The following is a 229204-nucleotide window of genomic DNA, read 5'->3' as shown; positions in this document are numbered from 1 at the left end:
GGCCGCCCCGGTTGATTTTAACTTCTTCTCCAATCAGATTCACAACGTAACCCAGTTCGTTAACAGACATGTTGGTGTTCCCCTCTCGAGTTGTTGGTTTGTGGTTTGAAAGCTTGCTCATGCACTTCTTTCTATTGCTTGCCGGCACTGTGAGGTCATCGCCTCCTTTCATTTGTCATTTAGCTCTATCTGGTATCTATGTATATGTGCCGGATAGGAAACGGTACTGGTTGTCTATCTATTTTTTTTTGATTCCGCTAGTGGTGCTAGAACAAATGCTAGTGGATAAACTCTCAATTCAAACAAGCGTGTATCAATAACCATACCAACCGGAAAGGTCCTTCATAAGATGTACTATCTTAAGAGAAGGAGGAACATCACATGACAGAATTTCCGGATTTATTCGAAGAGTGGTGGGCCAGCGACGAGCAAACTCAGGCTGTTACAAGCTTGAAAGGACCTCATGGCTCGCACGGACATCGTTCGCATGGCCGCTCGGGAGGCCGCACAGGAGGTAACCGGACGGGAGGCCGTACAGGAGGCAACCGCACGCACGGCCATACAGGAGGCAATCGTACGGGAGGCCGCACAGGTGGCAACCGTACGCACGGCCATACAGGCGGCAACCGGACGCACGGCCACACGGGAGGCAACCGTACGCACGGCCACACGGGAGGCAACCGTACGCACGGCCACACGGGAGGCAACCGGACGCACGGCCATACAGGAGGCAACCGTACGCATGGTCATACAGGAGGCAACCGTACGCATGGTCATACAGGAGGTAACCGGACGCACGGCCGTACAGGAGGTAACCGTACGCATGGCCGTACAGGAGGCAACCGGACAGGGGGGCGTACCGGGGGCAGAGCGAGAGGCTGTTAAGCAGTCCGTCCGCACCGGATGAGAAGCAAGCAAAAAGCGGCAACCGCCGTGCCGCCGCGCCTGCATTTCGCATAAGGTAACGTAGCAAGAACAGCCTATCCTGACGGATAGGCTGTTTTCTTATAGCGAAAGGCGGAAGAATCTCATGTCGCTTCCTCATTTTCATATAACGGTCGGATCCGGCGAGGACCGTAAACTCCGGAAAAACGTATGGAGCAGCCGGTTCGTACCGGCGATTTTATCGGACGGGAGCAGCAGCGTGCCTATCCGGATCGGATACCGGGGCGGGCATACCCGCGAATATGCGAAAAAATCGTATGAAATCCGGATGAAGGGCAGGACCTATCACCTGAATGCCGAATACGACGATCCTTCGCTGATCCGCAACGCGCTGTCGTTCCGTTTTTTCCGGATGATCGGCGTGCCGAGTCCGCATACCCGCCATGTCGTGCTGACGATCGACGGCAGAAACGAAGGCGTGTATGTGCTTATCGAGGCGGTTAAGCGGTCTTTTTTCCGGCGGAGGGGCATTCTTATGAAGTCTCTTATGTACGCGAGCAACGACTGGGCGAATTTTTCACTGAAAGATCCGGATACCCGCAAGCGCAAGAAGACCTTGTTTGCCGGATACGACCTCATTATCGGGACGGGTCAGGACCGGGAGAAGATGAATGCGTTCATTCAATCCCTGCATGCGCTTAAAGGAGACCGGCTGAAGGCTTTTCTGGGGAAGCACGTGGATCTGGACAATTACTTGCGGTGGCTGGCCGGGGCTGTGATGACGGGAAATTATGACGGTTTCGAGCATAACTATGCGATCTACGAGCACAAACCGACCCGGAAGTACCGGATGATTCCGTGGGATTATGAAGGCACCTGGGGACGCAATTGTTACGGGAAAAGAGTGAACAGTAATCTCGTGAAGATCACCGGGTATAACGACTTGACCGAAAAAGTGCTGGAAAGCAAGGAGGCGCGCCAGCGGTACAAGGCACTTTTGAAACAGCTTACGGGCACGGTATTTACGAAGGACCGGATCATGCCCGTTGTGTATGAGATGCACGGACGCATTGCCCGGGATGTATACAAGGACCCCGGCCGTCAAACAAGTCTGTCCTTGTTCCGGTCGGAGCCCGACGTGATCGCGCAGTATATCGAGGACCGGCGGAAAGATATACAGGAAGGAATCCGGCTGTTATAAACCAGTCCGGGGGCTCACTTGTCCCATGTACGGGTCGAGCAGCGGATAAGAAGTTCGGAGGGCAGCATGATTTTGCGGCTTTCGGAACCGGGACCGTTCTCGATCCGTTCGATCAGAAGCTGCATGCCGAGGGCCCCGAACTGATACGCGGGCTGGGAGGCTACGGTCAGAAAAGGATTGACAGTCTCGGCGGGACCGAAATCGTCGAAGCAGACAACCGACACGTCTCCCGGCACGGACAAACCTTTCTGACGGAGTGCCTGAATAATCCCCACGGCAAGCAAGTTGTTTGCCGCAAAAATCGCCGTTGGCGGGGAAGGAAGAGAGAGCAGCGCCTGCAGCGCGGCCTCGTCCTGAAACTCGCGGTAGTTCAGCGACACAACCAGGCTTTCGTCGAGGGGCAGTCCGCCGAGCAGATGAGCTTCCCGGTAACCGGTATACCGGAGCCGGGCCGTGGAAACATCGGGCGAGCCATTGACCAGAGCGATACGCCGGTGCCCGAGTCCGATCAGATGCTCGACAAGCTTTCTCGCCCCTTCTTTGCTGTCGCCCAGGACGACATCCGTTTCGATCCCGGGCACTTCACGGTCCAGAATCACGAACGGAATCCCGTGCTTCTGCAGCTGCCGGAGCTGCTCAAGGGAGGCGTCTCCGGTAGGCGCGAACAGGACGCCGTCCACCCGTGTGGAGAGGATCATCTCCACGTAATCTTTTTCCTTGCCGTAATTCTCGTCGCTGTTGCCGAATAGAAGCTTGTAGCCGGACCGTTTCGCCGTATCCTCGGCTCCCCGCGCAATCGTGGTGTAAAAAGGATTCGTTATATCCGTAATCAGCAGCGACAGCAGCTTCGTTTTCTGCAGAACGAGGCCGCGGGCCATGGAGTTGGGGATATAATTCAGCTCCTCCATCACCTTGCGCACGCGCTTGCGTGTCGCCTCGCTGATTCTTCCGGAGTTATTGATAACTCTGGAAACGGTCATGGCGGAGACATTTGCTTTTTCGGCTATATCATAGATTGTAATCAATCGTTATCACCTTTTCATGCTTGAGTGAGTTTATTGTATAAAAGAAAACCGTTGACAGCAAGAGAGGCAGCTGTTAATTTTGTGTTATCGGTAACTCTAATTAAAAAACAGAGAGGAGACGCTTGATGCTGAAAGGAATTCCGTCCATTCTTTCGCCGGAGCTTCTGAAAGTGCTGATGGAAATGGGCCACGGGGATGAAATCGTTCTGGGGGACGGCAACTTCCCGGCGGCGAGCCATGCCAAACGTCTGGTCCGCTGCGATGGACACGGCGTGCCCGAACTGCTGGAAGCGGTTCTTGCCTTGTTTCCGCTAGATACATATGGAAGTCAGCCGGTTACGCTTATGGCAGTCGTTCCGGGCGATCCGGTTCAGCCGGTGATTTGGGAGACGTACGGGGAAGTGATCGGAAGGCATCTGCCGGAAGCCCGAATCGGTCAGCTGGAACGATTCGCGTTCTATGAACGGGCTAAGGAAGCCTATGCGATTGCCGCCACTAGTGAAAGCGCTTTATATGCCAACGTTATTTTAAGGAAAGGCGTCGTTACGTGACGTGTCTGTGAAAGGTGTTTTTTTACAAGGTGGTTTAGCGATAACTCAATAAGGAGGAAGATCAAATGAACAACCGTGAACACAGATGGAGCCGGCCTTTTCCGAAAATCGGTATCCGTCCGACCATCGACGGACGCCGCAAAGGGGTGCGCGAGTCGCTTGAAGAACAGACCATGAACATGGCAAAGGCTGCCGCCGCCCTGCTCAGCGGTAATTTGCGCTATCCCGACGGAACGCCGGTGGAATGCGTCATTGCCGACACCTGTATCGGCGGCGTGGCGGAAGCGGCTGCGGCTGCGGACAAATTCGCCCGGTCGGGTGTGGGCGTATCCGTCACCGTGACTCCGTGCTGGTGCTACGGAACCGAGACGATGGATATGAACGCCTCCATTCCGAATGCCATTTGGGGCTTTAACGGGACGGAACGTCCGGGCGCCGTTTACTTGGCCGCCGTTCTTTCGGCCCATGCGCAGAAAGGAATTCCGGCGTTCGGTATTTACGGCAAGGATGTGCAGGACGCGGGCACGGCCGACATTCCCGAAGACGTGCGGGAGAAGCTGCTCCGTTTTGCAAGGGCGGCTCTGGCCGTGGCGGTGATGAAAGGAACGTCCTACTTGTCGGTCGGCTCCGTTTCCATGGGAATTGCGGGTTCGATCGTCAGCGAGGAGCTGTTCCAGAATTACCTTGGCATGCGCAATGAATACGTGGATATGTCGGAGCTGGTCCGCCGGATGGAAGAAGAGATATACGACAAGGAGGAGTTCGGGCTCGCTCTCGCCTGGGTGAAGGACAACTGCAAGGAGGGGCCCGACAACAATCCTGCGGCCATTCAAACGTCGCGGGAACGTAAAGACAAGGACTGGGAAACCGTCGTCAAAATGTCCCTGATTGTCCGCGACCTGATGACCGGGAATCCGAAGCTGGCTGATCTCGGTTTCGGCGAGGAAGCGCTGGGGCATAACGCGATTTTATCCGGCTTCCAGGGACAGCGCCACTGGACGGATCACTTCCCGAACGGGGATTTCATGGAAGCGATCTTGAACAGCTCCTTTGACTGGAACGGAAGAAGAGCGCCTTATCTCGTGGCGACCGAGAACGACAGTTTGAACGGCGTTGCGATGCTGATGGGGTACCTTCTGACGCACACCGCCCAAATTTTCGCCGATGTCCGCACGTACTGGAGTCCCGAATCGGTGAAGCGGGTAACGGGGTATACGCTGGAAGGAGCCGCGGAGCACGGGGTTCTCCATCTCATCAATTCCGGCTCGGCTGCACTGGACGGTACGGGGCAGCAGTCCCGGGACGGAGCGCCCGCCTTGAAGCCTTATTGGGAGATTACGGAGGAAGAGGTGGACAAATGCCTCGGCGAAACGTCCTGGCGGCCCGCGGCCGTTGAGTATTTCCGGGGCGGCGGTTACTCGTCGGACTTTCTGACGAAGGGCGGAATGCCCGTCACGATGTCCCGGATCAACCTGGTGAAGGGCCTCGGTCCGGTGCTTCAACTTGCCGAGGGCTATACGGTCGATCTGCCGGATAACGTGCACGACGCGCTGGATAAGCGGACCGATCCCACGTGGCCGACGACCTGGTTTGCGCCGATCCTGACAGGGGAAGGCTCGTTCCGCGATGTCTATTCGGTGATGGACAACTGGGGCTCCAATCACGGCGCTATCAGCTACGGACACATCGGGGCCGACCTCATTACCCTGGCGGCTATGCTGAGAATTCCCGTTTCCATGCACAATGTCGATGACAAGAACCTATTCCGGCCGCGCGTGTGGAGCTCTTTCGGGACCCGGGATGAAGAAGCGGCGGACTTCCGCGCGTGCGCTAACTTCGGCCCTTTGTATAAATAAAAGCCGGACAGGGAGGGGGACTTTTCATGGGAGTAGAAAAGAACGGCCTTCACATGCTGGCTGTGGATTTCGGGGCGAGCAGCGGAAGAACGGTGCTCGGTACTTACAACGGGTCACGGCTGGCCGTCGAGGAAATCCACCGCTTTTCCAACGATCCCGTCAGGCTGGGCGGCAGTCTTCACTGGGATTTTCTGCGGCTGTTTCACGAGATGATGCAGGGCATCCGGGCTTATAAAACGGTTTCGGCGGAGGCTCCCGCTTCGCTTGCGGTAGACACGTGGGGCGTCGATTACGGACTTGTGGACGGCAGGGGCAGGCTGCTCGGGAATCCTTACCACTACCGGGATTCACGGAACGAGCCCGCGATGCGGCGGGTACTGGACCGGATACCGGACAAAGAACTGTACCGGCGCACAGGCATCCAGACCCAATCCATCAACACGCTGTTTCAGCTGGAGGCGGAAGGGGAGGCGGCCTCCCTGGCCGGCGAGGATGTGCGGATGCTGTTTATGCCCGACTTATTCCGCTACTATCTGTCCGGAGAAATTTCGGCGGAATATACCATCGCGAGCACGTCCGGCCTGCTCGATCCGCAGCGGCGCGGCTGGGATGAAGAAGTGCTTGCCCTGCTTCCGCATCCGCGGGCAATGTTCCCTTCCGTCGTGATGCCGGGAACCGCCGGCGGCAGCCTGCGCTCCGCATTGGCCGAAGAGCTGCAGATGCGCAGCTTTCCGGTCGTGGCGGCAGCTTCCCATGACACGGCCTCGGCCGTAGTCTCCATCCCCGCGCAAACCGGCGGCAGCTATGCGTTTATCAGCTGCGGCACCTGGTCGCTGATGGGGGTGGAGACGGAGCAGCCTGTCATCACCGAACAGAGCCGAAAGCTCGCCTTCACGAATGAAGGCGGAGCGGACGGTCGCATCCGGCTGCAGAAGAACATCATGGGCCTGTGGCTTTTGCAGGAATGCCGCCGGTACTGGGAGCTGGAAGGCGAAGCGCTCACCTTCGGGGACATGCAGGTGATGGCGGCGGGAGAAGAAGCGGCTGCTGCCTACGTCGATCCGGAAGACCCCGTCTTCCTGGCGCCCGGCAACATGCCGGAGCGCATCCGCAGCCGTTGTGCGCAGACCGGCCAGCCCGTTCCGCAGACGAAGACGCAGATGATCCGCTGCATCGTGGAAAGCCTGGCGATGAAATTCAGCCAGACCCTCCACGAAATCGAGGAGCTGCTGGGCCGGAGGCTGGACGCCGTCCATATGGTCGGCGGAGGCATCCGCAACCGGCTGCTCTGCCAGCTGACGGCGAACATCACCGGCCGGTGCGTTATCGCGGGACCGGTCGAAGCGACCGCCGTCGGCAGCCTGCTTATGCAGGCGAAAGCCCACGGCGAGCTTCATACCCGGGACGAAATGCGGCAGATCGTGCTGGCCTCGTTCCCGCCGGATTTGTATTCTCCCGAGGACACCGGCCGTTGGCAGGAAGCTTATGCGCGCTACAGGAAGATTAACGCCCATCATTCCGAGAGGAGCGTCAACGGAAATGACTGAACGGAAAATAAGAGAAGAATTGACGAAATACGCCGTGAAAAGCGTAGCGAAAGGTCTTGTGGTCGGACCCGGAGGCAATATCAGCGCAAGGTCGGGGGAGTTCATGTACCTGTCGCCCAGCGGATTTGCGCTGGAAGATATCGAGCCGCATCAGTGGGTGCCGGTCCACATTCCTACCGGTGAAATCGGGGATACCGCTTTCCGGCCTTCATCCGAAGTGCTGATGCATCTGTTCTGCTACCGGGTGAATCCCCTGCTCCAGGCTATCGTGCATACGCACCCCGCCTACTGCATTGCCCTGACGCTCGTGGACGACGAGCTGCCCATGCTTTTTCCGGATCAGGCGGCCCTCGTAGGAGATGTCGCGTTTATCCCTTATGTGGTGCCGACGACGGACAAACTCGCTCATCTTGTGGCGGAGAAGGCAGACCGTTACAGCTCTATGCTGCTTAAAAATCACGGTCTGGTGACCACGGGCAAAAACCTCAGGGAAGCGTACTACCGGACCGAAGTGATGGAAGAGAGCGCGAAAATTTATATGATCGCCAAATCGGTCGGGGAGCCCAGAAGGCTGACGGAAGAGGAATATAAAGAGATTCAGGGGCTGGAGAGCGAAGCTTACCGGGTTCAACTGCTTCAAAATATGAAGGAGTAACTTTGGAAGTAGGCCGCTGTCCGGCGGTTGGCCGGGTGGCCCGGTTGCATGCTCAAGTTCGGCGGTTCAGAGACATAAAGCGCAGGAACCACGTTTCCGTTAATCGTTACCGGCGTGCTTCTACAAGCGCAGTCCTTCGGGGCTGCGCTTTTCGGTGTCTCTTTCTTTGCATTGAAGGGTAAGCATCCCGTGAAAAGACTGCTGCTTCAAGCGAACCGGGAATTTTGAAAGACATCTAATCATTCAGGATGAAGAAAACGCCGGAACGCGCTATGATGGAGGGAGAAGGACGCTTTTAAACAAGGAGGCGGGACGTATGATTTTTTCCGAACTGGAACCCTTTCTGGATAAAAAAAGGCGGGAGCTTCTGGCGGCGCTGGACGCTTTCGGGCCTGAAGAACGGCATCTGACCGAGTACGAGGGCGGCTGGAATCCAGTGGGGATCGTCGAGCACCTGAGCATTGTGGAGGATCAGGTCATCGCGGAAATCGGGCGGCTGCTGAGCGATGAAGCTGTCCGGCCATCCGAGCCGGAGGAACGGAAGCTGGTGGACATCACGGCGCTGTTCGAGCAAAAAGGGCTTCTCGGCACGCCGAAAAAATCTCCGCCTTCCGCATTTCCTACCGGAAAAGTGGCGTTTGAGGACGGGCTGGAGCGGCTTGCGGAGGTCCGCGGCAGGCTGAAAGCGTTTTTGCCTCTTTTGGCCGCAAGAGAGACGAACAGTCTGGTGTCCGGCCACCCCCTCGGGGTGGAACTTAATGCCTGCCAGTGGCTGCAGTTCAGCGCTTTTCACGAGTGGGGTCATATTCACCAGCTGAAACGGATCCGGCAGGCTCATTCCGGTTAGCGGAATAAAGAGTACCGGATATGCGGGGAGCGGAAATCCGATCCGCATATATGCTTACCCCCGTATTCGCCGTACCTCCGTTCCGTACTCCCTATCTCCATACCTCCGTATTCACCGTAGCTCCATTCCGTATTCCCTATCTCCACACCTCCATACTGCCCGTCAACCATAGCCGAACATCGAGATATCCTTACACCCGAACATCAAAAACCCGCCCCCTTTCTTGTGAAAGGAGGCGGGTTATTTCATTCTGTATGAGCGTTAGCCTTGAAGATAAACCGGAGTTTCGTACACGGCTTCTTTCTCCAAAACGAGCTGGAAAGACTGCTCTTTTCCGTCTACGGAAGGACCGATGGAATAAATAGGACCCGATGAGTCCCGTTGGGCCAAGAGTTTGCCAGCAGATTTGGAGGAACGACGACGCTTTAATCCGCTGTTCGATCTGTTTCTGACCGGTTTCATCTTATTCCCCTCCCAACAAATCGTTTACCGAACTGATTAGCTGCCCGTTCAGGACGGCGATCTTATTCAACTGCTCCGAACTCAATGTTTCCTGGCCGATCATATGCACGGTCAGCACATACTTCTTAGCTAAAGGATAACATATCAAATATTCATTTTCAATGGAGGAAGAGTGCAGATTCATCGTGACTCTGTTGTTCAAATGAGCGTCCACCACGAGAATCCGCTTGTCTCCGGGACCCAGATTTTCATTGGCCGTCAAGGGATAAGTCCGGTTCATCGTACCGATGTTCGAGGTGCCCGCGACCTGCTTGATCCACTCGTCCTGCTCCGCGCGGTGAATCGTGACGCCCTTAACCGTAAAATGGGGCGGACACGTGTAAGAGATTCGGGTTCCTTCGCTCAGCGTCTGAAGGGAATCTTCCTCTTCCGGTTTGAAGGGAACCCCCTTTAACAGGGTACGAAAAAGGCGCAGAATGCGTGCCAGCTGGGAGATCGTCGGCTGCTCCGAAAGGCAGCCCAATTCGCGCATTTTTCTTTTGACGGTACTGCATGCCGCGGCTGTCGCCTGAACCCATTCGTCGGGTTCGGTACGGATTTCGAACGTAAGGGCATTTACCCCGAACAGGTCCGAAGGCGTCCGCAGCCCGCCCACGGCCGTTTCGTTAACGCTTTCAGGAATATGATCCGGCATAAGAAAAAAGACGCGTTCCCTGCCCAGGCGGCTCATAAAAAGCCCCATTTCGAAAATGGTATTGTCCCTGGCCGAGGCATACTGCTTGCCGCGGATTTGAACGACGTCGTCCGTCGATAAGATGAAAAGGGCGAAATCGTTGTTTTGCACCTGTTTATCCAAATCTTCCATGGTATACCGCCCGGGATTGAAAGCACCGGCAAACCAGGGGTTCACCTGTGCGGCCGGAGAGAGATTTTCCAGCACGCCTTCCGCGATAGGAATCGCTTCCCTGGAAGAGCCGATAAACACTTTCGGTTTCCGTTGTTGGTCCATACGTACTCCTTTTTTTCCAAAAGTCGCCTGCTTCTTTAAAAATAGCGCACGGGGGCTCATTTGTCCATGCGGCAGAAGTAGGACGAAGAGATAGAGGAGAAAGGGGCGCATGTCGACTCCCGGCGGTTATTTTCACCGATAAGACCTTTTATGAAAATCGGTGATCGACTCAAAAAGTAGGCGGCCGTTGTCCACGAGCTTCCCTTCCGGACTCAAATTCACATACATCGCCTGATAGCGCTCCGGTACCCAACTGTATTCGTGAACGTAATCCGTCAGATGAAAGCCGCAGGCTTCCCAGAAACGGCGCCTGCTCCGGTGGTCGGCTCCGCCGCCTGCCTCCGCTTCGATCAGGATGCCGCTGAGGCCGCATTCCCTGCGGGTCCAATTTTTAAGTTCTTCTATAAACCGCCGTCCGGTACCCTGTCCGCGGCAGTCCTGACGGACGGCGATATAGTCGATGAGAAGCGCCCGCACCGAAGGGAGCTCTCCCGTGATCGCCATAACGACGGTCGTATCTCCCGCGATCCCGAGATGAAGGAAGCAGAGCTTGCTTTCGAACATCTGACGGATGATCCGGATAGGTTTTCTTCCGTGATCCGGAAAAGCCTCGTTATACAAGGGCTCCGCTTCCCGCCAAAGCTTTTCATCCCACTGGGCAGTCGTGATGATTTTCATCGGTACCTCCGGTCTGGAATGGATGGGCAAAAGGTCAAACGAAACGAAAACAAAAAGAAAGAGCGGACCTCACGGAAACGTGAAGCACTCTTTCTTAGTTTAAGCGAAAACGAGCCCTTTCAAACGAAGAATGGGGCGGTTCAGGCCGGCGGGCAAGAAAATAGGCGTGCATGTTGAAAGACCGCCTTTCAGATGACCGGCCGTCAGCCTAGACATCGCTTATCCCCAGGCGGATACTCCCTGTTTTTCAAGCTCCTTGACGATCTCCTCGCAGATGCGGTGGGTTTCGAGGGCATCCCGCGTTGACTGCAGAGGCTGTCCGCCCTCTTTTACCGTCCGGATAAAATGGTCGATGACGGCATGGAAGCCGCGGCGGTGCAGGACCGGGTCCCAATCGTTGAATTTGTAATGCCGCTCGCCGCCGTCCGCCAGCTCTACAGCGGTGTTGAGATCTTTCACCGACCATTTGCGGCCGCCGCCGATCGTTTCCACGATCTCTTCGCTGCTGCCGCTGTCCCGGTTCATGATGCCGATGGCCGTATATCGGTCACCGCTGAGCTGGAGCATCACATGGTACAGCTTGCCGTCCTTCTGGTGGGACGTGACGTTAACTTCCCGGACGTCTCCCGGCACAAGATAGCGCAGCGTATCGACGACATGGATAAAATCGTCGAGGATGAACCGGCGCGCAAAGTCGGGAGAGGGGGGGCGGTTTTTTTGCATCAGAATCAGGTTCGGTGATGATTTCTCTTTAACGGAAACATAGAGAGGGGCGAAGCGCCGGTTGAAGCCGACCATCAGAATGAGGCCGTTTTTTTCGGCAAGCTCAGCAAGCTCCAGGGACTCCTCGTATGTATAGGCAATAGGCTTGTCCACATAGACGTGAACCCCGTTCTGCAGAAGCTGCTTCGTTATTTCCGCGTGGGATTCCGTTGAAGAGTGGACGAATGCCGCCTGGATGCCGCGGCTGATCAGCTCGCCGACCTCCGTAACGGTTTCGCTTATCCGGTAAGTGGCAGCAAGCTGCTCCAAGGTAGCGGTATTTCGCGTACAGAAGACAAGTTCCACGTCGTTTCTTGCGGTGATCACCGGCAGGTAAGCTTTGCGGGCGATGTCGCCGAGCCCGATAATACCAATGCGCATAAGGTCTCCTCCTCGAATGTTCTTCTTCCATTATAGCGGAACTCCGCAACTCTTTCCCGCAAAAAAAAGAAAAACCCCCGGGCCGATCTCCTTATCGGAGAGGGTCCGAGGGTTCTCGGCGGCGGCCGATCCCGGCCGCTTCAGGCAGGCATGCGCCGTCATGTGAAGCGGCTTAACGCGCGGAAAGAACGAGCTCCTCGCATTTGTCCGAGCAGCAGCCGCTGTGCTCTTCTTCGCATTCCGGGCAGCAGATGTGCTGGAGATGGCAGAAGTCGTTCGCGCAGTTGATGAACGTGTCGGCCGGCTTGCCGCAGTGATGGCATTTGCCCACGATCATATCTTCGTCGGTGTGATTGATCGGCACCGAAATCCGCTCGTCGAAGACGTAGCACTTGCCGTCGAAAAGTCTTCCTTTCACTTCCGGGTCCTGTCCGTAAGTGACGATGCCGCCTTCGAGCTGCGCGACATCTTTGAAGCCTTCCTTGATCAGGAAGCCGGTCAGCTTCTCGCAGCGGATACCGCCCGTACAGTAAGTAAGGATCGGCTTGTCCTTCAGATCGGCCATGTTTTCCCGGATCCATTCCGGGAATTCGCGGAAGGCTTCCACATCCGGACGGATCGCGTTGCGGAAATGGCCTAGATCGTACTCATAGTTGCTGCGTCCGTCGAGGACGATCACATCTTCGTTTTGAAGCTGCTCGTGGAACTCGGCCGGCGACAATCTTTTTCCGCCGATCACGTTAGGGTCCAGCTCTTCGTCGTAACGGAAAGTGACCAGCTCTTGTTTGTAACGGACGAACATTTTTTTGAAAGCATGCTCTTCGGCCGGATCGATTTTGAATACCATATCGGCAAAAAGAGGGTTGGCGTGCATATCCGACATGTACTGCTCCGTCTGCTCGACCGTACCGGATACGGTCCCGTTGATGCCTTCGGCGGCAATCAGAATGCGGCCTTTCAGGCCGAGACTTTTGCAGTATTCCCGGTGCTCGGCCGCGAATTCCTCGGGATTTGCGATCGGAACGAATTTATAGTAAAGCAAAATGCGGTAAGGCTGCTGCGTATCGTTCATGGTAAGTACCACCTGTCTATCTAAAGTTTTATGGAAAAGGCTGCGTTCAATCAACAACGGTAGAAAAGGGAGCGCCCTTTCCTACCGTTATAGAGGAGTAACTTGAGGATTCATGCATCTATTATAGAAGAAATCCCGGACTTAGTAAACATTTATGCTTCCTTAATAGGATATGGAAAGTAATAGGATATTTTGCCGCGGCGGACATCCGGGTTTCTATAGTACAATGGGCAAAAACGGCATAGGGAAAAACGCCAAACGCCAAAACTCTAAAACGCCAAATGTCAAACCGCCAAACCGCCAAACCGCCAAACCGCCAAACCGCCAAACCGCCAGACCGCCAACCGCCAAACCGCCAAACCGCCAAACCGCCAAACCGCAAACCGCAAACCGCAAACCGCCAAAACGCCAAAACACACAACGGAGAACAGGGAAGCTGTTCTCCGTTTTTGCGGGGTGCGGCCGTCAGCCGCTTTTAATAGCCGTCCGTTTTACGGCCGGCTTGTTCCGCTTTCTCGGCGCCTTCCCGGTTTTGGACGGTTCCCATGTGCTCGGACGAGGCAGCTGCCCTGCTCAGCTCCTCCGCTACGCGGCGTCCGTATTCCGCATCCGCCCGGGTGAAATAGTCCACCATTTTGTCGCGGATGGCAGGCTTGCAGATCTTGAGATTGTTGACGAGATTGGAGATCAGTTCGTCTTTCTCCCACGGCTCGAACTTCCGGTACGTGTCCCCGGCCTGTCCGAAATCGTTGGGACGGTCGATTTTCTCTCGGACCAGCTTGGCATTGTAAACCGGCTCGTGTTCCCGGCCTCGGGACGGCGCTTCCTGCAGTCCACCGAGCGAAGAAGGTTCGTAGTTGACGTGAGGATTTTGTCCGGGCGCCCGGTCGACGAAGTAAGTCATCTGGCCGTCGCGCTGGTTCGTCGCGACATGCTTCTTCGGAGCGTTGACCGGCAGCTGCAGGTAGTTGGTCCCGACCCGGTGGCGCTGCGTATCCGAGTAGGAGAAAGTGCGGCCCTGGAGAAGCTTGTCGTCCGAGAAATCCAGCCCGTCTACGAGGGCGCCTGTACCGAAGGCCGCCTGCTCGACTTCCGCGAAGTAGTTCTCCGGATTTTTGTTCAGAACCATTTTGCCGACCGGGAGGAACGGGAACTTCTCGTGGTCCCACAGCTTGGTCGGATCAAGCGGATCGAAATCCAGCTCCGGGTGCTCGTCGTCGCTCAGAATCTGAACGCTGAGTTCCCATTCGGGGTAGTCGCCGCGTTCGATCGCTTCGTAGAGATCCTGGGTAGCGTGGCTGTAGTTCTTGCCCTGGATTTCATTCGCTTCGTTCTGGGTAAGGTTGCGGATGCCGTTATGGATCGGTTCCCAGTGGTACTTGATCAGCACTCCCTCGCCGTCCGCATTGACCCATTTGTACGTATTGACGCCGGACCCCTGCATTTCCCTGTAATTGGCGGGAATTCCCCAAGGCGAGAACAGGAATGTAACCATATGTGTCGCTTCCGGAGAGTTGGAGAGGAAGTCGAACATTCTCTCCATATTTTGAATACCCGAAACCGGGTCCGGGCGGAAAGCGTGAACCATGTCCGGGAATTTGAGCGGGTCGCGGATAAAAAAGATTTTCAGGTTGTTGCCGACGAGGTCCCAGTTCCCGTCTTCCGTATAAAATTTGACGGCAAAGCCGCGCGGGTCCCGGAGCGTTTCGGGCGAATGAACGCCGTGCACGACGGTCGAGAAACGGACGAAAACCGGCGTTTTTTTACCGGCCTCCTGAAAAAGCTTGGCACGGGTATACTTGGCGACCGGTTCATCGCCGACTTTACCGTAGGCTTCAAAATAGCCGTGAGCCCCGGCGCCGCGGGCGTGAACAACGCGCTCGGGAATTTTTTCACGGTCGAAATGGGAAATCTTTTCGAGAAAATGGTAATTTTCAAGGGTAGAAGGACCGCGGTTTCCGACGGTGCGGATATTCTGATTATCGGTGATCGGATGCCCCTGCCGGTTGGTGAGCGTCGTTTCCTGCTCGCCTTCGGCGAGTCGTTGGTCGGCAGGCCCGCCGACTCCCGTTACGGCCGTGCCGTTGTTGATCTCGTCTTTCATGATCCCATTCCTCCTGCTCTTGTTAAGCTGTTTCCATTATTTTCAGAGATGGCTAAAACTATGCATAAAGCGGAAAGTCAGCGTGAAACAGGCAAGCTTCGGCCGAATTACCGGCACGCTGGGAGTGAAGTTTCCAGATCATGTGGGAAAAAAATGCGGTAATCCTTGGAAATCCCTTATATAATAAAAAGAAAGCCAAGCCTGCGAGGGAGAGGCCCGTCCGTTTTTTACAGATAAAATGTAAGCGATACCAAAACGATGGATTTTCCGCAACGGTTTCCACACTGCCGGCGCTCGACTGGTGGAACGGCAACCGGTCCGTGCTCGTCGACACGAATCTGACCGGACTGCTCGTCGGACTCACGCTGGCTACCAAGCCGGAAGAGATTTACCGGGCCCTTCTCGAAGCGACCGCTCTCGGCACCCGGAAGATCGTGGATACTTTTCAAAGCAGCGGCCTTGAAGTAAACGAACTGTATGCGTGCGGAGGGCTCCCGCAGAAAAACCGTCTGCTGATGCAGATCTATGCGGATGTGACGAACCGCGAGATCAAAGTTGCCGCTTCCGGGCAAACGCCTGCTCTCGGTGCCGCCATGTTCGGAGTGGTTGCGGCAGGAGCCGCCGGAGGCGGATACGCTATCATCGTGGAGGCCGCAGCGCGCGCATGGCCCGGGAATCCGAAAATACGTATAAGCCGGATGCGGCGGATGCGGTCGCATACGACAAGCGTACCGGGAGTATACGAAGCTTCATGATTTTTCGGGAGGGACGCGGGCGGGACGATGAAAGAGCTTAAAGCGGTCAAGGAGCAATCGCTCCGTGAAAAAAGGCCCGGAACGTCATCCGGAGGACATGCAGGATCTTCTTCCGTAAGGAAAGGAGGATGTTGACCCTTAAAAGGCTTAATTTCCGCATACTCGGCTAATATTAAGTTTATTTAAAAAAAATGCGACTTTTGCCCTATTTTTTTATTGTTAAAAAAAGGAGAAAGACCTAGTGCGTCGAAATTATTAACTAATAAATCTTTAGTTGAATAACTCGATAAAGGCAAACTATCGCGAAAGCATAGGACGCAAAGCCACGGGTCTAAAGCGCAGCTAGACAGCCGGGTTACCGAAGTTGGATGAGTGGAAGTGGAGGTTGCTGTTTTGTAAGCGGTCTTTTATTTTTGCCGTAATCCATTAAGTAAGTTCGGACATGGGGCAGTGCTCACATTCGTACTTTTCGGCAGAAATGGAGGACAGCGTGTGAAAACTATTCAGTCCCTTTTACAAAACAAAGCCCGGTTAACGCTGGGGTACCTGCTCTGTATAGCTTTGGCGCTTCTTTTCGAAACTAGCAGGCTTCATCTTATCTATGGAATCGCTTTCACGTTTTCCAGCATCTTTCTCCTGTTTGCCGTATCGTTGTTCGGCGTCCGTCTGGGCCTCCTGGCCGGCGTCATTACCCAACTCTTCTCCTTTTTCTTTCTACACCATCCAACATTCGAATGGGTCGGCCTTCTTGAAATTGCCGGGGTCGGACTCCTTAACCGCAAAAAACCGGGTCAGCTGCTTATCTGGGACAGTATTTACTGGCTTTTGATCGGGCTTCCGCTGATGATCGTTATTTATTACGGATTCTACACATTTGTATCGGACGAGCTGATTCTGATGCTTCTGATTGCGCTCTCGAATGGGCTGTTCAATGCGCTTATCGCCGATATTTTGCTGAAATACCTGCCTCTTTTTCACTGGTTCGGCCTCGTTAAAGAGCGGGAAAGAACCTACTCCTACAGCAAGGTCCTATTCCACTTGTCGATTATGGCCGTCGCGCTTCCGTCGCTCCTTTATACTGTCATGAACAGCTGGTATTCCGAGAAGCTGTCGATCCAGAACTCCAGGCAGCTTGCGATAAACACGGCCAACAGCATCAACCAGGAGCTGAACCAGTGGGGAGCCGCGGATATTCTCGGCATTAGGCTCAAGGGGCGGATACAAGTGGGCTATTTGCAGGAACTGGTGAATAAATACACCTCGGAGCAGCTGTTCCGGATCGTGATTACGGACCGGTCCAACAAAGTTTTGGCAGCCGACCGTCAATCCTACACGCTGAACCAAGTTTACGACTGGAAGGGCGGCAACAATGTAGTGGGACTGGACGATAATTTTTACCAGGTCCTTCCGGCCCGGGAGAGAACCGCTCTGCCCGCTCATCAGTGGAGAGAGGGCAGCTACATCTACGACAATGCCGTCGCCAGAATGCCCCTGCACGTCTACATTGACATTCCGATCCGCCATTACCAGATCAGTGTGTTCTCCCAGTACTTGTCGCAGCTCTGGTACCTGCTTTTATTCGCAGCCGCAGCAGCCGTCACCGCCCTATATTTAAGCCGTGTTCTGGTCCAAGGGCTTTCCAAACTGGCGACCTCCACAACGGACCTGCCGGATAAATTAAAACAGATGAAAGAAATCGAATGGCCGAGCAGCCGCGTCTCGGAGATTACCTCGCTGACCTATAACTTCCGACAGATGTCGCTGAACCTGCTCAGCATGTTCCATCAAGCGCAGAACATGAACCAGCGCCTGCAGGAACAGACGGACAAGCTTCGTCTTTCGGAGGAAAAGCTTCATCAGCTCGCTTTTTACGATATCCTCACGGGGCTTCCCAACCGGCTGTATTTCACAACCTACCTGCAGAGCATGCTTTCGGAGGCGTCCCAAGCGCCTAAGCAGGTGGCAGTCATGTTCGCCGATTTAAACCGGTTCAAGCAGATTAACGATACGCTGGGTCACGATATCGGCGATCTGCTGCTCAAAGAGATCGGCGAGAGATTTGCCCGCAGCGTCGCGGAATCGTGCAAACTGTTCCGGATCGGCGGAGACGAGTTCGTCATCGTCATTGAAGATGCCGATGACGCCAAAGCGGCAGCCGTGGCGCGCAACATGTTTGCGGCCCTCGAAGAACCCATCCGGCTGATGGAATCGACCCTGTACAGTTCGGTCAGCATCGGCATCAGCATGTTTCCGCGAGACGGCGACACGATGGAGTCCATTGTCAAAAACGCGGATATGGCGATGTATTTCGCCAAATCCATAGGGTGCAGCAACAGCTATCAGTTCTATGAAGAAGAGCTGAAAATCCGTTTTTTCGAAGAAATGATGATCGACAACGGTATTCAGGAAGCGCTTGCGAACGATCAGCTCGTTCTGCATTATCAGCCGAAGGTCGATACGGCTTCCGGCGCAATCAGCGGAATCGAGGCACTGGTGCGCTGGGAGCATCCCGAGCAGGGGCGCATTTCGCCCGATAAATTTATCCCGCTGGCCGAGAGATCGGGCATCATCTACAAAATCGACGAATGGGTATTGAAGGAAGCCTGCCGTCAGAATAAAGCATGGCAGGATGAGGGGCTTCCCAAAGTGCCGGTTGCCGTGAACATTTCGGCCCTGCATTTTTCCCGGACGAATCTGCTGGATATGATTCAGAACGCGCTGGAAGAATCGGGACTGGAAGAATGCTATCTGACTCTGGAAATAACGGAAGGAGTATTTATCGAGAATGTCGAACAGGTGATCGGAATCATTAACCGGATCCGGGAGCGCGGCATCCATATTTCGATCGACGATTTCGGGACCGGGTACTCTTCCCTTAACCAGCTTCAGCGGCTGCCGATTTCACATGTGAAGCTGGACCGCTCTTTTATCCGGGATATCGGCGTGGAGCCCAAAAAAGCCGCCGTGGCCAAGGCGATCATCGAGCTGGCTCACAGCATGAATATGACTGTCGTGGCGGAGGGAGTCGAAACGGCCGAGGAAACGGAATATTTTGCCGAGTGCCGGTGCGACGAGCTCCAGGGGTACTATTTCAGCAGACCTTTGCCGGCCCAGGAATTTTCCCGTCTTCTCCAAAGAGGAAATTATGCCGGACTTTTTGCCGGGGCACATTCAGACTAGCTATACGATGGGAGGAAACGAGTTGTGGTCAAACTTACTAAAATCTTCTTGCTGCTGCTCCTGTTTATAGGAACCACCGCGGGCTGCTTCCGGTCCGAGCCGCTCATTCCCGCTTCATCCGCTCCCGCCGAAAAGCCGGCTCTCTCCACGGGCCAAAGGGCCGTTCCGAACCGGTTGACGGTATGGACCCATTACGGCGGAATCGAGCCCATGGCGGCCAAATTCAAAGAAAGCTATCCGGAATTGAGCATAGACGTCAAGGTCATTCCTTACTCCGAATATGTGGGAGCCTATCTGCAGGCGCTGGCGGACGGGAAACCGCCGGATGTCATGATGGTCGACAGCACCGATTTCGGCAATTTTTCCGCGATCGAAGGGCTGGAGGATCTGCTCAAGCCTCCTTATCAGGCAGGGAAATACCGCAACGATTTCAGCCCTTCCCTCTGGGAAAGCGGCATGTCGGTGGACGGAAGCGAGCTGATTGCCTTTCCGCTTTCCACGGCGCCTACCGTTACCTATTACCGGGAGGACATAATGAAGCAGTACGGGTTTCCTTCGGAGCCTGAGGAGCTTGCCAAGTATATGGAAAACCCCGCAAACTGGCTGCATATGGCCAAGAAGCTGCGCGAGCATCACATTTATTTGACGCAGTGGGTGAACGAAACGGTCCAGCTCTACGAGCGTTCGGAAGGCATTTTCGACCGCAAGCTGAATTTTATGAGGTATAATGAAGCGTTTCACAAAGCGGTCGACATTGCCAAAAAAGTCAACGATTTCGGCTTGGAGGCCCATCTGGACGTATGGGGCGATTTGGGCCGGAAAGGGGTCCAGGACGGAACGATCGCCATGATGTATTTTGGGACATGGGGAGTCGAACAGATTAAAGAATGGGCGCCCGAGACGGCCGGCAAATGGCGCGAAACGAGACTTCCTTTCGGCTTATACGGCTGGCAGAACAGTACCAATTTCCTTCTCCCTTCGGACGGTGCCAACAAGGAGATGGGCTGGAAATTCATTGAATTCGCCGTTACCGAATACAGCAAGGAAGGCCTCAGCGGAGCGGTTCCGGCGTATTTACCCGCCCGTGGCAATGCCAAGGAACTGGCGGCAGCCAATGCCTTTCTAGGCGGTCAGAAAACCTATGCGCTTCACGAGGATTTGATGACCCGGGTGAGGGAATTTCCTACCACGCCGCTGGATACCAAAGCCCAGGAGATCTGGGAGAGTGAAATCGCAAGCGGCATTGAGAAAAGACTGGATACCAAACAGATTATCGCGGACGCAAGAGATAAAATCGAAGAGTCCCTTGCGAAAGAAAAGCAGATTTTACTGGATACTATGAAGAAAAAATAAAAAACAGCAGCCCGCCCGTCAATACGGGGCGGAGCTGCTGTTTTGGCTTTCAGGTCAGGCAGCCATGGCTGCCTGGAGGGCATTATTTTTTCGTCCAGAGAGCCGGCACGTTGGAAGGCTCCCATCCCTGCAGGGAGGTGTGCGGCTGCCGGCAAATATAAGTCGAGCCGCTGTAAGTGACTTCGTCATTGACCTTGTAGCTGACGCCGGCTGCCCATGCGGCAGGACCTCCGGGAGTCGCCGGTTCCGTGGTTGCCTGGATGGAAGCGGCTGCGGATACATTGCCGGCCGCATCCTTAGCTTTTACGGTGAACGTATACGCCGTGTTCGCCGTCAGCCCCGTGATGACAGCTGTCGTACCTGTCACGTTCACGGTGCTGGTGCCGTATGAGAGGGTATAGCCCGTTACGCCTACATTATCCGTCGAAGCGGTCCAGCCGAGGCTGACGCTGTTCGAGGATTTTGCCGTTACTTTCAGGGCCGTTGGCGCAGTAGGTGCGGTAGTGTCGCCGGAGCCGCCGCCGTTCGCGGTTGTGACGGCCAGAGGCGTGCTTGCCGCGGACACGTTGCCGGCCGCGTCTTTCGCTTTCACGGTAAACGTGTAGGAGGTGTTTGCCGAGAGATTGCCGACGTTATAAGTGGTGCTTGCGGTATCGGCAATTTTGGCCGATCCCTGATAGACTTCGTAGCCGGTCACGCCGGTATTATCCGTGGATGCGTTCCATGTAAGGGTTACGCCCGTAGCCGTTACGTTGGAAGAACGGAGATTCCCCGGAACGGAAGGTGCCTGAGTATCTACGGGAGTTCCCGGGCCGAAGCTGTCCAGATAAGCACGGTGGCTGTTGGAGAACTCGAAGTTGTTGAATTTATCCCAGTTGATGGACCAGGTCATCAGACCTCTCAGTCCCGGTTGAACGGAACCGCGAAGGGTATAGGAGCCGAAAGCTTTGCCTTTCATCAGATAGTCCAGCGCTTTATGCACTTCGGAGACGCTTGTGAAGCCGCCGCCCGCGTTGCCGTTAGCCGGAAGTCCGACCACGACTTGATCCGGACGGAGTGCCGGGAAGAAGGAGTTCGGATTTTTGGCGATCGGGAAGCCCGTGAGCAGCATATCCGTCATAGCCACGTGAAAATCGGCTACGCCCATCGTGTGGTACTGGTCGTCCAGTCCCGTGATGGGGCCGGAATTATAGAGCTGAACCTGCAGCCAATCTAAAATATCGCGTACGCCGTAAATCACGGGCAGGTAAGCTCCGGCGCGCGTATCGCAGCCGCTGCATGTACCGCCGTAGAAGGCATAGCCCAATTGGACGAAAAACGTTTCCGGAGCCATGGTCAGCATGAATTTGTCGCCGAACGAATCATGCAGCTCGCGGATAGCGGAAATCAGGTTCGTAATAACCGGCGTGGTCGGATTTTTGAAGTCGGCATCTCCCGGATTCAGAAACAGGGAATGGCCTTCGAAATCGATATCCAGGCCGTCAAAGCCGTATTTGGAAATGATGGACTTCATGGAGCTTACAAAATTGCTGCGTGCGCCGGCTGTTGTCAGTTGGACCTGGCCGTTCGCGCCGCCGATGGAAATAATGACTTTCTTGCCTTGGCTTTGCAGGTAAGCGACATCGGCTTTAAAATCCGCATCTGTGTAGTTGAAAGGTGTAAATCCGATCGTTCCCGTCGTCGATCCGCCTACCGGTTCGGCGAAGGAAACGTTGATCACATCAAACTTGGGGGAGATATCGCGCAGACGAATGAAACCGGAACCGTTATCGAAGTTGTGCCAGTAGCCGACGAGCACTTTGGTGCTCGGAGCCAGGGCCGATGATGTGCTTGCGGCGGGGCTGCCCGGAGCGATGGCGGGTAAAGCTGCGCCCGCGCCTGCGATCAGATTAGAGGCAAGTGCCGCACTCTCCAAAGAAGCAGAAGCGGGAGAACCCGCTCCCGCCCCGCAATCACTGACATATTTCCAGACGCCGTATTGACCGGAAAGATCCGGGCGTTCGCCCTGCGTCCACCACTTTGCTTCATAAATTTTGCCATTGTAGGAGACACGTTGTCCGCCCGTATACGACTTGCTTGTGTCCCAAGCCGCCGCGCAAACGGAGCCGCCGGAGCCGCTGTCCGTCGTAGCCGAAACGGTTGCCGCTGCGGAGAGGTTGCCCGCCGCGTCTTTCGCTTTTACGCTGAACGTATAAGCGGTGCCGGCCGTAAGGCCGCTGATCGTTGCGGTCGTACCGGTTACGTTGACGCTCGTGCTGCCGTAAGATACGGTGTAGCCGGTTACGCCTACGTTGTCGGTGGAAGCCGTCCAGCCGAGTGTTACGCTGGTCGACGTTTTGGCGGTTACGGCCAGATTAGCCGGAGCCGTCGGTGCCGTCGTATCCGTTCCGCCGCCCGAGCTTGCATCGGTAGTAACGGAAACTGCGGTGCTTGCCGCGGATACGTTGCCCGCCGCATCCTTCGCTTTTACCGTGAAGGAGTAAGCCGTGCTTGGCGTCAGACCCGTGATCGTCGCGGATGTTGCCGCAACGTCCACCGTTTTGTTGCCGTAAGTGACCGTGTAGCCGGTCACACCGACATTGTCCGTCGAAGCGTTCCAAGAAAGCGTAACGCTTGTGGATGTTTTAGCCGTCGATGTCAGGTTGGCCGGTACGGAAGGCGCAATCGTATCGCCGACCGGTGCGGAACCCGACAGGTCCGTCGTGACTTTCTTCAGAAGCGTCTTGTTACGGTCGCCGCTGAATTCCCAGAGCATGCCGCCGCCAAGACCTTTGGACTTGATGAAGCTTGTTTTATATCCGATGGATTCGGCATCGTCGTAAGAGATAAACGTGCCGTTCGAAGCGTTGTACAGGAACGGAACTTTCGCCGTGTTATTCCAGTAGCGGGTGTAACCGTTTTTGTTGATATAGTTGGCTTCCAGATCATAGAAGTCGTAAGAGCCTTTCTCCCACGTTCCGGTAGTCGCCAGTCCGGCACACTGCTGGTATTCGCCGTTAGCCGTGTTCTTGCAGCCGCTCCAGCCGCGTCCGTAGAAGGCGAGGCCGAGGACGATTTTGCTTGCCGGTACGCCGGCATTCAGGTGCCCTTGTACGCCTTTTTCCACATTGAACGTGTCCGCGTTCGGTACCCCGGCGGCGATTGCGGCCGGATCGGCATACAGAGGAGCGTTGTGAGCGCTGACCGTCTGCCAGCCGCCGTTAAAGTCGTACGTCATGATGTTGATCCAGTCCAGATACTTGGCCATGTTGCCCAGCTCGGTGTTGGCCGCGTAAGTCGGACCTGCTCCGGAAGCGATGGTCAGGACATATTTCTTGTTGTCCGCCGTGCCTGCGGCATCCAGCTTCTCACGGATCTTCTGAAGGAGCAGCGTGTAGTTCTGCTTATCTTCCGGACGAGCGGAGTTGCCTGCAAGACCGCCGCCAACCGGATACTCCCAGTCAAGGTCGACGCCGTCGAACTGATATTGGCGGATGAAGTCGACCGCGGAGTTCGCGAAGACTTCGCGCGTTGCGGCGCTTGCCGCTACATCGGAGAAACGGTTGGACCAGGACCAGCCGCCTACGGAGATAATCGTTTTGAGGTTCGGGTTAGCCTGTTTCAGCTTGATCAGCTGTTTCAGGTTACCGCGGACAGGCTCATCCCAAGTATCTCCGGGGAAGCTCTTCTGGGTGTCGATCCAAGGATCGCCTAGAACGATCGTGCCGTTCGGAACGTTAATGTTGGCGCCCGCAGCGTCTTGACAGGCCCACGTTTGCGGGTTCGGACCGGTCGGGTCTGGGTTGCCGTGTTTGCCGTTCCAGCAGATGTCGGCGAAAGCGTAGTTGATGTGCGTAACCTTCGAGGCATCGATGTCGGCTACGTTGTAATTGCGGCCGTACGCCGCCCACGAAGGGTAATAGCCTACAATTTTATAAGATTCCGCCGCCGAAGCTTTCTGCGCGCTCAAGCCCAGGAACGGGAACAAAGACACGATGAGGGTAACGATCAACAGAATGCGAAGCGCGACCCGGGCCGGTGATTGGGGACGCCGGGCTTTGGCAGATTGCCGGGATTTCAGGTTCATGAAGTAAAGCCTCCTTTTCGAATAGGGGATAATGGTAACGCTTTCAATAACAAAGGTCCACAGAACTCTACCAGCATCCGGATTGTTCCGCATGGGTTGCAGTCCCTGGTTGTATGCACCTCCTCTATGAGATAACCGTCAGAATAAGAAGAAGGGGATAAGGTTGAACGGCCGACCTTGATAGTCTTCGACATAAGGGACAGCCGGACTTTAAAAAAGCGAAAGCACAAGGTTCTTCTTCTCGGAATGTAAACGGTTAACTAGCTTCAGTATCAAGGAAAATGGTGGGAAGCGAAAGGGGTAACATTAGACGATGAGGGAGAATTTTCTCTATTTTCCGCCTTTTTTTTACATGAAACTGACACGAAACCTGAACATAGGTCAATTAATATGGAGAGTTCCTCCGGTTCGAGCGATGGTACGTGAAAAATCCGGAAGAGTCGCGCAATAATGGCCTCTGTATGTAAAAAAAGCACCACCAGGACGGGGTGCTCTTGCGGTTATTTTCCGGCGTTACGAAGCTTCGGCGATCTTGAATTTGTTGATTTCGCGGTACAGGCTTTCCGCGAGACCATTCATCTCGTCGGCCTGCACGGCGATACTCCGGATGGAGGCGTCGTTCTCGGTCGAAGCCGAGGTGACCTCCTGCACGCCCGCGGATGTCTGCTCGGCGATTTCCGCTATATGGCGGATGGTGCCGACGAGCTGCGCGCTGCTGTGCAGGGAACGCTCGATGCGGCCGTTGACGAATTGGATCTGATTCGTCACGACTTCCATCGCTCGTTCGATCGCCTCGAACGAGCCGAGCGATTCGCGGACGGTCAGCTCCTGGGCGTCCGCATGGCGCCTCGCGTCCGTGACGCGGGCCTGCATCTCGAGCATCCGGCTCTCGACGGACGCGATCGTACCCGCGGCACGGCGGGCTTCGTCGCTCGACTGCTGCGCAAGCTGACGCACTTCCGCGGCGATGACGGCGAAGCCGCGCCCGCTGGAGCCGGCGGCGGCGGCCTCGATGGCGGCGTTCAGCGCCAGCAGGTGCGTCCTGGACGCGATCTCGGTAATCGCGTCCAGGATCGTTCCGATGCGGCGGGAATCGCCCGCAAGCGTCGCCATCGCTTCCTGCACCTGCCCGAGCACCCGCCGCGTAGCGCCGCTGGCTTCCTCCAGCGAGTGCACGGAGCGGGAACCCTGCACGGTGACCTCAGCCGCTTCCCGGCTCGCCTGGCTCATCACCGCCGCGTACTCGGCGATTTCGCGCGTCTCGCTTTCGAGCCCGGCGACGGAGGTGGACGCGTGCTCGGAGTCCGCCGCCTGCTCGGAAGCGCCGCGCGCAATGGCGGACATCGCCTGGACGATGTCCGCGTTGGCCGCCGCCGTGTCGGTCGACACTCGGCGGAACGTGACCGACTGCCCGGCCAGCGCCGTCGCGATGCCGCTCGTATGCTCGAGCATGCCGCGGACCTGGGCGGTCATCCGGTCGAAGCTGCGGCTGAGCTCGCCCAGCTCGTCCTGCGCGCGGCTTCCGATTTCATGCCGCAAATCGCCGGACGCCATGCGTGCGACCGCTTCCTGGAGCTTGCGCACCGGAATGAGGAAGGAGCGGATCAGCAGGAGCGCGACAACCGCGGAAGCGAGAAGGACGAAGACGGCCGCTGCGACGGCGACGGTCACGGTCTGCGCGATGACTTTCTGGGAGTCGTCGACAGCTGCCTGCGCATCGGCCGAGAAGGTGACATAAAACTTGTCGACCAGCTTGAAAATCGTTTCGCGCAGCGTCTGCCCTTCGCCGTAGTAATGAAGCATGCTCAGCTCCATCTCTTTGGGGCTGACTTTCTTTTCCTGAACGAGTTTGGCGGCCGCGTCGAAATTATTGATGTAATCCGTTGAAGCGACGATAAGCCCCCCGCGCCACGCTTTTTCCTCTTCGGTCCGGGCGGTATCCTTGATTACGTCGAGCAGACGGTTATACACCGTTCTCTTCTGCTCGTATCTTTCTATATAGGAAGGATCTTTGGAAAGCTCCAGGCCGGAAGCGATAATACTGAGTTCCTGAACCGTTTCTTTCAGCTCCAGCGCGGTCGTTTTCATGGCGACCCGCTCGTTTTGCAGCGCGATTTGCGTGTTGATTTTACTGATTTGATGAACGAGGAAAAAGGCCATGGCCACAAACAGCACAATCAGAACCCCGAAGCTGGCGATCAATTTGCGTTTCATTGTACTTAAATAGAAGAAATTCCCCATGTTCACCCTCCGATAGGTCTCTTTGTTTGGAAATCAACCTTTATATAGGTCTATAGTCGCTTTAACTATAAGTCTTCAGTATTAGAGAACGTGACGGATTTTGTAAAACGGGAGTTAAATAGGCTCATTTCGAAGGAAGTTAAGAGGGGCGAGGCAGCCCGTAAAAAGTTTTACATGAAATTTACGTTTGGACGACTTGCAGTTTACATTCGCTTGTTACGATGTCCTAGGAAACACAAAACAAAGATAGAAACGTCAAAGGAGGACATGTACAACATGTTGAAGTTCATGTCGAAAAAAGGGTTATCCATCTCGCTAGCTGCAGTGCTTACTCTGGGGGTTTTGGCTGGCTGCGGAAAGACAGACACAAACGCAGGCGGCGCAGCATCATCGAACAAGCCTTCCGAAACACCAACGACTCAAGAAATTTCCGGAACGGTTACGGCTTCCGGCTCCAGCGCTCTTCTCCCGCTCGTGAAAGAAGCGGCGAAGCTGTTCATGGAAAAGAATCCGAAAGTTACGATCAACCCGACAGCCGGCGGCTCCGGCAAAGGCCTCAAAGACGTAGCGGACGGCATTTCGAATATCGGAAACTCCGACGTTGCCGCGGGCGATGAATACAAAGACAAGAACCTGAAAGAACACGTGGTTGCGATCGCTCCGTTCGCACTGATCGTAAATCCCGACGTAGGTATCGAGGGCTTGACGAAGCAGCAGGCCGCCGATATTTTCATGGGTAAAATCAAAAACTGGAAAGAAGTAGGCGGCAAAGACGCTCCGATTAACGTCGTTCACCGTCCGGACTCTTCCGGTTCCCGTAAGCTAGTCCAGCAAATCGTCCTTGACGGCAAAGACTTTACTAAAGACGGCGTCGTTCAAGAAAGCACGGGTGCCGTTAAAACGGCCGTAGGCAGCCAATCCGGCTCCGTCGGTTACATTGATACGCCGTACCTGGACAACACCGTTAAAGCTCTGAAATTCGACAACGTCGCTTTCGCCAAAGAAACGATCAAAGACGGCAGCTACAAGCTGTTCGGAACCGAGCGCATGTATACGAAAGGCGAGCCTACCGGCGCGACCAAAGCTTTTCTTGACTACATCATGAGCCCTGAGTTCCAAACGAAAAAAGTTGAGGAACTGAAGTTCCTTCCGGCTGACCTTCTGAAAAAATAAGATCTATCGACCTCATGGGATGTCCTGAAGCTTATCAACTTCGGGGCATCTTTTTTTTTGCCGCAAAATTTACACGGGCTTTACAATTGATTAATTTTGTATTTACAAACAGGGCCTATGATTAAGAAGAATCATTTAGTACTTTGTACTTACCGACTATGCACGCATTCCGATTGAAGGGGGCTTCCCGTTTGTGAACACTTACGCTCAGCAAACAACGAAGACAAAGGAGCAGAGCCGACAAAACCGCCAAAGCCAGAAAGGACCCACGCGCTGGATGAAGCTGCAAAAACGGCAGGACAGTCTGATGAAGCTGCTGTTCGTCGGCAGTGCGGCACTCGTCTCGATTGTCATATTTTCGATTATTTTGTTTGTCGGTGTACAAGGCATGCGCACCTTCTCGGGCGTCAGCCCGATTGAATTCTTTTTTTCGACAGACTGGACGCCAAGCGCGGACAAATACGGAGCGTTTCCGTTCCTGTTCAGTACTTTTCTGTTAACGATGCTCGCCATTGTACTTGCGGTCCCCCTCGCTGTAGCGGGAGCCGTCTTCATGGCTAAGATCGCACCGAAATGGGTGAGAGAGATCATGCGTCCGGCAACGGACCTGTTCGTGGGCATTCCGTCGGTCGTATACGGCCTGATCGGCCTTACGGTCATTGTTCCTTTTATCGGAAAAGTGGTGAACGGGACAGGATACGGTATTTTACCGGCAGGGATCATCCTCGCGATTATGATTCTGCCGACCATCCTGTCCATCTCGGAGGACGCGATCCGCGCACTGCCTCCAAGGCTGGAAGAAGCGTCGCTGGCGCTCGGAGCCACCCGCTGGCAGACGATTTGGCGCGTGCTGCTTCCAGCGGCCCGGCCGGGAATTTTGACCGGCGTGGTGCTTGGAATCGGGCGTGCCATCGGAGAGACGATGGCGGTATTCATGGTCATCGGGAACTCGCCGCAGATGCCCAAATCGCTGATTGACTCGACCACGGTTCTGACGACGGCAATCGTCAAGGACATGGGGAACACGAACTACGGATCGACCTGGAACAACGCGCTTTATTTGATGGCCTTTGTTCTCTTGATCACTTCCCTGCTGCTGATTCTCATCATCCGTGTCGTATCGAGAAGGAGTGAAGTGAAATGAACAGTAAAACGACTGACCGGATCGCCACGCTGTTCTTCTGGACGGCCGGCATCTTTATCCTGTTGATTCTCGCCTGGTTCCTGATCCGGATTCTCGGTGCGGGACTGCCGCATCTTACCTGGGATTTCGTCACGGGCAAGCCGGAGGATATCGTGGCCGGCGGCGGCGTCGGACCGCAGCTCTTCAACTCGTTCTATATTTTGTTTCTTTCTCTGCTGTTCTCGTTGCCGATCGGGTTGGGAGCAGGGATTTACCTGGCGGTATATGCCAAAAAGTCTCGTTTTACCGAAATTGTCCGCATGTCCGTCGAGACGCTGTCTTCCGTGCCATCCATCGTATTCGGTTTGTTCGGATTTCTCCTCTTCGTGGACTTGATGAATTTTAAAATTTCGATTCTGAGCGGTTCCCTCGCCTTGGCGCTTCTGAATCTGCCGGTTCTTGTCCGGGTAACGGAGGAATCGATCCGAACCGTTCCCGAATCGTATTGGGAAGCGAGTCTTGCACTCGGTTCGACCAAATGGCAGGCTATCCGCAAAGTGCTGATTCCTTCCGCACTGCCAAGCCTGATCACGGGCATTACGCTCGTAGCCGGGCGCGCACTCGGTGAATCGGCCATCCTGATTTATACGTCGGGCCTATCCGTTTCCCGGCATTTCCCGGATTTCAATCCGCTGACGATGGGCGAAACGCTCTCCACGCATTTATGGTACATCCAGGCGGAAGCCATCGTGCCGGATGCGAAAAAAATCGCGGAAGGCAGCGCGGCGCTCCTTCTTGTAGTCGTTCTGATCTTCAACCTGCTTATCGGCATTCCTAGCCGAATCATCCAAAAAAGACTTACGGGAGGGAAATAACCTTGACAGCTCCTGCCATGACTATTGCGACCGATACAAAAATAAAAGTAAACGGGCTGGATCTTTTTTACGGGGACAACCAAGCCCTTCACAGCATTGATCTGGACATCGCGCCGAATACCGTATCCGCCCTGATCGGGCCTTCCGGCTGCGGGAAATCGACCTTTCTGCGCACGCTCAACCGGATGAACGATCTCATCGACAGCGTAAGAATTAACGGGTCCATTAAGGTGGACGGACAAGATATTTACTCCGCGGAGAGCGACATCGTGTCTCTGCGCAAGCGTGTGGGCATGGTTTTCCAGCGTCCGAATCCGTTCCCGATGAGCATCTACGATAACATTGCTTACGGACCGCGCATTCACGGTCAGAAAAAACGCGCCGTTCTCGACGAAATCGTAGAACGCAGCCTAAGACAGTCCGCTCTCTGGGAGGAAGTGAAGGACCGCCTGAACAAGTCGGCTCTCGGCCTGTCCGGCGGTCAGCAGCAGCGGCTGTGCATCGCCCGCCTGCTGGCGGTCGAGCCGGAAGTGCTGCTGATGGACGAACCGACCTCTGCGCTCGATCCGATCTCCACCTTGAAGGTGGAGGAGCTCACGCAGACGCTGAAGGAGCGCTATACGATCATTATCGTGACGCACAACATGCAGCAGGCCGCGCGTATCTCCGACCGCACGTCTTTCTTCCTCAACGGGATTCTCGTTGAGACCGATCAGACCGACAAGATTTTCACTAATCCGAACGATCAGCGCACCGAAGATTACATCACCGGCCGTTTCGGTTAACTCTAAGGGGGCTTCAATGAATAATCGCCTTAATTTTCAACATTCGATTGACGATCTGCAGAACGAACTGCTCGATTTAGGCTCCATGGTCGAAAATTCCATTCATCAGGCTGTAGAAGCGCTGACCCGGCTCGATACGGATCTCGCGCGGCGCACGGTCGAGGACGACGACGCGGTGGACGAATTGACGCTTCGCATCGAAGAAATGTGCCTGAAACTGATCGCGCTGCAGCAGCCCATGGCGGGCGATTTGCGGATTATCGGCACGGCTCTCAGCATAGCGACGGATCTGGAGAGAATCGCCGACCATGCCGTAGATATCGCGAAGATTACGATCCGCCTGTCCGGCGAGACGCTGGCCAAGGAATTGATCGACATTCCCCAAATGGCCGAAATCTCCAAAGAGATGCTCCGCGAAAGCCTGGTCGCCTATATGAACCGCAACGTTCATATGGCCGCTTCGCTGGCGGAGAAGGACGATCAGGTGGACAAAATCTTCAGCCGCATCATGACCGACGTCATCGGGATGATGAATGCGGATTTTACCCGTAACCGCCAGCTGACGCACCTGATCATGGTCGCTCATTATCTGGAGCGGGTAGCCGACCATGTGACCAACATCGGCGAAAGCGTGATTTACATGGTCACGGGCAAAAGGAAAGACTTGAACGTGTAAGACGGCTGAAAAGCCGTCTGATGCCGGACTGTACGTACTGGAGGACCCGGCTCGGCACGTTAAAATGTAAGGATAGCGGACGGCGAAGGAAAATTGCCGCAGTCAGCCTGCGTTACAAAGAAGCGTGACCAGAAACAGCTTGTCGGGATACTTCCCGGCAGGCTGTTTCTTTGTGAGGATGCAGACGAACAGGCGAAGAAACGCAAGATCAAGAGCAGGAGCAGGAGACAAGACCAACATTAAAGATCCTAAACCGCAAGTATATTCCCCTGACCGGACGTGTACGCCAAAATCCGCCCTTGCAGTGCCGACAAAAACCGCCCATGGGGGCGGCTGTGCGCGTACTAGTATGAGAAGGATCTGTTTGGAGTTAGGGGCGGCGCATAATTAAGCCGCGGCTAGAGCACATGCACCAGCTGCTTAACGGACCGCACGATAATCACCTTCTGGCGGCCGACTTTCCGCTGGGAAATCTTTTTCACATGGGGCGGATAAATCCAGACGGCATCCAGACCGCAACGGGTGGAGCCGATGATGTCGTTTTTCCACGAGTTGCCGACCATGACGCCCTGGCCCGGGGCTATGCCGGTTTCTTTCAGGGCGGTCCGGTACAAACCCGGATGCGGCTTGCGCGGCCCGTCTTTCGAGGAGCTGAAGAGCAGTTTCTCGGGGAAAAAGGAGGACAGCCGCAGCCGACCGATGTCCCTCTCGAGCCTTTTGCGGCTGCCGTTGCTGATGACCGCCAGCTTGTAGCGCTCGCCCAGAGACGACAGCGTTTCTTCGACGCCCGGAAAAAGCCGGACGTAATTTCCTTCCGTTTCTTCAATTTGCTCGAAAAAGCCTTTGGCAAACGTTTCGTTCACCGATAGGGGAAAAGCGTCCAGCGCCTTTTCCAGGCAGGCTATCCGCATTTCTTCGCTGGGACGGTGGCCCCGGGGGCGCAGCTTCCGCAGTTTTTGCCACTCCTGCTTATAAATCTGAAGCGCAGCTTCGGGTGAAGCCGCCCCGTCTTCCTGTGCCCATCTTCCGGTGAAGTCTCCCAGTACCTCCGTGAATGCCGAATCGAAGCACTGCCTGCGGTCGACCAATGTATTGTTCATATCGAAAAAAATCATTTTCTTGGGAGCCGGAAAAAAAAAGGGACTCATCTCGGTCCTCCTTCCCTCGCCGGACGAAATCCAGCTGAAAACACCGGACGCGCCGGCTTTGCATCGTACTATCAGTCTATGTGGGGAGAGCGGAGAACATCACCGCAAGCCCGGGAGGATAGGCTCAAAAATTACCGGGCTGAAACTTTTTCATATTCGTCCAGCCTGTGCTATCATGAACGTATATGTCCAAAATTCGGGGTGTAAGATGGAAAAATTGATCGTTATTGATGGAAACAGTATTGCGAGCCGCGCCTTTTATGCGCTGCCTCTGCTGAGCAATTCCGCCGGTCTTCATACGAACGCCGTTTACGGATTCACAACCATGCTCCTCAGATTGATTGAAGAAGAAAAACCGACTCATTTTCTCGTGGCTTTCGACGCGGGCAAAGTGACGTTCCGACATAAAGATTACACGGAATACAAGGGGGGACGCGCCAAAACGCCGCCGGAGCTGTCCGAGCAGTTCCCGTTGATCAAGGATCTGATGAGCGCATTCGGCATCCGGCAATTCGAACTGGAAGGCTATGAAGCGGACGATATCATCGGCACGCTGACCAAATCGGCGGAGCAGGAAGGCAAGGATGTGCTGGTCGTTACCGGCGACAAGGACATGCTGCAGCTCGTATCGGATCGTGTGACGGTTGCGCTGACCCGCAAAGGCATCAGTGAAGTGGACCGTTACGACCCGGCGGAGATCAAAGCGAAGTACGGCCTCGTTCCGGCCCAGATTATCGACCTCAAAGGTCTGATGGGCGACTCCTCGGACAATATCCCGGGCATCCCCGGCGTAGGGGAGAAAACGGCCCTGAAGCTGCTGCACGAGTACGGTTCCGTCGAATCCGTGCTGGAGCATGCGGACGAGATGAAGGGCAAGATGAAGGAAAAGGTCCGCGACCATGCGGATTCCGCGCGGATGAGCAAGGAAATCGCGACCATTTACCGCGAAGTGCCGATGGATACGGACTGGAGCGGCCTCGCCTTCTCCGGCTTCGAAACACCCGAGCTTGCGGCCATGTTCCGCAAGCTGGAGTTTAAGTCGCTGCTCGAGAGGCTGGACTTTTCCGGCGCCGGGGGAACGGACTCCCCTGAAGGGGCGGAGCCCGGCCCCGCGGAAGAGCTTGTTGTCCGCCTGATTAATGCGGACAACATCGCGGACTTGACCGGCGCGCTGAAAGATGTAAGCGCGCTGCACGTGGAGGCCGTAGGGGACAATGCCCACACGGCCGAGCTGGTCGGGGCGGCTTTCCACACGCCCGAAGCGGGCTACTATGTGCCCGCGGCCGTGCTGACCGCACCCGAAGCGGATGCGCTGCGCGCCTGGCTGGCGGACGAGCGCGCTCCGAAGAGCACGTGGGACCGCCACCGCGCGGAGCTGGTGCTCGCCTGGAACGGCATCACGCTGGCCGGCGTGACGTTCGACGTCATGCTCGCGGCGTATCTGCTCGATCCGACGGAGTCGTCGCTTACGCTCAGCGTCATCGCGGACAAGTACGGCGCGCTTCATGTGGCGCCGGACGAAGCGGTCTTCGGCAAAGGCGCGAAATTCCGCCTGCCGGAGACCGAGGCCGTCGCGGAGCATCTCGTCCGCAAGGCTGACCGCATCTTCCGCCTGGACGTCTCGCTGCGCGAGAAGCTGGAGCAGGCGGATATGAAGCAGCTCTACTACGAGCTGGAGCTTCCGCTCTCGGGTGTGCTCGCGGATATGGAGCTGCGCGGCATCAAAGTCGATACGGCCGGGCTGAAGCAGCTTGGCGATGAACTTGCCGTGCAGATCGACCGGACGATGACGGAGATTTACCGCCACGCCGGGATGGAATTCAACATCAATTCTCCGAAGCAGCTGGGAGAAGTCCTGTTTGAGAAGCTCCAGCTTCCTGTCCAGAAGAAAACGAAGACGGGGTACTCCACGGATGCCGAGGTGCTGGAAAAGCTGGCCCCTTACCATGAAATCGTGCAGGGCATTCTCCATTACCGGCAGCTCGCCAAGCTCCAGTCCACGTATGTGGAAGGGCTGCTGAAAGAGGTGCGCAAGGAAACCGGCAAGGTTCATACGTACTACAGGCAGACGATCGCGGCTACGGGCCGGCTCAGCAGCCAGTATCCGAACCTGCAGAACATTCCGATCCGGCTGGAGGAAGGGCGCAAAATCCGCAAGGTGTTCGTGCCTTCGGAGCCGGGCTGGTCTATTCTGGCCGCGGATTACTCGCAGATCGAACTGCGGGTGCTCGCCCATATTTCCGGTGACGAGAATCTCAAGGAAGCTTTTACGAATAATATGGATATTCATACGAAAACGGCCATGGATGTATTCGGCGTCTCCGAATCCGAAGTGGACGCGAACATGCGCCGCTCGGCGAAGGCCGTCAACTTCGGCATCGTTTACGGGATAAGCGATTACGGGCTTTCCCAGAACCTGGCCATTTCCCGTAAGGAAGCGAGTCAGTTTATCGAGCAGTATTTCGCCGTTTTCCAGGGTGTCCGCAAATATATGGATGATATTGTGAAACAGGCCCGCGAACAGGGCTACGTCACGACACTGCTCCAGCGGCGCCGGTATTTGCCGGAGATTACCGCCTCTAACTTTAACCTCCGTTCTTTCGCGGAAAGAACGGCGATGAATACGCCGATTCAAGGAACGGCGGCCGATATCATCAAGCTTGCCATGGTGCAAATGGACGAGCGTCTTAAAACGGAAGGCCTGAAAAGCCGGATGCTTCTTCAAGTACATGATGAACTGATTTTCGAAGTTCCGCCCGAAGAGCTTGAAACGATGCGCCGCATCGTGCCCGAGGTCATGGAAGGCGCGCTTGCGCTGGACGTGCCTCTGCTCGCCGAGGTGGATTACGGATACAACTGGTACGAAGCGAAATAATGAGCTCATGAAAACACAGCATGAACCGAGGTGAAGCGCCATGCCGGAATTGCCGGAGGTGGAAACCGTCCGGCGGACTCTCAGCCGATTGGTTGTCGGCAAGACGATTCAAGAGGTGGAAGTCCGCCTGAAACGGATTATTCAAAAACCCGAAGAGCCGGAGATGTTCGCCGATCTTCTGGAAGGCCAAACGATTCAGGGCATGAGCCGCAGAGGCAAGTTTCTGCGTTTCCTGCTCGATGACGGCGTGCTAGTGTCCCATCTTCGTATGGAAGGCCGCTACGGCCTCTATGAAGCTTCAGACGAGGTGGAGCCTCACACGCATGTGATCTTCCGCTTTACGGACGGGACCGAGCTGAGATACCGCGATGTGCGGCAGTTCGGCACGATGCATCTTTTCGCGGGCGAGGAGGATCTGAGCAGCAAGCCTCTCCATAAGCTGGGCATCGAGCCGCTGGACGAGTCTTTTACGTTCGATGCCTTCCGGCAGGCCGTCGGCAAACGGAGCACGAAGATCAAGCCCCTGCTGCTCAATCAAGCATACATCGTCGGACTCGGTAATATTTATGTAGACGAGGCGCTCTTTCTAGCGGGAATTCACCCCGAGAGGGAAGCGGCTTCGCTAACCCGCACCGAGCTTCAGAAACTTCACGAAGCGATTGTCCATACCCTCAAAAGCTCGGTCGAGGCCGGGGGCTCTTCCATCAAATCGTATGTCAACGGCCAAGGCGAATCGGGAAATTTCCAGCATTCCCTGAACATTTACGGCCGCAACGGCAAGCCCTGCGTAAACTGCGGCAGCCTCATCGAGAAAACCGTAGTCGGCGGGAGAGGCACGCATTTTTGCCTGAAATGCCAGCCTCTCAAAAGAACGCGCAGCGCGCCGAAGAAGAAGCTTTAGCACAACTCCTCCTACCCCTCCATATGCTAAGTGAGTAGAAAACGCAGGTAGGAGGAATGAGGCGTGCTTCCATTTTTTTCTCTGTTGATTCTGGCTCTGGCCGTCAGTCTGGACGGTTTCGGGGTAGGGATGATGTACGGCTTGCGTAAAATCCGTATCCCGCTCCCGTCTCTGGCGATCATTTCCCTTTGCTCGGGAATCATCATTTACATTTCGATGAGTTTTGGAGTGTGGCTGTCGAGGTATTTGTCTCCGCACTATGCCGGAATGCTTGGTGCGGTCATTCTGATCGGCATCGGAATCTGGGCGCTGGTTCAGTTTCTGGCACAGAAGCAGGGAAATGACGGCGACGGTGATGAAAAGGAACGTACACAGACGGAGCATGGAAAGGCGGCACTGTCCGGAACGGCCCGACTGGAAGCTGTTTTTCCGTCGAATCGGGTAGCGGCCCGCCATCCTGAGCCGCATGAGGCAGAACCGGAGCGCGAGCCGCGGATGTTTTCGATCGAGATCAAGCGTCTCGGACTCGTGATCCAGATTTTGCGTACGCCTTCCGCCGCCGACGTGGACCGGTCCGGCAACATTTCTTCTTCGGAAGCGACGCTGCTCGGCATTGCGCTGTCCCTGGATGCTTTCGGTGCGGGAATCGGTGCCGCTTTGATCGGGTATACTCCGCTGTTGACATCGGCGGTTATCGCGGTAACGAGCGGGCTGTTTATTTACTTCGGCCTGAAAATCGGCTATGAGTATTCCGGGGTCGGCTGGATCCGTAAAGTATCGGTGCTGCCGGGAGTCGTCCTGATCCTGATGGGCATTTCCAAGCTGTTTTAGCTGTTATCCTTAAAAATGTGATTGACGTGGGAGTCGAGTGAAATGAATATAGGACTCACGGGAGGTATCGCCTGCGGCAAAAGCACGGTCTCGGCCATGCTTGTCCGCCGCGGTGCGATTCTTATAGACGCGGACCGGATCGCGCGCGAAGTGGTAGAGCCGGGGAGCCCCGTTCTGGCTCAGGTCGCCGCGCATTTCGGACAAGATATGCTGCTGCCGGACGGCTCGCTCCACCGTAAAAGACTGGGCGAGACGGTTTTCGGGAACGAAGAGGCGCGGAAAGCGCTCGAAGATCTTTTGCATCCGTCCATCCGTGCGCTCATGAAAGAAAGAATGGCCGCCTCGGAGCGTGAATTTCCGGACAAGCTTGTCGTGGTGGATGTGCCGCTCCTCTACGAATCGGGACTTCAAAGCATGTTTTCGTCCGTTATGGTCGTTTATGTGCCGAAAGAAGTCCAGCTTAGAAGATTGATGGAGCGGGACGGGCTGACCTCCGAACAGGCGGAATCCCGGCTTGCGGCCCAGTGGCCCGTTGAACGCAAAAAAGAGCTCGCGGATAGTTGTATCGACAATTCGGGGACACTGGAGCAGACAGAGCTGCTTGTCGAGCGTTTCTGGCTTCAAAGGGGGCTGTAATGAAGCTTCTGCGGAAAAAGCGGGTATTCGCCCTGCTGCTGCTCGGATTTGTGTTTCTTCTGTTCAGCAACGGACTTTTTATCGGACAGATGATATATCCCATTCACTACCGTGAAGAAATCCGGCAGAATGCTTCCCAGTATCAGGTCGATCCTTTTCTGATTGCCGCTATTATTAAAGTGGAGACGAACTTCAACCACGACCGGGAATCCAAAAAAGGAGCCGTCGGCATTATGCAGCTCATGCCCGATACCGCGGAATGGATTCGCGAAACGTCCAATACGAAATCGGCCGATTTCCGCGATCCGAAGCATAATATCCAGCTGGGCTCCTGGTACCTGGCTTGGCTGAACAAGCAGTACAAGGGAAACTGGCTTTATTCCATAGCCGCGTATAACGCGGGTCAGGGAAACGTCAGCAAATGGAAAAACAACGGAGTCTGGGACGGGACGGAAGAAACCATCAAAAAGATCCCGTTCGGCGAAACCCGGCATTATGTACAGAGGGTACTGTATTATCAGCAGAAATTTAAAAAGCTTTACGGCGAGGAATGGAATCAAAGCGCAGGAACCAAATAAAGCGCAGGAACCAAATAAAGAAGCACCGAGCCCGGCGGGTGTAGCCGCCGGATCCGATACTTCCGCATTGCTTGGTTTCCGCTAGAAGTTAGCGGGATTGGCCTTGACCGGCCAGTTGTTGTTCGGCGATTTGCACCAGTCTGCGAGTAATGTGACCCCCGATAGCACCCGTGTCGCGAGTAGCCATGTTACCGTAGTAACCGTCTTGAGGAATCGCAATACCCAGCTCTTGGGCAACTTCATATTTCAGCTGATCCAAAGCTTGGTTAGCTTGTGGAACAACCAGTACGTTGCTGCTGCGAGATTGTCCTGCACCCATTTCTGTTCACCTCCTTGTCGTTGGTAGAACTATTATGTGCGTTTTTGTAAGCTTGATAACAAGCAACATCTGGCAGAAAAATAAAAGTCGGACGAGAGGAGGAACCCCGATGAAATGCCCGTTTTGCGAGCATAACGGAACGAAAGTGCTGGACTCGCGCTCGGCCAACGATAACAAATCGATCCGCCGGCGCAGAGAATGCGAGAAGTGCCAGCGGCGGTTTACGACGTTCGAGATGGTGGAGGAAACGCCTCTTATCGTGATCAAAAAAGACGGCAGCCGCGAGGAATTTAACCGCGACAAGATTTTGCGCGGGTTAATCAGAGCCTGCGAGAAACGCCCGGTTTCCGTGGACAGGCTGGAGCAAATCGTCTCCGAGGTCGAAATGCAGGTCCGCAATATGGCCCATGCGGAAGTGGACAGCATGAGGATCGGAGAACTGGTGATGGAGCAGCTTTACCCGGTCGATGAAGTGGCTTACATCCGCTTTGCGTCCGTGTACAGGCAGTTTAAAGATATCAACATGTTCCTGAAGGAACTGGAGCAGATTTTAGGCAAAACGAATCTGAGCGCACTGAAAACGGACGGCTAGAGGGGCGGACAAGCTTGCAAGGCTTTCTTCTTAATAAGGGGAAAGCCTTTTTGCCGTTTTGCCGGGAAAAAAGGCCGGAAGACAGGCATATGCCCCGCAGCCCCCCGGGAAAAGCCGGAAGACTACAGGTATATCTGGGGCTCTCCCGCCATATGTTTCAGGGTGGAACGGCAAAGGAGGCGACGACATGTCAATTACGCAAGGAAACGGGCAGGGAGTCCCGTGGGGGTTCGGGAAACCCGAGGTTCCCGATTACACGAAGATAACGCAGGGGCAGGCGCAGCTGCCGGACTATCCGCTTCAGCAGGGGTCACCGTTCGGCGGCGGGGTCAATCAGCCCCAGGGCAATCAGGGTCCGCCACAGGGAGGGCTGCCCGGCGCTTTTCCGCAGTCGGGAGCTTACCCGGAGAGCTTCGGTTCAGTCGACGGCTGGTCCGGCCAGGCGGGGTTCTCTCCCGCACCCCAAACGGGAGGCGGAGGCTTGTCGCCTTTCAATCAGGGAGGTTTCGGATCCGCAGGCGGACCGCCGGGGCAGGGGGGCTTTGGCGCCATTGATGCGGGCGCATCGTCCGGAGGCGCTCCGGTCGCGGTGCCGCAGCCTTTTTTCAGCATCGATCCTTATGTGTATCAGGCGCTCAGAACGATTGTCGGCAGAGGTGTCGTGGTGGAAACGGTTCGCGGCAGCAACCGGGGCATCCTGGCGGATGTGAAGCCTGATCATGTCGTGGTCCAGGAGGACGGGAAGAAATTATTTATCCGGACGGCCCAAATCATTTGGGTCATGCCGGAGTAAAATCTTATTGGTGTCTAAGATCCGCCGGATTCCGGCGGCTTTTTTTCGTGCACCGGGACATTTCAATAAATTTTAATATAGCTACTTTACAAAAGAAAGTAACAATGATAATATACTTACATAAAGTAAGTTATTAAATACAAGTTAGCTAAAAATAAAATTTCGAATCATGTTTAGGAGGAAGTTAAAATGAACAAATTATTGTATATCACTGCGAATCCAAGAGGACTTGACCGTTCTTTCGGCCTTCAGGTCGGCGAACATTTTCTGGAAACGGCCATCAAAGAGAATCCCGAGCTTCAAGTGGAGCGCGTTGATGTATACGGCGAGCCTATTCCCCTTATCGATGCCGATGTCCTGAACGGCTGGGATAAACTGCGTGCGGGGGAAACGCTGAACGAAACGGAAGCGGCTGCCATCAACCGGATGAATGAAGTGCTGGAACAGTTTTTGTCCGCCGACGGGTACGTGTTCGTCACTCCGATGTGGAACCTGAGCTACCCGCCGATGCTGAAAGCCTACATCGACAACATTGCGATTGCGGGAAAAACGTTCCGTTATACGGCGAACGGTCCCGAAGGGCTGATGACCGGCAAAAAAGTCGTTCACATCCAGGCGCGCGGAGGCATTTATTCCGAAGGACCGGCCGCGGACTTTGAATTTACCGACAAATACCTGCGCGGAATTATGGCGTTCATCGGAATTACGGACTACGAGCATGTCTATGTGGAAGGCATCGCGGCTTATCCGGACAAAGCGGAGGAGCTTGTGCAAGGTGCCAAAGCAAGAGCCGCGGAAGCAGCGGTTCAATTTGCGAAAATCCCATCGCGAGTATAAGCTTCCCCCTTGCGGTGTTCCCATATAAACGCAAAAAAACTGCCCCGTTCTACGTTCTACGAGGGGCAGTTTTTTGCTGCGTTAAGGGCCGGACCGCGAGTTAACGGTTATAGGTTTGTCTCAGCCCTTGCCGATAAGAAGAGAAAGCAGACCGGCCGCAATCAGAGGGCCGACGGGAACGCCGCGGAACAGGGCAACGCCGAGCACGGTGCCGATAAGAAGTCCGGCTACCACATTCGGCTGGTTCGTCATCAGGAGGGCACCCCGGCCGCCCAGGTATGCAACGGTGATTCCGATAAGCACGGCCAAAAGCGATTTCCAGTGCATAAAGGACTGGAGAATGGTCTGGACGGGCATTTTGCCGCTGGCGATCGGCGTCATTACACCGATAGTCAAAATGACGACGCCGATCGTCAATCCGTATTTTTCCAAGAAGGGAAAGGCCTGCTGTACATTCATCACCCGCAAAAGCAGGAGAACGAGCATGGCAATCGTAACGGTCGAATTGCTGCTGAGCAGCCCGAGAAGGGCCAAACCGAGCAGCAGGATGGAAGGCATGTCCACTTGGGCCATCGTCAAATTCCCCTTTTGGGTCTTTTTTTGTTTCCATTGTATAGCATTCAAGCCGCATCAACAAGGAAGGGACCGGTCAGGAGGAAAGCCGAAAGCCGATGGGAGATCCCCTGGAGGGGATATGGTATAATTTCTTAGACGAGGGCAGGTTATCCAAACAGGTCCCCGGTGAAAGGAGCGATTCCATGGAAACGATTGAAATGGTAGCGGTCGGGGCTTTGATTCTCGCTCTACTGCTGCTGATTAAAGTGTTCAGCCTTCAAAGCCGGATTAACGCCATCGAATCCGATCTGGAGTGGTTGAAAGGACGGGCGGAAGGCCAGGCGGTAAACCGGTTAAAGCCGTCGACGGCCGCCCGGTCCGATAAGCCCGCTTCGGCACAGCTTTCCCTTCTTGACGAAAGAGTCCATCACTTGCTTGCACAAGGCGATAAGATCAAAGCGATCAAAATGGTGAGAGCGGCAAACGGGATGGGATTGAAGGAAGCCAAAGATTATGTGGAGAATCTGGAACGTGACTAGTTTAAAGACGTGATCCGCTTGCAGCGCGGCTTCGCGTTTTTTCCCGTAATGGACTGGAACACCAGAAGCCGTTAACTCGGGGCCTAGGGACGTATCAAAATTTGGAAGCATTGTTCAGCAGGCTGTTCGTGACATAATCCAGTTGAGCGCTCAGCGAATAGAGGTCGGTGTAATAAAACAAGCCGAACGGCGCTTCGATTATACGGCCAGCCTTAACAGCGGGAATTCTGTTCCAGACCGGATGATCCATAAGATTGTCCATTCCTTCCCAGGTGCTGCGCAGCAAGAAATCTCCGATATATTGAGGAATCACTTCCAGAGAGACCGTTTCGCTTTCCACTTTTTTCGCATGATCGATTTTCTTCTGGATGATCTCCGGAGCTTTCATTCCCAAATAATCGTAGACAATTTGAGAACCGCGCCCATACTGTTTGCTTTCAATAACCAGCATTCCTTTCCTCTCACCTTCTACGATGGATACAGTCTTATCCAGAAGTCCGGCCGTCTGAAGCTTCTCTCTGCTTGCCTTAACCTTATCGTTAAACGCCTCCATAAACTGATCGGCTTCCTTCTTTTTGCCAAAAACTTCCCCAAGCTTATGTATCCTTTCCTCTGTTGTTATCTGGTCTGCAGGGATGAAAACGGTTGGGGCGATATCCTTTAATTTTTTATAGCTATTTTCAGAGGAGACAATAATCAGATCGGGTTCAAGGGATAACACGGCTTCGGGGCTGGCTTCGTCCCAGTGGCCCAGCGATTGTACACCCTTTAATTGCTCTGAAAAAGCGGCCCCGTCATATATTTCGGATATGCCGACCGGATTAATCCCGAGGGCAACGACATCGCCCAACATGTACAAAACAACAACACGTTTGGGCTCCGCCGGAACGACTACATCTCCTTTAACCGTCGAAACGGTGCGAGTCTCCGTACTTATCTTATCGGGATAAGGGGAAGCGGATGCCGATACATTCGTCGTAGATGCAGAGGAATTGGATGCCGGGTTTACCCCTCCCGAGCAAGCGTTGAGCAGTAAAGTCAAGCTGATCAATGTTCCGAGGATCAATGATGATTTTTTAATCCTTTTCATAGTAAGAAACCCTCCGTCGCTATATTGGTAATGATTATCATTATCACTATAACGGCGTAAGTTGAGCAGGCCAATGGACGATCTGGAAATGGCCGATGGATTATCTTGCGGTGCAAGATTTTCCCGTGCCAGTGCCTGATAACGAGAAGGAGACAAACCGGTGTATTTCTTGAACAGCCGGCTGAAGTAGTACTCGTCTGAATACCCCACATGTTGCGCAATTACCCCCAAAGTCGCATCTGTTTCCGAGAGCAGCTTCCTAGCTTCGTTAATGCGATATTGAATCAAATACTCAATAGGACTCGTTCCGGTTTGTTGTTTGAATTTCATGGACAGATAGCGGGGACTGTATTTGTACTGACGGGCAAGGAGATCCAGAGAAATTACCTCATGGTAGTGGGTATGAAGGTACTGAGTTACCATGGACACGAGATCTTTCTGACTGCTGTCGGACTCGGCCGCTATCCTATGCTGGATGACTTCATGGACAAACTGATAAAACATTCCTTTAATTTGTAAACTTCCAAGGCTGCCGGAACTTTTCAATGTCCGCTTCATCGACGATATTAAAATGAACAGGGTACGCGGTTCGTCAGGCTCGAATCCGTACTGGATTTCGAACGGGCTCCTATGCTCCAGCCAATCCCTTAATTTCCTCCAGTTTGTGAACGCTAACTTAGCTTTGTAGAAAAGAAGGTAAAATTCAAATTCTTCCTTTGCTTCGATCTCCAAATTCATTCCTTTGGCACCGTGAAGCAAATAATATTGCCGTGTCCGGTGAACGATGCCATCCAACTGAAGATTCGCGGCCCCCCGGGTTCCGTATATATATGCATTTGCAGGCAGTCGGTAATCCTCCAGCCGTTCTCCCGGATTCATAACCGTGTGCCTGATATCGAAAATTTTAACTGCGGTTTGATTCCATATGGCAACTTGTTCATCGAATTTCATGACGGATCTCCTCTGAGGCGCAGCTTTCCAATAGTATAATTGAAAATGATTCTCAATAAAAGAGGAGGGAGACTTAACTTTCTTACTTAGCCGGGTAACGATGGCGGTTCTGCGAAAGAAATGCCTCATTGGCAAGCATGCCGCAGGCTTCGGACCGTTTCCTGTCCAAACGCCAAGAGCCCGCCAACAGGGCGGGCTCCGGATGTTCATTCCTTCTTGCGTGTCCTTACGCTTCCTTCAGGACGCTTAAGAACAAGACGATGAAGAAGGATAGGAGGACTAATTTAAGATTCAGATTCAGTGTATCCAACTACCTCACGGACAAATTTATTGAGGGCAGTGTCATTCGTGATGTTCTGATTGCAGACGGTACTGTCTACACACAGGTAGTTCCCAATCGCCTTATAGTAATCGGATGGTGCCTTGGCCGGTCTTGATTTCGTGACCGCGGTAAACAGCGCCACTTCTTCGTGCTTGTTGCACAGAAAGCAAACACCTTTGTTCGCCGGTGTATATCGTCCTTCGATGCCGATCAGTTTCCCGTTCAACGGGTAGACGAGAAACAATTTATTCGTCGCGATGTCGGTCCAGCCCAGATAAGTGACATAGCGGTAGTCGATTTCGGACAGGTCGGGAATTTTCAGTTTCTTGTTCTTCGGAAAAAGCTTGGCTAGCTGCTTACCCGCCAGTGCCGGGAACGGTGCCAAGTAAGATTCCAGCGATTCCGGAAAAAGCTTGCAGTCTTCTGCGGTACGCAATTCCGAAATCTTCTCCAGCAATTGTTTTTGAGGGTCGTCTGCATCCGGGAATGCTTCAAGCAGCTTGAATGGAGCGCTGGCTTTTACCGATGCCACGACTTTCGGATCGGAAACGGTTTCGTACGTTTTCTGAAGCAGAAGACTCTGCTTTTTAATGACATTATATTGATGGTTTCTAATAAATGGTTGTATCATGGCTTTCAGCCCCTTATTTTTTATTCAAGCTAAAAAAATAAGTGCAAAGCCCATTATTAGAAACGATATAAGCTTAATCGGGCGACTATGTTATCGTGAACCGTCCGCCCATGCAAAGTATCGCCCCATAATCAGGCTTCGCATGAGCCGTATCTTGTACCGGCAATTTGATTTGCCATTTGTACCAACCTCCTTTTACCCGACCATTATAATGGCGAGCGGGCATCGTAGCAAGGCCGAAAACAGGTATAAAAAAGTTTTACCAGTGTGGAGGCAATCCTTCCTCTTTTCTGTCGTTGGGAAGAACGAAGAACGACTTGGAAGCAGACGCGGTTACAAAAAGGGAACGACCGTTAGCGGGTAGGACGATAGAAAGTTGGGATTTATATCGGCAGCGGAAGCCGCGAACTACCGATTCAAGGACTACCGGCAAACCCAAACGCCCGCCGTTCATAGGCAGAGGCTTATGCTCGTTTAGCGCAGCATTACAGGCCGCTCCTTACTAGACTTTTATCCTCAAATGCGGTCGATAGCACAATCAAAGTCGTTGAAAAGCCGAAAGCGCTGCATTCATCGAGAAAGTGGGTCAACGATTCCGTCGTTTCGCTCAGCACTTTCATTAAAAAGTTATACTCCCCGCTGATCCGGTAGAGATCGACGATCTCAGGAGATTTTTCGCTGAAAGCGGCGAAGCCTTTGCAATCGGTCGTTTTGAACAAAACAAACGCCGTGGTCTGCTTGCCGAGCTTCGGGGGAGAAAGCTTTGCGCGGTAGCCCGTAATAACTCCCTGCTCTTCTAATTTTCGCAGTCTTTCGGTTACGGCCGGCTGTGACATCGCGATCATCCGGCTCATCTCGGAGATGGGGATCCGGGCATTTTCGTGCATCAAAGATAAAATTTTTGAGTCGATTTGGTCCATACTAGCAAACACCTCATTATTAAAGGTAATAGTAAGCATACAGCTTGATAACTTAGTTATTTATACTTATCTTCCTTAATAATACTATGTGATACGGATGTATTTCATTATAAAATGTCATTAACCATTCGCGAAGGAGAATGAAAGATGACAAGGACCTTAAACGACCCGATAACTATCGGCGGAATCACGCTAAAAAACCGGCTGATCATGGCGCCGCTGCAGCAGTATAAAGGAACTCCAGAAGCATTTGCCGCCGCACATCACATCGAGCATTACGGGCGCAGAGCGAGGCATGTGGGACTTATCGTTTTGGAATCCACGGCAGTTTCTTCGAATGGAAGACTGTGGGCAAACGATATCGGCATCTATACGGACCGGCACGTGCAGGCGCTGCGGAAAGTGACGGATGCTGTCCATGCGCACGACACCCCGGTTTTTATCCAACTGTCGCACGGGGGAAGAAAATCTTCGCCGGAGGTTACGGCTACTTTGGTCGCGCCGAGTGCGATTGCATTCGACGATCAATACGGCATGCCGCAAGAACTATCGGTAGAGAGCATCCATAACATCGTCCAGGAGTACCGTATGGCGGCAAGGCGAAGTGTAGAAGCGGAATTTGACGGAATAGAGATTCATGCGGCGCACGGGTTTTTAATTCATCAGTTCTTATCGCCTCTGTCCAATAAGCGGACCGATGCCTATGGAGGAAGTTCCGGGAACAGGGCGAGGTTTTTGAAGGAGGTTCTCAGGGCGGTCAGGGAAGAAGTCGGCAGAGACTATCCCGTCATCGTTCGGATTTCGGCCACAGACTACAGCGAAGGTGGACTGATCCCTGAAGAATGGGCGCGCATGTTAAAGCCGCTGGAGTCCGAACTGGACGCTATCCATGTGTCTTCGGGCGGGATTCTCCCGGTACAGCCCAGCGACGTATACACCGCGTATCAGCTGCCTCATGCGGCCGCGATCAAGCAGCATTTCGAAATTCCGGTCATTGCCGTCGGGAAGATTTATACCCGGAGTCTTGCCGACCGCATCCTTGAGGACGGATTGGCAGACGTTATCGCCATCGGCCGTCCACTCTTGGAGGACCCGGATTACGCGGAGGGGTTGTTGATGGTGAGGGAGACGGCCGGGAGCGAGAAAATAAAGATGTCCTGCTGACTTTTTTGAACCGCACTTTTGCGGAATCAGGTGAGCCGCCGTTAACTGAAATTGTTCTGCTTAACCCGTATACGGAAAAGGATGCTCCTCTTGACAAACAATCCATCTTTGACATTTGGGCGAAAACGGCAGAAGGTAAATTGATTAACATCGAGATGCAGCTTTTTAATAAATATGATATCGAAAAGCGGACGCTTTATTACTGGAGTAAACGGTACTCCGGCCAGCTGCAGGAAGGGCAAACCTACAAGGAATTGAAAAAATGCGTTACGATTAAATTACTCATTTATTTCCAATGACCGGTATCATAATGTCTATCATTTGAGGGAAGATCATACGGGGCTGGAGCTTTGTGACGATATCGAAGTCCATTTTATGGAGTTGTCCAAGCTGGACGATAAGTCTGCTCCGGTCGAAGGCGGTTTAATCAACTGGCTATTGTTCTTGAAGGGTGCAGACAAATCCAATTGGGAGGTGCTGAAAATGAATGAACCGACTCTGAAAAAAGCCATGGATACGTTGGAGTTTCTTAGCCAGGACCGGGAAGCCCGCTGATTGAATGGGCGACGGAAAAGGGCATGGCTAGAGGCATGGCTAAAGGAATAGCCGAAGGAGAGCAAAAGAAGGCTGTCCAAATTGCTAAGAATATGCTTGCCTTGGGGCTTCAGGTTTCAGTCATCGCCAAGGCTAGCGGTCTCACCGAAGCTGATGTTGAATCGTTAAAATCGGTACAATAGAGCAACGATCATTTAGAGATTTTTCCACGCGGACTGAATCCGTGGGTTTCGGCCTATGGTAAAACAATAAAAGCACTCTAGCGAGTGCTTTTTGTCTTATATGGCAAGGGGATCGAACCCCTGACCTCATCGCTGCCAATGGAGAGATGGGGTCTTTTAAGTTAAGGAAAAAGCGGGGGATACCTTGCAGGAAAAATCCTCTTTGAATTTTATGTTTCTACGTTCGAGTGTCCCCACGGCGCTTGGAAAAGAAAAAGTGTAACCAAAATGTGACCATGTAAAGACGAACTGACTGTTTACTTTTCCCTAAGAGTCAAAATTAAATTGCAAGCCATTTAGTTGCTTATTGACCTCAGGATATCTATCGCGACCGTCCTCAGAAATCAAGTGCAAATTTTTTTTTGCACGTGAGCAAATAACATACAACAGCTTTTTTGAAGAACTTTCAGCTATTTGAGATTGATATTTCAAAGAACTATGAGGCACAAGTCCTTCAAGCAAACCATAAGCTATTACAGTTTCAAACTCTTCTCCTTTAACTCCTTGACAAGTGTTGACAACAACCCCTTTGTGTTGTTTAAACATATTTCGAAAGCTTTCCACACCCATTGAAGTTTGAGAAAGTTCTCGCTGCAAGCGCTGTTTCACACCAGCAAAAAATGACTCATAATGTTCTCGCAACAAATCATGTTCTTTTAAAACAATATTAAGATTCTTAAGAAATTTATTAAAACTCTCCTTCAAAAATTGTTCTCCATCTGTTTTTTTGGAATGAATTGAGTTTGTTAGATTTAGCAATCCATTAGCCGAAAGGTCAATTGGACTTCCTATAAATTGATTTAGTTCCTTTACAACTTCAGTTGCCCATCTTATTCGATTAAGATACATATTAGGGCTAGGTTGAGTAAGGAAAAGACGAGCGACCTTAAACCAGAAATTTTCTGCACGTCTTGGAAGAGGTGAAAGCCCAGGCGCATCAAAGTGAATATCAGGCAATAACGCTTTTAACCTTCTAGCCATTGGAACCAGCAGCATCCATTGAGGAGCAATAACACATATTTCATTCATCGGAACACCGTTATCGAGATTCCATTTAATTAATCTTGCAATTTCATTGCTTAATTCCTCTACATTTACTGTATCGTTAAAGGTAATATTTCCGTATTCAGATGCGTTTTTACCTAGCGCAGTTATCTGAGAATTAGTAAGTTGAAAAGTTCTGTACAGATCAATTATTCTTTGCGAAGATCTATAATTGCCCGATAAATTGCAATGTGTTACAGGATAGCCGCCGATCTCATTAATTATTTCTTCTAATGATTTTGCCACCCCACCAAGAGTATCAAATATGGCTTGGTCGGGATCTCCTACTAGTAATATCCTTGTTTTCCCTTTATCAGATCGAATTATCTTACTAATAATTGCATATTGAAGATCTGAAGTATCTTGATACTCGTCTACCAGAAACATAGAAAATAAATTAGAGAGCGTTTCTGCTATTTTGGGCTTTTCTAGTAGAATACGATATGCGATATACAATATCATATCAAAATCTATTAATTTATTTTGATTCAGATGATTGTGATAATCGACAATCAATCTATCTTTTCTTGGGGAGCTATTGATTACATCACCATTACGATTAAATTTTGTATTTATACTATCGTAATATTTAAAACCATAGTTCGATTTCAAAGTGTTCATAAGAGATTCTTGCCTAAACTCGTCAATTACTGTAAAACCATTTTTAGTTTTGTCATTATAACCTGCATAAGATTTCAAAACCCACTCTAAACAAAAAGAATGAACAGTCCCAGTCCAAAGGTTTTCAGTATCGATATTCATCGAATCTATTCTCTTTTGTATCTCATCGGCAGCCCTATTTGTAAATGTTATTGCTATTATATATTTACTAGACTCTATTTTCGAAAGTTCATATGCAATTTTTCTTGTTAGTGTACGTGTTTTCCCACTTCCTGGACATGCAGTAACCAACACATTTCCTTCAGCTTCTACAATATCTCTCTGTTCTGGATTAAGATCTTCAAACATAACTATAGCCTCATTTTCGCTAGGAGCAGTGATACCGGATCATTCGGCAGAAATTTTCTATATAAACTCATGTACTCAGCAATATATATTGAATGTTCTAATTGCATATCATCAAGCTGTTTTTTTTCATTCATAGCCGATACATAATCCTCGTCTTTACGTTTAACACCTTCATTAATCCGAAAATCAGCCATTTTTTCGAAATGACTATCTGTTAGGTGAGCACATGAAAACGCCACTGCTTCTAAAATATAGTCTGGAATGTAGGTCAGAAAATTCAAACGTTCAGCAATTAAAAGCGCTAACCAACCTTTTCCGACTTTCTTTGCTAACCTAAGTACCTCAGTTCCCGATTTGGTTACATCCAATAATTCAAGTAACTCAGTAGACTTCTCTATATCTGAATCTCTCTCATAAATTTGATCTAAGCATCCTACTATCTCGAATGCATTATGCTTCAATAAAAAATCCACCTCAAAGGTATACGTAGCATAGAATGGCTGCACCCATTTATTGGTCTGAAACATACTATCAAGGGCTATTCGTCTTCTCTCTCCAGCTATTTGTGACGCTCTACATTTTTTTTGGAATAAATTATCACTTTCAGGATCGTCATGTAATGGGACAATTGATTTATCTAAATCTGTTACAATTGCACAATAACGTTGAATTCTTTCTTCATTAAATAATTTAGCAATATGAGAAAAAACAGTACTGTTTACACTGACGAGACTAACTCCAATTTCATCCAAACTAATATTGAAAATTTCTTTAAACATTGCTGGAATTAAAATAAGTTCTGAATCGCCTTCTACTAGTATTATTCCTTTAGCAAATAAAACTGTTGATCTGACAGCATCCAAGTACCTTTCTATTTTCACAATTTCATCTTCTTCTAGACCGTTACTCGGTTGAAAAACTGCTGATTCGTGATTTCGCTTTGCAAGAATATTTACAGCCCCAATTTTATTAGCTGCTGAAATATGTGTTGAGTGCGTTGATATAATGACTTGTGTATTATGATAGTTGGTTTTATCAAAAAGAGTTTTTTGTACATGAGTATGAATATGAGCCTCGGGTTCTTCAATTAAAAGAAAATGAACACTCTTTTCTCTAGACAATTTCAATTCATATTCAAGTAACTTCAAACTAATATAAATTATATTTGCTCCACCTAAACTCAATTCACTGAGTTGCCCCTGATAACCCTCATCATCTGAATCACCTACCCACAAGGTAAGAGATTGAAGTAGTTTTTCAAGATCAGATGGTAACTGCGACTTAATATCTATTACAGGAGAATATGTTATACCAACAGTATTCTGTAAAGTAGATACAATACGTGATTTCATGTGTTGAACTTCATCTAAGCTACTAATAGTTGAATTTAAACTATTTACTTGTTCAAGGATGTGCTCTCCTTCTATTTTTTCACTCATACCACGCATGAGACTAAGAAGTGGATTGTTTTTAGTATTTCGTAATTCGTAAACTGCATCACGTAATGCTTTTATATAAGTACATGTTACTTCGTTGTATAGCGAGAATTTATATACTGGGACTCCCAAATAATCTTGAGCTTCAATGGATGGATCTGGAAACACAACTTGATCAAAATTTCCTACGTATTTGTTATATACTTTGTCATTAGAAAAATCAGCTGTACCACGGCAAGTGAATATTACTTCATAATCATCCAAAGTAATATTAGTTAAGAAGGAAAATAAATCATCTTTTTTCCTGCCGTTTTTAGTAATCTCAAAAAGCTTCTGACGAATTGCTTTTTTGGGGCGAAAATACATACAATATGATCCTTTAGAATTTCCATCCATGTGCTCTATTCCATGCGAAATACTTTGTACTCCTTCACTATTATTTAGGTCAGAGAACTCCATATTAATTATTATCCAATGGCCTTTCCAACTAATATTGCGATTAAAATCGCTTTCGTTAAATTTAATTATTCTAGGTAAATCGTTATCTAGTAAAAGTCTCATAGCGTAAAAAACATTAGTTTTTCCAGCCCCATTTTCACCTAGTAAGGTATTAACTCCATCTACAAATTTGAATGTGCTATTTTTAAAATTTCTGAAGTTTCTCAAATTGATTTTGGAAATGTACACCGCGCTCACCATCTATTCTCATTATAATTCGCCCCTTAAAGACTCTAATAATGATCATTCGACAATATACATCATTTTCCTTTTGTGAAAAATGAGTATTATATCAGATGAAATTTATATATTGTACACCTGATACCTATACTGATAGGTAATTGGCTAAAGGTAATCAATACGCTGGATACGAGCAAACGTGTTCAGTCTTTTTATTCCCTGATGATTTATAAGGGGGTAAACTTTGTGAAAAATCGTAATGAAGAGTTGAAAAACGACCTCAAATCATAACTATCTCGGCATAGAAAAAAGCCATTAAACACTCGGAAATTCCTGTGTTTAAAGGCTTTTTTGACTTATATGGAGCCTAGGGGGATGTCCGAATCTTGATCTAAACGGCTGACGAAGCTAATTCGGCGCAGCATTCTAGCGGAAGATTCGGACGCCGTGCTCTTCCACGGAAGCAAAGCTTCGAAGCTATTCACTCGTTCCGTGCGCGCGGACTGAACCCTGAACCCTCGGGGTTTGGCCCCCTGGACATAAAAAATGGCACTACAAATGTAGTGGCGTTTTACTTATGGAGCCTAGGGGGATGTCCGAATCTTTGATTAAACGTCAGACGAAGCTAATTTATGCATTCAAATCGCTCATTGCTGGAATATGAATTTCTTTAACACAGGAAACCCTAGAGAGGTTGACGACGCATTTCACAATTGAGACAATATCCTGTACAGGAATTCTTGTGCCGTTATATTCAGCAATCGCTTTGTCCGCACCATCCTCATAAGGAATTTCTGCTGCCAGTTCGCCCGGATTCACACAAGTGACCGCAATGCCATCCTTACGAACATGTTCTCGCAGTGCATGAGTAATGCCACGCAGACCGAACTTGGAAGCTACAAATGATACCTGGTTGTTATTCGTATGGTCCAGTCCCGCTGTGGAGCCAATTAGAATAATTTTACCCGCTTCTGATTTGCGAAGATTAGGCAGTACAGCCTGTATGCAGGTAATTGTTGAAGTTATATTCACATTTATAATGTTGGCAATGTCACTTGCCTCATCCTTGTCAAAAGTATATGGAGCCTCAAACCCTTCTTTTTCCCAAATTCCTACGTTATAAATTAGAACATCGATCTTCTCCGTTTGAATGCCCTTTGATATGACTTGCGCAACATCCGGCTGCGCCAGATCGGCAGCAATCCATATCCGCTTTATGCCATCATTGAGATCCAGACTGCCCGGCCTGCTTCTGGAGACGATCCATACTTGATCACCATGTTCAGGCAAACCTTTCACAAATGCGTCTCCCAGACCCTTACTTGCCCCAAAAATAAGATAGCTTCTCATACTGTATCCTTTCCTCATGTTAATCATTCTATATTCAAGTGTACTATACTAGCTGCGGACTCTCCACTGCTCACAGGATTGATCCAATGTCAAGGTGGAGCCTAGGGGGATGTCCTTTGATTAAACGGCTGACGAAGCTAACACGGCGCAGCATACTAGCGGAAGATTCGGACGCCGTGCTCCTCCACGGAAGCAAAGCTTCGAAGCTATTCATTCGTTCCGTGCCCGCGGACTGAACCCCTGACCTCATCGCTGCCAGTGGAGAGATGGCGTTTTTATGTTAAGGAAAGAGCGGAGGAATAGCTCCAGATCTTTATTTTATTTTTCATCTCAAAACGCTTCGACACAGACATAATCTCCACAACCATTTGAGAAAGGCAAGGAGCGATTCGTCCCTGGCTGCAGCAGCTTCACATATCTCCCGTCGCGAAACAGCAAACCTCGCTCGTCTTCTTGAATGGTGATTTTCGTAAACATAGGTATCCCCCTTTAAAATGTTGGGAGGGAACGCTTTGTGACGAATTTCGTATTGTAAGACGAGTCTCGAAAACGATTCGCTTCTCCAGTCCGAAGTGTTCGTGATTTTGGCGCTGTCGTCCCATTTATTCCGCGGATTGCTAAGCTCAACTGCAGTGTGTATAGGAAGCCACCGACTATCCCTCGACTATTCCGCAATTTGTTGTGAATTCGATTCCTAGTCGAATGCTCATTGAAGAGCGCAAAGTCTAGAAAGGACTGCTTTCTATTGGTAGAATCGAGGCCGCTGCACATACAGAATACGAAGCACCTAACAGTTGTCCGCACTGCGGGAGTGTCCTGAGCTCAATGCCTGGGTATGCTTGTCGATCAACGATCCATCATTATCATGTCATGAATGCAAGGGAACGAACAGGGTGGGAGTATGGCGAAGCGAAAAGAAAGACGAGACTATCGAACAAAAGGATTACGAGGCAGGGTGTGGAATTTTTGAAGAAAGAAAACTTTTTAGGTGAGGGACTCCATGATCAATTTATCGGAAGCGTATGTAGACAGTTTGGCGCATAACAGCGCCGCAATGAAAAACGGCAAAGACTTGTTCAAGAAAAAAAGCTTCACGAAACTTTGCAAGACGGAGGATGGCAAGCTTTTATTCGGAGAGTGCAAAGGAAGCGGGAAAGAACCGTATCGCTGCTCCGTCGACTGGATGACCGAGGGACAGCCGGTGTTTCGCTGCTCATGTCCAAGCCGCCAGTTCCCGTGTAAGCATTTGCTCGGCTTGATGTATGCTTATGCAGCCGAAACGCCTTTCGAGACAGCACCGATTCCGGAAGATATTATGGGAAAAAGGGAGAAGGTCGAAAAGCGGGAGCAGAAGAAAAGTGAGGCGACCAGTAAAGAAAAGCCGACGAAACGGAAGACGAGCAAATCGGCACTGCTAAAAAAAATAGGAGCACAGCTCGAAGGGATTGCTATTTTTGAGAAGCTGCTTCATCAAATCGTACAATCAGGATTAGGCAGTTTGGATAAGCAAATGTTGAAAATGATTGAAGATCAAGCGAAACAGCTTGGCAATTATTATATACCAGGCATCCAGACGGCAATGCGCAATCTCATTGTGCTGCTTCGATCCGATGAGGAACAAGAAACGATCTATGCCAAGGCGTCCGCTTACTTATCCACGCTGCATACGTTACTCAAGAAAAGCCGCGGCTATTTGCAGCAAAAATTGGACAATCCGGAACAAGCGCCTGAATTGGACTCCACGATTGAGGAATGGATCGGTCATGCTTGGCAGCTGGCGGAGCTGCGCGAATGCGGCAGAGTTCAAAGCGATCGGGACCTAATGCAGCTGAGCTTTAACTCCTATGCGGATGAGGCAAGAGGGGAATACGTCGACGAATCATTCTGGGCGGATGTGGAATCAGGCACCGTTTATACAACAAGGACGTACCGTCCGTTCCGTGCAGCGAAGTTTATCAAGGAAGAAGATTCTTACTTTGCAATTGTGAATGTGAAAGAGCTTATGATTTACCCGGGCGAGCTGAATTGCAGAATTCGCTGGGAAGGGGCAGTTCCGCGTCCAGTAACAGAGCAAGATTTCCAGGCTGTGAAATCCAAAGCACTGTCCTCCGTTACGGAAGCGGTCAAAATCGTTAAAAATCAAATCAAAAACCCGCTGTCGGATAAATGTCCCGTCCTATTGCTCGCTTATGATCAGCTGATGCACAGCAGCAATGGACCCGTCTTATTGGACGGACAAGGCAAAGAACTGCAGCTCTCGGATTTAGAATCGGTGGAACAGTCAACAGCTCATATGCTGCCGATGCTTCATCAAGACGTGCTCAAGCAGCAAGCCGCTGTAGTCAGATTTGAGCATGATATGGATAATAACCGGCTGCATGCCCAATTGCTAAGCATCGTCACAGATCAAGGCATCATTCGATTGCTTTATTAAGGAAGAGGAGAAGACATACATGAGTATCGATCTGTTATTTGATTTGAATCGGGAGGTTCGCAGACTGTTCATTGCGGGCAGCGGAATGGCTGCGGGCGATTTTAACTTGAAGAAAATACTGCCTCAGCTGCATAAGTTTGGAGAGTCGGCGGCAGTGTTCAAACGAATCGCGCAAGCGGTGCAGGAAGTATTGGAGTCGAATCGGGAGGATGGCGCGGTTAAGCTGCTGGATTTGGGCACGCTGCTAACTTCTGTATTATATACGCAAGGAAAAACAGAACCGCAAACTGAACGCCATGCTATAGCGGGAACGCAAATCCAAATTGGCACTAACATTCCTTATCGCAAGCTGCAGCCACTTATTGAAGCGCTGAACACTAAAGGCTCGGGAAGATGGGAAGTGATTCATCAGGCACATGAGGAGGGTCTTTTTAACGATTTCCGTGTCATGTTTTCGGCAGTAGACGCCTTGGATGACGGCTACTCGGAAATTGCTGATTTTATCCATAATCAAGTACTGCTCGCTTATGGACCGGAAATATTGCCTGTGCTGCACCAGCAATTCAGACAACAAGGCGGCAAGGGAGATGCCCGGCGACTGGAGCATATTTATCGTTTGCAGCAGGAAGAAGGGCTTGATCTGTATTTAGCTGCGGCTCAAGAGGGATCTGTCGAGGTTCGTGCGGCTGCGATTAAAATTTTAGGCCATTTTGCCGATCAAGAGTCGTTTATTTTGGAGCAGGCGGACGATAAGAAGAAAGAAATTCGAGAGGCGGCTTATCATGCGCTGTCGACTTTGGGCACGGAACAAGCGCTCGATCGTCTGTTTGCTGTGTTGAAGTCGAAAGATCGGGAAATGGCCGTTGAGCCGATTCGCAGGTCCAGCTCTTTTCGTCTTGCGAATCAAGTTATTGCTCATGCGGATGCTGCCTTCGAACGTATTCTTGTTTCACTGGCGCAAGAGAAAACAAAAGTGACGGAGAATGAGGCAGACAAGGAGAAAAAGAAAGAAAAGAACAAAGAGCTGGAGAAGGCTGTCGAAGAGCTCCATGTAGATCTGCAAAGCTTGGATGGATTTGAAAGTGAGGAAGTGTATACGCTTCTTACCAAGCTGTTATCCACACCGGGATTTGTCAGTCAGCATACTTATTGGCTTCAAAACATGGCGGTCAACATGCTGCAAAATATGCAATATTCGGAGGCACTTCCATTTGTGCTCGATTTGCAAGATAAACATAAAAAGGCTTTCATCTGCAACAGCCTGTGGGCAGCTTTCAAGCTGCTATCGCCAGCGGATGTTTATGAAAGATTCGCGCCGGAATTTGAGGAGCGCTCCAGGAAAACAGTTAAGGAACTGCTGGATTATATACCACGCATCATTCCGAACATGGTGCGTCAACTAAATGCCGATCTAGAAGAAGAGCAGCAATGGACGCAAAACTGGGACGCAAGATGGATTGATTTGTTTATGAAAATGAATCAAGATGACTTGGTGTGCAGACTTGTGTACGGCACGGCAACACGTCCGAGTTCGACAGTTATTACTTATTTGATTCATAAATGTAAAAATCAACTTGATCTTTCAAATGACAATACGGCCCAAATGCTCATCACATTACTCAAGCTAGGGCATGAGGAAGCACCTGATCTGGTGATGGAAGCGCTGGAGAATGGAGGAATTAAACGATATTACTATCTATACTCGAATTCGCTTCTATTCCATTTATTCCATATGTTGCCATATACTTATGCAGATCAATTGGAGCATTTCGCTCAGTCGCCAAAAGGAGAGCGATTTAAAGAACAATTAATGGAAATTGTCGAGAACCTTCGAGCTAAGCAAGCAGAAGGAACGGTTGAAGCACAGAAAGGAATGAGCGTATGAGTTCAAATCAAGAGCAAAATGTCGTTAGATTGCCGGCAGAGCGTCTGTATGCCGCAGAAATAGAAGCACTGAAAAGTGTCGATAAAGACAGTAAACCGGCTGGCTGGCAGCTTTCGCCGAAAGCGGTGTTAACTTTCATTACTGGGGGCAAAGCGGGCGATGTCACCATTACACCGAAATATATCGGGAATCGCAGACTTGTTGAAATGGCAATTGCTACATTGCTGACAGATCGTGCGCTGTTGCTAATTGGCGAGCCGGGAACGGCGAAATCGTGGCTGTCGGAAAATTTGACGGCAGCCATTCATGGTGATTCTTCGAAAGTGATTCAAGGTACGGCCGGAACTAGCGAAGAGCAAATTCGTTATTCCTGGAATTATGCGATGCTGCTTGCGCAAGGGCCTTCCGAGCAGGCGATTATTAAAAGTCCAATTTATCGCGCGATGGAAACAGGAGGGATTGCCCGATTTGAAGAAATTTCGCGCTGCGCTTCCGAAGTGCAAGATGCGCTCATTTCAATTTTGTCTGAAAAAACGATTTCCGTTCCTGAGTTGGGAAGCGAGGTTTCGGCAGCACGTGGTTTCTCTGTCATAGCTACCGCCAATACGCGCGATCGTGGCGTTAACGACATGTCAGCAGCATTGAAGCGCCGTTTCAACATAATTGTGCTGCCTGCACCATCGGATTTGGATACGGAAGTGGACATCGTATGCAAGCGCGTAGCTGAAATTTCGGCGAGTTATGAGCTGAAGGCGTCCTTACCGGATGATGAGGCGGTACGCAAAGTCGTCACGATTTTCAGGGAGCTTCGAAGCGGCATGACAATGGACGGCAAAGAGAAAGTGAAGCCGACAAGTGGGGTTATTTCGACAGCGGAAGCTATTTCCTTGTTAACGGGCAGTATGGCGCTTGCCGGCAGCTTTGGCAGCGGCACCATCAGCGATGAAGATATTGCCGCAGGCTTGCAAGGTGCGATCGTGAAGGATGAGGAGAAGGACAAGCTCGTCTGGAAGGAATATTTGGAAAATGTAATGAAGAAGCGGGGATCGACATGGCGGAGCCTGTACAACGTCTGCTCGGAACTGAACGGGTGAGCGAAAAAAAACGAGTGAATGTGTTCGGCATTCGGCATTTATCACCGGCGGGCGCGTACCATCTGCGAGCCCTTCTGGAAGAAAAGCAGCCGACGGCTATTCTGGTCGAAGGTCCGAGCGATGCGAACGATTATATTCATCAGCTGACGATGAGCGGAGTCAAACCGCCAGTCGCGCTGCTCGCTTATACGGAGGAACTGCCGGTGCGCACGCTCATTTACCCTTTTGCAAGCTATTCGCCTGAGTACGAGGCTTTTCGGTGGGCGAAACAGCATGGCATTCATGCGGAATTTATGGACCTGCCCTCGACGATTTCGCTGACTTTGTATGAGAATCGAAAAGGCGCTGGATGCAAGGCGAAAGCAGAAGCGGTGCAAGCGGGCGAAGGAAAGAATGAGACGAGCGATCGCGCGAGTTATGTTCAATTGCAAAATAAAATGTATGAACAAATCACCGAACTTTCGGGCGAACCGGACTATGAAGCGTATTGGGAGCGCTATTTTGAGCATTGTACAAGTAAAGAGGCGTACCGCGAGGCGATCGATCATTACTCGATTCAGATGAGAGCGCTAATGCAAGAAGCCGAGCAGAGTCTTGCGCCGGAAGAAGCGGCCTACAACGAAATACGCGAAGCTTACATGCGGAGAAAAATCGAGGAGACGATCCGCTCAGGTCACGCACCTGAAAAAATCGTCGTCGTCACCGGTGCACATCACGCTTCAGCACTGCGCCCTGAATTGCCGCCTATGACCGATCGCGAGCTGGAAGGACTGCCTAAAGTTCGTACGAAAATTACGCTGATGCCTTACTCTTACTATAAGCTTTCAACATATTCAGGTTATGGAGCCGGCAATCAGGCGCCTGCCTATTACGAACTTTTCTGGACATGCTTGCAGCAAAATGAACTGTGGAAACTTCCGACGTTGTATTTATCGAAAGTAGCTGCTTACTTGCGTGATCAAGGGACTTATCGTTCGACTGCTTCGGTCATTGAAGGGGTTCGATTGGCGCAAGCTCTGGCCGTCATGCATGATGGAACTTCGCCGACTTGGAGGGAATTGCGCGATGCGGCGATCGTTTTGATGGGGTACGGGGAATTGTCCGTTATTTCAGAAGCTTTGGCCAGAACGGATGTTGGTACAGCTATTGGCAGCTTGCCGGACGGAGTCAGCCAAACGCCCATTCAAGATGATCTTAATCGCGAGCTGAAGCGGTTTAAGCTGGAGAAATACAAAACGACGGTAGCCACAACGCTCGAGCTTGATTTGCGTGAAAATCGCCGTGTCAAAACGGTTGAAGCCGCTTTTATCGATTTGAATCGGTCCGTGCTCCTGCATCGACTGGAATTGCTCGGCATCAGCTTTGTAAAAAAACAGCATGTCAGTCAGGCTTCGGCTTCTTGGGCGGAAAATTGGGTGCTGCAGTGGTCGCCGGAGGCAGAAATTGAAGCGGTTGAATCGACCTTGAAAGGGGAGACGATTGAGCTTGCAGCCGCGTTCGTTATTCATGAAAAGCTGCAGGCATGCGCCGACATTGCCGAAGCATCTCGAATCATTCGCCTCGCCTGCACATCTGATTTGCCAAGCTTAATGGAGCAGGCAAGAGGAGTGCTGCAGGAGCTTGCCGTCGATTCAGGAAACTTCGAACAAATCGCTTCGGCAGCTTTGGAATTGTCCGTTTTAATTGGATACGGCTCCATCCGCCGAATCGCGACGGATTCGCTCATTCCGCTGCTTGAGCAGCTGTTTCTTCGGGGTTCGCTCCTTCTTGTCGATGCTGCGAACTGCAATGACGAGGCGGCCAAAACGATGGCAAGCGCTATTCAAACGTTCCACAGCATCGCGCAGGAACATTACGAAATCGTCGACGATCAGATTTGGCTGCAGAAGCTGCGCGAATTATCAATGCGTGACGATCGCAATGCGAAACTGTCGGGACTCGCTTTTGCCATTTTGCTGGAACGAAATGAAGTGGATGAAGTGAGAAGCGCGCAGGAAATGTCGCGAAGATTATCACCGGGCATTCCGGCAGATCTTGGAGCAGGATGGTTCGAGGGGCTTGCCATGCGCAACCGGTACGCTTTGTTGTCGCGCAGCTTTTTGTGGGAGCAGCTCGATGCTTATATTCAATCGCTTGAGAATGAGCAATTTTATCGCTCGCTCGTCTTTTTGCGGAGAGCTTTCGGGACGTTTGAAGCAAGAGAGAAGGCGAACATCGCTGAGCTCATGGGGGAACTATGGGGGCTTGGCGCCATTGCGACTGGCGAAGCCTTGCAGCGTCCGCTTGGGGAAGAAGAGAAGGAGAAACTCGATGAACTTAATGACTTTGATTTCGGAGACTTATAAGCGATGACGGCGGACAATTTGGAAAAGATGAAAAGGTGGCGCTTGATTCTAGGCGCAGCGACTGAAGAGAAGTTGAAGTCTTTTGACAGTACGCTAGCGCAGCTTTTGGATGAGGAAGCACGGATTATGGATGAAGCGCTTGCGGCCATTTACGATGATACACAGTTGATTGACGACTCATCTCGTTCGGGTCAAAAAGGGCAGACAAGAGCTGCGGGTCTCGGTTCTTCTTCTCCAAAGATTGCCAAATGGCTCGGCGATATTCGGACGTTTTTTCCGCCAGATGTCGTTTCGGTCATTCAAGCTGACGCCATTGAGCGTAAAGGGCTGACGCAATTGCTTTTTGAACCGGAGCTGCTGTCGCAAGTAAAGCCGGATGTACAAATGGTTGCGACCCTGATGTCACTTAAAGGAAGAATCCCTGAACAAACGAAAGAAACGGCTAGACAGCTTGTCAAAGCAGTTGTGGATGAAATTATGAAGCGGATGTCTGAAGATCTCCGGCGAGCTGTAACGGGGGCACTCAACCGTAGAAAACATTCCCCCATTCCATCCGTGACGGGACTCGATTGGAATACGACGATTCGCAAAAATTTGAAACATTACGATACGAACCGCAAGCTGCTCATCCCGGAAAAAGTATATTTCTTCGACCGGGCCCGCAAAAGCAAGGAATGGACGGTCATTCTTGATATTGACCAGAGCGGCTCAATGGCAAACTCCGTCATTTACGCTTCCATCGTCGGCTCGATCTTCGCAAGTATGCCTTCGCTCGAAACGAAGGTCGTAGCTTTTGACACCGAGGTAGTCGATTTAAGTGAGCAGTGCGCGAATGACCCGGTTGATATGCTTTTTGGCATCCAGCTTGGCGGCGGGACCGACATTAACAAATCGGTTGCTTACTGCGAGCAATTTATTAAAGAACCGCAGAAGACGCTGTTCATACTCGTCTCTGATCTTTATGAGTTCGGGAATCGTTCTGAGTTTCTGCGAAGAATGGATGAGCTTCATCAAGCAGGCGTCAAAGTACTCTGTTTGTTAGCGCTGTCTGATGAAGGTGTTCCTTCCTACGACGAGGCGATCGCCAAAAGGCTTGCTTCTTACGGAATCCCATCTTTTGGATGTTCACCAGACCGGCTGCCTGAACTGATCGAAGGCGCGCTGAAAGGAATGGACTTGGTGCAGCTGAGTGCACGTGTTGGAGAGAAGAAGTAGCAATCCGTTACGAGAGACAACTGGCAGGAAGCGATTCGTTTACAAATTAAGCCGGAGCAGATGGAATTTGCACCAATGGCGGTCGTTTGCAGAAGCAGGCGAGCGCATCGGTAACGATTTCGTGATGAAGCTGGCCGCGCGTCAGAGTTGTTGAGTTAAGTTTCAAGCCGACCGTAAACGTGTTAAACTGAGGAATATCGAAAATTCCTTTTGTTCTCACTTGAAAATCGTGTGGAAATAGCCTGACTAACTCAAAAAAATTTTTGCTATAGTATAATTTTTGCACATTAAAAAACCTCTAAACACTCGTAAATCCTTGTGTTTAGAGGTTTTTTTACGTATGGAGCCCAGGGGGATGTCCGAATCTTTGATTAAACGGCTAACGAAGCTTAACTCGGCGCAGTATTCTAGCGGAAGATTCGGACGCCGTGCTCCTCCACGGAAGTAAAGCTCTGAAGCGTATTCATTCGTTCCGTGCGCGCGGACTGAACCCCTGACCTCATCGCTGCCAGTGGTGCGTAAGGGTTTTGTAGGTAACAGTTACTGTGTTAAAAATCCTTGTGTGACAAGGCTTTTTAGATTTTTTTGTTTTACGTTCGAGTGCGCCGCGGCGTACGAAAATGCGAAAGTGTGACCAGGAGTCTGACCAAGGGATAATAACTGCTCCCGTTGATACGCCTTGTAATTAAGATTTATACTTTAACATTTGGTTAGCCGAATAAGGGATTTTCTTAGTTTAACATTTTGTGTGTCATTTAATCTCGAAATATGTTGGCTAGCACTCCCAGGTGAAGATAACTTACATGTAATGAAAATGTTGACATTTATATTTTAGACAACTAAGCTTAATTGAAAAATAAATATAATAGATGTGGGGGACATTTTATTCTATTTTTTGGCTATATAAAACGAATGATAGAATTTTCCATAATAGATAAGGATATTAGGAGGGGTGGCCAGTGGAATTTATTAAATTAAATTGTCCAAATTGTAATGGGAAAATTGAATATAAAGAAGGGCAAACGTTCAAATGTCCTTATTGTGAAACTGAATTAATGTTGAAGGAGAATAACGTCTATTATGTTGATCAGACGATTAATAATTATTATGGAACATCTCCTGCCAAAGCACGGCCAAAATCGAACTCAAAGATCCTCCTATTGCCGTTCATTATCATTTGTGCGGTAGTTGGATATTTCTTTTTGGCCAACAATCAAACAGAATACAGCATTCAAAAAAAGGTACCTATCCGAACGATGCCTGAAAGCGAAGCTCTCCTGTTCTTCCTAAAGGATATTTTTAATAAAGGGGCAGCGATGCCAACAGAAGAGGAAATCGCAACGATCCGCTATTTGTCTGCTTACCGTGATAACGATCAGTGGCACATAGGCTACAGCTTTGACGATCCGTTCACGAATGAGCAAGCTGAGATTTCCAGCTATGTAATCAAAGATAAGCTGTTGAATAAACAAAGAATCGAACAAAAAGACTTTGAGGCATTTAGCGGGCTATCCGTTTTAAATCTGAACGGTGAATACGAAATTACACAAAGTGACCAAGTTAGCTTTCGACATTTACAAGGGCTGAAAAGCTATAAAGGCGGCTTTAACGAATCATTTAGTTCGTTTGCACATTATTTTGGCGATAAAGCTAATATCGTAGAACTTTCCACACAAATTCGAAGTAATGAGGAAATGGCTTTATTATTACAGTTCCCGAATCTGCAGTCGCTTGAAATTTCATATGCCGATAAGTCTGTTACCGACTTCCATATCTTGAACCAGCTTTCATCATTAAAATCCTTGTCTTTAAAAATGATCAATGATTTGAAGTGGCTGTCTTCATTAACTGGTTTAACGTCATTAACACTCGATAATAGTGATGCGACAGATTTCAGTGCGTTTTATGCTCTAAGTCAATTGCAAGAGTTAAAGCTAACGTTGGTCAGAAATTTAAAAACACTTGATTTTTTACAAAATATGCCGAAGCTGCAGTCGCTTGATATTGAAAATGCTGGCATTACGAATTTAGAACACCTGAGAAATAAGCAATCGTTAACTAAGCTGCGGTTAGCTTCTCTCTATCGAGTGGAATCTTTTAAAGTTGTGAATAGTCTGCCTTCACTGACCGAATTGACAATAACGGGTTACAGTGGCACTGCATCACCGATCACAGCACCAAATTTAAAGCAAGCGGTATTAACAGACTCATTCTTGCCAAAGGTAGAGGCGCCCACTTTAAAATCTTTAACAGTTTACCTCGGGTCGATTGATAATCTGGATGGGGCAGATTTAGTGAAATTTCCCCAACTGACACAGCTTTCATTGATGAAGCGTGGAGAATTTGCAGGCATTAGTTCTTTAAACCGTCTGCCGAATTTGCAAACACTGAATTTGAATGAGACGACTTTTTTCAGTGAAACGAGTGCATTATTCAATTTGCAGCATGTAAAAACATTAAATTGTAATAAATGTTCGTTTCAATTAAATGGTGAGAAGCCGTTTGCGAATAACACGCTGGAACATTTAACGTTGAATAACCCATCTTTTCGCATAGGCAATGGAGACTGGCTGCATGAAACAGACAAGATGATGCCTTACTTTGCTGATTTTACGGCTCTGCGTTCATTTACGATGCAGGATACCTCGCTTGGATCGTTAAGTTTTATGAAAAATTGGCAGCAAATTGAGGAGCTTCATTTGGAAAATAACGCGATTTCTAATATTGAGCCATTAGTGAACCTGCCCAAACTTCAGAAGCTATATATTTTTGGGAATCAAGTGCAAAACAAATCTGTTGTTGACAAGGGAATTTTGATTTATTGAGGTAACGAGCTTATTAAATTACAACAGCCACGCAAGGTTCGTTATTACTTGGAATGCAGAGATCCCGACTTTGACGCCAAGCGTGCCGAAGTTTTGTGCGTGTACCAGCAAGTGGAATACATTTTGGAAAATGAAGAGTTGAGACCGCTCTGCGATGTGTACTTATCCCTTTTCATCGTTGGTCAAAATCTTTGATTCAACTTATATAGCTCAACTTCTGCCCGCAATTCGGACAGAAGTTGGCCCCTTCATTCTCCGTGCCGCAGTTCGGGCAGAAGTTCAGCTTTTTCCCTTCGGACGCCTGCGCCGAGGGCGTTGGAGCAGGATCAGCCGAAGGCTTTTGACCTGCGTTCATATGTTTCATCATTTCATTCGCGATGTTCATTCCCATCATCATACCGGCCATGTCCGAAGCGGCGCCGCTGCCTTTTACGTTGCCGGATGCCATGCCGTCCGTCATAGCGACCTGCTGATATTTTGGCAGATTGCCGATCATTTCGTAGGAAGCCGTCTTCGTGATCTTATCCTGAATTTCTTGAGGATAATTGAAGCTCATCACATGAAATCCTGTAATCGTCATCCCGTTGTCTATCACTTGCATATCAAGATCTTCGCGGATACCTTTGGCAATATCGGATGCATTTGCCTGCAGGTTGAACATGTCCTTCCCTTCCTTACTGATCCACTTCATTAATAACTGATCCAGTACGGAAGTAATCCAGATTTTGACGTCTTCGACAAGATAACTTTCCTTTATCCCGGCTATCTTATCAATAAGCGTAACGTAGTCGTTCACTTTAAAATTGAATGTGCCGTAAGCGCGAATCGGCATGCCGCCTGGGAGCTGCGGTGTCGGGATCAGAACAGGATTTTGCGTTCCCCACTTGACGGTAAACTCCTTCGTATTGACGAATAAGACTTCCACTCTCATCCCGCTGTTAAAGCCAAATTTAGACACTTTCAACGTTGATAAGAACGGAATGATCTCGGAAGCAATGTTATAATCACCTTCATCCTCGAAAATCCCTTCTATCTTGCCGTTATTGACGAAAATCGCGTTTTGACCAGGGCGGATCACCAGCTTGCTTCCTTTTTTAATCTCCCGGTTACTCCACTTCCAAAAAATCATATCATCTTTAAACTCTTCCCATTCTACAACATTTGCAAATTGATTTCTGAAAAAAGACATTTCTTATCCATCCCTTCAAGTAAAATGATCCTCTGCCGCCGCTATGCGAATGACCGCCTCCGGTAGTCCCTCCGCCTCCGCCGCCTGAGCTTCCTCCATTGTTCTTGGGGATCTTCGGTTTCGTTGTGGTCGTATGAAGGTACTGGTCTCGATGCACCAGAACCCCTGAAGTGCCTGCATCCTCGTAGGTCTTCTGATTCATCGTGACACGTCCGCCCGAGTTATAAACCATTATGCCGACAACAATCCCCCGAAACCCAGTGATACGATCAATTGAAACCAGAAATTGTATAGGATATTGTCGTGGTCCACCTTTGGGCGGAATCCCATATACTTATGGACGGTTGAATAAACGTTTGGTAATCGATAACCGACATCTGCTTCCCTCTGTTACAAAGAAACTGTTATTGCTTCTTTTTCATTCTTTCTTTGATTGCGGCCAGTTCATCTTCAGTGTTTGTATTCGTACTCGTATTTGTATTTTTTTCATATTGCTCGAACAGATCATCAAGATTGTCCTTCTTTTCAGACCGAAGTTCGGCAATGGCCATAGCCTCGTCATGGGCTCTGTTCACCTTTTCTTCCATGGTGTCGAAAATAGCATCAATACGGCCACCTGTGGGCGAGCCGATGGCATTCAATCTTTGCTGGGCTTTGGCCGCAGCCATTTTCCCCTTCAGGTTTACGCGCCGTGCTTCCAACTGCCTGATATCCGATTCCAGTTTGTCCTGTATTTGCTTCATACTGGCGACATTCGAAGAAGCTAAGTCATACGAGGCTTGCAGTTGTGATTCTTTTTCTGCCAGCGGCGCCTTCTTCTCCAAGAATTTCATTGCATCCCCGTCATCGCCGGCTTCCACGGCCTTTTCGGCATAATTTTGCAGCTTTCTGATCTCGGCCTTACAATCATCCAGCGCTCTCTTCACTCTTCTCTCTTCCGCCAGAACCGAAGCTGTTTCCGCTTTAACCTGGCCCAGGTCGCTGTTCAAGCTATGCATGAAGTTATCGATCGTCTTCTCCAGATCTTCGGACTTTTCCAATAAAGCACTAATATTGCTGGCCATAATATCTCTAAACCTCGATAAGATTCCCATAAGGACCTCCCGTAAAATATAGGATTACTCTTATAATACATTTTATTTGGGCAAAAGGGTTCATTTTCTGGATTGTTTTTACGGTTCAAAACCAAAACCGGCGTCTCACGGAAGATGAAGGTTGGTCATAACGTTTGTCACCAAACACGACCTAGCTGCCCTTATCAACACAAGTTTCTGATTAATTGATTTTGTAAGCGTGTTGGGGCAGATACGGCGACTTTTCCTTGGTTAATCTATTGGGTTTGCTGTTTGTTGTCTTGGGCATCACCTCTTTTCGTTTGGATTAGGGTAAAGTTTACCCTTATCGGTGGGAGAAGTCGCAGGAATAAAGATAATTCTCTAATAGTCATTCAGTACGCCCGGCCTGCCGTTCATCGGCTGTACGGTTGACGTGGTAGTTTTTATTGTTATCCCATAAAATATCATGGGTATTGGAAACTAATAAATTTGGATGGCTCGCTCTTTCATTGATATGAAGAAGACGGCGTATTAGAAATGGGCGATAACTATCATGAGAAGCAAATGAGGGTAATAAAGGAATTTGAAAGACGAAGAAATGGTATCCATCAGTATCTGTTTCATACAGGTACAAAGGCTGACAATCCGGTTTTATTATATTTACATGGCGGACCTGGTAGCGTCGAATCCCTATAGTTATTTTGTGCCAACTCAAATTAAGTCCAGACTCTGCGTTGAACCTATATATTCATACTTGTAAACTCTTCCTGTCATTCCGGATGGTACAGCACGAAGCCGGCCCTTGTCTGCCAATTTGCGACAATACTTGATGATGGTCTCCTTATGAAGTGCAAGTTCTCTGGCTGCAATCGCAGGTCGAATCGTCCGGTGATTCCCATATCTATGCCCTCTCTTGAGTGCATCCTTCCGCTCCCCTTGCCGCCTCGTCAGATGATGATGGATCCATTTGTCGTGTTCAACCTGAAAACTCATCTTCATATACACCTCCATGAATGAATCTACTGTTTATGTTCCCCTCTACCAAGCTCTGAAAAAATAAAACACCCGGTCATTCCCTTCGCATAAAAGGAAAACCGGGCGTGCTTCGCTACCAAATATATGTATAATTAGTTTACTCTGTGCTGTTGCCGACTGACTGGTCTGACTGACTGGTCTCTTGAGGAAAAAGGGCTGTCCCTATGATTTGTACGTTTTTTCGTATAAAATCCTAGATCCTAAGTCGCACTCGAGCTAGTTTATACGATATTTCGTATAAAATCAGTGCGTTCGAACGCATAACCCGTTGGTTTATATGATTTTTCGTACAAAACCGGAGCATTCGAGCGCATACCACGTTGATTTGTACGATTTTTCGTATAAACCACCTCAGCTCCTGCACTCGTGCACATGCACATTCCTATTTTGCACAAAACGGTCCCAAATACTCCGGAAAACGCATCAAGGGACCGAAACCAAAAATCATCCGATCCCTTGATACACAAGGCTTTGCTCGATATGGAGCCTAGGGGGATTAAGCTCGCACTGGCTCGCTAATCCATCATGGGATGTATGAATCCTGATTAAATGTACATAGATGTATTTCAATGAAGCAGATCGCAGCGGAAGATTCGGACGCCGTGCTCCTCCACGGAAGCAAAGCTTCGAAGCCTATTCACTCGTTCCGTGCGCGCGGACTGAACCCTCGGGGTTCGGCCCCGCTTGGCTCAAACAACAAAAAGCACTCCGAAGAGTGCTTTTTGTCTTATATGGAGCCTAGGGGGATATGCCTCGCAAGCACTCGGCTATCCGCTGAGGGATGTCCGAATCTTTGATCGAACGGCTGACGAAGTTAACTCGGCGCAGCATTCTAGCGGAAGATTCGGACGCCGTGCTCCTCCACGGAAGTAAAGCTCCGAAGCCTATTCACTCGTTCCGTGCGCGCGGACTGAACCCCTCGGGGTTCGGCCCCGCTGGCTCAAACAACAAAAAAGCACTCCGAAGAGTGCTTTTTTGTCTTATATGGAGCCTAGGGGGATCGAACCCCTGACCTCATCGCTGCCAGCGATGCGCTCTCCCAGCTGAGCTAAGGCCCCGTATCATACCCGTGATTTGTATTATACATAGATCCGGGGCTCAAAGCAAGCCATGTCTCATTCCGGCCCAGGGCACCCGAAAAAGTACTTTTTTTGACGTATTCACCGCTCTGTCTTTGTTGTAAAACGCCGCGTTTTCATGCTACCCTTAGGTCAGTATGCGTTCCGCCGGAACGTAATTTTTGGCAGGAGTGGTCCTATTGTCGAATAATACGCTCTACTGGGTGTTTACGATTCTGGTATTCGGAATCACGCTGATCATGGGAATCGTCCTCATGCGGCGCACCCGTAAACTATGGCTTTCCTTCGGAATTTCGTCTCTTTTCAATACGGTGATGACGGTTTTGGTCTGCCTCTGGTGGGCCCGTATTACGGATGACGCCTACAGTGTGCTGTTTCATAACGCGTTTTTCCTGCTGGGCTATTTCAATGTCATCATTATCGACTTTTTTGCTCTGGTGAGTATCCAAAGAAAGACATCGGGCGAAGGGGTCAAAAAACGTAAAAAAACTTACGAAGAAGAATACGGGGACACCTGATTGTCCGCCTGCTCCGGCAGTTGGGGGCAGATTCAGGCAGTTCGTGTAAGGAGGCTGGCACAAAGACATGAAGCCCCGTTTACGCACGTATGGCTGGTGGCTGGCCGCGACGCTGGTCTGGATGATATTTATTTTCGCAAAATCCGCCGAGACGTACCAGGAGCAGGATATGCGGCCTTTTTTCCGGGATCTGGTTCAGGAGGATGTGCTCCGGCAGTGGATTCCCCATGTGGAATTTACTTACGACGGCGGGCTGGTCACGTACCAAAAGCCGTATGATTTCGCCGAATTTATCATCCGTAAAGCAGGCCACGTATCCGAGTTCGCTCTGCTCGCTTTTCTCTGGATCCGCACGCTGCTGGCGATGAAAAGACCCTACTGGACCGCATGGCTCGCCGGCGGTTTTCTGTCCGTACTGTATGCCGCATCCGATGAATGGCATCAGAGCTTCGTGCCGGGACGGACAGGGCACGCCATTGACGTAGGGATGGACAGCGTAGGCGTGCTGCTGGTCATGGCCGCTTTCGCGGCAATCCGGCTGATCCGGTCCGGGAACGTTCGCGGCCGATAAAATACGCTCCTCCGGGCATACTACCTGCTAAAGGATAGAATGCCAATGACAGGAGAGAGAGCGATGACCTACATCAAACATGCCAAAGTAACCCGGATTACAAACCACAAAGACACCAAAGTAGCCGATGTCGAATTTTCGGTAGAAGGCTTTGACAAGCCGCTGCTGGCCAAGTTCGAAAAGCCTCACGGGGCATTGTCCTCAGGCGGCGCCGGGGAAGCGTCCTTCAAGCTCGGACCGGTTTACCGCAATGACGCCGATCTGGCGCTGGATTGGTACAACAACAACCTGCATGACGCGTACGAGGACATTACCGCCGAGCTGCTTTCCAGCTCGACCAACATTTACGAGCTGCAAAAAGATCAGCTGGAAGCGAGGCTGCTGGAGCACGGGGACGTCAAGCGTGAACTCGAGGAAGGCTTCTTTTAAATGTCCCGTGGGACTCCCCCTCAAGGTAATAGAGACGTGCGGGACCCGAGGCTGCTGCGTTTGGACATACCTGAGGCCGACGAGAGTTTGGGCAAGCGGGCAAGCTCACGCGCCTCATTCCGGGCCTGAGCCCGAGCATCTTGAGCCGTGCAGGAGCTGTGCAGCTCCACAGCTCCTTTTCACACTGCGCAGTTCCGGCGCGCGGTATGGCGTCTCATGACAGCGGACACCTACATGCTGCAGGCCGCAAGATGCCCGACTCCCGGCCTCTCCGCAGAACCCCGTCCCGTAGAAAAAGATCGCTTTTCCGTCCGGAGGACGAAGAAGCGATCTTTTTAAATTCCGACACCCCGCGGGAAAAGGAAGCCCTTGGCCGGAGATTACTTAGTCCCTTTTTCCACTTGAACGGGCAATCCGTACTTGGGCGCAACCTGCTGATACCTCTTGTCCACCGTCTGCCAGCGGAACATACCGAAGAAGAACCCGATAAAGCAGAACACGATCAGCCGGATCGGCAGCCAGATCCCGATCAGTTCGCCGGTCAGCGAGTATTCCAGAAGCGAGACGAGAGCGGTCAGGACTAGTCCCACCGGGAGTGCGAAGTTGAGCATGACGTACATACCGGGACCTTTGCGCCGCATAACACTCCATTTACGCGCTTGTTGTTCATTCATATTCAGACCGAAATCCTTTCTGCGTGAGAATGCTGAGTCTAATTATACTAAAAAGAGGCCGGAAGCACACACCTCCTTCAGGAAAAATGTCCCGGCCTCCGCAGACGGCTGTCACAACAATGTCACACAAACAAATTCATGAGGTTTTTTGAAAATTATGGTACGATAAGTTGCGGAAAGAAAAGGTCGGAAGGAGAGATAGGTTTGCTTGGGAAATTTTTTCTGTTCTCGCTCTTGCTCTATATCACCCGGAGTCCTCTGCTCGCATTGATCATTCTGCTCGTTCTTTTGTATGTCATCGACCGCCGTTTTATCGGTCTTTCACCCAGTCTGCTGCGGCCTTTGAAAAGAAACCGGCGCATCTCGCAGCTGAGACAGGAGCTGCGCGCGAATCCGCATCACGCTTCCTCGAAGCTGGAACTGGCGCGTCTGCTGATCGACAAACGGAAATACCGCGAGGCGCTTGTCTATTTGCGCGAGGTGGAGCCGGTCATGTCCGAATCGGCGGATGTCGCCTATGAGATCGGCCTGTGTCTGCTGAAAATGGATCAGCTGCAAGAAGGCCTTGCTTACATGACAAAAGCGCTGGAGCTTAACCCCCGCGTCAAATACGGCGACCCCTATCTGCAAATGGGCGAAGCCCTCGCGGAGAGCGAACCCCGGCAGGCCGTGGACATGCTGGAACGTTTCCGCGACGAACAATCCTCTTCGGTGGAAGCTTATTATCGCCTGGGGCTGCTTTACCAAAAGCTCGGCCGTATCGAAAAAGCGAAGGAAGCTTTCCAAGAATCCGTCGACGTTTACAAATCTCTGCCTAAATACAGCAGGCGGAAACAGCGCCGTTGGGCGATCCTCGCCCGGTTTAAGTGACGATTGGCGTCAAATGCTTGCGAAGTTGTTGCCCAGAAGCCCGCGGCTTCGCTTGACGGCGGCGCCGGGGGTTGGCTACACTTAGTTGAGAGAAGAAAGCGGCGCAAGCCGACAAGAAAGGTACTGGAATACAGATGGATCTAATGTACATTGCAGCGGCCGCCGGAGATAGCGGGAAGTCCAAGCTCAGCATGGAATACTTGATGCAGAGCGTACTTCTGGTCATAATCGTTGTGATTATGTTCGTGATTATGCTGGCCTGGTCGAAATGGAGCAAGAAAAGGAGGCGGAAATAACCGCCATGTATTATGTTAATGTGGATCAAATCAAGCAAAGACTCGCTTTCGTACCCGAACTGCTGACAGGCTGCAGCGAACTGGAGCAGGCATTCTCAAGCGGCGACAATCGCCTGATCACGTACCTGGCCCAGGAGCGTGTTCTTCATCTGGCGATCGAAACCGTCACGGACGTGGGGAGCCTGATCATTGACGGCTTTCTGATGAGGGACGCAAGCAGCTATGAGGACATTATCGAAATTTTGGGAATGGAAAAAGTATTTTCGGAGGAAACGACAGCGGCTTTGCTGTCGCTGGTGAAACTTCGCAGGCCTCTCGTACAGGAGTACGATACGTTTTCCAGAGAAGGGGTTCACCCTCTGTTGAAAGAACTGCCCGTCATTCTCCCGGATTTCACCCGTTCGGTGGAAGCTTTTATCGAGAAGGAAATGATCTGATACTCGGGAAAGGACGCATCCCGGTGTTTTTATACTTTTATGTTTCATAATTTACTTATGCCAAAGGTTACGATACAATGAGACTATCTAGGCATCAGGCAGGTGATTCTCATGTATCGCGACGCAGAGCTGTCGACCCGCAAAATCGTGTTATCTCTGCTCAGGACCCGGGGCCCTCTCAGTGTAGGGGAACTTGCCAAGGAGCTTGGGATCACGGAGATGGCCGTCAGACGCCATTTAAACACGCTGGATCGAGATGGTTTTATCGAATCAAAGCTGGCACGCCAAGCAATGGGCAGGCCTTTGCATATGTATTCGCTCACGAAAGAAGCGGATGAATTATTTCCCAAGAAATACAACGCGCTGACTCTGGATCTTCTGGAGGAGCTGGTTGCGGAAGAAGGCGAAGGGAAGCTGACGAGGCTTTTTCAAAGGCGCAAAGACAAGCTTTCGGAGCGTTACGGTTCCCGTATGGAAGGCAAGTCTTTCCCGGAGAAGGTGGCGGAGCTGGCCCGGATTCAGAACGATAACGGCTATATGGTTAGTTTGGAGCAGGGGGAGAACGGGGATTATATTCTGAATGAGCATAACTGCCCCATCGCCCAGGTTGCGGACCAATACCAGCAAGCCTGTCAATGTGAGCTTGCTTTGTTCCAGGAGCTGCTCGGAACGCCGGTCGAACGCACCGAGTGTTTAGCCAAAGGCGGGACCAAGTGCGTGTATCAGATCCGCCGGGCGGAGAGCGTGTAGCTTCTCTTTTATAGAACCGGCCGCGTTAAAATGAAAAGAAGAAGCCAGCCCTGTCCCTACGGACGTCCGGGCGGGCTTCTTCTTTTTGCCAGTATAGAGATGCGGAGGGAGCCGGATGCCATTCCTAAGGGGCATTCCTTCCCTGCTTTGGGACTAAACCGGGGATCTACCGAGATCAATAGCTAAACCAAGCATGAATGAGACGGATGCCGCTTATGGCACAAAAGCTGCGCTGCAGGATCGGCTCGGCTGAATAACCGACGGCTCGTGCGACGACGGCGCTTCTTATTCGCAAGGAGCGAAGGAGTCCGTCGTTAGCCGGAATCGCGGGACAGGGCCACACTCAGCCCGGCCTGAGCGAACCTGACGCCTGCAGGGAGGGCGTAGTCCTTCAGCAGGTCGATTCCGTGCGACAGATGCGTGAAAACAGTGCGGGAAGGCTTCACTTCCCGCAGCAGGTCAAGCGCTTCCGTCACGTCGTAGACGGAGCGGCCGGCCCCTTCCTCCTTGTAGAAGCTCGTGCCGAGCACAAGGAGATCGACACCTCGCATAGGAGCTTTCTCCTGCTCGTTCAAGCCGATGGAATCGGGGCAATACACGAAGCTGAAGCTCTCCTTGCGGTCGAAGCGCAGGGCAAAGGAAAACCCGTTTGCCCCGTGCGTCACCTTCCACAGGCGGATCTCCCAGCCGCCGAAGGAGAACCCTTCATCGACCGCGACATAATCGAGGTTGCGGTCGATCCAGGGGAAGATGGCGCGGATGCGGTCCACGACTTCCGCGGCGGCATACACCCTGCCGCGGATGCCCAGCCAGCGGCAGAGATCGGCGTACTCCGGAAGGCCGCCGATATGGTCGTAATGCGCATGGGTGATGAGCACATGGCGCAGGTCTCTAAGGCCGGCCCGTTCCATTTGCAGGCCCCAGTTCGGCCCGCAGTCGAGGAGCAGACGGCCTCCGGCCGTGCCGGTATCCAGCAGCGCGGACGAGCGCAGTCTGCGGTTGACCCCGGTTGTGCGGGCTTCGCTGCAGACGCCGCAGTCGCAGTAGGCGCGGGGGACGCCCATCGAGTCGCCCGTGCCGAGGAACGTCAGGAAGTCCATGCGGCTTCCCTCCACTCGGATACGGCTGCGGTAAACCGCCGTGCGTTCGCCGTGATGACATCGAAGCGGCCCGCTTCGATATCGGCGAGCTTGCACAAGGAACTGCCTACGCCGGCCGCATAGCAGCCCGCTTGCAAATATTCGCCGATGTTGCCGGCCGTGACGCCGCCTACGGCGATCATAGGCACCCGGTCCAGCGGTCCCATCAATTCGCGTATGTAGGTAAGGCCGAGCCCGGTGCTCGGGAACACTTTGACGGCCTGCGCGCCGGCTTTCCAGGCCCGGACAATCTCGGTCGGCGTCATCGCGCCCGGGAAAATCGGGATGCCCTGCGACACCGAATACGCGATCACGGCCTCGTCGGTGTTCGGGGTGACGAGGAAAGAGGCGCCGGCATTGATGGCCTCCCTGGCATCCTCCAAGTCCAGCACAGTGCCCGCCCCGATAAACATGCGGCCGCCGAGCCTGCTTCTCAGCTCCCGGATCATGTCCAGTGCCCCGGCCGTATTAAGGGTTACTTCGAGGACGGTAACACCGCCTTCCAGCATCGCTTCGGCAGTGGAGATAATCTGTCCCGGTTTGACGCCCCGGAGAATGGCGATAAGTCGGGTGCGTTCCAGTTCCTGGAGTCCCTGTTCACGTTCCACAGTCGTTCACTTCGCTTTCGGTTGTTTGAGCGGGAGAGACTCCCGTATAGCTCCATGTTATCACATGAAAAGGCGTGTCGTCATGAGCAGCCGGGAGGGGCGAAGAATAAGAACGAACGGATATGTAAGCCAAAGACCGGCAGCCTTCCGCTGTGACCGATCAAAGGGAGAAGCGTCTCCCATACGCTCCGCGTGAACGATCAATAAGATTAAACAAGGACGGTCAACAAGCTATCAACAAATCCGGTCAGCAAGACCTAAAACGACAAGATTATTTTAAGAATCCGCAAGCTTGGTATACAATAGAAGAAGCGCTTCAACCATTCTGTGTGAAAAGGGTGAACCCCATGAAAGATGCTCAACGAATCAAATTAACTTCCCTCTCGAGCAAAGGAGGCTGCGGTTGTAAAATCGGTCCCGCCGATTTGTCTCAGGTTCTGCGGGGCATGCCGACTCCAATGCCGAATCCGAATCTGCTGGTCGGTCTGGATACGAGCGACGATGCAGGCGTATATAAACTCAGCGATGATCTGGCTCTCGTGCAGACCGTCGATTTTTTTACTCCGATTGTAGATGATCCTTATTCTTTCGGCCAAGTTGCGGCAGCGAACGCGATCAGCGATATTTACGCCATGGGCGGCAAGCCTCTGACCGTGCTGAACATCGTGGCTTTTCCGATCAAAACGCTCGATAAGCAGGTGCTTACCGATATTTTGAGAGGAGCGGCCGATAAAGTCCAGGAAGCCGGCGCTACGCTTGTAGGGGGCCATTCCATCGACGATAACGAGCCGAAATTCGGTCTTGCCGTAACGGGGCTGATTCATCCGGACCGGGTGCGGACCAATGCGGGAGCGAAGCCCGGGGACAAGCTGATTCTGACGAAGCCGATCGGCGTGGGCATTTTGACGACGTCCATCAAAAAGGATCAGCTCAGCGAGGAAGAAGTGCAGCGCGTCACGTCGGTGATGGCGACGCTCAACAAAACGGCCGCCGAAGTCATGGACGGCTTCGAGGTTCACGCATGCACGGACGTCACCGGCTTCGGGCTTCTCGGACACGCGTCCGAGGTTGCCAAAGGCAGCGGCGTTGGCGTGCGCATCGGCGCCGATGACGTGCCGTTTCTTCCGCGCGTGCGCGAGCTGGCCGAAGCCGGCTTCGTACCGGGCGGCACGAAGAACAATTTTGCGCACGTACAGGATACGGTCGATTTCGATCCGTCTATCGATCAAATCGGCCAGTGGATGCTGTGCGATGCGGTGACATCCGGCGGGCTGCTGATTTCGGCGGCGGCTGCGGATGCGGACGAGCTGCTCGCCCGGCTGCTGGCCGCAGGCGTCGAAGCGGCGATGATCGGCGAAACGACGGCCGATCATCCGGGACGGATTGCCGTCGCGAAGACCATCCGTTAACAGCCTGTTTTCGGCAAATCAAAGGAGTGTTTGCAGCAATGTTTCGTGATATTACGGTTGAACAACTGCTTGAGCTGCAGGAGCAGCGGGGCATCCAACTGATCGATGTGCGCTCGGAGGGAGAATTCGAAGAATTCACCATCCCCGGAAGCAGAAATATTCCGGTGTTCGACAACGGGGAACGCAAAGAAGTCGGCACCATTTATAAGCAGGTCAGCGTTCAGGCGGCGAAGGAGAAGGGGCTGGAGATTTTTTCGGCCAAGCTGCCGTCATTTATCAAGCAGTTCGAAGAAATACCCGGGCAGAAGGCCGTTTTCTGCTGGCGCGGAGGCATGCGGAGCAAAACGGCCGCGACGGTGACATCTCTGATGGGGATTCAGATGTACAGGCTGTCGGGCGGCATACGTTCTTACCGCAAATGGACGCATGAAAAGCTGGAAACGTTCGAGTTCAAGCCGGTCTGCGTCGTGATAGGCGGTCCGACCGGTTCGGGCAAAACCGAGCTGCTTCAGAAGCTGAAAGCAGCCGGATATCCGGTGCTGGATCTGGAGACGATGGCGCAGCACCGCGGCTCTATTTTCGGCCAGATCGGACTTCGGCCCAGCAATCAGAAGACGTTCGAGTCGAGGCTGGTCCATGAGCTGATGGAAGTCAACGAACAGCCTTTCGTCCTCGTGGAAGCCGAGAGCAAACGCGTCGGGAAGGTGGTTATGCCCGATTTCCTGTTCAATGCCAAAGAAGCGGGAATCCCCCTTTTTCTGGACATTCCGATGGAGCGCCGTGTGGCCAATATCGTGGCGGACTACCAGCCGTCTTCGCATAAGGAAGAATGTATCGATGCGTATCAGCTCATTAAGAAGCGGATCCATTCGCCCATTGCGGCCGCCATTGAGCAGCATTTGAAGGAAGACCGGTTCGGCGAGGCGGTCGCCCTGATGCTGGAGCACTATTACGACCCCCGGTATGCGCATGCCGCGCTGAACTATGAGCAGGAAACCGTTACGCTGCAAGCTGCAGATACGGACGAAGCTTTCCGTCTCGTTACCGCCCGGCTTAAAGAGCGTTTCCCGGGCTATCGACCCAAAATTCAATCTTCGAACGCTGTCTGATGTTTGATCTGAGTTTGATCGAAGCATCCGTTCCTCCCGTTTTGTGCGGGTTGGACGGGTGTTTTTACGTTTTTCCCCATTTTTCTTCCGGAAGCTGTGTCAAAAACGGGAGATACGCTTATACTGTATTATCCCCTGGGCATTCGTCTAGAAGACAGACAGCCGCAGCGGGGGCACACTAACAGCGGAGGTGGCGAAAGGATGACGTGGATCGAATTGTCCGCCGTTTGCGCGGCAATCGCATTTGCGATCCTGGTCTGGCAGGCGGTGCTGGCGCTTCAAGCGTTCCGGCAGTCTCTCGTCCGGCTGGAGGAAGCGCTCGGCCAATCCAGGCTGAGGCTGGAGGAGACGGCGGACCGGACAACGGAGCTTCTGAAAGAGACGAGAGAGCTCGCCGCGGAGACACGGTCGCACCTCCGCACCGCCGGGGGCGTTCTGGACGGAGCCGCAAAGTTCGGCACCGCCCTGCATGAAGGCGCGGAAGCTGTCGGCGGCGCGGCGTCCGCACTGGCGGAGTCGGTTCTGAAGGTACAGCACGCTGTACATACCCGGCAGAACCGGATTGCGGAAGCCGCCGACTGGACGGCTGCGGGAATCGAGCTGTGGCGCCGGTGGCAGAAAAGCAGAAGCGAAGCCGCAGCCGAGCCTTCCGCACCTTCGCCGGATTCGGGCGTCCCGTCCTCCGCCCGGCGGGAGAAAGGCGTTTCCCCGGGAGGTCTGTAGAGGCGCAGCACCGCGGATACCCGAAGCCGGAAGCTGAGCCTGTTGCCGGCAGATGGCCGAAGGCCTGAAGGCGGAAAGCCCAGCTGAAGCCCGAGCTGAGGAGCGAGCTGAAGGCTGAAATTAAAAGCCGTCTGGCTTAAGGCGTCCGCAGTGAAGCTAAGCCAAGAGCCGTACGCCGTCAGCCGTAAGCAGAGGACGGAGCCAGTGCCGTACACCGTCAGGCGTCCGCAGAGAACCTAAGCCAAGAGCCGTCTGCTGGAAGCCGTAAGCAGAGCAACGGAAGCCGCAAGCCGAAGGCTGGAGCCGGGAGTCGCAGACCCAAGCCGCCAGGCCACTGACGCATCGCCCCCGCTGACGCAAGGACTATGCTGCCGTTTGGCAGAGAGCGGATGCACCCTGAGGCCGGACTGCATGGAGAAGCTTCGCGGTCCGGAAAATCCCCACCAATTTTAAAGGAGAGATGTAAAATGGCTAACTCGACAAGAACGAAAGATCTCGTATTCGGAGCGTTATTCGGAAGTGTTGTGGGCGCGGTAACGGCGCTGCTGTTTGCTCCTAAGTCGGGCAAGGAGCTGCGTTCGGATATTGCCGTGCAGGCGGCCAACGTGTCGGAGAAAACGCAGGAAATCGCACGCACCGTAGGGGAGAAGACGTCTGAGCTGGTCGGCAAGGCGAAAGAAGTCACGCTCAACGCGACCGAAGGAATCCGCTCCTTGAAAAACGGAGAAGGCCAAATCCCAGGCAAGCTGGCGGCGGAGGAAATTGCGGCTTCCGAAGCGGCGCCGGATCTGGTTATTATCGGGAAATAAAAAAAACAAAAGAACAGCGGCGGCCCGCTAACGGGCCGCCGCTTCTTTATGGAACAAAAGGAAGGATCGATTGCATGGAATGTCGGCATGGAACCGGGGGAAGGAGGCACTTGCGCAAACGGTCTGCCGCCCCTTCAATCCGCCTCCGGACAAGCGTTCCGCTTGCGGAACAGATTCGGGGAGATGCCTTCGCTTTTTTTGAAAGCGCGGCTGAAATATTTCTCGTCCTGGTAGCCGACCGCTTCCGCGACCGTATTGATCTTTAGCTCGGGATCGGCCAGCAGCAGCTTGGCTTTGTTAAGGCGCAGACGCGTTACGTAATCCGATAAATTTTCTCCGAATTCGGTCTTGAACGAACGGGAAATATGGCTCGGGCTGAGGTGGAACCTTTCGGACAAATCGTCGAGCAGAATTTGTTCGCGGTAATGAAGCCGCACGTACTTCTCAATGCTGCGGATCACCGAATTCCGGTCTCCCCGCAGCAGAAACTGGGCGATGCCGGTCAGAATCGATTCCATCCGCTTCGTCCAGATGGTCAAGTCCGGCTTTCCGTGCTCGTCAAGCGGCAGGCAGAAAGACAAGTCGTCCGCCGTGCTCAGCCGTTCCTCGCCGTCCTCATCGACCTCGTTCTCCAGCAGCAGCCGGCTGTGGAGGAGGGTAAACTCCTGCCACCACATTTCCAGCTGGCGGGTGTGGATATACGGGAGCTTGCGGATTTGCAGCTCCCACTGCTCCAGTACGCGGCGGATGCCCGCCAAGTCGTTCATCCGGACCGCCAGCGTCAGCTCGTCCTCGAAGGCGGCCAGCGGCGCCTGCAAGGAGCCGAGGGAATGCCTGCGCACGTGATAGGGATGCAGGAAGATGTCCTGCTCCCGGAGGTTGCGCAGCTGAAGGGCCGTCTCCGCTTCGTGGAACGTGCGCTGAATCCCGGAGGGAAACGGCTGGACCGTTCCGTAGCCGAGGTGGAAGTGCCCGCGCAGGGCGGCGTAGAGTCCCGCGTTGATCTCCTCCAGGATCGCTCCCGCCTGATGGAAGCGGTCGAAGAAGAGCAGGACGGCCGCATGACGGTGCCAGTGGCGGAACGCGAGGCCGAGGTTGCTTTTGCTCATAAATTCGCTGCATATGTTCGTGACCGCAAACAAGAGCAGATCCATCGCGCTCTCGAACTTTGTCTGCAGCCTCGCATCCAGCGGCTGGAGAGAGACGACGGCGGCGAGAACCTGTTTCTGATCCCGGCCGATACCGAATTCACGTTCCAGCGTTTCCGCGTGAAGGGGATACTGCTCGGGATCGAGCAGCAGCTGGACGAAGCTCTTGTCGGCCAGCATCGGTTTGTACAGGTTCGCTTTCGTCTCCGACTGCAGCCGCTGGGTACGTTCGTTCTCTTCGCTGCGCCAGGCCGCGACAGCCCGGCCGACCGCTTCTTCCAGCTCCTCTTCATCGATCGGCTTCAGCAGGTAATCGAAGCTGCCGAACTGGAGGGCGCTGCGCACATAAGTGAAATCGTCATAGCCGCTGATGACGATCGCTTTGGTCGGAATGCCGCTCTCGGCGATCCGGCTGAGCACGTCAAGCCCCGTCAGGCCGGGCATCATGATGTCGGTAAAGACAAGCTGGGGCTTCTCGTCGTTCATCAGACGGATGCCTTCCTCGCCGGACGACGCCTCCAGCACTTCGGTGATGCCGTGCCGCTCCCAGTCCACAAGCAGCCGGATCGTCTCACGGACGTGAGCTTCGTCATCAATGAGGAGTGCCTTCATTCACTTTCACCTTCTTCCTGCATAATCGGGAGCGTCAGTAAGACCCGGAAACCGGCGTCTTGTCCGCGGTCAATCTCCATGGTGGTCTGCTCCCGGTAATAAAGCTTGAGGCGGGATAGCACGTTGGCCAGGCCGATATGGCCGCCGGGCTGGCCCATTTCCGCCATACAGGCTTCCAGGTCCGCCCGCAGTGCCGTCAGTTCGTTCTCTCCGATGCCCAGCCCGTTATCGGAAACCTCGATTTGCAGGTGGCTGCGGGCTGCGGAAGAACGGCATACGATGCGGACGGTGTTATCGCTCCGGCTGCCGTCGAATCCGTGCTTGAAATAGTTTTCGACAAGGGGCTGGATGACCATTTTGGGCACGAGAATCGTTTCCAGTCCGGGTTCGAGTTCCATTTCCGCTTCAAACTGGTCCCGGAAACGCTGTTTTTGAAGCTTGAGATAGGACTTGGCGTAGTCCCATTCGCTTTTTAACGGAACGATCGTTTCTTCCGTTTTCATGCTGTACCGCATCATTTTGCCGAGGGAGGAAATAAGGGAATAGACCTCCCGGTCTCCTTTCTGGAGGGAACGGGCGGCGATCGACTGCAGAGCATTGTTAATGAAATGCGGATTAATCTGGGCCTGCAGCGCTTTGAGCTCATTCGTTTTATTCGCGACTTCCAGCTTATACTCCCGGAGAATCAACTCATTGATGGTGTGCATCATCGAACGGAAGCGTCTGGCAAGTACGCCGAGCTCGTCGTCGGCTTTGACCCGGATGTCCACGTTCATGTTCCCGGACTCGATTTTGTTCATATAGCCGATCAGCGCGGAAATAGGCGCCGTCATCCGAAGCGAGACATAAATCGTCACGACGGTAGCCAGTCCCAGAAAAATAACGCCGACGAGCGTCCAAATGCCGGTAAGCTCCCGTTGGCTTTTGTAGAGAACGGAGTCGGGGACTCCTTTGACGAGCAGCCAGCTGCCGCCGGGCGCACGAATGGTTTCGTAAATATGGATGCCGTTGTAGGAAGCATCCTCCGAACGGAAGTAACCGCGTTCCGCGCGGGCAGCCGACTGGTTCAGCTCCTGAAGCCATGGCACGGGTTTCTTGCTTCCTTCGGGATCGGGGTGGGCCTGGTACATAATTTCGTCGGACGGCCCGATTATATAAAGTTCTTCGCTTCCTTTGGAGTATAGCTCGTCACAGATCGCTTTGATCGTGTCCGGCGAGAAATCCAGGGACAGGGAGCCGAGCGGAATGTTGTCCACGATATTGGTCAAGGCCGTCTGATAGGTAAATACGTCTCCGGACGAGTAGAAGAAAAATTGTTTGCCGTAGGCGGACATGGGGTGAGGAGGCGTAATCCGGCTTTCTTCCCGGCGGATATCCGGTTTGAACGGCGCGGCTCCCTGATCGGTCCGCACGAGCCTGTTTTCCGATAAAAGATACGATTTGCGCGCTTGTTCCACATATAAGTAAACTTGCCGGACATCCTGCGACGCATACTTCAACGTCTGCATGGAGCGCAGAATTTCCTGCTCCGTCAGAAACAGCCGGGATTCGGAAAAGAAGTTGTCCGTCCGGTTCTCCAATATTTCGAGCATCACGGTATTGTGGTACAAAAGCTTCATATTCTGCTCGACGCTCTGGAGGTAGGTATCCAGATTGAGCTTTCCCTGGTGAATCAGATTCAGATTGTCCCGGATCGCTTTGTCTTCCAGCTTGGACTTCGTATAGAAGTGAGAGACGAGAATGGAAGTCGCGATCGGCAGGATCGTAGCCGCCAGAATAAAGGCGATCAGCTTGTTGCGGAGTCTGGACCGCATCGCAATTCCCCCTGTCGCTGCTTAGTGGTCATGCCGGCTTCTTGTCGGCATAGTAAGTGTACATCAGGATGCCGGGCATGCAAATACACGGGCGAAAGTTTTACCCCTCAGCGCAAAATAGTCCACCAAAGGAGCAATTTAAGGTGTGTTTAACGTCGTTAAACTGAATTACAATCACAGTATAAATCATAAAAAGACACATTTGAAAGCGATTGCACTCAGAAAGGGGGAGGGAAATCTTGACGACTCGCTCCAAAACGCACGACGGGCTCCAGCAATGGGTATTTGTCGGACCGGCTCTTTTATTCTTCACCTTGATCGTCGTCGTTCCGTTTCTGATGAGCCTTTATTACGCCTTTACGGAATGGAACGGAGTCAGCGAAGGGGTTAAATTTATCGGTTTGGACAACTTCAAACGGATCATTTTCGAGGATACCGATTTCCATAATGCCTTCTGGTTCACGATCCGGTTTTCGGCAGCCATGATTATTTTAACGAATCTGGTCGGGTTTGTCCTGGCTCTGCTCCTGACGAAAGCGTTTAAAACGCGCAACATCCTGCGGACGGTGTTCTTTATGCCGAACGTTATCGGGGGCCTGCTGCTCGGCTTTATCTGGCAGTTTATCTTCGTAAAAGGCTTCGCCTCGCTCGGGGAGATGACGGGAATCTCGTTCTTCAATCTTCCTTGGCTGGGAGACGCGCCTACGGCCTTCTGGGGAATCGTGATCGTATCGGTATGGCAGGGAGCCGGTTACCTGATGGTCATTTACATTGCGGCGCTGGCCAACGTGCCCAAAGACCTGATGGAAGCGGCCACGATCGACGGTGCGGGAAAATGGCAGCTGCTGCGCAGCGTCACGATGCCGCTGATCATGCCGGCCTTTACCGTCTGTCTGTTCCTGACGATCTCCTGGGCGTTCAAAATGTTCGACCTGAACTTGTCCCTGACCAAAGGCGGCCCGTTCAACTCCACGGAATCGGTGGCGCTGAACATCTACCAGGAAGCGTTCCGGAATAACCGGCTCGGTCTGGGTACCGCGAAAGCGCTGATCTTCTTCTTCGTGGTCGCTCTGATCTCCCTCATCCAGGTTTCCTACACCAAGCGGAAAGAGGTGGAATCATGAGCAGCGGAAGCAAGTATACGTCGCGGACCTTTATACTGGAAATTCTTACGGCCCTACTGGGCATCCTATTCCTTGTCCCGTTCTACTTCGTACTTGTGAATTCATTTAAACCGTTTGCGGAGCTGCTGCAAAATACGGCTTCGCTTCCGAAGTCGTTCAGCCTGGAGAACTACTCCAGAGTCGTGGATATCATCCACTTTCCGCAAGTGATGGGCAACTCGCTGATGATTACGGTGCTGTCGAATATCGGACTCGTTATTTTCGCCTCCATGTCGGCCTACCGGTTCGTCCGCAAGCCCACCAAGCTGAACAACATGCTGTTCCTGCTGTTCGTAGCGGCCATGGTCATCCCGTTCCAGTCCATCATGATTCCTCTCGTAAAGGTTGCCAACAACCTGGGACTGATGGACAGCCGGCTCGGACTTGTCGTCTGCTACTTCGGCTTCGGGGTTTCCCTGAACGTCTTCTTGTTCCACGGATTTATCAAAAGCATTCCGAAGGAAATCGAGGAATCGGCCACGGTGGACGGCTGCGGATGGTTCAGCATTTTCTGGCGGATCGTATTCCCGCTGCTGAAGCCGATTGCGGTGACCGTGATTCTGCTCAACAGCTTGTGGATCTGGAACGATTACCTGCTTCCGTCCCTCGTTCTGACGAACACGAAGCTGCATACGATTCCGCTCGCCACTTATGCGTTCTTCGGCCAGTACACGAAGCAGTGGGATCTCGCCATGGCGGCGTTGACGCTGGGCGTTCTGCCGATCATCATCTTCTTCCTGCTGCTGCAGAAGCACATCATCGAAGGCATCACGGCCGGCTCGGTCAAAGGCTGAGCGCATCCGGCGGGATTTCGACCCTACGGGTACTTTTCGCCAAGACAACATTTCTTCGCATCACCAGAGAACGGCGATTATCCCGGTTCCCGGGGTTTACCGCATAGAGCAGTACCGATTGAACAAGCTTGTACAAGAAACCAGGTTTGCACTAGAAAAGGGAGGTTTTCTTTCATGACCACAAATAAAAAATGGATCGCGGTAGGTTTGACCACCGCTCTTGTAGGCGGTTTGCTCGCAGGCTGCGGCAATAAAGACCAGGGGCAAGGCGGAGCGTCTCCATCGGGTTCCCCGGCGGCAGGCGGCGAGAAGAAAAACGTCACGCTGAAAATGTTCCAGTTTAAAGTGGAAATCGCCGAGGCGCTTTCGAAGCTGATTGCCGAATACGAAAAAGAAACCGGCGTCAAAATCGAAGTTCAGACCGTCGGCGGCGGTGCAGACTACGGCGCGGCGCTGAAAGCGAAATTCAACTCCGGCGACAAGCCCGACATTTTCAACAACGGCGGCAACTCCGATCTGGACGTTTGGCAGGAGCATCTGGAGGATCTGTCCGATCAGCCGTGGGTAAAAGATCTGGCGCAAGGCGCAGGCGATCCCATCTCCAAAGACGGCAAAATTTACGGCATGCCGGTAGGTCTTGAAGGATACGGCTATATCTACAACAAAGACCTGTTCCAGAAAGCGGGCATCACCGAGCTTCCGAAGACGCTGACACAGCTGGAAGACGCGGCCAAGAAACTGCAGGCGGCAGGCACTACGCCATTCGTGAACGGCTACGGCGAGTGGTGGGTACTCGGCAACCACTTCGTGAACGTCCCGTTTGCAAACCAGCCGGAGCCCGACAAATTCATTAAAGGCCTGAACGACGGCTCGCAAAAAATTCCGGGCAATGCCGTGTTCGACAACTGGGTGAAGCTGTTTGACCTGACGCTCAAATATGGCAACAAAAACCCGCTGCAGACCGACTACAACACGCAAGTGACGGAGTTTGCAACCGGCAAAGCCGCTATGACGCAGCAGGGCAACTGGACGCAGGTTCAAATTTCCAAAACGAACCCGAACCTCAACATCGGCTTCCTTCCGATGCCGATTTCTGACGATGCAGCCGCTAACGACAAACTGCTCGTAGGCGTGCCGAACAACTGGGTGATCAACAAGAACTCCCCGAACAAGGATGAGGCGAAAAAGTTCCTGAACTGGCTCGTAACGTCCGATATGGGTAAAAAGTATATCACCAACGAATTCAAGTTCATTCCGGCTTTCAAAACCATCTCCGTGGACGAAAAAGTCGTAGGCCCTCTTGCCGCCGACATTATGAAATACGCGAAAGACGGCAAAACGCTTTCCTGGAACTGGTTCAAATTCCCTGGCGGCGAAGCGACTTCCAAGAAGTTCGGCGACACTATGCAGGGTTATGTAGGCAAACAGCTCAGCAAAGATCAGATGCTTCAAGACTTCCAGAAAGCCTGGGACAGCTTGAAGAAATAACGGAACATGAGGAAAAGCCCGGCATCCGTTTAAGACGGACGGCCGGGCTTTTTATCTGCTTTTCGAGAACGATTGAACATACAAATTTTGCGTTCATGAAATGGAGAAATGAGGGAGCTTTTCGCCAGCCGGATATACAGAACCGAGCTTGGACAAACGCTTGAAACTTGTCCGTTTTTGTATGATAATTGCAGTGGAACTAGAAAAAAATGTATGTATTCGCCGGAGGCAAGCTCCCTTCGTAATCATCCGAAATCTTCACTTGTAAGCGCAAACAAGATGTGATCCTCCCACACGCCGGCGATGTTCAAATACCGCGGGCTGAGGCCGATCCGCACGAAGCCGCACTTCTCCGCTACGCGCAGCGAACGCGCGTTGCGTGGGATTATCGCGGCCTGCACCCGGTGCAGGCCGAGGGGGCCGAAGGCGATGCGCAGGCATTCGCGCAGCGCCTCGGTCATCAGGCCGCGGCCGCCGTACGCCGCGTCGATGCTGTAGCCGACGTACGCGTTCTGGAACGGACCGCGGCCGATGTGGCTCAGCCGGACCGTTCCGATGAGGAGGCCGTCCGGCTGATGGAACACGCCGAAGCTGTAGGCGCGGTCGGTCGCGGATTCGTCCTCAAATCCGCGGATGGCCGCCTGCTGCGCTTCGGCCGTGAAGAACGCTTCGCCGCGCACGGGCTCCCACGGAGCGTGCTCGGCGCGGTTGCGCTGCCGGTAGTCCAGCAGCGCGTGGGCATCCTCCGGCGCTAACAGCCGGAGGTACAGGCGGCCGGTTTCGAAGCGGCCGCCGGGGGAGAGCAGAGGAGTGTGATTCATAGGTTTTGGATTCCTTTCCTGTCTGTGTATTCGCTTATATGAGCGTAAAATCGTGCGAGTGAGCAAGGAGCCGGGACGCTGTCGCCCATACCGGCCGGTCGGCGTGTGATTCGGGCGTGCCGCTCTGCCCGCCCGACAGCATGGGCAGAGTGGCACGCCCGACAGCATGGGCAGAGTGGCACGTGTAGTGGTTGCGGCATCCGGAGAGGAAGGCGGCAGGCTGCACCGCGCTCGGAGGAAGGCGGCAGGCGAGCCCCGCGAGGCCGCTCCATCCGCTAGTGTCAAGCCGCGGTGGAGCGGCGGCACAACGGCTAGCGGACGGCGGCCGTCTGCCTGTCACACAGCGGCGCCCTCCCAGCGCACAGCATAATGTGGCGCCGCTTGAGGGTGGCCGCCCACATGCCCCGCGCTGTGCGGAGCGGCCGCTGCGGCCGGCGTCAAGACGACCGTGCCGTTAGACGGCTTTCGCCGCTACTGCCGTCTTCCGCCGTCCATTTCCATATGTCCGCCTTCCGGACGTACACCTGTTTCCCGGCCTCGCTCCGTCTTCTCTACCGGGAGCAGTCGTAGGCAAGCCGTCCGTGCTTGGTGCGGTATTCGGAAGGCGTGCAGCCGAACCATTTCTTGAACTGCTTCGAGAAATAGAGCGGATCCGAGAAGCCTACGGAGTAGGCGATCTGCTCGATCGTCGAGCCTTCCGTCATGAGAAGCTTGGCCCGTTCCATGCGGATTTTAAGCAGAAACTGCGTCGGCGTGAGGCCCGTGTGCTGCCGGAACAGCTTCGACAAGTATGTGCGGTGGTAGCCCATATGCTGCGCAAGCTGCTCGATGGTCACCGGCTGGGCGTACTGCAGCTGCAGCCACCTTACGGCGCGGTCAATCTGCTGCCGGCCGGCGTCGGTTTCCTCGCCTCTGCGCTGGGGGACATCGGCGTGCGCGGCAAGCTTGGCGAGCAGCAGCCTCAGTTCGCCCTCCGCCTCCAGGTCGCAAGCCGGGCCCGCCTCCCGCAGCGCACGTTCGGCCCGGCGCAGGAAGACGGGCAGGCGGGAGTGGCCTTCCGCGTGAACGACCGGCCTCTGCGCCGTGATGCCGAGGCGGATCAGCAGGTCGTCGGCGGAGGTGCCCTTGAAGCCGATCCACCTGTAGCGCCAAGGTTCGCGTGTGTCCGAGGCGTAGGTGACGACTTCGCCGGGGAAGATCACGAAAGTGTCGCCCGGCCCGAGTTCGTACTCTTTGCCGAGGCAGCTGAAGCGGCCCTTCCCGAATTCCACGGTATGAATCAGGTAGTAATCCAGCATCTGCGGACCGACTTCGTGGTACGGAGCGGTTTGGCCGTAACCCGCGAACAGGACGAACAGCTCTCCTTTGCCGTTATAGGGATTGACCGACACAGAGTGAAACGGTTTAAGCATGATAAGCCTCCAATCACGATAGAAGAACGATAGACTTCGGACGCTTCATTTTTTATAATATAACATGCACGTCAAGATTGAGCCGGGAGAGGAGCAAGACCGTATTGAAATCGAACTCGTTTCTAAAAAATAACGCCCTTCACATGGCCTGGGCCATTTCCGTGGTTGCTACGCTCGGCAGCCTCTATTTCTCGGAAATTATGGATTTTACGCCGTGCAAGCTGTGCTGGTACCAGCGTATACTGATGTATCCGCTCGTGCTGATTCTGGGCATCGCCGCAACCCGCAAGGATAACAAGCAGGTTATTTACGCGCTGCCGTTTTCCGTCTGGGGGATGGGCATTTCCCTCTATCACTATCTTATGCAAAAAACGCCCCTGTTTAAAGAGGCAGCTTCCAAATGCGGCATCGTCGCATGCGATCAGGATTACATCGACTGGCTCGGATTTATTACGATCCCGCTGCTGGCCTTCACGGCTTTCACGCTGATTACCGTGATTCTCGGTCTTCTGTGGGTTCAAATGCGCAAAGAAAAATAAGGCGGTCCGTTCCGGATTGTTCAGCCAGCAATTTTCACACTACAAATCTCCATACGAAAGTGGGATGTCTCCATGTGCGGTACCGCCTTAAGACGGTATAGTGCTAGGTATAGGCATTCCACTTTTTTATTCGGGAGATGAGAAAAGATGTCCAAAATTACGTTCATGGGCGCAGGCAGCACGGTGTTCGCCAAAAATATATTGGGAGACTGCATGGTAACGGAGGCGCTGCAAGGCTACGAGCTCGCTTTGTTCGATATTGACGGGGAGCGGCTGCGCGATTCCGAGACGATGCTGAACCATATCAAAAACACCGTAGGCAGTACGTGCCGGATCAAGGCGTACGGCGACCGCAAGGAAGCGCTCCGCGGAGCGAAGGTGGTCATCAACGCGATCCAGGTCGGCGGCTACGATCCGTGTACGATTACGGATTTTGAAATTCCGAAGAAGTACGGCCTGCGCCAGACGATTGCCGATACGGTCGGAATCGGCGGGATTTTCCGCAATCTGCGCACGATCCCGGTCGTGCTCGATTTCGCCAGGGACATGAGGGAAGTGTGTCCGGACGCCTGGTTCTTCAACTATACGAATCCGATGGCGGTGCTCACGAATGTACTCAATACGTACGGCGGCGTCAAAACGGTCGGCCTGTGCCACAGCGTTCAGGCGTGCATCCCGTATATGTTCAAACATCTGGGCATCGACCCCGAAGGCGTCCAGTCCAAAATCGCCGGCATCAACCATATGGCATGGCTGCTTGAAGTAACGAAGGACGGCAAAGATTTATATCCCGAAATCAAGCGTCTGGCGAAGGAAAAACAGCAAGAAAAGCATCATGACATGGTACGGTTCGAGCTTATGTTCCGGTTCGGTTATTATGTAACGGAGTCGTCCGAGCATAATGCGGAATATCATCCGTATTTTATCAAACGGAATTATCCCGAGCTCGTCGAGAAGTTCAACATCCCGCTGGACGAATATCCCCGCAGATGCGTGAACCAGATCGAACGGTGGAAAAACCTCCGGGCCGAGCTCGTTAACAACCCGCAGCTGGAGCACAAAAGGTCCCGCGAATATGCTTCCTATATGATCGAAGCGATGGAGACGAACGTCCCGTACAAGATCGGGGGCAACGTGATGAATACCGGGCTGATCACGAACCTGCCGAAGGAAGCCTGCGTGGAAGTGCCATGCCTGGTCGACGCGAGCGGCATTACGCCTACGTATATCGGCGATCTGCCTCCTCAGCTGGCGGCGCTGAACCGCACGAATATCAACACCCAACTGCTGACGATCGAGGCGGCCGTTACCCGCAAGAAGGAGCATATTTATCATGCGGCTATGCTGGACCCCCACACGTCCGCGGAACTCTCGATCGACGATATCGTTGCGCTCTGCGACGAGCTGATAGAAGCGCACGGAGACTGGCTGCCTGCTTATACCTCCTGATCCTGTTACGGAACAAGGGCCCGAAATTCTTTTCCATGGATTTCGGGCCTTTTTTTTCGGGCCCGAATAGTTTCCGACACGCTTCCCGATCATTAGGCAAAAATTCGCTCCGCATCTACTTCCGAAGTCCCCCTTTCGGCTCTCTGCCAGATGTCCCGGTATTCATTTCTGAGCGCACCGTTCGACGTTATTTTGAAAATAATTTCCGTCTAAAATTATAATAAAAAAAGTTGTTTCCTTTTAATTTTTAGGGTGCTATGATAGCTCCATCTTAAGTTCGAGTGCTGCGAAAAGGAGGCCGAAAACTGCATAAAGGATTCGCCATGCTGGAAGGATCACGTTCATTTATTCACGAGGAGGTCCAGGTATGCGTAAATTCACAGCGGGTATGCTGGCTGCCGTCCTGGCATCGGCGGCCGCCCTGTCGGGGTGTGCCGCAGGCGGCGGTGGCGGAAAGACGGAGCTCAACTTCTGGTACGGCTGGACCGGACCGGAAGCCGAAGCGCTGGAGAAACTGATCCAGGAATTTAACGACACCCATGACGGTATCAAAGTGAAAGGCCTCAGCCAGAGTGACTACCAGAAGCAGCTGACCGCCATTACCGGCGGCAATCCCCCCGATATCGCTTCCCAATTCGGCCAGAACGTCGCTTCCTGGGGCGTGAAAGGCGCCATGATTCCCTTAGACGATTACATCAAGAAAGATCAGGTCGATCTTGCCGATTTTATTCCCTCCGCCCTGTCCACTTCCCAATACGAAGGCAAAACCTATGCGCTCCCGGTTGCGATGCATTTCAGCATGCTGTACTACAATAAAGATCTCCTGAAGGAAGCGGGCTTCGACGGTCCGCCCAAAACGATCGCCGAACTGAAAACCTACGCGGAAAAATTAAGCGTTGTCCAGGAAGGCGGAAGGCTTGACCGGCTGGGCTTATGGCCCGGAGCGGACGCATATACTTTTACGCAAGTGTTCGGCGGCAAATTCTGGGACCCGGGCAAGAAGGAAGTCACGCCGGACGATCCGGGCTTTAAGCAGGCCATCCTGCTTTCCAAAGAACTGTGGGATAAGTACGGCACGGAAAACCTCGACCGCTTCTCGGCCTCCCTCGGCAAATACCAGTCTTCGCAAAACCCGTTTTTTTCGGGAAAATACGCGATGGCCCTGGACGGGGAATGGCTGCCGACGTTTATCAAGCAGTATGCGCCTGCTCTGAACTACGGCATCGCGCCCATCCCTTACAGCGAGGATAAACCGGAGCTGAAAAACGCCGGCAGCATCTCCACCAGTGTCTTTTACATCCCTAAGGGCGCCAAGCATCCGGACCAGTCCTGGACGTTCCTGAAGTGGCTGACGGAGAAGCGGCAGATGGTGAAATTCACGGCTGCGCTCGGCAACCTGCCGACAAGGCTCTCGACGCTCGACGATAAGACGTACGACAGTGTTCCGGGCTTCAAGGAATATACCGAATATGCCAAGAGCCCGAACCTCAAATCGTTCCCGACGCTGCCTTTTATGAATGAATATATGGACGAAATTACGAAAAAGTACAACGACATCCTCCGGGGAAAAGTCGGGGTGGACGAAGGGCTTAAGCAGATCAAGGATAAAATCCAGCCTCTTGCAGGGAAGTGATCGGCGGTTAAATAAGGCCCTGTGCCGTTCGTTTGAAAACGCTTACTTAAGATGTTGTTGTTCCGGTTGTGCACGACAAAGCTGCCGCCTGTCAGTCCGGGACCGTGCGGCGCTATTCCGGCTGCTCCGCCTTCAGACAGGCGGGAGGTCGATTTTCCGAAAGGAGATCCGTCATGAGCACCGATACGCTGCACGCCCGCAATGGCCGTCCTCCGCGTTCCCGCAAAGCCAGACGGGATTTTTGGGTCGGGCTCGCCTTCGCTCTGCCCTGGATTATCGGATTTCTCGCGTTTACCGTGTACCCGTTTTTCGGCTCTTTGTATTTCAGCTTTACAAGCTATGATTTATTCAACTCGCCCCAGTGGGTGGGCCTGCAAAACTACATGGAGATTTTAAAAGACGAGACGTTCTACAAATCGCTGCGCAACACGTTCTTTATGGCGTTCATCTCCATGCCGGTCGGGCTTCTCAGCTCGCTGCTGATCGCCCTGCTGCTGAACGTAAAAGTGAAGGGGATCGCTTTTTACCGGACGGTCTATTATTTGCCGGCGGTAATCCCCGTGGTGGCGAGCGCCATCCTCTGGACGTGGCTGCTTAATCCGGACTACGGACTGATCAATATGTTGCTCCGTGCGCTGAACCTTCCGGACCCGGCCTGGCTGCTCGATCCGCGTTATACGAAGCCTTCGCTGATCCTGATGGGGCTGTGGGGTTCCGGTGCGGGCTCGCTCATATTTCTGGCGGCGCTGCAGGGGATTCCCCGGCAATTTTACGAAGCGGCCTCGATCGACGGGGCAAGCGTATGGCGACGGTTCTGGCACATTACACTGCCGGGGCTTTCTCCGATCATCCTGTTTCAGCTCATTATGGGCCTGATCGGCTCGTTTCAGATCTTTACCGAATCGTTCATTCTGACGGGAGGCAACCAGGGCGGCGCCTTGGGGGGACCGGACCATTCCCTGATGTTCTACGCCGTTTATTTGTATCAGACTGCCTTCATGTATCTGAAAATGGGCTATGCGTCCGCCTTGGCCTGGATTCTGTTCGTCATCGTCGTCCTTATGACCGTACTTGTGCTGAAAACGTCCGCCCGCTGGGTGTATTACGGGGGTGATTGAATGGAAACTTCCACGAACCTTCACGGGGGCGGTATGAGGGCCGTGCCGGGTACGCCTGCCGGAATGCCTAAGAACAGGCGCCGGCATCCGCTTCTCGTATTCCGCCGGACGATTCTGCCGCATGCGGCGCTGTCGCTGCTCGGCCTTGTTTTCCTGTTTCCGTTCATCTGGCTGCTCCTGACTTCGCTCAAGAACCCGTCGGAAATCTTCCAGGTTCCGCCCGCCTTTTTCCCGGAAAAGTGGCAGTGGAGCAACTACGGGAACGCCATCGGATCGATTCCGTTCTTCCTGTACATGGGCAATACGCTGCTGCTCTGCGCGATCAATATCGTCGGCCAGCTTTTCTCTGCGCCGCTTGTGGCCTATTCCATCACGAAAATCCCGTGGCGCGGAAGGGGAATTATTTTTTCGCTTGTCGTGGCGACGATGATTTTACCGGCTCAGGTTCAGATGATCCCGGTCTATATCATTTTCGCGAAGCTGGGCTGGATCAATACGTTTTTGCCGCTGACGATCGGCAGCTTTTTCGGCGCTCCGTTTTACATTTTCCTGCTGCGACAGTTTATGCTGGGGCTTCCGGGCGAGCTGTGCGAAGCGGCCAAAATGGACGGCGCATCCGAGCTGCGGACGTACGGTCAGATCATCGTTCCTCTGCTGAAGCCGCCGCTTATGACGATTGCCTTGTTCACGTTCGTGGGGACCTACACCGATTTTATGGGGCCGCTCATTTATTTGAACGACAATACGAAATGGACCATTACGGTCGGGCTGCAGGGATTTCTTCAGGATCACGGCGCTCAATGGGAGCTTCTGATGGCCGCTTCCGCCATTTTTACGATTCCGATGGTCGTGCTGTATTTTTTCGGGCAAAAGTATTTTATGAAAGCCGGTTCCACGCTTTCCGGTTTTAAATAGGGCCGGGACCGATCGGGAATGGCGGGGACTTGTAGATCCGTGCAGAAAACAATTCGGGAGGGGATAAATGGCGATGAAAATTAGCCTTAGCATGTGGAGCGTTCATACGTATTGGTACGGGGGGAAATGGGACGTGACCGATTTTCTCCGTTTTGCCGCCGGAACGAAAGCGGAAGGGGTAGAGCTTCTGTCCGTCTTCTGGAAGGACCGGGAGCGCGAGCTGCCCGAGATCGACCGGGTGCTGGATGAGCTGGGACTGGAGGTTGCGTGCTTCTGCGCCTGCAACAACTTCGTATCGGCCGATGCCGAAGAACGGGCCGCCCAGCTCCGGGAAGTGAAGGAAGCCGTCGACATGGCGGTGCATTTCGGAGCGCCTGTCGTGCGGGTTTTCTCCGGAGACCGGCCGGATGAGTTGATGCCCGTGGACGAGGGCATGGGCTACGTGCTGGAAGGGCTGAAGGCGGCGGCCGCTTATGCGGAAGAGAAGGGCAAGGTGCTGTGCCTGGAAAACCACGGGCTTTTCGCGGGCCGCAGCGACCAGGTGCTGGCGATCATCCGCGAGGTGGGCTCGCCGGCTCTGCTAAGCACGTTCGACACCGGCAATTTCCTGCTGGTGGGCCAGGACCCTTCCACAGCCGTACAAGAACTGCGGGGCCGGGTAGGGCATGTCCACGTCAAGGACTTCCTGCGGACGGAGCCGGGTGCGGAGGGAAGCATGAACGCCCTCGACGGCACGCCCTATGTGGGCCGTATAGCGGGAGAAGGCGACGTGGACCTGCCGTATATTTTCCGGGAGCTGGCGGCAAGCGGATACGACGGCTGGCTCACGGTCGAGTTCGAAGGATTGGAGGAGCCTATGGAAGGCTCCGTAAGGGCTCTCGATTACGTGCATGAGCAGTTGGAGCAGTTGAAGAGGGAATAAACCCGTCCTCCGGATACGTAAGGAAAAAGGTGCCTGCAGGCCGCTAACCGCGCGGCTTGCCGGACAGCCGACAAGCAAAGGAGCGAAAAAAACGATGAGCATTCGCGTTGGAGTCATCGGGGCCGGTTCCATTGCCCACATGTTTCACTTGAAGCATTACAAGGATCACCCCGATGTGGAGCTTGCGGCCGTCGCCGATATCGACAAGGCCAGGGCCGACAAGACGGCAGCCGAATACGGGACGGCTTCGTACGCGTCGGCCGAGGAGATGCTGAACGCCGAGCGGCTCGATGCGGTTAGCATCTGCACGTTCAACGACAGCCATGTGGCGCTGGCGCTGCTGGCGCTGGAGCGCGGCCTCGACGTGCTCGTCGAGAAGCCGATGGCCATGAACCGCGACGAAGCCGAGCGTCTCCGCGACAAGGCGGCCGGGAGCGACCGGCTCGTCATGGTCGGCATGAGCCACCGGTACCGCGCCGATGCGCAGGCGCTGCAGGGCATGGTCGCCTCGGGCGGGCTCGGCAGCATCTACTACGCGAAGACCAAAATCCTGCGGCAGCGCGGTGTGCCCGAGGGCTGGTTCACGGACAGCCGCTATTCCGGCGGCGGACCGATGATGGACATCGGCGTCCATGTGCTGGACCTGGCCTGGTGGATGATGGGCTGTCCCCGGCCCGAATCGGTTACCGGCAAGCTGTTCCGCAAAATCGCCCCGTACTCGACCAAGGGGATAGCGGCGTATACGGCCCATTCCGACATCAATAAGTCGGAGGGCGTCTACGATGTGGAAGATCTGGGTACCGCTTTTATCACGTTCAAAAACGGCGCCGTCCTTACCGTCGAAGCAAGCTGGGCGGTCAACGGCAGCCAGGATGACGCCGTTAAGGTGGAGCTTTACGGAACGGAGGGCGGGGGAAGTCTCGAGCCGCTGAGCGTATTCACGGAAGTGAACGGCTTCCCGGTGGAACACAAGCTTTCCGTCCCGTCTGTCGACTACTATAAGGCAGAGATCGCCCATTTTGTCGACTGTGTAAAGACCAGGCGCCAGCCGCTTTCGGATGCGGCGCAAGGATACGAGGTCGTCGGGATGCTGGAAGCTATCCGGCTCTCCTCGGAGTCCGGTGAGCTGATCAGGCTGTAGCCCGGGGTCAGGCCATCATGAACGAGCCGAAAATGACGTATCTGGACGGATTGCGCGGTGCGGCTGCACTGGTCGTCGTTTTTGCCCATTTTCTTCAAGTGTTTCTGCCGTCCATGTTCGAAGCGCGGCCGCAGCTTTCCCACTTTGCGTTCGACCAGTGGATTCCGCGCACGCCGCTTAATCTTTTGTTCAACGGCAATTTTGCGGTCTGCCTTTTCTTCGTTTTGAGCGGATTCGTACTGAGCCGCCGCTTCTTCCGGTACCGCAAACGCTCGATTGTGACGGCCGCACTTCTCAAAAGGTATTTCCGGCTCGCCATTCCCGCTTTCAGCTCCCTGCTCCTCGCTTTCGCGGTCATGAAGCTGGACTGGAATTTTTACGAGGAGGCGAGGGGGTACACGCGGGCTACGATGCCCGATCCGTATACGGCGGTTCCGTCGTTTGCGGAGCTGCTGGAGCAGGGCCTTGTCCGTACGTTTTTCGATTACGGCATGGCCTATAATCCCGTGCTCTGGACGATGACCTACGAGCTTTTCGGGTCCCTGATCGTTTACGGGCTGCTTCTGGCTTTCGGCAAGTCCCGAGTCCGGTTCGTCTGGTACGCCGCAGGCCTATGGCTTTTCCGGGATTCCTATTATCTGGGCTTCGTGCTGGGTATGCTGCTCAGCGATTTAGCGGCCGGGTTCAGCCGGAATTTGATCGCGCTCCGTCCCGGAGCCGTTCCTGCGGCGCTTGGGCTGCTAGGCCTCTTCCTCGGCTCGGTTCCTTACGTAGGCTGGCAGGGGAGCGTCTACGCCTGGCTGCCGCTCAGTCCGGACGGTTTTCCGGGGACCGTTACCTACCGGACCGCGGGCGCGGCTCTGGTGCTGCTTGCGCTGCTCAACAGCCGGACGGGGCAGAAACTGTTCGCCGGCAGACCGATGGCTTATCTCGGCAAGCTGTCTTTTTCGCTCTACCTCGTTCATTTTGCCGTGCTTTGCAGCTTCTCCTGCCTGCTGTTTCTGCGGCTTGACGGCTGGCTGCCTTACGGTCTGAATATCCTCGCGACGACGCTGATTTCGCTCCCGCTTATTTTTGCGCTCGCCCACTTGATGTACCGGCTGATCGACGAGCCGGTCGTCAACCTGCTGTCCCGGGTGCGATTCGCAGCGCGCGGCGGAAAGAATACCGATGCCGCCGTGAAACATGCCGCAGCGGAAGCAGAACTGTAGCTTGTGGCTGTATACACGCCAAAAGCTCGAAATCCTAATCCGCCGCTGGCTGCCGTCATGCAGCGCCTAACCGCGCGTCGGTAGCTCGGTTAGGCAATCCGTAAGACGGAACGCTTAGTCGGACATCCGTGACTCGGGACCAATCCCAAACAAAGCTAAACAGCCGATTCCCGTTAAAGGGAGCCGGCTATTTGCTATCTATGTCTTCTTACTTCCCGCCCGGATAACGAAAACTTTCAGACGAAACTTCTCCGTTAAAGGAATAACGTGGAAAATAAAGGGGCGCATGACGATATGTCCCGGAAAAAGACGTTTTGAAAGACGGATGGGATTGTTCCTTCCGCTGCTAATGATCATAGCCCGCAGTTTACGCCTGGGTCACCATCTCGCCGTTTCCGGCATCGATAAAAGCGATCCGGCTCCGCCCGCTTCCCTTGAGGACAGGCGTATACAGGAGGTTGTAGGCGCCTTCTGGCGTTTCGGCATCATAATTCTGATCCCACTCCAGCTTGAAGTCCACTGCTTCCAGATAGAGCCGGAGGGCTTCCACGGCGCTCAATTTCACCTCGGGAGCGAGCTTCCGGATTTCTTCCGGATTCCAGTCGGGTCCCGAGAACCGGTCCACATACCCGGTTGAAGCATTCACGCTAACCGTCACGAATTGCAAATAGAGGGGAATGTCCCGGTAACGCAGCTGCCACGTAAAAAAGTACCGGAGCTGGCCTTCCGATTCCGACCCGGCATTCTCGGCGCTTTTTTCCTGAAGATAAAAAGCGAGACCGGGCACGCGCAGCCAGTCGTGCATCGCTTTCCGGAGAAAGGAGTCCGCCCGTTCCAGGCATTCTTCGTAGGAGAGGGCAAGCTCCCCGGGTCTGCGGACGATCCAGAGGAAGGAGCGGAGGCGCCCGGTGTCCTTGTCTGCGGTCGCTTTCACCGTGCCCTCCATAGACCTGCGGAAAAAGCCGTCCAGCGAGAGGTCCGCCGGTCTGTCCTCCCAGGCCGCAGCGCGCCACACGATTCCTTTGAGATTCTCGTCCATATCCCTTTCCCTGTCTATTACGAGGGGATAGGTGGAAATGCCGATCAAGTCTTCGAGGCTGCCCGACCAAGGAACGGACTCCTCCGGCGCAAACTCGTACACCTTGTAAGCCTCGGGCTCCTCTTCGGCTTCAGCATCCGTCCCCTGCGCCAAACCCGTCACGGCGTCGAAACGCCGGTAGCCGGGTTCGGGCTGATAAACGAGCCGGAGCCGGCCGTCGCCACCCGCATATAACGCCGGGATGAGCTTGACGATCGCAAGCCTCATCCGTACGGTTTCGGCCAGCTGCTGCCGGAGCTGCTCCGGCTGTGCCAGAGAGGCGGGGAGAGGAGACGCGGCTGCCGTTCCTTTGTAGGTGAAACTCGTCACCTCGCCCGCCAAAGTAAGCCGGATAAAAGCGCCCGTCCCGGGAAGCGGCAGATCGAGAGCGGTCTGTGCCCATGCGAAGAATGCGCTGTTCTCCCCGATCCGGGACTCCGTCAGGTGAAACCTGTCCGCATCATCCGGACAATGGGAGAGGAAAAAAGACCGCGCCCGTTCCCTCAAAGCCTCCTCGCCGATCGGAGCGGCTTCCTCGCACAGCTCTTCGTCTACGGAGTAGGAGAGCAGCCTGCCGGCCGCATCAAGAGTGACGGAGATCCCGTTCTCCCCGGATGGCTCCTGCCAGACAAACATGGCCTGCGCTTCTCCGTCCTCCTGCTCGTGCAGGTCCTCGATGATCAGGTTGAAATGTGCCGGTACGGAACCGGTCACGGCTGCTTTTTGCTTAAGTTCGTCGATAAGCATCGCAATCGCCCCTTTGTCGGCGGGACCCGGCAGGTCCCTGTTTGATGGCTGAAATAGTTGTTCCCGTTTACGTTTAAAACACAGTTTTAAGCAAGGATTCCGCAGCCTGCTGTCGAAAAGGAAAGATTAGCCTCATATTTTAGGAAATCAAGGTGATTCCATGAAAAAAACCGCTGCGGCATCCGCCGTTCTGCTGCTTTCCGGCATACTGGCCGCCGGGTGCGCGGGCAATTCCAACGTATCAAATTCCGGAAGTCCTGTCCAATCTCCGGCAGCGACCGCCAGCACTTCCACGGCTCCAACTACAGCTCCGGCAGCGGCTCCGGAAAAAAGTCCGGCAGGCAGCGCGAAGCCTTCCGCTTCTCCGTCCGCATCGGCAGCGCCGGGAGCTTCTCCCACGCCTTCATCGGCGGTCAAGGCTTCTCCGTCCGCTGCTCCATCGGCAAAGCCGTCCGTTTCTCCAGGGACCGCGAAACCGTCTCCGCAGCCGAAGGGCGAAAACGGCGCAAGCCGCCAGGCATTCTCGTGGTATTACATGAAAAAGCCGAAAGGACAGGTGCCGGATTTTCCGAAAGAAACGAAATCTTTTACCGCCAAAGAGAAAGCCGTCTGGGTCGGACAGGGCAAAAACGTTTACCTGACCATAGACAACGGCGGCCCGATGGGGGATACAACGAAACTGTTGAAGACGCTTAAAGAGAACAACGTGAAAGCGAACTTTTTTATTTCCGGAAACAACGTCAAGGCCCATCCCGATTTTATCAAGCAGCTGGTAGCGGACGGCCATCTCGTGGCCAATCATACGATGACGCACAAAGATATGAATACGCTGAACGACGAGCAGGTGCGCAAGGAAATTACCGGCTTCGAGAAGCTGTACAAAAGCATTACCGGGCAGGAAGTCGTCAAATATTTCCGCTTTCCGTACGGGAAATACAGTACGCATCTGCTCGACCTGACTTCGGACATGGGCTATACCTCCGTTTTCTGGTCGACCGCGATGCGTGATTGGGAGCCCCGCGCGAACGGAGCCGAAGATCCGTACAACGATATCATGAACAACCTGCATCCGGGCAATGTCATCCTCATGCACCAGGGCTCCAAAGAAAACATGGAAGCGCTGGACCGCATTCTGAAAGACGTTAAAAAGGCCGGCTACACTTTCGGTCTGGTTAGTGAGATCAAGCGCTGAGTCGTTGAGTGTGCGCAAACTCGTCCAATCGTATTTCCCGCCAGTCCTGCAGCTCCGGGCGCATGCCGCTCCGGAGCTGCTTTCGTTGGCACCGAATCGGAAATCTGGTATGATACCTAGGTACATTTCGGCTTGGGCAATCATATTCTATCCATGTATTTACAAGCAATCATTTCATTCGCAAAGGAAGCGTATAAGTGTGCAGCAAGCGATAGCCATCCTAGACTCCGGAGTCGGAGGTTTAACCGTTGTAAAAGAAGTTATGCGACAGCTTCCGCAGGAGAAAGTGATTTATTTCGGCGATACGGCACGGACGCCTTACGGCCCCAGACCCGCCGATGAAGTTCTCACGTTTACGAATCAACTTGTGGATTACCTGATCCAATTTAACCCTAAAATGATCGTGATCGCCTGCAATACCGCGACGGCGGTGGCGCTGGAGCAAATCCGCGGCCGGCTGGATATTCCGGTGCTGGGCGTCATTTCCCCGGGAGCGCGCGCCGCGATCAAGACGACGCGAAGCGGTATTGTCGGCGTAATCGGCACGGAAGGCACGATCCGGAGCAAAGCGTACGAACAAGCACTGAAAACCATCTCGCCCACGATCCAGGTACACTCGCTGGCCTGTCCGGCCCTGGTACCGCTCGTGGAGCGCGGATTGTACTTTTCCGAAGAAGCGGTCGATACCGTGCGCGATTCCCTTCAGCCGCTGCTCGACGAGCCCATGGATTGTCTCATTCTCGGCTGTACGCATTATCCGTTCCTGACGGAGGCGATTGCCCGGGTGGTCAATCCGGAAGTGACGCTGATCTCTTCCGCGGACGAGACCGCCCGCGAAATCAGCACCATTCTCTATCACCGGGGAATGCTGGCGACGACCAAAGACATCCCGGTGCACCAGTTTTTCTGCAGCGGCGATGCCGAGATGTTCCATCACATTACGGGCTCTTGGCTGCGCGAGCAGCTGCTCGGTACCCCGGTTGTATGGCAGGTGCCGACGTTCGTCTAGCCGTAACCATTCCGCAATCAAACGACAGGACCGGTAAATTCCGCCGTATTCTATTCAGAATCGGCAGGAACCCGCCGGTCCTTTTGCATGCCCGGGACATGAAGAAGGGAGAGGGGGCATAGACATATACTCACAACTCGGTATAGGGAAGCAAGTGCTTGAAGGAAAGCGGCTTCTCTTTGCCTTGTCCTGAGGAGGTATGAGTGGTATGCTGTTTCGCCACGTCGTTCAGCAGGGGGAGACGCTGCAGCGGATCGCCAGATTGTATGCCGTTAATTCCGTCTCGCTTATGGCCGCGAACCCGCAGCTGAGTCTTCATGAGTATGTAATTCCCGGACAGATGATCCTGATTCCCGCCAAACTCGATCATCAATATACGGTTCAACCGGGGGACGCTTGGGAAAGCGTGTCGCTGCGCTTCGGATTATCCCGGGAAGAGCTCTGGAAGGCCAATACCTTCCTGGATCCGGCTGTGCTCCGGCCCGGCGTCACGATAGATGTGCCGGCTGTCCGCGACAGGTCCGTGGTCCGTACGGCCGAGGAATACGGGTATCCCGAAATGCTCCGGGATTTGACGCTTCTAAAGGAACGATACCCATTCTTGGAGGAAAAATGCATCGGTCACAGCGTCCTTGGACGGAACATTCCCGCTATAAGGATCGGCTCCGGAAGCCGGGAGATCCAAGTCAACGCATCGTTTCACGCCAACGAATGGATCACCTCTCTGGCAGCCGTGAAATTTCTCGAGGAGTACGCGGAGGCTGTCCGCAAAGGCGGGGACATTCACGGCTCCGATGCGGCGGAACTGTTCCGCGAGACGAGCTTATGGATCGTGCCGATGGTGAATCCGGACGGAGTCGAGCTCGTGCTCGGGGGCGTCTATCCGGCGCATCCCCTGTACACGTCCCTCCATGAGTGGAACGGAGGCTCTTTTGATTTCCGCCGGTGGAAAGCGAACATCAACGGCGTCGATCTTAACGATCAATTCCCCGCCTTCTGGGAAGAGGAACGGGCCCGCCGCGCGGTACCCGGACCCGGACCGCGCGACTATACGGGCGAGGCTCCGCTGACCGAGCCCGAAGCGATAGCCGTGGCCGAGTTTACCCGCAGCCGCGGCTTCCGACACGTCGTGGCCCTGCATACGCAGGGGCGCGAAATTTACTGGAACTACCGCGACTATGAACCGGATGACGCGGAATTTCTGGCCCTGAAGCTGCAGCAGGCAAGCGGCTGCAGGAGCGTAAAGCTGCAGGGCAGCGATGCCGGGTTCAAGGACTGGTTCATCTACGAGTTCCGGCGTCCCGGTTTCACCGTGGAACTGGGAAGCGGGAACAATCCGCTCCCGCTGGAGCAGTTTCCGCTGCTTTACGAAGAAGCCGCCCGTCTGCTTGTCCGGGCTCTCGCTCTGTAAACGCGCAACGAAGCCCCCGCCGCCGGTACAAACGTCCAATCCCTCCGAAAGCGGTTCCCATATACTGAACCAGGCGTATAGGGGAGGGAATGACGATGGCGGGAAAAAGCGGAAAAGGGAAAGGCGGCAAGAAGATCGATTCCTCCGGCAGGGCGCAGTATACGATGAGGATTGTCGAATCCTCCACCTGTGCTTCTTGCAAACAGCAGTGCGCAAGGGGACTGCGGTATCTGGAGCGAATGTCCCAGCCCGGTGCGCTCGGCAAAGGGGTGCCGTGTATACTGACGCGCAGAAAACTCACTTAAGCCTATAAAAGCGTGCCGATTAGGCCCGAATTCAAACGAACTGATCCCGAAGACTCAGGCCCGGACACATGTCCGGGCTTATTCCAGTTTATTTTACACGACTTAAAATGGTAAAAGATACCTATATAAAGTAATTGTATGATTTATGCATTTTAATGGTAAACTAGTAGAGATTATAGGTATAAAGGTTTTTGAAGTTTAATTAATTTTGTTTTATGATAAAGAGTAAGACCAATCCGAATAGGAGGAATAGTATGTCCGGGATTCTGCCACTCGACCAGTTCAAGGAGTTGGAGCGTGAGGAGCAAATACGGTTAATCAACCAATGGAAAGAAGATTATTCCGTAGGCGAAATTACATCGGCATGGAAGCTCAATAATGCGGCAACCTACTATACCATTTTGAAAAAACTGAACATCTACAACGATACAGTCAGAACGTCCAACAAGTTTATGGGCTATACAAATTACCGTTCCCAAAGCAGATCATTGGAGCGGCCTTCCGAGCCATCCGACTTCCGGCGCCTTCCCGAATCTGTTCAGGCAGAAAATCGTCCGGCCGTTTCGGCCCCCGCTTTGTCGATCTCGGACAACTTCCGCTACAACGTAAACGGAACATACCCGGCCGAAGAGGTCGCGCAGATTTTGGAGCGGCTGAGCCTGTTTCTTAAAATCCGGAGTCATGTTCCCGTGAACGTGGAATTGAACATCCGATTCGGCGATTCGGATGCCGTGACGAGCGAGCTGCAATCCGGCGAACCGCACAATTGAACGACAAATTTAAAAGGTTTTCAAGGACGGAGCATCGGCTTATGCGAGGTGCTCTTTGTTCTTTCCGCGGCGATTCAGGGTAAGAGGAGAGTATACGGCAGACGAAGGATCAAACTGAAACGTAAAAAGCCGTATCGCGTATAGGCTATTAGGGACTTCCGTTATCAAGACCGGGAAGACGGCTCGGATGCCGCACGTCCGGTTAACGGGATCATGTCCCACCCTAAGGAGGGAACCCGTGTGAAAAAACTTTTGTCACTCCGCCACTGGGGCCATGTATTCAAGCGGGCAGGAAAACTGCTGGTGTCTCCGCAAGTACCGATCGGCAGTAAACTTCTCTTTGTAGTTCCGGCGCTGCTTTACTGGGTACTTCCCGATGTCCTGCCGTTTATGCCGATTGACGATATAGCGGTCACGATGATGCTGGCCAACTGGTTTACGGGCTGGATGGAGCGTAAATATCCGCAGGCCTAGAAAATATGCATCCGTTAGGCTGGGAAAGCCTAATCCGAATATAGGAACTAGAGCCTGGAAAGCCTGATACCCAATCGGGATCGGAAATGATTTCGCAGAGAAAGACGTTTGTAAGCCGCGATCCGGCGGGAAAGGGTTCAATCCCCGCCCCTGGTCGCGGCTTTTTTCCGTGCTGCCAAAGCGATAAACGGCATGAATAAATCCGGTCCTAAACAAAAAGGATGAGAATGTCTTACAGGGAACCGGAGTCTCCATGGTGTATGGAGCACTTGTTCTCGATAAACCGGATCTGATTCTCCAGACGGTTCACTTTCTCGTTATGCACGAGAGAGCCCGGGATCATGCTGATTCTCAGGTCGTTCAGCTCTTCCTTCAACTGGTGCAGGTCAAGACCCGCGTGGGCGCAATCGTAACTGCTTTCGAGGTTTTCAATCATCGGTCGCTGCCTCCCTGTTTCAAGGATGAAATGATTTATTTGCTTTTGCCGCTGCTGTTCTTGCGGTCGGAAGTGCGGGTCGTCGTGTTTTGCCGAGCGTGGCCCTGCTGTTTGTGTGACACTGACGTTCACCCCCTGTCCGGTCGGGTTGGTCGTAACTGAGGCACGTACACGATGCTTAGTATGCGGCGCGGCGGATTTTCTATGCGGTTCTCCAGATTTCCAAGCCCTCTTCTTGCGACGGCCTTACGAACACATAAAAAAGACCTTGAACCGGGTGTGTAACCCCTTTCAAGGTCGGCTTTTAAAAAAACTTTATTGCGAAACGCCCGAGATCAGACGGTTCTCCAGGCTCTTTTTGACTTTCTTGATGGCCTCGGTTTCCACCTTATGGTCCGAGTGAAACTTTTCTCCGGAGAGCGCCATGGCTTCCTTAACGGTCATTTCAACAAGAATCGTATCGTCCCCTTGGGGAATGTGCAGATTGGCATTCATGTTCTTCACTCCTTGTCAATCAAGATTAGGGGTGCGACCGCTGGGTGTCGGAAGCGATGAATGTTGCCGGGTGAAATGCGGAAAGTGTTCATACTCCGCCTTTTTAATATAACACATGATGTGAGGTCACTCAATAGGCCGGGCTTAAAAAAGCAAAAAACAGAGCTTCCACATTGCCGGAAAGCCCTGTTTTCTGTACGAGGAGCCTGATTTAACCGTTGATCTTGATGCCCAGCACGTGATCGAGCGGAACGGGTCCGATATCGCGGCTGTCTTTGCTGTTGTTGCGGTTGTCTCCCATCACGAACACGTGACCCGCGGGAACGGTGATTTCCTCGCTCGATTCATACAGCATCGTTTCGTTGAGATAGGGCTCGTCCAGAGGCTGCCCGTTGCGGTACACTTTGTTGTCTTTGAACTGGAGCTTATCGCCCGCTTTGCCGATGACGCGTTTGACATACAGGTTATCGTCCACTTTCCCGCTCAGCAGAGAAAACAGAGGATGCTCCATAATGTCGTCTTTCAGCGTACGCTCCCGGTTTACGCGGCTGTCGATAATGACAATGTCGCCGTAGTCCGGCTCGTAGCCCAGCGTATGCGACAATTTGGATACATAAATACGTTCCTGGTCGGATAGAGTCGGGTCCATCGAATGGCCCAGCACCTTGGTCGGCTGAATACCGAAGATTCCGATTACCAGCGCAATGACGAACGCGATGCCGAGGGAAAGCGCCCAGCCTCCAATTTCTTTTGCCACCTTATTCATCGCCAATTCCCTGCCTTCCGGTTTACAAGTCTCTTGGTTTCAGTATATCACGGCAGTTTACGCCTAGACAAAAAAAAGAGGCCGCGGGGGCCTCTTCCTTCTTTAAGCTTGTCTAAACGGGCAGGGTCAATATTCATCCTCGGGAGTACGGATCCACTTGCGCAGATAGCCCTGGTCGTACAACGCTTTGATCAGAATAATCAGAATCGGGGAAAGAATAACGCCTGCTACCCCGAAAAGGGACAACGAAATGATCATAAACGACAGCATCGTAAACGCGGATACTCCGAGCGACTCTCCCGTAATCTTCGGCTCCAGCACTTGGCGGACGAGAACGACTACGGCCAGCACGACGGTCAGCCAGACGCCCATCATCGTGCTTCCCGCGATGAAGTGGTACACGATCCACGGCACGAACAGGGTAGAGACGCCGAGCAGCGGCAGCACATCGAAGAAGGCGGCCAGCAGCGAAATCGTAAAGGCGTTGTTGACGCCCAGAATCATGAGCGAGACCAGAACCATGACGAACGTGATGGAAATGAGAATGAGCTGGGATTTCAGGTAGCTCACGATGCCCTTGATAACGTTCTCGCGAAGAAAATCGAACGCTTTACGGAACGTTTTGGGCGTTTTTTCGCGGGCGTTCTTTTTCCACCAGTCGATTTCAAGGGAAAGGAAGAAGGCCAGAATGATGCCGGCCACAAAATTCAGCATAAAAGCCGAAAAGGAAGTAACGAGTCCCATTACGCCGCTGGTCAGGAAATTAAGCAGCGTTTTCAGGAAATTAGTGGCGAAGCTGGTCGCTTTCGTCGCCATCTGATTGGCGATTTCCCTGGATTTCTCGATCACATCGGGAGGAAGCGCCTCGATGCTGTTTTGCAGATCGATCGTGCGTTTTGTAATTTGCTCCTGAAGCATCTGGGTGTACTTGGGAAGCGCCGTAACCAGATTGTCGATCTGGCTCGTAAACAGAAAACCCGCTCCGGTAAAGACGGCCAGGATGACGAGAATGAACAGCAGCGTCGAAATCGTCGTCGCGAGCATTTTTTTCAATCCTCTGCGGTGCAAAAAGCGGGCGAGAGGCTCGATCATGGCAAAAATAGCGAAGGCCCAGAAGATCGGCGTGGCGATCGCGTAAATAAAGCTGAATAATTTCATGAACAGAAAAACGGTGAGTACGATCAGCCCAATGTCCAGGATGGTTTTGTAGTACCGTTTGTAAAACGATATCATAGCATTCCTCCGTAATCGTTATGGCTGCTGGCAGGATGTGTGGGGGATGACAGGGTAGTTGCCGGGCAGGTTTGCCATGCTTTGGCAGGTTATGTAGGTAAAAAAACCGGGGACGGACAGGTCGCAAGCTTCAGGCATGCTGCCCGTCAGCCTCCCGGCTGCAAGAAAACCGCGGTTACTGCGCAGTCAGAATGAGCGGTCCGTCCTGTGTGATGGCGATGGTGTGCTCATATTGGGCGGACAGGCTTCCGTCCACCGTACGGGCGGTCCAGCCGTCGAGATCCACGGTGGCGAAGTACATGCCCGTATTGAGCATCGGCTCGATCGTCAGCACCATGCCGTCCTTGAGCCTTGTGCCGCGGCCGGCCGGGCCGTAGTGAGGCACCTGGGGCTCCTCGTGCATCTTCTGGCCGATTCCGTGGCCCGTAAAGTCGCGGACGACCGAATAGCCGCGTTCTTCCGCGAACACTTGAATCGCATGCGCGATATCGCCGATCCGGTTGCCGATGACCGCCTGCTCGATGCCTTTGTACAGAGATTCCTTGGTCGTCTCAAGCAGATTGCCCGCTTCCTCGGAAACCGAGCCGACCGCATAGGACCAGGCGGAGTCCGCGAGCCAGCCGTCCAGTCGGACGACCATATCTATGGTCACGATATCCCCGTTGTTCAGCGGCTCTTTCTTCGGAAAGCCGTGGCAGATGACATCGTTCACGGAGGCGCAGGTCGCGTACTGATACCCTTTGTACCCTTTCTGTTCCGGGGTGGCGCCGTTCTCGTGCAGGAATTGTTCCGTGAATTGGTCGATTTCCCAGGTGGTCACACCCGGACGGATCATTTTCGCGATTTCGCGGTGGCATGCCGCCAGCAGTTTGCCGGCGCGGTGCATTTTTTCAATTTCTTCTTTGGTCTTAATCGTTACCATAAGAGCGTACATCTCCTCTGCCGAATGATTTGTATATTCCATCAGTATGACCTTTCGGCAGCTTCTAGTTTCGTTCGGGTCAAAAAAAGACGCCGTTGTGTGCGATTGACATCCCGTAAAGGTCAGCATAGCTTAAAAAGCTTCCTAAAGCCCGTAAGAAAGCCTAAATTCCATAGTATAAAATAACCGTGTAAAATTCAAATCGGGCGGGACGAATTTTTCCTGCCGCAGAATCAGAATATGCAGCCATCCGTCATGCGGCGCCGTACCGATGCCCCGGAAGCTGCGTGCGGTGCGGGTTCCCTCTTACCGGAGCCTTCAATCGGCCGGAGGATCGTCGAAGAACTGCATGTGCCCTTTTTCTTCCCGGTAATAGTCCAGCCTGTCCTGCAGCGTGCCGGTGTGAAATTCGAACTTGTGCCCGTCGGGGTCTTCGAAATAGAGGGAGCTTCTGTCCCTGCTGTCCCGCTCTCGGCCCGGAAGAAGGGCTCCGCAGGCGGCAAGCTTCGCTTCCAGGGCGGGCAGATCGTTCTCATCCACCGTAAAAGCGAGATGCGTATAGGACTGGCGGATCTCGCCGCGCGGGATATCCTTCTCGGTGTTCAGGGCAAGCCAGAGGCCTCCCAGGTCGAAATAGGCAAGGGAGTGCCCTTTCACCAGCAGCCTGGCGCCGAGCACCTCCCGGTAGAAACGGATTGAGCGCTCCAAATCGGAAACGGAAACTAGTAAATGGTTGATACCGCGAATTGTCACGGCTTTGCCTCCTCCGGCTTGCGACTTCTTGTTGATTTCATGCGAAGCTTTCTTTACAATAAAGATTAAAAGAAAGAATGATAACTTTTCAGGAGATGTGACTACACTATGAACGTCAAAATTTCGCGCAACGCAGCTAAAGTTTTGAAACTCGAACTGGAGAAAGAAGAGAACAAGGGTCTTCTGGTCCGCGTCCAGGTAAGCCACAATCACGGCGATCACGCTCACTATGCGCTTGGTCTCGATACACAGACGGATAACGATGTAGTCGTTTCTACCGATAAGGATGTTGACGTCCTGCTGGAGAAAGATGAGCCGCTGCTCGACGGCATCCGGATCGATTACTTCTACATTCCGCAAGAAGGATTCATGATTACGAATCCGAGTAAAGGCAATCACGGGGATCATTAATGGCTAATGATATCCGGATTTGCGATAAATGCAAGCATATGCGGGTGAAAACGGCTCTGCCTAAGCTTCAGAAGCTTGCATCGGATGCCGAAGTCAAAATCGGCTGCAAATCATACTGCGGACCTTGCGCCCGCTACGCATTCGTTTTTATTAACGGCCGTTACATCAAAGCGCCGACCGAAGACGAAGCAATTGAGCACGCGAAGAAGTTTGTGAAGTAGCCGAAGAAACGGCCCGGGAAACCGGGCCGTTTTTGTTTGGCTGAAGACCCGCTTCGGGTTGTTCAAGTCCTGCTTTTGGCGCCGGTCAAGTCCAGAAGCGCTTCTTCCAGCGTCGGATAGCGGAAGCGGAATTCATGCTCCAGCAGCTTGCGGGGAAGAACACGCTGTCCCTCCAGCAGAAGCATGGAAAGCTCTCCCAAGACCAGTTTCAAGGCGAAGGCGGGGAGCGGCAGGACATGAGGCCGCCGCAGCACGCCTCCCAGCGTCTGGGCGAATTCCCGGTTGCGGACCGGGTGAGGGGCGGTGGCGTTCACGGGACCGGATATTTCGTCGTTGCGGACGCAGGCATCGATCAAAGCGACCATATCCTCGATATGGATCCACGACATCCACTGGCTGCCGCTGCCGATCCGGCCGCCCGCGCCGAATTTGAACGGAAGGGCCATTTTGGGAAAGGCCCCGCCGTCGGTTCCGAGCACGAGACCCGTACGGATTTTGACGATCCGTTCCGCGGGAATCCGGTCGGCGGCCTCTTCCCATTCCTTCACGACTTCCGCCAGGAAATCGTCGGCACGGACGGGACTGAATTCATCGTATGTATGAGTTTCGGATGTGCCGTAAATCGCCATAGCCGAAGCGTTTACGACCACCGGGGGCTTGCTTTCCAATGCCTTTAGGGCTGAGGCGACAGCCGCCGTCGTTTTCAGGCGGGAAGCGAGTATCTGGCGCTTGGCGGTTTCGCTCCAGCGCTGGTTAATGGTGGAGCCGGCCAGATTGATCCAGGCGTCTATGCCTTCAAGATACCGGGGATTGTGCTCAATCTCCGACCAGGTTACGGTTTGGACGCCCGCATAAGCATGTCCGGAAGCCGAACGGGAAATGAGAATAAGTTCATCTCCCCGCTTTTTGAAATGGGCAATAAGATGTCCGCCGATAAACCCGGTTCCTCCGCTGATGGCAATTCGCATGAGCTCTCTCCTCCTTCTCTCTAATTTCCATTATATGACGAACCGTTTTTTTCCACAAACCTGCTCAGGGTGGAACTTTTCAGGACCTTTTGCGGCCTCATGCCGGGACGAAGCTAGTACTTTTGAACGCAAAAATGCGGTTTTCCCGAAGGAAGAAGCGGGTTAAATCCGGTTTTTACTGGGTTCTTCATAGTGGTACAATAGCGGTATACATAGGGAAGAGGAGGAAGATACAGATGATTGCGATCCGAAAATTATCCGAGTGTACTTTAGACCAGGCCGTTCAGGTATGGAACGACGGGTTTGCCGGGTACTTTGTCGACATGACGACTAATCCGGATGCCTACATGACGAGACAGGCTTACGAACAGTTATCGCCGCAGCATTCCGTTGTCGCTTTCGACGGGGAACAGCCGGTCGGTTTTGTTTTGAACGGAATTCGCATGGCGGGGGGCGAGAAAATTTCCTGGAACGGGGGCACCGGAATCATTCCGGCGTACAGGGGCCAAGGAGTCGGCCGTAAGCTGATCGAAGCTTCGCTCGACATTTATCGCAAAGAAGGCGTCGATACGGCTACGATCGAAGCGTTTGCGGACAATGCCCCGGCGATCGCTCTCTATGAAAGCGTAGGATATGTAACCCGTGACAAGCTGCTGCTACTCAGAAAAGCGGGCGGAACTGCGGATAAGGACGGTTCCGAAGATGGGCGTGGTGAGAGCCGGGGTGCCTTGGGCGATGCGCGGCGTCCGGCGGCGGGCGGTACGAGCGAACCGCCTTATGCACCGGCAGGTCCCGGCGGATATGCCGCCCTGACAACCGCCTGCGAAGCGGCGGAAGCGAGCAATGCGGACCCGCTAGGGGAAGGCGGGGGAGCTCCCGCTGCCCAGACAGTCGGCAGGGCCGCAGCAGCGCGGCCTGACGATGCCTCCGGGCAGTACACGCTGCGCCACGGCACCGCCAGAGACGCCGGCCTCCTGCCGTTCTGTCCGGCCCTGGGTGCCTGGTCGGGGCATTGGGCCAGTTTGACGGCGGGAGAGTCGCTGATTGCGCTCGAAGACGGCAGAGCGGCCGGCTACGCCCTCTATAAGCGCGTCTACGAAGCTTCGGGCAAACTTGCCGGTGTCACCCTATACCAATGCGAAGCCTCTCCGGACAACCGGGACCCCGAGGCTGTGCTCGGGACTCTGCTGGAGGCGGTTCTGGACGGTTACGGGGGAGCCACGTTCAGCGCGTCTCATATTCCTTCGAGCCGGACGGATCTGCTCCGCCTGCTGAAGGAAAGAGGGTTTCAAACCGTCCACGAGATGGTCTGGATGACCCGTGACATGACGGAAGAAGGCCGGGCATGATACGATAGCAGGACAGCTCCGGCAGGCAGGAAGGCCGGCGGCGTCCCGGCAGCGGAAGAAGCCTGGGGCCGTCGGCCGGGCACGGCCGGGCAATCCGAAAGATTTAAAGGAGATTTTAACGATGACTATGGACCGTTCCCTAATCGAGATCAGCAAATCGCTTCTGCAGTCGAGCCTCGGCGTAAAACCGGGCGAGCTGCTTGTCGTTGTGGCCGACGACTATAAGAAAGAGCTCGCCGAGCACGTGCATCAGGCCGCACTGGAGCTGGGGGCGGACGCCTCCCTCGTCGTCATGAAGCACCGCGAGAAATCCGGCCAGGAGCCTCCGGCTCCGGTTGCGGCGGCGATGCGCGAGGCGGATGTGGCCGTCTGCCTGACGCAGTACTCGCTGACGCATACGGGTGCCCGCAAGGAAGCGGCGGCAAACGGCACACGCGTGGCGACGATGCCGACCATCACGGAAGATATGTTCCGTGAAGGGGCCATATCGGCCGACTACGCCCAAGTGCGCGAGCTGACCGAGCGTGTGACTGCCCGGCTGACCGCAGGAAGCCGGGTGAGGATCGAGAAGGAGAACACGGTGCTCACGTTCTCGATCGCGGGCAGATCGGGCGTGCCCAGCACGGGCGTCTACCTGAATCCGGGCGAATCGGGCAACCTCCCTTCGGGAGAAGGCTATATCGCCCCGGTGGAAGGCTCCGCTTCGGGCACGCTGCTCGTGGACGGCTCCATTGCCGGCCTGGGCAAGGTGACGTCTCCGCTCACGCTGACCGTGGAGAACGGCCGCCTTGTCGGAGCGGACGGGGAGCAGGGCGAGGCTCTGCTTGCCGTGCTTGGCGACGGGGACGGACGGCTGCTCGGCGAGTTCGGCATCGGTACGAACGACAAAGCCCGGATCACCGGCGTCGTGCTTGAGGACGAGAAGGTGTACGGCACGATCCATGTGGCCTTCGGAAGCAATAATACGTTCGGCGGAACGGTAGCGGCCGGCGTCCACATCGATCTCATGGTGCTCTCACCGCGCGTATATATCGACGACGAGCTGATTTTGGAAAACGGGCGTCTGCTCGTGTGACCCGGCGCAAGGGGCGGAAGCTCTTTCCGGAGCCGCCGTTTGTCAGGCGGCCTGCACCGCGTGCCGGGAGCGGCGTGGCTTGATGTTGACGATCGTCCAACCGCTAGGCATGAAACTTGTCGGACCGGTAGGGGAGCCCCGGCTCTCCGGCCTTGATCTTGCTGTCCATACCGGACAGCAAGATTTTTTTGTTGTGCTGGACGAATTGTCGTGTATAATAACAAAAATATACAACAATTGACCGAAGGTAGACGAAGTGCCTTCCTGGTTACCCGGTCGGCCGGATTCCCGGAAGTGTTCGGAAGGAGACTGATTGGCTTGAATCGAATACGGCATTTTTTATCTTCGTATCACCCGCTCGTGCACACGCTTCTGTTCGGTACAGTGATGGCGCGGGCAGCTTCCTCCATGAGTATGCCGTTTCTGGCGCTTTACCTCGTAGCCACAACGGATATGAGCAAAGGGATGATCGGTCTCGTTATCGGCGCAAGCTCGCTGGCGGGAACGGTAGGCGGCTTTATCGGGGGGACGCTCTCGGACCGGATCGGCCGCAAAGCGGTCATGCAGGGGGCGTTGTTTACATGGGCGGCCGTTTTTGTCGGTTTTTCGCTGGTGACGCATCCTCTGCTCTTTCTTCTGCTTAATCTGATCAGCGGCCTGTGCCGCTCGTTCTACGAGCCGGTTTCCCAGGCGCTTATGGCGGATTTGACCGAAAAAGAAAAGCGGCTGCAGGTATACTCGCTCCGCTATCTGGCGATTAATGTCGGAGTCGCGGTGGGTCCCCTGCTGGGTGCGGCTTTCGGGATGGTGAAAGGCTCGCTTCCATTTCTTCTTACAGGGATCGTGTATCTGTTCTACGGAATCTTCCTCGTCGTTATGATGAGAAAATTCAAGGTTCAGACCGTAACCAAGGAAGCCAAGGACAGGGTAACGTTCGCAGCCGCATGGAGAGTCGTCCGCAAGGACATGATTTTGCGCTACCAGCTGCTGGGCGGGATGATCGGCGCGATCGGCTATTCACAGATGGCCATTACCCTGTCGCAGTACGTGAACGAAAATTTTGCACAGGGGGTCCAGCTGTTTGCGGCGATGATGAGCGTCAATGCCGTCACCGTCATCGTGCTCCAGATTCCGTTGTCCAAGCTGGCGGACCGGAAGTCTCCGCTTACGGCGATCGTCGTGGGGAATCTCCTGTTCGCGCTCGGGGACGTCGGCTTCGCGCTTTCGAACCACTGGCTGCTGCTTATCGCTTCGATGGTCGTCTTCACCATCGGGGAGACGCTCAATTTTCCGGCATCCACAATGCTTATGGACAAAATCGCCCCGGACCATATGCGTGGCACGTACTTCGGAGCGCAGACCCTTACCAGCCTCGGACATTTTGTCGGCCCGTGGGTTGGCGGTCTTCTGCTTGCCTCCATCGGCGGCCATATGTTTCTGGTCATGGCGGTCGTGACGGTCACCAGCTCGTTTTTATACTGGCGGGGGAGTCACCTGCTTACAAAACGGATAGAAGGCGAATACACCACCGCCACCGGATCGGCGTAGCCGTTAAGCGAACGTGTTTCATCTCCCGAGTTTATCCAAATAGGAAAAAACGGCCTCTTCGCCCGCATACATGCGGCTGGAGGCCGTTTTTGATTGGTCTTGTTATGGGTTAGTGCGGAGCCGGACAGCAGGGTTCACTCCTGCTTTCGGGATTTTATCGTACCGTAACCGCCGCTGTTGTAAGCTTCGCTTCGGTCTGCAGACCCTCATCCGCTTTGGGGCTGACTACGACCGCGAGCAGAAAGGAGAGAACGGAAACGACCACGGCCGTTTTACGGAACAGCGGGCGATGAAGAAAGCGGAACCGCCGGTTCTGACCTTTCGATTTCGAATGAACGAGAGCTGCGAACATAAGCATAGAGATAAAAAATAAGACAAGCGCCAGAATACCTTGCATAGCGGTTCCCCCTATAAGTAATAAAAATGGAAAGAAATGAATGGGTACTATTTCCTATGCAAATAGTACCATATACAAAGGAAAATGGGAAGAATTTATCAAAATTTTATCAAGTTTTTTTGTTTTTGATTATTATTGTGAGATTTATGAGTATATTGGCCCGGTTTTTCTGGGTTCAAGTTCTACAATCGACGTTGTCCTGTGCTCGGTATTTACATTTACTTGCAAATCCCGGTTGCGCGGTGTGGTATCGCTTGACGGTTCACCGAAGTTTCTCGGGCTAAATCGCGGCCATGGCAGCCTGCCGACAAAATAAAACCCCGGTTCGTTCAGCTAATGAACGAACCGGGGTTACGGGTAGACCGGACAGGTGCAAATCTGCCGTTATTATTCCTCGGGTTCCGTATTCCGGCGGCGCGGAGGCAGCGGTCCGAAATATTGGTACAGCTGGCATTCGATCCGTCCGTTAAACAGCTTGCGGCGTTTGTCGGCCGGACGGGGGAAATAATGCTCCAACTGCTTGCTCGGGGACAAGACGAACGTGCTCCACGTATGAAGCGAGCCCGTCAGTTGTCCGAGCTGGCGCAGCACGCGCTCCACTTCCTTCTGTTCGCCGAGCCGCTCGCCGTATGGCGGGTTTGTGATCAGGCAGCCGAAGTCGCTTCGCGGCTTCGCTTTGGCTACCGGCTCGACGTAAAACTTCAGCTCCTTGGAAAGGCCTGCGGCTTTGGCGGCCGCCTCGGCGACCTCAATCGCTTTCGGATCGATGTCGGAGCCCGCTATTTCCAGCGGAATGTCGTCGTTCAGGGAATCATAGGCCTCTTCACGGGCCTGCTCCCAGCGATTCCGGCCGATGATGTCCCAATCCTCCGAAGGGAAGGAGCGGCGCAGGCCGGGCGCGATATTCCAGCCCAACATGGCGGCCTCGATCAGAATCGTGCCGGAGCCGCAGAACGGGTCGTAGAGCGGACGGTCGGGTTTCCAGCGGCTCAGGTTTACCAGAGCCGCAGCCATCGTTTCCTTGAGCGGAGCTTCTGTCACAAGCTTGCGGTATCCCCGCTTGTGAAGGCTCGGACCCGTCGTATCGATCGTCAGCGTGGCGATGTCGTTAAGGAGAGCGACCTCGATCACATAGCGGGGGCCGTCTTCTTCGAACCATTCCGTCCGGTAGCGTTCTTTCATTTTCTCAACGACGGCTTTTTTAACGATGCCCTGGCAGGCAGGGACGCTGGAAAGCTGTGATTTATGGGAACGGCCCTCTACGGGGAATTCGCCGTATTCGGGAATCCAGGCGGGCCAGTCGAGTGCTTTGGTGCCTTCAAACAAATCATCGAAAGTCCGTGCTTCAAATTGCCCCATTTTGACAAGAATGCGGTCCGCGGTACGGAGCCACAGGTTCGTCCGGCAAATCGCCAGCTCGTCCCCGGTGAAGGTAACCCGCCCGTTCTCGACGGTTACATCTTCGTAACCGAGCTCTTTGACCTCTCTTGCTACGATCGCTTCCAGCCCCATGGGACAGGTGGCGATCAAATCCAATTTAGCCATGCTTTCATTTCCTTTCGGGTGGTATCCGTGTAATTTCTAAGTATAGGCGAAAGAGGCGCGGGAGACAAATGCCAATGTTGCCGAAATCAGCCTCCGGACGGTTGAACGCGCTTGTTTTTTCATATACAATGACCTCACAGTTAAACGCCCCGTACGCACGAATGGGGTTAACGCAGGGCACGGTACGTTTGGCTTGGCCGATGATCCGGCTGTTCCAGGACTGTCCCGTCCATTGAGGACAGTTTCTGAATACATATGCAGAAAAGAGGAATGACCCGTGGAAAAAAGGACGGATCTAACAAACGGGGGTTCGGAGAAAGCGGCTCCGGGGCCGGAGGAATACCTGGAAGCTCTTTACGCGGAAGATGAGGCACTGGGACTGGTAAAAGAGGCTATCCGGGACAACAACATGCCCGATATTTCGGTTGCTCCCGGCTACGGCCGCCTTCTCACCATGCTGGTGGGACTGACGGGCGCCAAGCGGGTGCTTGAAATCGGGGCCCTGGGCGGCTACAGCGCCATTTGTCTAGCCAGAGGGCTTAGCGACGACGGACAGGTGCTCTCCCTGGAGGTAAACGCCGCTTTTGCCGAAACGGCACGGCAGAACGTGGCCAAGGCGGGCTTCGGGGACAAGGTCGGGTACCGGGTGGCCGATGCCGTCGAAAGTCTGGCCGCGCTGAAGGAGGAAGGCGCGAAGTTTGACTTCTTTTTTATCGATGCGGATAAAGTGAATTACCCGGCCTACCTGGACTATGCCATCGAGCTGGCCAACCGGGGCGCCATTATAATAGGCGATAACATTCTGATGCGGGGGCGGACGATCGATACGGCCGTTACGAAGAAATCGGTCGAAGCGATGAGGGAGTTCAACCGCCGGTTCGCTTCCGATGCCCGCCTGGAAAGCACGATGCTTCCCGCCTACGACGGGCTTGCGGTGGCGCGGGTGAAATAGGACTCCGGCTGCGGATGTCTTCCGGTATGAGTTACAGACAACCAACAAAAAGAACGATCCGCCCGGACGCAGCCGGTAAAAGGATCGTTCTTTTTTGTTTGGTTGGCGGTTGAAGGCGTCTGACCGCCAAAGCGGCACCGTCGAGCGCTTATCTATTCCGCCCATCCACCCGTTCGGTGTTTATAACGTCCCGTCCGAAATCTTATGCTTGCCGAGCAGCGTGCGGTACGACCAGGCCGCGTTAATGGCAAGCATGACGGTCGCGAACAGAAACAGTTCGCGGATGTTCAGGAAGCCGGACAGGGCGCCGCCGATAACCGGTCCCAGCATGTTGCCGAGAGCCAGGGCGCTCGTATTGAAGCTGTATGAGCGGCTTTCCATTCCGATCGGCGTGTAGGTCCTGATCAGGGAATTGACCGTCGGCAGAAGTCCGCCGATAAAAATGCCGAGGCAGAACCGGGCCGCCATCAACTGCCAGATGTTCTGCACAAAGGCTTGCGGAATGAAGAAGATGGCGGCGCCGATCAGCGAGACGAACAGGATGCGCTGCGGGCCGATCCTGTCCGACAACTTTCCGAGCAGCGGGGCGGCCACCATGTTCGAGAACCCGGCGATCGACGCGACAAGTCCCGCGTAGAAAGCGAGCAGTTCCCCCGAGCCGTGGAGCTCCTCGACGAAGAGGGCCATCAGCGGCATGGAGCACTGGATGGAGAACTGGATCACGAACGTGATCGAATACAGCGTCGGCAGCTGACGGATCGGCCTCAGGTCCTTGTAGCCCTGAATGACCGATATTTTCGGCTGTTTTTTGGCTTCGGCTGCATTGAATTTTTCTTTGACCAGCAGCATGGTCACCATCGAAGCGATAAACAGCATAGCTCCGGTTACATAGAAGATGTACCGGAAGCCGATAAGCTCGGCCAGCAGGCCGCCGATAAACGGGCCTAGAATGGAACCGGCTACGGCACCCGACTGGAGCGTCCCCATCGCAAATCCGATATGCTCGCGAGGCGTGTTCGTCGACATGAGGGCGACGGAAGCGGGAGCGTACCCGGAGATCGTGCCGTTAACGAGCCTCAGCAGCAGGAGCACCCACGGTGCATGCGCAAAGCCCATCGTCGTCATGACGGCCGCCATTCCGAAGCCGGAGCGCAGCAGCATCACTTTGCGGCCGTAGCGGTCCGCCATTCCTCCCCAGAACGGCTGGAAGAGGAAGGAGGTGACGAAGTTGCCGGCAAAAATAATGCCCGTCCAAGTCGCGATTTCTTGCGCGTCCTGCAGGCCCATCTCTTTGAGATATAAGGGCAGAAACGGCATGATCATGGTCATGCCTGCCATTACAAAAAATTGTCCGACCCACAAAACCGCCAAGTTTACTCTCCAATTGATCATGCAATTCCCCCATTTCTAGTTGTAAATGCTTAAATTTTGCGCCGTCCTGGAACTCATCCCCTTATTATATCACAAAAAGAAGATATTTTTTCCTTCATCCTTCGGAAGGGGCTTAGCGGATGTACGCTTCTATGCTCCTCCCTATATTTAACCCGGTAAAGCGGTGACAACCGGCCTCCTATGCATAAATATCCCATGAAAAGGGAAATGTAAGCATAAAGGAACTTACAAAAGGAGCTGTTTTCGCATGCCGTTCGGAGCCCATGAAACGTTAGAGGTCCACGAAGTATTGACCGAAAAAATAAATATGATCCAGCATTTTTCTTTTTACGCCCGGCAGGCCCGGCATCCGCAGGTGAAAGCGATCGCCGAGCATCATCTTCAATCGGGGGTGCAGCACTATAACGAGCTGGTCGCTTATACGCATGACTACAGCGCTGCTGCGCGTGGACAGGCATCCTACGGCCAGCCGCCGTTCATTTCGGTGCAGGATATTTTGTACGGCCTGCGCCGGCCTGCCCCGGTCGCTCCGGGAACGGACGGTTCTTTCAATGACGAGCAGATCTTATCCGCGATGCTCGGCTGCCATAAAAACAGCGCGAAAAATCAGATGATCGCCGCGCTGGAATGTGCCGATCCCAACGTCCGCCGGATGCTTCTCACGGCAGCCGACGCGGCCGCGGATCATGCCTATGAAGTCTTTCTGTTCATGAACAGTCAAGGCCAATATCAGGTTCCGACACTTCACGATCATACGGCCAAAACCTACCTGCACACCTTCCAGCCGGTCCATGAAGCGGATTTCGGCCAGACGGCAGGAAACTACGGCCAAGGCTACGGCTATGCCCAGGAATTCGGCCATGCTCCCGACTACGGCCAAAATCATTTGTACGGCTATCCGGGTGCCGGCGGCAGCCAACTGCAGCAGCAAAGCTACCACCCGCAAAACCAGCAGCCGCAAAACCACCAGACGCAAAACCACCAGACGCAAAACCATCAGCCGGGCGCCTACGGCCACTACGGGGGTTACGGCACACAGCCGGATAACGCCGGTTACTCCGATTACGGAAGAACGGAAGCGGGCAATCCGAATCAGTCCTTCGGCAACGCGGCTTACAGGGGACAAGGGCAGCAGCCGAACGCTTACGGCTCCGCACAGCCGTCCTCGTATACGGGAGGAAGCACTTCCGGATACGGCTCCGCTTACGGGTATGAGAGCGCAGGCCAGCAGGCGCTGTACCAGACGCAAAACGCGTCCTACACACAGGCTGCCAATTCCTCGTATCAGGGAGATCGGAATTACACGCCGCAAACCGGTTCGGGAATCCAGCAGCAGCAGCAGCACAGCGGTACGCAGCAGCAGCAGCACAGCGGTACGCAGCAGCATTCAACTGGCTACGGTGCTTCCTCCGCAGGGGCCAAGCAGACATCTCATGCCCAGACGCCTGTCAACTCCCAAAGAGGCGGGCAGGAAGAGAAAACGGACGAACCCGACAGCGGAGCGCTGGCTTCCAAAGCGGGCGATTCTTCCTCCAATCCGATTCAGTAAGCGTTAGGAAGCATACCCGTTACAACCGGGAAGCTTCCGATAATCAGTTTAAAACCGGTGTTCTCCTTGAGGCTCCTTAGCGGAACGTTTATAATCGCTAGAGGGCCTTTTTCCATGAATGCCCTTATTCAGAACGGGGAGTTGAGTGACCGATGACGGGAACTGTACGCAACATTTACTGTGTAGGACGCAACTATAAGCTTCATGCCGCCGAGCTGGGCAACGACGTTCCGGAAGAACCGATGATCTTTACGAAACCGACGCATGCGCTTGCCGCAATGGAAGGCGATTTACTCGAGCTGCCTCAAGGCAAAGGAGAAATCCACTATGAGGGAGAGCTCGTTCTTCATATTTCCAAGCCTTATTCGCCGGGAATGACGGTGGATGAGCTTGTCGATTCTTTCGGTCTGGGAATTGACTTCACTCTTCGTGACGTTCAAAGCGTCTTGAAGAAAAAAGGCCATCCTTGGCTGGCCGCCAAAGGATTTTTGAACTCCGCCGCTCTAAGCCCGCTCCGTCCGTTTCCGGGTGCCGCTGAACTGGCACAAACGGAATTCAAGACGGTACGAAACGGTGAAACCGTACAGCAGGGCAATGTCGGGGACATGATTTTCCCGCTGCAGGCCATCGTCGACTATGTGGCCGCAAACTACGGTCTCGGAGCGGGGGACCTGATTTATACGGGCACGCCTGCCGGCGTCGGAGCTTGCGCGGACGGGGATGTGTTCGAGCTTCTCTGGGGCGGGGAGACCTTGGGCCGCTGCACAGTCAAGCTGTAAGGAGGGATGGGATGAACTGTCCTGCCGTGGAAAGTAGAGGGGACCGATGAAGAAACAGGGAATGACCCTTCTTTTGGTGTCCGCCATTTTCAGCGCCGTTCTCGTTACAGGACTACTGCTTGTCAAAATAAAAATGGATGCATCATCCGTTCCGCCCGCCGCAGCGTCTTCGGAGCTACCTGGCTCCAAGCGGTCCGGAGAAGATCAGCCTTCTCCTTCTACGGTGCCGGCTCCGGAAAAATCGCCCGTTCCCGCGGCATCTCCGGCGCCGGGTAAGGCGGAGGAGTCGGCGGAGGCTGCCGCAAGCGAACCGACCGGCAAACCGGAAGCCAAACCGGCGGACAAACCGGCGAACCAAGGGAATGCCAAGGCGGCCGAAAAGCCGAAGGTATCGCAGGACACGGCTCCTGCCGTCCGCAAAAAAACGGGCGATCATGCAGCCGTTGATCTCATTTTTGCCGGTGACGCGCTGATGGATTGGTCCGTGAAGGAAACGATCAAGAAGAAGGGGCCGGATTATCCTTTTCAGTTCGTAAAACCGGAAGTTTCCAAGGCGGATTACGCCTTCGTGAATCTGGAAACGTCGGTGACGGACGCGACCGAGAAGGATACGAACCAGCTCTACAATTTCAAATCGGACCCGCCCTCCCTGAAGGGGCTGAAAAACGCGGGGTTCGATCTCGTTTCCATAGCGAACAATCATGTGCTCGACTTTGGCAGGAAGGGCTTTCTGGACACGCTGAATCACTTGAAACAGACGGGTCTCCCTTATATCGGGGGCGGCCGCAACGCCGCGGAAGCGTATAAAGCCAAAACCGTCGAAATTAACGGGGCGAGGATCAAATTTCTCGCGTTTTCCCGGTTTATTCCGACCCGGGACTGGTTTGCGGGGCCCGATACGCCGGGTATCGCCCAGGCTTACGACAAATCCGCCGTTCTGCCGGTCATCCGGCAGGAAAGCAAGGACGCCGATTACGTGTTCGTCTATATGCACTGGGGAGTGGAGAAAAACCACAAACCGGAAGAGTGGCAGCGGACTTTCGCCAAAGAAATGATCGATGCGGGGGCGGACGGAATCATCGGAAGCCACGTGCACGTTCTGCAAGGATTCGAATTTTACAAAGGCAAACCCATCGCGTATTCCATCGGCAACTTTTTGTTCCCCGATTATGTGAAAGATGCGAAAGCGGACACCGGACTTCTTAAATTAAAGCTGATCAACGGAAAAATCACGGCTGAATTCAACCCGTATTACATTCAAAAAGATCAGATTGTGAAAAGGGACGCGGCTTACGACAAAAAGCAGATGGATTTCCTTCAGTCCATCTCTTATGGCGTCAAAATACGAGGCAAAGCCATCGAACCCGCTTCCTGAAAAGCAGAAAACACACCTCCGAAAGGGGGTGTGTTTTGCGTGAAAGGATGAATTTTGCCATAATGGACCTAGGACGGAAATTAGCGGGAAGCTTCTTCTTCGCGCTCGTTCTGGATCGGATCGGGAAGAAGGCCTTCTTCCGTGAGATCCTCATTGGTTTTCATGCTTTCCATATCTTTGCCGAGCTGTTTGATTTCATCCATATCCGGCGCCATCGAACCGTTCATGACCTGATTGATGTCACGATCCGCTGAATTTTGCTTGGCATCGTGATATTCATGCTCTTTTACGGATTCGAGATCTTCATTCTCATATTGACGGACGTTATTTTTCTGATTGGTGTAAGGGTTATGTTTATTTTCATCCGTAATCGGGTTGATATCCTCGTTCGGCTTGTTTTGATTGTTTTCCATGATTAAAATCTCCCCTCATAAACGAATGTGTGATACGGGATCTCTATTTATTTTTACCCGAAATACGGAAAACGAAACCCGCGGTTTGCAGCCGCCGGCTTTTGCAGGTAGAGCTTTGCATCGTTCTGATGATTAGAAGAAGGGGAGATGTGAGGATGTCGGGAATGGATGTATGGATAGGGCTGCTGGGAAGCGTCCTGGTGGCGGGGGCCGCTTATTCGAAGCGCTCCCTGACCGTGTCGGGTGCGGCCGCGGCGGTTGTTTTGGGCACACTCATGTATTCGCTCGGCTCCGCCGCCTGGTTCGGCACCCTGATCGCGTTTTTTGTTGCCTCGACACTGCTGTCCAAGTACAAACACAAGCGCAAAGCGGCCATCGAAGAGGGCTACGCCAAAAGCGGCAACCGGGACGCCGGACAAGTGGCCGCAAACGGGGGGCTGGGGCTTCTGCTCTGCATCGGCTCCGTGATTGCCCCTCATCCCGCATGGTGGGCCGCTTTCGTAGGCGTCATGGCCGCCGTCACGGCCGACACCTGGGCCACGGAAATCGGCGGGCTGAGCCGGACCGCTCCCCGCTCCATCCTGACGGGCCGCAAAGTCGCCCCCGGCACATCCGGCGGTGTCACCACGCTCGGGCTGCTTGCGACGTGCGCGGGCGGGCTCTTCATCGGCGCAGCGGCTTGGCTGCTGGCCAATCTGGGAAGCGGCGCCGTCACGGGAGCCGCTAACGCCGCAGCGTCCGGCCAGCAGGCGCTCACCGTGCTGACCGCCGGCGCCCAGCACCCGCTGGAGACGCTGCTGCCGCTTCTCGCGGCGGGTCTGGCCGGCGGCCTCGCCGGATCGCTCTCCGATTCGCTCATCGGCGCGAAGTGGCAGGCGATGTACCGCTGCGCCGTTTGCGGCCGCGACATCGAGCGCGGCTCGCACTGCGGCCGGCCGGCCGAGCCGCTGCGGGGCTTCGCCTGGATGACGAACGATGCCGTGAACGTCATCGGTTCGCTCTTCGGCGGCGCTGCGGCGCTTGCGGCGGTCCTGCTCGCAGGCTGGCTGTGAACAGCCTGCCGCCTGCTGCCGGGCTTGGCGCGTAACCGTTCGCCTGTGGGTTCCGCCACACGGCCCGAGCCGCCGCCGGTACTATCCGGCACGGCGGCCGATAGCACCGGCTACCCGGCGCAAGCCGCCAGCGTGCAGCAGGGCCGCGCTTCACGGCGCGAAGCCGCACGGCGGTGCTGCCCGGCGCAGCCGTGCTGAACCGCGGGTGGGACGACCGCAGCGCATCCGTCGTAGTGGCTCGCGCCACGGCACGAGAGCGCCGGGTACGCAGGCCAGTATGGCTACCCGGCGCAAGCCGCTTAGCCAACTCCCGCCGAACGCGCCGAAACCGAAAAACCTCCATCCCGAAAGGCCGTAACGGCCACACGGATGGAGGTTTTTCGGTTTTGTTACAGCGCGCCGGAGTTGTTCTTGCCGAACTCTTTCTTGACGGGAACTTCCTCGCCCGGCAGACGCTCTTCGTAAGAAGCGGAAGCGGCTTCTGCGGCGGCAGTGCCCGGCAGCACTTCGGCATCAGCCGGAACGGCGGAGCCGCTGAGCTGTTTGCGCAGTTCCTTGATTTCCTTCTGCATCTGTACCTGACGCAAAATTCCGAACAACCCGACGATAAGACCGCCGAGAACCGTGGAAATCACGATGACCAGGATAAGGGGCGTGTTCGTTTCCATAAACACGAAATTGACACGAACCTGATCCATGTTCACCACCGCGAAAACCGTCGTAATGAGGGCAAAAATAAGAGCGCCGATCAGCAGCCATTGAATACGGTTCGATTTCATGGAAAATCTCTCCTTTAAACCGGCAAAAAGGCCGTGAAACCGTTCATCGGCCTTTAAGCTCCGGGTAAAGTCCGCGTGAATTACTTCGTCAGTTCTTCCATCTGATCAAGCACGGAAGCGAATACGCTCATGGCCTGCTTGATCGGTTCTGGAGTTGACATATCCACGCCGGCTTTTTTCAGAATGTTGATGGAATAGTCGCTTCCGCCGCTCTTCAAGAAGCCGAGGTAGCGTTCCACGGCAGGCTGGCCTTCGTCGAGAATCTGTTTGGAGAAACTCGTGGCAGCGGAGAAGCCCGTCGCATATTTATACACATAGAAGCTGTTATAGAAGTGAGGAATACGCGCCCATTCCATTTCGATATCTTTGTCCACTACCATTTCTTTACCATGATAGAGGGTATTCAAATCATAATAGATTTTGCTGAACTCCTGTGCCGTAAGCGATTCGCCTTTTTCCATCTTCTCGTGCGTGATTTTCTCAAACTCGGCGAACATGGTCTGGCGGAACACGGTCGTACGGAACTGATCGGCATAGTAAGTAAGCAGGTACAGCTTCTTCTTCGGATCGTCCGTATGCTTCAGCAGGTGGTCCATAAGAAGCGCTTCGTTGAGCGTGGAAGCCACTTCGGCCAGGAAAATCGTGTATTGGGCGTCCCGGTATGGCTGATTTTCATCCGACAGGTACGAATGGATGGCGTGACCCATTTCATGCGCCAGCGTAAACATGCTGTTCAGATTCTCTTTGTGATTAAGCAGCACGTACGGGTGCGTGCCGTAAGCGCCCCAGCTGTAAGCGCCGCTGCGCTTATTCTGATTTTCGTAAATATCGATCCAGCCGTCCTTGTAGCCTGTTTCCAGCGTTTCCACATACGATTTGCCGAGCGGCGCGAGGCTTTCCTTGATCGTTTCTTTCGCTTCGTCGTAGGTGACCTTCATCTTGAGATCGTCCACAAGCGGCACGAACAGATCGTACATGTGAAGCTCGTCGAGTTTAAGAAGCTTCTTGCGCAGCTTCATGTAGCGCTGGAGAAGCGGTAGCGATTCGTGAATCGTATCGATCAGATTCGTGTACACTTCCGGTTTGATGTTGTCGCCGAACAGGGACATCTCCAGAACGGACGGATATTTACGAGCCTGCGAATAAAAAATGTTCTTGTTGATATTGGACGAAAGCGTGGCGGCTATCGTGTTTTTCTGCTTGGCATAGGTCTCGTAAACGGCTTTGAAAGCTTGCTCGCGTACTTCACGGTCGCGGCTTTCAAGGAACTGGATGTAGCTTCCGTGGGTCAGCTCGGCTTCCTCGCCGTTCTCGTTCTTCACCTTCGGGAACTTCATATCCGCGTTGTTGATCATTCCGAAAATGTTGCTCGGAGCGCCGGACATATTGCCGGCCATCGCCAACAGCGCTTCTTCTTCCTTGGACAGCACGTGCGGCTTCTGGCGGATCATTTCTTCCAGTGTCGATTTGTACGGCGCCAGATCTTTGTTCTCAACGAGCGCCTTCAACTGCTCCTCGGAAAGGCTCACGATTTCGGGAGAGATGAAAGAGAGCGCCTGGCTCACTTCCACGCTGAGCTTCTGGGCTTTATCCGACAGAGCCTGGTAAGTAGGGTCCGTCATATCCTCGTGGTGCTTCATGTTGGAATACACGTAAAGTCTTTCGGTATGTAGAGAAATATCGTCCTCCAGCTCGAAGCATTGCTTCACAGCGGCAGGATCGCTTAATTTGCCATGAAACTGGCCGATTTTGCCCAGCGCTTCTTTCGTTTCGCTGTATTCTTTGTTCCAGGCTTCTTGATTGGTGAAAAGATCCTCCAGCTTCCAGCGGTGCTCGGCCGGGACGTCTTTGCGAACGGGAATTTGGTTCATGGGAACCCTCCTGACAGATGATTTCGGATTGGCGGCCGAATGCGCGCTACTGCCGGGAACCAGCGTAGACGCGAGCAATCCGGCCATAAGGGCGATCGGTAAGAGGCGCATACGGTTTCACGCTCCCCAGACGGATTTTCCCAGTTGACATTTCGGGAATCCCGTCTAGTATGACCGATCGGAAGATTAATTATCATTATAGGGGAATGCGTTTGGGAAGTAAATTCGTCCGCGATTACCCCGCCATTCCTAACTTAAACAAAGATACGACCACCAGCGAAAAAGAGCAGACCACCAGGATCAGCGCGAAAATGGCCATCGGCCTGCGCAGCTGATCCGGTATGCGGTTGCGGGAATAAAGCACAAGCAGCGCAAAAGCAAAACCCGCGATGATAAAGAGCAAAACATCATTCGAAATCCCCAAAGTACGTTCACCTCTTGCCATTAAGCATTTTAACTAGTATGCCATACAATTTCGCCTCATGCGGACGATTTCCCTCTTTTCGGGTAAACGCGCAAAACCCGCCGGCCTTTCAACAGAAAGGGGCGGGTCCGGGAGGTTCTCGGGATGCGGAGCTAATCGTCAGCCCGCGGATTTAACGGACTTCGGATCGTTGTCCGGACCTACCTTGACGAAGACTAGACGGCCGCTCGGATCCGATTGTACGGTGAACCGGTCTTCCGGCGCGATGTTGGCTTCGTGGCCGAGATGTTTGGGAAGAGTGAGCTGACCGCGGTCGTTGATTTTAACGGAATATCCCGACATTTTCACGACATAGCCGATTACGAGCACCCCGACGACAATGACGGCGATAAACAGCCATTTCACTAGCGGGTTAGCGGAGAAATAATCGTGCATAATAAAATGCTCTTCGGTCAGCATTTTCGCTGCGGTATAGGCAAGCACACCGGAGCCGATGTACATGACAATCGGAAACCGGTCGACGACTTTAATGAAAACCGTACTTCCCCAGACGACGATTGGCACGCTGACCAGCAGCCCGATAATGACGAGACCGATATGTCCGTGAGCCGCGCCCGCAATCGCAATCACGTTATCGATACCCATTGCGGCATCAGCCGCGATAATAGTGGTGATAGCGGCACCTACGGTATTTTTAGCGGCGATGTTGTTGTGATCGCTTTTATCCGTGAGGAGTTTGAGCGCGATCCAGATGAGCAGCAGTCCGCCGACGAAAAGCAGTCCGGGAATTTGAAGCAGATACACAACGAGGACGGTGGCGACTACGCGGATACCGACCGCACCTGCGGTCCCCCAAAGGATGACCCGCTTCTGCAGGTTCTTCGGTACGTTTTTGGCGGCCATCCCGATAACGATGGCGTTGTCTCCCGCTAACACCAGGTCGATGATAATGATGTTGAGCAGGGTAAGTAAGGATGCTGTTGAGAACCAGTCCATGATAGTGAGTTCACTCCTTCATCTTAAAATAGGGTTTGCAAGTCAGGGACTTCTAATTCGGCACCAGCCTACAAAAAAATGCCTTACCGAATTCACCGGTAAAGGCATTTTTCCCCAGTTAAGAAGAAAAGACCTTTACCAGCGTGCTGGCAAAGGTCTTGCTAACAACTTTCGTTGCCAATAAAGCCGGGGCTGTTATCCAACCCGAACTGACGACTTTACTGTAGAAGCTACTCCCCTTTGACTGTCCCGTACATTTAGTTTTCTGTGCTCAGTATACCGCGTTCTTCGCAAAGACGTCAAGACATTTGTTCGAACGATTCAGACGCTGCGGAAAGCTTCCATCATGGCGTCATATTCTTCGTCGGTTCCTTCGAACGTATCCCGCGGGAATCGTTCCTGGGCCCAGTGCATCAAAGCCGGCCGGCTCAGAAAAGTATGGGTATCTTCGCCCCATTGGTCTGAAATTTCCCTGGCGACAAGCCGGGAACCGTTCACTTCAACTGTAACCATATTCCATTTGTCTCTTTTGAAGATGACATGTTTTTTTATCACGTGTGACATGAGAATTCTCCTTTAATCTGGTTTGAAGGATGAGGGACGAATATAAAGGTAAGAATGCCCCAACCGCTTGCATCTTACTTTAGCATATGGGATTGAAAATTTCACTAGCCTGAACCGGGCGGAGGTGATACAATACTTTCAATCTTTATGGAAAAAGATGGATGGGGCAGATAGAGAGCCGCCGTTACTTATCCGTAAAGCGCCGTCCATAGGGACGGCAAATCAGTTTAGTCGAGATGAGCCGAGAAGAGGAGAGTGCAGTTGAGATGGAGACAAAACGCTTTTATGAGCAGACGGGTGTCGCTATGACATGCCGCAATTTCGAGGAATACGTCCGGATGTTCGATCTGGAGCCGGAAAAGCTGCGCGGCAAGCGCGTGCTGGATACCGGTGCCGGCGCTTCCGCATTTACGGCGGAGGCTTCCCGCAGGGAAATCATGGCCAGTGCGGCAGATCCCTTGTATGCGATGGGGCCTTCGGAAATCGAGGGGCTGGGCCTGCGGGAAATCGACGGGTTTATTGCCAAGCTGACGGAAAGAAAGCATCTGTACAACTGGGATTTCTATGGGGGTCCGGAGCTTCTGAAGGAGCTGCGGAAACGGTCGTTTACGGATTTCGCGGCCGATTATGCGAATCCCGTTTTCCGTAAAGCGAGGTACACGGCGGCTTCGCTGCCGGATCTTCCGTACCCGGGAGACGATTTCGATCTTGTGCTGTGCAGCCACTTCCTGTTTCTGTACGGAGAGCAGTTCAGCCCCGAATTTCATCTCCGGGCGATCAGAGAGCTGCTTAGGGTTTGTAAACCGGGCGGAGAAGTGCGGATTTATCCGCTGCTGACGTTCGGCGGGGAACTGTATCCCCAGCTTCCCGAGCTGCTGGCAGAGCTCGCCAAGGAGGGCGTTAAAGCCGTTTACGGGCCGACGCGGCTTGCTTTTATCCCGGGTTCGAAGGACTACTTGACTTTGCACAAAGTTGCAAATAGACCCCTCTCCGGCAGTTGAACTGGCAGACAAAGGATGGTATAATATCCATATTCGCCATAGATGGCGATACATTTAGGAGGTTGTTCACTTGAAAGGTACAGTTAAATGGTTTAACGCAGAGAAGGGCTATGGCTTCATCCAAGTAGAAGGCGGCGAAGACGTATTCGTTCATTTTTCCGCTATTCAAGGCGATGGATTCAAAACTCTTGACGAAGGCCAAGAAGTAGAATTCGAGATCACGGATGGTAACCGCGGTCCTCAAGCAGCTAACGTCACCAAGTTATAAGATCCAGGGATAACCACCTTCTTATAAATAGTGTCATAGCAAACCAAGACAGCTCCCGATCGAAAGATTGGGAACTGTCTTTTTTGCGGTCTGAATTTGTACCTAACCGGCTCATGCCGGATTGTTTGCGATACCGTTCCAGAGCATGCTGACGATTTTATCGGCGGCGAGCCGCTTGTCGGGGTAGGTAAACGTCCCGTCAGGCTGTTTGCTGTGTCCGATCATAAGCAGGGCCATGTAAGAACGTGCCGCGAGCCAGGAATCCGCGGTGCCGATTTCGCCCTTTTCCGAGGCTTCGGCGAAGGCGTTGGCGAGTGCTTCCAGAAGCTGATGCTCCGCTTTTCGCATATTTTCAGTCTGCTCGGGAGTGAGGACGGTTTCTATTTTGTTCATAAAGCCCTCGAAATCGAAGCTCGTCGTGGCTTGAAGATGATTGTAGGTGACTTCCAGCAGCCGTTCCCGGAGAGGAAGGGGCTTCTGGAGAATTTTCAGCGTGGCCGCACGCACCACATTCATAAGCCGGATCGTCGATTCGGTGAGCAGCACGGCTTTGGACGGGAAATAATAATAGACGGACGCCTTGGTGACGCCGCTCGCTTTCGCTATATCGTCCATGGAAACGGCATCATAGCCGCTGCGGATAAATTCGTGCATGGCTATTTGGAGAATCCGGTCGGAAACTGGGGCCGCCTGCTCGCTGGAACGCGGCCTTCCGGGAGATTTTCGGGAAGTTGAAGACATAGGCAGTATTCCTTTCAAAACGGGTATCTGAGAAGCTCATTAAGGAGTATTATACCACAAACCGGGAAGAAACCTTTGTCAAAGGGCTGTGGTAATGACTCGCAGCTCCAAAAAACGGCTATGGAACAAGAAGCGAAAAATTTCTGGTTGATTAATTAACTAACCAGTATATATAATTATAACGGCAATGAATGCTTTTCGTCTATTGAGGGTACTTACAGCTTTAATTATCCGGATAAAAGGAGAGAATGTCTCAATGAAATCATCGTCCTTTATGGAGGGAATACTTTCCCGGGTTGCGGGTCCCAGAAGCAAATGGGTTACGGTGGCGGTCTGGATCGTGCTGACCGTTCTGCTCAGCGCCCTGTGGCCGGGCGTCAACAGCCAGGAGAACAACGCGGCGGACCAGCTTCCGGCGGATTCGCTTTCCGTGCAGGCCGCGGCGCTCGAGAAAGAGCAGTTTCCCGCAAGCGGCGGCGTCCCGGCGCTGGTTGTCTTTTACCGGCAGGCGGGGCTGACCGAAGGGGATCTCGGCGCTTTGCAGAAAATAGCGGGCCGGCTGACGGATAAGCCGCTTCCGGAGCAGACTTCGGTCGCTCCTTTTGACAAACTGCCTTTGCCGGCCTTGAAACAGTCCGTGAGCAAAGACGGGACCACCATCGTGCTTCCGGTCTCGTTTAAAGAAAAAACGGAAACCAAGCTGCTCAAGGAGAGCGCGGCTCAGCTTAAAGAGATATCCGCTGACGTGACGGGGAGCGATCCTTTTGCCGTGAAAGATCTGAAGGGAGACGGCCTGATCGCGCGTATCACCGGTCCTGTCGGAATTTCCATGGATGCGAACGACTTGTTCAAAGGCGCGGATTTCTCGCTGCTGATGGCAACGGTCATTCTCGTACTCGTGCTGCTCATTCTGCTTTACCGTTCTCCCGTTATGGCGATCGTGCCGCTTGTCGGGGTTGCCTTTGCGTACGGCGTTATTTCGCCGATTCTGGGAAAGCTGGCGCAGCTTGGCTGGATCGTGGTGGATGCTCAGTCAATCTCGATTATGACGGTGCTGCTTTTCGGAGCGGGGACGGATTATTGTCTGTTTTTTGCAACCCGGTACCGGACGGCGCTTCTGGAGCACGATAATAAGCATCTTGCCGTAAAAGAAGCGCTGCTCGGTTCGGGCGGTGCGATCGGAATGAGCGGGCTGACCGTTATCGTATCCATGCTGGCGCTGCTTTTCGCCAAATACGGGGCCAACCACCGGTTTGCCATCCCGTTCAGTCTGGCCGTGTTTATCATGGCCGCAGCAAGTATAACGCTTGTGCCGGCGATTCTGGGTATTCTGGGACGGAAGTCTTTCTATCCGTTTGCTCCGCTGACGCCCGAACAGAGAGCCGCTAAGGAAGCGAAGCGGGGAAAACCCGTCCGCGGACAGCGAGCCGTCGGCCGTATGAGCGAAACATTGGGACGGATGGTGACGGAAAAGCCGAAGACGATTCTGGTCGTAAGCCTGGTCGTGCTGATTGCCCTGGCGGGTTTTTCGTCCCAGATCAAATATACATTTAATCTGCTTTCTTCTTTTCCGGAAACGATGCCGTCCAGAGAAGGGTTTTCTCTCCTTTCGGAGCACTATTCTCCGGGTACCTTGGCTCCGGCCAAAGTTATGGTGGATACGGACGGGAAGAATGTGGATGCAGGCGCCAGACTGAGGGCACTCTCTTTTGTAGACTCCGTTTCGGAACCTGTAAAAGGGAAAACAAATCCCGATATCGTGGCATACGATGTGCTATTCAAGGATGATCCTTTCGAGCTGGAATCGATTCATCACATTCCCGATCTTTATGCGGCGGCGGGAGCATCCCTTCAAGATGCGGGAGTTACGGACACCGGTTCCCATGTGCGAGTCTCGGGACAAACCGCCGAGCAATACGATACCGAGAAAGTGACGAGCAAGGACACGAAGGTGGTCATCCCGGTTGTAATCGGGGTCATTGCGCTGCTGCTCCTGGTCTATCTCCGCTCGCTCGTTGCGATGGTCTATCTGATGGCGACCGTGCTTCTGTCTTACTTCTCGGCTCTTGGAGCGGGTTGGCTCATTTTGCACACTTTCTTCGGAACCGAAGCGATTCAGGGGCTGATTCCGCTCTACGCGTTCGTATTCCTGGTCGCTTTGGGCGAGGATTACAATATCTTCATGGTATCGGGAATCTGGAAAGCCAGCAAAACGCACAAGCTGAAAGAAGCGATCCGGCTTGGCGTGAGCTCGACAAGCAGCGTAATCACTTCTGCCGGTCTGATTCTGGCAGGCACGTTTGCGGTATTGTCCGTGCTGCCGATTCAGGTGCTCGTGCAGTTCGGCGTGATCTGTGCGGTCGGCGTTCTGCTGGACACGTTTATCGTCCGCCCGTTCCTTGTGCCGACGATCACGCTTCTGCTCGGCAGAGCGGCCTTTTGGCCGGGCAAGCCGGGAACACCGGCGGACGAGAGAAGCGCCCCGCGGCCGGGATACTGACACAAAAAAGGAGAGCAGCGGCTTTAGCCTTCGCTCTCCTTTTTTGTTTGCCGCGCCGGGTCTACTCGCCCAAAGCGCTCCAGACGGCGCGCGTATAAGCGAGCCTCATGCCGGCGCGCTCCATGTTGTTCTGGCTCACGCTGCCGAAGGTAGCCTGCGCGGCCACGAGCCGGCAGCCCCGCTTGGCCGCCTCGTGCATGCGTACCTGCAGCATAGCGGTGTGCAGGCCGCGGCCCCTGTGCTCCGGCACCGTCGCGGCCAGGGTGAAAGAGGCGATGTTGCCGTCGATGTGCATCACACTGACTCCGGCCGGCTCTTCATTTACATAGCCTAAGTACATATGCCATCCCGGCCGGTTAAGCAGAACGATGTTGTTGTCGATGAAATGCTGCTTCGCGCTCACATCCATCCCGGTTCCCACGCAGTGCAGTTCCCCGTAAAGGTCGAACCGGGCGGCCGAAGTTAGCGGCTCAATCCGGATGTGCGGCGGAAGTACGGGAGCGATAGGTTCCGGGAGGCCGTACATATAAGCGTGAAAGCCCTCCTGATAAAACCCTTGTCGCGCCAGCGCATAAGTAACGGACTTATCCGCTTTGCCCGGAGTGAGCTCAAACGTGCAGGAACGGCCGTATTCCGCGTAAAAACGGAGAATCGCCTCGAGCTCTCCGGCATCATCGGGCCCAAGGCCCCTGACGGTGTTGAACAAAGGCCAGGGCATCCCCTCCGTGCAAACCGCGCTTGTATGGCCGAACCGCGCCGTATGAACGCCCATCGGGTTGCCTTCGCGGCTGCCGATGGCTTCCATGCGTGAAGTCCAGAAAGCCGTCTCCGCTTGCTCCAGACGCTTTGCAAGTTCTGATGTAAGTACGGGGAATTGAGCCATAATACCGCCTCCAGAAGTTCGTTAACTCAGGGTAAAACGTGAAAAGAAAGCCTCCCGGTTTCCGGCTTGGAAAGGGGAGGCTTTGAAAGTTTACCTGTGTCTGGTCCGATCAGCCTATGATCTCGAGAATCTCATCCACTTCTTTGCGGGCCAGTTTGCCTGGACGCTCCTGCGGATGACCGAGGGCGATGACCATGTTGACCTGCGCCTCCTGCGGAATAGGGAGAAGCTCGCGGAGCCTGTGCTGGGCAAGGAGGACCGGTCCGGTCATGGGACAAGTCGCCAAGCCGCGCGCATGAGCGGCCAGCATCAGGTTCTGGGCCGCCAGGCAGGAGCTCTTGATGCCCTCTTCATCCCAGACGGAGTTTTCAACAAGTCCGATCGGATCGAAAATGCGCTCACGGAATTTGGACTCGTAAGAGGTGGCCAGACAGACAATCAGCACGGGCGCACCCGAGAAGGCGGTCGCATACGGTCCGAAAGACTTGACGAGAAGGCGGCCTTCGCGGAATAAGCCGCGTTCTTCGGCATCGGCCGCCCGTTTGTGGAGTTCTTCCCACGTAACGTTTTCGATAGTTTTGATGAGTTCGCCGTTCATGACGGCAATAAATTTCCATGTTTGCGAGTTTGTATCGCTCGGCGCAAATCTGGCGCAGTCGATCAGTTCGCGTACGTCCTCAACCGAGACGGGCTCTTCCGTAAATTTCCGGACGCTCCGTCTTTCGAGCACGACGGATTTGAAATCTTCATAGTTCATGCGTACAGTCCCTACTTTCCGATGGTTCCTGGATACTGTTCTTAAGACTTGGTACTAATATCTTCTCCTAATTATAGTCCAAATCCGGCAGTTTGCATAGGGAAAGACGATGATGGACAGGCGGTCTCTTCCGCCCGCAATTCTTACTGAAGGACGACGGTCTCTCCTTCGTTCAAGCCGCTGACCACTTCGGTTTTATCGGCAGTTTCCATGCCGATTGTAATTTCTTTGCGCTCCACTCCGCCCGGAGTTTCAAGCATGACGAAATGTTTGTCTTTTTCGCGCTGTACGGCAAGGGTAGGGACGACAAGGGTGTCGGCCTTGCGGGCCGTTTCAATGGTGCCCGTTAAACTGAGTCCGGCGATAAGCCTGTCGTTGGGCTCCAGAGAGACGATGACTTCAAACTGGGCCGTTGCGGAGGCAGCCGCTTCCGTTCCCGATTTGGCGAATTTGGACACTTGCTTGACTTTACCTTTCAGCGGAACATCGGCAAGAGCATTGATCTTGACCTGGACCGGCATATCCGGCTTGATTTGGAAAACATCGAATTCTCCCACATAGCAGAGCAGCTCAAGCTTGGACAAATCGACAATTTTGCCGATCCGGTTATTGGCCTGAAGGGCCTGCGGAATTTTGGACGAATCCTCGAAAAGAAAAATGCCGCTTTCCGGTGCTTTAAAATTCGCTTTGGCGAGCATTTTCTGTTTCTCACCCAGTTGGCTCTGAGCCGTCTCGCGGTTCATCGTGTTGAGCTTGGACTGGATTTTGGCGCTCTCGGCATCGACATAACGTTTCTTGGCGTCGGCTTCCGACATGCCGTCCGATTCTGCGGAACCTGCCGGAGCGTCAGCGGAACGCTCCTGGAATTTGGCGAGCTGAGCTTCCAGGTCCTGTTTTTTCAGGTTGGCCTGCATCTGAACGACTTCGGCGTCGATTGCGGCACTATCGAGGACAAACAGAGAGTCGCCCTTTTTTACCTGAGCGCCGTCGGTTACATTCCACTTCACGATATCCCCGCTAAACGGGGCGTGTACCCAGGTTTCTTTTTCATAAGATGATTTGCCTTTCACTTCGATAGAGCCGACCAGCTCTTCGCGGGTGACTTTGAAAGACAGGGGATTGTTCATCGCCATATCGGCGGGATTAGGACCTGTTTGAGGATGGCTTTTTATGTATAAAAACGCGCTGATTCCTATGACGACAACCGCCGCCGCCAGTGCCCACACTTTTTTCTTCATCGTTACCGTTTTCACTCCTATTCGCGTTTGATTGCCGTCAGGGCGTCGGTTTTGGACGCTTTGACAGCCGGATAAATACCCGAGAGAACCCCGGTCATGATGGCAAAGAAGAGACCGACGGGAAGAATCCACGTGGATATAAACAAGATCTGGGAGTCGTCGCCAGCAGGATTTTTGCCCATCATGAAGGTGAGGGCGTTAATTCCCCAAACGACCCAGTAGGACAGCAGAATGCCGAGGATTCCGCCCAGCAGCCCCAGCAGTGCCGATTCCACAATGAACATGTTGCGGATTTGCCGCAGGTTTGCTCCGAGCACCTTCATGATGCCGATCTGGCGGCGTCTCTGGTACGTGGACATCGTCATAGCCACTACAATGGAAATAGAGGCGATGAACAGGACAAACAGTCCGACGCCGAGAAAGACGACCCGGATGATCACGAACTCTCCCTGCATTCTTTCTTCCTGATGAAGATTGTTCTGGGTATTCAGGCGAAGCTTCTGAATCTGCTTGTCGACGGTTTCTATCTGGCCCGAGTCCTCGACTTTGACAAGTACCTCCGAGTAAGATTCGCCTGCTCCCATCCGTTTGGCGGTTTCGCTGTCCGGCGATGCCGAAGCTTTAATGGTCTCGCGGATTTGTTTGGCAAGCGCATGGGAAATGTATCCCCTTTTGTCATACATAACCATGTTGTTGGGCACACTTTCCCCTTTTTTCAGGACGCCGGTGACCCGTACGGGGATTTGCGCCTGCGCTTTGCCTGTCGATGCGCCCGGGTGTTCCAGCGTCAGCGTAATCTTCTCCTGATAAAGAGAGGTCGGGATTTTATCGAATTCCCGAAACGTTTCCCAGAGGGTCGGATCGTTCTGATTCGCCCGCATTTGACGCTCCCGGTTTTTCATGGTTTCTTCGTCGAGAAGACCCATGGTGGCACCGGGGCTCAAAATAATGGTGTTTTCGATAGTGGAGGGGCCGCCCTGCTGGAAATCGTTCCCGAACTTTTCGAGCGTATCCAGATCCGTAGCGACCAGCTCGAAATTGCCGATTTTGCCGTCGTCGAGCTTAAAGAAGAAGTGACCGACCTGCTGAAAGCTGGCGACGGCTTTGACGTGCGGCAGCGTCCGGATCAGATCGAGTTTCTGATTTGTAATGGAACCGGCAGCGGAGCCGGATTTGTCCGATGCAGAGCTCTCTGACCCCTGGTCCTGGCTCTGATCGTTCCGGATCGTAATCTCATCGGTTTTCAGGTACGCTTTCATCTGCTGCTCGCTGTGGTGGGAAGCGGATTCCCCTACGGCCAGGGCGACAACGATAGCGGCGGACCCGATGGAAATCCCGAGTGCGCACAGAGCGGTGACGACTTTCCGGCGTTTGAGCTGATCCCAGCCGAGCCCCATGTAATCGCGCATCTTCATGGCCGCTCACCTCCGGCTTGTCCGGCATGGAGGGCGGCATCCGACGCGAGTGCCGGAGGAGCATCGCCGGTCAAGGCCGCCGCCGTCTCATCCTCGCCGTACAGGTAATCGCTGTCTTCGGCGAGCCGGCCGTCTTTCAGCTGAATGACCCGCTGCGTTCTGGCCGCCACCTCGCGCTCGTGCGTGACGATAATGAACGTAAGCTGAAGCGTGCGGTTCAATTCGAGCAGCAGGTCGATGATCTCCTTCTCGGTTTTGGTGTCCAGATTTCCCGTAGGCTCGTCTGCAAAGACGACGGGAGGGCGGGTGATCAGCGAACGCGCGATGGATACGCGCTGCTGCTGTCCGCCGGACAGTTGGGAGGGGAAGAGTTCCGTCTTCTCCGCCAATCCGACCTGCGTAAGCAGACTCATGGCGCGCTCGCACCGTTCGCTGTGCTTAACGCTTTGAAAGACGAGCGGAAGCTCGACGTTTTCCCGGACGGTCAAGTGCGAGATGAGCTCATAGGATTGAAAAATAAATCCGATATGATGGCGCCGGAATTCGGCGAGCTTGTTTTCGCTCATTCGCTCGATCGGCTGTCCGTCGATCAGAATGCTGCCCTCCGTCGGCTTCATAAGTCCGGCCATCAGGTTGAGCAGCGTAGATTTACCGGAGCCGGAGCTTCCGAGCAGGGCTACGATTTCTCCTTTGTTCACGGTAAAATTGATGTCTTTCAACACCTGGGACTGTTCCGTACCGCTTAGAAAGGTATGCGAAAGCCCGCTTACCTCAAGCATGCGAATCCTCCTTTTTCGTTGAAATAGCAGTTAATTTGGCTTCCAGCGCGTTCAGACGGGCATGGAATACGAGAAAACCCGCCGCAGCCGCCACGGCAAGCCCCGATCCGATTCCATAGAGGATCGTGCTTCCGTAATCCGCATAGATGAGGCCGCCGAATCTTCCGCTGATGATCCCGGCAAGGCCCGACCACGTAACGGCGAAAATAGCCTGCCCGGACGCTCTGTACTCATCCGGGATGATCTGGGCGAGATAGCGCAGAGCCGTGACGAAGAAAATGCCGAAGGTCACGCTGTGCATGGTTTGCGCGAGCAGAACCCAGCCGATATGATCCGACAGGCCGACGATCAGAAAGCGGATGGCGTACATAAACCCGGCAATGGCCAGAAGCGGCAGCTCTTTGTAGCGGTTCCCGTATTTGCCCAGCAGAAAAAAAACCGGAATTTCGCTTAGCGACGAAAGCATCATCGCCGTACCGACCGTCATGTCCGAAGCTCCCAGCTCGCGCAGGTGCAGAGCCAGAAAGCCGTCATTGATCCGGTGCGCAATCGACATGATAAGGACAAGCAGAAGGAAGATCAGAAGCCGGGGGGAACCGATCACTTTTCCCATGCCCTTAAAGTCCATTTTGCTGTAAGCAACCCGTGTATCGACCAGGCCGAAGGTGAAAATCAGCCCGATGACAATAACCGCTATACTAATAGACGAAGTAAGGCTGATATTAGTTTCTTTTATAAGGAGTCCGAAAAAAAGCGCAGAGAAAGCAAAGCCGATGGAGCCGAATATCCGGAAGGAGGAATAGCTCTTCCCCGTCTGGCTGGCGTGCAGCAGGAGCTGGCTGTCGTTCAGGGATTGGGCGGGCTGCTGGAAGAAATAAAATCCCGCCATCAGGACGTAAAGCACGGTGAATGAGTCGGTTCCGAACATGGAGACAACGAAAACGAGCTGTCCGACATACAGCGTGATCATAATCGGTTTGATTTTTTGCAGCCGGTCGCTTGCAAATCCCCAGACGAGGTTGGCGAAGATGCTGACCATCGGTCCGATGGAGTACAGCAGTCCGATTTCGGCTTTGGAATAGCCCCGTGAATCGAAATAAAGGGGGAAGAATGAGGCGATAATGGCCATCATCATATAATAGGAAAACGTAAATCCTCGCAAGACGAAATCATTTTGTTTTTTCAAGGCGACCACCTGTCTTCGTTGTTCTGTAAAAAACAGAGGACGCCGTAGGGGCGTCCCGTATTCTTTCCATCCAGTATACGGAGGCCGGAGGCGGAGGCGCAATTGAGCATTTTACCGCTATCGGCAGTGGTTTGGAGAATAGAGGCGGTTGCTTATCCAGGTTGCTCCTATACGAACAAATCCGGTCCCCTATCCCGGTAGGGGGGATTAAGGAACGCCCGATAGCCTTAAAGACCCGTATGGCCGCTCCGAAAACCATGACAAAAGTCATATCCCGGTATAATTGGCATGGAGTAGGATGCGGATAACGGCAGGGGGCAAATTACCGTTAACTTGTAGTGGAAAGGTCACGGCGCCTCGTGATACATTAGAAGATAAGATTGTTAGACATCGCGCCGGATTAAGCTGAAGGGGGTGCCTTGTGACCTGCCGTTTTATGTTTGACGAGCGATTGGGAATCGCGGTCCCCGAGTTCGATAAGGAATGGGAAGAGTATTCTCTGGAGGAAAGAGAGTCTATTCTGCTTGAGTGGGAACAAATACGCGGAACGATCCCGGACCGGATCAAGCAGCTTGAAGGGCAGATTATCGCCAAACAGAACAAGCTGAACATCGAGGATGATTTTCCGGCTTCATGTACGCTCAATTCGCAGATTGCCGATCTGGCCAGCGCCATCAACGATCTGCATCTCTGGTTCCGGACGAATCAGGAAGTGGAAAGCAAGTTACACGGGTAACGGCAGAGGGTTCCTTCCGGTGAATTTCTCTCTGCGCGGGTACTCACGGATTCTTGCTATGGCAGGACTGCCGGAGGAGACAAGGTGTAAAAGCTCCGCAATTCTGGTAAGATAGAAAGAAAAATTGAGATTGGATCTGAAGCGCCAGGTCTGAGCCGCAGGAAGGAGTGCTCGAGGTGCCAACAGAAAATGAGAAACCGTCTTGGATCAGACTGATCGCCAAGCCTTTGCTCGGAAGACAGCCTTCGCTGTATCCGATCGAAGAATGGGATTCGCTGATCGATGTCCGGATCGACAAACTTCAGGTTTCCGCATTAAACGGAGACAATCCAGATAAAGAACCTTATGCACTGGCGCTAAAATCGGGACTCTATCTATTTAATGAGAGTCTTGACAACAGTCATGAAATTTCCCAGTCCATTACAAATGAAACCGGAAGCTATTGGCACGGGCTGATGCACCGGATGGAAGGCGACTACAGCAACGCGAAGTATTGGCTGCAGGACGCGGGCAACCATCCGATCCATACCGACCTGGTCAACGAGGTTCGGTCCTTTCTGGACCGCCAGCCGGGGCTCCGGACGATAGAACATGAAGCAATGAAAGCGAAGATCGACGTTCTTGTTACTTCTCCAGAATGGAATTCCTCTGTATTTGCGGATGCCGTCGAGCTTCAGGTAACCCTGCTGCAAAATCCGGATATCGAAGCCTGGCTCACCCATATCCAATACCTGGAATTCAAACTGCTGCTTGCCTACTGCTATCGCCAGTGTTATGGAGGAGAACTCGTTGAACTTGCCGAATAAATCATCTTTAAACGTTCCCCGGGGGCCTTTGAGCCTGATGTACCGGGTGTACAAATATGTGCTTCCGGGCGTTAAACGGGAATTGGAGGGCTGGCGCCGCGAAGCGGAGCGGATTCCGGACGAGGAACTGCGGACGCAGGCGATTGCCAGTATGACATCCAAACAGTTTCACTGCCAGGGCGGCGCCATTTATGCGGTAATCAATTTACCGATGAGGCAGGTGCTCATTTCACTGATTGTCGCGTTCCAGACCATCAGCGACTATCTGGATAACCTGTGCGACCGCAGCACTTCACTGGACCCGCAGGATTTCCGGATGCTGCATCAATCCATGCTGGACGCGGTCGACCCGACGGCACCCCTTCACGATTATTACGCTTATCGTCTTGAGAAAGAAGACAACGGCTATCTGGTCAAACTCGTACAGACCTGCCAGCAAAGGATTGCCGAGCTTCCTTCCTACGGGCTGGCTGCCGATGCGGTCCGCTCGCTTGTGGGGCTGTATTGCGATTTGCAGGTGTACAAACACATCCGCCCCGAACTTCGCGAACAAGCTCTGCTGGACTGGTGGACGGAACATAGCGCGAACTACCCGGATTTGACGTGGAACGAGTTTTCGGCGGCAACCGGCTCGACGCTAGGCATGTTCATGCTGTTCGCGGCGGCTTCCGACCGCAATTTGGACCGGCAGCGGGTGGATGGGATTAAAAGCGCCTATTTTCCTTACGTAGGCGGACTGCATATTCTGCTTGATTATCTCATCGACCAGGAAGAAGACCGTGTCGGCGGAGATTTGAATTTCTGCTTTTACTATGGAGATATGGATGAAACGATCCGGCGGATCGCTTATGTGGCCGAACAGGCCAGGGAAGGCGCTTCGAAGCTGGAAGACGCCGCTTTCCACCGGATGGTTATTGAAGGACTGCTTGCTCTTTATTTGTCCGATCCCAAAGTGAAAGACCAGCCGGTTGTCCGGCAAATATCCCGGAATCTGATGAAAGACAGTACGATCAGCCGATTGTTTTTCTGGGTGAACAGCCTTTTGATCCGTAAAACGTCCTGATCTCTCATTATATTGCTCATAGATAAGCAAGGAGGAACTTTAATGACAGCAGTAAAATCCATCGCAGTTCTTACAAGCGGCGGCGACTCCCAAGGGATGAACGCAGCCGTACGCGCCGTTGTGCGCAGCGCACTCTACCATGGTGTGAAGGTGTTCGGGGTCCAGCGCGGCTACCAAGGACTGATTAAGAACGATATTAACGAAATGGATCTAAGAAGCGTAGGAGATATTATCCAGCGCGGAGGAACGATCCTGCAGACGGCCCGTTCCAAGGAATTCATGACGCCGGAAGGCCAGCAGCTCGGAGCGGAGAATCTCCGCAGCAGAGGTGTCGACGGCTTGATCGTTATCGGCGGAGACGGCTCTTATCAAGGAGCGAACAAGCTGAGCAAGCTCGGAATCAAAACGATGGGTCTTCCGGGCACCATCGACAACGACATTGCGTTCACCGATTTCACCATCGGTTTCGACACGGCTGTCAGCATCGTCGTAGACGCGATTAACAAGCTCCGCGATACGATGACTTCGCATGAGCGCTCCTCGGTGGTCGAAGTTATGGGCCGCCACTGCGGCGAAATCGCCCTGTACGCCGGCCTGGCGAGTGGTGCCGAGACCATCCTCGTGCCGGAAGTGCCTCACGACTGCCAGGAAATCGCAAAGCGGATGAGCGACAACTTCGCCCACGGCAAGCGTCACAGCATTATTCTCGTTGCGGAAGGCGCCGGAAAAGGGGACGATATCGCCCGCCAGATCATGGAGAATAACGGCATCGATGCACGCGTGACCGTTCTCGGCCACATTCAGCGCGGCGGAACGCCGACACATACGGACCGCATTCTGGCAAGCCGCCTAGGAGACTTCGCCGTACGCAGACTCATCGAGGGCGATTCCGGCAAATCCTGCGGCGTCATCAAAGGCGAGCTCGTTGCGACGGATATCGATCTTGTCGTGAACACGAAACGTCCGTTCAACATGGAGCTTTATAACCTTGCGCTCCGCCTGTCGCAGTAATCCGGCAATGCAGATGACCGGTGCTCCGGGACGTCCGATTATACAAAAGCCTTCCTTCTCCGCCGCCCTGAGGGCATATGGGGAAGGAAGGCTTTTATTGTACGGCTTGTTAATAGCCGTGGTCCGGATCGATCCGATTGATCAGCGGTTTATTTTCGATAAAACGGCGGATATTCGGAAATAAGATTTCCGCACACCGCTCTACATATTTCGGCGTATTTCCCGCGATATGAGGCGTAATGGCAACCTGATCCATCTCCCAGAGCGGGGAATCCGCAGGAAGCGGCTCCTCCCGGAACACGTCCAGAGCCGCCCCGGCAAGGGTCCCTTTCCGCAGCGCGTCGATCAAAGCCGTTTCATCGATCACGCTGCCGCGGGCCATATTGACGAGAAACGCCGACGGCTTCATAAGGGCCAGTTCTTCGGCCCGGATCAGGTTTTCCGTCTCGGGGGTGGCAGGGACAATGACCACGACAAAATCGGATTCACGGAGGAGAGAGTGAAGGCCGCTCGATCCTTTTCTCACTTCATCGAAGTATTCCCTGTCCCGCCCGGAGCGGCTGTAGCCGACAACCTTCATATCGAATGCCTTCGCCTTGCGGGCTACTTCCGAACCGATCGCTCCCGTTCCGATAAGGCCCAGTGTCTGTCCGTGAAGCTCCACGGTGGGGAGCCGATGATTCCATTCCTTGCGGCTTTGGCTCTCCATAAAAGTACGTGTACGGCGGACTAAATCGAGCATGACCGACAGTGCATACTCGCTCATTTGGATGGAGTGGACACCGCTCATGTTGGTCACCTGGATGCCTTTCTCGTCCAGTTTACGGAGAGGCAGCTTGTCCACACCCGCCGAGAGGGTCTGAAACCAGCGCAGCTTGGGCAGCAGAGGGAGCCAGTCGTCTTGAAACGCTCCGGAAGTGAGGAGAATATCCGTGGAAGCGAGCCGGTTCCCCGCCTCTTCGGCAGTCAGAAACTGCACCAGAGAGACGGCGTCTTTTAAATCTTCGGGCAGATGATCCCGCAAATACGTCAAGTCCATTTTCGTTAAGGCCGTTATGTTCAGCACAGGCGATCAGCTCCTTTCCTTTATTTTAAACAAAAGAGGTGGAGAAGAAAACCGGCAGGAGAGCTGAGGTTCATCTAGGCAAATCCTTGACAATTTGGTAACATAAAGGGAATCTTACAGAGATGCCGAGTTAATCGGTGGGAGAAGGAGGGTATGAAGATGTTCCTATACAAAGTAGAGCTGGAGCTTAAAGAAAGCCTGGCTTATCTGATTGTTGTGGCCGAAACGGACGCAAAAGCGTTCGATGCCGTAGAAGGTCATCTTGTCCGCCATTTCACTGTGGCGCCTGAAGTCGTGCAAACGACGATCATTGAGAAAAAACGGATTGGAAACGGGGCGGGATACGTAATCGAATCCGCCGTCGAGAGTCCGGTTTAAGAAAAGGGGGAACGGAAAAATGAAAATCGTAATTATTAGCGGAAGCAACCGTGAAGGGGCGAGCACAACTTTTTTAAGTGCTTATGTCGGGCAGGTATTGGCGGAAAAGGGAGCGGAAGTGACTCTGGTTGACCTGTACAAACAGCCTGTCCCGCTCTACAGCCCGGATCCGAGCGTAGTCGAAGACGAGAATCTGGTCCATATGAAAAAATCGGTCATGGAGGCGGACGGTATCGTTCTGGCTACGCCGGAATACCACGGAGCCATGAGCGGCGTGCTGAAAAACGCGCTTGACCACATGGATGCCCAATACGTGGACGGTAAAGTCGTGCTGTCGATGAGTTCCGCAGGCGGAGCGGTCGGAGTCAGCTCGCTTCAGCAGCTCCAGACGGTTGTCCGTAACCTTCACGGCATTAACTGCCCGGAATGGATTTCTATCGGGGGAGCGGGCCGGGCGTTTACCGAGCAGGGCGAGCCTGAAACGGTTCAAATCCGCGAACGTATTCTACGGACCGTCACTTACTTCCTGTCCATGACAGAGACTTTCCGTAAATCCATCTAAGCTTGAAAGGAGAGTCAGACATCGGGATGGAAAAGAGGATTTTGGGTCGGACAGGCCTGCAGGTGAGCCCGCTTGGATTCGGAGGCGCGGAAATCGGTTTCCAGGGCATTGACCTGAGGACGGTCGAAAACCTGCTGGGCGGTGCGCTGGATGCGGGCCTTACTGTCATCGATACCGGGGAATGCTACAAAGATTCCGAGGAATTAATCGGGAAAGCCGTCTCGCACCGCCGGACGGAATTCAGCCTGTTTACAAAGATCGGCCACGGCGCCGGCTTTCTGGAAGAAGATTGGGATCTGGGGATGCTTGAAAAAAGCATCGACCGCAGCTTGAAACGGCTGAAAACCGACTATGTGGATCTGCTTCAACTGCACAGCTGTCCCGAGGAGATTTTGCGCCGTGGGGAAGTGATCGAGCTTCTTGAGAAATTCAAGAAGCAGGGCAAAACCCGCTTCATCGGATGCAGCGGAGACGGGCAGACCGCCCTGTACGCCGTCCGGACGGGAGTGTTCGATACGCTGCAGACGTCGCTAAGCATAGCGGATCAGGAGGCGATCGAGCTGACGATTCCCGAAGCCCGGCAGCGGGGGATGGGCATCATCGCGAAAAGACCCCTTGCTAACGCCGCCTGGCGGACGGGAGAGAAGCCTGCCGACAGCTATCACCATGAATACTGGGAGCGCTTGAAGCTGCTGCGATACCATTTTCTGAATGAATCCGTACCGGAAGCCATCGCTTACGCGCTCCGGTTCACCCTGTCGGTGCCGGGTGTCCATACGGCCATTGTGGGAACTACGCGTCCGGGACGCTGGGAAGAGAATGCGGCATTCCTCTCCGGGGGGCCGCTTCCGATCGAAGCGATTGCCGAAATCCGGGGTCGCTGGCAGCAGGCATCTCGGGGGAACTGGCCGGGATTGCGCTGAACACCGCCGGAATGCTTCATCCGGATGTTTCAATCTGCAAAAGCTTCACAAAAACAGACCGGCAAGAGAACTCTCTCGCCGGTCTGTTTTTTATTTTACAGCTTAAGTTCAAATAAAAAAGACCCTGCATGCATCGACGCGGAGTCTTCTGTGTATAAAGAGGGTGTATAAAATTATTTCCGCGCTTCTTCTTCAACGGAAGAATTGTTGTTGACTTCTTTACGCGCCGGAGCCGCTTGATTCGATTCGTCGGAAACCAGACCGTTAGTCGCGTCTTTGAATTCTCTGAACATACGTCCGAAGCCGCGTCCCAATTCAGGCAGTTTACTTGGTCCGAAAAGCAGTAAAGCAACTAGAACAACGAGCAGTAAATGCCATGGAGAGAAAAAATTCATTACATGCACCTCCAATTCGCGATGCCGGCATGCTACCAGGCTATTCAATCGTGCCCTTATCATATCATGTAATGGGACATCAATCCAGTTCATTTGCTACTTTTTTGTGAACATAGCTTTAAAAAAAGACGCCTTCCTAATGGAGGAAGGCGTCTTTGCGGTTCTCGTTTATGCTAAACTGTACAATTTCAATCACATCTTCCTGATCCAGGGACTGAAGTCCGTTAACGAGGACGATTTCGGAATTGAGTTCCGTACGGGTTAAAAACGTATAAAGCTCTGGGGTGTAGGTCTTCACGATATGAGACAGTTTTACGGTTTCCATTTCCATCATCCTTCCTATCCGGATTTGATGAGAAAACTAAGCGGAAATATTACTCGTAAACCGAAATGAGCCAAGCTGGAGCCTTCTTTCATTATATCATAAAGAGCGGCGGGGTGCATGGGCACATCGTGGAGAACACCCGATTAATTCCGGTGCTATTGACGGCGGAATTCTCCGAGGACACCGACCGTTTCGACCACGTTTACGAACGCTTTAGGATCGGTTTCTTTAATGATTTTCTGCAGGCCGACCAGTTCGTATCGCGTCGTTACCGTCATCAGGAGACTTTGCTCCTGGTTCGTATAAGCTCCTTCCGTACGGATAACGGTTACCCCGCGCGGAATTACGAGAAGCTTCTCCAGAAGCGCTTCCCTCTGCTTCGTTACGATGAAGGCGGTCACTTTGATATGGCGGATATGAATCGTGTCGATCACCTTGCCGGCAATATAGATGGACAGCATCGAGAAGAGGGCGAGGTCCCAGTTGTTTTTAAAATAACCGAGCATAAAAATAACTCCGCCGTTCAAAGCGAACAGCATCTGGCCGAGAGGAAAATCGCGCTTGCGAGTCAGAATGAACCCTACGATGTCGAACCCGCCTGTGGAGCCGCCCGCCCGCATCGTGATACCGGCACCGATTCCCACAAGCACGCCGCCGAATACGGCCCCGAGTATGGGTTCCTGCACAAGTCCACGGACCGGTATGATCTGCATGAACCAGGTCGTGGCGATAACGGAGCCGATGCTGATAATGATGAACCGGCGTCCGATGATGACCAGTCCCCAGATGATCAAAGGCAGGTTCAGGACGAAGTATAAAATGGAAATATCCATGTTCGTCAAATATCCGATTACCATCGCAATACCGGATACTCCGCCGCTCAGGAGTTCGTGCGGAATAAGAAACATGTTAAAGCCGAACGCGACGAGTGCCGCGCCGAGTATTACAACCGCGATGGAAATCGCTTTTTTGTCCACACGATCACCTCAAGAAGTAGTATGCAGATTAAAAGTACCACTCATCCGGGACAAACATCAAGAGGAATTGACCGAAGGATAATAAAAAAACGGACCTTTTTGAAAATAAACCTGTCATTCTGCCGCTCAGGTTACTTTCAGCCGGTCCGTTTGTGGGGTTAAGAGTAGTTGTGTGAGTTCTGAACGGTGCCGTCCTTCCGGTGGATAACGGCTCTCGTGTTGGTATCGGAAGCAAGCTCGTCGGCTTTTTTGACCGCATCGCTTTTCGTGTCCGCTTCATAACGGGGGTTGTCTTCTCCCTCGGCTTTAACGGCCCAGCCGTCGCCGTCGGGTACGACATGGAGCGGTGAGGAGTGAGAGGAAGAAGCCCGGCGTTCCGTACCGCTTTTGGCGCCGCTCCGGTGATCGGGATGATTTTCTTCCCATTCCTCCGCTTTCGCGGTAGCGATCGCGATTGCGCGGCCTTCCTCGTATCCGTCGTCCAGCAGTGCGTTGGCGATTTCAACGGCTTTCTTGCGAACCCGCTCAGACAAATTTTTCATTGAGGGCGGATAGTCGTTCTTGGTCCAAGGCATGGTCGTTCCTCCTTCCTGGTTACGGTTCTATTGCTCGCTCGTTGTTCTTTACCCGAAGCGCGGAAAAATTAAGCAGGAGTGACCTATGTAAAAAGCCAAGCGGCTGCTTAACGGACAGCCGCTTGGCTCGTCAGTTCCCGGCATAGCGCAGGAACTGGCTCGTACTGCAAGGAAAGGGGGCCGGCGCCCGCGGCCGGGCTTACCGCCGCCTTTTGAATGACCCGGAACGGCCGCTTGTTCCGGGTCTTGTCCCGATCCCGCGCTTTGTGCGCCCGGGATTCGTGATCTCGCTGCGGCGGTCACCGGCTCCCGTGCCGGCTCCGATCCCGCCGGTAGTGCCGGACGGACTGCGGGGAGTCCGGAACGACCCTTCGCGGTCCGAGGTTACGGGCGGCTTGGTCGTGCCCGCATCCGTACCGGGCGTATACCCGCCGGGCGTCCCCCGATAGGTCGGAGTAGAGCGGTAGCCGCGGTAATCGCTGATCCCGCGGTTGCTGAAAAAACCGCCGCCGAGAACGGACTGGAGCATCGCGACGGTCAGGAAGGTCTGCAGGAAAGAGGGGGAATAATGCTCCCTCGCGTATTGGATCGAATCCACCTGGACCAGGGTATTCGCCGGATTTTGCTCGTCCCGCTGCAGGTTGATGACCTTGTCGGGATAGAGCAAAAACATCTGATCCTGCGATTCCTTGCTGATCTCTCGCGGCTTCTCCCGGCCGGCGAGTTCCTTGGCCACAGCCGGGACGTCCTTATTTTCGGCGGTGTATACCTTCGATAAATTGCTGCCTGATCCGTCGGCGCTGGTCAGACTATACTCCTGCCGGACGAAATCGCCGGCGTTGGGGGCGCAGCCCGCGAGCAGAACAAATACTAGCAGGCAGGAAATCCATGATGTCCATCTGTTCAAGCGGAAGGCACCTCCTGAAGGCTGAAGGGGGGATCAAAAAACAGAAGCCTCCGTTTTAACTGGAGAAGCCGCACAGACAGTCTGTGCGGCCGTCTGCAGCATCAGCGCCGTTTGCCGCCGGAATGAACGAACCGGTTATCCGCCCGCCGGACGTTAAAGCGTCGCCCGCATAAATTTGACCTGCGAGGCCGGCGTGCGTTCGCCCTGCATGGCGACGAATTTGCCGTCCTGCCACTGCAGGAAGAAATAGCGGTCGTCGGGTCCGAAGTATCTCCAGATCATGACTTCGTCGCCGCTGCGGAAATCGGTGTTGCCTTCCGAACGGGTCACATCGCTGCGGTGATGCTCCAGTTCAAACGTGTCCTCGCCGTCAAGCTCGAGCCGGGAAGGCACATCGTTCGGATCGTCGAGCGCCCCCTCCATGAAATCGCAGAGGAAGCACTCGTAGGAACGGCCTTTCTCGATCAGCAGGCAGCGGACATCTTTACCGCTTTGAAGATAGTACGCATACCGGTGAGGCTCGAAACCGCGGTCGAAATAAATCACTTTCCCGGAAACGACGTACTCCTCGAGATCGACGTTGACAATATCGCCGACGCGAGATTCCTCGAAGGGATTCGCCTGTCTGACCGGTTCCTGCTGTTTGTTGCTGCGGATGATGTTGCCTACGCGTTTGAATATAGACATAAAGGGACGCTCCTTACGTTTAATCTGGTGTTCTTCTGTCCATTATATACGATGAACAGCGAATAAGGTTTCGATGACAGACCCTCTTCCTCCCTGCACATGGGCAAATAGTCACTGGAAAAGCTTGAGTGTAATATGTTATACTAGTTGAGATATTCTTAAGGGCGGCTCTACGAATTAGGATAAGGGCAATTCGGGATAGGGTTTCCGCACGGATGAACGTATATTAAGGAAGAAAAGTCGTGCTTAAGGGTATATAAAAGAAGAGTGATCTTCATCGGATAAAAGGAGAATGAACGGATTGAAAAATTTTTCAGAATTTGATTTAGATGCAAAAGTAATCAAAGCAATTACAGAGATGGGTTTCGAAGAGTCGACCCCCATTCAGGAGAAAACGATTCCGCTTGCGATTGCAGGAAACGATCTGATCGGCCAGGCGCAGACCGGTACGGGTAAAACAGCCGCTTTCGGTATTCCTCTCGTAAGCAAAATCGAGCCAAGCGAAGACAAGATCGTTGCACTCATCATGTGCCCGACCCGCGAACTTGCCATCCAGGTTGCGGAAGAAGTAAGCAAACTCGGACGCTTCAAAGGCATCCGCTCCCTGCCGATCTACGGCGGACAAGATATCGGCAAGCAAATCCGCGCACTGAAGAAAAGACCTCAAATCATCATCGGTACGCCCGGACGTCTGCTTGACCATATCAACCGTAAAACGATCAAGCTCGAAGACGTTAAAACAGTCGTTCTCGACGAAGCGGATGAAATGCTCGACATGGGCTTCATGGATGACATCCAGTCCATCCTGAGCCTTGTACCGGCAGAGCGCCACACGATGCTCTTCTCGGCAACCATGCCTCCTAACATTCAGAAGCTGGCTCAACAGTTCCTGACCAATCCTCAGCATGTATCGGTTATTCCTAAGCACGTAAGCGCTCCGCTTATCGATCAGGCTTACATCGAAGTGCATGAGAAGCAGAAATTCGAAGCGCTTAGCCGTCTCATCGACATGGAATCTCCTGAACTGGCGATCGTGTTCGGACGTACGAAGCGCCGTGTAGACGAGCTGGCAGAAGCCCTGCAGAAGCGCGGTTATGCCGCTGAAGGCCTGCACGGTGACTTGTCCCAGAACCAGCGTGACAACGTGATGCGCAAATTCCGTGACGGCAGCATCGAAGTGCTTGTCGCTACGGACGTGGCGGCGCGCGGTCTCGACGTTTCCGGCGTAACGCACGTCATCAACTTCGACCTTCCGCAGGATCCGGAAAGCTACGTTCACCGGATCGGCCGTACGGGCCGCGCAGGCAAAGAAGGAACGGCTTGGACGTTCGTAACGCCGCGTGAGATCGATCACCTGCACTTCATTGAGAAGGTAACCCGTCACCGCATTCCTAAGAAGCCTATGCCGAGCCCGGCTGAAGCTATGGAAGGCAAGCAGAAGGTAACGGCTGAACGCATCATCAACCTGCTTCAAGAAGAAAAGCACAGCGAATTCAAAGGCGTGGCTATCCAGCTCCTTGAGGAATATGATTCCGTCAACCTGCTGTCAGCGGCTCTTCAGCTTCTTACCGGCGGTGAGAAGAAAGAAGTATCCGTTGAGCTGACTCCGGAAGATCCGATCCGCGCTAAGAAGCGCCGCGTCGATGTGCGCAGCTCCGGACGCAAGTTCAACTACGGCAGCGACCGCAGAGGCGACGGCCGTTCCGGCGGAGGCTACGGCTCCCGCTCCGGCTCCGGCCAAGGTGGATCACGCTACGGTTCTTCATCTTCTTCCTCCCGCGGAAGAGACGGCGGACGCGATTACCGCGACCGTGACCGTGACAGTCGTTCCGGTGGCGGCTACGGCTCCCGCAGCGGCGGTTCCGATTACAATCGTGACCGTTCCAGCAGCACCCGTCGCAGTGAAGATTCCAACGCTTAATTGATTCGAACATCAAAATGACGACCCCTAGGGTCGTCATTTTTTTTGGAGATTCGTGTTAAATTAGTTCCTGCGGATCTGTTAAGAAATGATTAGTAGAGGAAAGAACGAGTGATGATAACCAGCAGAATGAAAAGCACCAGGATAGCACCAGTGGAAGTAAAAGCACCGCCAACACCAGACATGTAATCTCCTCCTCGTGAATAATTTGAAGCCGTATTACCTTAACAGAATATGCCCGCAGGGAAGAAAAGAAAGGGCGGCTACCTATGCTCTACAAAATAGGCTATAATAAGAATAACATCAACAGAGGGGGACAAGGGTTTGGAATTTAGAGGACTAATGGGCGGCTTTTACCGGATTTCCGAATGGATCATGAGGCTGTCCGCCATAAATTTGCTGTGGATCCTTTGCAGCATTCCGTTTTTCTTTTTTGCATTAGCCGGGCTTACTTCGGGCCAAGCGGATATTATGATGCAATCGCTCGTTTTAATGGGAATATTGGCACCGTTTACACTGTTTCCTTCTACGGCTGCGATGTTCACGGTAGCCCGAAAGTGGGTGACCGGGGATGAGGATGTGCCCCTGTTCAAGACCTTCTTCCGCGGCTACAAAGAAAACTTTTTGCAGAGCATGATCGGAGGCATCGCCTTCGTCTTATTTGCCCTGATTCTGTTCGTGAGCTACCGTTTTTACGCGGGTCTCGACAGCGCGCTTTCCCTTCTTTCGTATATGTTTCTGGCCATGGGAATCCTGCTGATCGGCGCTTTTTTCAATTTTTTCTGTATCATGTCCCATCTTCATATGAAGGTTTTTCAAATTATCAAAAACGCCATTCTGCTGACAATCGGCAACCCCGTGATAAGCGTGATGACGATTATCGGGAACGTGGCGATCGTGATGATCAGTTTCCGTTTCAGTTTCCTGCTCGTATTCTTCGCGGGCAGCGTCAGCGCGACCTTTACGTTCTGGCAGTTCAACCGGAGCTTCGAGAAAATCAAACGCAAGCAGGAGGCTCTGGAAGAGGCTCAGCGCGAGCAGGAGCAGGAAGAGAGCCTGCAGGCGGTTGAGCTGGACTCGGCGGACGTACGGGATGACATTTCGACAAAGAAAGAGTCTGACAAGCTGTAGCCCTGGTCCCTTTTTCCGCGGCCTTCTGAAGCGATAGACCTATTCTTACAAAAGACAGTCGATTCCAGTTGAATCCGGTTCGCGATTGTCTTATAATAGGGATACAAACAAAATCCTGCGATGTACGTTTCGGTTTCTTTTGTTTTAAACCAATGATTGTTTCTCGGGAGATCCATATTGAAGCGCGGCTGACATGCCCCCGAAAAGGGACTTCAAAAACGTTTCTGCGATCACCCACCTGCTAAAGCAGGTTTGAAACTATTAAACCGGACGGCATTTGCGGGTTTTTCTTATGTACTCATGAATCTTCACCCATATAAAAAAACACACAGCTCCGTAAACGGGGCTGTTTTTATTTTGTCCGAAAGAGGGTAATTTAAAGAGAAGCTACAGGAACGGACCATTTTTGTATTAGAACCCATTGTATGCTATGGTAAAAAAGTGGAATGTGAATGTACATAGAGATCAAAAATTTTGCCGAAAGTGGTGGATCGTGTATGAAGCTGTTTCTTGATACGGCCAATGTAAACGAGATTAAAGAAGCGCATGAGCTGGGGGTTATTTCCGGGATTACGACGAATCCGTCTCTAATTGCCAAAGAGGGACGCGATTTCTTTGAGACCCTCAAGGAAATTGTAGGCATCGTAGGGGATCTGCCGATCAGTGCCGAAGTAGTCGCCACGGATGTGGAAGGAATGGTCCAGCAGGGCGAGAAACTTGCTAAAATCGGCAGCGGGATCGTGATTAAGGTGCCGATGACTGCGGACGGTCTTAAGGCAACGAAGCGTTTCAGCGACCAAGGCATTAAAACAAACGTGACCCTTGTTTTCAGTTCCACACAAGCGCTTCTGGCGGCACGCGCAGGAGCTACCTATGTATCTCCGTTCATCGGACGGCTCGACGATATTAACCAGGTGGGTATGCATCTGATTGAAGAAGTGAGCCAGATTATTTCGGTGCACGAGCTGCCGACACAAATCATCGCAGCCAGTGTGCGTCATTCTACGCACGTGATTGAGGCCGCTCTTCTAGGTTCCCATATCGCTACTGTGCCGTTCAAAGTGATTGAAGCCATGATGAAGCATCCGCTGACGGATGCCGGTGTGGAACGGTTTATGAAAGACTGGGAAAGCGCCAACCAGAAAACGTTCTAAAGATAACCCGGGGTCTACCTATGGTTTGTACGGAACCCCATCGAATTAGAAGAGCCTCTCTGCGGAGAGGCTTTTTATTCATATAAATGCGGTAAGGATGGATGAAATTGGTTATTTAGCCGCTGTTCATTAAAATGACCTGGGATTTATGCCCGGTTTTTGGCGTTCTCCTCTTTTGCTTCCCTGCAAAGAATGGTAAGATTGTTTTTAGTGTGGTTTGGCAAGCAGTCTGGATATGCTTCATGAAGGGGGAACGACTTTGAAACGAACGTTAGTCGGTTTGCTTCGCAGTTTCGAGACAACCGGTGAGAAAGCCAAAGATCCGGAATTAAAAACCCGTTACTACAAATTATCCAAAGACCAGGTGTGGGAAGAAACCGTCGGGATGATCAAAAAGACACCCGGCTACAAACTCCTCCACGAAGTGAAAAATGTCGGAGAGATTGTGGTGGAAAAACGTACGGCTCTCGGACGTACTCAGGATATTACGATTACTTTGTTTGCGGTTAATCCGACGACAACGGCTATTGATATTTATTCGGCTTCCCGCGGAAACATGGGGGATCTCGGTTCCAATTACCGGACCATTCTGGACATTTACAAGCAGCTGGACAAAAAGCTGGCGGCTCACAAAATCAGCCGCTAACGCTTGGACAGCTTGCGGGCAGCTTCTAAGGCATAAAAAAACAGCAGAGGATTCGATGAGCGCATCGATTCCTGTGCTGTTTTCTTTTTATACCGGGTTTTTATACCAGCTTCTTAACCGCTTCGATCGCGGCCTCGTAGTTCGGATGCTCCGTCATTTCACCGAGATACTCCACGTATTGGATCTTGTCATTGGCATCAATGACGAAGATGGAACGCATGTCGAGCTGGAGTTCTTGAATAAGAACGCCGTAAGCTTGCCCGAAGGACTTCGCTTTGTAATCGGACAGCAGGACGACTTGATCGATGCCTGCCGCACCGCACCAGCGGGCTTGCGCGAACGGAAGATCTACGCTGACAGTCAGAACGGCAACGTTATCGCCGAGCTTGGCGGCTTCTTCGTTAAAACGGCGGGTTTGAGCGTCGCATACGCCCGTATCGATGGAAGGTACCACGCTGATCAGCTTCACCTTGCCGGCATAATCCGAAAGGGAAACTTCGTTCAGGAGGTCTTTGTTCAATTTGAAATCAGGTGCTGCATCGCCGGCTTTCAGCTCGGGACCGACGAGTGTGATCGGGTTGCCCTTAAAAGTGGCCGCACCCTTGCGTTCTTGTGTCATATGTATTCCTCCTTATCTATTATCCTAATGAAACTGGAAATTCCAGCCTTCACTATTATACCCTCGCGTTAACGGGGTTGTCCAATACACACTTTAAACGAAAGGCAGCCGGAAGCGGTTCTCCGGAGTACCTAAATCGGCTATAATAGGTAGAAATAGCAGTACTTACTAATGGAGGAACCTGTGGAGTTACGACAACTGCAGTATTTCGTGAAAGTGGCCAAAAAACAGCATATGACACAGGCAGCCGAAGAGCTTCGCGTGGCCCAGTCTGCCGTAAGCAGGCAAATTCGCCATTTGGAGGAGGAGCTCGGTGTCCGATTGTTTGTCCAGAAAGGCCGCAATTTGCAGCTCACTCCGGCCGGGAGGCTGTTTCTGAGCCGTGCGGAAAATATTTTGACCGACTTGGAACGCGCAGTGGGCGAAGTCCGGGAATTCCTGGACCCCGAAGGCGGGGAGATCCGGTTCGGTTTTCCCCATAGTGTATCCGTTTCCATTCTTCCCGCCTTTATATCCCGCTTCAAGAAAGAGCATCCCAGCGTTAAATTCCGGTTAAAGCAAGGAACTTATACCAGTCTCATCCGTGACGTTACGGAAGGCGAAATCGATTTGGCGATCATATCACCGTGTCCGGAGACGCACGAGCTCGTCAAGGGAGAAGTGATGCTTACGGAGGAGCTGTTGGCGGTGCTTCCGCCTAACCATGCCCTGGCCGACTGCAAAAGCATCCGACTGGAGCAGCTTAAGGAGGAGCCGTTTGTCATGTTCGGCGAACAGTATTCGCTTCGTCCGATCGTCATGAACGCCTGTCTGAAGGCGGGTTTTGTGCCGAAGATCGAATTCGAAGGTGAGGAAACGGATACGATTCGCGGGCTTGTTGCTGCCGGTATGGGCGTCAGCCTTCTTCCCGAGCTGGCGCTGCGCTATACTACGCATATCGAGCCGTGTGTAGTGAAGGTCGATCCGAAAGTGACGCGTACCGTAGGAGTCATCCGCCGGAGGGACGAGAAGCTTCCGCTCGTGACGGAGCTTTTTAGCCGGTTTCTGATGGATTTTCAGCCCTCTGCGGACCCTGGCCGGACCACGGACGGATTAAATGGGCCTTAGCCGGATAACGCTGTCCGATATAGAAGCGGTCGTTTCCGAACATAAACAGAAAAAAGCTTTCGTCTATTGGAGACGAAAGCTTTTTGAGGTTGCAGCATCAACTGTATCGGAGCGAATACGGCCGCTTTAATCGTTCGAACGGCTGTTAAAAATCATCACGTACTTAACGAGTTCAAGCAGCGAGATAAGGGCAGCAGCCACATAAGTCAAGGCAGCCGCATTAAGCACTTTCGCTACGCCTTGCTCTTCTTCGTTGGTGATAAAACCGCCTGCAATCATAAGTTCACGGGCCCGGTTGCTGGCATTAAATTCGACCGGCAAAGTCACGAGCTGGAAAAGTACGGCGGCGGAGAAGAAGACGATACCCAGAAGAAGCAGAATATCAAACTGCTGGAAAATAAGGCCTGCGATTAGTAGAAGCGGAGCCACGCCCGAAGCGAAGTTTACGACCGGGAACATCTTGTGGCGCGTAACCAGCATCGGATAATGAATTTGGTGCTGAATCGCGTGTCCTACTTCGTGACAAGCGACCGAAACGGCCGAGATGGTGCTTTCGTAGTAGACAGGTTCGGAAAGACGTACCGTTCTGGAGATCGGATCGTAATGATCCGAAAGAGCTCCGGGAACCGGCTCGATCGGAACATCGTACAGCCCTTCCGCGTCGAGCATGCGGCGGGCCGCTTCGTATCCGGTCATCCCGGATTGAACGGGTACCTGAGACCAGCGGTTGAACGTACCGCGGACCCGGAACGAAGCCCACATGGATAAGCCGAATGCAATGAGGATGAGAAAATCCATAGGATGAAAAAACATAGCTGCAGACCTCCAAAGTCAAGATAGTCGTGGGGATCCGTTACGTAAAGGGACCTTTGCCGAGCAAATAGAGCAGTGCTTCGACGCATGCGGCGGTAGGCTGAGTGATCAGATTATAAATCTTTTTGAGCTGATTCGGTTTAAGCTGCTGAATCATAGGATCGAGTTCCTTGATTTCTTTCTGCAGTTGGCCGAGCAGCACCTGATAGGATGTCAACTTGTCGGTCACATGTTCGTCGTGGGCCGCTTTATCCAGCTTCAGCATCGTTGTACGGATTTCTTCCAACGTATATTTCTCTTTTTTCATCTCTTCAATACGTTTGAGCCGCAGCAAGGTTTCATCCGAATACAGCCGGTAATTGGTGTCCGATCTTTTCTCGGGATGAATCAGGCCCAGTTTGGTGTAATAATCGATCGTCCTGGGGCTGACTCCGGCCAACCGGGACAACTCTCCGATTCTATGAAGCTTCATATCCCCATGATTTTGTCCCTCCTTTAAAGTTGTTGTTCGCACATGTTTACCTCAGCCTAATGATACCCGATCCTAAACCGTACAGTCAAACGTAATGCTTTTGACATTTTGATGAACGCACATATAACTTACATATAGATAACATAATATGATAATTATTCTATGAAAAATAGAAAAAAATTGATTTTTCATTTGAAAAACATCCGAAAAGTGAACGAAACCTATTGTCTTTATGAAAAACGTTCGCGTATAATGACAATAATCGATTTTCTTGTAAAGAAACATAACATGAAGGAGCTGGTATCCATGATTAAAAAGACACTGATCGGGTTGGCGCTGCTCAGCATGGTTTTCCCGACTTTGGCGTTTGCGGAAGCGCCGACACCGGAACAACTGCAAGCCGCGATCAATTCGGTATGGGTGCTGGTCGCCGCTATGCTGGTCGTCTTTATGCAGGCCGGTTTCGCTTTACTGGAAGCAGGCTCGACCCGGATGAAAAATGCGGGCCACGTGGCGGGTAAAACCATTCTGACTTTCGGGATTTGCGCCATCGCATTCTGGGCGTTCGGTTTCGGGCTTGCTTTCGGAGACGGGGCCGGATTGTTCAACAACAATCTGTTCGGCCTGTCCGGCTTCTTCATGGACGGAGTCAACGCCGACGCCTTCGTTTCCTTGAGCGCTTCGGATGTCCCGATCACGATTAAGTTTTTGTTCCAACTGGCGTTTGCTGGCGTTTCGCTGGCCATCGCGTGGGGAGGCTTCGCCGAACGCGCCAAGCTCCCGGTTTACTTTATTTTCGGACTGCTTTTCACCGTAGTGATTTATCCGATCGTGGCTCACTGGGTATGGGGCGGCGGTTGGTTGTCCAAAATCGGCATGCAGGACTTTGCGGGTTCCACGGTTGTGCATCTGCAGGGAGCTACAGCGGCACTGGTGGCAACCATCCTCCTGAAGCCGCGTATCGGCAAATTCAATAAAGACGGCTCGCCGAATAAAATTCCGGGCCACAATCAAGTGCTTTCCGTGCTCGGCGTCATCATTATCTGGATCGGATGGTTCGGTTTTAATCCGGGCAGCACGCTGAGCGCGATGGGAGACGGGTTCTTCGGCTACATCGCCTTGACTACAAACCTGGCCGCGGCGGCAGGCGGCGTGGCCGCTATGGTGGTTTCCTGGATTTACTTCGGCAAATCCGATATTCCAAGCATGCTTAACGGCGTACTTGCCGCGCTCGTCGCGATCACGGCTTCCTGCGCCTTCGTTACGCCTCTGGCGTCGATCGCCATCGGGGCCATCGCTGGAGGGGTCACTTTCTTCACGACGATCTGGTTTGAAAAGAAAGGCATCGACGATCCGGTCTATGCATTCTCCGTGCACGGTATCGCCGGGATTTGGGGCACGTTGTCCACGGGTTTCTTCGCGACGCCGGAACTGGCCAAAACGGTCCATGTAGGCGGAGCGGGCTTGTTCTACGGCGGCGGTTTCCACCAGCTGTGGGTGCAGTTTATCGGAGTAGCGGGCGCACTTGTCTTCGTCCTTGTCATTTCCTTCATCGTCCTCGGACTCATTAAAGTTACGATGGGGTTGCGCGTTACGGAAGAAGAAGAAATCATGGGGCTGGATCTGGCGGAGCACGGCACTTACGGGTATCCGGAGCAGATGAATCACGCTATCGATGCGCACACTTCGGCTAAACCGTCCAATGAAGACGGTCGCTCGGTGCCGGTTTCGTGACCGCCCCCGGACCGACCTCATCTAAGGAGATGCCGTCATGGAACCGACATTAGGCTCGGCTTGGCAGATGCTTCGCGCACGGATTAACCGCGCCGCCGGATCGGATGAATTGGCTTTGATCCGCACCGATATGCAGGATTTGTTCCGGAAGGAACTCGGCGAGGAAACGGCGGCCTTCCTATACGAAGAGCTGAATTTTACACACGATACCATGATCCGGAAAATGATTTCCTTAGCGGAAAAGCGCCTGGCAGCGGAAGGAGCGGGGGAGCCCCCGCTCCCTTACGCATTCCTGCTTATGGGAAGCGGCGGCAGGGAGGAACAGACGCCGTGGAGCGACCAGGACAACGGACTGGTTTACGAAAATCCACCGGAAGGCATGGAAGCGGCGGCGGACGGATATTTCAGCAAGCTGGCCCGGCGAATTCGCCACGGTCTTGAGCTGGCAGGTTACCCTCCGTGCACGGGGAGGGTGCTGGCCGAGAACCGGATGTGGAGAAGAAGCGAAGCGGGCTGGAAAGATCAGATTAACGGCTGGTTTGCGGAGCCCGTCTGGGAGAATGCGCGCTATTTGCTTATCGCGGCCGATTTGAGGTGTATATACGGCAGTGAAGCTCTGGCAGACCGCCTCAAGCAGGCCTTCCATGAGAGCATTGCCCGCAACCGGGGGCTGCTTCTGCCGCTTCTGGCCAATACTCTGCACCATAAAGTGCCTCTGGGACTGCTGGGGCGTCTGGTGACGGAACGGTACGGACCTTATGCGGGCGGTGTGGATATCAAGTACGGACTGTATATCCCGCTCGTTAATGCGGTCCGTCTTCTGGCCCTGGAGAACGGCATTTCCGATTCCTCCACTCTTAATAGAATCAAGGCGCTTACCGACCGGGGAGCTGTTACGGACGAGTTTGGCAAAGCTTGCCGCGAAGTTTTTCTGAGTTCATTGAAGATGAGGCTGAGAACGCCTTTTTACAGGGAAAACGGACATTTCGCGACTGCGGGTATATTGCCCGCCGAGAAGCTGACCCGCGAGTGCCGGGCGGAACTGAAAAACGGCCTCAAATTCGGAAGACGGCTTCAACAGAAAGTCGTCCGGCAGGTGCGGGATTCCGTCAAGAAAGGCCGGGACGCTTCCGGAGCCAAACTGCGCGAGCATACCGGACAATAGACCGGAAAGGAGTAAAACGATGAAAGAGAGCGGCCCCGGCGGCGGTATGTGGCGGCTTTACAAGATGGGCGGCTTGACCCCGGCGATTACATCCATGTTTAACCCGCGCAATGCCCAGCAGATGGCGTTCATCCGCCAGCTTCTGAAGGATCAGCGCAGACATTCGCTGCTGGACACTCAACTGCACAATCTCAAAGTGGTTGTTTTTGATCTGGAAACAACGGGCTTCTCATCGTCGGCGGACGAGATTATTTCGATCGGCGCCGTGTCGATGGCCGGGGATCAGCTCGAAGACAAAACGTTTTACACCCTTGTGAATCCTAACCGGACGATTCCCCGCCATATCGAGGAGCTGACCGGGATCCGGACGGAAGAGGCGGCCGAAGCGCCGGATTTGATTACGGCCCTCCGTGAATTTTTCGAGTTTGTGGGGGCAAGGGTTTTGCTGGCGCACGGCTCGGCCCATGACAAAGCGTTCTTGAATGCGGCGCTTTGGAAAACTTCCAAAGTCAGCCTCTCCCACCGGGTGATGGATTCGATGATGGTAGCCAAATGGCTGATGCCCCGGCGCAAAGACTATACCCTCGATTCTCTGCTTGAGATGTACGAGATCCCTGTGCTGAGAAGACACCACGCACTGGACGATTCTCTGATGACCGCCGGGTTGTGGAAGAAGCTGCTGGAAGAAATCGGAGAAATGGGTGTGGATACGCTTGGAGATCTCTATGCGCTTCTCAGTAAAGCTTAGATCCCGTATAAAGCAAGCGCAAAGGAAAGCTCAAAAATGAAAAAGCAAGCAGGAATGCGGAAAGCCGCGAATCTGCTTGCTTTTTTAGTGTGCGGGCGAGACGGCTGCGGCCAATCCGAAGTCCGAAAGCACATAACAGCCTTGAGTGCGGCCCATGCCATTATCGGTGAATACAGAAAATAGATCGTCATAAAGAAGAAGCGTAAGCTCAGTTTTATCGGATTAGGCAAAGTTCATCCTTCCGCCGGCTTCATCGCGCTTCTATATAAAGCGGGATTTTGCGGAGCACCGGAAGATTTTTCGCCTCACCGGGCCGGTCCAACCGAGGGAACACTTCAATCTGTTTCCTACGATCGGTTCGTGCAACCTTTACGGAGGGAACAGCCGATTCGGACCGTTCGAACGCAGCGAAGCACTTCCGGTCGCCTTCCCAGGTGTAGACGGCGGTTTCGGGAACGGAACGCTTCAGGGAGACGATCCAGAAGGAGGGGAGCTCCGGCCACAACCGCAAGGCCGACATGTCATCGCAAGACGGCAAAGCAGGCGTATGCGGGTGGGAGTGGAACAGTCCCAGCAGCACGGGAAGTTCTAAAGACCCTGCCGGCCGTTGGCTTACGGCTTTTCCACCGCCTAAGTGACGCATAATATCGGAGGGAGACATACGGAAAGACCGAGAGGGGGAAGCCGAAACATTCGCGACCCATACGAACGAGGAGACATATGCGGTCTCCTTCCGAATCTTTCCGTAAACGAACCCGCACGCTTCTTCGTCAGGAAAGCCGCTGAACCCTTCCAGCCATTCCGTGTACAAGGATAGGCTCACGTTGATTTCAGTTAACCGTTTCGCGTTTATCATGCGCTAAGTATAGCGGAATCCCATACCCGACTCAACGGATCAACTGATTTTTCCCTGCGGTTTAACAAGAAAAAACACAAGAACGAGCGTCAAACCCGCTAAAGAGGATACGGTTATAAAAATGAGCCGGTCGGATTTATCCATCAGCCAGCCGAAGATGGGCGGACCGAAGGCCACGCCGATGAACCGGAGGCTGTTATAGATGGACGTGATCATACCGCGTTCGCTTTTTTCCACGGAGCCGGTGATCATCGTGTTAAGACAAGGGAGAAGCAGCCCGGTGCCGATAGCGCTTAAGGTAAGCAGCCCGATAAACAAATACAGGTTCTGTAAAGCGAAAATCGTGGATGCCAGGGAAAGCGTCATGATGAACAGGCCGATGTTGATCAGCCAGCGCATCAGGGTGCCGTTTTTCTTGATCAGGGCTCCGGTTGTGTAGGAGGTAATGACCATGCCCAGAAGCGGGATTGCCAGGACTAGGCCTTTCTTGACACCGTCTATATGGTATGGAGCTTCCTCCAGTGTATTGGAAAGATAAAACAGGACGCCGAACAGGATAAAAAGCGCAAGAGAACCCGCAAAAAAGGAAGTGATCAGCCAGCGTCCCTTGTCTTTCAGAATGGTCCCGATTTTGTGAAGGTAAGGCTTCAGTTCCAGCGGTTCCTTCTTGGTTTTGGGTTCGTGAATAAGAAACATCATGGCAAGCAGAGCCAGAAGGCAAAAGATCGGAAAGGCGAAAAAAGGCATATACCAGACGATAAGGGCGAGCAGGGAACCGATGATGGGACTGAGCACCTTGCCGAACCCGTTGGATGCTTCCGTCAGGCCCAGGGCCTTGCTCTCCGTGCCCCCTTTATACAAATCCCCGACGAGCGCCATCGCGATAGGGGCCGTGCCGGCTGCGCCAATACCCTGAATGGCTCTGGCTATAATAAGGATTGTATACGATTTCCAGATCGCTCCGAACGCCGCCAGAACCCCGGCCGCCCCGTATATAATGAGAGACGGAATGATCACTGATTTCCTCGTAAACCGGTCGGATAAGTATCCGGAGATTGGGATGATCAGTCCTGCGGTTATCGAAAACAGAGTGATGACCAGACTGCTCTGGAACTGGGTGATGCCCAGCTCGGTCTCCAGTTGGGGGAGAATAGGGACCAGCATCGAGTTGCCGAGTACAAGCACAAGCGGTACTGTCGCAATGGCCATAAATTCAAGAAGCCGGCCTTTGCCGCCGCCGCCTTTTTTACCGCCTTCAGCCGTCTGTTCGGCGGTAAACCGGTAGTCGTCGTTCTGATCACTCTCGAAAATGATGTCAAGCCCTCGGGATTTCGATTTTTCCATGTGGTTGACCTCTCTTCTGACTTGGTACGGATAGGGTTTCCCCGGGTCGGGAGATCATACTTTTTAAGCCGTTCATAATGTTGGAATCGGATAAAGATGGGGATACTGAGGGTGATGTACCTGATGAACCTCCCATGTGATAGAATAAAGCGAATGACGTAGAAAAGAGGGCTGAAATTGAAACGGAATGCAGCGATTCTGGCCATCGTGCTTCTTCTGGCCGCGGCAATATTTGTCCAAATCGGCAAAAAAGACGAAAAAGAAACGGCAGCCCCTACTCAAACGGGACCCCGGCCGGGGATGTTTGTGCCTTCTTTCAGCCTGCCGGACTTGAACGGTAAGCCCTACCAGGTCGGAGGCGCGCGCGATAAGCCGCTTATTTTGAATTTCTGGGCGTCCTGGTGCGGTCCGTGCAAGATGGAAGTGCCGGATTTGATTGATCTTCAGACCAAATACGGGGACAAAGTGGACCTGGTGGCGATAAATGTAACGAGTCAGGATGACGAGGAAAAGGCGAGGGGCTTCGCCAAGGAGTATGGCATCAATTTTCCGGTGCTGCTGGATGAACCCGGTAAAGTTTCGGAATCGTTCAAGTTTCTGGCGATCCCGACGAGCTTCCTTGTGGATAAGAACGGAGTCGTTCAGGAAGTGGTAAACCTTCTTCCCAAGGCGGAATGGGAAAAGAAAATCAAGGCTTTGATCAAAGGCCGCTAGACAGTCTGCGTCTTTCCTATCTGACGATTGTTCCGAAGGTATGAAAAAAGCCCCGTTTCGGGTCCGTGTGTAAAGCTTAGGCAGCCCACACGGCAGAAACGGGGCTTATCTTTTTGTAAGGGAGGGTGAGAATCCTTTAATGGTTCACAAGACCGACCGGTCTCGGATCAAGCGATTCTCTCTCGATGCAGGGTTTGCCGATTAGGGCATACCGGAAGCTGTCGACGAGCGCGTGCCAGCTGGCTTCGATAATATTGGGGGAAACGCCGACGGTATTCCATTCGTTCTCGAAGTTGCGGGATTCGATCAGAACCCGGACTTTGGAAGCGGTCGCTCCTTTGTCGTCAAGCACGCGTACCTTATAGTCGGACAGGTGCATTTTATGAATGTCCGGGTAGAAAGGCAGCAGGGCTTTACGCAGCGCGTTATCGAGCGCGTTGACAGGTCCGTCGCCTTCCGCTGCGGTATACATGGATTCGCCGTGCACGTTCACTTTGACGAACGCTTCGGAGCTGACCGGACGATCCGCCGATTTTTCCACGAAAATTTTGAACGATTCCAGCACGAACGGTTCCTGAAGCTCGCCGGAAGCTTCCCGCATCATCAGTTCAAGCGAAGCATCCGCACCTTCGAACTGGTATCCTTCGTGTTCGAGGTCTTTGATGCGCGAAATGATTTCTTTCGCTTTGCCGTCCTGCTGCTCCAGGTTGAGGCCGAGCTCGGCCGCCTTCGAAACGAGGTTGCTCTGTCCAGCCAGCTCCGAAACGAGCACGCGCTGTTTGTTGCCGACCTTCTCGGGAACGATATGCTCGTACGTACTCGCGTGCTTGAGGATAGCGGACACGTGGATTCCGCCTTTGTGGGCGAAAGCCGCGCTGCCGACATACGGCTGATTCATCGGCATGTGCATGTTAGCGATCTCGCTGACGTAACGGGCGACGGGCCCAAGCGATTCCAGCTGCTCATCCGAGATGCAGGCGAAGCCCAGCTTCAGCTGCAGATTCGGAATGACGGAGCACAGATTCGCGTTGCCGCAGCGCTCGCCGTATCCGTTCATCGTGCCCTGGACCTGGCGGGCACCGGCCCTTACGGCTGCCAGGGAGTTGGCGACGCCCAGTTCGCAGTCGTTGTGGGCATGGATGCCCACGGGAGTCGTGATCTGTTTCTTAACCTCCGAAACGATCTCGAAAATTTCTTCCGGCATCGATCCGCCGTTCGTATCGCACAGCACGATCCAGTCGGCACCCGCTTCCTGCGCTTGGCGGATCGTCTGGAGGGCATAGTCGGGATTGTTTTTGTAGCCGTCAAAAAAATGCTCGCCGTCGTAAATGACTTCAAGACCGCAGCTTTTCAGATACCGTACGGAATCGAAAATCATCGCGAGGTTTTCTTCCAGCGTCGTCTGAATGGCGGTGTGAACGTGAAAATCCCACGATTTCCCGAAAATCGTCGCGACTTTGACGCCAGATGCCACCAGCGTCGTCAGATTCGGATCTTCTTCGGCTTTGGTGTTCTTGCGGCGGGTGCTGCCGAATGCCGTTACTTTCGCATGCTTAAGATTCAGTTCCTGAACACGGTTAAAAAATTCAATGTCTTTGCCGTTGCTTCCGGGCCAGCCGCCTTCTATATAATGAACGCCCAGCTCGTCGAGCTTCTGGGCAATTTTCAGTTTGTCCTCCACGGACAGGCTGATTCCTTCGCCCTGGGTTCCGTCACGAAGCGTAGTGTCAAAGATTTTAATTGAATCGGACATTTCGGTGCTCCCCCTCTAAACGTGTGGCTGTTCATTTTTCGAATGTTTTCTCGAATGTATAATGCACGATTATACCATAATTTCAACCATAAAGAATGAATTTTCGCAAATTTTGGACGATAGACGTTCTTGATTCCGCAGGCCGACAGGAATAGACTAAGAATCAGAAGGAATAAAGAGGATAAAGCGCCGCACCGCCGCTTTCGATACGCAATCAGGGACTTCGCGCCCAGTAGGAAGGAGGAAACCGGGATGTTGGCACAGGAAGGGTACCCGAAGAACGGAAGAGTCATTTTACATATTGATATGAACGCGTTTTACTGTTCCGTACACGAAGTTGTGGAGCCCGAGCTGTACCGGGGCAAGCCGATCGCGGTGTCCGGCAGCGTCGAGCAGCGCAAAGGCATCATCGTGACCTCCTCCTATCCCGCCAGGGCTCGCGGAGTCAAAACGGGCATGCTTGTCCGGCAGGCGTTGAGGCTTTGTCCGGAGCTGGTGCTCATCAAGCCGAATTTCGATTTGTATCGGCAGTTTTCCCGCGGCTTCCGCCGTATAGTTTATGATTATTCACCGATGGTCGAGACCATGTCCATTGATGAATGTTTTGTGGACATAACGGGTTCCAAGCAGTTCGGAACCCCGCTTCAGATCGCGGAAGAGATTCAGACCCGAATACACGAGGAGCTCGGTCTGCCCTGTTCGGTCGGCGTGGCGCCGAACAAGCTTCTGGCCAAGATGGCTTCCGACATGAAGAAGCCCAACGGATTGTTCGTGCTTCGTCTGAGGGATGTGCCCAAGGTCCTCTGGGACAGGCCCTGCGGAGAACTGTACGGCATCGGCAGAAAGACGGCCGAGAAGCTGCAGAAGCTGCAGATTCACACGATCGGCCAACTGGCGGCCGCCGACGAAGGGCTTCTCCGCAAATCGTTCGGCATAAGCGGACCCGCTCTCAAGCAGGCCGCCAACGGTATTTCGCGTTCGGAAGTCAACCCGGAGCGCGAGCCGAATAAGTCGGTCGGCCACACGACGACACTTCCTTACAATTATACGGACCGCAAGGAAGTGTTCCGTGTCTTCCTGAATCTGGCCGATCAGGTCGGGCGCCGGCTCAGACATCAAAAGCTGATGGCTTCGACCGTGCAGATCACGATCCGCGACCCCGATATGAAGACGATCACACGCAATGTGACGCTGCCCGTGCCGACCGACCATCACGAAGATCTGTACAAGGCGGCGTGTGAGCTGTTCGACCGGCACTGGGTGCCGGAAAAACCTATCCGCCTCCTCGGCATCACGGGCCAGAATCTGACGCCGAAGGAGGAGGCTGCGATTCAGCTCGATCTGTTCAGTTACGAGCAGCAGCCGAAGAAGGACAAGCTGAGCGAAATTATGGACGCGCTCCGGGATAAATTCGGAGAAGATGCCGTGCTTACCGCGGGGATGATCGGGGACAATCCGTCGGCGCTTATCCGCAACCGCAAGCGGAGGGGAACTTCCCTGCAGAAAGACCCGGATGGAGATTCTTTTCCGTTGTAAAAGAGGGGGAGCCGAATAACATCCGCCCAAGAAAGAAATCTTAAAGGGGAAGAGCCGGACACCGCGCGGCGTCTGGCTTTCCACTTGTACTTTCCGTTGAACTTTCGAATACTTTATATTATAGTGGACAATGGAGGACTATTAGAGGAGGAATTCATATATGGCTAAGTATACATGGGTGGAAAAAGACACCTGCATTGCGTGCGGCGCTTGCGGCGCAACTGCTCCAGATATTTACGACTACGATGACGAGGGTATTGCGGAAGTGATTTACGAAGGCGACGGTAACCACGGCGTGACCGTAATTCCGGAAGATCTTTACGACGATCTGCAGGATGCGCAAGACGGCTGCCCGACCGACTCGATCAAAGTGGCCGATACTCCTTTCAATATGTAAGATCTCTTTCTTTATACAAAAAAAGCCTTGTTTCCCGATAGGAAACAGGGCTTTTTTGTCTGTTATTGTCGGAATTACTCGGATAAAAGAGAAAAAGACATACGCTTTGAAGGAAATTCAAAAGTGAGACTTCTCCTGCCGATAAAAGGAAAAGAAACACCGGTAATCCTTGAAGCAGGCGGTGAAAAAAGTGAGCACAGAAAAACCGGACGAGAAACTGGCCCGATTTTTGCGGCACAATCCCATTGAAGACCGGGTTTACCTGAAAGAATATGTCCGGGATCATCCGGACCAGAGGATGGCGTGGTACTTGCTCGGCAGGGAGTATGCGGCCCGGGGAGACCGGGGGAAAGCCGCTTACTGCTATGCGCAGTCCGGCGAAATCTATGAAGCGTTCGAGAAGCGGAAAATAACCGTCGACTGGTCGGCGCTCGATTCCTCCGTTCCTTGGCCGCAGGAGCTGAAGACGGCGGCCAAGCGGTCCCGCCGCAGAAAAGCCGCGCTTACGGCCGCCCTGCTGGCGCTGATCGCGCTGCTGCCTTCCCCGGCGGGTCCGGACGCGGGAGACGGGCGCCCCGGCGGAAGCGCCGCCGCATCGGCGGACCTCCCGGCAGCGGACGGGGGGCTCCGCGTCTACCTGGCGGCGGACGCTTCCTCCGCCGCGGAGAAGCAGACGTCCGCGAGCGGAGCGCTCGAACGGATGCTGCTGCGCGACAGGCGGGCAGGCGGCGAAGCCGTCCTCCTGTCCGCGCAGGGCGCGGCCGGTCCGGGCGGCGGCTGGATCGCCTGGCACCGGCCGCTGAAGCCGCTCCTGTCGGTACGGAGCGGCGCACCGGGCGAAGCGGCGGCGATCGCCTATTTCGACGCCGCCGCCTGCAACTGCCTCCCGGACGACCCCGGCCGCTTCGCGGAGCCGGCGGGAGCCTGGCGGCAGCGCCAGGAGCAGCTCCTCGTGCTCCGCTCGGCGATGGAGGCTTACCGCGCGGCGAGCGGGAAGCTGCCGGAGCGTCCGGAGGAGCTGCTGCGGCCGTATCCCGACAACGTGATGTCGGGATTGACGCCGTACATGCGGGAAGCGTTCCCGCTTGTACGGGAGGCGGCTGCCGCGGGCGCGGGCGGAGGGGCCGCAGCCGGGGCAGGCAGTACGGAAGAGGCCCCCGGCACGAAGCCGCCCGCCTCTTCCGCCGCCGCGGAGGCGGCGCTCCGCGAGCCGCTGGCCATCCTCGTGGACACGAAGCTGCACCGGCTGGCGCTGGTGAGCGGCCGGACCGTCGTGCGGAGCTACGAGGTCGGTCTCGGGGGCGTGCGGACGCCGCTCGGCGAATTCGCCGTCTCCGAGAAAGTCCGCAATCCCAAGGGGCGGACGAAAGGCGAATTCGGCACGCGGGGGATGACGCTGTCCGATACGGACTATGCGATCCACGGGACCAGACACCCGTCCTCGATCGGCAAGGACGAATCGCTGGGCTGCATCCGGATGAGGCAGGAAGACGTGGAGGAGCTGTTCGATATGGCGCCGAAAGGAACGAAGGTCACCATCGGCAGCGGGCTTCTTCCTGCGGGGCTCGTCGGTGACGGACCTGGCGATGACGGCGCCGGGGCTTCCAAAGGAAGCGGTGCACCCGGGGCCGGATTCGGCCCGAAGGGAGCTTTTAAGCTTCCTTCGGAGGTTCAGGAGACAAATCCCGGTAAAGTATACCGCTGGCTGGATTAAATCCCCGCCCGTTAAGAACGTAATGCGAGAGCGTCTTCCCTGCTAAGTGCGGGGAGGGCGCTTTTTTAATGGCGGTCAGGGACCCGTCCGTCCGACGCGTTACGAGACGGGGGTCTGCCGTTTAAATCCGTTTTTTTAAAACCGATTAAAACGATCCGGTTTATCAAAATAGGTTCTGTCGCAAGAACGTCTCAAAAAAAGCAAACATTTGTACGGAATTCGCCATAAAACGAACGATTTATGTGTTATAATATATTTCGTTCGTGTTTAATGCCGATTAACGGGAGTTATACGTCCCGATAAAGGGACTCTGTACGGGTAAAAATCTTTGCATTCTCGCGCGGAACGCGATAAACTGACAGATGAGAGTACTGAGGAACGGAGTGTCAACTGCATGGTATACAAAAAGATCGCTAAGCCGGTCCTGTTTCGCATGGACGCGGAGAAGGCGCACCATTTGACGATTAACGGACTTAAAACGGCTGCCAAAATCCCGGGAATGTCATCCGTTATCGGAGCTGTCTGGGGATCCGGTCGTGCCCACGAACTGCATAGCACGCTCTGGGGAATCGCGTTTCCGAATCCGGTGGGACTTGCTGCCGGACTGGATAAGAACGCCCAGGCGGTTGAAGGATTCTCCCGGATGGGGTTCGGTTTTATGGAAGTGGGGACCGTTACCCCCAAACCGCAGAGCGGCAACGACAAACCGCGGCTTTTCAGACTTCCGGAGGATGAAGCCCTGATCAACCGGATGGGCTTCAACAATATCGGCGCGGAGGCGATGGCGCAAAATTTAAGCCGCCTCGACAGCCGTCCTATCCCGGTGGCTGTCAACATCGGCAAGAACAAAACGACGCCAAACGAGCAGGCGGAAGAAGATTACCGCTCCTGCATCCGTACCTTGTACGGGCATGGCGACTTTTTCGTGGTCAATATCTCTTCACCGAATACACCCGATCTGCGTAATTTGCAGCATGGCAATGATTTGCAGAGATTGCTTCATGCCGTCGTGGGCGAGATGAAGTTTCAGCACGAGCGGACCGGCGGCGCGGCCAAGCCGGTTCTCGTCAAAATTGCGCCCGACCTGACCGATACCGAGCTGGAAAGTACGATTGCCGTCATCGGCGGAAGCGGGGTTTCCGGGATTATCGTTTCGAATACGACGCTTGGACGCGACGGATTGAGTCATCCCAACCGGGATCAGGCAGGGGGCCTGAGCGGACGTCCGCTGACATCCCGTTCGACCGAGCTTATTTCGCGCGTGTACCGAATGACGGAAGGACGCATCCCGATTATCGGGTCCGGCGGAATTTTCACCGCGCAGGATGCCTATGACAAAATCCGGGCGGGAGCGAGCCTCGTCGAGGTGTATACGGCGCTTATATACGAAGGCCCGGGCCTTTTGAAGAAATTGAATGAAGGTTTGTCGACCCTGCTTAAAAAAGACGGCTATACCCATATTTCCGAGGCGATCGGGGCAGATCAACGTCGACTTTGACCGGAAGTGGAGGCAGTTCTTATGGATGGAAGAGATTGGAAAAAATTTCTGTTTCCTTATGAACAGACCGTAGAGGAACTCAAAATTAAATTCAAAACGCTCCGGGCGGAATTGAAAAACCGCGAGGAATATTCTCCGATCGAATTCGTGACCGGACGTGTCAAAAAAATCTCCAGCATATTGGATAAAGCCAAGAAGTTGAACGTAGCGATGGACGATCTCGAAACCGGCATCGAAGATATTGCGGGCATCCGCATCATGTCCCAGTTCGTTGAAGATATCGAAACCTTGCGCGAGCTGATCCACCAGCGTAAGGATATGAAAGTGCTCTACGAGAAAGATTATATCGCCAACAAGAAGGATAGCGGCTACCGCAGCTTTCATATGATTATCGAATACCCGGTGCAAACATCTCTGGGGATGAAAAAGGTGCTCGGCGAGATTCAGCTGCGTACGCTGGCGATGAATTTCTGGGCGACTATCGAGCATTCCCTGAATTATAAATACAAGGAAAGCATGCTGCCGGAGGAAGTCCGTACGAGACTGAGCCGGGCGGCCGAAGCCGCTTACCTGCTGGATCAGGAAATGTCCAATATCCGCGGGGAAATCGTCGAAGCGCAGAAGCTGTTCGAAGATAATTCGAATCTCGTTACCGTCATTCTGAACTGCATCCAGGTGCTGTACTTCTATCATCGTGTTCGGGAAGCCGTCCAGTTCCAGATGCGCTTCAACGAAATTTTCGAAAAGCAGGATACGCGGGCCATGCGCGAGCTTCAGGAGGAAATCCAGGAAGCCATTAAGCGGGCGAAAAAAGGGGAGCGCTGATTTGCGTCCTTACGATCCTCTATACCTCGCTTTTTTATACGAGTTTAATGTGAACCGGGATTACTACGAATGCCATGAAGTGATGGAGACCCTCTGGCTGGAAGAAGGCCGGAAGCCGTTTTACCAAGGGCTGCTGCAGATCGCCGTCGGGCTGTATCATCATCAGAACGCTAACGTATCGGGAGCCGTTAAATTGATGGAATCGGGGATGGCGAAGCTGCAAGGGTACCCGGACAGGCTGCTCGGAATAGACGTCGCTCTGCTGCTGCGGGATGCGGAGGCCTATCTGATTAAGCTCCGGAATATCCGGGAGAGGCCCTTCGAACCTTATCCGCTGGAGATTTGCATCGTGGATGAAGAGCTGGCGGGACGGGTCCGGGAGCTTCAAAGCGGGCGGGAAATTGACGGGGAGAAATCGTGATGATCACAGGTTTGCAAACCGGATAGAATTTATAAGGCGGACCGAATCCTAAACGGAGCGGCAGGGAAGAACCGGCAGGCATAAGGCCCGGCCGGTTTTTTTGCAAGCAGGGACCGGGACAAGAGCGGGCAGGATAGCGGTGTTTGCTTTTGTCGTACGGTACATAAGAAGAGGAAGTGACAAGGAATGGCGGGGTATCGAAACAGGCCTTTAACACCGGACGATTTGGACGTTATTTGCGGGCTGCCGCAGCATGCGGGAGAGCTCTTTTACATGTATCCGAAAGGGGTATATCCGCTAACGCCGGAGCAGATCCGCGAAACGCTGAAAATCCGGCTGTGCCCGACCGTTATAACGGCCGAAGGCGGGGACATTGCGGCTTATGCCAATTTGTACGATTGCGTCCGGGAGACGGAATGCTGGCTCGGAAACGTGATTGTGGCGCCCGGGTACCGGGGACAAGGGGCGTCCTCTTACCTGATCCGCACGATGATGGACAAGGCGAAGCGGGAGCTCGGTGTCCCGTTCCTTAACCTTGTCTGCCACAACACGAACACGACTGCGCTGCTTCTGTATGCGAAGCTGGGTTTCCGACCGTTTGAGGTGTCGGAGAAGACGGGACCGGACGGGAAGCGTCTGGCCGGCATTCATATGCGTGCCTCTCTTTAGGCCTGCGATTCGGGGCGAGAAGCGGGTGCCAGCAGCCCGTGCCGGAAGCAGACAGCCCGTGCCGGAAGCAGACAGCCCGTGCCCGAAGCAGACAGCCCGTGCCCGAAGCAGACAGCCCGGAATAAGGCAGACGACGAAAAGGCCGTGCATTCACGGCCTTTTCGTTTTGCCTGCGGCTTTTTGCCGCTGACAATTCTCTTCACGCATCCGGCCTTCTTTCCGGCTGCCGGGAAATTTTTCGGGGAGAAGCGGGCAGACATACGCCGACCACTCCGGCAATCATAAGAGCGGCTCCGATCAAGTGGAAATACGCCAGTTTCTCATGCAAAATGATGACGCCGGCCGCCATGGTAACGATCGTGGACAATTGGCTGAAAATGCTGATTTTGAAGGCCTCCATTTTGGAAAGGGCGTAATTGGACAGAAATGAACTCGCAAGGGAGGACAGCACGCCCAGAAAAAGGACCGAGACGGTGAACGAAAGGTCGCCGAAAGGTTCGAAATAGAGAGGAAGCGTGCCTTGGACGGTACGGCGGATGACCGCAAACCCGTTAAACGCGACGAAGCCGAAAAGCAGCGAAACAAACGTCAAGTCGAGCGGCGTATAATTCCGGCTTAATTTTCTTGCGAGCACGCTGTATCCGGCGGAGGAAAGAGCGGAGAGCAGGATCAGGAACAGCCCGGCTCCGTTCATCGTACCAAAGTCCAGTCCCTTCATGGCGAAAATATAAACACCGCCTGCCACAGAGAGGGCGATGAACAGATTTTGCCGCAGGCCGGTCCGTTCCTTCAGCACAACCGAAGCGAGCATCATAGTGAAAACGGGGGCTGCGGCTTGAATGATTCCCGCCTCGGAAGCCGACGCCTGTACCAGGCCGAAGGTCTGGAAAGCAAAAAACAGAACGGGATACAGCACGGCCATCGGCAGGATGGCTAAATAATCCCGCTTCCGGATGTTCAGCCGGGTTCTGCTGAGGGCGAGGAAGACGAGCAGCGCGGCCAGGGAAATCGTAAACCTGTGCGCGAGGAGATCGAACGGCCCTGTGGAAACGAGGGCGGTTTTCACGAATATGAACGAGAAGCCGATGATCAAGGCGTAAAGTACGGCGGATAGGTAAGCTTTGGTAAGCGGTGCTGCTTTCATGGCGATCTATTCCTTTTAGCCTGCATGCAAAGCGGTTTATTAAGGTCCCTGTCTAGATTTTAAGGGGACGGGCGCCTGTGCTACAATAGAAGAAAACGTTAACTGTACCGGTACAGATTGGCCGGAGAAGGTGAACCATGCACAAATATGAAGAACTTTTAACCGATCTGGAACAGCAGATAGCGGACCGCCGCTACAAGGAAGGGAGCAAGCTTCCCTCCATCCGGAAGCTGTCGGAAAGCTATGGGGTTAACAAAAGCACCGTTATCCGTGCGCTGGAGGAACTGGAGAGCAGGCATCTGGTCTATTCCATCGCCAAGAGCGGGTATTATGTCGTCAAATCGTCGCCGGATTCCATTACGGACCTGCCGGATGTCATCGACTTTGCCGTCTCCGCTCCGGACCCGGCCTTTTTTCCTTATCTGGATTTCCAGCACTGCATAAACAAAGCGATCGATACGTACAAAAACGATTTGTTTGTGTACGGGACACCTCAAGGACTGCCTGCGCTGCTCGTGATGATGCAGAAGCTGCTTGCGGATTATCAGGTGTTTACGCGCGTCAGCAGCCTGTTTGTCGTTTCCGGCGTGCAGCAGGCGCTGGCGATTTTGGCCGCGCTTCCTTTTCCGAACGGGAAAACGAAAGTGCTGATCGAGCAGCCGGGCTACCATCTGTTCATCGAACAGCTCGTAACTCACGGCGTCCCGGTTATGGGAATCCGGCGTTCGCGGGAAGGGATCGATCCGGACGAGCTGGAGCGGCTTTTCCGGACGGAGCCGATCAAGTTCTTTTATACGATTCCGAGGTTTCACGCTCCGCTCGGCAGCTCTTACCGTACGGAAGTAAAGAAGAAAATCGCGGCCCTTGCCAACAAGTACGATGTCTACGTGGTGGAAGACGATTATCTGGCCGACTTGGAGCCGGACGGGAAAGCCGATCCGATCCATGCTTACGATGAGGGCGCGCGTGTGATTTATTTGAAAAGCTTCTCCAAAATCATGTTCCCCGGCCTCCGCATCGGCATAGCGGTTATCCCCGGCAGTCTCGTGGACCTTTTCAGCCGATACAAGCGGATTGCCGACATCGACAGCTCGATGATTTCCCAGGGTGCGCTGGAGATTTACCTGAAAAGCGGCATGTTCGAACGGCACAAGCATAAAATCAAAGCCGCCTACGCGGCCAGGTCGCGGCTTCTCCGGCAAATGCTTGCGGAGCATGAGCCGCTTGCATGCGGTGCGGTACGCGGGACCATGGAAGGGGAGGAGCACTCTCCCGTGCATACCCACCTTCTGCTGAGCCCGTCCGTTCCCCAGCAGGAGCTGGCGGGGAGGCTGCGCAAAAAATCGGTGGTGATCGAGCCGATCGGCAAGCACTATCTGCCGGGCTTTCCCCGGGACAACTACTTGAAGCTGAATGTCTCCCAAGTCGGGGAGGAAGAAATCCGGAGGGGAGTCCGGCTGCTCATGGAGGAGCTGGGACGATACGGAGACCGCTAAAGCTCCTCACAACGGCGGCCGGCGGGCAAAAAACGGAGACTGCTCCATGCGGTCTGCCGTTTTTTTTATGGTCAAATGAGCATTGACAGCATTGTATATAGTGTATATAGTATACATATACAATATGAACAGATATAACGCGAAGCGGGTGAATTATGAACATTATTCTTTCGCAGAGTTCAGGCGAGCCGATTTACGAGCAGATCAGACAGCAGATTCAGCGTCAAATTCTGCAGGGGGAGCTGCTTCCGGGAGAAAATCTGCCGTCGATCCGGCAGTTGGCTAAAGATCTGCAAATTAGTGTGATTACGACCAAGCGGGCCTACGAGGAGCTGGAGAAGGAAGGGTTGATCGACTCGGTCGTCGGCAAAGGCTCCTTCGTTTCCGGTCTGAATCGGGAATATATCCGGGAGCAGCAGTTAAAGCAGTTCGAAGCGAAATTGTCGGAAGCCGTCCGGGAAGCCAGGCAGCTGGGAATAACGGTGGAAGAAACGGTCGAAACGGTCAAGGCGCTGTATCAAGAGGAGGATGACATTCGATGAATGCGGTGGAATTTCAGCATATTTCCAAAACATATCCCAATTTCAACATTCAAGACTTGTCCTTTGCGGTACCCAAAGGATACATTACGGGACTGATCGGACCTAACGGCGCGGGCAAAAGCACCCTGATCAAAATTTTGCTTCATCTCGCGATTCCGGAGCAGGGACGTGTCTTCATAGAAGGAATGGAGATGCCGCAGCGGGAGAAGGAGATCAAGGAAATGATCGGTTTCGTATCGGACGAAAGCCACTTCTACGAGCATTTGACCGTCCGCCAGACCGGCAGGCTGCTCGCTTCTTTTTACCGGAAATGGAACGATACACAGTTTCAAACGTATTTGGAGCGGTTCGAGCTTCCGTCGGGGAAGAAGATTTCGGACTTATCCAAAGGCATGAAGATGAAATTCGGTCTGGCTGCGGCTCTGTCCCACGGGGCGAAGCTCCTGGTAATGGACGAACCGACCGCGGGGCTCGATCCCGTCTTCCGGCGCGAGCTGCTCGATTTGCTCGCGGATCTGATGCAGGATGAGCAGCATACGATCCTGTTCTCCACCCACATTACGACGGACTTGGATCGCGTCGCGGATTATATCGCCTTCATGAACCGGGGAAAGCTCGTTTTCAGCGAGACCAAGGATAACGTTCAGGAACGGTACGCCATCGTAAAAGGAGGGACGGAGCTGCTGGATGCGGACATCCGCAAGCAGTTCGTTTCCATCCGGGAAACGTCCGTAGGTTTCCAAGGCCTGGTTTATAACCGGCCGCAGGCGGAGAAGCTGTTCGGAGGCTATGCGGTTATCGAGCCCGCCACGCTGGAAGATATTATGGTCTACACCGTCAAAGGAGGGAAAAGCCATGCTGGCACTGCTTAGCAAAGATTTTCGTGTGATGAGAAAAGAACTCTTGATAATGGGGGTCTATGTCATTTTCTTTGCCTTCTATTTTTCCAGCTCTTCCATGGGCGGAGTTCTGGTTCAGCTTGTTCCCTCCATCATGCTGTTGTTCATTTCGGCGAATCATGACGTGAAGAACCGCAATTTCATCCTGCTGGGCAGTCTTCCCGTGCGGCGTTCGGATATCGTGCGCGCCAGGTACATGAGCGTGATCGTATTCGGTGTCCTGGGTGTCGCGATCGGTTTTGCCGTAAGCATCGTAACGGCCTTGTTACAAGGAACGGACGCCGCCTCCGCTTTCTCCTGGGGAACTTCAGGCCTCCTGGGCGTTATGCTCATCGTTTATGCGGCAATTTATCTTCCGCTGCACTACTGGCTCGGGGACAGACATCTGCAAATGATCAGCGTCATTATGATGATCCTGCTGTTTCTGGCGACCTCGATGCTGGGCTTTATTGTAGGCGCAACGGACAAATGGGGGCTTCCTTCCCCAGCGGCGGGCGCGTCTATCGCGGCGGCGGGAGTAGCGGCGCTTCTCGTTTCTTATGCGATTTCGCTCGGGATTATTAAGAAGAAAGATTTTTGACCGGCAGTTCCGCGAGAGTGGAAAGAATAAGAAAAGCAGCGGATTAGCTCCGCTGCTTCTTTGGTTTATTTGCTGTTATGCTTGAGGAAAAATTCTTTGAACTTCTCACGCGTATTGCCTTCGGTTCCGCCGTTTTCCGGCACGCCGCCGACCATGCGTTCTACCTCTACGCCGTCTTTGTAGTATACGAGTGTAGGCGTGTATTCGATGTTGTATTTTTTCCAGCCGTCCTGGAATTCAAGCAGGTTAAACTGCTTCACGTCGATGCCAAGCTCTTGCTCAAGCGGGACAAGTACGGGCGTCGTTACTTTACAGTGCGGACAATCGGCGCCGTAGTAGTACAGGAAGAAGCTTTCTTTGCTCGCGATGCGTTTGTCGAGCTCTTCGGGTTTGATCAGGTTCTGGTAGTTCGGGTCTTCGAGCAATTTCTGAGTGGCCGGTTTCAGCTTGGAAGCGGATACGCCGTACAGCTTGTTGGCCGCTTCGTCGTTGCCCTTGTTGGAAGATTTCGTGAGCATGAAGATGGCAGCGAAAAGGACAACAATAATGCCTAAGTAAATCGCTAATTTTTTCATAATTCACTCCTTGTAGGGTTACTTGTTTAGCTAGAATAATTTCGAGACGAAAGAGCGCAAATCCTGCTAGTTCTTCATGTAAAAGTGAGAAAATCGTGAAAGATTGCCTGTTTTTTTGTCGGATCGAAGGTGCAAGCAGGCCCGGAATAGTCTATAATACGGGGAGCCGCACTAAATTCCGCCCGGTACGCTTCACAGCAACACTTCGACCGAATACCCCGATTCGCATAAAAGGCAGTCCACCGAACATGCCCTGGCCCCGGATTCACGGAGGCAAGAGGGCTTTTATTCATAAGGGCGGAAAAGCAGGAAACCGAGGCAGGTTCCATAAAAATATTGGCAGGAAGGAGGCGGAAACGCGATTAAAAGGAAAACACAACGGCTCGATAAGGTGCTGGCCAATCTCGGCTACGGTTCACGTTCCGATTTGAAAAAGGCGGTCAAAAACGGCCTCATCGAAGTGAACGGCACCCGGATTAAAGACAGCGGAATGCAGGTCGACCCGGAGCAGGACGAGATCGCCGTAAGCGGGAAAAAAATCCTTTACCGGGAATTCGTCTATCTTCTTCTGAATAAGCCGCAGGGCGTCGTTTCCGCTACGGAAGATAACCGGGACCGCACGGTAGTGGATCTGCTCAGCGATGCTTATGCGCCTTTTGACGTATTTCCCGTCGGCCGGCTGGACAAAGATACGGAAGGGTTTCTGCTGCTCACGAACGACGGCAAGCTGGCCCACAATCTGCTTTCGCCGCGGAAGCATGTGTCCAAAACGTACTACGCCAAGGTGGAAGGCGCGGTCGGAGAAGCCGACAAGCGCGCGTTTGAGGCGGGCGTCGAGCTGGATGACGGGTATGTGACCATGCCGGCGCAGCTTCGCGTTCTGGCATGCGATACGACCGCCGATCCGGTGCACTCGGAGATTGAGCTGACCATTCAGGAAGGGAAGTTTCACCAAGTGAAACGGATGTTCCAGGCAGTAGGCAAGCGGGTCGTTTATTTGAAGCGTATCTCGATGGGACCGCTCCGGCTGGACCCGAATTTGGGATTGGGCGAATACCGGGAGTTGACCCGCGAGGAACTGGAGCTGCTTCAGGGCAAGCCTTTCCTCGATTCCGTTCCCGGCGTTGACAACGACCTACATAAGTGAGACGAAGCTAAGGCATGCACAAGGCAAGAGAGACAAAACCAGATGATAACGGAGTGGAAAGGAGACCTGCCCCATGACTTACAAACTAATTGCCCTGGATGTTGACGGTACGCTTCTGAACGACGATTATCTCCTTACCGAACGAACCCGGGAAACCGTACGACGTGTGCACGAGCAGGGAAGTTCTATCGTGCTCTGCACGGGTCGCGGGCCCGCAAGCGCCATTCCGGTTCTGGAGGAACTGGGACTGGAAGGTACGGTCATTACGCACAACGGCGGCGCCACCGTCCAGTCTCCCGGACTGGAATTGATCCATCAGTATGCCTTTCAGGTCAGCCAAATCGCCGGTATGATCGCTTACTGCCGCGAGCACCGGGTACACTTCGATGTGTGCGCCCCGTTTGATATGTACCTGGAATATTGGACCGAGGTCGAAAAGGCGATGTACAAAAAGTTTTTCGTCACTCCGCATCTGGTTGCGGATGTTACGGCTTTGACGGTCCCGCTCGTCAAATTCACGCTGTACAGCGCGGACCCGGCCGTCATGGACACGGTTGAGCGGGACTGGTCGCTTTCCCGGCTGTACGGCGATCTCCGCATGATCCGCAGCGGGGATCATTTTATCGACGTGATGCACGCCGATGCGACGAAGGGCAACGCCCTGCGCAGCTTGTGCGCAAGTCTGGACGTCCGTCCGGACGAAGTGCTTGCCATCGGCAACTACTACAACGACCTGGAGATGATCTCCTTCGCGGGTCTCGGAATCGCGATGGCCAATTCTCCGGCAGGCGTTCTGGAGCAGGCGGACCAAATAACCGCCTCCAACAATGAAGACGGCGTAGCGCAAGCGCTGGAAACGTACGTCTTGCAAACAGTCCGCCGGGATTAAGCAATTGAACGGTCATCCAGGGCGGTTCACTAAAAAAAGAAAAGGCGGTGCTGCCCATGACTCGGACCGGTAACACCGACAAAACGAAAGTCCTGCTGGCCATCATGGTCGTGACCTTCCTGTCTTCCATCGAAGGCACGATCGTGTCGACCGCCATTCCCCGCATCGTCGGCGATTTGGGCGGTCTGGACTTGATGAGCTGGGTGATTTCCATCTACCTGCTCACAACTGCGGTTTCTACCCCGATATTCGGCAAGTTGTCCGATTTGTACGGACGCAAGAAAATTTTTATGATCGGAACCGGTTTGTTCCTGATCGGCTCGACCTTGTGCGGAATCGCGCAATCCATGGAAATGATGATCTTCTTCCGGGCGGTCCAGGGGATCGGCGCCGGCGCCATTCTCCCCGTTACGATGATTATCGTCGGGGATATTTATTCGTTCGAAGAACGCGCGAAGATCCAGGGCTGGATCAGCGGCATCTGGGGGCTTTCGGGCATTCTCGGGCCGCTGGCGGGCGGCCTGATGGTCGATTATGTGTCGTGGAGATGGATTTTCTATTTTAACATTCCGTTCGGCATCATCTCCATGCTGCTTATTTCCGCCTTTCTGCACGAAAATCTGGAAAAAACGAAGCGGCCGATCGATTATCCGGGCATTGTGACGTTCACGGTCAGCATGACGGCTCTGATCTATGCCCTGCTGAGCGGAGGGGTCCAGTATGCCTGGGGCTCGCCGGTCATTATCGGTCTGCTGCTCGTCTCCGTCGTCTTTCTGTTTATTTTTATCGCCGTCGAAAAAAGATCACCGGAGCCGATGCTGCCGCTTGACCTGTTCAAGGACCGGCTCCTTACGCTCATCAACTCGTCGGGCTTCATTCTCAGCGCGATCCTCGTTGCGGTCACGATCTATCTGCCGCTCTGGGTTCAGAGCGTGAACGGCGGCGGGGCAACCGGCTCAGGCTTCGCGCTGATCCCGCTGTCCATCTGCTGGACCGTCGGCGCAGCTCTGGCGGGAAGAGGCTTCGTCCGCCTGGGCGTAAAAACCGCCGTCCTGATCGGGATAGGGGGGATCACGGCGGGTTCCGTCGCCTTGGCTTTGATGACGGCCGCGACTCCGGCGTGGGCGCTCGAAGTGTACACGGCGCTGTTCGGGATCGGCTTCGGCTTCGCCTTCACGGCATATACGATCACGATGCAATCCGCCGTAGGCTGGAAGCTGCGCGGAGCCGCCATGTCCTCGCACACGTTCATCCGTACGCTTGGCCAGACGCTGGGGATCGCGGTGTTCGGGATGCTCTACAATACCTCGCTGCACTCGTATCAGCAGGCCCATCCCGAAGAGGTCGGAGGCATCGACCTCAACAAGGCGCTGGACGCCCACGGCCGTTCCGCCTTCTCGCCGGAAACGATGGCGGGCGTCCGCGATTTGTTCGCGTTCAGCTTGAGCCGCATCTTCTGGTCCCTGCTCGTTCTGGCGGCCATCGGTATCGTGCTCACGCTGCTTCTGCCGAAACGCTTCAAGGTCGAAGACGAGCCTGAGCCGTCACCGGCAGCGGAGCCGTCCCGGCAGTCCTGACGAATTGAACGGAGGCTACTCCGTGCAGCATCTATGAAAAAGGCTTACCCGTCCGCATTAGCAGACATCGGGTAAGTCTTTTTTTGTTATGGGCTCATCTCCCGCTTGTCACATATATTTCCGGGAATACGGGTACGCTAGGAGCAGAATCTTCCGGGTAAGCATTTTTGGCCTGGCCAGAACTTGCTGCATCGTCCGGAAAATACCGATAAGGGAGGCAGAGCGAATGGCCCAGCTAGTACTAAGACCCGACCTCAAAACGGCGGGCGGAGAAGTGACGGAAATCTTGGTGGACGGCCGTTTTGCCGGAATTATCAGTTTGGTGTACCGCGAAGGGGACCGGATGACCGGGGGCATTCAGCTTGAAGATGCCGTACTATCCCCAGCCGGCAAAAGAGAAGTGGACGCATTCGTGCGCAACCATATCCAATGGCTGGTCGATGCGATGAACATCCGGGAATGCGACGTTGTGCTGACTTATGGCAGCTATGACCATATCATCGGCACCCCGCTGCTTCCGGAGAAATCCCCGGCGGTGGACTATGAGGACGATGAGACGACGGCGGAGTGGGTCGGTGACGAATCCGTATACGGAGACTACGAGGAAGAAGAACTCGATGACATCTCTATGGAAGAGGACGCCTACGATACCGAACCGGATTACGAGCTGGTGCTTCTGGAGGATATGCGAGGCAGGGTGGAATACCAGCTTTTTGATCCGGGTTCCCGTCTTGTGGCGGAAGCGTCATGCCGGATCTACGGCAGCGAAGCCGTCTGTATGCTCGACTGGGTATTCGATCCGCTCGAGGAAGAGATGGAGCTCGCTTCGAATCTGATTGTCGCCGATTTTCAGGAAGAAGAAACCGAAAACTTTTTGTTCCACAGCCGCTTTGACGGAGAAATCGTGGATTCGATCGAAATCTCGCTGGAAGAGACGGAAGAGCTGAGCGAGCTGGACGGCGGAGAAGACGAATACTCGATCATTCTGGCGAGGGATGACGGGGATACGCTGACCTATGAAATTTACGAGCAGGAATACGGCGGTATTCCGATCGGAACGGCCACTATTGACGTAAGCGAGGATCAGCTGACCGGCTTTATCGACTTCCGCCAAACCGACGATTCCCGCCAGCGGCAGGAAATTGCCCGGCTGCTGATGGAGGAGCTGGATAAGGAGCAGGATTACGATTCGCTGCATCTGTCCATGCTTTACCGCAACAAGCTGATCGATGAACTCCTGTTCGAAAATGTTACGATTCAGTAATATACGACGCGGAACTGAGGTTCCGCGTTTTTTCGTAAAAAGAGCGGTCCTCTTCGCCGGATGACGAAAGGGACCGCTCTTTTTTTGTGCCGGTCTCTGGGGAAGTTGCCGGACATTTACTTGTTTTGGTTAACCAGTTCTTGCAAAGTTTGAAGCGATTGAACGCCTACCATCGTTTTGACTTCGCTGCCGTTTTTGAACAGCTTAAGTGTAGGAATGCTCATCACGCCGAACTTAGAAGCCGTTTCCGGGTTGTCGTCGACGTTGATTTTCGCGATCGTTACCGCTTCGCCGGCTTCTTCCGTCAGCTGGTCCAGGATCGGGCTCTGCATTTTGCAGGGACCGCACCAAGGCGCCCAGAAATCGACGAGAACGAGGTTGTTGTTATCCAGCGTTTCCTGGAAAGTTTGATCGGATACGTTTAGCAAAGACATAGGAATCCCTCCGGGTGTGAAATTTTTGGTGTAGACGGGTGAATAGCGCGTAAAGCGTGATGCGAAAAGCTATAGGCCGCGCGCTTGCCTCTAATGGGATCAAGCGAGTTTAGATCTGTGTGTCTTTAAACGATTCGGGCTGCCGGGTAAACAGGTCAGAACGAATTTTTAACGACAGCCTGCTCCAGAGGAAAGCGTCCGGACGCATAAGCGGGTTTCGCGGCTTTGCCGACAGAGATCAGCAGAGTGGGGATGTAACGCTCCGGAATGTTGAACTCTTGCACGAGCGCGGCCGGATTGAAGCCGCCCATCGGGCACGTGTCGTAGCCGAGCGCTTTCGCCGCGAGCATAAGCTGCATGGACGCGAACGAGGCGTTGCGGATCGCTTCATCCCGAGGGATAGTGCCGCCGCTTGCATAGGCACCGTTAATTTGCGACACGAGCGTGTTCTTGATTTCCAGCGTCAAAACCCCGCCTTCTACAGCCGCCCCGTAGATCGTCTCGGCGTTCAGGTTCGCCTGCAGGTCGCCCAGGACAGCGACGACAAAGGAGCTTTCCGCCACCTGCTTCTGGTTGTTTGCGATCGGGAGCAAACGCTGTTTGGCGGCCGGATCGTCGATCACGAGGAATTTCCAGTGCTGCAGATTCCAGGAGGATGGCGCCTGGTTAGCCGCGTTCAGGATAAGTTCCTTATGTTCCTCGGGAAACACAAAATCCGGATCGTACGATTTTACGGAGTGACGCTCCGAGATGACTTTAAGAGTTTCGGGAAAAAGCTGTTGGGTCATAAATATCCTCCTTTTGGCGGTTCGCAACGTTATAGGTAATGTGTGCGGTTTTGCGGAAAACATGTCTGGTTTCCGGTTGTTCCGCGTAGTCAATTTTTTCAGGCCAAACGATTTTCGGTCGTTCGTTAAAAAAAAGCGGGCCGCCGGCCGTTCGGCAGAAAAGGGAGAACTCGGTCAGGCCCGCCGGCAGAAGGACGGGTATCCGGGCATAACGGATGCCGTCTGGGTGGACTAAACTGTAACTAAATAAGTTACGTTATATCTAGTATAATAAATATTACAGTTAAAACTGTCAAGAGCAACTTTTCACATTCGATAATTTCAGTCATAATCGGAAGTGGAAGGAAGTGGAACATGAATGAGTGTCCTGCAAAATGAACTGACGCACCTCATCTTTCTGGCGGAGGTCGTAATCGCAAGCCGCAAAAAAGAAGTGATGGAAGATACGCTGCAGTGTCTGCTGTATATTATCAAGTCGCTGCCCGAAGTTGAAGTGCCGGACAGTGTTGCAGAACAAATCGCTCATTTGACGGAACGTATAGAGGAGAAGCTGAGGCAGGAGAATGAACGGATCCAGGAGATACAGGGAAACCTCGGCAAACTGGGCAAACCGAATTCAATCGCGTAGCCGGCCCGGATTAACATACACCAAGAATAAACCCGCAGGGAAGATTCGGTTCCCGGCGGGTTGTTTGAGCTGCTTATGCGTATGTAAGGCGGGATGTCAGGAAGCAGCCGTCTGGCCCGGATTACCCGTTGCGGCTGTTCCGTTCTTTCCAGAACAAAGCGCTGAGCATGCGCTCTACCCATTCTTTATCCTGCTCCGTCAGTTCGATGCCGTCGAAGATCAGATCGTTATCATGAAGAAACCGGCGCAGATTGACCGGAGCCTTGGGCTTGTCCCCGCCGTTCTCCTGTTCGTCGAGATATCCGGCAATTTTCATCAGTTCGGCGTAAGGGATATTCAAGCCTTCGGACAGCTTCATGAGCACATCCGGAGACGGGATATTACGGTTGCCGTTCTCAAGCTGGGAAATGTAAGCGGCCGATACGCCGGAACGGTCTGCCAGCTCACGGATCGTATAGCCTTTGAGCTTGCGGAGATCTTTAAGCTTGTCATAGAAATACATCGCAGCACCCGCATTTCTGGTAAACATTAGTTAACATGCTTATCATAGCAGGGAAAATGTGGTTTTTCAAAGGGAAACTTGGCCGCGCTTCCAAAACGGGGTCACCCGGCCTGAATGGACCGCCGTCATGCGAGGCCAAACCCGTGCGCCGGGCGCGGTGCCGAAACAAGTTTAGCATACACCAAGAATAAACCCGCAGGGGCGATTGGGCTCCCGCGGGTTATTTGATTTGCTTATGTTAAGTTCGGATACTAAAAGGAGGTCGGGATTATCCGTTGCGGTTATTCCGTTCTTTCCAGAACAGGGCGCTGAGCATGCGGTCCACCCATTCCTTATCCTGCTCCGTCAGTTCGATGCCGTCGAAGATCAGATCGTTGTCATGAAGAAACCGGCGCAGATTGACCGGAGTCTTGGGCTTGTCCCCGCGTCTCTCCGGTTCGTCGAGATACCCGGCAATTTTCATCAGTTCGGCGTAAGGGATATTCAAGCCTTCGGACAGCTTCATAAGCACATCCGGTGACGGGATATTGCGGTTGCCGTTCTCAAGCTGGGAAATGTAAGCGGCCGATACGCCGGAACGGTCTGCCAGCTCACGGATCGTATAGCCTTTGAGCTTGCGGAGATCTTTAAGCTTGTCATAGAAATACATCACCACACCCGCATTTCTGGTAAACATTAGTTAACATGCTTATCATAGCAGGGAAAATGTGGTTTTTCAATCGGGAGGGTAAAAGAAAGAAGAGTTAACATCAACAATAGTAAATATTTGTGTTTACAATAGTAAATTATAATGCTACTATGGAATTAATTAGGAAATGGGGGCCGTGATTTTTTATGAGGATTATTGCCAAATCGGAAGAATTTATCCGCAGAAGAATGACTCTGGGGCTGACCCAGCGGGAGCTTGCCAGACAGACGGGGTTGAGCCACGCGTACATCAGCTTGCTGGAGCGGTCGATGAAATCGGTCGGTCCCGGAGCCGCCAAGCGACTGAGCATCGTTCTCGGAAAGCAGGTCGAGGAGTTGTTCCACATTCAGTGAGGAAAAGGTGCGGTCTTCCCAGAGGCCGCGCCTTTTACGTTATCACCGTAGTGTCGTCGTCCCTTTCTGCCGGAAGACCGGACAGGGAGGAGTCAGGCGCCGAATTTGACGACTTTGTTCTTTCCGGTTGTTTTGGCCTTGTACATCGCTTCATCCGCCTGTTTGATCAGCTTGTCTCCCGTAAGGCCTTTCTTGTACGTGCTGAAGCCCATGCTGACCGTGACGATGGTTTCTTCTTCGATGCGCTTGCGGATTCTCTCCGCGAGCTCGGCGGGTTTGACATCGGGATCGGTCAGCAGAATGACCAGCTCTTCGCCGCCGTATCGTCCCACGATACCGCTTTCGTCCGCTTCCTGCCGCATGATGCTGGCTACCTGCTTGAGCATCTCGTCTCCCATGTGATGACCCTTGGTATCGTTGAGCTTTTTGAAATTGTCAATGTCGCTGAACAGGACGGAAACGGTCAAATTCAGCCGTATGTACTGAGAAACTCTTTTATCGAAATATTTGCGGTTATACACTTTGGTCAGGCCGTCGGTGATCGAGGATTGGTAAATCGCCTGCATAAGCTCGACGACCCGGTCGAACAGCAAGAAGAAAAGAATCGTCGCATAGACGACCGGAATAAACCATTCCGCCAGCATCAGCCATTTCTGCTCTCCTTGAAACAGATAGAGGTTGACCATATGTGCCGTTTGTCTGGCGAAATACAAGGTCATCACGGCCTGGAATTTTCCTTGCTGACCGATCAGGGGCGTAATGGTATATGCGCATAAAAAGATCAGCACGAACATATACAGCTCCAGCGGCAGATCGGCCAGCAGCGCGGCCTGCTCGGGGCTCCCACCGGACGGCGGATAAAAATGAAAAGCGGAAACGCCGAGAGCAACCGCGATCAAGCCGTAAAAAGATAAATAATGACGCCGCCGCGTCGGGTTATACAGCTGATAAATGCCCAGATTGATCAGGACAAAAGTAACCGCCTGGAGAAGACTGTCCGCAAAACCGGACATCCCTTGCAGCTGGTCCGAGGCCTGCCAGTAAATCCGCAGGATGTTGTGGACGAGCATAAGGACGAGCGAAACGGTCATCGAGAGGTAGCCTTTTTTCCTGCGCGTGTAGTAAAGCCTTCCCGAGATGAAAATCATCAGGGTAATAATGACTAGCATCATGGAGCTGGCCGTCTCCGGACCCCATGTTTCAATCGGATCGTTCCACAAGTTCAACATTCCTCCGAAGTTGTCCGTCCCGTCCTTCCGGGTCCGGATTCAAATGTACGTTCGCATTTTCAGGCGACTTCATTATAGCAAAATAGGGCGGGGACAAGAACAACTTTTTTCGGAAAATTTCCTGAAGACTAAAACGCCGCCCAGGCAGGAAGGGGCGTGTTCTCTTTTCTATTAGCCGGGCAGAAGGTACAATAAGAAGAGGCTGAGCGTAGGATGCTGTAAGCCGGATTTGCGCCGCAGGAGCGGACGGAGGATCAGGAGTGTGCACCGATGAACATTTTGCAAGCGTTATTCTTCCCGCCGGAGCAGCCGGGCGGAGTTTCTTCCATGGTCCCGTATATCACCGAAAAGTTTAATAAAAGAGGCTGGGACATGGAGCTGTTTTCCCTTCCCAGAAGGCTCAGGGGCAAGGGAACCGAGCCCGTTACCTTCAGCACGTTCGATTGGACCCGGTATGCGGGAAATCCGATCGTGGACAAATATATCCAGACCTACAAAGATTACGTGTGGTGGACGAAGCTTCGTATCCGTAAAAGTTACGATCTGATTCACGCCCATCACCCGATTGCCGCGCTCGCTATCAAGGAAGTGTTTCCCGACACGACCGTCATCGTAACCGTTCACTCCAGCTACGAGGGAGAGCTTCTGCTGAACGGTAAAATTGAGGTAGGCGGTCCCGAGCAGCTTTTTCTGACGTCGATTTACGGCGAAATGGAAGCGCGGTTGGACCAGATTTTAACGGTTTCGAACTCATTCAAAGGGTATATAAGCGAATTTATCCAGGACCCCGACCGGATCGGGGTTATTCCGAATGGCTACGACGAGAAGCGCTTCCGGCCGATTTCCCACGAGAACGAAGTGGCCCAATTGATTACGGTCTGCCGTCTGGTTCCGGCCAAAGGGCTCGAAACGCTGCTTCAAGCGTGCGCGATGCTCAAAGAGCGGGGGCATCCTTTCGTCCTGCATATTATCGGCGACGGCCCTTCCCGGACAGAGCTCGAGGAATTGGCGAAGGAGCTGAACTTATATGAAGATATTATTTTTTACGGGTATATGCTGCATCCCGAAGAGTTTATGCCTTTCTTCGATATTTTCGTCCTTCCTTCGAAAGCCGAGGCGTTCGGCTCCGTATTTGCGGAGGCGGCTCTCTGCCTTCTTGCTCTAGTAGGCACGAATGTCGGAGGGGTTGCGGAGCAGATCGAGAACGGGCGCAACGGGCTGCTGGTCGAGCCGGGGGATGCACCGGCACTCAGCCAGGCGCTGGAGAAAGTCGTAGTCGATCCGACCTACCGGTATCAACTGGCCCGTGCAGCTTCGGAGAAAGCGAAGAAATCGTACTCGCTCAACAGGGTCATCCGGCAGCTGCGCGGAGTGTACGAGAGGTACGGGAAATGAAGAGATTCCACGTTTTAAACCAAACGAAGGAGATGTGCGCATGAAGGCATTGAAATTTCTCCATGCCGCCGACCTTCACCTCGACAGCCCGTTCAAAGGGATGAACTCGGTTCCCGAGCGGATCCGAGATGTGATCCGGGAATCGACCTTCGGAGCGTTAAGCCGGCTCGTCCGGCTGGCGGTCCGGGAGAAGGTCGATTTCGTTGTTTTCAGCGGCGATATCTACGACGCCGGCGACCGTTCGCTCCGGGCTCAGCTGCGCTTCCGCAGCGCCCTTGCCGAGCTGGACCGGGCGGGAATCCCCGCCCTGGTTATCCACGGTAATCACGATCCGCTGGACGGACGTGAGGCGGCTCTGGAATGGCCGGCGGGAGCACATGTGTTTCCGGCGGACAAGGTCGGGACCGTTCGGATCGTGAAGGGAAACCGGGGGCTTATCGCCGAAGTTCACGGCATATCGTACGCATCCGCGGCCGTAACGGAAAACCTTGCCCTGCGTTTCCGGGGCGGGGACGCTTCGGTTTTCCAAGTGGCTCTGCTTCATACGAATGTCGACGGACACCCGGGATACGACAACTATGCACCTTGCACTAAATCGGATCTTACGGGGCGGGGAATCGACTACTGGGCTCTGGGCCACATACATACAAGAGAAATCGTCATGGATGAGAAGCCCGCCGTCGTATACCCCGGCAATATACAGGGCAGGAGCATACGGGAATGCGGCCCGCGAGGGTGCTATATCGTGACCGTGGGTGAGAACGGGAGTCCTGTTCTGGATTTTCACGCCCTAGACGGGGTGCGCTGGCAGCAGGAATCCCTGTCCATCGCCGGCATCGGCACGGAACAGGAACTGCAGGAAAGCCTGCAGGATCTGCTGGTCCGATTAAGGGAGAAGGCCGAAGGAAGGCCGACCGTCGCCCGGGTCATCCTGGAAGGCCGAGGACCGCTTCACTTGAAGCTGCAGACGGGGAGTACCCTTTCCGACCTGCTCCGTGAACTTCGCGAGAGCGAGCTTCTGGCTCTGGCGGGACGCTCTGCAGCCGGTTACGGCAGGGACGGTATCCGAGCGGACACCGAACATACGGAAGCTCCGCACCGGGCAGCCGACAGTAAAGAAGAGGGAAGAGGCTCTTACCTGGCGGCGTCCCCCACTGGTGGCGCCTTCCGCAGTGCGGGGGCGGACGTTCCGTTCGTCTGGATCGAATCCATCGAAGCAAGGACCGGGCAGGATATCGATTTTGAGCTGCTTCTACGGGAGGAAAGCTTCATAGGCGATCTCCTCCGGCTGGCGGAAGAACTGGCGGCGGATGAAGGGAAGCTGCGAGAATTCGCGGGTGAAGCGCTCGGTTCCCTCCTTGCCCAGAACGGAGCTTCCAGGCTGTTTGGAGGAGCGGACGGGCTTCTCGAAGACACAGGGGATTGGCTGGAAGCGGCGCGCGAACTCGCCGTTGATCAGCTGATGCCGGACGGGAGGAAGGCCAAATGATCATCCGCGAAATAAGAGTCCGCGGGTTCGGCTCCCTGCACAACCGGACATACCGGTTCGAATCGCCCGTTACCGTGCTGTACGGGCCCAATGAGGCGGGCAAAAGCACCCTGCTCGGTTTTATCCGTGCCGTTCTGTTCGGGTTCCCGACGCGGGCACAGGCCGCCGACAGGTATGAACCCGACGGCGGGGGATCGCATGGCGGCGCGCTGCTGCTGGAGGACAAGCAGGGCCGGACCGTCCTGATCGAACGATACGCGGATCACGGCGGTCCCGGACGATCGCCTGCAGCCGGTTCCGTCAAAGTAACGCCCGAAGGAGGCGCGGAAGGCGGCGAAGAATTGCTGCGTCAACTGCTCGGAGGGTTGTCCGCCGAGCTTTTCCGGAGCTTGTTCGCCTTCGGGCTGGGCGAGCTTCAGGAGCTGCGGACCCTGCAGGGGGACGACATCGGCGGCTACCTCTACGGAGCTGGCTTCGGCGTGAGCGGAAGCGCCGTAGTGGAAGCGGAGCGCAAACTAGCCGGCAGGGCGGATGCCTTGTTCAGGCCAAGGGGCCGGACCCAGGAGCTGAACCGCAGCATCCGGACGTACGAAGAACTCCGCTCCAGCCGGAATCGTTCCGCCGACGAAATCAGCCGGTACGAAGAAGCGACAGCGGAATGGACCGGGCTAGGGGACCGGCTGAACGAGCTGGATGTCGCACGGGCGGAGACGGCCGCCGAGCTGGAATGGACTCGGCGCTGCGTGAAGGCCTTCGAGCCGTGGCTGAAGCTGCGGCGTATTCAAGCCGAAATGGCGGAAATCCGGGAAATTCCCGGATTTCCGCTGCATGCCGCCGCGCGTTATGATGCCATCCGCCAGGAACAAGACGAATTCGAGAATGAGCGGCGTCAATACGAGGAAGAGAGCGCCGCGCTTCTGCGGGCAATCGATGCCCTTCCTGTCCGCGAAGAACGGCTCGAAGACGCGGCCGAGCTGGCTGCCCTCGAAGAAGAAGCGGGTTCGTACCGCACCGGACAGCTTGCGGCGGCCTCCGCGGAGACGGAGAGAACTCAGCTGAGCGAGGCGCTGACGGCTTTACTGAGGCAGCTCGACGAGCAGTGGACGCAGCAGGATCTGGCCGACTTTCCCGTATCGGTCGGAATGAAAGAGCATATCCGGGAAGCCCGCGATGCCTTTGGGAAATGGGACGGAGAAAGGGCGCTGCTCGACAGCGAGCTGAGCCGGGTATACGGCCGTCTGGAGGAGCAGCAGAGCGAGCTTGCCGAGCGGCAGCTGGAATGGAGCGAATGGCTGACGCTGTCGGGGCTCCGGGAAGATGCGCCGGGTGCGCGGACAGCCGCGGAATCGGGTCTGCTGCGCCGGTTATCTTCCGATTATGCGCAGTGGAGACTGCTGAAAAGCGAGGAAGAACAGAGAAATCGGCTCCGCGAGGAAGAACGCCGCAGACAGGAGGAATTCGGAGCTTGGTCGGACAAAAGGCGGAACGACTCCGAGCGTTCAAGAAGAAAGACCGCTTACGCGGCAGCGGCGATTGCGGTTCTTCTGCCCGCGGCGCTACTCTTAAGCGGTCAGACGGCAGCGGCAGCGGTCGTATTCGCCGTGCTGGCGGCCGGCGCGGCCTGGCTGATGTTCGGCCCGCCGGAGAGCGGCCGCGGAAACGGGCGCAGCCCGAGTCCCCTACCGCTGGACGCCCGGACGGAGGGGAGAGGGCGTGCCCGCCGAGGCAGACCGGCTTCATCCGCCGATTGGTCGCCCGCTGACGCACAACCGGGCGAAGCGGCCGGCGAGGATGTCCGGCTGGAGGCCGACAAGGCCGCTCTCCGGCAGCGGCTTCAGCAAAATCTGGCGCTTCTTCTTGGCGGCCGCGGAGCGGGAAGCCGTGAAGCGGCTGCCGCCCGCGCAGCCGGTGCGAACGGCTTTTTCGATGAAGACTCCGCTCCGGGACGCATGTCTCTGCCGTCTTGGCCGGAGACGCTGAGCTGGCTGGACGGGGAGCTGGAAAGCTGGCTCACCGGCACCGATTTGTGGGCGCAGCACCGCACCGAAATGGAGCGCCGCCGGGCCAAGCTTGAAGAGCTGAAGCAGAGCATCCAGTCGCTGGAGAAGCAGCAGGCGGCGGCGTCCGGCCGGATGCGTTCGCTGGAAGAGCGGGCGTCGGACGGACAGGAGCGCTGGAGCGCCTGGCTGCGCGAACGCAAGCTGAGGCCGCACCTGTCTCCCGAAGCGGCGCTGGATTCGCTGCAGCTGATCGCCCGCGGGCACGACCTGCTGCAGCGCCTTGCCGGCTGCGAGGCGAAGCTCGCCGCCCTGCAGGACGCTGCAGCCGCGTTCGAAGCGCGGACGGTCCGGCTGCTGGGCGCCGCCGAAGCGGCCGACCCGCTGCTGGGGCTGAGGCGCCGCGCGGAGCGGTTTGCGGAGCAGCGGGAGCTTCTCGCAAGGCGCGAGCGCATGGCGGCCCAAGCCGCAGAGGCCCGGCGCCGGGAGACGGCTGCCGCGCAAAAGGCGCTACACGCCGCGGAGCGCCTGCAAGCGCTCCTGAGCGAGGCGCAGGCCGCCGGCGAAGAGGAGCTTCTCCGGCAGGCGGCCCTCCAGGAGCGTCGTGCCGGGCTCGCGGCCGAAGCGCGGCTCCTCTCCGGCGCGCTGGATGCGCATGCCGGCGTCGCGCGGCGGGAGCGGCTCGATGAGGCGCTGGCCGGTGCCGACGAAGGGAGCCTCGCTTCGCGCGAGGAGGAGCTGTCCGGCCGCCTGAGCGGCCTGGAGGCCGAGGCGAACCGCCTGCGCGACAGGCGCGGACGTCTGGCCGGCGAGCTGGAGAAGCTCGAAGGCGGGAGCGAGCGCGGTGATCTGCTCCAGCGCACCGAGGAGCAGCTCTCCGAGGTGCGTGAGCTGGGCGGCAAATACGCGGTGCTCGCGATGGCCGCCCTGCTCGTGAAGCGGACGCGCGAGCGCTGTGAACGCGAACGCCAGCCGGGCGTGCTCCGCCGGGCCTCGGCCTGCTTTGCGGCCATGACGGGCGGCCGGTTTACGCAGGTGGTCGCGCCGTTCGGGCAGCAGCGGCTTTATGCCGTCCGGTCGGACGGGCGCCAGGAGGATTCATCGAGACTGAGCCGCGGAACCGCGGAGCAGCTTTACTTGGCGATGAGATTTGCGCTCGTTGAAGAATTTACCGGTGGAGCTTCCCTGCCTCTCGTTTTTGACGATATATTCGTCAATTTCGATAAAGAGCGGATGGAAGGGGCGCTGCGGATTATCGCGCAGCTCGGCGGCAAGCGGCAGGTTCTGCTTTTTACTTGTCACGAGCATGTAAGAGACGCGGTGAAAGGGATTTCTCCCGCAGCAGGTGTGCTTAATGTTTAACGGACAGCAAAAGACCCTCCTAATTAAAGGCAGGGTCTTTTGTCTTTTTATTTTATATACCTGCAAGAAATAGGCTCTATTCTCTTTTGCCTTCGGGAGAAAGGACTTTGAGATGGATGCGGACCACAATTTCCAGTTTTTTTATTTGTTCCTCCCAGTTTGCCGTATCCTCTCATCCGGAATTGCTCGCCGATCCCGAGAATATCCAGGCCTTGTTCTCTGGTACTGTCCAGCAGTCGGGTGAAGTTTTTCTCCAGAGCCGGCTGCCTTCCTTTTCGACTTCATCCACATGACGGTACGGACTCTGTTCCTTGCTTTCCAGAATAGTGGCTTGAATGAAGTAGGTGAAGGTTACCCGTTTCCGGGATATCTCCATTTTTCTTCTGACTTCTTTAATTTGCAGAGCGTTGCGCTTCCCGGGATCGGCATGCAGAATGACTTCTTTTTCCTGCCGGTTTACGAGCACGTTAAACTCTCTGGACTCGATTCCGTTTAAGTGATAAACAAGCTTGTCTTTTCGCAGAAAGCTTTCCCCCACAAAGTTTAATTCCTTATTCTCATAGTTGAAGCGGTTAAGATGGATGCTGTGAAGAGGACTCATGACCGCTTTGTTTACCTGCCAGAGGCGGCTGGCGACAAAAGACGGCACAAACGCGTAGCCTTTGGTGGAAAAGTTGGTCAGTCCCCCGTTATCTTTCCGGAACATCGCTTTTCTCGTATAAGGGGAAGGGGGTCAGATTAGGGCCGCTTATATATTCCATTAATTCTTTCATTAACACGACGGAATCCGTCTGGATGCCTTCAATTTTGCTTTCGATTTCGTCTACCCACTCCTGCTGGGCGACATCGTTCAGATAGACGACGGCTGCGGTCGTTTTGAACCTTTCTCCGACTTCGTAATAATGAACGATCAGGTTGGGGTCCCGCATCCGTCTTCTCAGCAGTCCGAGGTTAACGTCGATGTCTTCGACGAACGATTCCTGCGGACCGAGGATCACCCGTTCGATTTTGGGAGGCTCGATGGCGCGGCCTTTTTGAAAAGGTACCGGAAACGAGATCGCGCTGTGCGGCAGCCGGTTATGCAGCAGAATGATGTCTCCCTGCAGCATGCGGTTCAAAGCATCCGACACTTTCCGGACATGGGTACCGGTCGGAAAGAGAGTCGGCCATTCTTCCGGCTGCGATTCCCACCGGCTTAGGCGGGGGGCGACGTCGTTTTGAAACAGGCTTTTGTCGATCGCGGTACTGATGTACATACAGCCGGAACTGCCGTTGTCCGTAAGAATCCACTGAAACTCGTCGGTCGGCAGCAAATCCTGGAAAAGCTGAATAACCGCATCCGTGTCGGCGGCAAGAGGTATGTCCCACTGGTCGGCGTTCAGGGTCGGCGCCGCCGGGAGCGACGGACGTCCGTAAGGTTTCCGGCTGTCGTTCTGGTCGGTCATAATGTCCCTCCACTCGTGCTCGAGCTTTAAGGTTAGACTTCCCAGATCAACGGAAAATTACCATGCGGAATCGGAATTGGAGGGGAGGGAGGGCCGCAGAGTGTAGTTTAGAAAAGGGCGGTTAGGCGGTGCTTTCGCATGTCTCCGTACGGCCTCCTTTCATTGGCGGGGCGAAAGAAGATGGAAAAAACAGGCCTGTTCTCCCGGTGCAGGAGAATACGCCTGTTTTATGAGTGCGCCGGTCCGGATGGTCCGGCGAGGAGTATGGAATGGGCAGCCGCCGTTTTTTTGCGCGGCCGTCCGCACAGTCGTCCGTATCGGCAGGCCGCAGCGGCAGACCACATCGGCAGGCTGCATCAACAGTTCGTATCAGCAGACCGTATCGCAGCCCCGTATCAGTAATCCGTTACTGTGACGGAACGGAAGATCCGCTCGACATCTTCGGTGGTGACGACCCCCGCCTGCATCTGCAGAGCGTTGGCGCTTCCGCATGCCGCGCCGAAGCGGAACACGTCGTCGTCGCTGCTTCCCCGGCGGAGAGCCGTAACCATGCCGGCCACCATCGCGTCGCCGCTGCCGACCGGGTTCACGGCCCGGATCGCCGGGATGGCGATCCGCCGCACGCGTCCGTTGCTGCCCGCAAGGGCTCCGCGCGCGCCGAGCGAGACGACGACGTGCCGGATTCCGCGCCGCATCAGCTCCCGGATGCAGGCGGCCAGCTCGTCGTCGGAAGAAGCGGGCCTGCCGAGCAGGCGCACGATTTCATGCTCATTGGGCTTAATGAGCAGGGGCACCGCTTCGAGCCCGGCAGCCAGAGCGTCGCCGCTCGCGTCAAGCACGGCCTCGGCGCCGGCTTCTCTTGCGAGCGTGATCAGCTCCGCATAAAGCGAGGGAGGGCAGCCGAGCGGGAGGCTGCCGGAGAAGCACACATGCGTGGACCTGGCCGCGAGCGCTTTCACCTTCTCCTTCAGGGACTGAAGGGAGCTTTCCGCGATGGCGGGTCCGGGCTCCAGCAGCTCCGTCTGCGTGCCGTTGTCCGCATCCAGGACGGTCAGGCAGAGGCGGGATTCCCCGGGGACTTCCGTGAAGTCATGGGGAATGCCTTCCGCGTCGAGTCCGCTGCGGATAAACTGTCCGTTGAAGCCGGCCACGAAGCCGGCGGCCGTGACGGGTTCGCCGAGGAGACGCGCCACCCTGGCGACATTGATTCCTTTGCCGCCGGGTACGGCGATCATGTCCGATACGCGGGATACCCGGTCCATTTCGAAGCTTTTTACGCGATAGGTTTTATCGATTGCCGCATTGAGGGTCACGGTGGTAATCATCCGGGTTCTCCTGTCCTGACTGAAATTATCTGAAATCTTTGGCGCGGCCGACACAGCCGGTAAGGCGCATTTTCGTCTGTGCCAGCTCTTTGACGGCCGCTTTGGCCGGAACCATATATTTGCGCGGGTCGTTTTCATCCGGATTGGCCTGGAAGACCTTCTTGATGGCATCGGAGAAAGCGATCCGCAGCTCCGTGGCGACATTCATTTTGGCCATGCCGAGCGATACGCAGCGTTTCACCTGCTCTTCCGGGATGCCGGAGCCGCCGTGCAGAACGAGGGGAAGGCTCACTTTGCTGAAGATTTCTTCCAGCTTGCCGAATGCGATTTTCGGTTCGCCCTTGTAAATGCCGTGAGCGGTTCCGATGGCCGGGGCAAGCGTCGGCACGCCGGTAAGCTCCACGAAGCGGACGCATTCGTCGGGATCGGCGAGGAGCGCATCCTCGTCGGCTACGACGATATCGTCTTCGACGCCGCCGACCTTGCCGAGCTCCGCTTCCACGTTCACGCCGGCCGCCCGTGCGACTTTCACGACTTCCTGCGTCTGCCGCACGTTTTCTTCGAATGGATGCATGGAAGCGTCAATCATGACCGATGTATAGCCTTCCCGGATGCATTGTACGATAAGCTCATAATCCGTGCAATGATCGAGATGAAGCGCGATCGGGACGGAAGACCGTTTGGCGGCAGCTGCTGCGGCCGCAACGATATAGTCGGGGCCCAGGTGTTTCACCGTGCCGACCGTGGTTTGCAGAATCAGCGGAGCCTGAAGCTCCTCGGCCGCTTCGACGACGGCCTGCAGCATTTCCAGCGTGTGCACGTTAAAGGCCGTAATGCCGTAACCGTTTTGACGGGCCGTTTGAAGCAGATGCGTAGAAGAAATCAAATGAGCCATTTTGAAAAACCCCTTCGTATAAAATGATTGAAACGATCAAAATAATGATTTATAATGTCATTAAGTTGATTATAAGGGAGGAAATTAGAAGATGTCAAACGTTCAAGGCCAATTAACGTATACCGAAATCAGTGCCCAGTCCGCCGCTCTGCAGGCCGCATGGGATCAGCTTCAGAAGCAGTCCGACTGGGTGAACCGTTATATAGGAAACGATCAATACGAGGAAGTCGTTTTTATCGGATCGGGCTCTTCCTACTACCAGTCGATCACGATGGCGGCGACGTTCCGCAAATGGACCGGACGAAGCGCATCTGCGCAGCCTTCCTCCGATATTTTCCTGCTGCGCGACGCCACACTCCCGAGAGGGAAGAAGCTTCTGATTGTAGGCGTGTCGCGTTCGGGAGAATCCCACGAGGTGCTTCTTGCGCTTGATTCCGTCAAAAATGCTTCTCATATCGATACGTGCGGCATCACCTGCCACGAGACGAGTAAATTGTTCGGGATGACGGAATGCCTGCTTTCTCCGCTCGGCAAAGAGAAGAGCACGGTAATGAGCAAATCGCTCAGCTCCATGACCTTTATGATGCAGGCCGCAATCGCAATGGCGGCGGGCGGCGAGGCATACTTACAAGAGCTTAAAACTGTGTTAGAATTAGACGAAGAACTGGTCAAAGCCTCGGATACGAGCATCAAAGAATGGGTGTCGGCGCACAACTTCAACAAAACGGTCTATCTCGGACTCGGCGCACTCGGAGGCTTGGCGCTGGAAGCCTGCCTCAAGCTGAAGGAAATGACGTATACGTGGACGGAAGCGTACGGTACGCTCGAGTTCAGACACGGTCCCAAATCCATCGTAGACTCGGGTACGCTTGTCTGCTTTCTGCTTTCGCAGTCCGCTCGCGATTATGAGCTGAAGGTAGCCAGGGAGCTGAAGGAATACGGAGCGACGATCCTGCTTCTGACCGCAGAGCGCGGAGAAGACACGGATTTTGCGGATCTGGTTCTGGAACTCGGCGGAGCCGCGATCAGCGATGAAGCGCGAAGCGTATTGTATTTACCCGCTGTCCAGTACAACGGCTATTATAATGCGATGAAGCGCGGGCTGAATCCGGACGATCCGCGCAACCTGACCCAGTTCGTCGAAATTTAACCTTGTGACGGAGTGACAGTTGAAATGAATGACACGACTCCTTCCAAAGGAGATCTCAGGCGCCAGCAGATTATGACGATCCTCAAGCAGCAGGGGCGCATTACCATTGGGGAGATCATCGAGCATTTTCAATGTTCGGAAGCGACGGCCAGACGCGACTTGGACCTTTTGGACAAAAAAGGCGAGGTTGTCCGCACCATCGGCGGAGCCTTGTTCGAAGGCCTCGCGGCTGTCCGCGAAACCTCGTTCGCCGAGAAGAAGCAGCAGCTCTGGCTGGAGAAAGAAGCGATTGCCCGCAGGGCGGCCGGCCTTATCGAAGAAGGGGACAGCGTCTGCCTGACCGGCGGCACCACAACCTTTCTTATCGCCCGCGAGCTGAAGCAGCGCCAGGGAATTACGGTCGTGACCAATGCCGTTAATATCGCGATGGAACTGGCCGACAGCGAAGGTCTGCAAGTCGTCGTCGTCGGCGGCGTCATGCGCAGCAAAAGCTTCGAGCTCAGCGGGCCGCTGGCCGAGAAGACGATCGAGCATCTCAACATCGAGAAGCTCTTTCTCGGAGTGGACGGCGTTTCCGCGGACAAAGGCATCACGACGTTTTCCGAGCTTGAAGCCCAAACCGCCCGTCTGTTGATGAGCCGCACCCAGCATACGATAGCAGTGTTTGACCATACCAAGGTGGGGAAAGCCTCCTTGTTCTCCATAGCTCCGCTTGCGGACGTAAACGTGTGTGTGACAGACGCGAGGTTGGAACCCGACATGGAGAAGGTTCTTGAGCAGCACGGCATTACCACTATGTATGCGAACGCATAAGGGAAAGGACGGACGGGAATGAGCTTTTTCGTCGGCGTGGATCTAGGAGGAACGAATATTGTATGCGGGTTGTTGGATGAGGAATTCAACGTCCTGGTCAAAAGCAAACAGCCTACGGAAGCGGCCCAAGGCAGCGACCATGTGCTGGAAAAGATTGCGGTTATGGTGGAAACGCTGCTCCAGGAGCAAAATATTGCGCCCGGGCAGCTGAAAGCGGTCGGAATCGGAACGCCGGGCTTTATCGATCCGGTTCGCGGTGTGTGCGTGTTTGCCAGCAACCTCCGCTGGAGCGAGGTGCCGGTATCCGACCAGCTCGGAGCAAGACTGGGCGTACCGGTCTTTATCGACAACGACGTCCGTATGTACGTGTACGGCGAAGCCATGAAGGGACCGGGCCGCGGGTACGAGCATGTGCTCGGGATTACGCTCGGGACCGGCATGTCGGCCGGACTGGTCAATAACGGCCAGCTGTATTACGGCGGCGGCTTTATGGCCGGGGAGATCGGACATATCCGAGTCGACGATGCGGAAACGACGCCTTGCGGCTGCGGACTCGTCGGCTGTCTCGAAACGGTCGCATCCGCGACGGGGATCGTCCGCCAGGTCAAGGAAGCGCTTGCGGCAGGCCGCGAGAGCATCCTGGGCCAGTGGTTCCCCGGAGAAGAAGCGGCTTCCATTACGGCGGCTGATGTTTCCCGCGCGTATGACGAAGGCGACCGGCTGGCGATCGAAGTCATGAACCATACGGGCAAGCTGCTGGGCCGCGGACTTTCGTATGCCGTAACCATGTACAGCCCGGACGCGCTGATAATCGGCGGCGGAGCATCTCTGGCCGGCGAGCGGCTGTTCAAGCCTATGCGGGAAGAATTGCAGAAGTCCGTTTACAAAGGATATTGGGAACGCCTCACCATCCACCCCGGTACCCTTATCGACGACGGCGGTGTAATCGGCAGCGCGGCATTTGCCGCAAACCGTGCGGCCGGGATCGTATAAGCCTTTTTTCGGAGCTTTTCGAGGCTTATCTAGGTATAAAGTCATTATTTTTGCATGTAAAAAACAGGAAAGACCTTTCCCTATGTCGAATAGGACGGAAAGGTCTTTTTTTTGGCTGAAGCACAACTTGTCCGTCGTAACAGTCGTCTAATAGAAGACTGGGGACAAGAGGTTCTAAGGAACTGGGGGGACAGACATTTGTCTGAGAAAAAACCGGCAAAACCCGGAGACCGGGAAATTACCTATCAAGTCGGGCGCCGCAAAGGCCGTATCCGTACTGGAAAAGCGAAAACCTCCGCGCAGGACGAGAAGATTCCGGCGCCGAAGCGTGAGCCTGATAAATCGCCAAAATCCGCATCCGAACGCGAAAAAGCGAAGAAAGCGGCCGAACGTGGGCACTCCCGAACCGAACAGGTTGAAGGGATGGAGGCCGCAGAAGCGTCTGAGTCTATAGAACATGCGTACAATCCTTCCCCTGCGGCTGCTTCGAACGAAAGCAAGAATCGGCCACCGGACCCGGCAGACCCTGCGGTTCGGACGAACCCGGAAGAGAAAGTGACACCCGCTTCCGGGGAGAACAGCCGCCTTATGGAGCTGCTGTGGCGGTCAACTCCGCTGCCCGGTTGGCAGGCGGCGAAAATGATAACCTGGGTTCTGCCTGCCGCGGCAGCGGCGTGTACCCTATGGGTCGTGTCCAGGCTCTTAACATTCGGCTGACAGCCTTGCGCAAGGGAGAGGATTACAATTCAACTGTTTACTATTCTGGCCGTTTTTACAGCCTTTTTCGGACTTCTTGTAACCGCCGCTTCCGCTTATACCGCCTGGATCCTTCACCGGATGTGGAAACGGGATATGCGGGGCGCTGCGCCCGAACAGCATGCGGCAAAATTTTTGCAGCGGATTACTCCGCTTGATTATGCGCAGTTTGCTCTCATGGCGATCGGAATCATCATGCTTCTTGCCGATCTTGTTGCGGTGCTGCGCGATGCGAAAGCTTTTCCCGATTATCACATCGGTTATTTGCTCTGCGGATTTTTATTCGTATTTCTCGGTATGCTGATGAGCTTCAACCGGCTGCTTCTGACCGTCCGGGCTTGGCGTTCCTCAAGCGGTGCGGTTTTTCCACATCATCACGGCCAGCCACACCGAGCTGACAAGGCCGAATGACGGATAAAGCGCCGACAGAAGCGGCTTAAATCCGATCAAGCTGACGATATAACTGAGCGCGATAAGCAGGAGAAGAACGGTCCTGCGGCCGAGGCCCGTCCGCTGTTGCAGCTGAAGGGTCAGCCCATAGGTATTGGAAAGATAGGTCGTAAAGATTTCCCCATAGATGACAAGCAGATACACGAAAGGGATGACGGTTCCCATCCCGTCCATAATCCGGGCCATCGGAATGCCGAACTGGCGGATTCCCGGCATCTGTGCGCTCAGCGCATAGTGTGCGGCGAACAGCAGAAGACCGATCCCGACGCCTCCGAGCAGAGCGCCTCTGAAGAGCACGCGCCGGTCTTTGATCTGGGCGCCGAGCGGAACGAGCACCGCTTGGGCGGTGGCCAGATTGAAGCCGACGTAGAGCAGGGGCGCGGTCCAGACGCTGAGCGGCGTATGGTCGGTACCGAGGGTCAGCCATGCCTGCGAAGTGGGAAGCTTATTCGTGTAAAGCACCAGAATAAGACTGAACGTGGCCATAACTGGCACGACGACGGTGTTCACCGCCATAATCGCTCCGATGCCGCGTGTAATCACGGCATAGGACAGGACAGCGGTGACGAGCAGTCCGCTCTGGAAGGGCAGGGACAAGTGCTCGGAGAAAACCGTTCCTCCGCCGGCCAGCATGACCGATGAAATGCCGAAAAGAACGAACAAAGTGAACAGCGAGATCCATCTGCCGATTTTCGGGCCGAATAAAGCGATATTCAAATCTTCGTACGACTCCGCCCGGACATCGTGCGCCATGAGCATCATTTTGATGCCGAGCCATACAAACAAGACGCTCGCGAGCGCGATGGTTAAGGAAGCCGCCGCGCCGTAGCGGGTAAAAAACTGCAGGATCTCCTGACCCGACGCAAAGCCCGCTCCCACGACCGTCCCGACATACGTAAAAGCAACCTGTGCGGTTTGCGTCCATGTTTTAGAAGCCATTGTTCTCACCCTTCACGTTTCGTACTAGTACAAGGTATGTTTCGGACCGGACGGGCATGACAGCAACATAAGAAACGCGCAGGAACAACCCCGTTAGGAGTGTTATGTAGTGAAAGAAACGATCTTTGAGCTGATTTCCAATTACGGGTATACGGCCCTTTACGCTTTGCTTGCCGCCGGCATTGTCGGCCTGCCGATCCCCGACGAGACGCTGATGACGTTTGTCGGCTCGCTCACGATGGACACCGGTCCGTTAAATTTTACGCATTCGCTTATCGTCTCCTATCTGGGAACGATGACGGGGATGCTGATTTCTTATACGGTCGGACTTCGACTCGGCAAGCCCTTCCTTTACAAAATAGGAAGGTGGGTCCGGATTAAACAGGAGCGCATCACCCGCACGGAGCTGTGGTTTCAGAAATACGGCATGTGGGCGGTATTTTTCGGCTATTTCGTACCGGGACTCAGACATTTCACCTGTTATCTGGCCGGAGTCAGCGGGATTTCCCTCTGGCGCTACCTGCTTTTTGCCGGATCGGGCGCCCTGCTGTGGTGCTGTACGTTTCTTTCGCTCGGACATTTTATCGGGGCCAATTTTGAAGCGGTTCTGCACGGTTTTCACACTTACCTCGGCATCTGCATCATGTGGCTCGCCATTGCCGCTGCGGTCGGTTTTCTTATTTTTTATCTGATCCGCAGAAAAAGAAAAAAGAACAGTTAAAAACCCGCAAGCCCTAGGGCTGCGGGTTTTTAACTGTTCTTACGCCGGCGTTAGCTGGCCGGGAACAATTTGATGGATTGAATCGTCTGATTGTCGGGATCAAGGTCCAGCTTCAATACGGTATTCTGGGCTTTATAGGTCAGCACGTAATCCGTACGGTTGTTCGGCTTGCCCAGAACGTCCGCGGCGTCATTGGCGGTTTGTCCGAGACGGAGCCCGCCAAGACCGGGGTCGATATCGGCCGATTGGATCTGGACGAATTCGAGACGGTCGAACACGTTGAATCCGACGGAAAAGGAGCCGTATTCAAATACCGTGACGGACTGGGGATCCTCGTCCATGACGAACATGTTCTTCGCTTTTCCGAAGAGGTTCAGCACCTCATCTTTAGGGGTTCCCAGCGTGACGCCCATCAAGGTCGGATTGTTCACCCGGTACGTGTTTTCCGGAGTAACCACGGGCTTAGGTTTGACCGGCCCTTCCGTATTTTCGGTGGAAGAAACGGCGGCCGAACGATCGGGAGCCGGTGTCTTCCCGGCTGCACCGGAAGGCGAAGGCTGCGCGTTTCCGTTAGGTTCTGCCTGTTTTGCGGAGGGACCGGCAGGTTCTTTCCCCCAAAACGTATGTACAGCTTCACAGCCTGCCGCCGCCGGCAGAACGGAGATCAGAAGACCGATCATCGCTGCTCTGCGGAGTTTGTTCTTCATTGCAATCGTTCCTTTCTTCTGCCGCTCCGGTTTCGGACGCGAAGCGACATTTCTTATCATAAGCCCTGAGGACGATTCGTTCAAATTTCATATTAGCCTGGATGGGGTGAAATTGAAGGCAGGCGTTACTTCAAGCGGCCCTGTAATCTGCCGCGCACGTGTTAAGCCGCCTTTTCTTGCTTTGCCGCCGGCAAGGAGGGCAGCATTAAATGCCTATTATTTATACAGACTGCTAAAAGGGCCGAAAAGTTCCGGGAGAAAGGGCCTAAGGCGTAAAATGGGACTTGAAACCTATGTTTGGCTTGTGGTACGTTAACACATATTCAAAGGTGGAGGAGAAGCTATGGAACTGTTGAAACAACGTATCTTAGAAGCCGGAAGCGTCGTTTCCGACCAAGTCGTTAAATTGGATGCCATCTTGAATCATCAAGTTGACCCTGCTTTGATTATGGAAATGGGCAGGGAATTCGCCCGGCGTTTTGTAGAAAGCTCACCTACTAAAGTGCTGACTGTCGAATCGTCCGGAATTCCACTCTCTTTTGCCGTCGCAAGCGAGCTGGGCGTTCCGTTTATTTTTGCCAGACGTAAAAAGTCGGTGACTATGGACGAGGATACGTATTGTGAACGTGTACCGTCCTTCACCAAAGGAATCGTGACGGATATTATGGTTTCCTCCCAATATATAACCGCAAACGACCGGATTTTAATCATAGACGACATTATCGCCAACGGCGACGCGGCCAGAGGTCTGATCCGGATTGTCGAACGCGCGGGAGCCGAACTGGTCGGAGTCGGGATCGCCGTAGAGAAGGCGTTTCAAGCCGGAGGCCGCGCGATCCGGGAGCAGGGGATCCGCACGGAGTCCCTCGTGACGATAACTTCCCTCGAACAAGGACACATTGTATTCGCCGATTGACCGTTATTTTATGAAAACATTTTCATTCTGCTTCAATGCTTTCCTGGACGGGGTAAATTCGATATAATAGAGGAAGGTAACTGGAGAGGAGGGATCGCTATGGGAAACGAGCAAATTCCAGCCGAATATTTGCTGGAGAAGCTGTCCGAAGCGAAGAACCATTTCGAACGCGCCCTAGACTGCAAACACACCGAGTTTGATGATTTGTACCCGTATATGATAGAACACCCTCAATTTTTCTGGTATAAACGATATGTGGCATGGTCTGAACTTCTTACGGTGGTCAAATTCTTCATGGAACTTTCCGTTCCATGGGAGTCCCAGTTTACGGTTCAGCAGGTCGATTATATCAAGAAACGCGTCATGTCGAGCAAAGTGCTGGATTGCTGGTTTGAAAATACGGATTCCAAAGAACACGTCGGCTGAACGTATTCCTAATAAGCAAAAAGACCTGCCGGGCATGCCCGGCAGGTCTTTTTTTGTTCAATTCAGAACATTCATTTCTTCGATATGTTTGCGTGTCTCTTCCGTTCCCAGATTGTAAAGCGTCTGGTAAATCTGCTTGAGGTCATAATCGTAGGCGTCGTTTTCTTTGTCCTTGTGATATTCCTTAAAAGGCAGGAGAGCACGGAAATGCGTCTGCTCGTCCGATTCGTCTATAACCTCGAAAAGCTCGGCCAGTTTGTCGATTTCCTCATCGGTTGCCTTAATTTCAAAATCGAAGTTGATTTCGTCCGCTTCGTCGACGATTTGTTTGGAACCTACGCTGACGTAAAATGTTTTTTTGCCGTCCATCGCTCTTCGCTCCCTTCGTGTAAGCCTGACCGCAGGTTTTACCTTTTGCTCTTAAAAGGATTGCCCAACTAGCCGGCTTCTAAAACTCCCGCAGTCCGCAGATTTTATTACCCGGTGCCCGAAAAAAATGAATCAGCCGGTTCCGTCCGCTCATCGGACTCTCTTGGCTTGCCGCCGTGTTTTGTGTATGCTAGTAGGGATGCCGGTTTTGCCTTGCGGGCAAGCGGGCCGAAGAACCAATAGATACAATTGCCCAGGAAATGTTTTGGAGCAAAAGGAGGGCTTGTCATGATCAGCGACGAGCAGTTAGACCAATACCGGATTGAGGGCACCCTGCTCAGAATCGTCAGGGATGCGGATCCGCGCAACGATATAAGAGGCTATGTGGTGGCATGGAACGAGTCGTCCGTCGCTATTCGTAAACGCAGCCGGAAACTGGTGCAACTGGATAGAAAGTACGTTTATCAGCCTTATACGGACAGCCGTCCCGCCGAATATATGCTGCCAAGGGAAAATAGCGAGGATGAGGAGGCCTGATTCATTGAACGCTCAAGAAACGCTCATTCGGACGGTAAGCCGCCCGGCTGCAGGAATTACCGCAGGCGTGAACGAAGGCGCGGAGGGAAGCTATCTGCTGCTGGAAGCTCTGTCGCCTCTGAGGACGTTAAGCTCGGCGCCGTGGGGCGGCGGTTTCGGCTATCACCGTACAATCGTCAACCGGAGGGTGGACAAAACGTATTCCTGCGGAGATCCGGTGACGGAAATGAACGAGTTCCTGGGGACGGTCGGTCTGAACAGGGAGGAAACCGCCTGCCTCCTGACCTCCGTACATATGAGCGGCCTCGGCGAAAGCCATCTTCGAATGGACGATCCCGCTCCCGTGACGGTAAAAGCCGATCAAACTGGGTTCGGTTCTCTCCATACGTCCGACGGTAAGCCGGATGCTTCCGCCGAAGCCGGCCGGGCAGCGCAGCGCCTTTTCGGTACGTCTGACGTAAGGCTGGGCACCCATGTGAACGTGGGTGCCGACCGGGCAGCCGCCGCAGGCTCCGGTGCGGCGGAAGCCAAGGCCGCTGTCGCGGCGGATACCGGAATAGCCGTCAGTGCCTGGGTCACCGTCGGCTATTCCAATATGGCGCGAGCCGGACGCGGGCTTCCGGCTTCGGCGCTTTTCCCCGGCACGATTAATATTATCGTGGCCGTAGAGGGCGAGTTGACCGACGAGGCCATGGTCAACGCCGTGATTACCGCCACCGAAGCTAAGGCGGCGGCTTTGCAGGACCTCGGCGTAGCGCTGGAAGACGGCAGCGGGGCGACGGGCACGACGACGGACGCCGTGCTGATCGCCTCCACGCAGAGAGGCCGGCTCCACCGCTACGCGGGAACGGCCACTTACCTCGGCTATATGATCGGCCGGTCCGTTTATGAAGCGGCCATGCAGTCCGGCCTCGCTTACAAGAAGGCCATGGCGCTCTCATAAGGAGAGACGCAGTCGCAAGCAGTTCACGGCTCACGGCTTGCGGCCCGGCGTCTCATAACGTTCTCGGCCGCAGCCCCATTCGCACTACACACAGCCCGCCTTCAGTGCGGCGGTTCGCCAATGCGAACGATACGTCTTTGCATAACAGCGCAGCGCATCCTTTCCATAGGATCGCGCTGTTTCTTTTTGTTCCTATCCTGTTAGAAAAAGCTTTGGAATAAGCATGAGGTAAGCCTAAATAAGCTAGAACTATTTGCGGGGAAGGCGCCGGGGATTTTATGAAACCCCGGAAGACTCCGGCCGTATCATGAAAAAGGAGAGGGGGAAGTGCCATGGAATGGAGTCTGGATATCCCGGTGCTGTTTCTGGCACTCGGGTTTACCTGCTGGTGGCTGGGCGAATGGATTTCGCTGACCCCTCTCAACGCCCTGGAATTTCCCGTCTCGCCGGTTTCTTCGGACAAGAGCGGTGCGCCGGTTCCTATCCGGCAAATCGGGTTCGGTATGTTCAGAATCCGGCGGAAAATTCCCGTCAGAAGCGATCATCACTCCGATGAACCGGATTCCTCCCGTTTAACGCGATACAGATTATTGCCGGTATTGCCGCTATCAAAAAACGGGAGGAACCCTTTATGTCACTTTTACAACCCTTTATCTCTTTACTGGACCATATTCTGAACGTATTAGCCGCCTTTACGCATGATTGGGGGCTGGCTATCCTACTGCTTGCCCTGCTTGTACGCAGCCTGCTGTTCCGCGTAAATCTGTTGAGTGCCTGGCAGCAGGTGAGACAGATTCGTATGCAGCCGGCCATCCGGCAGCTCCGGGAGCAGTACGCGAACCAATCCGGCAAGCTGGGCGAGGAGATGCTCCGGCTGTATTCCCGCTATGGCATCAAACCTGGGCTCGCGTTTGCGGCGGGACTGATCCAGATGCCGATTTTTATGAGCCTTTATCCGTATTTTTCTATGCACGGCGCTCAGATGTCCTCCATGCTAATTCCATGGATGCAGGCGCTGGGCGTTCCCGATCCGGCGCACGCGCTGCCTGTGCTGTACGGGATTATAGGTTGGCTGGGGATGCTGATCAGTCTCGTTCCGGATCAGGCGGCGTCGCAGCCTGCGCTGTTCAGGGTGGGTATACCGCTTATCATTACGGCCGTTTCATTAACGGTGATGTGGCGCTCTCCGGCGGCTCTTGTCCTTTACTGGGCAGGAAGCGGTACCGTTACGGTACTGGAACGGCTGTTTTTTCGCTCCTCCTTCGGTCAAAAGCTTCTTCATAAAGGAATTCCGGTCCAGGAGCCGGTAAAAGAATAGGAAGCAGCCAATACACGAAGGAAAGCCCTAACGGCTTTCCTTTGTTGTATTTTGGATTCAATGTATGAAGTTGACGCATGTTTAAAAAAAATTAAAAATTTGTTTGACAAACATTTGGCTCCATGATATATTTAATCTCGTTCTTACAAAGCACGCGGTCGTGGCGGAATTGGCAGACGCGCTAGATTCAGGTTCTAGTGGTGTAACAGCCGTGGAGGTTCGAGTCCTCTCGACCGCATCAGCAATACAGAAAAGCCACTGGCTACCGGTCAACCGGAGCAGGTGGCTTTTTTGTTTTTTATTAAAAAAACCTTTTTTTAAATGAAACGAATGCTTGGCCTTATTCGTATATACATTTATAAATAAGTGGAAAATGGGTAGTAATTGAAAAGGAGTGATGTAATTTGGAAAGAACGATGACGTATTCCCACCAAGGATCGCTATCTCACATCTTGCGGACATTTGCGCTTTCTCTGCTGATCTCGTTCGTAGGCATGCTGGCGGGCGCCATGATTGTCCCGCCGTCAATCGTCCCGCTGTTTATTGTCGTTGAGCTCGTTATGATCGTGGCGGCTATCGTAGTCCGCATGCGCGGCAAGAACATCGGTTACGGATTCCTGTACACCTTTACGGCTATCTCGGGCGTAACCATGTACCCGGTCATTATGTCGTACGGTTCGATGATCGGTGCCAACCTCGTGTCCGGCGCTTTTCTGGCAACGGCCCTTATATTCGGGGGACTTGCCTGGTACGCGGCCCGTTCTGAGAAGGATTTCAGCTTCCTGGGAGGCTTCTTGTTCGCCGCAACGATCGGCCTCGTGCTGATGGGCGTGCTATCCCTGTTCGTTAACTTCGGTTCGACGCTGAACCTGCTCTTGTCCGTTGGCGGCATTCTGATTTTCAGCGGCTGGGTGCTGTATGATGTCGCTCAATACCGCGAAGGCGTGGCAGCGGAAGAAGTACCGCTCGCCGCACTGAATCTCTATCTCGACTTTATTAACCTGTTCCTGTATATTCTGCGCTTTATCGCTTCGATTGTCGGCATCAGCCGCAATTGAGGCAGCCCATCTTACTGGATATCCAAAAAACCGGCTGACGCCCTGGAGCGTTAGCCGGTTTTTTGTGTGCGCCGCTTCTCAGCGGCCCCGGTGTTTGTCTTTGGCTTTCTGACGGGCAATCTCACGCTTGCGGGCCGCATCTGCCTCGCGTTCTTCCCTGGATAACGTTTTCCGCATTTTTTTGCGAAATTCGAGATCCGCCTGGATGGCTGCCTGGGCCATCGTGGAAGGGCCTTTTTGCGCAAGCTCCCTGGAAGCCAGCCGCGCAAGCCGCTTCGGATTCATTTTCCGTTCGGTTACGGGAGCGGCATGAACGCCTTTGCCGACACTTTCAAGCAAGCGGAGCAGATCGTGCAGAACAAAGTCCAGCACCTCCCCGTCAAGGGGCTCCGTTCCGAATATATGTCTGACTGCATGCAGGCTGCCGCTTCTTTCGTCCTCCGCAATTCCAATCCAATACTGCCCGTCGTAAAAAACCGTCAATTTCATGTTTTTTCCCCTCCGTTTAAGTAAACAGAGCGCCGGACATCCCGAGGGGGAAGGCTACGACATGTCAGCGGACTTAATCAGGCTTAAATCCGCAACATGCATCCGGACTACCAACCGGACTGTGATTTTACGCTCCGTTTTTAATTATAGGAGGAGAAGGAACGATTGGAAAGAGTCATGACCGGGAATGTGCGCATGGCCGGTTTTACGGGGAGGCAGTCCGGGAAATACTAAGGGTAAGGAGAGCCACTTTTAACGCGGAAAGGAAGGGCTGACAAATGGCAAAAGGCGGAGAAGAACTTGTGAAATATATAACCGAACAAGTGGTTCACTATATAGAAACTCCAAGACAAGTACGAAAGGAGGCGCGCGTCCGACACAAAGAAACAAGAGAAAGCTGGTCGGTTCACTGGTTCGGGATGATTCCCCTCTCTATCTCCATGATCATAAAGGCCGTAAGACGCCGAAACAGAGACTGAATGTTCTATCCGCTTATTTTGAAACTAGAAAACGATAGTGAATTCGTCCGTGCTGCCGGAGGAAGTGGTCATTCAAGCAATAGGTCAAAAAAAGAAGCTTCCTCAGGTTCCTGATGGAAACGGTAAACCGTTCCGGGACCCGGGGAAGCTTTTCTATGGGAAAGAGGAGGAGATACCGTCAGTCGGGTAAAACTGTCCGAGCGAAACCGCTTCGTCCAGGAGAACAAAGCGTTTGCCTTCCTGCTCGAAGGCGATAAAAGCGGCACCGCCGGTCCAGCGCAGAGCGCCGGTTACGGAAAGCGGCAGCGTGAGTCTGCCCTCGAAACATTCACAGACGAAAGTCAGGGACTTGCCGGCTGCAAGGTAAGGCGTTAATTCTTCATAGGAACGGATAGGGAGCGCGTTTCGGGTCAGCCAGCTGATCTCTTCATAAGGATCGGACGGCAGGCCCTCAAGCGGCGTTCCGGGTGTATGTTCAAAGGCTGCGCCATGCAGCCTGAGCAAACTTGAATCACTCGCGGGCGAATAATTCTGAAAGGTCCGTATTTCGCTGGTTTTGGCATCGACGAGAATACGATTGTTCCCGGCAGGAACGGCCCAAACCGCATGGAAGGCATCCGTATAAAAACGGCGCAGCCTAGTTTCCGCGGAATCCAGCCAAGCTCTATAGGACATGGATGAAGGAATGATGGCGTGCTGCACCAAGGTGCGGTACAGCGTACGGGTGCTGAACAGGGGATGTTCGCCTGTTCCGTATTCGATGAGCTGCAGGGTGCCGTTTTCGGAGGCAGAAACGATCAGATAGCCTGTCTCGCGCCCGTTGTCTGTCAGCAGGACGATCCAGCCGTGGGTACCCGGCCCGAGAGGAGCGACCGTCCACTTGGCGCGGCTCCAGGTTTCGAAGCCTTTCTGACCGGCAAGACTGCCGATCCAACGGACAATGTGTTCGTTCAGCACGGTACCGGTGTTTGCGGCTCCGGGAGTATCTGAAGGTTCATTTGCCGTAAAATCCGCCAGCACCTCGGCGGGGCTGATTCCGGGCGAGATCGTGTACCTCTTGTCCAAAGACGCTTGTCCGGTTTCTGGCTTCATGCGAGCTGCCGAGCCGGTAAAGGTTTCTTGAACTTCGTGAGCGAGGAGCGGTTCACCCTGCGAGAACGAAGGGGGCCCGGCAGCAAGCCAGACAACAAGCGCCAGAAGCGCTGCCGTCCATACAGCTGTGCGATTCATTTGTTCACCTGCCTGCCGTTCATTCTATAAATCTAGTGTAAAGCAATCCTTATAAAAAGTTTGTTAAAACGTGTAGGCCGGCCCATAGGAACTTTTAGCGACTTTCGTCGCATCTTCACCTTTCGTCCGCCCTTAAATGAAATAATCCGCAATTGATGACGGATACATGCACTCTCGGCCGATACTGCCAGTCTACCTCCGCCTGCCGGGCCGCGTAGCGGGTCTCCAGCTCTTCGCGGGCTTCTGGTTCGGCTGCCGCGAGCATGCCTTCGTAATACAAACGGACGAGCTGATGCTCTTCGGCCAGCACCTGGTTGGCGCGGTCCGCCCAGCGGTGGTCGGTGCGGCGGATTTTCTGCTCCAGGTAATCTTCCAGGATGGAGGCGGCCCTCGAAAGGGTCAGATTATCACCGAGCAGATGAATGTTGGCCGGCAGTTTCGGTGCGAGCTTCCTCGTCAGCATAGAAGGATGAAACTCTTCGCGGATTTCCCCCGTCGTCATTTGAATGGCCAAGGAATGAACCTCGCTGCGCTTCATATCGCAGGCGTATTCCACCTTGTAGTTCACATTCATCCAGGTGCAGTACGGAAGAGGGGCCGAGCGTCCGGGAAGAAGGCTGCCCGGGGCTTGCGGCGGAACCTCGAACAGCCGGGTAAACCGGCCGTTGTTCAAGGCCGTCGCGAAGAGCTGCAGCAGGCGGCGGCTGCCGTAGGTAACCTCGTCGCGGGGAACTCGGCCGACCGGCGGAGCGGGGGCCGTGCCGAAGTACCGCCCGAGGATGCTGTCCGCGGATCGGATCGCTTCGGGCGGACTTCCGCCGCTGCCGGCAGGGGCGGCGTTTACCTGGCCGGGGCCGGAAGAAGCTCCAGGCTCCGTGGTGACCGCCGCCGGACCCGTCTGAGCCCCCGGCCCCGCGGTGCCTGTTTGGCCGGACGCAGAGCCCAGCGGGACACTTGTCGCAGTCGGGACGGCTCCTAGGGGCCCGTTTTGGGGCCCGGCCGGTACGGGACGAGCCGCCGCCGCGGCTGCCGCGTCCCCTTCCGGATCGAAAACAAAACGGTAGGTCATCGTTTCGGGTTCGACTCCGGTACGCTCGACGAAGCTCCAATAGTAGGAGCGGCCGGTGAGTTCTTTATCCGCCTCCGGAGAGAGATTCACGATGACGGCATGCTTCGTTTTTTCGATAATGCGGCAGTTGTACGCTTCCAGAAACCGCATAACAAAGCGTTCAACCTGGGCGGTATTCATGGTTCACCCCGACATTCTGCCCGATGGCGCTGAGTATGGAACCGATTTTGGCTTTCCTTTCGTTTTCCGGCTGAAGCTCTTCACGGACGTTGGTCAGCGAATCGCCAAGCCGGTCGATCTGACGCCGCATTTCTTCATCGGAACGCGATTCCATCATCATTTTGAAAAGCGAGCTTTCCAGCGAAGTCGATTTTTTTTCCAGACGTTCCAGAATCGAATCGAGTTCGCCGATGACCAGCTCGAACATGTTTATTTTTTCGTGCAGCAGGTTCAAAATATGCTCTTCGATCGTATTGCGGGTAGAGAGATTGTAGATTCGTACATCGTCCGTCTGGCCCAGCCGGTGCACCCTCCCGATTCGCTGTTCCACCCGCATGGGATTCCAGGGCAGGTCGAAGTTGATCATGTGATGGCAGAACTGAAGATTGATCCCCTCGCCGCCGGCTTCGGTAGCGACAAGTACCTGGGCACGGGTACGGAAGAGGTCCATCATCCAATCTTTTTTGCCCCGGTTCATTCCCCCCCGGTAGGGGACGGCCGTAATTTTGTTCTCTCTTAAATAGGTAAGTAAATATTCCTGGGACGCCCGGTATTCGGTGAAAATGATCACTTTGTCATTGATCTCCCGGATCAGATTCAATACGGTTTCGGCTTTCGTGTTAGCCTGGATGCTGCGAATCCGCTCGACCAGCTCCCATATTTTGGCCCGGACCGGAGAGTTTTCTTCCGTCTTTTTGAACATGTTGACCAAGGTTATAAAAACAGCGTCCCGGGAGCTGCAAACCTCTCTTTGAAGGGTAACAAGAGCCAGGGTATTGCTCGTCTGGCCCTGATTTTGTTCATACTGACTGCGGATAAAATCCGTCACGCCGTCGTAAAGTGCCTGTTCCTCGGGAGAAAGCGTGAGCGTAATATTTTTCACGAATCGTTTCTTGAACTCGACATTTCCGTCCCCGCGCCGGTTGCGGATCATAATTTTGGAAAGCTCCTGCTGGAGAACGCCTTCGTTTTTCGGCATCCTTTTGGCCCTGACAAAGTTGGCTTGAAAATTCGTGTGAGCCCCAAGCTGTCCCGGCTTCAGTAGATTAATCAGATTGTACAGCTCTTTAAGATCGTTCTGTACGGGCGTAGCGGTCAGCAGGAGACAATATTTCTTGCGAAGCTCTCCGACGAACTGGTAATTCGTCGTTTTTTTGTTTTTCAGCTTGTGGGCTTCGTCCACGATAAGCATGTCGTAATCCAGATCCAGTACGATTTCCCGGTGGGGGTCACGCTTGGCGGTATCCATGGAAGCGACAATCACGTCGCACGTCTGCCACATGTACGATTTTTTTTGGGCGGCTGCCGCGATCCCGAATTTCTGATTCAGCTCACGGACCCACTGCAGGACAAGCGAGGCGGGTACCAGTATGAGCGCTTTGCGGACAAGTCCGCGGATCATGTATTCTTTCAAAATAAGCCCGGCTTCGATCGTTTTGCCGAGTCCGACTTCGTCGGCCAGAATAGCCCGTCCGCGCATGTCGTAAAGCACTTTTTTGGCCGTTTCGATCTGATGGGTCATGGGCTCGATTCCGTTTACATGCTTCAGGCACAGGAGCTCGTCGAAGGAGTGGATCAGGTTTGATTTTTCCGCCTCGTAAGCGAGCTGGTACAAGGTCCAGTTATCCCAGGGGCCGTTGCGGACGACACGCGACTCCCAGTCCAGAAACCATTCCCGATCCGTGTGCATGTTCAGCCCTTCATGAATAGGGCGGATGTGCTCCGTTGTCTGGTTGTTCATCTAGGCTCTGCCTCCTTCTCGAAAATGGGTCGTATCCAGGGCGCTCTATTCCGCCGCGTCTGCCCGTCGTTCTCTTGCTGCTGGGGGTGATAGCGGTCCGGCGGCGTATGCAATCTGCAACTTTGTAACTAGTATGATCCAAAGAAGGAGGTTTCATAACGGGTCCGTATTGCCGGGGCTTTTGCGGCTTTTACCGCCCCAGATATCCTTGGCGGGCGCTCTATCGAATGTATTCGGGAGGGCTCCTGTGCTATGATAAAGGAATGATCGGGCATTGATAAACAACACGGCCGGGCCGGGTTTTCCGCGTCTGCCGTTCTTGATAAGAAGGGAAGAGGAACATGACAACATGGCGTTATATGCATACAGGCCACCGGACGGCGGCTGAAAATATGGCGATCGACGAAGCGATACTTATCGCGCACAGCGAAGGCAGGGTTCCGCCTACGGTCCGTTTTTACGGCTGGGGCCCGGCAGCTCTCTCCATCGGTTACTTTCAGAAAGCGCAGAAGGAGATCAATCTGGACAAAGTCGCCGGCCAAGGTCTCGGATTCGTACGCCGCCCGACGGGCGGACGGGCGGTACTTCACGATGCCGAGCTTACATACAGCATCATCGTCTCGGAGCGCTATCCGGGAATTCCGACGAGCGTAACGGAGGCTTACCGTGTCCTCAGCGAAGGGCTGCTGCTCGGATTCCGGAAGCTGGGGCTGGCGGCCGAGATGGTGAATCTCGCAACCGAAGAAGAGAAGCGGAAATACGAATCGCTCGGCTCGGCGGCCTGCTTCGATTCCCCTTCGTGGTACGAGCTTGTCGTGGAAGGGCGAAAAGTCGCCGGAAGCGCGCAGGTTAGGCAGAAGAATGTCGTGCTTCAGCACGGCTCGATTTTGCTGGAACTGGACGTTGAGCAGTTGTTCGGTCTGCTGCTTTTCTCCAACGAGCGGATTGCGGAGCGGATGAAGCAGAGCTTTGTGCAGAAAGCGGTTGCGATTAACGATCTGCTCCGAACTGCCGGGCTTGCTCCGGTGACACTCGGAGACGTGGAAACCGCATTCCGCGCCGGTGTAGCCGAAGGCATGGGTATTGAGCTTGAAGACGGAGCGTTGACTTCGTACGAGCTGGAGCTTGCGGAAGAGCTGGCGCGCGAAAAATACAGTTCCGACGAATGGAACTTAAAACGATAGCGGTAATTTTGGGATGAGGTGAGTGGGTCATGGCGATCGACACGATTATAGAACGGACGGGGAAACGGCCGCATACGGCGGAAAGCCTCGCCGAGGACCTCAGAAGGCTCGGCGTGAAGGAGGGCATGACTCTTTTGGTCCATTCCTCTCTAAGCTCCCTCGGATGGGTTTGCGGGGGCACACAGGCGGTCATTGCCGCCCTCCGGGACGCTCTGGGCAGCGGGGGGACGCTGATGATGCCGACGCACAGCGGCGACTTGTCGGAGCCTTCGGCTTGGAACAATCCGCCCGTGCCGCCGGAGTGGTGGGACGTGATCCGCAGCACGATGCCGGCCTATAAGGCGGAGGAGACCCGGACGTTTTTTATGGGAGCCGTGCCGGAAGCGTTCAGAACTTACCCGGGGGTAATCCGCAGCAGCCACCCCCAGGTTTCGTTTGCGGCGATCGGGCCGCAGGCGCAGAAGCTGACCGGCAGCCATTCCCTGGCCTACGGGCTCGGAGAGGGCTCCCCGCTTGCCCGTCTGTACGAGCTGGACGGTCATGTGCTGCTGCTGGGGGTCGGTCACGGCTCCAACACGTCCATCCATCTGGCGGAATACCGGGCGGAGTATGCCTCGAAGAGGGAAGTCAAGAACGGGGCGCCTGTTCTTGACGGAGAGGGAGTCCGTCAGTGGGTGGAGTTTCCGGATGTCGGAATCGACTCGGACGATTTTGAGCGGGCGGGCGCGGATTTCGAAGCCCGCTGCTCGCTGGTCACCCGAGGTAAAGTAGGCTCGGCTCAGGCGGCTTTGATGCCGCAGCGTCCGCTTGTCGATTATGCAGCCGAATGGATGAGGCGGCACCGGTAGCGAAAGGATGGCGGCCGCTGCTTGGTTTGCTCTCGTATGTGCGGGTGTGTGGTTGACCACCGTCATGTGACGCTAAGCACCTAGCGCCGGGAGCTTCGCGCTTCCGGATGCGGATGGGCGCCGCATACCGGTTGGTTCCCGCCTTCGGCGGCCCCGCTGCCGCGGCTAAAAAGGCCTCCAAACCACTCTAGAGTGCGGTTTGGAGGCCTTTTTTTGCTCTATGCCGGATCAGCGGCTTCCGGCAGGAATCGTCGCTTCGAAGGCCTGCTGGAGCCGCCGGGTGACAGGACCGGGCTTGCCGTCTCCGATGGGCCTGCCGTCCAGCAGCACGACAGGCATGACTTCGGAACCTGTGCTCGTAATGAAGACTTCATCGGCCGAGGCGAGTTCCTCGGCCCTGAAAGCTTCTTCGAGCACGGAAATACCCAGCCCTTCGGCGAGCCGGAGAACGAGCGAGCGGGTTATGCCCCGCAGGATATGATGATCGGCGGGATGAGTTTTCACGACCCCGCCTTTGACGATCATCACGTTGGACGCGCTCGCTTCGGTGATGACGCCGCCGCGGTTGAAAATAACTTCGCCCGCCCCGCCGTCGAGAGCCTCCTGCTTCAGCAGCACGTTAGGGAGGAGATTCAGCGACTTGATGTCGCACCGGTGCCAGCGGATATCCTCCCGGACGATGGCGGAAATCCCTTTTTCCAGATCTTTCAAGGGACGGAAAAACGGGGAGCACCAGCCCGTCACGACCGGCGCCGCCGAAGCCGGAAACGGATGAGAACGCGGAGCGGCGCCGCGGGTGATCTGAACATATGCGAGGCCGTCAGGGATTCCGGCAGCCTCCACGAGCTGGTTCAGCAGATCCTCCAGCTCTTTGAGGGGATAAGGAAAGACGATCCTGACTTCCGCCATGCTGCGGCTGAAACGTTCCATATGTCCTTGAACTTCGTACAGCCGACCCTCGTAAATTCGGAATACTTCGTAGACCCCATCCCCGAAATAATAGCCCCGGTCGAGGGGAGAAATGCGGACTTCTTCGTCCGGTACCAGGTTATTTCCGAAAAGCATCATCGGGCATGATCTCCTTTAAGTAAACTGTCTAATGTCAAAATAAGCGCTTGTTATGAAGGGGGTTCGGGCACCAGCCGATTAAACTTATATATATACGGGATAATACGAAAAATTACCCAACTGGCGAACGTCCGTTTCTTTTTTCAGCGGATCTGTTTATAGTATATAGGGGAAAGAATACCTACACAAATGAGCGGATTCTGTTTATACGGAACCCGTCCGGAAACCTGTTTTTAGATAAAGTTACAGGTCGAGCCGTCCTATTCTTTACCTTTTACGGATTGAAAATGTCGAAATTTGTCGTTTTTTATAATACTGTCCCGAACGAAATAAAGAGCAAGGCGAAGAATAAGTGAGAAAACAAGCTCATGGATTTTATTATCCCGTTGAATTCATTCGCAGTTTATTCGTAACACAACATATAGTGTTGTATAATCATTTATGGACACTATATATAGTGATTACGTACATACCGCGAAATTCGCGCAGTGGTGCGGGTTCCCGGGTGCAGGTACATTGATTTGGGAGGGTGTTGCCGTTTTGAAGACGATGCAGCGGAAAAGTTTGGAAGGTTTGAGTGAGAAAATCTTTTTGGATCGTTATGCGTTAAAAGATGCGGACACGAACAACACGAAAGTCGGAGACGTGGTGCTTGTCCTGACCAAGGACGACCCGAAATTTCCGGCCAAGGAAGTCGGGGAAATCACCGCACGCGATGGGCGTAACGTGACCGTTAAGCTGCGCAGCGGCGAAACGATTGAGTCGAATATCGACAGATTGACTCTTAATATAGAAAAAACGCCGGATGAGCTGTGGGACCGCCTGGCCAAGGCAATGGCTTCCGTGGAAGCGACACCTGAAAAACAGAAGGAATGGACGGAAAAATTCCGTTACATCCTGGACGACTGGAAGCTTGTTCCGGGAGGCCGTATCGCCGCGGGCGCGGATGCCAGCGACGAACTGACGCTGTTCAATTGCTATGTCATTCCGTCTCCGCATGACAGCCGCGGCGGCATCATGGCGACCTTGTCCGAGATGACGGAAATTATGTCTCGCGGCGGCGGCGTCGGTATTAACCTTTCATCCCTTCGTCCGCGCCGCGCGATCGTCAAAGGCGTCAACGGCTCTTCCAGCGGTTCCGTGTCCTGGGGAGGTCTGTTCAGTTATACAACGGGCCTGATCGAGCAGGGCGGCAGCCGGCGCGGTGCGCTGATGTTAATGATCAACGATTGGCACCCGGATCTGCTTGATTTTATCACCGTTAAATCTACGATGGGTCAGATTACGAACGCGAACCTTTCCGTTTGCGTAAGCAACGGCTTTATGAAAGCGGTGAAGGAAGATCTGGACTGGGATCTCGTGTTCCCGGATACGACGGATCCCGAATACGACGAAGTTTGGAACGGCGATCTCAATGAGTGGAAAAAGCTCGGAAAAGCCGTAAAAGTGTACCGCACGGTCAAAGCCCGCGAAGTTTGGCACACGATCATCGAATCCGCATGGCGCTCCGCGGAGCCGGGCGTCGTGTTTATGGAGTACTACAATCAGATGTCCAACAGCTGGTACTTCAATCCGATCATCTGCACCAATCCTTGCGGAGAGCAGGGGCTTCCGGCCTGGGGCGTATGCAACTTGTCGGCCGTTAACCTGTCCAAGTTTTACGACGAGGAGAATGACGATGTCGCTTGGGACGAGCTGGGCAAAATCGTTCGTTATTCCACGCGTTTTCTGGATAACGTCATCGACAAGACGCCTTACCACTTCGAGGAAAACCGCGAGAATCAGCAGGGCGAACGCCGTGTCGGACTCGGAACGATGGGACTGGCCGAGCTGATGATCAAGCTGCGCATCCGTTACGGAAGCCCGGAATCTCTCGAGTTCCTGGATAAGATCTATGGTTTCATGGCACGCGAAGCATACCTGGCTTCCTCTGAGATAGCCGGCGAGAAAGGCTCTTTCAAACACTTCGACGCCGAGAAATTCCTGCAGAGCGGCTTTATGAAAAACATGCACGAGGTTTATCCGGAAGTGACGGAATCCGTCCGTAAGAACGGCATGCGCAACGTAACCGTCATTACGCAGGCGCCGACGGGAAGCACGGGAACGATGGTGGGAACTTCCACCGGTATCGAGCCTTATTTCGCCTTCGAATATTTCCGTCAAAGCCGCCTTGGCTACGACAAGCAGTTCGTGCCGATCGCACAGGAATGGAAGGACGCGAACAAGGATCAGGAACTGCCGGATTATTTCGTGACGTCCATGAGTTTGTCCGCCGAGGACCATATCCGCGCTCAAGCCGCTATTCAGCGTTGGGTAGACAGCTCCATTTCCAAGACGGCAAACTGTCCGGCCGATTTCACGGTTGAAGAAACCGAGCGGCTGTACGAGCTTGCGTTCGATCTGGGATGCAAGGGCGTGACCATCTACCGCGACGGCAGCCGTGACGTACAGGTACTCAGCACCGGAACGGACAAAGACAAGAAGGATGAGAAGAAAGCCGAAGCGACTGCTCCTGTCCCTGAAGTTCCGACAGAAACACCGATTGTGGCAGTTACCGCAGAACCGGCCGTGCAGACGGATGCCGTTTCCGGCAACGTGTTCGATAAAGAATATAAACGCCGTCCGCAAATACTGCGCGGCGCTACCTATAAAATCAATACGCCGTTCGGTATGGCGTACATTACGATCAACGACATGAACGGCTCACCGAGCGAAATTTTCCTGAACGTGGGAAAAGCCGGCTCGGACGTCTTCGCCATGGCGGAAGCGCTCGGCCGCGTCTGCTCCTTGTTCCTGCGCTACGGCGATCACGGGAACAAAGTGAACCTGCTGATCAAGCATCTCAAAGGCATCGGCGGTTCCGGTGCCATCGGCTTCGGCGCCAACCGCGTCGAATCCATCGCCGATGCGGTCGCCAAAGCGCTTGAAATGCACGAAGAGGCGATGGCCGGCGAAACGGATGCGGAGGCTTACGTAACCGCCACGAAAGAAGTCGTGCATGAAGCGCCGGAGGTTATCGGCCATGCTGCTCCTTCCGCAGGTGCTGCGCCTGCCGGGCTGGCTTCGCTCGACCTTTGCCCGTCCTGCGGTTCGGCTTCGCTCGTAAACAGCGAAGGCTGCAAGAACTGCACGAACTGCGGGTACAGCCGCTGTTCGTAAGAATTGAAAATTTGCTTACTCTATAAAGACAACAAAGGCAGGATTAGGGTGTTCATTCACCTATCCTGCCTTTGTCTTCTTACATGAAACCTACTTCCAAGGTTTTATATTAGGGTGGCCTAATGAACAAAACAACCGAAAGTGTGAGTTTAGAGCTCACACTTTCGGTTGTTTTGTTGTTTACATCCTGTCAGATCTTTCTCTTTGTTTCTTTGATCCTCCTATTGTTTTTAGTCCCTTAATTAGACTATGGTCTGATATCGACTGTTTTTGTATTTGAGTTCCATTTTACTCGTGCTCCAAATGTCTCGCTTACCATTCTTACAGGTACAAAAGTAGATCCGTTCACGACCTGTATGGCGGATTCCAACCATACTTCTTTGCCGTTTACTATGGCTTTATCCGAGCCGATTCGTAGTTTTAAAGAGATATCTAATTTTTGGGCCGCCACGGAATCGATCCTTCATTTAATGGGTTATTGGCCAAATAAATTTCCCATAGATCGGTTTGATTATCCAGTGTACTAATATCTTGGATTTGATTATTGATCAATGAGATCTTTCTCGGAGTTAATTGAGAGAGTGGGGATATATCCGAAAGAGTATTGCCGTCTAGATACAAGACATCTAACTTATTCAGCGATTTAATCGGACTAAGATCAGTGAGCTGGTTATTGCTTAAATCAAGTTGATAGATGCTGCTCTGAGCTTCAATTCCACGTAAATCACTAATCAAGTTTCGGTCAAGAGAGAGCAGGGCGAGTGGAGGCAGGCTCTTTAGAAACTGAAGCGAAGCAATTGCGTTTGATCCTAAATAAAGGGAACGTAATTCAGGTAAGTTACCCAAAGATTCCGGATCGGATATGGAATTGTCATTAAGAGATAACAACCACAATTTTGGTAACTGAACAATAGGTTTAATGTCTGAAATCCGATTTTGATTGAGCTTTAACAACTCAAGCTCATTCGCATGAGACAAGGGAGAAATATCTGAAATCTGATTATTCGAAAGATCAAGGTCCTGTAACTTGGCAAGTTTTTGAAGGCTGCTAATATCGGTTATTTGATTGTTTTCAAGCTGCAGCCACTTCAGATCCGGGTGATTTTCAAGAAAGCTTATATTGGTAATATGAAGAGAACCGATACTTAACCAATTAAGCTCAGGAAAATGTTTAAGGACACTTAAATCTTGAACCGGATTTCCAGTCAATTCGAGGCCAGTCAAATGCGGTAAGCTTTTTAGAGGGTTAACATCTTTAACCCAGTTGTATTTAAGACCAACGAAATCAAGTTTAGATAGATTGCTTAAAGGGGAAATATCCGAAATTTGATTTTCTTGTAAATTGGTAGAAGATAAATTTTTGAAATGGCGCATGGGAGATATATCCTGAATTTGATTCTTATAAGCGTCGAAGGCGGATAAGTTTTCAAGATTCTCTAAAGGATCAATATTTTGCAGCTGATTTTCAGATAGGTTAAGTATTTTTAATTGGCTAAGATTTCTAAGAGGGCTTATGTCGGAAATATGGTTATGACTAATATTCAGATTAACTAAAGAGCGAAGATTACTAAGGGCGTCAATGTCACTGATTTGATTTTGCCACAAGTTAATCGTTTTCAATTCGGTTAATCCGCTTAAAGCATGGATGTTTTCGATTTTATTCTGTGTTAAATTGATTTCCACCAAATTTTTGGCGTATTCTAAGCCATTTAGCGTCTTAATGCCCTGCCAATCAGCGGGACCTATTTTTTTCAGGCTTTCCATGTCCCTTAACGTTAGTGGACCTTCATTTTTATGAAGTTCTCTTCTAATAACTTTTTCAAGTGCGGAATCCTCGATCTTTACTTCAGGGGATTCTGCAAAAATTTTTATAGGCAAAAATAAAATCAATAAAAATACCATACTTAATAAGCAAGAGACGAACTCAGCTTTTTTCAAATCATTCCCTCCCGTATCTAAAAACACTAGTTTCTATTACTTCTGCAAAATTTTCAACTAAATACAATCCGGTTCACTCGGTTACCTATTTTCTATTTGTGTTCAGCTATCTCCTTCTACGAAAATTTTAAATAATCTATAAAAAATAACAAGAAGTTCATCTTGGTTGCCGTTGGACGGGCACAATTGGCTAATCCTGCATGGGTTCGGAAAATACGTGAAGACCGGATGGATGGAATCCGTTTTTTTACCCCGGCATCTCTTCATACTTTTTTTCATAACGTGGATTGTTCGTTTCGTTGATCGAAATCTTAGCTCCAAAGTTTCATCGAAAAGGTGTACAAATGTCTCACGGAGGATGGCGTCCCTGGATACGAGTGTTTCGAGGGAAGAAGCAGCCTGTTCAGTCGGGTATGATGATGGAAACGGCGTTTATACGTTTTGCGGGCATCAGATTACCTTCCAATTATTTCTTTTCCCTCTATATTTCATACTATCGACCTAGTATAATAAGGTCGTTATATGCGTTTAGACCCAAAGACCTACCGACATCAAGAAACGGCGTATACAACAAACTTATTAGACTGACGGAGGGAACCCGTAAAATGAAGCTGGCAAGATTACGTCGTTTTGTAAGTGTGTTTTCATTAGTTGTTCTGATCCTGGGTATGCTTCTGCCAAGCTTTGTTCAGGCGGCATCCAAAGAAACGTTAACAGACCTGGATCGCTCCTACGCCCAAAAAGAAATAACCAGTCTCGTCTCGGAAGGAATCCTTTCGGGATACCCGGACGGAACTTTTAAACCTGAAAATCCAATAACACGCGCCGAATTTGCAAAAATTCTTGTACTGGCTCTGGGATTGAAGGAAGAACCGGCCAAGTCCGCTTCCTTCCAGGATGTAGACGCTTCGAGCTGGTACAACGGCTATGTCGGATCGCTTGTAGCGTCCGGTATTACGGAGGGTACTACGGCAAGCACCTTTTCGCCGGATGCCAAAGTAACGCGGGAAGAGCTCGTTGTCTTTTTTGTGCGGGCATTCGGGCTCGCTGAGAGCGCCTCTACAAAAAGTCCTACCGCTCCGCTGGCCGATCTGAACACGGCAGCGGAGTGGGCGATACCATCCGTCTCCTTGGCTTATGAGATCGGTTTTGTCAACGGGATCGATAACGGTGCCGGAGAGCTGATTTTCAAGCCGAAAAGCAGTTCGGACCGTCAGGCTGTAGCCCGTCTGGCGTATGAGTTCAAAACAAATAATAAAGCCTATTTAAGCAAAGCCGAGGAAATTCTGGCTTCCAAGCCCGAAATTACTCAACCGGAGAAGCAGATCCTGTCCCTGACTTCGCAAAGCAGCACAACAATTGAAGTTACTTTCTCTTCCGCATTAACGGAGCCCAATAAGGAAGATTTCAAGTTCGATCATGATCTACTCGTTACAGCGGCAGATTTCAAGTCAGGCAGCAAAACTATTGTTGTGCTCACCACAACATCGCAAAATTCCGGAACGAAATACGTATTAACGTACAAAGGCAAGCCCAGCGGCAAGTCCGTTGAGGGCACTTCTCCCATGTTTGGCGGTGGCGGTGGCGGTTTCGGAGGGGGCGGAGTTCCCGGCGGCGTGACGCCGACAGTCGAACAATTGCTTGCCAGCGGGAAACCGCAAGCGGCTATTACAGTCCAAGCGTCCGGTACATACGGTCCCGCAAACGGTAAAACAAGTGTCCAGACTCTGATTCTGGACCCGGGTCCAACTGGCGAAGTAAGCTTGAACAATATTGATGCAGAGCAGATGGAAGTGCGTTCGGGGAGTGCGAACTCCATTAAGCTGCGGAATGCGATCGTAAAGAATTTGAAAATAAACGCAGTGAACAACAACGGGCTTCCCGTAAGAGTAGAAGCCGGTGACGGTACTCAAATAACCGATACCGAAGTGACAACTCAAGCTGTGTTAGAGGGTTCTTCCGCGGAAAGCGGATTTGGCAAAATCAAGCTGGATGCCTCCGGCAATAAGGTCAGTTTTAAAGGGAAGATCGACAGCGAAATAACTGTAATTTCTCCGGGAATGACTATTTTCATTGAGTCTCCTACAGCAGGCAATAATCAGCCTACAATGCTTGTGAAGTTAACCGTTGCAGCCGCGGATACAATCGTCGACATTGCCCCTGCAGCGATTTTGTCCGAAATAAACTCGAGTCAGTCCGTGACGTTAACCGGTGATTCCGAGTCTATTGCTAAAATCAAGCTGAACGGCGGTGGCTCATTTAAGCTTGATCCTGCCGTAGCAAACGAAGTTAAAGAAAAGGCAATTGCGAACGCGAATAAAGCCTTAAAGGATTATATGGATACGACGGGCGCTTTTGCCGGATTTTTAGCGACAGCCATTGAAGCGGACAGAACTATCCAGATAGCCGAACAATATGGGGCGCAGGAGAAAGATTTTAATAATATTCAGTCTTTTTATTTGAATCGTGACTCCATATATGAACTTAACGAAGCTTTGACTGCTTTAACAATCGGGTATGTGCCGGGCGATTCGGCGGATCATGTTACAGAACGCCCAACCTTGCCCTCTAAAAGTGCAAACAATACCTTTATTTTCTGGTCCTCTAGTGATATGGATGTATTAGGTACGTGGAATTCATATTTAAATAGACCTGCCTCCGGGGCGGGCGATAAGGAGATTACGCTTACCGCTACGCTCTTTAACAGCCCTTTTGCGGCGACCAAGAGCTTCAAAATAACAGTAAAACAGCTTAACGCAGTAGTGAAATCAGTTACTGGTCTTAAGCCGGATTTACTGGTTGTGGAATTCGACGCGGCCGTAGCGGCTCAGGAAGCTTCCTGGTACCAATTTACTAATGGACTACAGGTTTTAAAAACAACCCAGTATCCCCAGTATCCGAACTTGGTACTGCTTGGTGTAAATTCGCAGAAAGCCGGCAGCAATTACAATCTTACGTATAAGAATGCTGCAACCGGTATAACCTTCACAGGAAGTGCAGCAAATGAATGCTCAGCCGAATGGTGCACCATACCTGGCAGCGGTCAAAAGGTACCGGTACCGGGCGTGAATGTACCCGGTGAAATAGAAGGATATGTCCTTGAAGGGATATCCTCCCCTTCTGAAGACAGCATTGTTTCTTTGGAAGGTACAGGTTTAACAACTAAGACCGACAACCGCGGGTATTATAAGTTTACTAATGTTGCTCCTAATGTCAGCTATACCATTACAGCAACAAAGGCGGGTTTTTCAACCGGAAGCACCGCTAAGTTCAGGATAGCACCGGCTCAAACTTATATGGCGCCAGTTGTGATTATTTTTACAGCTCCGGATCCGGTTTCCATTATGCAGCTAACTCCTATTTATTATAGCGATAAAGTACTTCTAAGTTGGTCAATGTCTTCTACCCCAGGTTCTGAAGTTACCTTTAATGTTTACCAAAATGGGACTCTCCGAGTTTCCGATTATACGGGTAATAGTTTAATACTTGATGCATTGAAAGGAGGAGAGACCTATACGTTTGGAGTTGAAGCGTGCAACGACATTGGCTGTTCCAAAACTCGAACAGAGCAAACGATCCAGATGCCTCTAATTTTATCGGTGCATAGCCTTCAGCCGTATAATTCAGTAACTTCCGACGTATACGATGCGTTTAAAACAACGGAAAAAAACGAATATTCTCTTTCTCAGCCTTATCCAAACTTTGATTCCATACTGGTTGAATTGAAAGAGGGGCTTGATGACGGTACCTCCGGAACTCCCGCCACCCAATCCGATCTGGATTTGTCCAACGCAAAGATCGCCGGAATAGAGGGACAATCATTTAATGCTTCCGTTCAAATCTATCAGGGTAAAACCTACCTCAAGATAGACATCAATCCGTCGGTACATTCAAAATCCGGCAAATATGTGATAAACGGAGTGAAATATAAACAGAAAATTGCGGATATGCTTCCTTTTAGCATTGTTTTTAAATAAGGTTTAGGTTGTTCAAGGCTTTCTTACGCCATTTAGGTGGTGTTAAGGAAGTCTTTTTTTATATCATGTGAATGAATATATGCACACGCTGTTACCGAGTACATGTGGATTTGCTTTACATAAGGCGATATTTACATGAGAAGGGGGACCTTACAAAGCACTAACGCAGCATAACTCCCTCTTCCACAAAATGGTTGTTGCAAAAGACGGCGGATGCTGGTAAAGTTACTTCTTGCCGGCAACAACGAAACACGCCGTGAAAAAAGAATTACAAAAAAAGCTTGCATAACTGAGCGCAACTGTGTTATAGTATAAAAGTTGTCGCTGAGACAAGCGCTAACGACGAAGGCCGTAAGGTCCTACAAGATTGTCCTTTGAAAACTGAACAACGAGTGATTGAAGCGTCTCGAGAAATCGAGACATTAATGAGAAGAAATTCTCGTCAGCAACGAATTTTTGAGCTTAATCAGCTTGAGATAAACCGCTGGCCTAACGGCTAGCACAACTTTATCGGAGAGTTTGATCCTGGCTCAGGACGAACGCTGGCGGCGTGCCTAATACATGCAAGTCGAGCGGACTTGAAGAGAAGCTTGCTTCTCGGAGAGTTAGCGGCGGACGGGTGAGTAACACGTAGGCAACCTGCCTGTAAGATCGGGATAACTACCGGAAACGGTAGCTAAGACCGGATAACCGGTTTCTCCGCATGGAGGGACCGTGAAACACGGAGCAATCTGTGGCTTACGGATGGGCCTGCGGCGCATTAGCTAGTTGGTGAGGTAACGGCTCACCAAGGCGACGATGCGTAGCCGACCTGAGAGGGTGAACGGCCACACTGGGACTGAGACACGGCCCAGACTCCTACGGGAGGCAGCAGTAGGGAATCTTCCGCAATGGACGCAAGTCTGACGGAGCAACGCCGCGTGAGTGATGAAGGTTTTCGGATCGTAAAGCTCTGTTGCCAGGGAAGAACGCCAAGGAGAGTAACTGCTCTTTGGGTGACGGTACCTGAGAAGAAAGCCCCGGCTAACTACGTGCCAGCAGCCGCGGTAATACGTAGGGGGCAAGCGTTGTCCGGAATTATTGGGCGTAAAGCGCGCGCAGGCGGTTTTTTAAGTCTGGTGTTTAATCCCGAGGCTCAACCTCGGTTCGCACCGGAAACTGGGAGACTGGAGTGCAGGAGAGGAAAGTGGAATTCCACGTGTAGCGGTGAAATGCGTAGAGATGTGGAGGAACACCAGTGGCGAAGGCGACTTTCTGGCCTGTAACTGACGCTGAGGCGCGAAAGCGTGGGGAGCAAACAGGATTAGATACCCTGGTAGTCCACGCCGTAAACGATGCATGCTAGGTGTTAGGGGTTTCGATACCCTTGGTGCCGAAGTTAACACAGTAAGCATGCCGCCTGGGGAGTACGCTCGCAAGAGTGAAACTCAAAGGAATTGACGGGGACCCGCACAAGCAGTGGAGTATGTGGTTTAATTCGAAGCAACGCGAAGAACCTTACCAGGTCTTGACATCCCTCTGA

214 protein-coding genes, 2 tRNA genes, 1 rRNA gene, 1 other RNA gene, 3 pseudogenes and 1 riboswitch (1 of these 222 cut by a window edge) are annotated in these 229204 nt (G+C 53.6%); of the genes and pseudogenes, 130 read left to right on the top strand and 91 right to left on the bottom strand.

The window, feature by feature from the left end:
• A protein-coding gene (locus AC58P5_RS11275; RefSeq protein ID WP_497386420.1) for a DUF6897 domain-containing protein crosses the window boundary here: on the bottom strand, window positions 1-70 show its beginning. 602 nt of this gene lie to the left of the window's left edge; 70 of the gene's 672 nt are visible here — the first part of the coding sequence; it begins with the start codon at window positions 68-70; the stop codon falls past the left edge of the window.
• A 393-nt stretch (window positions 71-463) separates the two neighbouring features.
• On the opposite strand from AC58P5_RS11275, the gene AC58P5_RS11270 reads away from it, so the two are divergent.
• Together AC58P5_RS11270 and AC58P5_RS11265 are read left to right on the top strand one after the other, a co-directional pair.
• On the top strand, window positions 464-907 hold the full coding sequence (locus AC58P5_RS11270) for a hypothetical protein (protein WP_497386418.1): 444 nt from the start codon (window positions 464-466) through the stop codon (window positions 905-907).
• 123 nt (window positions 908-1030) lie between these two features.
• On the top strand, window positions 1031-2086 hold the full coding sequence (locus AC58P5_RS11265) for a CotH kinase family protein (RefSeq protein ID WP_497386416.1): 1056 nt from the start codon (window positions 1031-1033) through the stop codon (window positions 2084-2086).
• A gap of 14 nt (window positions 2087-2100) precedes the next feature.
• Here the strand turns inward: AC58P5_RS11265 and AC58P5_RS11260 are convergent, their stop codons facing one another.
• On the bottom strand, window positions 2101-3111 hold the full coding sequence (locus AC58P5_RS11260) for a LacI family DNA-binding transcriptional regulator (RefSeq protein ID WP_497386414.1): 1011 nt from the start codon (window positions 3109-3111) through the stop codon (window positions 2101-2103).
• 125 nt (window positions 3112-3236) lie between these two features.
• On the opposite strand from AC58P5_RS11260, the gene fucU reads away from it, so the two are divergent.
• The 5 genes from fucU (at window position 3237) to AC58P5_RS11235 (ending at window position 8567) form a co-directional block, all read left to right on the top strand.
• A complete protein-coding gene (gene fucU / locus AC58P5_RS11255) occupies window positions 3237-3662 on the top strand; it encodes an L-fucose mutarotase (RefSeq protein WP_497386412.1) in 426 nt (141 codons plus the stop codon).
• A 65-nt stretch (window positions 3663-3727) separates the two neighbouring features.
• Window positions 3728-5518 (top strand): L-fucose isomerase, encoded by a 1791-nt coding sequence (locus AC58P5_RS11250; RefSeq protein WP_497386410.1) that lies wholly within the window; start codon window positions 3728-3730, stop codon window positions 5516-5518.
• Window positions 5519-5544: 26 nt separating this feature from the next.
• Entirely contained in the window at window positions 5545-7065 is a 1521-nt protein-coding gene (locus AC58P5_RS11245; RefSeq protein WP_497386408.1) for a rhamnulokinase, read from the top strand.
• Entirely contained in the window at window positions 7058-7720 is a 663-nt protein-coding gene (locus AC58P5_RS11240) for a class II aldolase/adducin family protein (protein WP_497386406.1), read from the top strand. Before AC58P5_RS11245 ends, AC58P5_RS11240 begins: the two co-directional genes overlap by 8 nt.
• 316 nt (window positions 7721-8036) lie before the next feature.
• A complete protein-coding gene (locus AC58P5_RS11235; protein WP_497386404.1) occupies window positions 8037-8567 on the top strand; it encodes a DinB family protein in 531 nt (176 codons plus the stop codon).
• A 261-nt stretch (window positions 8568-8828) separates the two neighbouring features.
• On the opposite strand, the gene AC58P5_RS11230 is transcribed toward AC58P5_RS11235, so the two are convergent.
• The 6 genes from AC58P5_RS11230 to AC58P5_RS11205 all read right to left on the bottom strand — a co-directional run bounded on the left by AC58P5_RS11230 (window position 8829) and on the right by AC58P5_RS11205 (window position 15035).
• The gene (locus tag AC58P5_RS11230; RefSeq protein WP_497386402.1) at window positions 8829-9029 is read right to left on the bottom strand and encodes a hypothetical protein; all 201 of its coding nucleotides are present in this window, start codon (window positions 9027-9029) and stop codon (window positions 8829-8831) included.
• Between the two features lies 1 nt (window position 9030).
• On the bottom strand, window positions 9031-10038 hold the full coding sequence (locus AC58P5_RS11225) for a TIR domain-containing protein (RefSeq protein ID WP_497386400.1): 1008 nt from the start codon (window positions 10036-10038) through the stop codon (window positions 9031-9033).
• A 132-nt stretch (window positions 10039-10170) separates the two neighbouring features.
• Window positions 10171-10716 (bottom strand): GNAT family N-acetyltransferase, encoded by a 546-nt coding sequence (locus tag AC58P5_RS11220; protein WP_497386398.1) that lies wholly within the window; start codon window positions 10714-10716, stop codon window positions 10171-10173.
• Window positions 10717-10935: 219 nt separating this feature from the next.
• The gene (locus AC58P5_RS11215; RefSeq protein WP_497386396.1) at window positions 10936-11859 is read right to left on the bottom strand and encodes a Gfo/Idh/MocA family protein; all 924 of its coding nucleotides are present in this window, start codon (window positions 11857-11859) and stop codon (window positions 10936-10938) included.
• 172 nt (window positions 11860-12031) lie between these two features.
• Window positions 12032-12931 (bottom strand): oxygen-dependent tRNA uridine(34) hydroxylase TrhO, encoded by a 900-nt coding sequence (trhO, locus tag AC58P5_RS11210; protein WP_497386394.1) that lies wholly within the window; start codon window positions 12929-12931, stop codon window positions 12032-12034.
• 475 nt (window positions 12932-13406) lie between these two features.
• A complete protein-coding gene (locus AC58P5_RS11205) occupies window positions 13407-15035 on the bottom strand; it encodes a catalase (protein WP_497386392.1) in 1629 nt (542 codons plus the stop codon).
• Window positions 15036-15313: 278 nt separating this feature from the next.
• Between AC58P5_RS11205 and AC58P5_RS11200 the strand changes: the two are divergent.
• The 3 genes and pseudogenes from AC58P5_RS11200 to AC58P5_RS11190 form a co-directional block, all read left to right on the top strand.
• Window positions 15314-15925 (top strand): annotated as a pseudogene (locus AC58P5_RS11200) (FGGY-family carbohydrate kinase); the annotation flags it as partial.
• Window positions 15926-16071: 146 nt separating this feature from the next.
• Window positions 16072-16153, top strand: a riboswitch (cyclic di-GMP riboswitch).
• A gap of 129 nt (window positions 16154-16282) precedes the next feature.
• Window positions 16283-18970 carry an EAL domain-containing protein gene (locus tag AC58P5_RS11195; protein WP_497386390.1) on the top strand — a complete coding sequence of 896 codons (2688 nt, stop codon included), beginning with the start codon at window positions 16283-16285 and terminating at the stop codon, window positions 18968-18970.
• 24 nt (window positions 18971-18994) lie between these two features.
• Entirely contained in the window at window positions 18995-20323 is a 1329-nt protein-coding gene (locus tag AC58P5_RS11190; RefSeq protein ID WP_497386388.1) for an ABC transporter substrate-binding protein, read from the top strand.
• Between the two features lie 82 nt (window positions 20324-20405).
• Here the strand turns inward: AC58P5_RS11190 and AC58P5_RS11185 are convergent, their stop codons facing one another.
• Together AC58P5_RS11185 and AC58P5_RS11180 are read right to left on the bottom strand one after the other, a co-directional pair.
• Complete coding sequence (locus AC58P5_RS11185; protein WP_497386386.1) at window positions 20406-24389, bottom strand: glycosyl hydrolase family 18 protein; 3984 nt, start codon at window positions 24387-24389, stop codon at window positions 20406-20408.
• 513 nt (window positions 24390-24902) lie between these two features.
• Window positions 24903-26630: a methyl-accepting chemotaxis protein gene (locus AC58P5_RS11180; RefSeq protein ID WP_497386384.1), complete on the bottom strand. Its 1728-nt coding sequence runs from the start codon at window positions 26628-26630 to the stop codon at window positions 24903-24905.
• Between the two features lie 276 nt (window positions 26631-26906).
• On the opposite strand from AC58P5_RS11180, the gene AC58P5_RS11175 reads away from it, so the two are divergent.
• The 5 genes from AC58P5_RS11175 (at window position 26907) to phoU (ending at window position 31262) form a co-directional block, all read left to right on the top strand.
• A complete protein-coding gene (locus AC58P5_RS11175) occupies window positions 26907-27803 on the top strand; it encodes a phosphate ABC transporter substrate-binding protein (protein ID WP_497386382.1) in 897 nt (298 codons plus the stop codon).
• Window positions 27804-27996: 193 nt separating this feature from the next.
• A complete protein-coding gene (gene pstC, locus AC58P5_RS11170; protein ID WP_497386380.1) occupies window positions 27997-28947 on the top strand; it encodes a phosphate ABC transporter permease subunit PstC in 951 nt (316 codons plus the stop codon).
• Window positions 28944-29801 carry a phosphate ABC transporter permease PstA gene (pstA, locus tag AC58P5_RS11165; protein WP_497386378.1) on the top strand — a complete coding sequence of 286 codons (858 nt, stop codon included), beginning with the start codon at window positions 28944-28946 and terminating at the stop codon, window positions 29799-29801. Before pstC ends, pstA begins: the two co-directional genes overlap by 4 nt.
• Before the next feature lie 17 nt (window positions 29802-29818).
• Window positions 29819-30586, top strand: a complete 768-nt coding sequence (gene pstB / locus AC58P5_RS11160; RefSeq protein WP_497387561.1) for a phosphate ABC transporter ATP-binding protein PstB — start codon at window positions 29819-29821, stop codon at window positions 30584-30586.
• Window positions 30587-30602: 16 nt separating this feature from the next.
• Window positions 30603-31262: a phosphate signaling complex protein PhoU gene (phoU, locus tag AC58P5_RS11155; RefSeq protein ID WP_009671365.1), complete on the top strand. Its 660-nt coding sequence runs from the start codon at window positions 30603-30605 to the stop codon at window positions 31260-31262.
• Between the two features lie 398 nt (window positions 31263-31660).
• On the opposite strand, the gene AC58P5_RS11150 is transcribed toward phoU, so the two are convergent.
• Window positions 31661-32410, bottom strand: coding sequence for an HAD family hydrolase (locus tag AC58P5_RS11150; RefSeq protein ID WP_497386376.1), 750 nt, complete (start codon window positions 32408-32410; stop codon window positions 31661-31663).
• Window positions 32411-32618: 208 nt separating this feature from the next.
• Between AC58P5_RS11150 and polA the strand changes: the two genes are divergently transcribed.
• From polA to AC58P5_RS11125, 5 genes are all read left to right on the top strand, one after another.
• Complete coding sequence (polA, locus tag AC58P5_RS11145; protein WP_497386374.1) at window positions 32619-35285, top strand: DNA polymerase I; 2667 nt, start codon at window positions 32619-32621, stop codon at window positions 35283-35285.
• A gap of 40 nt (window positions 35286-35325) precedes the next feature.
• Window positions 35326-36186 (top strand): DNA-formamidopyrimidine glycosylase, encoded by an 861-nt coding sequence (gene mutM / locus AC58P5_RS11140; protein WP_497386372.1) that lies wholly within the window; start codon window positions 35326-35328, stop codon window positions 36184-36186.
• Between the two features lie 63 nt (window positions 36187-36249).
• The gene (locus tag AC58P5_RS11135) at window positions 36250-37017 is read left to right on the top strand and encodes an MntP/YtaF family protein (protein WP_497386370.1); all 768 of its coding nucleotides are present in this window, start codon (window positions 36250-36252) and stop codon (window positions 37015-37017) included.
• A 42-nt stretch (window positions 37018-37059) separates the two neighbouring features.
• On the top strand, window positions 37060-37653 hold the full coding sequence (coaE, locus tag AC58P5_RS11130) for a dephospho-CoA kinase (protein ID WP_497386368.1): 594 nt from the start codon (window positions 37060-37062) through the stop codon (window positions 37651-37653).
• Window positions 37653-38231: a lytic transglycosylase domain-containing protein gene (locus AC58P5_RS11125; protein ID WP_497386366.1), complete on the top strand. Its 579-nt coding sequence runs from the start codon at window positions 37653-37655 to the stop codon at window positions 38229-38231. The genes coaE and AC58P5_RS11125 overlap by 1 nt, the downstream gene beginning before the upstream one ends.
• 88 nt (window positions 38232-38319) lie before the next feature.
• Here the strand turns inward: AC58P5_RS11125 and AC58P5_RS11120 are convergent, their stop codons facing one another.
• A complete protein-coding gene (locus AC58P5_RS11120) occupies window positions 38320-38550 on the bottom strand; it encodes an alpha/beta-type small acid-soluble spore protein (RefSeq protein WP_009671472.1) in 231 nt (76 codons plus the stop codon).
• 109 nt (window positions 38551-38659) lie between these two features.
• Here AC58P5_RS11120 and nrdR point away from each other — a divergent pair, with 109 nt between their 5' ends.
• The 3 genes from nrdR (at window position 38660) to AC58P5_RS11105 (ending at window position 40772) form a co-directional block, all read left to right on the top strand.
• Window positions 38660-39142: a transcriptional regulator NrdR gene (gene nrdR, locus AC58P5_RS11115; protein ID WP_497386364.1), complete on the top strand. Its 483-nt coding sequence runs from the start codon at window positions 38660-38662 to the stop codon at window positions 39140-39142.
• A gap of 187 nt (window positions 39143-39329) precedes the next feature.
• Window positions 39330-39935 (top strand): YuzF family protein, encoded by a 606-nt coding sequence (locus tag AC58P5_RS11110; protein WP_497386362.1) that lies wholly within the window; start codon window positions 39330-39332, stop codon window positions 39933-39935.
• Between the two features lie 189 nt (window positions 39936-40124).
• A complete protein-coding gene (locus AC58P5_RS11105; protein WP_497386359.1) occupies window positions 40125-40772 on the top strand; it encodes an FMN-dependent NADH-azoreductase in 648 nt (215 codons plus the stop codon).
• Window positions 40773-40892: 120 nt separating this feature from the next.
• Here AC58P5_RS11105 and AC58P5_RS11100 read toward each other — a convergent pair whose 3' ends face one another.
• Window positions 40893-41345, bottom strand: coding sequence for a DUF441 domain-containing protein (locus AC58P5_RS11100; protein WP_497386357.1), 453 nt, complete (start codon window positions 41343-41345; stop codon window positions 40893-40895).
• 185 nt (window positions 41346-41530) lie between these two features.
• On the opposite strand from AC58P5_RS11100, the gene AC58P5_RS11095 reads away from it, so the two are divergent.
• Window positions 41531-41866: a ribosomal protein L7/L12 gene (locus AC58P5_RS11095; RefSeq protein WP_497386355.1), complete on the top strand. Its 336-nt coding sequence runs from the start codon at window positions 41531-41533 to the stop codon at window positions 41864-41866.
• Between the two features lie 94 nt (window positions 41867-41960).
• Here AC58P5_RS11095 and AC58P5_RS11090 read toward each other — a convergent pair whose 3' ends face one another.
• The 3 genes from AC58P5_RS11090 to AC58P5_RS11080 form a co-directional block, all read right to left on the bottom strand.
• Entirely contained in the window at window positions 41961-43907 is a 1947-nt protein-coding gene (locus tag AC58P5_RS11090; RefSeq protein ID WP_497386353.1) for an AraC family transcriptional regulator, read from the bottom strand.
• 284 nt (window positions 43908-44191) lie between these two features.
• Window positions 44192-44860, bottom strand: a complete 669-nt coding sequence (locus AC58P5_RS11085; RefSeq protein ID WP_497386351.1) for a FusB/FusC family EF-G-binding protein — start codon at window positions 44858-44860, stop codon at window positions 44192-44194.
• A 485-nt stretch (window positions 44861-45345) separates the two neighbouring features.
• Complete coding sequence (locus AC58P5_RS11080) at window positions 45346-45780, bottom strand: Lrp/AsnC family transcriptional regulator (RefSeq protein WP_497386350.1); 435 nt, start codon at window positions 45778-45780, stop codon at window positions 45346-45348.
• A 147-nt stretch (window positions 45781-45927) separates the two neighbouring features.
• Between AC58P5_RS11080 and AC58P5_RS11075 the strand changes: the two genes are divergently transcribed.
• Window positions 45928-46944 (top strand): oxidoreductase, encoded by a 1017-nt coding sequence (locus AC58P5_RS11075; RefSeq protein WP_497386348.1) that lies wholly within the window; start codon window positions 45928-45930, stop codon window positions 46942-46944.
• Window positions 46923-47681, top strand: a pseudogene (locus AC58P5_RS11070) (Rpn family recombination-promoting nuclease/putative transposase); the annotation flags it as partial. The gene AC58P5_RS11075 and the pseudogene AC58P5_RS11070, both read left to right, overlap by 22 nt.
• A 306-nt stretch (window positions 47682-47987) precedes the next feature.
• Here AC58P5_RS11070 and AC58P5_RS11065 read toward each other — a convergent pair.
• The 4 genes from AC58P5_RS11065 to AC58P5_RS11050 form a co-directional block, all read right to left on the bottom strand.
• Window positions 47988-49733 (bottom strand): UvrD-helicase domain-containing protein, encoded by a 1746-nt coding sequence (locus AC58P5_RS11065; protein WP_497386346.1) that lies wholly within the window; start codon window positions 49731-49733, stop codon window positions 47988-47990.
• Window positions 49734-49735: 2 nt separating this feature from the next.
• On the bottom strand, window positions 49736-51856 hold the full coding sequence (locus AC58P5_RS11060) for an ATP-dependent nuclease (RefSeq protein ID WP_497386344.1): 2121 nt from the start codon (window positions 51854-51856) through the stop codon (window positions 49736-49738).
• A 621-nt stretch (window positions 51857-52477) separates the two neighbouring features.
• Window positions 52478-53197: an SDR family NAD(P)-dependent oxidoreductase gene (locus AC58P5_RS11055; RefSeq protein ID WP_497386342.1), complete on the bottom strand. Its 720-nt coding sequence runs from the start codon at window positions 53195-53197 to the stop codon at window positions 52478-52480.
• A 330-nt stretch (window positions 53198-53527) separates the two neighbouring features.
• Window positions 53528-53674, bottom strand: coding sequence for a hypothetical protein (locus AC58P5_RS11050; protein WP_156972824.1), 147 nt, complete (start codon window positions 53672-53674; stop codon window positions 53528-53530).
• A gap of 523 nt (window positions 53675-54197) precedes the next feature.
• Between AC58P5_RS11050 and AC58P5_RS11045 the strand changes: the two genes are divergently transcribed.
• The 6 genes from AC58P5_RS11045 (at window position 54198) to AC58P5_RS11020 (ending at window position 64995) form a co-directional block, all read left to right on the top strand.
• The gene (locus tag AC58P5_RS11045) at window positions 54198-55631 is read left to right on the top strand and encodes an SWIM zinc finger family protein (RefSeq protein WP_497386340.1); all 1434 of its coding nucleotides are present in this window, start codon (window positions 54198-54200) and stop codon (window positions 55629-55631) included.
• Between the two features lie 19 nt (window positions 55632-55650).
• On the top strand, window positions 55651-57516 hold the full coding sequence (locus AC58P5_RS11040; RefSeq protein ID WP_497386338.1) for a HEAT repeat domain-containing protein: 1866 nt from the start codon (window positions 55651-55653) through the stop codon (window positions 57514-57516).
• The gene (locus AC58P5_RS11035) at window positions 57513-58610 is read left to right on the top strand and encodes an ATP-binding protein (RefSeq protein ID WP_377661468.1); all 1098 of its coding nucleotides are present in this window, start codon (window positions 57513-57515) and stop codon (window positions 58608-58610) included. The genes AC58P5_RS11040 and AC58P5_RS11035 overlap by 4 nt, the downstream gene beginning before the upstream one ends.
• A complete protein-coding gene (locus tag AC58P5_RS11030; RefSeq protein ID WP_497386336.1) occupies window positions 58568-60955 on the top strand; it encodes a DUF5682 family protein in 2388 nt (795 codons plus the stop codon). Before AC58P5_RS11035 ends, AC58P5_RS11030 begins: the two co-directional genes overlap by 43 nt.
• Window positions 60956-60958: 3 nt before the next feature.
• The gene (locus AC58P5_RS11025; protein WP_452534918.1) at window positions 60959-62170 is read left to right on the top strand and encodes a VWA domain-containing protein; all 1212 of its coding nucleotides are present in this window, start codon (window positions 60959-60961) and stop codon (window positions 62168-62170) included.
• 959 nt (window positions 62171-63129) lie between these two features.
• Window positions 63130-64995, top strand: a complete 1866-nt coding sequence (locus AC58P5_RS11020) for a leucine-rich repeat domain-containing protein (protein WP_497386334.1) — start codon at window positions 63130-63132, stop codon at window positions 64993-64995.
• A gap of 196 nt (window positions 64996-65191) precedes the next feature.
• On the opposite strand, the gene AC58P5_RS11015 is transcribed toward AC58P5_RS11020, so the two are convergent.
• The 4 genes and pseudogenes from AC58P5_RS11015 to AC58P5_RS11000 all read right to left on the bottom strand — a co-directional run bounded on the left by AC58P5_RS11015 (window position 65192) and on the right by AC58P5_RS11000 (window position 69332).
• A complete protein-coding gene (locus tag AC58P5_RS11015; protein ID WP_497386332.1) occupies window positions 65192-66184 on the bottom strand; it encodes an SPFH domain-containing protein in 993 nt (330 codons plus the stop codon).
• 22 nt (window positions 66185-66206) lie between these two features.
• Window positions 66207-66529: pseudogene (locus tag AC58P5_RS11010) on the bottom strand (TPM domain-containing protein); the annotation flags it as partial.
• Window positions 66530-66588: 59 nt separating this feature from the next.
• The gene (locus AC58P5_RS11005; RefSeq protein ID WP_497386330.1) at window positions 66589-67278 is read right to left on the bottom strand and encodes a PspA/IM30 family protein; all 690 of its coding nucleotides are present in this window, start codon (window positions 67276-67278) and stop codon (window positions 66589-66591) included.
• Window positions 67279-69259: 1981 nt separating this feature from the next.
• Window positions 69260-69332: transfer RNA gene (locus AC58P5_RS11000), tRNA-Ala, on the bottom strand.
• A 200-nt stretch (window positions 69333-69532) separates the two neighbouring features.
• Here AC58P5_RS11000 and AC58P5_RS10995 point away from each other — a divergent pair.
• From AC58P5_RS10995 to AC58P5_RS10985, 3 genes are all read left to right on the top strand, one after another.
• Window positions 69533-69871: a hypothetical protein gene (locus AC58P5_RS10995; protein ID WP_497386328.1), complete on the top strand. Its 339-nt coding sequence runs from the start codon at window positions 69533-69535 to the stop codon at window positions 69869-69871.
• A gap of 67 nt (window positions 69872-69938) precedes the next feature.
• Window positions 69939-70442 (top strand): VanZ family protein, encoded by a 504-nt coding sequence (locus AC58P5_RS10990; RefSeq protein ID WP_497386326.1) that lies wholly within the window; start codon window positions 69939-69941, stop codon window positions 70440-70442.
• 63 nt (window positions 70443-70505) lie between these two features.
• Window positions 70506-70871 (top strand): hypothetical protein, encoded by a 366-nt coding sequence (locus tag AC58P5_RS10985; protein ID WP_497386324.1) that lies wholly within the window; start codon window positions 70506-70508, stop codon window positions 70869-70871.
• Window positions 70872-71251: 380 nt separating this feature from the next.
• On the opposite strand, the gene AC58P5_RS10980 is transcribed toward AC58P5_RS10985, so the two are convergent.
• Entirely contained in the window at window positions 71252-71545 is a 294-nt protein-coding gene (locus AC58P5_RS10980) for a hypothetical protein (RefSeq protein WP_497386322.1), read from the bottom strand.
• Between the two features lie 204 nt (window positions 71546-71749).
• Here AC58P5_RS10980 and AC58P5_RS10975 point away from each other — a divergent pair, with 204 nt between their 5' ends.
• The 4 genes from AC58P5_RS10975 (at window position 71750) to AC58P5_RS10960 (ending at window position 73898) form a co-directional block, all read left to right on the top strand.
• Window positions 71750-72415 (top strand): tetratricopeptide repeat protein, encoded by a 666-nt coding sequence (locus tag AC58P5_RS10975; protein WP_497386320.1) that lies wholly within the window; start codon window positions 71750-71752, stop codon window positions 72413-72415.
• A 134-nt stretch (window positions 72416-72549) separates the two neighbouring features.
• Window positions 72550-72711: a hypothetical protein gene (locus AC58P5_RS10970; RefSeq protein WP_497386318.1), complete on the top strand. Its 162-nt coding sequence runs from the start codon at window positions 72550-72552 to the stop codon at window positions 72709-72711.
• 5 nt (window positions 72712-72716) lie between these two features.
• Window positions 72717-73148, top strand: coding sequence for a DUF86 domain-containing protein (locus AC58P5_RS10965; protein ID WP_497386316.1), 432 nt, complete (start codon window positions 72717-72719; stop codon window positions 73146-73148).
• A 111-nt stretch (window positions 73149-73259) separates the two neighbouring features.
• Window positions 73260-73898 carry a helix-turn-helix transcriptional regulator gene (locus AC58P5_RS10960; protein WP_497386314.1) on the top strand — a complete coding sequence of 213 codons (639 nt, stop codon included), beginning with the start codon at window positions 73260-73262 and terminating at the stop codon, window positions 73896-73898.
• A 314-nt stretch (window positions 73899-74212) separates the two neighbouring features.
• On the opposite strand, the gene AC58P5_RS10955 is transcribed toward AC58P5_RS10960, so the two are convergent.
• Together AC58P5_RS10955 and AC58P5_RS10950 are read right to left on the bottom strand one after the other, a co-directional pair.
• The gene (locus AC58P5_RS10955) at window positions 74213-74998 is read right to left on the bottom strand and encodes an MBL fold metallo-hydrolase (RefSeq protein WP_497386312.1); all 786 of its coding nucleotides are present in this window, start codon (window positions 74996-74998) and stop codon (window positions 74213-74215) included.
• Window positions 74986-75645 carry a bifunctional 4-hydroxy-2-oxoglutarate aldolase/2-dehydro-3-deoxy-phosphogluconate aldolase gene (locus AC58P5_RS10950; protein WP_497386310.1) on the bottom strand — a complete coding sequence of 220 codons (660 nt, stop codon included), beginning with the start codon at window positions 75643-75645 and terminating at the stop codon, window positions 74986-74988. Before AC58P5_RS10950 ends, AC58P5_RS10955 begins: the two co-directional genes overlap by 13 nt.
• A gap of 347 nt (window positions 75646-75992) precedes the next feature.
• On the opposite strand from AC58P5_RS10950, the gene selD reads away from it, so the two are divergent.
• From selD to AC58P5_RS10930, 4 genes are all read left to right on the top strand, one after another.
• Window positions 75993-77054, top strand: a complete 1062-nt coding sequence (selD, locus tag AC58P5_RS10945; RefSeq protein ID WP_497386308.1) for a selenide, water dikinase SelD — start codon at window positions 75993-75995, stop codon at window positions 77052-77054.
• Between the two features lie 38 nt (window positions 77055-77092).
• Window positions 77093-78163: a tRNA 2-selenouridine(34) synthase MnmH gene (mnmH, locus tag AC58P5_RS10940; RefSeq protein WP_497386306.1), complete on the top strand. Its 1071-nt coding sequence runs from the start codon at window positions 77093-77095 to the stop codon at window positions 78161-78163.
• Window positions 78164-78364: 201 nt separating this feature from the next.
• A complete protein-coding gene (locus AC58P5_RS10935; RefSeq protein WP_497386305.1) occupies window positions 78365-78886 on the top strand; it encodes a DUF948 domain-containing protein in 522 nt (173 codons plus the stop codon).
• Between the two features lie 467 nt (window positions 78887-79353).
• A complete protein-coding gene (locus tag AC58P5_RS10930; protein WP_497386303.1) occupies window positions 79354-79695 on the top strand; it encodes a YtxH domain-containing protein in 342 nt (113 codons plus the stop codon).
• Window positions 79696-79829: 134 nt separating this feature from the next.
• On the opposite strand, the gene AC58P5_RS10925 is transcribed toward AC58P5_RS10930, so the two are convergent.
• Window positions 79830-81455 (bottom strand): response regulator, encoded by a 1626-nt coding sequence (locus AC58P5_RS10925; RefSeq protein WP_497386301.1) that lies wholly within the window; start codon window positions 81453-81455, stop codon window positions 79830-79832.
• Window positions 81452-83269: a cache domain-containing sensor histidine kinase gene (locus AC58P5_RS10920; RefSeq protein ID WP_497386299.1), complete on the bottom strand. Its 1818-nt coding sequence runs from the start codon at window positions 83267-83269 to the stop codon at window positions 81452-81454. The genes AC58P5_RS10925 and AC58P5_RS10920 overlap by 4 nt, the downstream gene beginning before the upstream one ends.
• 239 nt (window positions 83270-83508) lie before the next feature.
• Between AC58P5_RS10920 and AC58P5_RS10915 the strand changes: the two genes are divergently transcribed.
• The 3 genes from AC58P5_RS10915 (at window position 83509) to AC58P5_RS10905 (ending at window position 86714) form a co-directional block, all read left to right on the top strand.
• Complete coding sequence (locus tag AC58P5_RS10915) at window positions 83509-84393, top strand: carbohydrate ABC transporter permease (RefSeq protein WP_497386297.1); 885 nt, start codon at window positions 83509-83511, stop codon at window positions 84391-84393.
• Entirely contained in the window at window positions 84390-85226 is an 837-nt protein-coding gene (locus AC58P5_RS10910; RefSeq protein ID WP_497386295.1) for a carbohydrate ABC transporter permease, read from the top strand. The genes AC58P5_RS10915 and AC58P5_RS10910 overlap by 4 nt, the downstream gene beginning before the upstream one ends.
• 174 nt (window positions 85227-85400) lie before the next feature.
• Window positions 85401-86714, top strand: coding sequence for an ABC transporter substrate-binding protein (locus AC58P5_RS10905; RefSeq protein ID WP_497386293.1), 1314 nt, complete (start codon window positions 85401-85403; stop codon window positions 86712-86714).
• Window positions 86715-86959: 245 nt separating this feature from the next.
• On the opposite strand, the gene AC58P5_RS10900 is transcribed toward AC58P5_RS10905, so the two are convergent.
• Together AC58P5_RS10900 and AC58P5_RS10895 are read right to left on the bottom strand one after the other, a co-directional pair.
• On the bottom strand, window positions 86960-87535 hold the full coding sequence (locus AC58P5_RS10900) for a GNAT family N-acetyltransferase (protein ID WP_497386291.1): 576 nt from the start codon (window positions 87533-87535) through the stop codon (window positions 86960-86962).
• A gap of 551 nt (window positions 87536-88086) precedes the next feature.
• Window positions 88087-88947 carry an AraC family transcriptional regulator gene (locus tag AC58P5_RS10895; RefSeq protein WP_497386289.1) on the bottom strand — a complete coding sequence of 287 codons (861 nt, stop codon included), beginning with the start codon at window positions 88945-88947 and terminating at the stop codon, window positions 88087-88089.
• Between the two features lie 104 nt (window positions 88948-89051).
• On the opposite strand from AC58P5_RS10895, the gene AC58P5_RS10890 reads away from it, so the two are divergent.
• The 8 genes from AC58P5_RS10890 (at window position 89052) to AC58P5_RS10855 (ending at window position 97875) form a co-directional block, all read left to right on the top strand.
• On the top strand, window positions 89052-89486 hold the full coding sequence (locus tag AC58P5_RS10890; protein WP_497386287.1) for a disulfide oxidoreductase: 435 nt from the start codon (window positions 89052-89054) through the stop codon (window positions 89484-89486).
• Between the two features lie 147 nt (window positions 89487-89633).
• Window positions 89634-90935, top strand: coding sequence for an alpha-glucosidase/alpha-galactosidase (locus AC58P5_RS10885; RefSeq protein ID WP_497386285.1), 1302 nt, complete (start codon window positions 89634-89636; stop codon window positions 90933-90935).
• A 367-nt stretch (window positions 90936-91302) separates the two neighbouring features.
• A complete protein-coding gene (locus AC58P5_RS10880; RefSeq protein ID WP_497386283.1) occupies window positions 91303-92568 on the top strand; it encodes an ABC transporter substrate-binding protein in 1266 nt (421 codons plus the stop codon).
• Between the two features lie 173 nt (window positions 92569-92741).
• Window positions 92742-93686, top strand: coding sequence for a carbohydrate ABC transporter permease (locus AC58P5_RS10875; protein ID WP_497386281.1), 945 nt, complete (start codon window positions 92742-92744; stop codon window positions 93684-93686).
• Complete coding sequence (locus AC58P5_RS10870) at window positions 93687-94601, top strand: carbohydrate ABC transporter permease (protein ID WP_497386279.1); 915 nt, start codon at window positions 93687-93689, stop codon at window positions 94599-94601.
• Window positions 94602-94668: 67 nt separating this feature from the next.
• The gene (locus AC58P5_RS10865) at window positions 94669-95523 is read left to right on the top strand and encodes a sugar phosphate isomerase/epimerase family protein (protein ID WP_497386277.1); all 855 of its coding nucleotides are present in this window, start codon (window positions 94669-94671) and stop codon (window positions 95521-95523) included.
• Between the two features lie 94 nt (window positions 95524-95617).
• A complete protein-coding gene (locus AC58P5_RS10860) occupies window positions 95618-96664 on the top strand; it encodes a Gfo/Idh/MocA family protein (RefSeq protein ID WP_497386275.1) in 1047 nt (348 codons plus the stop codon).
• A 17-nt stretch (window positions 96665-96681) separates the two neighbouring features.
• Entirely contained in the window at window positions 96682-97875 is a 1194-nt protein-coding gene (locus AC58P5_RS10855; RefSeq protein ID WP_497386273.1) for an acyltransferase family protein, read from the top strand.
• A 367-nt stretch (window positions 97876-98242) separates the two neighbouring features.
• Here AC58P5_RS10855 and AC58P5_RS10850 read toward each other — a convergent pair whose 3' ends face one another.
• Complete coding sequence (locus tag AC58P5_RS10850) at window positions 98243-99700, bottom strand: YcdB/YcdC domain-containing protein (RefSeq protein WP_497386271.1); 1458 nt, start codon at window positions 99698-99700, stop codon at window positions 98243-98245.
• Between the two features lie 160 nt (window positions 99701-99860).
• On the opposite strand from AC58P5_RS10850, the gene AC58P5_RS10845 reads away from it, so the two are divergent.
• The 6 genes from AC58P5_RS10845 to AC58P5_RS10820 all read left to right on the top strand — a co-directional run bounded on the left by AC58P5_RS10845 (window position 99861) and on the right by AC58P5_RS10820 (window position 104861).
• Window positions 99861-100892, top strand: coding sequence for a delta-lactam-biosynthetic de-N-acetylase (locus tag AC58P5_RS10845; protein WP_497386269.1), 1032 nt, complete (start codon window positions 99861-99863; stop codon window positions 100890-100892).
• Window positions 100893-101091: 199 nt separating this feature from the next.
• Window positions 101092-101901 carry a glutamate racemase gene (gene racE / locus AC58P5_RS10840; protein ID WP_497386267.1) on the top strand — a complete coding sequence of 270 codons (810 nt, stop codon included), beginning with the start codon at window positions 101092-101094 and terminating at the stop codon, window positions 101899-101901.
• Window positions 101902-102109: 208 nt separating this feature from the next.
• The gene (locus AC58P5_RS10835) at window positions 102110-103312 is read left to right on the top strand and encodes a M14 family zinc carboxypeptidase (RefSeq protein ID WP_497386265.1); all 1203 of its coding nucleotides are present in this window, start codon (window positions 102110-102112) and stop codon (window positions 103310-103312) included.
• A 95-nt stretch (window positions 103313-103407) separates the two neighbouring features.
• Entirely contained in the window at window positions 103408-103617 is a 210-nt protein-coding gene (locus tag AC58P5_RS10830) for a hypothetical protein (RefSeq protein WP_497386263.1), read from the top strand.
• A gap of 254 nt (window positions 103618-103871) precedes the next feature.
• Window positions 103872-104387 (top strand): hypothetical protein, encoded by a 516-nt coding sequence (locus AC58P5_RS10825; RefSeq protein ID WP_497386261.1) that lies wholly within the window; start codon window positions 103872-103874, stop codon window positions 104385-104387.
• Window positions 104388-104600: 213 nt separating this feature from the next.
• A complete protein-coding gene (locus tag AC58P5_RS10820; RefSeq protein WP_497386259.1) occupies window positions 104601-104861 on the top strand; it encodes a hypothetical protein in 261 nt (86 codons plus the stop codon).
• A 232-nt stretch (window positions 104862-105093) separates the two neighbouring features.
• On the opposite strand, the gene AC58P5_RS10815 is transcribed toward AC58P5_RS10820, so the two are convergent.
• The 6 genes from AC58P5_RS10815 to fosB form a co-directional block, all read right to left on the bottom strand.
• Complete coding sequence (locus tag AC58P5_RS10815; RefSeq protein ID WP_497386257.1) at window positions 105094-105297, bottom strand: DUF2524 domain-containing protein; 204 nt, start codon at window positions 105295-105297, stop codon at window positions 105094-105096.
• A 315-nt stretch (window positions 105298-105612) separates the two neighbouring features.
• Window positions 105613-105792: a hypothetical protein gene (locus tag AC58P5_RS10810; RefSeq protein WP_369994977.1), complete on the bottom strand. Its 180-nt coding sequence runs from the start codon at window positions 105790-105792 to the stop codon at window positions 105613-105615.
• 211 nt (window positions 105793-106003) lie between these two features.
• Entirely contained in the window at window positions 106004-106558 is a 555-nt protein-coding gene (gene lepB, locus AC58P5_RS10805; RefSeq protein ID WP_497386255.1) for a signal peptidase I, read from the bottom strand.
• 126 nt (window positions 106559-106684) lie between these two features.
• Window positions 106685-107791: a sporulation integral membrane protein YtvI gene (gene ytvI / locus AC58P5_RS10800; protein ID WP_497386253.1), complete on the bottom strand. Its 1107-nt coding sequence runs from the start codon at window positions 107789-107791 to the stop codon at window positions 106685-106687.
• A 175-nt stretch (window positions 107792-107966) separates the two neighbouring features.
• Window positions 107967-108713, bottom strand: coding sequence for a type I methionyl aminopeptidase (gene map / locus AC58P5_RS10795; RefSeq protein WP_497386251.1), 747 nt, complete (start codon window positions 108711-108713; stop codon window positions 107967-107969).
• A 318-nt stretch (window positions 108714-109031) separates the two neighbouring features.
• Window positions 109032-109466: a metallothiol transferase FosB gene (gene fosB / locus AC58P5_RS10790; protein WP_497386249.1), complete on the bottom strand. Its 435-nt coding sequence runs from the start codon at window positions 109464-109466 to the stop codon at window positions 109032-109034.
• Between the two features lie 108 nt (window positions 109467-109574).
• Here fosB and AC58P5_RS10785 point away from each other — a divergent pair, with 108 nt between their 5' ends.
• Both AC58P5_RS10785 and AC58P5_RS10780 read left to right on the top strand, forming a co-directional pair.
• Complete coding sequence (locus AC58P5_RS10785; RefSeq protein ID WP_497386247.1) at window positions 109575-109877, top strand: iron-sulfur cluster assembly accessory protein; 303 nt, start codon at window positions 109575-109577, stop codon at window positions 109875-109877.
• Window positions 109877-110098, top strand: a complete 222-nt coding sequence (locus AC58P5_RS10780; RefSeq protein ID WP_497386245.1) for a YuzB family protein — start codon at window positions 109877-109879, stop codon at window positions 110096-110098. The genes AC58P5_RS10785 and AC58P5_RS10780 overlap by 1 nt, the downstream gene beginning before the upstream one ends.
• Window positions 110099-110160: 62 nt before the next feature.
• Here AC58P5_RS10780 and AC58P5_RS10775 read toward each other — a convergent pair whose 3' ends face one another.
• A complete protein-coding gene (locus AC58P5_RS10775; RefSeq protein WP_497386243.1) occupies window positions 110161-111066 on the bottom strand; it encodes a TIGR01777 family oxidoreductase in 906 nt (301 codons plus the stop codon).
• Between the two features lie 236 nt (window positions 111067-111302).
• On the opposite strand from AC58P5_RS10775, the gene AC58P5_RS10770 reads away from it, so the two are divergent.
• The 3 genes from AC58P5_RS10770 to AC58P5_RS10760 all read left to right on the top strand — a co-directional run bounded on the left by AC58P5_RS10770 (window position 111303) and on the right by AC58P5_RS10760 (window position 115038).
• Window positions 111303-112415, top strand: a complete 1113-nt coding sequence (locus AC58P5_RS10770; protein ID WP_497386241.1) for a GNAT family N-acetyltransferase — start codon at window positions 111303-111305, stop codon at window positions 112413-112415.
• Window positions 112416-112542: 127 nt separating this feature from the next.
• Window positions 112543-113490 (top strand): aminopeptidase, encoded by a 948-nt coding sequence (locus AC58P5_RS10765; RefSeq protein ID WP_497387559.1) that lies wholly within the window; start codon window positions 112543-112545, stop codon window positions 113488-113490.
• Window positions 113491-113808: 318 nt separating this feature from the next.
• Window positions 113809-115038 (top strand): MDR family MFS transporter, encoded by a 1230-nt coding sequence (locus AC58P5_RS10760; RefSeq protein ID WP_497386239.1) that lies wholly within the window; start codon window positions 113809-113811, stop codon window positions 115036-115038.
• A gap of 154 nt (window positions 115039-115192) precedes the next feature.
• On the opposite strand, the gene AC58P5_RS10755 is transcribed toward AC58P5_RS10760, so the two are convergent.
• Window positions 115193-115435, bottom strand: coding sequence for a hypothetical protein (locus tag AC58P5_RS10755; protein ID WP_497386237.1), 243 nt, complete (start codon window positions 115433-115435; stop codon window positions 115193-115195).
• A gap of 40 nt (window positions 115436-115475) precedes the next feature.
• Between AC58P5_RS10755 and AC58P5_RS10750 the strand changes: the two genes are divergently transcribed.
• The gene (locus AC58P5_RS10750; RefSeq protein WP_497386235.1) at window positions 115476-115751 is read left to right on the top strand and encodes a hypothetical protein; all 276 of its coding nucleotides are present in this window, start codon (window positions 115476-115478) and stop codon (window positions 115749-115751) included.
• Between the two features lie 71 nt (window positions 115752-115822).
• On the opposite strand, the gene AC58P5_RS10745 is transcribed toward AC58P5_RS10750, so the two are convergent.
• Complete coding sequence (locus AC58P5_RS10745; protein WP_497386233.1) at window positions 115823-116980, bottom strand: THUMP domain-containing class I SAM-dependent RNA methyltransferase; 1158 nt, start codon at window positions 116978-116980, stop codon at window positions 115823-115825.
• A gap of 277 nt (window positions 116981-117257) precedes the next feature.
• On the opposite strand from AC58P5_RS10745, the gene AC58P5_RS10740 reads away from it, so the two are divergent.
• Window positions 117258-117932: an O-methyltransferase gene (locus tag AC58P5_RS10740; protein ID WP_497386231.1), complete on the top strand. Its 675-nt coding sequence runs from the start codon at window positions 117258-117260 to the stop codon at window positions 117930-117932.
• 180 nt (window positions 117933-118112) lie between these two features.
• Here the strand turns inward: AC58P5_RS10740 and AC58P5_RS10735 are convergent, their stop codons facing one another.
• Complete coding sequence (locus AC58P5_RS10735; protein WP_497386229.1) at window positions 118113-119324, bottom strand: MFS transporter; 1212 nt, start codon at window positions 119322-119324, stop codon at window positions 118113-118115.
• A gap of 247 nt (window positions 119325-119571) precedes the next feature.
• On the opposite strand from AC58P5_RS10735, the gene AC58P5_RS10730 reads away from it, so the two are divergent.
• From AC58P5_RS10730 to AC58P5_RS10720, 3 genes are all read left to right on the top strand, one after another.
• The gene (locus AC58P5_RS10730) at window positions 119572-120873 is read left to right on the top strand and encodes a spore coat protein (protein WP_497386227.1); all 1302 of its coding nucleotides are present in this window, start codon (window positions 119572-119574) and stop codon (window positions 120871-120873) included.
• A 152-nt stretch (window positions 120874-121025) separates the two neighbouring features.
• Window positions 121026-121652: a fumarylacetoacetate hydrolase family protein gene (locus AC58P5_RS10725; RefSeq protein ID WP_497386225.1), complete on the top strand. Its 627-nt coding sequence runs from the start codon at window positions 121026-121028 to the stop codon at window positions 121650-121652.
• Window positions 121653-121698: 46 nt separating this feature from the next.
• Entirely contained in the window at window positions 121699-123027 is a 1329-nt protein-coding gene (locus AC58P5_RS10720) for a CapA family protein (RefSeq protein ID WP_497386223.1), read from the top strand.
• Window positions 123028-123107: 80 nt separating this feature from the next.
• On the opposite strand, the gene AC58P5_RS10715 is transcribed toward AC58P5_RS10720, so the two are convergent.
• The gene (locus AC58P5_RS10715) at window positions 123108-123440 is read right to left on the bottom strand and encodes a hypothetical protein (RefSeq protein WP_497386221.1); all 333 of its coding nucleotides are present in this window, start codon (window positions 123438-123440) and stop codon (window positions 123108-123110) included.
• A gap of 164 nt (window positions 123441-123604) precedes the next feature.
• On the opposite strand from AC58P5_RS10715, the gene AC58P5_RS10710 reads away from it, so the two are divergent.
• Entirely contained in the window at window positions 123605-124492 is an 888-nt protein-coding gene (locus tag AC58P5_RS10710; protein ID WP_497386219.1) for a DUF92 domain-containing protein, read from the top strand.
• Between the two features lie 389 nt (window positions 124493-124881).
• Here the strand turns inward: AC58P5_RS10710 and AC58P5_RS10705 are convergent, their stop codons facing one another.
• The 5 genes from AC58P5_RS10705 to AC58P5_RS10685 all read right to left on the bottom strand — a co-directional run bounded on the left by AC58P5_RS10705 (window position 124882) and on the right by AC58P5_RS10685 (window position 129117).
• Window positions 124882-125271: a LapA family protein gene (locus AC58P5_RS10705; protein ID WP_497386217.1), complete on the bottom strand. Its 390-nt coding sequence runs from the start codon at window positions 125269-125271 to the stop codon at window positions 124882-124884.
• Between the two features lie 80 nt (window positions 125272-125351).
• Window positions 125352-127142, bottom strand: a complete 1791-nt coding sequence (gene pepF / locus AC58P5_RS10700; RefSeq protein ID WP_497386215.1) for an oligoendopeptidase F — start codon at window positions 127140-127142, stop codon at window positions 125352-125354.
• Window positions 127143-127377: 235 nt separating this feature from the next.
• Window positions 127378-127566, bottom strand: a complete 189-nt coding sequence (locus tag AC58P5_RS10695) for a hypothetical protein (RefSeq protein ID WP_497386213.1) — start codon at window positions 127564-127566, stop codon at window positions 127378-127380.
• Window positions 127567-127725: 159 nt separating this feature from the next.
• Entirely contained in the window at window positions 127726-128562 is an 837-nt protein-coding gene (locus AC58P5_RS10690; protein WP_497386211.1) for a TerC family protein, read from the bottom strand.
• 321 nt (window positions 128563-128883) lie between these two features.
• Window positions 128884-129117 carry a hypothetical protein gene (locus AC58P5_RS10685; RefSeq protein ID WP_497387557.1) on the bottom strand — a complete coding sequence of 78 codons (234 nt, stop codon included), beginning with the start codon at window positions 129115-129117 and terminating at the stop codon, window positions 128884-128886.
• A gap of 275 nt (window positions 129118-129392) precedes the next feature.
• On the opposite strand from AC58P5_RS10685, the gene AC58P5_RS10680 reads away from it, so the two are divergent.
• On the top strand, window positions 129393-130127 hold the full coding sequence (locus AC58P5_RS10680; RefSeq protein ID WP_497386209.1) for a class I SAM-dependent methyltransferase: 735 nt from the start codon (window positions 129393-129395) through the stop codon (window positions 130125-130127).
• Between the two features lie 70 nt (window positions 130128-130197).
• Window positions 130198-130395, top strand: coding sequence for a cold shock domain-containing protein (locus tag AC58P5_RS10675; RefSeq protein WP_009675016.1), 198 nt, complete (start codon window positions 130198-130200; stop codon window positions 130393-130395).
• Window positions 130396-130506: 111 nt separating this feature from the next.
• Here AC58P5_RS10675 and AC58P5_RS10670 read toward each other — a convergent pair whose 3' ends face one another.
• Entirely contained in the window at window positions 130507-131136 is a 630-nt protein-coding gene (locus tag AC58P5_RS10670) for a TetR/AcrR family transcriptional regulator (protein ID WP_497386207.1), read from the bottom strand.
• 256 nt (window positions 131137-131392) lie between these two features.
• Between AC58P5_RS10670 and AC58P5_RS10665 the strand changes: the two genes are divergently transcribed.
• On the top strand, window positions 131393-133636 hold the full coding sequence (locus AC58P5_RS10665) for an MMPL family transporter (protein WP_497386205.1): 2244 nt from the start codon (window positions 131393-131395) through the stop codon (window positions 133634-133636).
• 61 nt (window positions 133637-133697) lie between these two features.
• On the opposite strand, the gene AC58P5_RS10660 is transcribed toward AC58P5_RS10665, so the two are convergent.
• The 6 genes from AC58P5_RS10660 to AC58P5_RS10635 form a co-directional block, all read right to left on the bottom strand.
• Entirely contained in the window at window positions 133698-134519 is an 822-nt protein-coding gene (locus AC58P5_RS10660; RefSeq protein ID WP_497386203.1) for a GNAT family N-acetyltransferase, read from the bottom strand.
• 109 nt (window positions 134520-134628) lie between these two features.
• The gene (locus AC58P5_RS10655) at window positions 134629-135276 is read right to left on the bottom strand and encodes a nitroreductase family protein (RefSeq protein WP_497386201.1); all 648 of its coding nucleotides are present in this window, start codon (window positions 135274-135276) and stop codon (window positions 134629-134631) included.
• Window positions 135277-135419: 143 nt separating this feature from the next.
• A complete protein-coding gene (locus tag AC58P5_RS10650; protein WP_497386199.1) occupies window positions 135420-136514 on the bottom strand; it encodes an efflux RND transporter periplasmic adaptor subunit in 1095 nt (364 codons plus the stop codon).
• Window positions 136515-136531: 17 nt separating this feature from the next.
• Window positions 136532-137929: an ABC transporter permease gene (locus tag AC58P5_RS10645; RefSeq protein WP_497386197.1), complete on the bottom strand. Its 1398-nt coding sequence runs from the start codon at window positions 137927-137929 to the stop codon at window positions 136532-136534.
• A complete protein-coding gene (locus AC58P5_RS10640) occupies window positions 137926-138708 on the bottom strand; it encodes an ABC transporter ATP-binding protein (protein ID WP_497386195.1) in 783 nt (260 codons plus the stop codon). The genes AC58P5_RS10645 and AC58P5_RS10640 overlap by 4 nt, the downstream gene beginning before the upstream one ends.
• The gene (locus tag AC58P5_RS10635; RefSeq protein WP_497386193.1) at window positions 138701-139903 is read right to left on the bottom strand and encodes an MFS transporter; all 1203 of its coding nucleotides are present in this window, start codon (window positions 139901-139903) and stop codon (window positions 138701-138703) included. The genes AC58P5_RS10640 and AC58P5_RS10635 overlap by 8 nt, the downstream gene beginning before the upstream one ends.
• Window positions 139904-140315: 412 nt before the next feature.
• Between AC58P5_RS10635 and AC58P5_RS10630 the strand changes: the two genes are divergently transcribed.
• From AC58P5_RS10630 to pfkA, 4 genes are all read left to right on the top strand, one after another.
• Window positions 140316-140630, top strand: a complete 315-nt coding sequence (locus tag AC58P5_RS10630) for a hypothetical protein (RefSeq protein ID WP_497386191.1) — start codon at window positions 140316-140318, stop codon at window positions 140628-140630.
• 176 nt (window positions 140631-140806) lie between these two features.
• The gene (locus AC58P5_RS10625; RefSeq protein WP_497386189.1) at window positions 140807-141436 is read left to right on the top strand and encodes a hypothetical protein; all 630 of its coding nucleotides are present in this window, start codon (window positions 140807-140809) and stop codon (window positions 141434-141436) included.
• A complete protein-coding gene (locus tag AC58P5_RS10620; RefSeq protein WP_497386187.1) occupies window positions 141420-142499 on the top strand; it encodes a tetraprenyl-beta-curcumene synthase family protein in 1080 nt (359 codons plus the stop codon). The genes AC58P5_RS10625 and AC58P5_RS10620 overlap by 17 nt, the downstream gene beginning before the upstream one ends.
• Before the next feature lie 42 nt (window positions 142500-142541).
• Entirely contained in the window at window positions 142542-143510 is a 969-nt protein-coding gene (gene pfkA, locus AC58P5_RS10615; protein ID WP_497386185.1) for a 6-phosphofructokinase, read from the top strand.
• 109 nt (window positions 143511-143619) lie between these two features.
• Here the strand turns inward: pfkA and AC58P5_RS10610 are convergent, their stop codons facing one another.
• Window positions 143620-144576 carry a D-2-hydroxyacid dehydrogenase gene (locus AC58P5_RS10610; RefSeq protein ID WP_497386183.1) on the bottom strand — a complete coding sequence of 319 codons (957 nt, stop codon included), beginning with the start codon at window positions 144574-144576 and terminating at the stop codon, window positions 143620-143622.
• A gap of 159 nt (window positions 144577-144735) precedes the next feature.
• On the opposite strand from AC58P5_RS10610, the gene AC58P5_RS10605 reads away from it, so the two are divergent.
• Genes AC58P5_RS10605 through AC58P5_RS10595 form a run of 3 tightly spaced genes read left to right on the top strand, consistent with a single transcriptional unit; the run spans window position 144736 to window position 146439 of the window.
• The gene (locus AC58P5_RS10605) at window positions 144736-144954 is read left to right on the top strand and encodes a DUF3906 family protein (RefSeq protein ID WP_497386181.1); all 219 of its coding nucleotides are present in this window, start codon (window positions 144736-144738) and stop codon (window positions 144952-144954) included.
• Window positions 144955-144973: 19 nt separating this feature from the next.
• Complete coding sequence (locus AC58P5_RS10600) at window positions 144974-145516, top strand: NADPH-dependent FMN reductase (protein ID WP_497386179.1); 543 nt, start codon at window positions 144974-144976, stop codon at window positions 145514-145516.
• Between the two features lie 26 nt (window positions 145517-145542).
• Window positions 145543-146439: an aldo/keto reductase gene (locus AC58P5_RS10595; protein ID WP_497386177.1), complete on the top strand. Its 897-nt coding sequence runs from the start codon at window positions 145543-145545 to the stop codon at window positions 146437-146439.
• Window positions 146440-146612: 173 nt separating this feature from the next.
• Here AC58P5_RS10595 and tatA read toward each other — a convergent pair whose 3' ends face one another.
• The 6 genes from tatA to AC58P5_RS10565 form a co-directional block, all read right to left on the bottom strand.
• Entirely contained in the window at window positions 146613-146834 is a 222-nt protein-coding gene (gene tatA, locus AC58P5_RS10590; RefSeq protein ID WP_497386175.1) for a twin-arginine translocase TatA/TatE family subunit, read from the bottom strand.
• Window positions 146835-146970: 136 nt separating this feature from the next.
• Window positions 146971-147159, bottom strand: a complete 189-nt coding sequence (locus tag AC58P5_RS10585) for a hypothetical protein (RefSeq protein ID WP_497386173.1) — start codon at window positions 147157-147159, stop codon at window positions 146971-146973.
• 155 nt (window positions 147160-147314) lie between these two features.
• The gene (locus AC58P5_RS10580; RefSeq protein WP_497386171.1) at window positions 147315-148136 is read right to left on the bottom strand and encodes a YitT family protein; all 822 of its coding nucleotides are present in this window, start codon (window positions 148134-148136) and stop codon (window positions 147315-147317) included.
• Between the two features lie 158 nt (window positions 148137-148294).
• Entirely contained in the window at window positions 148295-148711 is a 417-nt protein-coding gene (locus tag AC58P5_RS10575) for a DUF2188 domain-containing protein (RefSeq protein WP_497386169.1), read from the bottom strand.
• Between the two features lie 199 nt (window positions 148712-148910).
• A complete protein-coding gene (locus AC58P5_RS10570; protein ID WP_497386167.1) occupies window positions 148911-149618 on the bottom strand; it encodes a DUF4247 domain-containing protein in 708 nt (235 codons plus the stop codon).
• A gap of 153 nt (window positions 149619-149771) precedes the next feature.
• Entirely contained in the window at window positions 149772-150305 is a 534-nt protein-coding gene (locus AC58P5_RS10565) for a DUF4178 domain-containing protein (protein WP_103997615.1), read from the bottom strand.
• Between the two features lie 301 nt (window positions 150306-150606).
• Here AC58P5_RS10565 and cshA point away from each other — a divergent pair, with 301 nt between their 5' ends.
• Entirely contained in the window at window positions 150607-152226 is a 1620-nt protein-coding gene (gene cshA, locus AC58P5_RS10560; protein ID WP_497386165.1) for a degradosome RNA helicase CshA, read from the top strand.
• A 92-nt stretch (window positions 152227-152318) separates the two neighbouring features.
• Here cshA and AC58P5_RS10555 read toward each other — a convergent pair whose 3' ends face one another.
• Window positions 152319-152411 (bottom strand): sporulation protein YjcZ, encoded by a 93-nt coding sequence (locus AC58P5_RS10555; RefSeq protein WP_103997617.1) that lies wholly within the window; start codon window positions 152409-152411, stop codon window positions 152319-152321.
• 139 nt (window positions 152412-152550) lie between these two features.
• On the opposite strand from AC58P5_RS10555, the gene AC58P5_RS10550 reads away from it, so the two are divergent.
• From AC58P5_RS10550 to AC58P5_RS10535, 4 genes are all read left to right on the top strand, one after another.
• Window positions 152551-153357, top strand: coding sequence for a YesL family protein (locus AC58P5_RS10550; RefSeq protein ID WP_497386163.1), 807 nt, complete (start codon window positions 152551-152553; stop codon window positions 153355-153357).
• A 109-nt stretch (window positions 153358-153466) separates the two neighbouring features.
• Window positions 153467-153647: non-coding RNA, 6S RNA (gene ssrS, locus AC58P5_RS10545), on the top strand.
• A gap of 207 nt (window positions 153648-153854) precedes the next feature.
• Window positions 153855-154511, top strand: a complete 657-nt coding sequence (gene fsa, locus AC58P5_RS10540) for a fructose-6-phosphate aldolase (RefSeq protein WP_009674996.1) — start codon at window positions 153855-153857, stop codon at window positions 154509-154511.
• A gap of 235 nt (window positions 154512-154746) precedes the next feature.
• Entirely contained in the window at window positions 154747-155157 is a 411-nt protein-coding gene (locus tag AC58P5_RS10535) for a DUF1499 domain-containing protein (RefSeq protein ID WP_497386161.1), read from the top strand.
• 100 nt (window positions 155158-155257) lie between these two features.
• On the opposite strand, the gene tpx is transcribed toward AC58P5_RS10535, so the two are convergent.
• Entirely contained in the window at window positions 155258-155776 is a 519-nt protein-coding gene (gene tpx / locus AC58P5_RS10530) for a thiol peroxidase (protein WP_103997621.1), read from the bottom strand.
• 183 nt (window positions 155777-155959) lie between these two features.
• Between tpx and gltC the strand changes: the two genes are divergently transcribed.
• Window positions 155960-156883 carry a glutamate biosynthesis transcriptional regulator GltC gene (gene gltC / locus AC58P5_RS10525; protein ID WP_497386159.1) on the top strand — a complete coding sequence of 308 codons (924 nt, stop codon included), beginning with the start codon at window positions 155960-155962 and terminating at the stop codon, window positions 156881-156883.
• A 126-nt stretch (window positions 156884-157009) separates the two neighbouring features.
• Here gltC and AC58P5_RS10520 read toward each other — a convergent pair whose 3' ends face one another.
• The gene (locus AC58P5_RS10520) at window positions 157010-157696 is read right to left on the bottom strand and encodes a zinc metallopeptidase (RefSeq protein WP_497386157.1); all 687 of its coding nucleotides are present in this window, start codon (window positions 157694-157696) and stop codon (window positions 157010-157012) included.
• Between the two features lie 40 nt (window positions 157697-157736).
• Window positions 157737-158168, bottom strand: a complete 432-nt coding sequence (locus tag AC58P5_RS10515; RefSeq protein ID WP_009674805.1) for a helix-turn-helix domain-containing protein — start codon at window positions 158166-158168, stop codon at window positions 157737-157739.
• A 306-nt stretch (window positions 158169-158474) separates the two neighbouring features.
• Between AC58P5_RS10515 and AC58P5_RS10510 the strand changes: the two genes are divergently transcribed.
• From AC58P5_RS10510 to AC58P5_RS10500, 3 genes are read left to right on the top strand one after another with little or no spacing between them, the layout of a single operon-like run.
• Complete coding sequence (locus tag AC58P5_RS10510) at window positions 158475-159902, top strand: ammonium transporter (RefSeq protein WP_497386155.1); 1428 nt, start codon at window positions 158475-158477, stop codon at window positions 159900-159902.
• 37 nt (window positions 159903-159939) lie between these two features.
• Complete coding sequence (locus tag AC58P5_RS10505; protein WP_497386153.1) at window positions 159940-161067, top strand: DUF294 nucleotidyltransferase-like domain-containing protein; 1128 nt, start codon at window positions 159940-159942, stop codon at window positions 161065-161067.
• Between the two features lie 19 nt (window positions 161068-161086).
• On the top strand, window positions 161087-161815 hold the full coding sequence (locus AC58P5_RS10500) for an exonuclease domain-containing protein (protein ID WP_497386151.1): 729 nt from the start codon (window positions 161087-161089) through the stop codon (window positions 161813-161815).
• Window positions 161816-162065: 250 nt separating this feature from the next.
• Here the strand turns inward: AC58P5_RS10500 and AC58P5_RS10495 are convergent, their stop codons facing one another.
• Together AC58P5_RS10495 and AC58P5_RS10490 are read right to left on the bottom strand one after the other, a co-directional pair.
• Complete coding sequence (locus AC58P5_RS10495; RefSeq protein ID WP_497386149.1) at window positions 162066-162671, bottom strand: Mov34/MPN/PAD-1 family protein; 606 nt, start codon at window positions 162669-162671, stop codon at window positions 162066-162068.
• A gap of 39 nt (window positions 162672-162710) precedes the next feature.
• Window positions 162711-164015, bottom strand: a complete 1305-nt coding sequence (locus tag AC58P5_RS10490; RefSeq protein ID WP_497386147.1) for an MFS transporter — start codon at window positions 164013-164015, stop codon at window positions 162711-162713.
• 177 nt (window positions 164016-164192) lie between these two features.
• Between AC58P5_RS10490 and AC58P5_RS10485 the strand changes: the two genes are divergently transcribed.
• Window positions 164193-164729, top strand: coding sequence for a TlpA family protein disulfide reductase (locus AC58P5_RS10485; RefSeq protein WP_497386145.1), 537 nt, complete (start codon window positions 164193-164195; stop codon window positions 164727-164729).
• A 136-nt stretch (window positions 164730-164865) separates the two neighbouring features.
• Here the strand turns inward: AC58P5_RS10485 and cimA are convergent, their stop codons facing one another.
• Window positions 164866-166482, bottom strand: a complete 1617-nt coding sequence (cimA, locus tag AC58P5_RS10480; RefSeq protein ID WP_497386143.1) for a citramalate synthase — start codon at window positions 166480-166482, stop codon at window positions 164866-164868.
• 252 nt (window positions 166483-166734) lie between these two features.
• Between cimA and AC58P5_RS10475 the strand changes: the two genes are divergently transcribed.
• From AC58P5_RS10475 to AC58P5_RS10445, 7 genes are all read left to right on the top strand, one after another.
• On the top strand, window positions 166735-168018 hold the full coding sequence (locus AC58P5_RS10475) for a DNA polymerase IV (RefSeq protein WP_497386141.1): 1284 nt from the start codon (window positions 166735-166737) through the stop codon (window positions 168016-168018).
• Between the two features lie 160 nt (window positions 168019-168178).
• Complete coding sequence (locus tag AC58P5_RS10470; protein ID WP_497386139.1) at window positions 168179-168415, top strand: ferredoxin; 237 nt, start codon at window positions 168179-168181, stop codon at window positions 168413-168415.
• Window positions 168416-168605: 190 nt separating this feature from the next.
• Window positions 168606-170129 carry a L,D-transpeptidase gene (locus AC58P5_RS10465; RefSeq protein ID WP_497386137.1) on the top strand — a complete coding sequence of 508 codons (1524 nt, stop codon included), beginning with the start codon at window positions 168606-168608 and terminating at the stop codon, window positions 170127-170129.
• A 394-nt stretch (window positions 170130-170523) separates the two neighbouring features.
• Window positions 170524-171627 (top strand): quinone-dependent dihydroorotate dehydrogenase, encoded by a 1104-nt coding sequence (locus tag AC58P5_RS10460; RefSeq protein WP_497386135.1) that lies wholly within the window; start codon window positions 170524-170526, stop codon window positions 171625-171627.
• Between the two features lie 21 nt (window positions 171628-171648).
• Window positions 171649-172452 carry a GTP diphosphokinase gene (gene yjbM, locus AC58P5_RS10455; protein ID WP_497386133.1) on the top strand — a complete coding sequence of 268 codons (804 nt, stop codon included), beginning with the start codon at window positions 171649-171651 and terminating at the stop codon, window positions 172450-172452.
• Window position 172453: 1 nt separating this feature from the next.
• Window positions 172454-172873, top strand: coding sequence for a DUF309 domain-containing protein (locus tag AC58P5_RS10450; protein WP_497386131.1), 420 nt, complete (start codon window positions 172454-172456; stop codon window positions 172871-172873).
• 186 nt (window positions 172874-173059) lie between these two features.
• Complete coding sequence (locus AC58P5_RS10445; RefSeq protein WP_497386129.1) at window positions 173060-173542, top strand: GNAT family N-acetyltransferase; 483 nt, start codon at window positions 173060-173062, stop codon at window positions 173540-173542.
• Here AC58P5_RS10445 and AC58P5_RS10440 read toward each other — a convergent pair.
• Window positions 173539-173745, bottom strand: a complete 207-nt coding sequence (locus AC58P5_RS10440; protein WP_497386127.1) for a hypothetical protein — start codon at window positions 173743-173745, stop codon at window positions 173539-173541. The two genes, AC58P5_RS10445 and AC58P5_RS10440, sit on opposite strands and share 4 nt — an antisense overlap.
• Window positions 173742-174686, bottom strand: coding sequence for a DMT family transporter (locus AC58P5_RS10435; RefSeq protein WP_497386125.1), 945 nt, complete (start codon window positions 174684-174686; stop codon window positions 173742-173744). Before AC58P5_RS10435 ends, AC58P5_RS10440 begins: the two co-directional genes overlap by 4 nt.
• Window positions 174687-174823: 137 nt before the next feature.
• On the opposite strand from AC58P5_RS10435, the gene AC58P5_RS10430 reads away from it, so the two are divergent.
• The 4 genes from AC58P5_RS10430 (at window position 174824) to AC58P5_RS10415 (ending at window position 178203) form a co-directional block, all read left to right on the top strand.
• The gene (locus AC58P5_RS10430; protein WP_497386123.1) at window positions 174824-176182 is read left to right on the top strand and encodes an aminotransferase-like domain-containing protein; all 1359 of its coding nucleotides are present in this window, start codon (window positions 174824-174826) and stop codon (window positions 176180-176182) included.
• Between the two features lie 155 nt (window positions 176183-176337).
• Window positions 176338-176724: a GntR family transcriptional regulator gene (locus tag AC58P5_RS10425; RefSeq protein WP_497386121.1), complete on the top strand. Its 387-nt coding sequence runs from the start codon at window positions 176338-176340 to the stop codon at window positions 176722-176724.
• Window positions 176721-177596: an ABC transporter ATP-binding protein gene (locus tag AC58P5_RS10420; protein ID WP_497386119.1), complete on the top strand. Its 876-nt coding sequence runs from the start codon at window positions 176721-176723 to the stop codon at window positions 177594-177596. The genes AC58P5_RS10425 and AC58P5_RS10420 overlap by 4 nt, the downstream gene beginning before the upstream one ends.
• Window positions 177580-178203, top strand: coding sequence for an ABC-2 transporter permease (locus AC58P5_RS10415; RefSeq protein WP_497386117.1), 624 nt, complete (start codon window positions 177580-177582; stop codon window positions 178201-178203). The genes AC58P5_RS10420 and AC58P5_RS10415 overlap by 17 nt, the downstream gene beginning before the upstream one ends.
• A gap of 65 nt (window positions 178204-178268) precedes the next feature.
• On the opposite strand, the gene AC58P5_RS10410 is transcribed toward AC58P5_RS10415, so the two are convergent.
• Window positions 178269-178778, bottom strand: a complete 510-nt coding sequence (locus tag AC58P5_RS10410) for a thioredoxin family protein (RefSeq protein WP_497386115.1) — start codon at window positions 178776-178778, stop codon at window positions 178269-178271.
• Between the two features lie 361 nt (window positions 178779-179139).
• On the opposite strand from AC58P5_RS10410, the gene AC58P5_RS10405 reads away from it, so the two are divergent.
• From AC58P5_RS10405 to AC58P5_RS10390, 4 genes are all read left to right on the top strand, one after another.
• The gene (locus AC58P5_RS10405; RefSeq protein WP_497387555.1) at window positions 179140-179925 is read left to right on the top strand and encodes a pseudouridine synthase; all 786 of its coding nucleotides are present in this window, start codon (window positions 179140-179142) and stop codon (window positions 179923-179925) included.
• 73 nt (window positions 179926-179998) lie between these two features.
• Window positions 179999-180814: a Cof-type HAD-IIB family hydrolase gene (locus AC58P5_RS10400; protein ID WP_497386113.1), complete on the top strand. Its 816-nt coding sequence runs from the start codon at window positions 179999-180001 to the stop codon at window positions 180812-180814.
• 56 nt (window positions 180815-180870) lie between these two features.
• Window positions 180871-182391 carry an MDR family MFS transporter gene (locus AC58P5_RS10395; RefSeq protein ID WP_497386111.1) on the top strand — a complete coding sequence of 507 codons (1521 nt, stop codon included), beginning with the start codon at window positions 180871-180873 and terminating at the stop codon, window positions 182389-182391.
• Window positions 182392-182617: 226 nt separating this feature from the next.
• Window positions 182618-183655: a hypothetical protein gene (locus AC58P5_RS10390; RefSeq protein WP_497386109.1), complete on the top strand. Its 1038-nt coding sequence runs from the start codon at window positions 182618-182620 to the stop codon at window positions 183653-183655.
• 116 nt (window positions 183656-183771) lie between these two features.
• On the opposite strand, the gene trxA is transcribed toward AC58P5_RS10390, so the two are convergent.
• Complete coding sequence (gene trxA, locus AC58P5_RS10385) at window positions 183772-184089, bottom strand: thioredoxin (RefSeq protein ID WP_413002027.1); 318 nt, start codon at window positions 184087-184089, stop codon at window positions 183772-183774.
• A gap of 155 nt (window positions 184090-184244) precedes the next feature.
• Window positions 184245-184877 (bottom strand): nitroreductase family protein, encoded by a 633-nt coding sequence (locus AC58P5_RS10380; RefSeq protein WP_497386107.1) that lies wholly within the window; start codon window positions 184875-184877, stop codon window positions 184245-184247.
• 358 nt (window positions 184878-185235) lie between these two features.
• On the opposite strand from AC58P5_RS10380, the gene AC58P5_RS10375 reads away from it, so the two are divergent.
• On the top strand, window positions 185236-185505 hold the full coding sequence (locus AC58P5_RS10375) for a hypothetical protein (RefSeq protein WP_497386105.1): 270 nt from the start codon (window positions 185236-185238) through the stop codon (window positions 185503-185505).
• A 121-nt stretch (window positions 185506-185626) separates the two neighbouring features.
• Here AC58P5_RS10375 and AC58P5_RS10370 read toward each other — a convergent pair whose 3' ends face one another.
• Together AC58P5_RS10370 and AC58P5_RS10365 are read right to left on the bottom strand one after the other, a co-directional pair.
• Complete coding sequence (locus tag AC58P5_RS10370; RefSeq protein ID WP_497386103.1) at window positions 185627-186034, bottom strand: helix-turn-helix domain-containing protein; 408 nt, start codon at window positions 186032-186034, stop codon at window positions 185627-185629.
• A 241-nt stretch (window positions 186035-186275) separates the two neighbouring features.
• Window positions 186276-186683 carry a helix-turn-helix domain-containing protein gene (locus AC58P5_RS10365; protein ID WP_497386101.1) on the bottom strand — a complete coding sequence of 136 codons (408 nt, stop codon included), beginning with the start codon at window positions 186681-186683 and terminating at the stop codon, window positions 186276-186278.
• A 158-nt stretch (window positions 186684-186841) separates the two neighbouring features.
• Here AC58P5_RS10365 and AC58P5_RS10360 point away from each other — a divergent pair, with 158 nt between their 5' ends.
• A complete protein-coding gene (locus AC58P5_RS10360; RefSeq protein ID WP_009674753.1) occupies window positions 186842-187048 on the top strand; it encodes a helix-turn-helix domain-containing protein in 207 nt (68 codons plus the stop codon).
• A 92-nt stretch (window positions 187049-187140) separates the two neighbouring features.
• Here AC58P5_RS10360 and AC58P5_RS10355 read toward each other — a convergent pair whose 3' ends face one another.
• Window positions 187141-188277, bottom strand: a complete 1137-nt coding sequence (locus tag AC58P5_RS10355) for a GGDEF domain-containing protein (RefSeq protein ID WP_497386099.1) — start codon at window positions 188275-188277, stop codon at window positions 187141-187143.
• Window positions 188278-188547: 270 nt separating this feature from the next.
• On the opposite strand from AC58P5_RS10355, the gene AC58P5_RS10350 reads away from it, so the two are divergent.
• The 3 genes from AC58P5_RS10350 to AC58P5_RS10340 are packed head-to-tail and all read left to right on the top strand — an operon-like array spanning window position 188548 to window position 194520.
• Entirely contained in the window at window positions 188548-189672 is a 1125-nt protein-coding gene (locus AC58P5_RS10350) for a glycosyltransferase family 4 protein (RefSeq protein ID WP_497386097.1), read from the top strand.
• 40 nt (window positions 189673-189712) lie between these two features.
• Complete coding sequence (locus AC58P5_RS10345) at window positions 189713-191161, top strand: metallophosphoesterase family protein (protein ID WP_497386095.1); 1449 nt, start codon at window positions 189713-189715, stop codon at window positions 191159-191161.
• Window positions 191158-194520, top strand: a complete 3363-nt coding sequence (locus AC58P5_RS10340) for an AAA family ATPase (RefSeq protein WP_497386093.1) — start codon at window positions 191158-191160, stop codon at window positions 194518-194520. Before AC58P5_RS10345 ends, AC58P5_RS10340 begins: the two co-directional genes overlap by 4 nt.
• A 172-nt stretch (window positions 194521-194692) precedes the next feature.
• On the opposite strand, the gene AC58P5_RS10335 is transcribed toward AC58P5_RS10340, so the two are convergent.
• The 4 genes from AC58P5_RS10335 to fba all read right to left on the bottom strand — a co-directional run bounded on the left by AC58P5_RS10335 (window position 194693) and on the right by fba (window position 198185).
• On the bottom strand, window positions 194693-195226 hold the full coding sequence (locus AC58P5_RS10335; RefSeq protein WP_497386091.1) for a Ger(x)C family spore germination C-terminal domain-containing protein: 534 nt from the start codon (window positions 195224-195226) through the stop codon (window positions 194693-194695).
• Window positions 195210-195965, bottom strand: coding sequence for a spore germination protein (locus tag AC58P5_RS10330; RefSeq protein WP_497386089.1), 756 nt, complete (start codon window positions 195963-195965; stop codon window positions 195210-195212). The genes AC58P5_RS10335 and AC58P5_RS10330 overlap by 17 nt, the downstream gene beginning before the upstream one ends.
• Window positions 195966-196360: 395 nt before the next feature.
• Window positions 196361-197290 carry a 1-phosphofructokinase gene (pfkB, locus tag AC58P5_RS10325; protein WP_497386087.1) on the bottom strand — a complete coding sequence of 310 codons (930 nt, stop codon included), beginning with the start codon at window positions 197288-197290 and terminating at the stop codon, window positions 196361-196363.
• A gap of 25 nt (window positions 197291-197315) precedes the next feature.
• Window positions 197316-198185 (bottom strand): class II fructose-1,6-bisphosphate aldolase, encoded by an 870-nt coding sequence (gene fba / locus AC58P5_RS10320; protein WP_497386085.1) that lies wholly within the window; start codon window positions 198183-198185, stop codon window positions 197316-197318.
• 91 nt (window positions 198186-198276) lie between these two features.
• Here fba and AC58P5_RS10315 point away from each other — a divergent pair, with 91 nt between their 5' ends.
• From AC58P5_RS10315 to AC58P5_RS10295, 5 genes are all read left to right on the top strand, one after another.
• Window positions 198277-199335 (top strand): SIS domain-containing protein, encoded by a 1059-nt coding sequence (locus AC58P5_RS10315; protein ID WP_497386083.1) that lies wholly within the window; start codon window positions 198277-198279, stop codon window positions 199333-199335.
• 24 nt (window positions 199336-199359) lie between these two features.
• Window positions 199360-200148, top strand: a complete 789-nt coding sequence (locus AC58P5_RS10310; RefSeq protein WP_497386082.1) for a DeoR/GlpR family DNA-binding transcription regulator — start codon at window positions 199360-199362, stop codon at window positions 200146-200148.
• A gap of 18 nt (window positions 200149-200166) precedes the next feature.
• Complete coding sequence (locus AC58P5_RS10305) at window positions 200167-201141, top strand: ROK family protein (protein WP_497386081.1); 975 nt, start codon at window positions 200167-200169, stop codon at window positions 201139-201141.
• 198 nt (window positions 201142-201339) lie between these two features.
• Window positions 201340-201858 carry a hypothetical protein gene (locus AC58P5_RS10300; RefSeq protein ID WP_497386080.1) on the top strand — a complete coding sequence of 173 codons (519 nt, stop codon included), beginning with the start codon at window positions 201340-201342 and terminating at the stop codon, window positions 201856-201858.
• Between the two features lie 120 nt (window positions 201859-201978).
• Window positions 201979-202308, top strand: coding sequence for a hypothetical protein (locus tag AC58P5_RS10295; protein ID WP_497386079.1), 330 nt, complete (start codon window positions 201979-201981; stop codon window positions 202306-202308).
• On the opposite strand, the gene AC58P5_RS10290 is transcribed toward AC58P5_RS10295, so the two are convergent.
• Window positions 202246-203286, bottom strand: a complete 1041-nt coding sequence (locus tag AC58P5_RS10290; protein WP_497386078.1) for a YkvI family membrane protein — start codon at window positions 203284-203286, stop codon at window positions 202246-202248. The genes AC58P5_RS10295 and AC58P5_RS10290 overlap by 63 nt on opposite strands.
• A gap of 109 nt (window positions 203287-203395) precedes the next feature.
• On the opposite strand from AC58P5_RS10290, the gene AC58P5_RS10285 reads away from it, so the two are divergent.
• Entirely contained in the window at window positions 203396-204007 is a 612-nt protein-coding gene (locus tag AC58P5_RS10285) for a DedA family protein (protein WP_497386077.1), read from the top strand.
• Window positions 204008-204057: 50 nt separating this feature from the next.
• On the opposite strand, the gene AC58P5_RS10280 is transcribed toward AC58P5_RS10285, so the two are convergent.
• On the bottom strand, window positions 204058-204714 hold the full coding sequence (locus tag AC58P5_RS10280; protein WP_497386076.1) for a hypothetical protein: 657 nt from the start codon (window positions 204712-204714) through the stop codon (window positions 204058-204060).
• Between the two features lie 343 nt (window positions 204715-205057).
• Between AC58P5_RS10280 and AC58P5_RS10275 the strand changes: the two genes are divergently transcribed.
• Both AC58P5_RS10275 and AC58P5_RS10270 read left to right on the top strand, forming a co-directional pair.
• Entirely contained in the window at window positions 205058-205630 is a 573-nt protein-coding gene (locus tag AC58P5_RS10275; protein ID WP_497386075.1) for a xanthine phosphoribosyltransferase, read from the top strand.
• A gap of 99 nt (window positions 205631-205729) precedes the next feature.
• The gene (locus AC58P5_RS10270) at window positions 205730-206056 is read left to right on the top strand and encodes a hypothetical protein (protein ID WP_103997667.1); all 327 of its coding nucleotides are present in this window, start codon (window positions 205730-205732) and stop codon (window positions 206054-206056) included.
• A 57-nt stretch (window positions 206057-206113) separates the two neighbouring features.
• On the opposite strand, the gene AC58P5_RS10265 is transcribed toward AC58P5_RS10270, so the two are convergent.
• Window positions 206114-206425, bottom strand: coding sequence for a hypothetical protein (locus AC58P5_RS10265; RefSeq protein ID WP_009674764.1), 312 nt, complete (start codon window positions 206423-206425; stop codon window positions 206114-206116).
• A 288-nt stretch (window positions 206426-206713) separates the two neighbouring features.
• On the opposite strand from AC58P5_RS10265, the gene AC58P5_RS10260 reads away from it, so the two are divergent.
• The 5 genes from AC58P5_RS10260 to AC58P5_RS10240 all read left to right on the top strand — a co-directional run bounded on the left by AC58P5_RS10260 (window position 206714) and on the right by AC58P5_RS10240 (window position 210281).
• On the top strand, window positions 206714-206962 hold the full coding sequence (locus AC58P5_RS10260) for a hypothetical protein (RefSeq protein ID WP_497386074.1): 249 nt from the start codon (window positions 206714-206716) through the stop codon (window positions 206960-206962).
• Window positions 206963-206966: 4 nt separating this feature from the next.
• Window positions 206967-207905 carry an adenosylcobinamide amidohydrolase gene (locus AC58P5_RS10255; RefSeq protein WP_497386073.1) on the top strand — a complete coding sequence of 313 codons (939 nt, stop codon included), beginning with the start codon at window positions 206967-206969 and terminating at the stop codon, window positions 207903-207905.
• Window positions 207906-208536: 631 nt separating this feature from the next.
• The gene (gene yidC, locus AC58P5_RS10250) at window positions 208537-209223 is read left to right on the top strand and encodes a membrane protein insertase YidC (protein WP_497386072.1); all 687 of its coding nucleotides are present in this window, start codon (window positions 208537-208539) and stop codon (window positions 209221-209223) included.
• A gap of 154 nt (window positions 209224-209377) precedes the next feature.
• A tRNA-Leu gene (locus AC58P5_RS10245) sits at window positions 209378-209461 on the top strand.
• A 166-nt stretch (window positions 209462-209627) separates the two neighbouring features.
• Window positions 209628-210281, top strand: a complete 654-nt coding sequence (locus AC58P5_RS10240) for a Bax inhibitor-1/YccA family protein (RefSeq protein ID WP_497386071.1) — start codon at window positions 209628-209630, stop codon at window positions 210279-210281.
• Window positions 210282-210359: 78 nt separating this feature from the next.
• On the opposite strand, the gene AC58P5_RS10235 is transcribed toward AC58P5_RS10240, so the two are convergent.
• The gene (locus tag AC58P5_RS10235; protein WP_497386070.1) at window positions 210360-210770 is read right to left on the bottom strand and encodes a YjdF family protein; all 411 of its coding nucleotides are present in this window, start codon (window positions 210768-210770) and stop codon (window positions 210360-210362) included.
• A 278-nt stretch (window positions 210771-211048) separates the two neighbouring features.
• On the opposite strand from AC58P5_RS10235, the gene AC58P5_RS10230 reads away from it, so the two are divergent.
• Complete coding sequence (locus tag AC58P5_RS10230) at window positions 211049-211249, top strand: YqzE family protein (RefSeq protein WP_497386069.1); 201 nt, start codon at window positions 211049-211051, stop codon at window positions 211247-211249.
• Between the two features lie 153 nt (window positions 211250-211402).
• On the opposite strand, the gene AC58P5_RS10225 is transcribed toward AC58P5_RS10230, so the two are convergent.
• From AC58P5_RS10225 to AC58P5_RS10215, 3 genes are all read right to left on the bottom strand, one after another.
• Window positions 211403-212479, bottom strand: a complete 1077-nt coding sequence (locus tag AC58P5_RS10225) for a hypothetical protein (RefSeq protein WP_497386068.1) — start codon at window positions 212477-212479, stop codon at window positions 211403-211405.
• Window positions 212480-212594: 115 nt separating this feature from the next.
• Complete coding sequence (locus AC58P5_RS10220) at window positions 212595-213728, bottom strand: YqhG family protein (protein ID WP_497386067.1); 1134 nt, start codon at window positions 213726-213728, stop codon at window positions 212595-212597.
• The gene (locus AC58P5_RS10215) at window positions 213709-215508 is read right to left on the bottom strand and encodes a DEAD/DEAH box helicase (protein ID WP_497386066.1); all 1800 of its coding nucleotides are present in this window, start codon (window positions 215506-215508) and stop codon (window positions 213709-213711) included. The genes AC58P5_RS10220 and AC58P5_RS10215 overlap by 20 nt, the downstream gene beginning before the upstream one ends.
• Window positions 215509-215849: 341 nt before the next feature.
• On the opposite strand from AC58P5_RS10215, the gene AC58P5_RS10210 reads away from it, so the two are divergent.
• Window positions 215850-216692 carry a lipoate--protein ligase family protein gene (locus tag AC58P5_RS10210; RefSeq protein ID WP_497386065.1) on the top strand — a complete coding sequence of 281 codons (843 nt, stop codon included), beginning with the start codon at window positions 215850-215852 and terminating at the stop codon, window positions 216690-216692.
• A gap of 29 nt (window positions 216693-216721) precedes the next feature.
• The gene (locus tag AC58P5_RS10205; protein ID WP_497386064.1) at window positions 216722-217540 is read left to right on the top strand and encodes an AAC(3) family N-acetyltransferase; all 819 of its coding nucleotides are present in this window, start codon (window positions 216722-216724) and stop codon (window positions 217538-217540) included.
• 228 nt (window positions 217541-217768) lie between these two features.
• On the opposite strand, the gene dat is transcribed toward AC58P5_RS10205, so the two are convergent.
• On the bottom strand, window positions 217769-218608 hold the full coding sequence (gene dat, locus AC58P5_RS10200) for a D-amino-acid transaminase (RefSeq protein ID WP_497386063.1): 840 nt from the start codon (window positions 218606-218608) through the stop codon (window positions 217769-217771).
• A gap of 540 nt (window positions 218609-219148) precedes the next feature.
• Here dat and AC58P5_RS10195 point away from each other — a divergent pair.
• Window positions 219149-221767, top strand: coding sequence for an adenosylcobalamin-dependent ribonucleoside-diphosphate reductase (locus AC58P5_RS10195; RefSeq protein WP_497386062.1), 2619 nt, complete (start codon window positions 219149-219151; stop codon window positions 221765-221767).
• 247 nt (window positions 221768-222014) lie between these two features.
• Here AC58P5_RS10195 and AC58P5_RS10190 read toward each other — a convergent pair whose 3' ends face one another.
• Both AC58P5_RS10190 and AC58P5_RS10185 read right to left on the bottom strand, forming a co-directional pair.
• Window positions 222015-222218 carry a copper amine oxidase N-terminal domain-containing protein gene (locus tag AC58P5_RS10190; RefSeq protein WP_497386061.1) on the bottom strand — a complete coding sequence of 68 codons (204 nt, stop codon included), beginning with the start codon at window positions 222216-222218 and terminating at the stop codon, window positions 222015-222017.
• On the bottom strand, window positions 222200-223705 hold the full coding sequence (locus AC58P5_RS10185) for a leucine-rich repeat domain-containing protein (protein WP_497386060.1): 1506 nt from the start codon (window positions 223703-223705) through the stop codon (window positions 222200-222202). Before AC58P5_RS10185 ends, AC58P5_RS10190 begins: the two co-directional genes overlap by 19 nt.
• 605 nt (window positions 223706-224310) lie before the next feature.
• Between AC58P5_RS10185 and AC58P5_RS10180 the strand changes: the two genes are divergently transcribed.
• Both AC58P5_RS10180 and AC58P5_RS10175 read left to right on the top strand, forming a co-directional pair.
• Complete coding sequence (locus AC58P5_RS10180) at window positions 224311-227682, top strand: S-layer homology domain-containing protein (protein ID WP_497386059.1); 3372 nt, start codon at window positions 224311-224313, stop codon at window positions 227680-227682.
• Between the two features lie 507 nt (window positions 227683-228189).
• Window positions 228190-229204, top strand: a 16S ribosomal RNA gene (locus AC58P5_RS10175); the annotation flags it as partial.

The organism is Paenibacillus sp. JT31N7 (genome assembly GCF_059692095.1).
Note: the sequence above shows the minus strand (reverse complement) of the source record. Positions and strands in the feature narration are given on the sequence as shown.

What these genes read in the sequence shown, in the direction of transcription:
- AC58P5_RS10225 (WP_497386068.1), bottom strand. Translation starts at nt 212,479, where the DNA reads ATGAATCGCACAGCTGTATGGACGGCAGCGCTTCTGGCGCTTGTTGTC.
- AC58P5_RS11125 (WP_497386366.1), top strand. Translation starts at nt 37,653, where the DNA reads ATGAAGCTTCTGCGGAAAAAGCGGGTATTCGCCCTGCTGCTGCTCGGA.
- AC58P5_RS10780 (WP_497386245.1), top strand. Translation starts at nt 109,877, where the DNA reads ATGGCTAATGATATCCGGATTTGCGATAAATGCAAGCATATGCGGGTG.
- trxA (WP_413002027.1), bottom strand. Translation starts at nt 184,089, where the DNA reads ATGTCTTTGCTAAACGTATCCGATCAAACTTTCCAGGAAACGCTGGAT.
- AC58P5_RS10420 (WP_497386119.1), top strand. Translation starts at nt 176,721, where the DNA reads ATGAATGCGGTGGAATTTCAGCATATTTCCAAAACATATCCCAATTTC.
- AC58P5_RS10575 (WP_497386169.1), bottom strand. Translation starts at nt 148,711, where the DNA reads ATGCCTTGGACCAAGAACGACTATCCGCCCTCAATGAAAAATTTGTCT.
- AC58P5_RS10390 (WP_497386109.1), top strand. Translation starts at nt 182,618, where the DNA reads ATGGCCCAGCTAGTACTAAGACCCGACCTCAAAACGGCGGGCGGAGAA.
- AC58P5_RS10825 (WP_497386261.1), top strand. Translation starts at nt 103,872, where the DNA reads ATGTCCGGGATTCTGCCACTCGACCAGTTCAAGGAGTTGGAGCGTGAG.
- AC58P5_RS11175 (WP_497386382.1), top strand. Translation starts at nt 26,907, where the DNA reads ATGTTGAAGTTCATGTCGAAAAAAGGGTTATCCATCTCGCTAGCTGCA.
- AC58P5_RS10410 (WP_497386115.1), bottom strand. Translation starts at nt 178,778, where the DNA reads ATGAAAAAATTAGCGATTTACTTAGGCATTATTGTTGTCCTTTTCGCT.
- AC58P5_RS11110 (WP_497386362.1), top strand. Translation starts at nt 39,330, where the DNA reads ATGTCAATTACGCAAGGAAACGGGCAGGGAGTCCCGTGGGGGTTCGGG.
- map (WP_497386251.1), bottom strand. Translation starts at nt 108,713, where the DNA reads ATGGTAACGATTAAGACCAAAGAAGAAATTGAAAAAATGCACCGCGCC.
- AC58P5_RS10275 (WP_497386075.1), top strand. Translation starts at nt 205,058, where the DNA reads ATGGAACTGTTGAAACAACGTATCTTAGAAGCCGGAAGCGTCGTTTCC.
- AC58P5_RS10395 (WP_497386111.1), top strand. Translation starts at nt 180,871, where the DNA reads ATGACTCGGACCGGTAACACCGACAAAACGAAAGTCCTGCTGGCCATC.
- AC58P5_RS10750 (WP_497386235.1), top strand. Translation starts at nt 115,476, where the DNA reads ATGGGTACTATTTCCTATGCAAATAGTACCATATACAAAGGAAAATGG.
- AC58P5_RS10330 (WP_497386089.1), bottom strand. Translation starts at nt 195,965, where the DNA reads ATGACCGACCAGAACGACAGCCGGAAACCTTACGGACGTCCGTCGCTC.
- AC58P5_RS10230 (WP_497386069.1), top strand. Translation starts at nt 211,049, where the DNA reads ATGGCAAAAGGCGGAGAAGAACTTGTGAAATATATAACCGAACAAGTG.
- AC58P5_RS11185 (WP_497386386.1), bottom strand. Translation starts at nt 24,389, where the DNA reads ATGAACCTGAAATCCCGGCAATCTGCCAAAGCCCGGCGTCCCCAATCA.
- AC58P5_RS10990 (WP_497386326.1), top strand. Translation starts at nt 69,939, where the DNA reads ATGAAGCCCCGTTTACGCACGTATGGCTGGTGGCTGGCCGCGACGCTG.
- AC58P5_RS11270 (WP_497386418.1), top strand. Translation starts at nt 464, where the DNA reads ATGGCTCGCACGGACATCGTTCGCATGGCCGCTCGGGAGGCCGCACAG.
- AC58P5_RS10665 (WP_497386205.1), top strand. Translation starts at nt 131,393, where the DNA reads ATGAAATCATCGTCCTTTATGGAGGGAATACTTTCCCGGGTTGCGGGT.
- AC58P5_RS10725 (WP_497386225.1), top strand. Translation starts at nt 121,026, where the DNA reads ATGACGGGAACTGTACGCAACATTTACTGTGTAGGACGCAACTATAAG.
- AC58P5_RS11250 (WP_497386410.1), top strand. Translation starts at nt 3,728, where the DNA reads ATGAACAACCGTGAACACAGATGGAGCCGGCCTTTTCCGAAAATCGGT.
- AC58P5_RS10980 (WP_497386322.1), bottom strand. Translation starts at nt 71,545, where the DNA reads ATGAATGAACAACAAGCGCGTAAATGGAGTGTTATGCGGCGCAAAGGT.
- AC58P5_RS10910 (WP_497386295.1), top strand. Translation starts at nt 84,390, where the DNA reads ATGAGCAGCGGAAGCAAGTATACGTCGCGGACCTTTATACTGGAAATT.
- AC58P5_RS11180 (WP_497386384.1), bottom strand. Translation starts at nt 26,630, where the DNA reads ATGGGGAATTTCTTCTATTTAAGTACAATGAAACGCAAATTGATCGCC.
- AC58P5_RS11040 (WP_497386338.1), top strand. Translation starts at nt 55,651, where the DNA reads ATGAGTATCGATCTGTTATTTGATTTGAATCGGGAGGTTCGCAGACTG.
- AC58P5_RS11230 (WP_497386402.1), bottom strand. Translation starts at nt 9,029, where the DNA reads ATGAAACCGGTCAGAAACAGATCGAACAGCGGATTAAAGCGTCGTCGT.
- AC58P5_RS10650 (WP_497386199.1), bottom strand. Translation starts at nt 136,514, where the DNA reads ATGAAGAAAAAAGTGTGGGCACTGGCGGCGGCGGTTGTCGTCATAGGA.
- AC58P5_RS10290 (WP_497386078.1), bottom strand. Translation starts at nt 203,286, where the DNA reads ATGGCTTCTAAAACATGGACGCAAACCGCACAGGTTGCTTTTACGTAT.
- pepF (WP_497386215.1), bottom strand. Translation starts at nt 127,142, where the DNA reads ATGAACCAAATTCCCGTTCGCAAAGACGTCCCGGCCGAGCACCGCTGG.
- AC58P5_RS11025 (WP_452534918.1), top strand. Translation starts at nt 60,959, where the DNA reads ATGACGGCGGACAATTTGGAAAAGATGAAAAGGTGGCGCTTGATTCTA.
- AC58P5_RS10340 (WP_497386093.1), top strand. Translation starts at nt 191,158, where the DNA reads ATGATCATCCGCGAAATAAGAGTCCGCGGGTTCGGCTCCCTGCACAAC.
- AC58P5_RS11245 (WP_497386408.1), top strand. Translation starts at nt 5,545, where the DNA reads ATGGGAGTAGAAAAGAACGGCCTTCACATGCTGGCTGTGGATTTCGGG.
- AC58P5_RS10640 (WP_497386195.1), bottom strand. Translation starts at nt 138,708, where the DNA reads ATGCTTGAGGTAAGCGGGCTTTCGCATACCTTTCTAAGCGGTACGGAA.
- AC58P5_RS10360 (WP_009674753.1), top strand. Translation starts at nt 186,842, where the DNA reads ATGAGGATTATTGCCAAATCGGAAGAATTTATCCGCAGAAGAATGACT.
- AC58P5_RS10895 (WP_497386289.1), bottom strand. Translation starts at nt 88,947, where the DNA reads ATGCTTAAACCGTTTCACTCTGTGTCGGTCAATCCCTATAACGGCAAA.
- AC58P5_RS10305 (WP_497386081.1), top strand. Translation starts at nt 200,167, where the DNA reads ATGAGCTTTTTCGTCGGCGTGGATCTAGGAGGAACGAATATTGTATGC.
- AC58P5_RS10670 (WP_497386207.1), bottom strand. Translation starts at nt 131,136, where the DNA reads ATGTCTTCAACTTCCCGAAAATCTCCCGGAAGGCCGCGTTCCAGCGAG.
- AC58P5_RS10680 (WP_497386209.1), top strand. Translation starts at nt 129,393, where the DNA reads ATGGAGACAAAACGCTTTTATGAGCAGACGGGTGTCGCTATGACATGC.
- AC58P5_RS10415 (WP_497386117.1), top strand. Translation starts at nt 177,580, where the DNA reads ATGCTGGCACTGCTTAGCAAAGATTTTCGTGTGATGAGAAAAGAACTC.
- tpx (WP_103997621.1), bottom strand. Translation starts at nt 155,776, where the DNA reads ATGACACAAGAACGCAAGGGTGCGGCCACTTTTAAGGGCAACCCGATC.
- selD (WP_497386308.1), top strand. Translation starts at nt 75,993, where the DNA reads ATGAAAGATGCTCAACGAATCAAATTAACTTCCCTCTCGAGCAAAGGA.
- AC58P5_RS11120 (WP_009671472.1), bottom strand. Translation starts at nt 38,550, where the DNA reads ATGGGTGCAGGACAATCTCGCAGCAGCAACGTACTGGTTGTTCCACAA.
- tatA (WP_497386175.1), bottom strand. Translation starts at nt 146,834, where the DNA reads ATGAATTTTTTCTCTCCATGGCATTTACTGCTCGTTGTTCTAGTTGCT.
- AC58P5_RS10690 (WP_497386211.1), bottom strand. Translation starts at nt 128,562, where the DNA reads ATGGACTGGTTCTCAACAGCATCCTTACTTACCCTGCTCAACATCATT.
- AC58P5_RS11085 (WP_497386351.1), bottom strand. Translation starts at nt 44,860, where the DNA reads ATGATACAACCATTTATTAGAAACCATCAATATAATGTCATTAAAAAG.
- AC58P5_RS10745 (WP_497386233.1), bottom strand. Translation starts at nt 116,980, where the DNA reads ATGGCTAAATTGGATTTGATCGCCACCTGTCCCATGGGGCTGGAAGCG.
- AC58P5_RS11100 (WP_497386357.1), bottom strand. Translation starts at nt 41,345, where the DNA reads ATGGCCCAAGTGGACATGCCTTCCATCCTGCTGCTCGGTTTGGCCCTT.
- AC58P5_RS10500 (WP_497386151.1), top strand. Translation starts at nt 161,087, where the DNA reads ATGAAAGAGAGCGGCCCCGGCGGCGGTATGTGGCGGCTTTACAAGATG.
- AC58P5_RS10920 (WP_497386299.1), bottom strand. Translation starts at nt 83,269, where the DNA reads ATGCGGTCCAGACTCCGCAACAAGCTGATCGCCTTTATTCTGGCGGCT.
- AC58P5_RS11065 (WP_497386346.1), bottom strand. Translation starts at nt 49,733, where the DNA reads ATGTTTGAAGATCTTAATCCAGAACAGAGAGATATTGTAGAAGCTGAA.
- AC58P5_RS10355 (WP_497386099.1), bottom strand. Translation starts at nt 188,277, where the DNA reads ATGTTGAACTTGTGGAACGATCCGATTGAAACATGGGGTCCGGAGACG.
- AC58P5_RS10960 (WP_497386314.1), top strand. Translation starts at nt 73,260, where the DNA reads ATGTATCGCGACGCAGAGCTGTCGACCCGCAAAATCGTGTTATCTCTG.
- pfkA (WP_497386185.1), top strand. Translation starts at nt 142,542, where the DNA reads ATGACAGCAGTAAAATCCATCGCAGTTCTTACAAGCGGCGGCGACTCC.
- AC58P5_RS11005 (WP_497386330.1), bottom strand. Translation starts at nt 67,278, where the DNA reads ATGGGAATCTTATCGAGGTTTAGAGATATTATGGCCAGCAATATTAGT.
- AC58P5_RS11265 (WP_497386416.1), top strand. Translation starts at nt 1,031, where the DNA reads ATGTCGCTTCCTCATTTTCATATAACGGTCGGATCCGGCGAGGACCGT.
- AC58P5_RS10595 (WP_497386177.1), top strand. Translation starts at nt 145,543, where the DNA reads ATGGAAAAGAGGATTTTGGGTCGGACAGGCCTGCAGGTGAGCCCGCTT.
- AC58P5_RS10810 (WP_369994977.1), bottom strand. Translation starts at nt 105,792, where the DNA reads ATGAATGCCAATCTGCACATTCCCCAAGGGGACGATACGATTCTTGTT.
- ytvI (WP_497386253.1), bottom strand. Translation starts at nt 107,791, where the DNA reads ATGATATCGTTTTACAAACGGTACTACAAAACCATCCTGGACATTGGG.
- AC58P5_RS10815 (WP_497386257.1), bottom strand. Translation starts at nt 105,297, where the DNA reads ATGATTGAAAACCTCGAAAGCAGTTACGATTGCGCCCACGCGGGTCTT.
- AC58P5_RS10490 (WP_497386147.1), bottom strand. Translation starts at nt 164,015, where the DNA reads ATGGAAAAATCGAAATCCCGAGGGCTTGACATCATTTTCGAGAGTGAT.
- AC58P5_RS10380 (WP_497386107.1), bottom strand. Translation starts at nt 184,877, where the DNA reads ATGACCCAACAGCTTTTTCCCGAAACTCTTAAAGTCATCTCGGAGCGT.
- AC58P5_RS10880 (WP_497386283.1), top strand. Translation starts at nt 91,303, where the DNA reads ATGCGTAAATTCACAGCGGGTATGCTGGCTGCCGTCCTGGCATCGGCG.
- AC58P5_RS11090 (WP_497386353.1), bottom strand. Translation starts at nt 43,907, where the DNA reads ATGAAATTCGATGAACAAGTTGCCATATGGAATCAAACCGCAGTTAAA.
- AC58P5_RS11235 (WP_497386404.1), top strand. Translation starts at nt 8,037, where the DNA reads ATGATTTTTTCCGAACTGGAACCCTTTCTGGATAAAAAAAGGCGGGAG.
- pstA (WP_497386378.1), top strand. Translation starts at nt 28,944, where the DNA reads ATGAACAGTAAAACGACTGACCGGATCGCCACGCTGTTCTTCTGGACG.
- AC58P5_RS10930 (WP_497386303.1), top strand. Translation starts at nt 79,354, where the DNA reads ATGGCTAACTCGACAAGAACGAAAGATCTCGTATTCGGAGCGTTATTC.
- AC58P5_RS11035 (WP_377661468.1), top strand. Translation starts at nt 57,513, where the DNA reads ATGAGTTCAAATCAAGAGCAAAATGTCGTTAGATTGCCGGCAGAGCGT.
- AC58P5_RS10585 (WP_497386173.1), bottom strand. Translation starts at nt 147,159, where the DNA reads ATGGAAACCGTAAAACTGTCTCATATCGTGAAGACCTACACCCCAGAG.
- AC58P5_RS10835 (WP_497386265.1), top strand. Translation starts at nt 102,110, where the DNA reads ATGCTGTTTCGCCACGTCGTTCAGCAGGGGGAGACGCTGCAGCGGATC.
- AC58P5_RS10605 (WP_497386181.1), top strand. Translation starts at nt 144,736, where the DNA reads ATGTTCCTATACAAAGTAGAGCTGGAGCTTAAAGAAAGCCTGGCTTAT.
- AC58P5_RS10535 (WP_497386161.1), top strand. Translation starts at nt 154,747, where the DNA reads ATGCTTCATGAAGGGGGAACGACTTTGAAACGAACGTTAGTCGGTTTG.
- AC58P5_RS10850 (WP_497386271.1), bottom strand. Translation starts at nt 99,700, where the DNA reads ATGCTTATCGACGAACTTAAGCAAAAAGCAGCCGTGACCGGTTCCGTA.
- AC58P5_RS10875 (WP_497386281.1), top strand. Translation starts at nt 92,742, where the DNA reads ATGAGCACCGATACGCTGCACGCCCGCAATGGCCGTCCTCCGCGTTCC.
- AC58P5_RS11075 (WP_497386348.1), top strand. Translation starts at nt 45,928, where the DNA reads ATGACAAGGACCTTAAACGACCCGATAACTATCGGCGGAATCACGCTA.
- AC58P5_RS10865 (WP_497386277.1), top strand. Translation starts at nt 94,669, where the DNA reads ATGGCGATGAAAATTAGCCTTAGCATGTGGAGCGTTCATACGTATTGG.
- AC58P5_RS11205 (WP_497386392.1), bottom strand. Translation starts at nt 15,035, where the DNA reads ATGAAAGACGAGATCAACAACGGCACGGCCGTAACGGGAGTCGGCGGG.
- AC58P5_RS10495 (WP_497386149.1), bottom strand. Translation starts at nt 162,671, where the DNA reads ATGATAAACGCGAAACGGTTAACTGAAATCAACGTGAGCCTATCCTTG.
- AC58P5_RS10655 (WP_497386201.1), bottom strand. Translation starts at nt 135,276, where the DNA reads ATGAACTATGAAGATTTCAAATCCGTCGTGCTCGAAAGACGGAGCGTC.
- AC58P5_RS10730 (WP_497386227.1), top strand. Translation starts at nt 119,572, where the DNA reads ATGCCGTTCGGAGCCCATGAAACGTTAGAGGTCCACGAAGTATTGACC.
- phoU (WP_009671365.1), top strand. Translation starts at nt 30,603, where the DNA reads ATGAATAATCGCCTTAATTTTCAACATTCGATTGACGATCTGCAGAAC.
- AC58P5_RS10520 (WP_497386157.1), bottom strand. Translation starts at nt 157,696, where the DNA reads ATGTTTTTTCATCCTATGGATTTTCTCATCCTCATTGCATTCGGCTTA.
- AC58P5_RS10830 (WP_497386263.1), top strand. Translation starts at nt 103,408, where the DNA reads ATGGCGGGAAAAAGCGGAAAAGGGAAAGGCGGCAAGAAGATCGATTCC.
- AC58P5_RS10205 (WP_497386064.1), top strand. Translation starts at nt 216,722, where the DNA reads ATGGCGATCGACACGATTATAGAACGGACGGGGAAACGGCCGCATACG.
- mnmH (WP_497386306.1), top strand. Translation starts at nt 77,093, where the DNA reads ATGTTTCGTGATATTACGGTTGAACAACTGCTTGAGCTGCAGGAGCAG.
- AC58P5_RS10210 (WP_497386065.1), top strand. Translation starts at nt 215,850, where the DNA reads ATGACAACATGGCGTTATATGCATACAGGCCACCGGACGGCGGCTGAA.
- AC58P5_RS10295 (WP_497386079.1), top strand. Translation starts at nt 201,979, where the DNA reads ATGTGGAAACGGGATATGCGGGGCGCTGCGCCCGAACAGCATGCGGCA.
- AC58P5_RS10565 (WP_103997615.1), bottom strand. Translation starts at nt 150,305, where the DNA reads ATGTCTATATTCAAACGCGTAGGCAACATCATCCGCAGCAACAAACAG.
- AC58P5_RS10510 (WP_497386155.1), top strand. Translation starts at nt 158,475, where the DNA reads ATGATTAAAAAGACACTGATCGGGTTGGCGCTGCTCAGCATGGTTTTC.
- AC58P5_RS10785 (WP_497386247.1), top strand. Translation starts at nt 109,575, where the DNA reads ATGAACGTCAAAATTTCGCGCAACGCAGCTAAAGTTTTGAAACTCGAA.
- AC58P5_RS11015 (WP_497386332.1), bottom strand. Translation starts at nt 66,184, where the DNA reads ATGTCTTTTTTCAGAAATCAATTTGCAAATGTTGTAGAATGGGAAGAG.
- AC58P5_RS10925 (WP_497386301.1), bottom strand. Translation starts at nt 81,455, where the DNA reads ATGAAGGCACTCCTCATTGATGACGAAGCTCACGTCCGTGAGACGATC.
- AC58P5_RS10970 (WP_497386318.1), top strand. Translation starts at nt 72,550, where the DNA reads ATGGATCTAATGTACATTGCAGCGGCCGCCGGAGATAGCGGGAAGTCC.
- AC58P5_RS10555 (WP_103997617.1), bottom strand. Translation starts at nt 152,411, where the DNA reads ATGTCTGGTGTTGGCGGTGCTTTTACTTCCACTGGTGCTATCCTGGTG.
- AC58P5_RS10335 (WP_497386091.1), bottom strand. Translation starts at nt 195,226, where the DNA reads ATGTTCCGGAAAGATAACGGGGGACTGACCAACTTTTCCACCAAAGGC.
- AC58P5_RS10955 (WP_497386312.1), bottom strand. Translation starts at nt 74,998, where the DNA reads ATGGACTTCCTGACGTTCCTCGGCACGGGCGACTCGATGGGCGTCCCC.
- fba (WP_497386085.1), bottom strand. Translation starts at nt 198,185, where the DNA reads ATGGCTCATTTGATTTCTTCTACGCATCTGCTTCAAACGGCCCGTCAA.
- AC58P5_RS10720 (WP_497386223.1), top strand. Translation starts at nt 121,699, where the DNA reads ATGAAGAAACAGGGAATGACCCTTCTTTTGGTGTCCGCCATTTTCAGC.
- AC58P5_RS10855 (WP_497386273.1), top strand. Translation starts at nt 96,682, where the DNA reads ATGAACGAGCCGAAAATGACGTATCTGGACGGATTGCGCGGTGCGGCT.
- AC58P5_RS10375 (WP_497386105.1), top strand. Translation starts at nt 185,236, where the DNA reads ATGAGTGTCCTGCAAAATGAACTGACGCACCTCATCTTTCTGGCGGAG.
- pstB (WP_497387561.1), top strand. Translation starts at nt 29,819, where the DNA reads ATGACTATTGCGACCGATACAAAAATAAAAGTAAACGGGCTGGATCTT.
- AC58P5_RS10705 (WP_497386217.1), bottom strand. Translation starts at nt 125,271, where the DNA reads ATGAAATCGAACCGTATTCAATGGCTGCTGATCGGCGCTCTTATTTTT.
- AC58P5_RS10765 (WP_497387559.1), top strand. Translation starts at nt 112,543, where the DNA reads ATGGACCGTTCCCTAATCGAGATCAGCAAATCGCTTCTGCAGTCGAGC.
- nrdR (WP_497386364.1), top strand. Translation starts at nt 38,660, where the DNA reads ATGAAATGCCCGTTTTGCGAGCATAACGGAACGAAAGTGCTGGACTCG.
- AC58P5_RS10965 (WP_497386316.1), top strand. Translation starts at nt 72,717, where the DNA reads ATGTATTATGTTAATGTGGATCAAATCAAGCAAAGACTCGCTTTCGTA.
- AC58P5_RS10315 (WP_497386083.1), top strand. Translation starts at nt 198,277, where the DNA reads ATGTCAAACGTTCAAGGCCAATTAACGTATACCGAAATCAGTGCCCAG.
- AC58P5_RS10280 (WP_497386076.1), bottom strand. Translation starts at nt 204,714, where the DNA reads ATGAAGAACAAACTCCGCAGAGCAGCGATGATCGGTCTTCTGATCTCC.
- AC58P5_RS11095 (WP_497386355.1), top strand. Translation starts at nt 41,531, where the DNA reads ATGGAAACGATTGAAATGGTAGCGGTCGGGGCTTTGATTCTCGCTCTA.
- AC58P5_RS10935 (WP_497386305.1), top strand. Translation starts at nt 78,365, where the DNA reads ATGACGTGGATCGAATTGTCCGCCGTTTGCGCGGCAATCGCATTTGCG.
- AC58P5_RS10460 (WP_497386135.1), top strand. Translation starts at nt 170,524, where the DNA reads ATGGTATACAAAAAGATCGCTAAGCCGGTCCTGTTTCGCATGGACGCG.
- AC58P5_RS10265 (WP_009674764.1), bottom strand. Translation starts at nt 206,425, where the DNA reads ATGGACGGCAAAAAAACATTTTACGTCAGCGTAGGTTCCAAACAAATC.
- AC58P5_RS10400 (WP_497386113.1), top strand. Translation starts at nt 179,999, where the DNA reads ATGACTTACAAACTAATTGCCCTGGATGTTGACGGTACGCTTCTGAAC.
- AC58P5_RS10755 (WP_497386237.1), bottom strand. Translation starts at nt 115,435, where the DNA reads ATGCAAGGTATTCTGGCGCTTGTCTTATTTTTTATCTCTATGCTTATG.
- AC58P5_RS10435 (WP_497386125.1), bottom strand. Translation starts at nt 174,686, where the DNA reads ATGAAAGCAGCACCGCTTACCAAAGCTTACCTATCCGCCGTACTTTAC.
- AC58P5_RS11055 (WP_497386342.1), bottom strand. Translation starts at nt 53,197, where the DNA reads ATGAGAAGCTATCTTATTTTTGGGGCAAGTAAGGGTCTGGGAGACGCA.
- AC58P5_RS10860 (WP_497386275.1), top strand. Translation starts at nt 95,618, where the DNA reads ATGAGCATTCGCGTTGGAGTCATCGGGGCCGGTTCCATTGCCCACATG.
- AC58P5_RS10425 (WP_497386121.1), top strand. Translation starts at nt 176,338, where the DNA reads ATGAACATTATTCTTTCGCAGAGTTCAGGCGAGCCGATTTACGAGCAG.
- mutM (WP_497386372.1), top strand. Translation starts at nt 35,326, where the DNA reads ATGCCGGAATTGCCGGAGGTGGAAACCGTCCGGCGGACTCTCAGCCGA.
- AC58P5_RS10820 (WP_497386259.1), top strand. Translation starts at nt 104,601, where the DNA reads ATGTCCCACCCTAAGGAGGGAACCCGTGTGAAAAAACTTTTGTCACTC.
- polA (WP_497386374.1), top strand. Translation starts at nt 32,619, where the DNA reads ATGGAAAAATTGATCGTTATTGATGGAAACAGTATTGCGAGCCGCGCC.
- yidC (WP_497386072.1), top strand. Translation starts at nt 208,537, where the DNA reads ATGTCACTTTTACAACCCTTTATCTCTTTACTGGACCATATTCTGAAC.
- AC58P5_RS10365 (WP_497386101.1), bottom strand. Translation starts at nt 186,683, where the DNA reads ATGTTTACCAGAAATGCGGGTGTGGTGATGTATTTCTATGACAAGCTT.
- AC58P5_RS11030 (WP_497386336.1), top strand. Translation starts at nt 58,568, where the DNA reads ATGGCGGAGCCTGTACAACGTCTGCTCGGAACTGAACGGGTGAGCGAA.
- AC58P5_RS11050 (WP_156972824.1), bottom strand. Translation starts at nt 53,674, where the DNA reads ATGTTTACGAAAATCACCATTCAAGAAGACGAGCGAGGTTTGCTGTTT.
- AC58P5_RS10220 (WP_497386067.1), bottom strand. Translation starts at nt 213,728, where the DNA reads ATGAATACCGCCCAGGTTGAACGCTTTGTTATGCGGTTTCTGGAAGCG.
- coaE (WP_497386368.1), top strand. Translation starts at nt 37,060, where the DNA reads ATGAATATAGGACTCACGGGAGGTATCGCCTGCGGCAAAAGCACGGTC.
- AC58P5_RS10215 (WP_497386066.1), bottom strand. Translation starts at nt 215,508, where the DNA reads ATGAACAACCAGACAACGGAGCACATCCGCCCTATTCATGAAGGGCTG.
- cimA (WP_497386143.1), bottom strand. Translation starts at nt 166,482, where the DNA reads ATGTCCGATTCAATTAAAATCTTTGACACTACGCTTCGTGACGGAACC.
- AC58P5_RS10310 (WP_497386082.1), top strand. Translation starts at nt 199,360, where the DNA reads ATGAATGACACGACTCCTTCCAAAGGAGATCTCAGGCGCCAGCAGATT.
- AC58P5_RS10985 (WP_497386324.1), top strand. Translation starts at nt 70,506, where the DNA reads ATGACCTACATCAAACATGCCAAAGTAACCCGGATTACAAACCACAAA.
- AC58P5_RS11150 (WP_497386376.1), bottom strand. Translation starts at nt 32,410, where the DNA reads ATGAGTCCCTTTTTTTTTCCGGCTCCCAAGAAAATGATTTTTTTCGAT.
- fucU (WP_497386412.1), top strand. Translation starts at nt 3,237, where the DNA reads ATGCTGAAAGGAATTCCGTCCATTCTTTCGCCGGAGCTTCTGAAAGTG.
- AC58P5_RS10735 (WP_497386229.1), bottom strand. Translation starts at nt 119,324, where the DNA reads ATGATCAATTGGAGAGTAAACTTGGCGGTTTTGTGGGTCGGACAATTT.
- AC58P5_RS10370 (WP_497386103.1), bottom strand. Translation starts at nt 186,034, where the DNA reads ATGTTTACCAGAAATGCGGGTGCTGCGATGTATTTCTATGACAAGCTT.
- AC58P5_RS11045 (WP_497386340.1), top strand. Translation starts at nt 54,198, where the DNA reads ATGATCAATTTATCGGAAGCGTATGTAGACAGTTTGGCGCATAACAGC.
- fsa (WP_009674996.1), top strand. Translation starts at nt 153,855, where the DNA reads ATGAAGCTGTTTCTTGATACGGCCAATGTAAACGAGATTAAAGAAGCG.
- AC58P5_RS10715 (WP_497386221.1), bottom strand. Translation starts at nt 123,440, where the DNA reads ATGGAAAACAATCAAAACAAGCCGAACGAGGATATCAACCCGATTACG.
- AC58P5_RS10445 (WP_497386129.1), top strand. Translation starts at nt 173,060, where the DNA reads ATGGCGGGGTATCGAAACAGGCCTTTAACACCGGACGATTTGGACGTT.
- AC58P5_RS10470 (WP_497386139.1), top strand. Translation starts at nt 168,179, where the DNA reads ATGGCTAAGTATACATGGGTGGAAAAAGACACCTGCATTGCGTGCGGC.
- AC58P5_RS10905 (WP_497386293.1), top strand. Translation starts at nt 85,401, where the DNA reads ATGACCACAAATAAAAAATGGATCGCGGTAGGTTTGACCACCGCTCTT.
- AC58P5_RS11080 (WP_497386350.1), bottom strand. Translation starts at nt 45,780, where the DNA reads ATGGACCAAATCGACTCAAAAATTTTATCTTTGATGCACGAAAATGCC.
- AC58P5_RS10260 (WP_497386074.1), top strand. Translation starts at nt 206,714, where the DNA reads ATGATCAGCGACGAGCAGTTAGACCAATACCGGATTGAGGGCACCCTG.
- AC58P5_RS10515 (WP_009674805.1), bottom strand. Translation starts at nt 158,168, where the DNA reads ATGAAGCTTCATAGAATCGGAGAGTTGTCCCGGTTGGCCGGAGTCAGC.
- AC58P5_RS10645 (WP_497386197.1), bottom strand. Translation starts at nt 137,929, where the DNA reads ATGAAGATGCGCGATTACATGGGGCTCGGCTGGGATCAGCTCAAACGC.
- AC58P5_RS10885 (WP_497386285.1), top strand. Translation starts at nt 89,634, where the DNA reads ATGTCCAAAATTACGTTCATGGGCGCAGGCAGCACGGTGTTCGCCAAA.
- pfkB (WP_497386087.1), bottom strand. Translation starts at nt 197,290, where the DNA reads ATGATTACCACCGTGACCCTCAATGCGGCAATCGATAAAACCTATCGC.
- AC58P5_RS10235 (WP_497386070.1), bottom strand. Translation starts at nt 210,770, where the DNA reads ATGAAATTGACGGTTTTTTACGACGGGCAGTATTGGATTGGAATTGCG.
- AC58P5_RS10600 (WP_497386179.1), top strand. Translation starts at nt 144,974, where the DNA reads ATGAAAATCGTAATTATTAGCGGAAGCAACCGTGAAGGGGCGAGCACA.
- yjbM (WP_497386133.1), top strand. Translation starts at nt 171,649, where the DNA reads ATGGATGGAAGAGATTGGAAAAAATTTCTGTTTCCTTATGAACAGACC.
- AC58P5_RS11220 (WP_497386398.1), bottom strand. Translation starts at nt 10,716, where the DNA reads ATGAAAATCATCACGACTGCCCAGTGGGATGAAAAGCTTTGGCGGGAA.
- lepB (WP_497386255.1), bottom strand. Translation starts at nt 106,558, where the DNA reads ATGAATAAGGTGGCAAAAGAAATTGGAGGCTGGGCGCTTTCCCTCGGC.
- AC58P5_RS10270 (WP_103997667.1), top strand. Translation starts at nt 205,730, where the DNA reads ATGGGAAACGAGCAAATTCCAGCCGAATATTTGCTGGAGAAGCTGTCC.
- AC58P5_RS10430 (WP_497386123.1), top strand. Translation starts at nt 174,824, where the DNA reads ATGCACAAATATGAAGAACTTTTAACCGATCTGGAACAGCAGATAGCG.
- AC58P5_RS11105 (WP_497386359.1), top strand. Translation starts at nt 40,125, where the DNA reads ATGAACAAATTATTGTATATCACTGCGAATCCAAGAGGACTTGACCGT.
- dat (WP_497386063.1), bottom strand. Translation starts at nt 218,608, where the DNA reads ATGATGCTTTTCGGAAATAACCTGGTACCGGACGAAGAAGTCCGCATT.
- AC58P5_RS10660 (WP_497386203.1), bottom strand. Translation starts at nt 134,519, where the DNA reads ATGGCTCAATTCCCCGTACTTACATCAGAACTTGCAAAGCGTCTGGAG.
- AC58P5_RS11240 (WP_497386406.1), top strand. Translation starts at nt 7,058, where the DNA reads ATGACTGAACGGAAAATAAGAGAAGAATTGACGAAATACGCCGTGAAA.
- AC58P5_RS10770 (WP_497386241.1), top strand. Translation starts at nt 111,303, where the DNA reads ATGATTGCGATCCGAAAATTATCCGAGTGTACTTTAGACCAGGCCGTT.
- AC58P5_RS10775 (WP_497386243.1), bottom strand. Translation starts at nt 111,066, where the DNA reads ATGCGAATTGCCATCAGCGGAGGAACCGGGTTTATCGGCGGACATCTT.
- AC58P5_RS10505 (WP_497386153.1), top strand. Translation starts at nt 159,940, where the DNA reads ATGGAACCGACATTAGGCTCGGCTTGGCAGATGCTTCGCGCACGGATT.
- trhO (WP_497386394.1), bottom strand. Translation starts at nt 12,931, where the DNA reads ATGAACGATACGCAGCAGCCTTACCGCATTTTGCTTTACTATAAATTC.
- AC58P5_RS10870 (WP_497386279.1), top strand. Translation starts at nt 93,687, where the DNA reads ATGGAAACTTCCACGAACCTTCACGGGGGCGGTATGAGGGCCGTGCCG.
- AC58P5_RS11215 (WP_497386396.1), bottom strand. Translation starts at nt 11,859, where the DNA reads ATGCGCATTGGTATTATCGGGCTCGGCGACATCGCCCGCAAAGCTTAC.
- AC58P5_RS10845 (WP_497386269.1), top strand. Translation starts at nt 99,861, where the DNA reads ATGAAAAAAACCGCTGCGGCATCCGCCGTTCTGCTGCTTTCCGGCATA.
- AC58P5_RS10900 (WP_497386291.1), bottom strand. Translation starts at nt 87,535, where the DNA reads ATGAATCACACTCCTCTGCTCTCCCCCGGCGGCCGCTTCGAAACCGGC.
- AC58P5_RS10475 (WP_497386141.1), top strand. Translation starts at nt 166,735, where the DNA reads ATGTTGGCACAGGAAGGGTACCCGAAGAACGGAAGAGTCATTTTACAT.
- AC58P5_RS10180 (WP_497386059.1), top strand. Translation starts at nt 224,311, where the DNA reads ATGAAGCTGGCAAGATTACGTCGTTTTGTAAGTGTGTTTTCATTAGTT.
- AC58P5_RS10710 (WP_497386219.1), top strand. Translation starts at nt 123,605, where the DNA reads ATGGATGTATGGATAGGGCTGCTGGGAAGCGTCCTGGTGGCGGGGGCC.
- AC58P5_RS10345 (WP_497386095.1), top strand. Translation starts at nt 189,713, where the DNA reads ATGAAGGCATTGAAATTTCTCCATGCCGCCGACCTTCACCTCGACAGC.
- AC58P5_RS11225 (WP_497386400.1), bottom strand. Translation starts at nt 10,038, where the DNA reads ATGGACCAACAACGGAAACCGAAAGTGTTTATCGGCTCTTCCAGGGAA.
- AC58P5_RS10350 (WP_497386097.1), top strand. Translation starts at nt 188,548, where the DNA reads ATGAACATTTTGCAAGCGTTATTCTTCCCGCCGGAGCAGCCGGGCGGA.